Origin of the sequence: Tenacibaculum aquimarinum, assembly GCF_022478115.1 — a bacterium.
In the GTDB taxonomy this organism is placed as follows: Bacteria; Bacteroidota; Bacteroidia; order Flavobacteriales; family Flavobacteriaceae; genus Polaribacter; species Polaribacter aquimarinum_A.
Genome location: NZ_JAKGSC010000002.1, coordinates 115,343 through 346,028, shown reverse-complemented (window position 1 = coordinate 346,028; position 230,686 = coordinate 115,343). Strand labels below are relative to the sequence as shown.

Annotated in this window: 209 protein-coding genes and 2 tRNA genes (2 of these 211 cut by a window edge); 111 read left to right on the top strand and 100 right to left on the bottom strand. The window is 29.2% G+C overall.

Going from position 1 to position 230,686, the window contains the following annotated elements; translation table 11 throughout:
- From L1S33_RS07505 to L1S33_RS07485, 5 genes are all read left to right on the top strand, one after another.
- Positions 1-564: the 3' portion of a M14 family zinc carboxypeptidase gene (locus L1S33_RS07505; RefSeq protein ID WP_240561876.1), read on the top strand. The gene continues 480 nt to the left of window position 1, outside the view; the window shows 564 of its 1,044 coding nt (coding positions 481-1,044); its start codon lies off the left edge, out of view; the stop codon is at positions 562-564.
- Between the two features lie 85 nt (positions 565-649).
- A complete protein-coding gene (locus L1S33_RS07500) occupies positions 650-1,129 on the top strand; it encodes an Lrp/AsnC family transcriptional regulator (RefSeq protein ID WP_240552363.1) in 480 nt (159 codons plus the stop codon).
- A 107-nt stretch (positions 1,130-1,236) separates the two neighbouring features.
- A complete protein-coding gene (locus L1S33_RS07495; protein WP_240561875.1) occupies positions 1,237-3,225 on the top strand; it encodes an alpha-ketoacid dehydrogenase subunit alpha/beta in 1,989 nt (662 codons plus the stop codon).
- Positions 3,226-3,355: 130 nt separating this feature from the next.
- The gene (locus tag L1S33_RS07490; RefSeq protein ID WP_240561971.1) at positions 3,356-4,363 is read left to right on the top strand and encodes an NADP-dependent oxidoreductase; all 1,008 of its coding nucleotides are present in this window, start codon (positions 3,356-3,358) and stop codon (positions 4,361-4,363) included.
- Positions 4,363-4,542, top strand: a complete 180-nt coding sequence (locus tag L1S33_RS07485; protein WP_240561874.1) for a CPXCG motif-containing cysteine-rich protein — start codon at positions 4,363-4,365, stop codon at positions 4,540-4,542. The genes L1S33_RS07490 and L1S33_RS07485 overlap by 1 nt, the downstream gene beginning before the upstream one ends.
- A gap of 164 nt (positions 4,543-4,706) precedes the next feature.
- Here L1S33_RS07485 and L1S33_RS07480 read toward each other — a convergent pair whose 3' ends face one another.
- From L1S33_RS07480 to L1S33_RS07460, 5 genes are read right to left on the bottom strand one after another with little or no spacing between them, the layout of a single operon-like run.
- The gene (locus L1S33_RS07480) at positions 4,707-6,479 is read right to left on the bottom strand and encodes an ABC transporter ATP-binding protein (protein WP_240561873.1); all 1,773 of its coding nucleotides are present in this window, start codon (positions 6,477-6,479) and stop codon (positions 4,707-4,709) included.
- A gap of 26 nt (positions 6,480-6,505) precedes the next feature.
- Positions 6,506-7,210: a pseudouridine synthase gene (locus L1S33_RS07475; RefSeq protein WP_240552359.1), complete on the bottom strand. Its 705-nt coding sequence runs from the start codon at positions 7,208-7,210 to the stop codon at positions 6,506-6,508.
- Positions 7,211-8,257, bottom strand: coding sequence for a TlpA disulfide reductase family protein (locus L1S33_RS07470; RefSeq protein WP_240561872.1), 1,047 nt, complete (start codon positions 8,255-8,257; stop codon positions 7,211-7,213).
- The gene (locus L1S33_RS07465; protein ID WP_240561871.1) at positions 8,244-9,443 is read right to left on the bottom strand and encodes a multidrug effflux MFS transporter; all 1,200 of its coding nucleotides are present in this window, start codon (positions 9,441-9,443) and stop codon (positions 8,244-8,246) included. The genes L1S33_RS07470 and L1S33_RS07465 overlap by 14 nt, the downstream gene beginning before the upstream one ends.
- Positions 9,444-9,457: 14 nt before the next feature.
- Positions 9,458-10,417 carry a tRNA dihydrouridine synthase gene (locus L1S33_RS07460; RefSeq protein ID WP_240552355.1) on the bottom strand — a complete coding sequence of 320 codons (960 nt, stop codon included), beginning with the start codon at positions 10,415-10,417 and terminating at the stop codon, positions 9,458-9,460.
- A 184-nt stretch (positions 10,418-10,601) separates the two neighbouring features.
- Between L1S33_RS07460 and L1S33_RS07455 the strand changes: the two genes are divergently transcribed.
- The 9 genes from L1S33_RS07455 (at position 10,602) to L1S33_RS07415 (ending at position 19,100) form a co-directional block, all read left to right on the top strand.
- Complete coding sequence (locus L1S33_RS07455; protein ID WP_240561870.1) at positions 10,602-10,769, top strand: Lacal_2735 family protein; 168 nt, start codon at positions 10,602-10,604, stop codon at positions 10,767-10,769.
- Between the two features lie 227 nt (positions 10,770-10,996).
- A complete protein-coding gene (locus L1S33_RS07450) occupies positions 10,997-11,413 on the top strand; it encodes a response regulator (protein WP_394801764.1) in 417 nt (138 codons plus the stop codon).
- Positions 11,414-11,415: 2 nt separating this feature from the next.
- A complete protein-coding gene (locus L1S33_RS07445; RefSeq protein ID WP_240552352.1) occupies positions 11,416-11,955 on the top strand; it encodes a heme NO-binding domain-containing protein in 540 nt (179 codons plus the stop codon).
- The gene (locus L1S33_RS07440) at positions 11,955-13,172 is read left to right on the top strand and encodes a sensor histidine kinase (RefSeq protein WP_240561868.1); all 1,218 of its coding nucleotides are present in this window, start codon (positions 11,955-11,957) and stop codon (positions 13,170-13,172) included. The genes L1S33_RS07445 and L1S33_RS07440 overlap by 1 nt, the downstream gene beginning before the upstream one ends.
- A gap of 1 nt (position 13,173) precedes the next feature.
- Entirely contained in the window at positions 13,174-14,319 is a 1,146-nt protein-coding gene (locus L1S33_RS07435; protein WP_240561867.1) for an FIST signal transduction protein, read from the top strand.
- Entirely contained in the window at positions 14,319-15,362 is a 1,044-nt protein-coding gene (locus tag L1S33_RS07430; protein WP_240561866.1) for a sensor histidine kinase, read from the top strand. The genes L1S33_RS07435 and L1S33_RS07430 overlap by 1 nt, the downstream gene beginning before the upstream one ends.
- Before the next feature lies 1 nt (position 15,363).
- Positions 15,364-15,681 (top strand): Hpt domain-containing protein, encoded by a 318-nt coding sequence (locus L1S33_RS07425; protein ID WP_240561865.1) that lies wholly within the window; start codon positions 15,364-15,366, stop codon positions 15,679-15,681.
- 5 nt (positions 15,682-15,686) lie between these two features.
- On the top strand, positions 15,687-16,397 hold the full coding sequence (locus L1S33_RS07420) for a LytR/AlgR family response regulator transcription factor (protein ID WP_240561864.1): 711 nt from the start codon (positions 15,687-15,689) through the stop codon (positions 16,395-16,397).
- A 111-nt stretch (positions 16,398-16,508) separates the two neighbouring features.
- The gene (locus L1S33_RS07415) at positions 16,509-19,100 is read left to right on the top strand and encodes a DUF6923 family protein (RefSeq protein ID WP_240561863.1); all 2,592 of its coding nucleotides are present in this window, start codon (positions 16,509-16,511) and stop codon (positions 19,098-19,100) included.
- Positions 19,101-19,348: 248 nt separating this feature from the next.
- Here the strand turns inward: L1S33_RS07415 and L1S33_RS07410 are convergent, their stop codons facing one another.
- Positions 19,349-21,394, bottom strand: a complete 2,046-nt coding sequence (locus tag L1S33_RS07410) for a tetratricopeptide repeat protein (RefSeq protein WP_240561862.1) — start codon at positions 21,392-21,394, stop codon at positions 19,349-19,351.
- Positions 21,395-21,591: 197 nt separating this feature from the next.
- On the opposite strand from L1S33_RS07410, the gene L1S33_RS07405 reads away from it, so the two are divergent.
- The 3 genes from L1S33_RS07405 to L1S33_RS07395 all read left to right on the top strand — a co-directional run bounded on the left by L1S33_RS07405 (position 21,592) and on the right by L1S33_RS07395 (position 24,467).
- Positions 21,592-21,870: a hypothetical protein gene (locus L1S33_RS07405; protein ID WP_240561861.1), complete on the top strand. Its 279-nt coding sequence runs from the start codon at positions 21,592-21,594 to the stop codon at positions 21,868-21,870.
- A gap of 30 nt (positions 21,871-21,900) precedes the next feature.
- Positions 21,901-23,157 carry an oligosaccharide flippase family protein gene (locus L1S33_RS07400; protein ID WP_240561860.1) on the top strand — a complete coding sequence of 419 codons (1,257 nt, stop codon included), beginning with the start codon at positions 21,901-21,903 and terminating at the stop codon, positions 23,155-23,157.
- A gap of 104 nt (positions 23,158-23,261) precedes the next feature.
- Positions 23,262-24,467 (top strand): glycosyltransferase, encoded by a 1,206-nt coding sequence (locus L1S33_RS07395; RefSeq protein WP_240561859.1) that lies wholly within the window; start codon positions 23,262-23,264, stop codon positions 24,465-24,467.
- On the opposite strand, the gene L1S33_RS07390 is transcribed toward L1S33_RS07395, so the two are convergent.
- The 3 genes from L1S33_RS07390 to L1S33_RS07380 are packed head-to-tail and all read right to left on the bottom strand — an operon-like array spanning position 24,460 to position 30,274.
- A complete protein-coding gene (locus L1S33_RS07390) occupies positions 24,460-25,974 on the bottom strand; it encodes a glycoside hydrolase family 2 TIM barrel-domain containing protein (protein ID WP_240561858.1) in 1,515 nt (504 codons plus the stop codon). The genes L1S33_RS07395 and L1S33_RS07390 overlap by 8 nt on opposite strands.
- Positions 25,968-27,185 carry a hypothetical protein gene (locus L1S33_RS07385; RefSeq protein ID WP_240561857.1) on the bottom strand — a complete coding sequence of 406 codons (1,218 nt, stop codon included), beginning with the start codon at positions 27,183-27,185 and terminating at the stop codon, positions 25,968-25,970. The genes L1S33_RS07390 and L1S33_RS07385 overlap by 7 nt, the downstream gene beginning before the upstream one ends.
- On the bottom strand, positions 27,185-30,274 hold the full coding sequence (locus tag L1S33_RS07380) for a hypothetical protein (protein ID WP_240561970.1): 3,090 nt from the start codon (positions 30,272-30,274) through the stop codon (positions 27,185-27,187). Before L1S33_RS07380 ends, L1S33_RS07385 begins: the two co-directional genes overlap by 1 nt.
- A gap of 181 nt (positions 30,275-30,455) precedes the next feature.
- Here L1S33_RS07380 and L1S33_RS07375 point away from each other — a divergent pair, with 181 nt between their 5' ends.
- The 4 genes from L1S33_RS07375 (at position 30,456) to manA (ending at position 34,533) form a co-directional block, all read left to right on the top strand.
- Positions 30,456-31,106 (top strand): CAP domain-containing protein, encoded by a 651-nt coding sequence (locus L1S33_RS07375; protein ID WP_240561856.1) that lies wholly within the window; start codon positions 30,456-30,458, stop codon positions 31,104-31,106.
- A gap of 562 nt (positions 31,107-31,668) precedes the next feature.
- Positions 31,669-32,886, top strand: a complete 1,218-nt coding sequence (locus tag L1S33_RS07370) for a response regulator (RefSeq protein ID WP_240561855.1) — start codon at positions 31,669-31,671, stop codon at positions 32,884-32,886.
- Complete coding sequence (locus L1S33_RS07365) at positions 32,887-33,288, top strand: hypothetical protein (RefSeq protein ID WP_240561854.1); 402 nt, start codon at positions 32,887-32,889, stop codon at positions 33,286-33,288.
- Positions 33,289-33,300: 12 nt separating this feature from the next.
- On the top strand, positions 33,301-34,533 hold the full coding sequence (manA, locus tag L1S33_RS07360) for a mannose-6-phosphate isomerase, class I (RefSeq protein WP_240561853.1): 1,233 nt from the start codon (positions 33,301-33,303) through the stop codon (positions 34,531-34,533).
- Positions 34,534-34,880: 347 nt separating this feature from the next.
- Here the strand turns inward: manA and L1S33_RS07355 are convergent, their stop codons facing one another.
- The 8 genes from L1S33_RS07355 to L1S33_RS07320 form a co-directional block, all read right to left on the bottom strand.
- Positions 34,881-35,261, bottom strand: a complete 381-nt coding sequence (locus tag L1S33_RS07355; RefSeq protein ID WP_240561852.1) for a nuclear transport factor 2 family protein — start codon at positions 35,259-35,261, stop codon at positions 34,881-34,883.
- A complete protein-coding gene (locus tag L1S33_RS07350; RefSeq protein WP_240561851.1) occupies positions 35,227-35,622 on the bottom strand; it encodes a toxin-antitoxin system YwqK family antitoxin in 396 nt (131 codons plus the stop codon). The genes L1S33_RS07355 and L1S33_RS07350 overlap by 35 nt, the downstream gene beginning before the upstream one ends.
- Positions 35,623-35,738: 116 nt before the next feature.
- Positions 35,739-36,239, bottom strand: coding sequence for a GNAT family N-acetyltransferase (locus tag L1S33_RS07345; protein ID WP_240561850.1), 501 nt, complete (start codon positions 36,237-36,239; stop codon positions 35,739-35,741).
- Positions 36,239-36,628: a tautomerase family protein gene (locus L1S33_RS07340; RefSeq protein ID WP_240561849.1), complete on the bottom strand. Its 390-nt coding sequence runs from the start codon at positions 36,626-36,628 to the stop codon at positions 36,239-36,241. Before L1S33_RS07340 ends, L1S33_RS07345 begins: the two co-directional genes overlap by 1 nt.
- 11 nt (positions 36,629-36,639) lie before the next feature.
- Complete coding sequence (locus tag L1S33_RS07335) at positions 36,640-37,494, bottom strand: CPBP family intramembrane glutamic endopeptidase (RefSeq protein WP_240561848.1); 855 nt, start codon at positions 37,492-37,494, stop codon at positions 36,640-36,642.
- A gap of 218 nt (positions 37,495-37,712) precedes the next feature.
- Positions 37,713-38,315, bottom strand: coding sequence for a hypothetical protein (locus tag L1S33_RS07330; RefSeq protein WP_240561847.1), 603 nt, complete (start codon positions 38,313-38,315; stop codon positions 37,713-37,715).
- A 43-nt stretch (positions 38,316-38,358) separates the two neighbouring features.
- Positions 38,359-39,321: an NAD(P)-dependent alcohol dehydrogenase gene (locus L1S33_RS07325; protein ID WP_240561846.1), complete on the bottom strand. Its 963-nt coding sequence runs from the start codon at positions 39,319-39,321 to the stop codon at positions 38,359-38,361.
- Positions 39,322-39,893: 572 nt separating this feature from the next.
- A complete protein-coding gene (locus L1S33_RS07320; RefSeq protein WP_240561845.1) occupies positions 39,894-41,627 on the bottom strand; it encodes a helix-turn-helix domain-containing protein in 1,734 nt (577 codons plus the stop codon).
- Positions 41,628-42,189: 562 nt separating this feature from the next.
- Here L1S33_RS07320 and L1S33_RS07315 point away from each other — a divergent pair.
- The 8 genes from L1S33_RS07315 (at position 42,190) to L1S33_RS07280 (ending at position 48,149) form a co-directional block, all read left to right on the top strand.
- Positions 42,190-42,594 (top strand): DUF2452 domain-containing protein, encoded by a 405-nt coding sequence (locus L1S33_RS07315; RefSeq protein ID WP_240561844.1) that lies wholly within the window; start codon positions 42,190-42,192, stop codon positions 42,592-42,594.
- On the top strand, positions 42,576-42,884 hold the full coding sequence (locus L1S33_RS07310; RefSeq protein WP_240561843.1) for a TIGR03643 family protein: 309 nt from the start codon (positions 42,576-42,578) through the stop codon (positions 42,882-42,884). Before L1S33_RS07315 ends, L1S33_RS07310 begins: the two co-directional genes overlap by 19 nt.
- 51 nt (positions 42,885-42,935) lie before the next feature.
- Positions 42,936-44,396 carry a cryptochrome/deoxyribodipyrimidine photo-lyase family protein gene (locus L1S33_RS07305; protein WP_240561842.1) on the top strand — a complete coding sequence of 487 codons (1,461 nt, stop codon included), beginning with the start codon at positions 42,936-42,938 and terminating at the stop codon, positions 44,394-44,396.
- Positions 44,393-44,524, top strand: coding sequence for a DUF2256 domain-containing protein (locus L1S33_RS07300; RefSeq protein WP_240552328.1), 132 nt, complete (start codon positions 44,393-44,395; stop codon positions 44,522-44,524). The genes L1S33_RS07305 and L1S33_RS07300 overlap by 4 nt, the downstream gene beginning before the upstream one ends.
- Positions 44,525-46,003 carry a cryptochrome/photolyase family protein gene (locus L1S33_RS07295; RefSeq protein ID WP_240561841.1) on the top strand — a complete coding sequence of 493 codons (1,479 nt, stop codon included), beginning with the start codon at positions 44,525-44,527 and terminating at the stop codon, positions 46,001-46,003.
- Between the two features lie 219 nt (positions 46,004-46,222).
- The gene (locus tag L1S33_RS07290) at positions 46,223-46,801 is read left to right on the top strand and encodes a TetR/AcrR family transcriptional regulator (protein ID WP_240552327.1); all 579 of its coding nucleotides are present in this window, start codon (positions 46,223-46,225) and stop codon (positions 46,799-46,801) included.
- Between the two features lie 21 nt (positions 46,802-46,822).
- Positions 46,823-47,455 carry a nitroreductase family protein gene (locus L1S33_RS07285; protein ID WP_240552326.1) on the top strand — a complete coding sequence of 211 codons (633 nt, stop codon included), beginning with the start codon at positions 46,823-46,825 and terminating at the stop codon, positions 47,453-47,455.
- A 16-nt stretch (positions 47,456-47,471) separates the two neighbouring features.
- Entirely contained in the window at positions 47,472-48,149 is a 678-nt protein-coding gene (locus L1S33_RS07280) for a type 1 glutamine amidotransferase domain-containing protein (protein ID WP_240561840.1), read from the top strand.
- 70 nt (positions 48,150-48,219) lie between these two features.
- Here the strand turns inward: L1S33_RS07280 and L1S33_RS07275 are convergent, their stop codons facing one another.
- The 11 genes from L1S33_RS07275 to nfsB form a co-directional block, all read right to left on the bottom strand.
- Complete coding sequence (locus L1S33_RS07275; RefSeq protein ID WP_240561839.1) at positions 48,220-49,086, bottom strand: nuclear transport factor 2 family protein; 867 nt, start codon at positions 49,084-49,086, stop codon at positions 48,220-48,222.
- 95 nt (positions 49,087-49,181) lie between these two features.
- Positions 49,182-50,060, bottom strand: a complete 879-nt coding sequence (locus L1S33_RS07270; RefSeq protein ID WP_240561838.1) for a helix-turn-helix domain-containing protein — start codon at positions 50,058-50,060, stop codon at positions 49,182-49,184.
- Positions 50,060-51,952, bottom strand: a complete 1,893-nt coding sequence (locus L1S33_RS07265; RefSeq protein ID WP_240561837.1) for a monovalent cation:proton antiporter-2 (CPA2) family protein — start codon at positions 51,950-51,952, stop codon at positions 50,060-50,062. Before L1S33_RS07265 ends, L1S33_RS07270 begins: the two co-directional genes overlap by 1 nt.
- A 4-nt stretch (positions 51,953-51,956) precedes the next feature.
- Positions 51,957-52,553: a glutathione-regulated potassium-efflux system oxidoreductase KefF gene (gene kefF, locus L1S33_RS07260; protein WP_240552321.1), complete on the bottom strand. Its 597-nt coding sequence runs from the start codon at positions 52,551-52,553 to the stop codon at positions 51,957-51,959.
- 24 nt (positions 52,554-52,577) lie between these two features.
- On the bottom strand, positions 52,578-53,195 hold the full coding sequence (locus tag L1S33_RS07255; protein ID WP_240552320.1) for a MarC family protein: 618 nt from the start codon (positions 53,193-53,195) through the stop codon (positions 52,578-52,580).
- An 89-nt stretch (positions 53,196-53,284) separates the two neighbouring features.
- Positions 53,285-54,091 carry an SDR family NAD(P)-dependent oxidoreductase gene (locus tag L1S33_RS07250; protein WP_240561836.1) on the bottom strand — a complete coding sequence of 269 codons (807 nt, stop codon included), beginning with the start codon at positions 54,089-54,091 and terminating at the stop codon, positions 53,285-53,287.
- A 179-nt stretch (positions 54,092-54,270) separates the two neighbouring features.
- Complete coding sequence (locus L1S33_RS07245; protein ID WP_240561835.1) at positions 54,271-55,023, bottom strand: 2OG-Fe(II) oxygenase; 753 nt, start codon at positions 55,021-55,023, stop codon at positions 54,271-54,273.
- 222 nt (positions 55,024-55,245) lie between these two features.
- On the bottom strand, positions 55,246-56,091 hold the full coding sequence (locus L1S33_RS07240) for an enoyl-CoA hydratase/isomerase family protein (RefSeq protein ID WP_240561834.1): 846 nt from the start codon (positions 56,089-56,091) through the stop codon (positions 55,246-55,248).
- A 124-nt stretch (positions 56,092-56,215) separates the two neighbouring features.
- Positions 56,216-57,076, bottom strand: coding sequence for an AraC family transcriptional regulator (locus L1S33_RS13225; protein ID WP_240561833.1), 861 nt, complete (start codon positions 57,074-57,076; stop codon positions 56,216-56,218).
- A gap of 113 nt (positions 57,077-57,189) precedes the next feature.
- Positions 57,190-58,029, bottom strand: a complete 840-nt coding sequence (locus L1S33_RS07230) for a DUF4437 domain-containing protein (protein WP_240561832.1) — start codon at positions 58,027-58,029, stop codon at positions 57,190-57,192.
- A gap of 20 nt (positions 58,030-58,049) precedes the next feature.
- Positions 58,050-58,709 (bottom strand): oxygen-insensitive NAD(P)H nitroreductase, encoded by a 660-nt coding sequence (gene nfsB, locus L1S33_RS07225; RefSeq protein ID WP_240561831.1) that lies wholly within the window; start codon positions 58,707-58,709, stop codon positions 58,050-58,052.
- A 221-nt stretch (positions 58,710-58,930) separates the two neighbouring features.
- Between nfsB and L1S33_RS07220 the strand changes: the two genes are divergently transcribed.
- A complete protein-coding gene (locus L1S33_RS07220) occupies positions 58,931-59,275 on the top strand; it encodes a winged helix-turn-helix transcriptional regulator (protein ID WP_240553063.1) in 345 nt (114 codons plus the stop codon).
- 38 nt (positions 59,276-59,313) lie between these two features.
- On the opposite strand, the gene L1S33_RS07215 is transcribed toward L1S33_RS07220, so the two are convergent.
- On the bottom strand, positions 59,314-61,806 hold the full coding sequence (locus L1S33_RS07215; RefSeq protein WP_394801763.1) for an ABC transporter permease: 2,493 nt from the start codon (positions 61,804-61,806) through the stop codon (positions 59,314-59,316).
- Between the two features lie 44 nt (positions 61,807-61,850).
- Positions 61,851-62,540 carry an ABC transporter ATP-binding protein gene (locus L1S33_RS07210; protein WP_240561829.1) on the bottom strand — a complete coding sequence of 230 codons (690 nt, stop codon included), beginning with the start codon at positions 62,538-62,540 and terminating at the stop codon, positions 61,851-61,853.
- 101 nt (positions 62,541-62,641) lie between these two features.
- Here L1S33_RS07210 and L1S33_RS07205 point away from each other — a divergent pair, with 101 nt between their 5' ends.
- A complete protein-coding gene (locus L1S33_RS07205) occupies positions 62,642-63,379 on the top strand; it encodes an arylesterase (protein ID WP_240561828.1) in 738 nt (245 codons plus the stop codon).
- A 105-nt stretch (positions 63,380-63,484) separates the two neighbouring features.
- On the opposite strand, the gene L1S33_RS07200 is transcribed toward L1S33_RS07205, so the two are convergent.
- Positions 63,485-64,087 (bottom strand): DUF6515 family protein, encoded by a 603-nt coding sequence (locus L1S33_RS07200; RefSeq protein WP_240552310.1) that lies wholly within the window; start codon positions 64,085-64,087, stop codon positions 63,485-63,487.
- Between the two features lie 517 nt (positions 64,088-64,604).
- Here L1S33_RS07200 and L1S33_RS07195 point away from each other — a divergent pair.
- From L1S33_RS07195 to L1S33_RS07170, 6 genes are all read left to right on the top strand, one after another.
- Entirely contained in the window at positions 64,605-65,573 is a 969-nt protein-coding gene (locus L1S33_RS07195; RefSeq protein ID WP_240561827.1) for a sugar phosphate isomerase/epimerase family protein, read from the top strand.
- Between the two features lie 11 nt (positions 65,574-65,584).
- Positions 65,585-66,025 (top strand): TlpA family protein disulfide reductase, encoded by a 441-nt coding sequence (locus L1S33_RS07190; RefSeq protein ID WP_240552307.1) that lies wholly within the window; start codon positions 65,585-65,587, stop codon positions 66,023-66,025.
- Positions 66,026-66,140: 115 nt separating this feature from the next.
- Positions 66,141-66,752 carry a DEAD/DEAH box helicase gene (locus L1S33_RS07185; RefSeq protein WP_240561826.1) on the top strand — a complete coding sequence of 204 codons (612 nt, stop codon included), beginning with the start codon at positions 66,141-66,143 and terminating at the stop codon, positions 66,750-66,752.
- Positions 66,753-66,782: 30 nt separating this feature from the next.
- Entirely contained in the window at positions 66,783-67,424 is a 642-nt protein-coding gene (locus L1S33_RS07180; protein WP_240561825.1) for a thiamine phosphate synthase, read from the top strand.
- A 32-nt stretch (positions 67,425-67,456) separates the two neighbouring features.
- Positions 67,457-68,356 carry an EamA family transporter gene (locus L1S33_RS07175; RefSeq protein WP_240561824.1) on the top strand — a complete coding sequence of 300 codons (900 nt, stop codon included), beginning with the start codon at positions 67,457-67,459 and terminating at the stop codon, positions 68,354-68,356.
- Between the two features lie 73 nt (positions 68,357-68,429).
- The gene (locus tag L1S33_RS07170; RefSeq protein WP_240561823.1) at positions 68,430-69,347 is read left to right on the top strand and encodes a glutaminase; all 918 of its coding nucleotides are present in this window, start codon (positions 68,430-68,432) and stop codon (positions 69,345-69,347) included.
- Between the two features lie 23 nt (positions 69,348-69,370).
- On the opposite strand, the gene L1S33_RS07165 is transcribed toward L1S33_RS07170, so the two are convergent.
- From L1S33_RS07165 to L1S33_RS07140, 5 genes are all read right to left on the bottom strand, one after another.
- Positions 69,371-70,711 carry a DEAD/DEAH box helicase gene (locus L1S33_RS07165; protein WP_240561822.1) on the bottom strand — a complete coding sequence of 447 codons (1,341 nt, stop codon included), beginning with the start codon at positions 70,709-70,711 and terminating at the stop codon, positions 69,371-69,373.
- 115 nt (positions 70,712-70,826) lie between these two features.
- Positions 70,827-71,273 (bottom strand): cold-shock protein, encoded by a 447-nt coding sequence (locus L1S33_RS07160; RefSeq protein WP_240561821.1) that lies wholly within the window; start codon positions 71,271-71,273, stop codon positions 70,827-70,829.
- A 263-nt stretch (positions 71,274-71,536) separates the two neighbouring features.
- Complete coding sequence (locus L1S33_RS13220; protein ID WP_303435356.1) at positions 71,537-72,073, bottom strand: LysM peptidoglycan-binding domain-containing protein; 537 nt, start codon at positions 72,071-72,073, stop codon at positions 71,537-71,539.
- Between the two features lie 42 nt (positions 72,074-72,115).
- A complete protein-coding gene (locus L1S33_RS07145; protein ID WP_240561820.1) occupies positions 72,116-72,316 on the bottom strand; it encodes a helix-turn-helix transcriptional regulator in 201 nt (66 codons plus the stop codon).
- 1 nt (position 72,317) lies between these two features.
- Positions 72,318-72,761: a hypothetical protein gene (locus tag L1S33_RS07140; protein ID WP_240561819.1), complete on the bottom strand. Its 444-nt coding sequence runs from the start codon at positions 72,759-72,761 to the stop codon at positions 72,318-72,320.
- Positions 72,762-72,886: 125 nt separating this feature from the next.
- On the opposite strand from L1S33_RS07140, the gene L1S33_RS07135 reads away from it, so the two are divergent.
- A complete protein-coding gene (locus L1S33_RS07135; RefSeq protein ID WP_240561818.1) occupies positions 72,887-73,303 on the top strand; it encodes a hypothetical protein in 417 nt (138 codons plus the stop codon).
- Between the two features lie 44 nt (positions 73,304-73,347).
- Here the strand turns inward: L1S33_RS07135 and L1S33_RS07130 are convergent, their stop codons facing one another.
- The 5 genes from L1S33_RS07130 to L1S33_RS07110 all read right to left on the bottom strand — a co-directional run bounded on the left by L1S33_RS07130 (position 73,348) and on the right by L1S33_RS07110 (position 76,786).
- Positions 73,348-73,812, bottom strand: a complete 465-nt coding sequence (locus tag L1S33_RS07130) for a MaoC family dehydratase (RefSeq protein ID WP_240552297.1) — start codon at positions 73,810-73,812, stop codon at positions 73,348-73,350.
- An 8-nt stretch (positions 73,813-73,820) separates the two neighbouring features.
- The gene (locus L1S33_RS07125) at positions 73,821-74,441 is read right to left on the bottom strand and encodes a trimeric intracellular cation channel family protein (RefSeq protein ID WP_240561817.1); all 621 of its coding nucleotides are present in this window, start codon (positions 74,439-74,441) and stop codon (positions 73,821-73,823) included.
- Positions 74,441-75,559, bottom strand: a complete 1,119-nt coding sequence (locus L1S33_RS07120; RefSeq protein WP_240561816.1) for a DEAD/DEAH box helicase — start codon at positions 75,557-75,559, stop codon at positions 74,441-74,443. Before L1S33_RS07120 ends, L1S33_RS07125 begins: the two co-directional genes overlap by 1 nt.
- A gap of 32 nt (positions 75,560-75,591) precedes the next feature.
- Complete coding sequence (locus tag L1S33_RS07115; RefSeq protein ID WP_240561815.1) at positions 75,592-75,984, bottom strand: acyl-CoA thioesterase; 393 nt, start codon at positions 75,982-75,984, stop codon at positions 75,592-75,594.
- Positions 75,985-76,114: 130 nt separating this feature from the next.
- Entirely contained in the window at positions 76,115-76,786 is a 672-nt protein-coding gene (locus tag L1S33_RS07110) for a DUF2461 domain-containing protein (RefSeq protein WP_240561814.1), read from the bottom strand.
- Positions 76,787-76,932: 146 nt separating this feature from the next.
- Here L1S33_RS07110 and L1S33_RS07105 point away from each other — a divergent pair, with 146 nt between their 5' ends.
- On the top strand, positions 76,933-77,724 hold the full coding sequence (locus tag L1S33_RS07105; protein WP_240561813.1) for a hypothetical protein: 792 nt from the start codon (positions 76,933-76,935) through the stop codon (positions 77,722-77,724).
- Between the two features lie 84 nt (positions 77,725-77,808).
- Here the strand turns inward: L1S33_RS07105 and ychF are convergent, their stop codons facing one another.
- Positions 77,809-78,900 carry a redox-regulated ATPase YchF gene (gene ychF / locus L1S33_RS07100; protein WP_240561812.1) on the bottom strand — a complete coding sequence of 364 codons (1,092 nt, stop codon included), beginning with the start codon at positions 78,898-78,900 and terminating at the stop codon, positions 77,809-77,811.
- Between the two features lie 129 nt (positions 78,901-79,029).
- Between ychF and L1S33_RS07095 the strand changes: the two genes are divergently transcribed.
- The 4 genes from L1S33_RS07095 (at position 79,030) to L1S33_RS07080 (ending at position 86,525) form a co-directional block, all read left to right on the top strand.
- Complete coding sequence (locus L1S33_RS07095; RefSeq protein ID WP_240552291.1) at positions 79,030-79,593, top strand: RNA polymerase sigma factor; 564 nt, start codon at positions 79,030-79,032, stop codon at positions 79,591-79,593.
- Positions 79,594-79,666: 73 nt separating this feature from the next.
- Positions 79,667-80,656, top strand: coding sequence for a FecR family protein (locus L1S33_RS07090; protein ID WP_240552290.1), 990 nt, complete (start codon positions 79,667-79,669; stop codon positions 80,654-80,656).
- 20 nt (positions 80,657-80,676) lie between these two features.
- Positions 80,677-83,616 carry a TonB-dependent receptor gene (locus tag L1S33_RS07085; RefSeq protein ID WP_240552289.1) on the top strand — a complete coding sequence of 980 codons (2,940 nt, stop codon included), beginning with the start codon at positions 80,677-80,679 and terminating at the stop codon, positions 83,614-83,616.
- A 149-nt stretch (positions 83,617-83,765) separates the two neighbouring features.
- Entirely contained in the window at positions 83,766-86,525 is a 2,760-nt protein-coding gene (locus tag L1S33_RS07080) for a TonB-dependent receptor (RefSeq protein ID WP_240561811.1), read from the top strand.
- 167 nt (positions 86,526-86,692) lie between these two features.
- On the opposite strand, the gene L1S33_RS07075 is transcribed toward L1S33_RS07080, so the two are convergent.
- Positions 86,693-87,043 carry a 4Fe-4S binding protein gene (locus L1S33_RS07075; RefSeq protein ID WP_240552287.1) on the bottom strand — a complete coding sequence of 117 codons (351 nt, stop codon included), beginning with the start codon at positions 87,041-87,043 and terminating at the stop codon, positions 86,693-86,695.
- A 68-nt stretch (positions 87,044-87,111) separates the two neighbouring features.
- Between L1S33_RS07075 and L1S33_RS07070 the strand changes: the two genes are divergently transcribed.
- The 15 genes from L1S33_RS07070 (at position 87,112) to L1S33_RS07000 (ending at position 103,715) form a co-directional block, all read left to right on the top strand.
- The gene (locus L1S33_RS07070; protein WP_240561810.1) at positions 87,112-88,173 is read left to right on the top strand and encodes an acyl-CoA reductase; all 1,062 of its coding nucleotides are present in this window, start codon (positions 87,112-87,114) and stop codon (positions 88,171-88,173) included.
- A gap of 12 nt (positions 88,174-88,185) precedes the next feature.
- Positions 88,186-89,250 (top strand): 3-phosphoserine/phosphohydroxythreonine transaminase, encoded by a 1,065-nt coding sequence (gene serC, locus L1S33_RS07065; RefSeq protein WP_240561809.1) that lies wholly within the window; start codon positions 88,186-88,188, stop codon positions 89,248-89,250.
- Between the two features lie 70 nt (positions 89,251-89,320).
- Complete coding sequence (locus L1S33_RS07060; RefSeq protein ID WP_240561808.1) at positions 89,321-90,274, top strand: NAD(P)-dependent oxidoreductase; 954 nt, start codon at positions 89,321-89,323, stop codon at positions 90,272-90,274.
- Positions 90,275-90,308: 34 nt separating this feature from the next.
- Positions 90,309-91,547 carry a DUF1015 domain-containing protein gene (locus L1S33_RS07055; RefSeq protein ID WP_240552283.1) on the top strand — a complete coding sequence of 413 codons (1,239 nt, stop codon included), beginning with the start codon at positions 90,309-90,311 and terminating at the stop codon, positions 91,545-91,547.
- 1 nt (position 91,548) lies between these two features.
- Positions 91,549-92,217 (top strand): YggS family pyridoxal phosphate-dependent enzyme, encoded by a 669-nt coding sequence (locus L1S33_RS07050; RefSeq protein WP_240561807.1) that lies wholly within the window; start codon positions 91,549-91,551, stop codon positions 92,215-92,217.
- A gap of 24 nt (positions 92,218-92,241) precedes the next feature.
- On the top strand, positions 92,242-93,324 hold the full coding sequence (locus L1S33_RS07045) for an exonuclease domain-containing protein (protein WP_240561806.1): 1,083 nt from the start codon (positions 92,242-92,244) through the stop codon (positions 93,322-93,324).
- Positions 93,325-93,412: 88 nt separating this feature from the next.
- On the top strand, positions 93,413-94,858 hold the full coding sequence (locus tag L1S33_RS07040; protein WP_240561805.1) for a C1 family peptidase: 1,446 nt from the start codon (positions 93,413-93,415) through the stop codon (positions 94,856-94,858).
- A 10-nt stretch (positions 94,859-94,868) separates the two neighbouring features.
- Positions 94,869-97,682 (top strand): caspase family protein, encoded by a 2,814-nt coding sequence (locus L1S33_RS07035; protein WP_240561804.1) that lies wholly within the window; start codon positions 94,869-94,871, stop codon positions 97,680-97,682.
- A gap of 88 nt (positions 97,683-97,770) precedes the next feature.
- Positions 97,771-98,604, top strand: coding sequence for an ion transporter (locus tag L1S33_RS07030; RefSeq protein ID WP_240561803.1), 834 nt, complete (start codon positions 97,771-97,773; stop codon positions 98,602-98,604).
- A 2-nt stretch (positions 98,605-98,606) separates the two neighbouring features.
- Positions 98,607-99,524: a tRNA (adenosine(37)-N6)-dimethylallyltransferase MiaA gene (gene miaA, locus L1S33_RS07025; RefSeq protein WP_240552278.1), complete on the top strand. Its 918-nt coding sequence runs from the start codon at positions 98,607-98,609 to the stop codon at positions 99,522-99,524.
- Between the two features lie 57 nt (positions 99,525-99,581).
- On the top strand, positions 99,582-100,085 hold the full coding sequence (locus L1S33_RS07020; protein WP_240552277.1) for an OmpH family outer membrane protein: 504 nt from the start codon (positions 99,582-99,584) through the stop codon (positions 100,083-100,085).
- A gap of 9 nt (positions 100,086-100,094) precedes the next feature.
- On the top strand, positions 100,095-100,910 hold the full coding sequence (locus L1S33_RS07015; protein ID WP_240561802.1) for a DUF1853 family protein: 816 nt from the start codon (positions 100,095-100,097) through the stop codon (positions 100,908-100,910).
- A 45-nt stretch (positions 100,911-100,955) separates the two neighbouring features.
- On the top strand, positions 100,956-101,585 hold the full coding sequence (locus L1S33_RS07010; protein ID WP_240552276.1) for a TMEM175 family protein: 630 nt from the start codon (positions 100,956-100,958) through the stop codon (positions 101,583-101,585).
- Entirely contained in the window at positions 101,578-102,375 is a 798-nt protein-coding gene (locus L1S33_RS07005) for a LytTR family DNA-binding domain-containing protein (protein ID WP_240561801.1), read from the top strand. Before L1S33_RS07010 ends, L1S33_RS07005 begins: the two co-directional genes overlap by 8 nt.
- 95 nt (positions 102,376-102,470) lie before the next feature.
- On the top strand, positions 102,471-103,715 hold the full coding sequence (locus L1S33_RS07000) for a S41 family peptidase (RefSeq protein WP_240561800.1): 1,245 nt from the start codon (positions 102,471-102,473) through the stop codon (positions 103,713-103,715).
- 132 nt (positions 103,716-103,847) lie between these two features.
- Here the strand turns inward: L1S33_RS07000 and creD are convergent, their stop codons facing one another.
- The 16 genes from creD to L1S33_RS06920 all read right to left on the bottom strand — a co-directional run bounded on the left by creD (position 103,848) and on the right by L1S33_RS06920 (position 119,586).
- A complete protein-coding gene (creD, locus tag L1S33_RS06995; RefSeq protein WP_240561799.1) occupies positions 103,848-105,212 on the bottom strand; it encodes a cell envelope integrity protein CreD in 1,365 nt (454 codons plus the stop codon).
- 98 nt (positions 105,213-105,310) lie between these two features.
- The gene (hisIE, locus tag L1S33_RS06990) at positions 105,311-105,910 is read right to left on the bottom strand and encodes a bifunctional phosphoribosyl-AMP cyclohydrolase/phosphoribosyl-ATP diphosphatase HisIE (RefSeq protein ID WP_240561798.1); all 600 of its coding nucleotides are present in this window, start codon (positions 105,908-105,910) and stop codon (positions 105,311-105,313) included.
- A gap of 3 nt (positions 105,911-105,913) precedes the next feature.
- Positions 105,914-106,669: an imidazole glycerol phosphate synthase subunit HisF gene (hisF, locus tag L1S33_RS06985; protein ID WP_240552270.1), complete on the bottom strand. Its 756-nt coding sequence runs from the start codon at positions 106,667-106,669 to the stop codon at positions 105,914-105,916.
- Complete coding sequence (hisA, locus tag L1S33_RS06980; protein ID WP_240552269.1) at positions 106,670-107,407, bottom strand: 1-(5-phosphoribosyl)-5-[(5-phosphoribosylamino)methylideneamino]imidazole-4-carboxamide isomerase; 738 nt, start codon at positions 107,405-107,407, stop codon at positions 106,670-106,672.
- Between the two features lie 43 nt (positions 107,408-107,450).
- Positions 107,451-107,729, bottom strand: coding sequence for a GIY-YIG nuclease family protein (locus L1S33_RS06975; RefSeq protein WP_262914344.1), 279 nt, complete (start codon positions 107,727-107,729; stop codon positions 107,451-107,453).
- Between the two features lie 49 nt (positions 107,730-107,778).
- Entirely contained in the window at positions 107,779-108,360 is a 582-nt protein-coding gene (hisH, locus tag L1S33_RS06970; protein WP_240552268.1) for an imidazole glycerol phosphate synthase subunit HisH, read from the bottom strand.
- On the bottom strand, positions 108,360-109,496 hold the full coding sequence (hisB, locus tag L1S33_RS06965; RefSeq protein ID WP_240561797.1) for a bifunctional histidinol-phosphatase/imidazoleglycerol-phosphate dehydratase HisB: 1,137 nt from the start codon (positions 109,494-109,496) through the stop codon (positions 108,360-108,362). Before hisB ends, hisH begins: the two co-directional genes overlap by 1 nt.
- Position 109,497: 1 nt before the next feature.
- A complete protein-coding gene (hisC, locus tag L1S33_RS06960; protein ID WP_240561968.1) occupies positions 109,498-110,535 on the bottom strand; it encodes a histidinol-phosphate transaminase in 1,038 nt (345 codons plus the stop codon).
- Between the two features lie 2 nt (positions 110,536-110,537).
- Positions 110,538-111,818 (bottom strand): histidinol dehydrogenase, encoded by a 1,281-nt coding sequence (gene hisD, locus L1S33_RS06955; protein ID WP_240561796.1) that lies wholly within the window; start codon positions 111,816-111,818, stop codon positions 110,538-110,540.
- Position 111,819: 1 nt separating this feature from the next.
- Positions 111,820-112,677, bottom strand: a complete 858-nt coding sequence (hisG, locus tag L1S33_RS06950) for an ATP phosphoribosyltransferase (RefSeq protein WP_240552265.1) — start codon at positions 112,675-112,677, stop codon at positions 111,820-111,822.
- 267 nt (positions 112,678-112,944) lie between these two features.
- Entirely contained in the window at positions 112,945-113,856 is a 912-nt protein-coding gene (locus L1S33_RS06945; protein ID WP_240552264.1) for an EamA family transporter, read from the bottom strand.
- A gap of 9 nt (positions 113,857-113,865) precedes the next feature.
- A complete protein-coding gene (locus tag L1S33_RS06940) occupies positions 113,866-115,017 on the bottom strand; it encodes a class I SAM-dependent methyltransferase (RefSeq protein ID WP_240561795.1) in 1,152 nt (383 codons plus the stop codon).
- A gap of 196 nt (positions 115,018-115,213) precedes the next feature.
- A complete protein-coding gene (locus L1S33_RS06935; RefSeq protein WP_240552262.1) occupies positions 115,214-115,813 on the bottom strand; it encodes an MCP four helix bundle domain-containing protein in 600 nt (199 codons plus the stop codon).
- Between the two features lie 277 nt (positions 115,814-116,090).
- The gene (typA, locus tag L1S33_RS06930; RefSeq protein ID WP_240561794.1) at positions 116,091-117,863 is read right to left on the bottom strand and encodes a translational GTPase TypA; all 1,773 of its coding nucleotides are present in this window, start codon (positions 117,861-117,863) and stop codon (positions 116,091-116,093) included.
- Between the two features lie 275 nt (positions 117,864-118,138).
- A complete protein-coding gene (locus tag L1S33_RS06925; protein WP_240552261.1) occupies positions 118,139-118,423 on the bottom strand; it encodes an LETM1 domain-containing protein in 285 nt (94 codons plus the stop codon).
- Positions 118,423-119,586 carry a proline dehydrogenase family protein gene (locus tag L1S33_RS06920; protein WP_240552260.1) on the bottom strand — a complete coding sequence of 388 codons (1,164 nt, stop codon included), beginning with the start codon at positions 119,584-119,586 and terminating at the stop codon, positions 118,423-118,425. Before L1S33_RS06920 ends, L1S33_RS06925 begins: the two co-directional genes overlap by 1 nt.
- A 90-nt stretch (positions 119,587-119,676) precedes the next feature.
- On the opposite strand from L1S33_RS06920, the gene aroB reads away from it, so the two are divergent.
- From aroB to L1S33_RS06895, 5 genes are all read left to right on the top strand, one after another.
- Positions 119,677-120,735, top strand: a complete 1,059-nt coding sequence (gene aroB / locus L1S33_RS06915; RefSeq protein WP_240561793.1) for a 3-dehydroquinate synthase — start codon at positions 119,677-119,679, stop codon at positions 120,733-120,735.
- A gap of 176 nt (positions 120,736-120,911) precedes the next feature.
- A complete protein-coding gene (locus L1S33_RS06910; RefSeq protein ID WP_240561792.1) occupies positions 120,912-121,583 on the top strand; it encodes a TetR/AcrR family transcriptional regulator in 672 nt (223 codons plus the stop codon).
- A gap of 5 nt (positions 121,584-121,588) precedes the next feature.
- Positions 121,589-123,256: a peptidase domain-containing ABC transporter gene (locus tag L1S33_RS06905; RefSeq protein WP_240561791.1), complete on the top strand. Its 1,668-nt coding sequence runs from the start codon at positions 121,589-121,591 to the stop codon at positions 123,254-123,256.
- A 3-nt stretch (positions 123,257-123,259) separates the two neighbouring features.
- Positions 123,260-124,618, top strand: a complete 1,359-nt coding sequence (locus tag L1S33_RS06900; RefSeq protein WP_240561790.1) for an HlyD family secretion protein — start codon at positions 123,260-123,262, stop codon at positions 124,616-124,618.
- A 3-nt stretch (positions 124,619-124,621) separates the two neighbouring features.
- Positions 124,622-126,019 (top strand): TolC family protein, encoded by a 1,398-nt coding sequence (locus L1S33_RS06895; protein WP_240552256.1) that lies wholly within the window; start codon positions 124,622-124,624, stop codon positions 126,017-126,019.
- Positions 126,020-126,023: 4 nt separating this feature from the next.
- Here the strand turns inward: L1S33_RS06895 and bshA are convergent, their stop codons facing one another.
- The 4 genes from bshA to dnaB form a co-directional block, all read right to left on the bottom strand.
- Positions 126,024-127,157, bottom strand: coding sequence for an N-acetyl-alpha-D-glucosaminyl L-malate synthase BshA (bshA, locus tag L1S33_RS06890; RefSeq protein ID WP_240552255.1), 1,134 nt, complete (start codon positions 127,155-127,157; stop codon positions 126,024-126,026).
- Positions 127,158-127,321: 164 nt separating this feature from the next.
- On the bottom strand, positions 127,322-128,167 hold the full coding sequence (locus L1S33_RS06885; protein WP_240552254.1) for a transketolase: 846 nt from the start codon (positions 128,165-128,167) through the stop codon (positions 127,322-127,324).
- 106 nt (positions 128,168-128,273) lie between these two features.
- On the bottom strand, positions 128,274-129,533 hold the full coding sequence (locus tag L1S33_RS06880) for an asparagine synthetase B (RefSeq protein WP_240561789.1): 1,260 nt from the start codon (positions 129,531-129,533) through the stop codon (positions 128,274-128,276).
- A 41-nt stretch (positions 129,534-129,574) separates the two neighbouring features.
- Positions 129,575-131,083 carry a replicative DNA helicase gene (gene dnaB, locus L1S33_RS06875; RefSeq protein ID WP_240552253.1) on the bottom strand — a complete coding sequence of 503 codons (1,509 nt, stop codon included), beginning with the start codon at positions 131,081-131,083 and terminating at the stop codon, positions 129,575-129,577.
- Between the two features lie 214 nt (positions 131,084-131,297).
- On the opposite strand from dnaB, the gene L1S33_RS06870 reads away from it, so the two are divergent.
- The 4 genes from L1S33_RS06870 (at position 131,298) to lysA (ending at position 135,616) form a co-directional block, all read left to right on the top strand.
- The gene (locus L1S33_RS06870) at positions 131,298-132,302 is read left to right on the top strand and encodes a DUF3810 domain-containing protein (protein ID WP_240561788.1); all 1,005 of its coding nucleotides are present in this window, start codon (positions 131,298-131,300) and stop codon (positions 132,300-132,302) included.
- The gene (locus tag L1S33_RS06865; RefSeq protein WP_240561787.1) at positions 132,303-132,860 is read left to right on the top strand and encodes a hypothetical protein; all 558 of its coding nucleotides are present in this window, start codon (positions 132,303-132,305) and stop codon (positions 132,858-132,860) included.
- 28 nt (positions 132,861-132,888) lie between these two features.
- Positions 132,889-134,127 (top strand): peptidase T, encoded by a 1,239-nt coding sequence (gene pepT, locus L1S33_RS06860; RefSeq protein ID WP_240561786.1) that lies wholly within the window; start codon positions 132,889-132,891, stop codon positions 134,125-134,127.
- A gap of 286 nt (positions 134,128-134,413) precedes the next feature.
- Entirely contained in the window at positions 134,414-135,616 is a 1,203-nt protein-coding gene (gene lysA / locus L1S33_RS06855; RefSeq protein WP_240561785.1) for a diaminopimelate decarboxylase, read from the top strand.
- A gap of 360 nt (positions 135,617-135,976) precedes the next feature.
- Here lysA and rplI read toward each other — a convergent pair whose 3' ends face one another.
- Genes rplI through rpsF form a run of 3 tightly spaced genes read right to left on the bottom strand, consistent with a single transcriptional unit; the run spans position 135,977 to position 137,082 of the window.
- On the bottom strand, positions 135,977-136,423 hold the full coding sequence (rplI, locus tag L1S33_RS06850; protein ID WP_240552249.1) for a 50S ribosomal protein L9: 447 nt from the start codon (positions 136,421-136,423) through the stop codon (positions 135,977-135,979).
- Positions 136,424-136,437: 14 nt separating this feature from the next.
- Positions 136,438-136,737 (bottom strand): 30S ribosomal protein S18, encoded by a 300-nt coding sequence (rpsR, locus tag L1S33_RS06845; protein ID WP_173862380.1) that lies wholly within the window; start codon positions 136,735-136,737, stop codon positions 136,438-136,440.
- Positions 136,738-136,740: 3 nt separating this feature from the next.
- Complete coding sequence (gene rpsF, locus L1S33_RS06840; RefSeq protein ID WP_240561784.1) at positions 136,741-137,082, bottom strand: 30S ribosomal protein S6; 342 nt, start codon at positions 137,080-137,082, stop codon at positions 136,741-136,743.
- 118 nt (positions 137,083-137,200) lie between these two features.
- Here rpsF and L1S33_RS06835 point away from each other — a divergent pair, with 118 nt between their 5' ends.
- Positions 137,201-138,091, top strand: coding sequence for a sterol desaturase family protein (locus L1S33_RS06835; RefSeq protein ID WP_240561783.1), 891 nt, complete (start codon positions 137,201-137,203; stop codon positions 138,089-138,091).
- A 171-nt stretch (positions 138,092-138,262) separates the two neighbouring features.
- Here the strand turns inward: L1S33_RS06835 and mqo are convergent, their stop codons facing one another.
- From mqo to priA, 3 genes are read right to left on the bottom strand one after another with little or no spacing between them, the layout of a single operon-like run.
- Positions 138,263-139,735 (bottom strand): malate dehydrogenase (quinone), encoded by a 1,473-nt coding sequence (gene mqo, locus L1S33_RS06830; RefSeq protein ID WP_240561782.1) that lies wholly within the window; start codon positions 139,733-139,735, stop codon positions 138,263-138,265.
- Position 139,736: 1 nt separating this feature from the next.
- Positions 139,737-141,134, bottom strand: coding sequence for an ArnT family glycosyltransferase (locus L1S33_RS06825; protein WP_240561781.1), 1,398 nt, complete (start codon positions 141,132-141,134; stop codon positions 139,737-139,739).
- A 3-nt stretch (positions 141,135-141,137) separates the two neighbouring features.
- The gene (gene priA, locus L1S33_RS06820) at positions 141,138-143,579 is read right to left on the bottom strand and encodes a replication restart helicase PriA (protein ID WP_449649493.1); all 2,442 of its coding nucleotides are present in this window, start codon (positions 143,577-143,579) and stop codon (positions 141,138-141,140) included.
- Between the two features lie 72 nt (positions 143,580-143,651).
- Between priA and L1S33_RS06815 the strand changes: the two genes are divergently transcribed.
- The 3 genes from L1S33_RS06815 to L1S33_RS06805 all read left to right on the top strand — a co-directional run bounded on the left by L1S33_RS06815 (position 143,652) and on the right by L1S33_RS06805 (position 147,072).
- Complete coding sequence (locus L1S33_RS06815) at positions 143,652-144,503, top strand: alpha/beta fold hydrolase (protein ID WP_240561780.1); 852 nt, start codon at positions 143,652-143,654, stop codon at positions 144,501-144,503.
- 40 nt (positions 144,504-144,543) lie between these two features.
- A complete protein-coding gene (locus tag L1S33_RS06810; RefSeq protein WP_240561779.1) occupies positions 144,544-145,776 on the top strand; it encodes a paraquat-inducible protein A in 1,233 nt (410 codons plus the stop codon).
- 192 nt (positions 145,777-145,968) lie between these two features.
- On the top strand, positions 145,969-147,072 hold the full coding sequence (locus L1S33_RS06805; RefSeq protein ID WP_240561778.1) for a YaaC family protein: 1,104 nt from the start codon (positions 145,969-145,971) through the stop codon (positions 147,070-147,072).
- A gap of 123 nt (positions 147,073-147,195) precedes the next feature.
- Here the strand turns inward: L1S33_RS06805 and L1S33_RS06800 are convergent, their stop codons facing one another.
- Positions 147,196-147,417, bottom strand: coding sequence for a VF530 family protein (locus L1S33_RS06800; RefSeq protein WP_072554902.1), 222 nt, complete (start codon positions 147,415-147,417; stop codon positions 147,196-147,198).
- Positions 147,418-147,532: 115 nt separating this feature from the next.
- Between L1S33_RS06800 and L1S33_RS06795 the strand changes: the two genes are divergently transcribed.
- Positions 147,533-147,880 (top strand): hypothetical protein, encoded by a 348-nt coding sequence (locus tag L1S33_RS06795; protein ID WP_240561777.1) that lies wholly within the window; start codon positions 147,533-147,535, stop codon positions 147,878-147,880.
- Positions 147,881-148,051: 171 nt separating this feature from the next.
- Here L1S33_RS06795 and L1S33_RS06790 read toward each other — a convergent pair whose 3' ends face one another.
- Positions 148,052-149,683: an aminopeptidase P N-terminal domain-containing protein gene (locus L1S33_RS06790; RefSeq protein WP_240561776.1), complete on the bottom strand. Its 1,632-nt coding sequence runs from the start codon at positions 149,681-149,683 to the stop codon at positions 148,052-148,054.
- Positions 149,684-149,884: 201 nt separating this feature from the next.
- On the opposite strand from L1S33_RS06790, the gene gcvT reads away from it, so the two are divergent.
- Together gcvT and L1S33_RS06780 are read left to right on the top strand one after the other, a co-directional pair.
- Complete coding sequence (gene gcvT / locus L1S33_RS06785) at positions 149,885-150,970, top strand: glycine cleavage system aminomethyltransferase GcvT (protein ID WP_240561775.1); 1,086 nt, start codon at positions 149,885-149,887, stop codon at positions 150,968-150,970.
- Positions 150,971-151,055: 85 nt separating this feature from the next.
- Positions 151,056-152,054 (top strand): metal-dependent hydrolase, encoded by a 999-nt coding sequence (locus L1S33_RS06780; protein ID WP_240561774.1) that lies wholly within the window; start codon positions 151,056-151,058, stop codon positions 152,052-152,054.
- 3 nt (positions 152,055-152,057) lie between these two features.
- On the opposite strand, the gene L1S33_RS06775 is transcribed toward L1S33_RS06780, so the two are convergent.
- Positions 152,058-152,618, bottom strand: coding sequence for a 1-acyl-sn-glycerol-3-phosphate acyltransferase (locus L1S33_RS06775; RefSeq protein ID WP_240561773.1), 561 nt, complete (start codon positions 152,616-152,618; stop codon positions 152,058-152,060).
- A 44-nt stretch (positions 152,619-152,662) separates the two neighbouring features.
- Between L1S33_RS06775 and rmuC the strand changes: the two genes are divergently transcribed.
- Positions 152,663-153,982, top strand: a complete 1,320-nt coding sequence (gene rmuC, locus L1S33_RS06770) for a DNA recombination protein RmuC (RefSeq protein WP_240561772.1) — start codon at positions 152,663-152,665, stop codon at positions 153,980-153,982.
- A 47-nt stretch (positions 153,983-154,029) separates the two neighbouring features.
- On the opposite strand, the gene glyA is transcribed toward rmuC, so the two are convergent.
- A complete protein-coding gene (glyA, locus tag L1S33_RS06765; protein WP_072554908.1) occupies positions 154,030-155,304 on the bottom strand; it encodes a serine hydroxymethyltransferase in 1,275 nt (424 codons plus the stop codon).
- Between the two features lie 197 nt (positions 155,305-155,501).
- Here glyA and fahA point away from each other — a divergent pair, with 197 nt between their 5' ends.
- Positions 155,502-156,782 (top strand): fumarylacetoacetase, encoded by a 1,281-nt coding sequence (gene fahA, locus L1S33_RS06760; protein WP_240561771.1) that lies wholly within the window; start codon positions 155,502-155,504, stop codon positions 156,780-156,782.
- A gap of 160 nt (positions 156,783-156,942) precedes the next feature.
- Entirely contained in the window at positions 156,943-158,172 is a 1,230-nt protein-coding gene (locus L1S33_RS06755; RefSeq protein ID WP_240561770.1) for a hypothetical protein, read from the top strand.
- A 62-nt stretch (positions 158,173-158,234) separates the two neighbouring features.
- Here L1S33_RS06755 and L1S33_RS06750 read toward each other — a convergent pair whose 3' ends face one another.
- The 6 genes from L1S33_RS06750 to L1S33_RS06725 all read right to left on the bottom strand — a co-directional run bounded on the left by L1S33_RS06750 (position 158,235) and on the right by L1S33_RS06725 (position 164,350).
- The gene (locus L1S33_RS06750; RefSeq protein ID WP_240561769.1) at positions 158,235-158,507 is read right to left on the bottom strand and encodes a hypothetical protein; all 273 of its coding nucleotides are present in this window, start codon (positions 158,505-158,507) and stop codon (positions 158,235-158,237) included.
- A gap of 78 nt (positions 158,508-158,585) precedes the next feature.
- Entirely contained in the window at positions 158,586-159,554 is a 969-nt protein-coding gene (locus L1S33_RS06745) for a deoxyhypusine synthase family protein (RefSeq protein WP_240552233.1), read from the bottom strand.
- A gap of 12 nt (positions 159,555-159,566) precedes the next feature.
- Positions 159,567-161,096 (bottom strand): carbon-nitrogen hydrolase family protein, encoded by a 1,530-nt coding sequence (locus L1S33_RS06740; RefSeq protein WP_240561768.1) that lies wholly within the window; start codon positions 161,094-161,096, stop codon positions 159,567-159,569.
- 9 nt (positions 161,097-161,105) lie between these two features.
- The gene (gene speB / locus L1S33_RS06735; protein WP_240561767.1) at positions 161,106-162,044 is read right to left on the bottom strand and encodes an agmatinase; all 939 of its coding nucleotides are present in this window, start codon (positions 162,042-162,044) and stop codon (positions 161,106-161,108) included.
- A 17-nt stretch (positions 162,045-162,061) separates the two neighbouring features.
- Positions 162,062-163,510, bottom strand: a complete 1,449-nt coding sequence (locus tag L1S33_RS06730) for a type III PLP-dependent enzyme domain-containing protein (protein ID WP_240561766.1) — start codon at positions 163,508-163,510, stop codon at positions 162,062-162,064.
- 315 nt (positions 163,511-163,825) lie between these two features.
- Complete coding sequence (locus L1S33_RS06725) at positions 163,826-164,350, bottom strand: mechanosensitive ion channel domain-containing protein (RefSeq protein ID WP_240552230.1); 525 nt, start codon at positions 164,348-164,350, stop codon at positions 163,826-163,828.
- Positions 164,351-164,447: 97 nt separating this feature from the next.
- Between L1S33_RS06725 and L1S33_RS06720 the strand changes: the two genes are divergently transcribed.
- Together L1S33_RS06720 and corA are read left to right on the top strand one after the other, a co-directional pair.
- Positions 164,448-165,281, top strand: coding sequence for a universal stress protein (locus L1S33_RS06720; RefSeq protein ID WP_240561765.1), 834 nt, complete (start codon positions 164,448-164,450; stop codon positions 165,279-165,281).
- 20 nt (positions 165,282-165,301) lie between these two features.
- The gene (gene corA / locus L1S33_RS06715) at positions 165,302-166,366 is read left to right on the top strand and encodes a magnesium/cobalt transporter CorA (protein WP_240552228.1); all 1,065 of its coding nucleotides are present in this window, start codon (positions 165,302-165,304) and stop codon (positions 166,364-166,366) included.
- 68 nt (positions 166,367-166,434) lie between these two features.
- Here the strand turns inward: corA and L1S33_RS06710 are convergent, their stop codons facing one another.
- Together L1S33_RS06710 and ytxJ are read right to left on the bottom strand one after the other, a co-directional pair.
- Positions 166,435-167,985, bottom strand: a complete 1,551-nt coding sequence (locus L1S33_RS06710; protein ID WP_072554918.1) for a DEAD/DEAH box helicase — start codon at positions 167,983-167,985, stop codon at positions 166,435-166,437.
- A gap of 60 nt (positions 167,986-168,045) precedes the next feature.
- Positions 168,046-168,438: a bacillithiol system redox-active protein YtxJ gene (gene ytxJ, locus L1S33_RS06705; RefSeq protein WP_240552225.1), complete on the bottom strand. Its 393-nt coding sequence runs from the start codon at positions 168,436-168,438 to the stop codon at positions 168,046-168,048.
- Positions 168,439-168,604: 166 nt separating this feature from the next.
- Between ytxJ and clpB the strand changes: the two genes are divergently transcribed.
- Positions 168,605-171,205, top strand: a complete 2,601-nt coding sequence (clpB, locus tag L1S33_RS06700; RefSeq protein WP_240552224.1) for an ATP-dependent chaperone ClpB — start codon at positions 168,605-168,607, stop codon at positions 171,203-171,205.
- Between the two features lie 93 nt (positions 171,206-171,298).
- On the top strand, positions 171,299-171,796 hold the full coding sequence (locus tag L1S33_RS06695) for a phosphoglycerate mutase family protein (protein WP_240561764.1): 498 nt from the start codon (positions 171,299-171,301) through the stop codon (positions 171,794-171,796).
- Between the two features lie 3 nt (positions 171,797-171,799).
- On the opposite strand, the gene L1S33_RS06690 is transcribed toward L1S33_RS06695, so the two are convergent.
- Positions 171,800-173,434: an aryl-sulfate sulfotransferase gene (locus tag L1S33_RS06690; protein ID WP_240561763.1), complete on the bottom strand. Its 1,635-nt coding sequence runs from the start codon at positions 173,432-173,434 to the stop codon at positions 171,800-171,802.
- A 15-nt stretch (positions 173,435-173,449) separates the two neighbouring features.
- On the bottom strand, positions 173,450-174,199 hold the full coding sequence (locus L1S33_RS06685) for a DUF6503 family protein (protein ID WP_240561762.1): 750 nt from the start codon (positions 174,197-174,199) through the stop codon (positions 173,450-173,452).
- A gap of 90 nt (positions 174,200-174,289) precedes the next feature.
- Between L1S33_RS06685 and smpB the strand changes: the two genes are divergently transcribed.
- The 5 genes from smpB (at position 174,290) to L1S33_RS06660 (ending at position 177,928) form a co-directional block, all read left to right on the top strand.
- Positions 174,290-174,748, top strand: a complete 459-nt coding sequence (gene smpB, locus L1S33_RS06680) for an SsrA-binding protein SmpB (RefSeq protein ID WP_240561761.1) — start codon at positions 174,290-174,292, stop codon at positions 174,746-174,748.
- Positions 174,749-175,654 carry a geranylgeranylglycerol-phosphate geranylgeranyltransferase gene (locus L1S33_RS06675; protein ID WP_240561760.1) on the top strand — a complete coding sequence of 302 codons (906 nt, stop codon included), beginning with the start codon at positions 174,749-174,751 and terminating at the stop codon, positions 175,652-175,654.
- Complete coding sequence (locus tag L1S33_RS06670) at positions 175,654-176,238, top strand: Maf family nucleotide pyrophosphatase (protein WP_240561759.1); 585 nt, start codon at positions 175,654-175,656, stop codon at positions 176,236-176,238. The genes L1S33_RS06675 and L1S33_RS06670 overlap by 1 nt, the downstream gene beginning before the upstream one ends.
- Before the next feature lie 121 nt (positions 176,239-176,359).
- On the top strand, positions 176,360-177,310 hold the full coding sequence (locus L1S33_RS06665; protein WP_240561758.1) for a transketolase family protein: 951 nt from the start codon (positions 176,360-176,362) through the stop codon (positions 177,308-177,310).
- A gap of 9 nt (positions 177,311-177,319) precedes the next feature.
- Complete coding sequence (locus tag L1S33_RS06660; RefSeq protein WP_240561757.1) at positions 177,320-177,928, top strand: outer membrane beta-barrel protein; 609 nt, start codon at positions 177,320-177,322, stop codon at positions 177,926-177,928.
- A gap of 76 nt (positions 177,929-178,004) precedes the next feature.
- Here the strand turns inward: L1S33_RS06660 and L1S33_RS06655 are convergent, their stop codons facing one another.
- Positions 178,005-178,895: an FKBP-type peptidyl-prolyl cis-trans isomerase gene (locus L1S33_RS06655; protein WP_240561756.1), complete on the bottom strand. Its 891-nt coding sequence runs from the start codon at positions 178,893-178,895 to the stop codon at positions 178,005-178,007.
- A gap of 79 nt (positions 178,896-178,974) precedes the next feature.
- Here L1S33_RS06655 and L1S33_RS06650 point away from each other — a divergent pair, with 79 nt between their 5' ends.
- Positions 178,975-179,361: an RNA-binding S4 domain-containing protein gene (locus L1S33_RS06650; RefSeq protein ID WP_240561755.1), complete on the top strand. Its 387-nt coding sequence runs from the start codon at positions 178,975-178,977 to the stop codon at positions 179,359-179,361.
- Positions 179,361-179,864: a phosphoribosyltransferase family protein gene (locus L1S33_RS06645; protein ID WP_240561966.1), complete on the top strand. Its 504-nt coding sequence runs from the start codon at positions 179,361-179,363 to the stop codon at positions 179,862-179,864. Before L1S33_RS06650 ends, L1S33_RS06645 begins: the two co-directional genes overlap by 1 nt.
- Here the strand turns inward: L1S33_RS06645 and L1S33_RS06640 are convergent.
- Positions 179,856-180,371: a shikimate kinase gene (locus tag L1S33_RS06640; protein ID WP_240561754.1), complete on the bottom strand. Its 516-nt coding sequence runs from the start codon at positions 180,369-180,371 to the stop codon at positions 179,856-179,858. The genes L1S33_RS06645 and L1S33_RS06640 overlap by 9 nt on opposite strands.
- A gap of 93 nt (positions 180,372-180,464) precedes the next feature.
- Between L1S33_RS06640 and L1S33_RS06635 the strand changes: the two genes are divergently transcribed.
- The 15 genes from L1S33_RS06635 to L1S33_RS06565 all read left to right on the top strand — a co-directional run bounded on the left by L1S33_RS06635 (position 180,465) and on the right by L1S33_RS06565 (position 196,829).
- Positions 180,465-180,537: transfer RNA gene (locus tag L1S33_RS06635), tRNA-Lys, on the top strand.
- A gap of 44 nt (positions 180,538-180,581) precedes the next feature.
- Positions 180,582-180,665: transfer RNA gene (locus L1S33_RS06630), tRNA-Leu, on the top strand.
- A gap of 105 nt (positions 180,666-180,770) precedes the next feature.
- Positions 180,771-181,574: a carboxypeptidase-like regulatory domain-containing protein gene (locus tag L1S33_RS06625; RefSeq protein ID WP_240561753.1), complete on the top strand. Its 804-nt coding sequence runs from the start codon at positions 180,771-180,773 to the stop codon at positions 181,572-181,574.
- A gap of 266 nt (positions 181,575-181,840) precedes the next feature.
- On the top strand, positions 181,841-184,057 hold the full coding sequence (locus L1S33_RS06620) for a RelA/SpoT family protein (RefSeq protein WP_240561752.1): 2,217 nt from the start codon (positions 181,841-181,843) through the stop codon (positions 184,055-184,057).
- Positions 184,058-184,173: 116 nt separating this feature from the next.
- Positions 184,174-184,620 (top strand): Fur family transcriptional regulator, encoded by a 447-nt coding sequence (locus L1S33_RS06615; RefSeq protein ID WP_240552210.1) that lies wholly within the window; start codon positions 184,174-184,176, stop codon positions 184,618-184,620.
- Between the two features lie 80 nt (positions 184,621-184,700).
- On the top strand, positions 184,701-185,972 hold the full coding sequence (locus tag L1S33_RS06610; protein WP_240552209.1) for an adenylosuccinate synthase: 1,272 nt from the start codon (positions 184,701-184,703) through the stop codon (positions 185,970-185,972).
- Between the two features lie 68 nt (positions 185,973-186,040).
- Positions 186,041-187,681, top strand: a complete 1,641-nt coding sequence (locus L1S33_RS06605; RefSeq protein ID WP_240561751.1) for an OstA-like protein — start codon at positions 186,041-186,043, stop codon at positions 187,679-187,681.
- Positions 187,681-188,874, top strand: a complete 1,194-nt coding sequence (locus L1S33_RS06600; protein WP_240561750.1) for an aspartate aminotransferase family protein — start codon at positions 187,681-187,683, stop codon at positions 188,872-188,874. The genes L1S33_RS06605 and L1S33_RS06600 overlap by 1 nt, the downstream gene beginning before the upstream one ends.
- A gap of 240 nt (positions 188,875-189,114) precedes the next feature.
- Positions 189,115-190,878 (top strand): AMP-dependent synthetase/ligase, encoded by a 1,764-nt coding sequence (locus L1S33_RS06595; protein ID WP_240561749.1) that lies wholly within the window; start codon positions 189,115-189,117, stop codon positions 190,876-190,878.
- A gap of 75 nt (positions 190,879-190,953) precedes the next feature.
- Positions 190,954-192,735 carry an AMP-dependent synthetase/ligase gene (locus L1S33_RS06590; RefSeq protein ID WP_240552205.1) on the top strand — a complete coding sequence of 594 codons (1,782 nt, stop codon included), beginning with the start codon at positions 190,954-190,956 and terminating at the stop codon, positions 192,733-192,735.
- A 160-nt stretch (positions 192,736-192,895) separates the two neighbouring features.
- Entirely contained in the window at positions 192,896-193,144 is a 249-nt protein-coding gene (locus L1S33_RS06585; protein ID WP_240561748.1) for a hypothetical protein, read from the top strand.
- 9 nt (positions 193,145-193,153) lie between these two features.
- A complete protein-coding gene (locus L1S33_RS06580) occupies positions 193,154-193,675 on the top strand; it encodes a hypothetical protein (RefSeq protein ID WP_240561747.1) in 522 nt (173 codons plus the stop codon).
- A 222-nt stretch (positions 193,676-193,897) separates the two neighbouring features.
- On the top strand, positions 193,898-195,328 hold the full coding sequence (locus L1S33_RS06575) for an amidohydrolase family protein (RefSeq protein ID WP_240561746.1): 1,431 nt from the start codon (positions 193,898-193,900) through the stop codon (positions 195,326-195,328).
- 168 nt (positions 195,329-195,496) lie between these two features.
- Positions 195,497-195,928, top strand: a complete 432-nt coding sequence (locus L1S33_RS06570; protein WP_240561745.1) for a hypothetical protein — start codon at positions 195,497-195,499, stop codon at positions 195,926-195,928.
- Between the two features lie 277 nt (positions 195,929-196,205).
- Positions 196,206-196,829, top strand: coding sequence for an ankyrin repeat domain-containing protein (locus L1S33_RS06565; protein ID WP_240561744.1), 624 nt, complete (start codon positions 196,206-196,208; stop codon positions 196,827-196,829).
- Between the two features lie 81 nt (positions 196,830-196,910).
- Here the strand turns inward: L1S33_RS06565 and msrA are convergent, their stop codons facing one another.
- A complete protein-coding gene (gene msrA / locus L1S33_RS06560; protein WP_240561743.1) occupies positions 196,911-197,558 on the bottom strand; it encodes a peptide-methionine (S)-S-oxide reductase MsrA in 648 nt (215 codons plus the stop codon).
- A gap of 187 nt (positions 197,559-197,745) precedes the next feature.
- Here msrA and dnaX point away from each other — a divergent pair, with 187 nt between their 5' ends.
- Positions 197,746-199,446 carry a DNA polymerase III subunit gamma/tau gene (gene dnaX / locus L1S33_RS06555; protein ID WP_240561742.1) on the top strand — a complete coding sequence of 567 codons (1,701 nt, stop codon included), beginning with the start codon at positions 197,746-197,748 and terminating at the stop codon, positions 199,444-199,446.
- Here dnaX and L1S33_RS06550 read toward each other — a convergent pair.
- The 4 genes from L1S33_RS06550 to L1S33_RS06535 all read right to left on the bottom strand — a co-directional run bounded on the left by L1S33_RS06550 (position 199,435) and on the right by L1S33_RS06535 (position 210,792).
- The gene (locus L1S33_RS06550; RefSeq protein ID WP_240561741.1) at positions 199,435-201,273 is read right to left on the bottom strand and encodes a cation:proton antiporter; all 1,839 of its coding nucleotides are present in this window, start codon (positions 201,271-201,273) and stop codon (positions 199,435-199,437) included. The two genes, dnaX and L1S33_RS06550, sit on opposite strands and share 12 nt — an antisense overlap.
- Positions 201,274-201,452: 179 nt before the next feature.
- Complete coding sequence (pbpC, locus tag L1S33_RS06545; protein WP_240561740.1) at positions 201,453-203,801, bottom strand: penicillin-binding protein 1C; 2,349 nt, start codon at positions 203,799-203,801, stop codon at positions 201,453-201,455.
- A gap of 90 nt (positions 203,802-203,891) precedes the next feature.
- Positions 203,892-209,375, bottom strand: coding sequence for an Ig-like domain-containing alpha-2-macroglobulin family protein (locus L1S33_RS06540; protein WP_240561739.1), 5,484 nt, complete (start codon positions 209,373-209,375; stop codon positions 203,892-203,894).
- Between the two features lie 103 nt (positions 209,376-209,478).
- Positions 209,479-210,792: a DEAD/DEAH box helicase gene (locus tag L1S33_RS06535; protein WP_240561738.1), complete on the bottom strand. Its 1,314-nt coding sequence runs from the start codon at positions 210,790-210,792 to the stop codon at positions 209,479-209,481.
- A 222-nt stretch (positions 210,793-211,014) separates the two neighbouring features.
- On the opposite strand from L1S33_RS06535, the gene miaE reads away from it, so the two are divergent.
- The 3 genes from miaE to L1S33_RS06520 are packed head-to-tail and all read left to right on the top strand — an operon-like array spanning position 211,015 to position 212,601.
- Entirely contained in the window at positions 211,015-211,596 is a 582-nt protein-coding gene (gene miaE / locus L1S33_RS06530) for a tRNA-(ms[2]io[6]A)-hydroxylase (protein ID WP_240561737.1), read from the top strand.
- A gap of 54 nt (positions 211,597-211,650) precedes the next feature.
- Positions 211,651-212,157, top strand: a complete 507-nt coding sequence (locus L1S33_RS06525) for a hypothetical protein (protein WP_240561736.1) — start codon at positions 211,651-211,653, stop codon at positions 212,155-212,157.
- Between the two features lie 3 nt (positions 212,158-212,160).
- Positions 212,161-212,601 carry a DUF4268 domain-containing protein gene (locus tag L1S33_RS06520; RefSeq protein ID WP_240561735.1) on the top strand — a complete coding sequence of 147 codons (441 nt, stop codon included), beginning with the start codon at positions 212,161-212,163 and terminating at the stop codon, positions 212,599-212,601.
- Between the two features lie 191 nt (positions 212,602-212,792).
- Here L1S33_RS06520 and L1S33_RS06515 read toward each other — a convergent pair whose 3' ends face one another.
- Positions 212,793-213,299, bottom strand: coding sequence for a CAP domain-containing protein (locus L1S33_RS06515; RefSeq protein WP_240561734.1), 507 nt, complete (start codon positions 213,297-213,299; stop codon positions 212,793-212,795).
- A gap of 266 nt (positions 213,300-213,565) precedes the next feature.
- A complete protein-coding gene (locus tag L1S33_RS06510) occupies positions 213,566-213,904 on the bottom strand; it encodes a DUF4870 domain-containing protein (protein WP_240552193.1) in 339 nt (112 codons plus the stop codon).
- A 209-nt stretch (positions 213,905-214,113) separates the two neighbouring features.
- Between L1S33_RS06510 and mnmE the strand changes: the two genes are divergently transcribed.
- Positions 214,114-215,511, top strand: coding sequence for a tRNA uridine-5-carboxymethylaminomethyl(34) synthesis GTPase MnmE (gene mnmE, locus L1S33_RS06505; RefSeq protein ID WP_240561733.1), 1,398 nt, complete (start codon positions 214,114-214,116; stop codon positions 215,509-215,511).
- 50 nt (positions 215,512-215,561) lie between these two features.
- Here the strand turns inward: mnmE and L1S33_RS06500 are convergent, their stop codons facing one another.
- The 4 genes from L1S33_RS06500 to L1S33_RS06485 all read right to left on the bottom strand — a co-directional run bounded on the left by L1S33_RS06500 (position 215,562) and on the right by L1S33_RS06485 (position 222,339).
- Positions 215,562-217,301, bottom strand: coding sequence for an alpha-amylase family protein (locus L1S33_RS06500; protein WP_240561732.1), 1,740 nt, complete (start codon positions 217,299-217,301; stop codon positions 215,562-215,564).
- Positions 217,302-217,325: 24 nt separating this feature from the next.
- Entirely contained in the window at positions 217,326-218,258 is a 933-nt protein-coding gene (locus tag L1S33_RS06495; protein WP_240561731.1) for a carbohydrate kinase family protein, read from the bottom strand.
- A gap of 36 nt (positions 218,259-218,294) precedes the next feature.
- A complete protein-coding gene (locus L1S33_RS06490) occupies positions 218,295-219,599 on the bottom strand; it encodes an MFS transporter (RefSeq protein WP_240561730.1) in 1,305 nt (434 codons plus the stop codon).
- 106 nt (positions 219,600-219,705) lie between these two features.
- Positions 219,706-222,339, bottom strand: coding sequence for a TonB-dependent receptor (locus L1S33_RS06485; RefSeq protein ID WP_240561729.1), 2,634 nt, complete (start codon positions 222,337-222,339; stop codon positions 219,706-219,708).
- A 171-nt stretch (positions 222,340-222,510) separates the two neighbouring features.
- Between L1S33_RS06485 and L1S33_RS06480 the strand changes: the two genes are divergently transcribed.
- From L1S33_RS06480 to L1S33_RS06470, 3 genes are all read left to right on the top strand, one after another.
- A complete protein-coding gene (locus L1S33_RS06480; protein WP_240552187.1) occupies positions 222,511-223,524 on the top strand; it encodes a LacI family DNA-binding transcriptional regulator in 1,014 nt (337 codons plus the stop codon).
- A 171-nt stretch (positions 223,525-223,695) separates the two neighbouring features.
- A complete protein-coding gene (locus tag L1S33_RS06475) occupies positions 223,696-224,052 on the top strand; it encodes a hypothetical protein (protein WP_240561715.1) in 357 nt (118 codons plus the stop codon).
- Positions 224,053-224,054: 2 nt separating this feature from the next.
- Positions 224,055-224,420, top strand: a complete 366-nt coding sequence (locus L1S33_RS06470) for a YchJ family protein (RefSeq protein WP_240561728.1) — start codon at positions 224,055-224,057, stop codon at positions 224,418-224,420.
- 28 nt (positions 224,421-224,448) lie between these two features.
- Here L1S33_RS06470 and L1S33_RS06465 read toward each other — a convergent pair whose 3' ends face one another.
- The 4 genes in view from L1S33_RS06465 to L1S33_RS06450 are tightly spaced (at most 16 nt apart) and all read right to left on the bottom strand, a layout consistent with a single transcriptional unit that may run on beyond the window.
- Positions 224,449-225,876, bottom strand: a complete 1,428-nt coding sequence (locus L1S33_RS06465) for an MFS transporter (RefSeq protein ID WP_240561727.1) — start codon at positions 225,874-225,876, stop codon at positions 224,449-224,451.
- Between the two features lie 10 nt (positions 225,877-225,886).
- A complete protein-coding gene (locus L1S33_RS06460; protein ID WP_240561726.1) occupies positions 225,887-227,362 on the bottom strand; it encodes a glycoside hydrolase family 30 protein in 1,476 nt (491 codons plus the stop codon).
- Between the two features lie 16 nt (positions 227,363-227,378).
- The gene (locus L1S33_RS06455) at positions 227,379-228,662 is read right to left on the bottom strand and encodes a glycosyl hydrolase family 17 protein (protein ID WP_240561725.1); all 1,284 of its coding nucleotides are present in this window, start codon (positions 228,660-228,662) and stop codon (positions 227,379-227,381) included.
- A gap of 3 nt (positions 228,663-228,665) precedes the next feature.
- Positions 228,666-230,686: the 3' portion of a hypothetical protein gene (locus L1S33_RS06450; protein ID WP_240561724.1), read on the bottom strand. It continues 1,411 nt past the right edge of the window; the window shows 2,021 of its 3,432 coding nt (coding positions 1,412-3,432); the start codon falls outside the window, past its right edge; the stop codon is at positions 228,666-228,668.

Sequence of the window (230,686 nt, the reverse complement as noted above, 5' to 3'; positions counted from 1 at the left end):
AATCTACATGATCAGCGTACGATTTTTGGAGTAGAGGGAACAGAAAACCCTGCAACTATATCTTTTTTAGCACCTTCGGAAGAGGAAACAAGATCGCTAACTGATGGGAGAAAGCAAACAATGAATGTAATTGTTGCTATGAATTCACTTTTGCAACAAATTATACCAAACTTTATTGGGCGTTATACGGATGAGTTTTATCCAACTGCAACTGGAGATAATTTTCAGAAGTTAGGTTACAATACAATTTTAATTGAAGCTGGTCATTTTCCTGACGATTATAATAGGGAAGAAGCGCGTAAATTTAATTTCTTTGCGCTTTTACAAGGAGTTTGTCATGTAGCAATTGCTAAAAACTTTGATGAGTATAAGCTGTATTTTGACATTCCTAACAATCAAAAATCATTTTTCGATGTAATTCATAGATATGGTAATCAAGATGATAAAGCATTTCAGTATATAGATAAAATTATTGAAGGCAAATTTGTTTCTAAACTAGAAGAAATACAAAAAGAAGAGTTAAATAATCAGAAAGGACACAACGAAATCGTTTTCGAGAGTTAATTTTTTTGAATTTTTCTCGTTTTTTCTTTCATTTATTTGTAAAAAATATATATTTTTGCGGTATTATTTGAATAAAACACAAAAAATGAAGAAATTCGTATTAGATGAAATAGATCATCAAATTTTAGATATTTTAATTGAAAATGCTAGAACTCCGTTTACTGATATTGCAAAAAAATTATTAGTATCTGCAGGAACAATTCATGTTCGTGTTAAAAAGATGGAAGATGAAGGTATAATTCAAGGTTCTACGTTAACTTTGAATTACGAAAAAATGGGTTACTCTTTTATTGCGCATGTAGGTATTTTTCTAGAAAAAACATCTATGACACAAGATGTAATAGATAATTTACGTAAAATACCAAACGTTACTGTAGCTTATGTTGTAGCAGGTGTTTATAATATATTTTGTAAAGTAAGAGCAAAAGGAACTAATGATGCAAAAGACATTATTTATGCAATAGATGAAATTCCTGGAGTTAATAGAACAGAAACTACAATTGCTTTAGAAGAAAGTATCAATGATAAAAAACGTATGATGCATGCTATTTTTAAAGAATTATAATATATAAATGCATAAATATTATCAAATCCTCATTTTTAATGAGGATTTTTTTATGCATTGATATTTTTTCTGTATATGTTTGTAAGGAACAAACAACTATTTTATTAATGTCTAATCAAATTTCGTATTCAAAAAATACAATAGATAAAGCTACATTACTTCATTTATACAAATCGATGTTAAAGCCTCGGTTAATCGAAGAAAAAATGTTGATTTTATTGCGTCAAGGAAAAATTTCTAAATGGTTTTCTGGTATTGGTCAAGAAGCAATTTCTGTTGGAGTAACATCTGCATTAAATTCAGATGAATATATTTTACCAATGCATCGTAATTTAGGTGTTTTTACAACTCGTAAAATTCCATTACATAGACTTTTCTCGCAATGGCAAGGTAAATTAAATGGTTTTACAAAAGGAAGAGATAGAAGTTTCCATTTTGGAACACAAGACTATAATATTGTAGGAATGATTTCTCATTTAGGACCACAATTTGGAGTTGCAGACGGAATAGCGCTTGCCAATAAATTAAAAAACAATAAACAAGTTTGTGCTGTTTTTACTGGTGATGGAGGAACAAGTGAAGGAGATTTTCATGAAGCGCTAAATGTTGCTTCAGTTTGGTATTTACCTGTTTTGTTTTGTATTGAAAATAATGGTTACGGATTATCAACTCCTGTTTCTGAACAATTTAATTGTAGCGATTTAGCTGATAAAGGAATTGGCTACGGAATGGAAAGCCATGTAATTGATGGAAATAATATAATTGAAGTCTATACTAAAGTTACTGAGCTTGCAGAAAGTATAAGAAAAGAACCAAGACCCATTTTATTAGAGTTTAAAACCTTTAGAATGCGTGGTCATGAAGAGGCGAGTGGTACAAAATATGTTCCGCAAAACTTGATGGAAGAATGGGCAATGAAAGACCCGATTAAGAACTTTAAATCTTATTTATTGGCTGAAGGAATTCTTGCTGAAATAGAAAATGAAGCTTTTCATTCTGAAATAACAGCAGAGATCGATGAACATTTACAGTTAGCTTATAATGAAGAAAAAATAACTCCAAATTTAGAAACAGAACTTTCAGATGTTTATAAAGAATATGATTTTGAAGAAGTAATTCCGTCTGAAAAGAAGAATAATATTCGTCTTGTAGATGCAGTTTCAGAAGGTTTAAGACAATCAATGGAACGTTATGATAACTTAGTTATAATGGGACAAGATGTTGCAGAATACGGCGGTGTTTTTAAAATTACTGACGGATTTGTAGCACAATTTGGAAAAGAACGTGTTAGAAATACGCCAATTTGCGAATCGGCAATTGTTGCTGCTGCTTATGGTTTATCTGTAAACGGAATGAAGGCGGTGATGGAAATGCAATTTGCAGATTTTGTTTCCTCTGGCTTTAATCCCATTGTGAATTTGTTAGCAAAATCGCATTATAGATGGAATGAAAAAGCTGATGTAGTGGTAAGAATGCCTTGTGGCGCTGGTGTTGGAGCAGGACCGTTTCATAGTCAAACAAACGAAGCTTGGTTTACCAAAACACCTGGTTTAAAAGTGATTTATCCAGCGTTTCCAAAAGATGCAAAAGGTTTATTAGCGGCTTCAATTAATGATCCAAATCCGGTTTTGTTTTTTGAGCATAAAGCATTGTATAGATCTGTTTATCAAGAAGTATCAGAAGATTATTTTACGTTACCAATTGGCAAAGCTTCGCTTTTAAAAGAAGGGAATGACGTTACCATAATATCGTATGGTTTAGGAGTTCATTGGGCGTTAGAAGCCTTAGGAAAGAATACTGCAATAAGAGCAGATTTAATTGATTTGCGCTCATTGCAACCGTTAGATACAGCAACTATTTATGCTTCGGTAAAGAAAACTGGGCGCGCAATAATTTTGCAAGAAGATTCTATGTTTGGCGGTATTGCTAGTGATTTGTCGGCATTAATTACAGAAAATTGTTTCAACTATTTAGATTCGCCTGTAAAACGTGTTGCGAGTTTAGAAACTCCAATTCCGTTTGAGCCTAACTTAGAAAAGCAATATTTAGCAAACGCGCGTTTTGAAGAAAGTTTGTTAGAAGTCTTAAACTATTAAATTAAACTCTTATTTTAGCAAGTACACCCGCGCAAGGGATTGAGTGGCCTGTTTGAGCTCTTTTACTTTTTTGTAAAAAGCGAGTAACGAAAGCTCGACCTTTAGGTTGCGCCATAAAAACTAAATATATATAATGAATAAGCAAATTATCTTTAAAAAAAGACCAGTAGGAAATGTAGAATCGGATGTTTTTGAATTACAAAACAATCCTATTCCTGAATTAAAAGACGGAGAAGTCTTAATACAAAACCACTACATTTCTTTAGATCCTGCAATGCGTGGTTGGATGAATGATACAAAATCGTATATTCCGCCAGTTGCCATTAATGATGTTATGCGTTCTGGATCAATTGGTAAAGTAATTAAAGCCAATAATCATCCTACTTTTAAAGTTGGAGATTGTATTACAGGTTGGGGCGGCGTGCAACAATATATTGTTACAAACGGAGAAAATTACTATAAAGTTGATGATAAATTGGCGCCAATGCCAATGTATATAGGTACTTTAGGAATGCCAGGAATGACCGCTTATTTTGGAATTACCCAAGTTGGTAAAATAAAAGAAGGCGATATTGTTTTGGTTTCTGGAGCTGCAGGTGCTGTTGGAAGTGTGGTTGGACAAATTGCAAAAATTAAAGGTTGTACCGTTATTGGTATTGCTGGAGGTAAAGAAAAGTGCGATTATTTAGTAAATGAATTGGGTTTTGATGGAGCAATCGATTATAAATCAGACAATTTGTACGAGGCTTTAAAAGAAAAATGTCCAAAGGGAATTGACGTCTATTTTGATAATGTTGGTGGAGAAATTTTAGATGCGGCTTTAACAAAATTACGTATGCATGCTAGAGTTGTAATTTGTGGTGCAATTTCTCAATACAACAATAAAGCTAAAGTTAACGGGCCAAGTAATTACTTATCTTTATTGGTAACGCGTTCTACTATGCAAGGTATGGTTGTTATGGATTATGCTAAAGATTATGCAAAAGCTGCTCAAGAAATGGGTATGTGGATGGCGCAAGGAAAATTAAAATCTAAAGAGGATATTTACAACGGAATTGAGAATTTCTACGAAACGTATCAGCGTTTATTTACTGGTGATAAAAAAGGGAAATTAGTACTAAAAGTAATAGAGGAGTAGTGGAACACTTTTTTCAATGTCCACATTGTTGGGAATCCATTTCCATGGTTTTAGACCAAAGTGTAAGGCAACAAACCTATATTGAAGATTGCGAAGTTTGCTGTAATCCGATAGAAGTAAAGCCTACTTTTGAAACTAATGAGTTGATTTCTTTTAAAGCAAATTCTATTGAACAATAAATTAAAATGTCATTTCTGTAAAAAGGAGATGACATTTTTTTTGAAGCTATTTCCTGCTTTTCGCTATATCTTTTTGAGAAAAACAAAAAGGATGCCGCTGCAACCAGGGCTAAACTTGTTTGCTAACTTTCTGTACTTGCTGCAAATACAGGAATGATAAATGCTTAAATCTTAGATTGATATGTGTATAGCTCGTAATACCTACCTTCAAGAGTAATTAATTCGTCATGAGTTCCACGTTCTACAATATTACCGGCTTCTATAACCAAAATCTGATCTGCTTTTTTAATAGTGCTTAAACGGTGCGCAATAACAATGGTAGTTCTGTCTTTTATTAATTCGGCTAAACTTTTCTGAATCAATGCTTCGCTTTCTGTATCTAAGCTAGAGGTTGCTTCATCTAAAATTAGGACTCTTGGATTTGCTAAAATAGCACGTGCAATTGCCAAACGTTGTCTTTGACCTCCAGAAAGTTTTACGCCTCTTTCTCCAATTAATGTATCTAACCCTTTCTCAAAACGATCTGTAAATTCGTTTACATAAGCAGCGTTTACAGCATTTAATACTTCTGCTTCAGTTGCATTTGGTCTTGGAAATAGAATGTTTTCACGAATAGTGCCTTCAAATAAAAACTCATCTTGTAAAACAACTCCTAAATATTGTCGATAGCTACTTAATTTAACCTTTGCTAAATCTTGATTGTCAATAGTAACTGTACCGTCTTTTGGCGTTAAAAATGTTGCCGATAAACCTGCAATTGTAGATTTTCCAGAACCAGAACTTCCAACCAAAGCGGTTACAGAACCTGCTGGTGCTTTAAAGTTGATGTTATGCAATACTTCTTTTCCTTCTTCATAAGAAAACGAAACATCCTTAAATTCAATATCACCTTTAATAGTGTTTAATTGTGTTGTTCTGTCTTGGTTATCGTCTTCTGCAGTCATGTTCATTAACTCTTCAGTTCTATCCAAACCTGCTAATGCTTCTGTTAACTGACTTCCAATATTGCTCATTTGTACAATTGGAGCCACCATAAAAGCTAATAAAAAGGTAAATTGTATAAAATCACCAAAAGTCATGGTTTCTTGAATCATAAAATAACCGCCAATTCCCATAACGCCAGTTGTTGCTAAACCAATTAAAAAGGTTGAAGAACTTGTCATAATAGCAGTTGCAGTCATGCTTTTTTTAACATTCGTAAAAATATCTGCTACTCCTTTTTCAAAAATTTGACTTTCTTGTTCTTCTGCATTAAAAGCTTTAATAACTCTAATACCTGCTAAAGTTTCTGTTAGTCTTCCTTTAACTTCGGCGTTTATTTTTCCTCTGGCTCTAAAAACAGGTCTAATAAATTTGAAAGACTTTAAAGCTATAAATCCAAATATTGATAATGGCACAAAAGTGAAAAGTGTCATCCAAACATTCATTTTTAGTAAAATAACTAAGGTAAGAATTGCTGTAAACGTTCCGCCAACTAATTGTACTAATCCAGTACCAATAAGGTTTCTAACGCCTTCTACATCACTCATAATTCTAGAAACTAGCGCACCTGACTTTGTATTATCAAAAAAACTGATTGGCAACGATAACACCTTTTTTTGCACTTGTGCACGTAATTCGCTAATTAAATATTGCGCTTGTATGCTTAGTACTTTAGTTAATAAGAAAGAAGTGATTGCTTGTACAGAAATTGCAGCTATAACAATAAGAATTAAAGTGTATAACTGATTGTAATCTTTATTAGGAACAACTTCGTCTAACAAAACTTTACTTTGCATTGGTAGAACAAAACCAGATAAACTTCTAATAACTATTAATAACAAACCGATTAAAACTAATTTTCGCCTTGGCCAAATAATCGTTTTAAAAGCCTGTTTCATGGTAACTTTTGGCTTCGATTTATCTTTAATATCAACTGTGCTTTTTAGATGTTGCATGTTTTTTTAAATACTATAAATGAAAATTACTTTAATGGAGAAGTCCAATTAAAGACTTTAAATAATGTTATCCAATCTTTTGAAAATGTAGCTTTTAGAAATAATTTTTCTTCTAAAAACGGGTGTTTAAATTCTAAAGTTCCAGCATGCAAAAACATGTTTTTACAGCTAAAATTTTCTTCGAACATTACATTGTGATTTTTATCGCCATATTTAGGATCGCCTATTAATGGGTGCGATATTTTATTTGCATGTACACGTAATTGGTGCATTCTACCCGTTTTTGGTTTTAATTCAACTAAACTATAACGAGAAGAATCGTATGGTTTAACGGGAATGTCTAACACTATTTTTTCAATAGTTGTTAAATGTGTTTCTGCTTCTTTGTGTACTTTTCCGTCACGTCCTTTTACAGGAGAATCGATGATTTTAGTTTCAGGAGCATGTCCACGTACAATTCCGAAGTAGGTTTTATCAATCAGATTATCAGTAAACAACTCTTGAAACTTAGAAACATATTTAGTTTCTTTTGCTAAAAGAATAATTCCTGAAGTTTTTCTATCCAATCTGTGAATAGGGTAGAACTTACCGCCAACTTGTGCGTCTAACAATTGCAATAAAGATTCTTCATCTGCAACATTTCTAGAATGACGCGCATGATGTACTAAAACATTGTTAGGTTTGTTAACACAGATGATATATTCATCTTCAAAAATAATTTCTAAATCCAATTACTTAAATATTTTTTCTAATTCTGCTTCTAATTTTCCAATCGGAATTTTGTTTTGGATAATTCTTCCTTTATCATCTAACAAAACCATGTGTGGAATTCCACGCACTCCATACATTTTGGCAATATCATTATCATCATCATACACATGATTCCAATTTTCCATTCCGTCTTCATAAACACCATTTTCCCAGGCATTTATAGAACGATCTTGAGAAACGGTTACAATATCGAAACCTTGATTTTTATACGTGTCATATAATTTTTTAATTCTTGGTGAAAGTACTCGACATGGTCCACACCAACTTGCCCAAAAATCGATTAATACTGCTTTTTTACCACGTTTTACTTGTGCAAGTGTAGTAACTCTTCCAATTAAATTTGTGCCAGAAAAACCTTTTGCAATAGGTCTGTTTTCAATTTTTGCAGCAGCTTCAGCAATAACTGTCGTGTTTTTTAGCTCCGCTAAATAGGTTTTTAATTCAGTGTTTGTGGAGTTTTCTATTCTTTGTTGAATATCGCCAATGGTTTTTGATGATAATTTTTTCTGCTGAATAAGATGTAAACCTAATAGATTTGTACTGTTTTCTTGAATGAAGTTAAGGTAATTTTCGTTTATATAACTGTCATCAACATATTTAGATTTTGAAATTGCAGTTTGATGCATAGTATTCTGATAATCAGCATATTTTTGATGTAATTTTCCGCCTAAAACTGTAGCGTTATTTTTAGAGAAAAGCACGTTATATGATTCATTTTCAAGAATAATTTTATGTACATCTTCTTCTTTATTCAATTTTAAAAAAGCAACAGAAGGAGCATTAATTTTACCTTTTAATAAGATGTTTTTATTGCTGATTTTCGACTTAATAATTATGTCTAAATTACTGCCTAATAGATAAATACTGTCAGAATCTGTATAGTTTACACCAGAAATAGTGTATTCGTTAAAGGTCTTAGTAACCGGTACTTTTTTTTCTTTCTTTGGATTACACGCAAAGAAAAAAGATAAGCATCCGAAGAAAAAAAGATATTTAAGATTTTGCATATTGTTTTTTTACTAACTGCAGTAAAATTAAGGAAATAGTTCCACACACAAAAAATCCTACAAAAAGTGGGAGTGAAGTGGTAGTAACATATGCACCAATTAATGTTGCAATTGGAACCGCCATTATTGTTGAAACAAAACCGTTTATTGCAGATCCAACACCTGCAATATGCCCAATTGGTTGCATAGCCAATGATCTAATATTTCCGAATAAAAAACCAAGAGAGAAAAACTGTAACGCAAAGAATGTGAGTAGAATAGTGGCACTTGGATTTTCTTCTCCAAAAAATAATAGTACGTATGTTAATGATATAGCCACAAAGCAAACCATAAAAACAGAAACGAGTTTAAACATTCCGTATTTTACTACAAATGTTCCGTTAAAAAATGTTGCTAAACCTACACCAAAAGCTAGGCCTGCAAAAATAAATGGAAATTCTTCCTTTAACGAATATTGCTCTTCAAAAATCTTTTGAGAAGCTGATAAATACACCATAAAAGAACCTGTAATAAATCCTGAAATTATGGTAAAAATAATAGCCGATTTATGTTTTAGAAATTCTTTAGTTCCATCTACAAACAAGCTGACTTTAAAAGGCTTTTTGTGTGCTGGTTTTAAGGTTTCTGGCTGCCTTTTCCACAACCAAAACATTACTAAAACTCCAAATAATAATTGACTGTAAAAGATAGATTGCCAACCAAAATTGTCTAAAAATATTTTACCAATTGCTGGTGCAACTATGGGAACTAAAATGAAAATAACAACAACAAAAGACATTATACGTGCCATATAATCTCCAGAGAAACTATCGCGAACCATTGCAATACTTATAGTTCTTGGTGCAGAAAGTCCAATTCCTTGTAGTATTCTACCAAAAATCATCATTTCTAAACTATCTGCATAAACACAAATAATACTTGCAATTACAAATACTATAAATCCGAAATAAATTACGGGTTTTCTTCCCAAACTGTCTGAAATTGGTCCAGAAATTAACTGCCCAAAACCTAATCCCAAAAAAATCATGGTAATTAATAACTGATTATCATTAGATTGGGTAACGCCAACTGCTTTTCCTATTTCACTTAAAGCAGGTAATAAAGCGTCTATAGATAAGGCAACTAAAGACATTAATGAAGCCATTAATGCTATAAATTCTAATTGCTTTTTGTTTTGTTTTTGCATCCTGCAAAAGTAGGCTAATTATTCAGCTTTCTTTCGTCATTTAGTATATCTTTAACAGCATTTCTGTACTTAAACGGATTTGTTGCTTTTTTAATCTTTTTATAGGTTTTTTGCGGATTGTTAAAGGTTTTAGAAAAGTATTCCCAAAAGCCTAACATCTTCATTTTTATAGGTGTTGGACCTGATAAAGCTTCGTCATATTGTTGATAAATTTCATCATGAAAAGCTTCAAAAATATCCCAACGATCTGCAGGATATTCTGTTGTATTCGCTTTAATCATGCTTGGTAAAAATGGATCTGCAATTAAACCACGACCAATCATAAAATTATTGATAGAGGGGAAGCGTTCTTGCATCTTTTTAAAGCTTTTAACAGACGTAATATCGCCATTATAATAGAGTAGATGCTTTGTGTTTTCTATACATTTCTGAAAAGCATCTAAATCTACGCCACCTTTGTACAATTGTTTACCAATTCTTGCATGAATTGCAATGTTTTTAAGCGGATATTTGTCCAAAATAGGAAAAGAATGCAGAATTTCTTCGCTATTTTCATAACCCATTCGCATTTTCATGGAAACAATAACATCTGTTTCGTTGTGAACACGATGTAGAATTTCATCAATTTTAGTCGGATTACAAATTAATCCAGAACCCATACCAGATTTAGTAACCATTGGATATGGACAACCTAAATTCCAGTTTAATTCTTTATAACCTAATTCTTGAATGTATTTGGTTACAAACAGAAATTCTTCAGCATCATTACTAATTATCTGCGGAATAACTTCTAAAGTAGTATTATTTTCAAGTTCTAAATCTCGCTGATAACTAGATTTAATTTTTAATTTTCCGTTTAAGCGAATATACGGAGCATAAAAAGTATCAATTCCACCAAAGTATTTATTTTGTGCATTTCTAAAGCGAAAATCTGTGAAACCTTGTAAAGGTGAAGCTAATAATTTAAAACTCATATTTTATAATCAGCTGCAAATATAAATAGAAGTATAGTATTTTGTGTATGTTCCTTTTCATATTTTAAATTTACCTTTTCTTTATTTGTTTAAAAAAAGACGAGTAAAAACTAAACAATTATTTGTATTTTTAAAACGTTTTTAGAACTTTATTTCTAAAGTTAATAAATATAAATAAAAAACAATGTTCGGATTATTCAAAAAGAAATCAGAAAAAGAAAAACTGCAAGCACAGTATTCTAAATTATTAAAAGAAAGTCATAATTTATCTACTAAAAATAGAAAGTTAAGTGATCAAAAAGTTTTTGAGGCTGAGGAGGTTATGAAGAAACTTGAACAACTTGGTTCATAAGCTTTACTGAAAAAATAGAATTATTAAAAACTATAGAAAATTTTAAAACAGATCTTATTAATATAGCTTATTGAAGCTGTTGTTTTATGTTTTAGTGTATTTTATTAAATTCCATTCGTCTACACTTAATTGCATTTCATCTATAGAAAAGATGTAATTAAACTAGTGTAAATTATTATTATTTAAAAAATAAACTACTTTTATACCTAAGTATAATAATTATAGACATTTTGGAAAAAAAAATAAACATCTTATTAATTGAAGATAATTTAATTGAAATAATGAAAATGAAAAGAACAATTTCATTATTAAAATTAGATCATACAATACATGAGGCTAAAAACGGAGAAGAAGCTTTAAAAATTTTAGAAGATAAAAGTAAATTTCCTGATTTAATTTTATTAGATTTAAACATGCCAAAAATAAGTGGTATTGAATTTCTAACTATATTAAAAAAAGATGATGATTTAAAGCATATTCCAACAGTTATTTTAACAACTTCAGATAATCAGAAAGACTTAGAAAAATGCTTTGAAATAGGCGTTTCAGGTTATATTTTAAAACCTTTAAAGTATGATGATTATGTTAAAAAAATAGAAAATGTTTTATCTTATTGGAGTATTAATGAATTAAAAAAATATTAAATATGAAAGGTATTGTATTTACTGAGTTTTTAGACCTAGTAGAAGATAAATTTGGATTAGAAATGGTAGATAAGATCATTTTACAATCAGAATTAGAGTCAGAAGGTATTTACACAGCAATTGGTACATATAGTTTTTCTGAAATGCTACAATTAGTAACTAATTTAAGTACTAATACAGGTATTTCTACAGATAATTTACTTTTAGTTTACGCAGAGCATTTTTTCTCAGTAATTGAATCAAGTTATCCAGGTCTTTTAGCTACATATAAAGATCCAATAGAGATGTTAGCTTCGATAGAAAATCATATTCATGTAGAAGTACAAAAAATATATCCAGATGCTGAGTTACCTACTTTTGTAATAGAAGAAAAAACAGAAAACTCTATAATAATGGTTTATAAATCTAGTAGAGCGATGCATCATTTTGGTTTAGGTTTAATGAATAAAACTTTTGAGCATTTTAATTCAAAAGCATCTATTGTTTTAGAAAAAATAAAAGAAGACGGTACAGAAGTTAGGTTTATTGTTAATAAGAATTAATGAGCCAAGATCAAATAGCAATATTACAACGTGCTCTTAAACGTGAAAAAGCTGCAAGAAAATCTGCAGAGAAAATTCTTGAAGACAAGTCAAGAGAATTATATGCTATATCTCAAGAATTAAAAACTTCCAATTTAAAATTAAATGATCTTTTAGATGAGAAATCATCAACATTAAAAGGAATTTTCGAAAACATTAATGATGCTTATCTAGTAATGGATTTGTGGGGTAATGTATTAAGGATGAATGATGTTGCTATAGATTTTTTTGGCTATGATATCGAAAAAGAAAGGTTTAATGTTGCTGAGATAGTTTATAAAGATGATATAGAATATACTAGAGAAGCCTTTAAAAAACTTTATGAAGAGGGTGCTTTTAATAATTACACAGCAAGAATTTATACCAAAAAAGGAGATGTAAAATGGTTGCTAATAAATGCAACTATTGTTTATGATAAAGAAAACAAACCAATTGCAGCTCAAGGAATAATTAGAGATATAACTTTTATTAAGTCTTTAGAAGAACAAAAAGAAAAAATACTAAAAGAGTTAGAAAAAAGAAATGAAGAGTTGTATGAATATGCACATATTGTTTCTCACGATTTAAAATCTCCTTTAAGAAATATCGATGCCTTAATTTCATGGATAAAGTCTGATAATAAAGATAATTTTGATGAATTAACTATTCAGAATTTTGATCTTATAGAAACTACTATAGAAACCATGGAAACCCTAATCTCTAATGTATTAGAGTACTCTAGTGCCGGTGCAAATATTGGAAATGAAACTGAAGTAGATTTAAATAAAATAGTTGATGATTTAAAAGAGTTTTTATTCATTCCTAAACATATTTCTGTAAATAAATTAAATAAGTTACCTACTTTAAAAGGTGATTCAACAAAGTTTCAGCAAGTATTTCAAAATTTTTTAAGCAATGCTATTAAGTTTTGTGATAAAGAAATTGGTATTATAGAAATAGATTACAAAGAAAATCAAGAATATCACCAATTTTCTATTAAAGATAATGGTATTGGAATAGAGAAAAAATACCATGATAAAATTTTTAAAGTCTTTCACTCTTTAAATAAAAGAGAAGACTCTACAGGAATAGGTCTATCAATTGTTAAAAAAATAATTGAGTTATATGATGGTAATATTTGGTTAGAAAGTGAGCCTAATAAAGGGACAACATTTTTCTTTACAATAAAAATAAAATAAAATGAAAACTGTACAATTAAGAAAAAATATTAATACTGATTGGGAATATTTATCAGAAAAAATAGATTTAAAAGAACCTTTAGTTTTAGTTTTTGGAAATAGATATATGTTAGAAAGTGATACTATTTATAATGATATCAAAAATCTTTTTAAAGATGGTCATATTGTTTTTGGTTCTGCATCAGGAGATATTTCTACACAATCTGTCAATGATGATAGTATTACAATAACTGCAATAGAATTTGAAAAAAGTAAATTCATTATCAAAACAACAAATGTACTTGAGGGTAAATCTAGTATTGAAATTGATAGTTTTAAAGTGGGTGAAAATTTAATAAATGAATTACCTCAAGAGGGTTTAAAACACGTTTTTGTACTTTCTGAAGGAAGTTTTATAAATGGAAGTCAACTAACTAAAGGGATGAATGCAGCGACCCATGATAATCTTTTAATTACAGGAGCTTTATGTGGTGATGCTGCAAGATTTGAGAAAACTATTTCTTCTTATAATGAAAACCCAAAAGCAGGAGAGATTGTTGCAATTGGTTTATACGGAGATTCTTTAGAGATTTCATTTTCTATTAATGGAGGTTGGACTCCTTTTGGGCCAGAAAGAACAGTAACAAAATCTAAAGGAAATATTTTATATGAGTTAGACAATATACCTGCATTAGATTTATATAAAAAGTATTTAGGTGATAAAGCAAAAGAATTACCCGGAGCAGCACTTTTATACCCTTTAAATGTAAAGTCTGTAGAAGATAATAATTCTATTGTTAGAACTATTTTAAATATTGATGAAGAAGAAAATTCAATGATTTTAGCAGGTGATATTTTAGAAAATTCTAAAGTACAATTAATGATGACTAATGTAGATAATATTGTAAATGCTGCAGAAAAAGCAGCTATTAACGCATCTGAAACTAGAAAAAATAAAGCAGAATTGGCCATTTTGGTAAGCTGTATTGGTAGAAAATTAGTTTTAGATCAAAGAGTAGAAGAGGAGGTAGAAGAAGTTATGGAAGTAGTAGGGAGTTCAACTACAATTACTGGGCTATATTCTTATGGAGAAATAGCACCGTTTATAGGACAAAATAACTGCCAATTACATAATCAAACAATGACAGTTACATTAATAAGCGAATAATGAATTCTTTATTAAAAAGACAAATAAGAAAATTTCTGCCAAAAGAATTTCAATCTAATAGTAAATTGGATAATTTTTTAGATGCTATAAATAGATCTTATACTACTTCCGAAGAGCAATTTACAATGTTGCAAAGAGCAACAACCATTAGTTCTGAAGAACTTTTTACTGCCAATCAAAAATTAAAGGAAGAGTCCGATTCACAAAAAAAAATAATAGATAAACTTAAAAACCTAATAGACACTTTAAAATTTTATGACCTAGAAGAAGACCAATTATTAGAGAGTTCAGATTCATTAAAATTAGTTGATTTTATTGATAACCAAACCAAAGAAATCATAAAAATAAATAAACAGAAAGATAAATTAGTAGAAAGTTTAGAACGCCAAAATCAAGAATTAAATGATTATGCTCATATGGTTTCTCACGATTTAAAATCACCTCTCCAAAGCATAGATGCTTTAACAACATGGGTTATAGATGATTATTCTGAGGTTTTAGATGCTTCTGGAAAAGAAACTTTGGAGCTTATTAGAGATAATGTAGAAAAAATGGATACACTTGTAAAAGGGATTTTACAATATTCTACAATTGATAAAATTGAAAAAGAGTTATATGATGTAAGTTTAAACATCCTAGTAAATAATATTATAAATAACTTAGATCAAACAGAAAATGTTTCTTTTATAATTCCTAATAAACTACCAATAATTAAAGGAGATAACTATAGGTTAGAACAACTATTCTCTCATTTAATAAACAACGCTATTAAGTTTAATGATAAAAAACAGATTAGTATTGAAATAGGATTTACAGAAGAAAGTAACTATTGGAAGTTCTATATAAAGGATAATGGTAAAGGGATTGAGAAAAAATATTTCGATAAAATATTTGTAGCATTTCAAAAGTTAGAAGATAATTATCAATCTTCTGGAATTGGATTATCTATTGTAAAAAAAATAGTTGAATTATATAAAGGTGAAATTTATTTACAATCTACATTAAATGAAGGTTCAACTTTTTATTTTAGCATAAAAAAGTAAGATGGAAAAACCTAATTTAGAATATATAAATCAGTTAGCAAGAGGAGATCAATCTATTAAAAATGAATTAATAGATGTAATAAAAACTGAGTTTCCAGAAGAGAAAAAAGACTACTATAATAGGCTAGAAAATAAGGAGTACAAAAAAATTGAAGAAAATGTTCATAAAATTAAACATAAAATTAGTATTTTGGGACTTGAAAAAAGTTATGAAATAGCCAATAAGTTTGAGCATAATCTTAGAGAACTAAATTTAAAAGGGAAGGAAGATTTTGATAAAATTTTAAAAGCAATTTCAGACTATATAGACACTATATAAGTTTTATGAATTGTATTATTGTTGATGATGAAAAAATGGCAAGAGTTATTATTAAAACTCTATGCAACGAAATTAGTTCTTTAAGTATTGTTGATGAGTTTTCGAATGCAATACAAGCTATTAAGTTTTTGAATGAGAATGAGATAGATCTTATTTTTCTTGACATTCATATGCCTGATTTTAATGGTTTAGACTTTATTAGAAGTCTAAAAAATCCACCAAAGATTATATTAACAACTTCAGATCCAAAATTTGCTATTGAAGCTTTTGAATATGACTTTATAGTTGACTACTTATTAAAACCAATAGAATTACCTCGTTTTAAAAAAGCAATAGATAAAGCAGAAAAAAAAGAAGTTTCTAAGACCAATGCTTCTTCAAATACTTCCACTTCTAAAGAAATAGATAATGATTTTTATGTAAATATTGATAGACGCTTAATTAAAATTGATTTACCTAGCATCTATTTAATTGAAGCTAAAGGAGATTATATAAAAATAAAAACTGAAGATAAAGATTATACTGTACATTCTACTTTAAAAAAAATAGAAGAAAAATTACCAGATTCATTATTCCTTAAAGTACACCGTTCTTACATTATTAATGTAAAAAAAATTATTGATATTGAAGATAATAGTGTTTTAATAAAAAGAGATGTTATACCTGTAAGTAGATCAAAAAGGCCAGAATTAATGAAAAGATTAGATTTATTATAATTTTCATCGATACAAAATGTACATTTCGTCTATAGTTAATTTGAGGAGAACGAAAAAAAGTACATAAGCTTCATTTAGTGTATATTTTTGTGATATAAAAATTTAGATATCATGAAAAAAATTACTTTTAAATCTCTTATTTTAAGATTTACTTTATTAGTTATTACTTTTACAAATTACGCTCAGACAACACCTTTTAATTGTGATTATAGTGCATATTTATTTCAATATAATGATGTTTATGCAGTTGATTTAGCATCTGGTAATTCTTACCTAGCAGCTTCAGATATTACATCAGGAAATATAAATGCTACTGCTTATAATCCTACAGATGGTTATATTTGGGGTTATTTAAGTGCTCCATCTAAATCTATTGTAAGAATTGGTAAAAATTTTCAAACAACAACTTTTACACTTCCAGAATTAACTACTGGTAATAAATATGTCGGAGATATTAGCCCAGATGGTATTTATTATTTTAAAGCAGGAGGAACAGCTTATTACAAAGTAGACTTAAACCCTGACTCACCAACCTATTTACAATACTTATCTTCTGAAACACTATCTCAAAATATTAGTATTCACGATTGGGCTTTTAATGCAGTAGACGGAAATTTATATGCTGTAGCAAAAAATAGTAATATTTTGTATCGTATTAACCCAACAACAAGTGTTGTAGAAACTCTAGGGGAAGTACCTGTTTTATCTGGACTTAACTACACCTATGGTGCGGTTTATTTTGATGCAGATGGACGTTTTTATGTATCAGCAAATCAAACAGGAACTATTTATGTTATTCAAAGTGTACAAGATTTAAGTCCAACATCAACAATAGATTCTAATTTATTTGCTTTTGGTCCATCTAGTGCTAGTAACGATGGAGCACGTTGTCCAACAGCACCTGTTGCGCAAGAGATTTGTGATAACGGTATCGATGACGATGGAGATGGTTTAATAGATTGTGAAGACCCTTCATGCTCTGGTTTTGGAAATTGCGCAGTAGTTACAGCTCCTTCTACAGCTAAGGATGGTGGTTTAGAAAGTAATGGTAGATTATCTGAAGCAATTAATAAGCGTAATTTTAATCGTGCTAAAAAAAGTTATAAATTCAATCAGTTAACAGCAAAACGAGTAACAAAAGAAACACAACAGACCCAAAGAAATTCTACAACAGGCTTTCAATTACAAGACTTTGTGCCTTTAACAACAATTAATGAAGATTACGTAGTAGACTCTACACCTTCAGATTTAGTTAATATTACAAATGCTACAGAAGTGTACTCTGTAGATTACATGAGAAATGATGCTTCTATTGCTTCTGTTTTAGCAATAAAAACAGAAAACGGAGTATATGAACACACTAAATACATATGTGATAGATTATTAGGAGCAGAATTAATAACAGTATCTACAATAGAAATTAACGATCAACCTTTTATAAAAGCAATTATTAAAAATGCAGATGGTTCTTTTGAATATGTTTTAAGCCTATCGGCCAAAGCAGAAAATAACGACACTAATTTTGCAATAGAAAGTCACTGGAACTTAGATTTATACCAAGAGAATGAAACTTTTTACAATTTTCAAATCTGGTCAGATTCTATAGACGATTTATATAGTTTAGCACAGGAAGTATTATACTTATTAAACACTGAGAAAACAATATCTAGTTATCAATTATCTGCTCCTCCAACTGTTTTTGTTAGAAAAGGAAAATATATTAATGGAGCTTTAGATTTACAAATTATAAATACAAATGCTACTAATGATGTTACTTACGATTCTGGATATAGAGTAACCGAAACTAGCGATTTTAACTACTCTTCGTCTAATATTAGTTTAAACCAAAATTATATTACAGATATAACAGTACCAACAGGGCATTTGTTTGATGTTGGTTTTAGAATTGGTGATGGGGTAAACATACCAGACGATTTATTTATGTCTGATGGACCTTGGGGTGTTGATGATTCACAAACTAATACAACAGTTAACGAGTATATGGTTTCACAAAATGATTATACTTTTGATTATGGAGACTTTCCTATTGAAAGAAATGTGAAATTACAAGCAACAACAGACACCTATTTTGCTGCTTACAGAGCCCTTACACCAAGATTTAAACCAGTAAATTTAATAGACTATAATAACTTAAAATTACAAGCAAAAGGTACTGGAAAACTTGAAATTACTTTTGTTAAAAAAAGTATAAGTAATTGGGAAGAACAATTTAAAACTACAATTATATTAACAGATAATTTTCAAGATTTTTCAATTCCATTTTCAAGTTTTACCTCTACTATTGGAACAGATTTAATATTAGATGATATTGTAACAATTGTATTTACAATGGAAGCTGAAAATGGACAAATTGAAACAAAAGAAATGAATTTATATGACTTAAGATTTTCGAATAGTGAAGCTTTAAATGTAAATACTTTTGAAAAAGAGTTAAATAGTATTAAAGCAACACCAAACCCAATGTCAAGTTCTACAAATATAGAATTTACATCTAACACATCAGAAAAAATAAAATTTATAGTTTATGATCAGTTAGGTAGATTAATAGAAATAAATAATCATATGACAAAAATAGGTTTAAATAAAATAACTTTTATAAACAATAATTTGAATTCAGGGTTGTATTTTTTTAAAATAGTAGGAACTCAAAATTATAAAACAATTAAACTAATAATTAATTAAAACATCATAAAAGTTAAAAAACTATATTAGTCCCCGAAATCCCTTTTAGGGATTATAAGGCAAAAGTTAAATCTTTTGCCTTTGCTTTTTAAAATAGGTATAAATACAATGTTATTTTGGATAGATAAAATTTCTAAGATTGTCCGGTGTCAATTAAATTTATAAACTGTAACAAAATTTAAACTATCTAATCCTTATAAAATAATAAGTAATATGATGAATAAGTTAAAGGGTAAATTGAGCTAATATTACTTTCTAAAAATAGGCTTCTTAAACAAATCCCACTTTAATCTTAATCCAGCTTCAGTAAAAGTAAAACCAGCAGCAGTTGCAGAAGCAATATTACTATGTAATCCATATAAATTTACTGAAAATCTATTAGAGAAATTGTAACCTAGTTTACCTTGAAAACGATAAGTGCTTTGTTGTGGTTGATCTTCTATAAACTGTAAACCGGTAGCTACATTTAGATTGTAAAACCATTTACCTTTTTGGTTTTTTACCAGTTCTAAAAATACTTCATAAACATTAAATTTTTCTGGACTAAAGTATATGGTTGGTACTTGATCTTTAAACGTTATGTATTGGTAATTTAAACCAGCTTTAAGTACAGGTTTACTTAATAGGTTATAATATAAAGAGGTAAATAGTAAGTGGCTTTGGTTATTATCGTTTTGCCATGTGTAATTGTATTGAGTAAACCAACCTAATTTAAAATTAGTATTAACGTTGTAATTAGCATATAATGTGTTCTGTTCAATTGCTCTACTTACTAAATCGGCATTAAAGTCTTGCCATTGTTTTTTAAAACCAAGATCTAAAGTTTGTAGTTTAAATGGTTTTAAATTAAACACAAAATCTGTTAAAAACTGTGTGTAATTTGTAGTTTTTGCTTTAATATCTGTAATACCAACATGTGTTCTCATGTTTATTTTTGGGTGTAATAAATAAGAGATACCTATTAATACATTATTTGCTTTTGCTTCATTTAAAGTTAATGTGTTTTTAGAGTCTCGATAACTATATACTCCATTTACTTGTAATTTTGTAGAAAGTGGTATGGTTACATTTACTAAAGAAGTAATAGCTTCATTATTTCCGTTATCAAAACTATAAGCAGTTTTACTTTCAACAAAAGGTATAAACTGTTTGTCTAGGATGTTTATAAAATTAATGGCATCTTTTTGATTTTTAAAAATGGATAAGGTCTTTTGGGCGCTATCATAAGCATCAACATATAAACTAGAAGCTTTTTGTGCATTAGCTTTTCCTAGATTACCATCAAAAGATAAGCTGTCGTTTTCTAAAATATTGTTGTAATCTTTAAGGCTCTTTTTAAAATCGCCTTTATAAGTGTTTAAAGTTGCTCGTAAAGCTAAAATCCAGTTTTCATTTGGTTTTGTAGCAATTAAATCTTTAATTAATATTTGGGCAGCTTTGTATTTTTTATTCCAAATTAATGCTTGTATGTAACGTTCAGTTGTTTGTTGTATTAATGCTTTATTTGAATCTGATAGGCTATCAAAAGCTAGTTTGCTAATTTTTAAGGCATCTTTTTCTTTTCCATTTAAATGCGAAACTAATGCTAAGCCATTCAATGCTGATAATTTATTTTCAGGATTTTTTGCTAATATATTATACGTGTCTTTTGCTTTATTAAATTGATTTGAAATTAAATACAAGTTTGCTAGATTTAAAAGTGTCTCTTTATCATTATTAAAAAGCGTTAGGTTTTCTTTTAACAAAGCCTCTGCAGCTACATAGTCTTGTGCTTGCTGTTTTTGGTAAGCATACCCTAAATACATGTATTTTTTAGAAGTTAATGCATTTGGGTTTCCTGGTAAAACATCTAATGCTTTATTAACGTAAATTAAAGCATATTTATATTCTTTTAAATTAGATAAAGTATTAGCATAGCCTAATAAACCTGCAAAATTTTTATTATTTTCCTTTAGAAGTGTTTGATAATATACTTTTGCTTCTGGAAATTTTTTACTCCAAAGTAATGATTCTGCATAATTTAATTTTACTTCAAAATCTGAAGGAAAATCTTTTAAAAGGTCTGTAAAAAGAGTTACTGCTTTTGAAGCATTTCCATTTAAACCTACTGCTCTTCCATAACAAAGTCTAGCAGTTTTATTGCTAGGGTAATCTTTTAATATATTTCTAAAAAAAACTTCTGCTTTTTGATTTTTACCAGTTTCTAAATAACTAAATCCTTCTTTCATGTCTTGTGTAAAAGCATTAAAACTAAAAAAAAGAAAGGCTATAATTACTAAAAATTTAAATTTCATTTTATATTTTTTATTAAATGCAAGTTATGCAATAGGTTTTAATCATTCAACTAAATAAGATTGTTTTTCCTTAATTATAAGTTAGACAATAGTAATCATTCATTGACCTTAATGAAATTGCATTTCATCGACAATTGATCTTTTTTTAAGACATGTATCTGATATTTGCAGTAATAATAACAAATAAAAATATACTTATGTCATTAAAAATATCAGAACAAAACGGAACATTCTTCGTAAACGGAAAAATTAACACGTCAACTTTAAATTCTTTTAAATCATATTTTCATTATAATTTATCTCAAAATAATAAGGTGATAATGAATATTGACAATGTAATTGAAATTGATAAAAGTGGATTAGAAATTATGAGAAGTTTAAACAATAAAGCGCTTTTAGAAAATAAAATGTTTTCTATAGTTGGGTATGGATGTAAAGAAATTTATGATGATTTTAATCAATTTAATGTAGCTTAATTTAAACTTAGTAAATAAAAATAAATAATCATGGCAATTTCAATTCCTTTAAAAAATAAAATTACTCCAGAACAAATCTTTATGATTAGTGGCTTGTTAGTAAATGCAGGTAACTATTTATATAATTTAGTTTTAGGTAGGTTTTTAGGTCCAGAGAAGTTTGCTGATGCCGCTATTATGATTACTTTTTTATTGGTACTTTCTTTTGTAGCAATGACCTTTCAATTAGTTACAGCAAAATTTTCTGTAATTTTTGAAGACACTATTTTTAAAACCTTTATTTCTAATACGTACAAAAATGCTGCAATTGTTGGTGTTTTATTGGGGATAAGTGTTGTCTTGTTTTCATCTGAACTGCAAACCTTTTTTAAAACATCAACATCATCAATGTTTGTAATTTTTGGAATAGGAATTCCATTTTATTTTTTAATGAGTGTAAATAGGGGAGTTTTTCAAGGTAAAAAAGAACTCACCTCACTATCTGTGACATACCAATTAGAAATGGTAAGTAGATTAATCATCACATTTGGATTATTATATTTCCTACAAATAGAATCTTCATTATTAATTGCAGCTGGTATTTTATGTTCTTTTATGTTTGGTTTAATTCCGTTTAAAATTAAAAAAATATCATTTTCTAACAATATTAAATTAGAAAAGGCACAAACAAAAATGGTACGTAATTTTTTTATAATTACAGCATTTTATGAGCTAACACAAATCATAATTAATAATAGCGATATTTTATTAGTAAAGCACTATTTTGAATCTTATGAAGCTGGTTTATATGCATCTTTAGCATTAATTGGAAGAGTAGTTTACTTTGTTGCTTGGATGTTTGTAATGTTATTATTACCAGCTGTTGTTCAACTTAAAAAGGAAGGAAAGCCTACATTACCAATCTTATTAAAATATGTTGGTTATATTGGTGTAATAGCAATAACTATTGTTGTAGTCTGTTATCTTTTTCCAGATCAAATAATAAATATATTATTTGGAGAAGGTTATTTAGAAATTACACCATTATTATGGAAATACGCTTTAGCAACTGGTATTTTTGCCATCTCAAATATATTTGCATATTACTATTTATCTCTAGAAAAATATGTCCCAGTAATCTTGTCAGGTATTTTTGGAATGCTTCAAATACTTTTGGTTGTTTTTTTCCATTCATCTTTAGAACAAGTTGTAAACGTGCAAATTATAGCAATGATTATTTTACTATTAGTACAGTTAATATTTTTCATTTTATCTAATTTAAAAGAAAGAACTAAAAAGCATATCTAAACCTTTATACCATTAATCTACACTTAATTGTATTTCAACCTCAACTAGCAATTTAAATATTTATATAGTCCGAAATTTGTAGTGTAATTAAAAAACAAAACATCATGAAATTAGCAATTGTAACAGCATATCCACCAAGTAAAGTAACTTTAAATGAATATGCATATCATTTAGTAAAAAGCTTTAGACAAAGTGAAAAAGTAACTGAATTAGTTTTATTAACAGACCATACTCCAGAAGGAAAAGACATTAATTTTACAGAAAACGGATGTAAAATTACAGTTAAAGAATGTTGGAAGTTTAATAGTTATGCAAACATTATTAATGTTACAAGAGCAATCAATAAAACAAAACCGGATGCAGTTTTATTCAACTTACAATTCATGAAGTTTGGAGATAAGAAAGTTGCCGCAGCTTTAGGTTTAACTTTGCCTCTAATTTGTAAAATAAAACAAATTCCTACAATTGTGTTATTACATAATATTTTAGAACAAGTAGATTTAGAAAGTGCAGGATTTACGTCAAATAAAATTGCTCAAAAAGTATATAATTTTATAGGAACTAGTTTAACTAAATTGATTTTAAAGGCTGATTTAGTTGCGGTTACTATGGATAAATATGTGACTACTCTACAAGAAAAATATAAGGTAGATAATGTAAAAATGATTCCTCATGGAACGTTTGAAATACCTGAAAAACCATCACATCAATTACCAAAAGGCCCATTAAAAGTAATGACATTTGGAAAATTTGGAACTTATAAAAAAGTAGAATCGATGATAGAAGCTGTAGAGAAGGTAAGAAAATCTTCTGGTTTAGATTTAGAGATTGTAATTGCAGGAACTGATAACCCAAATGTACCTGGTTATTTAGAAAGTGTAAAAGAAAGATATAAATACGTATCTCAAATAACTTTTACAGGTTATGTAGAAGAAAATCAGGTAGAAACATTGTTTAATGAAAGTGCAGTAGTAGTATTTCCTTATACATCAACAACTGGTAGTTCTGGAGTTTTGCACCAAGCAGGAAGTTATGGAAAAGCAGTTGTAATGCCTAATTTAGGAGATTTAGCAACATTAATTGAGGATGAAGGATATAGAGGTGAATTTTTTGAGCCAGAAAGCACTTCAAGTTTAGCAGATGCAATTGAGGCAATAGTTACTAATAATACATATAGAGTTCAGCTTGGAGATGCAAATTATAAAGCAGCTACAGCATTTCCAATGGAAAGGATTACAAATATGTATTTAGAAGAATTTGAAATGATAAGTGCAAAACAAAATAATTTTTCAAAAGCTACAGTTATTTAGAAATATGTTTATATGAAGGTTTTTTAATTCCATCACTAGTAATAAATCCAAATTTTTTCTGAGGATTTGTTCGCCAAGGAAGTCTCCCTAAGACTTCTTTTGGTATTTTATCAAAATCATATAAAGTCCATGACATAAAAGGAATTGAATTCTTTGTCAGGACTTTTTGTATTTCTTTATAATAATTTGCTTGCTCTTCATTAGAACTCGCAAAAGGTCTCCACAAACCTCCATAAGAAGAAACTCCGAATTCTTGTAAAATGATTGGTTTGTCTTTTATAGTATCTTTTAAAGCTAAATATTCACTTTCAAAATTTTCTAAATCTTCGTAATAATGAAAAGAAACAACATCTACTTTATCTTTTAAAATAGTAGCACTTTTTGTGTTAGACCAACCAATGGTAACAGGATGTTTTGTATCAATTGATTTAATTAAATTAATCATAAAATCTAACCAAGCTGTTACGTTTTCTTTTCCTCTAGAATCAAAATCTAAATTCGGTTCGTTTTTAACATCCCAAGCTAAAATAGCTTCATGATCTTTAAACTTTTCTACAATTTTTTCTGCATGTCTATGGTTTAAAGTCCAATCTAAAATATCATAATTCCCATAAAAATCAAATAATGTAACTACTACTTTTAAATTTTCTTTTTCTGCAGTATCTAAAAGTTTTTTTAGTTTTTCTAATTTATCCAACTTTACATTAGCCTTACCAAAATCTTCATAAGGCACAAATATTCTTATAGAATTTAAGCCAGATTCTTTAATTATTTTAAAATCTTTATCAATAATATTAATATCAAATTCATCTCCATACATATTCCAAGGAGTTGCTTGTGGATAATAGTTTATACCTTTTATATCTAAATAAGCAATTGAGGTTTTTGTTAATTCATTTTTAAATTTTTCTGAAGACTCTTTTACAGCATGCCTTATGCGCCAAAAACCGTCTTCAAGTAATAAAACATATCTATAAGTTGAAACCTCTGTAGTTTGTAAAATTAATTTATCATCTTTAAATACTTTTTTAAATTCTAATGCATTTGTGTCTTTTAAGACAATTAACTGACCATCTTCACTAAAAAACTCAATATCTAAATTGTGCTGTAGGGTAGTGGATTCTATTGAAATTTTGTTAAGTTTATTAAAATCTAAAATATTATAAATATTTTCTCGAGCACTTTCTGTAAAATAATCTTCTATTCCAACTCGTGTATTGGTTTTGTAAGCAATTTGTTTTACATACCAAGCATCTAAATAGTCATTTTCTACTGCATTTATTTTTTGTAAACTTATTTTTCTTCCAGCATTACCATCATCTTTCCAAGTTACTTTAGGTAAATATTGTTGAACTTTTTTCACTTCTGTATGTAACATTTTACTTCTGTCTGCACCAGTATTTAAAAAGGTATAAACAGCACTAATTAAGAATAAAAGGATACTAATTATTACTACATAAGTGAGCATTAAAACACCTCTCAGAATTCGTTTATTAGTTTTTACCATAATTTAAAACTTTTAAATTCTTTTTTAATCTCTGCAGCTTCAATTATTATTTTATACAAATCATTTTCAAAAATATTTGGATCTAAATAAAAATTAGCAAAACCTTTATTGGATTCTTTAAAAAAATCTTTAATTAACTTATTATCTTTATAAATAGATAGTTTTACTGATAATCCATCAGGAATTATCTGATTCATAAAGCTTTTTAAAGGACCAACTTTTATATTTCTATTATTATCTTTAAAAAGAACTGTATAGTTTTCAATTACTTTTTTATAATTTATTTCTAAAATGTCACTTTCAGAAATACCTATAAAAAAAGCTTTTACTTTCCAATTATCTTCAAAGTCTGGATGTATAATTTTAGCATGAGCAACTCCATTAATAGTAGTCCCTACAGTTTTTAAAATATTCCCTTTTTTATTTGTGACATAAAACTCAATATAACTACCATCACTAATTATGTTTTTATTTTTATCTCTTATTACTGATGTAAAAAAAGTTGTTATTTGATTACCATCTGCGTATTCATGATTTCTTTTTACAAATAGTTTAAAGTTAGTTGCAATTGCTGGCATAACATTAATGTCGAATTCCTTTGAATTTAAGCCATATGATTCAGATGAAATAATCATCCTACCGCTTTTTAAAGGAGAATAAATGTTTTTAAAACCAATTAATTTATCAGTTAAAATAGGCTCTTTTTTTTCTGATTTTAAAAACTGGTGCTTTACATCAACTTTACTATTATCTAAAATTGGATTATCTAAACTGTCTGTTGGTATTACAACTAACATAGTATAATCAGATTCTCCCGCATCTATACTTGGTGGGCCTAAGTAGGTTTCTATAGTGGCGGGTTGTTGTTGAGGGAGAATTGTAATATTACCATAAATATTAGCTTCTGAATTAATTGTTTTCCAGGAAAACGCACCTCTTTTTTTAGTTAAAAACCTTGGTATTTTAAATTTGATATTTTGATTAGAAATTATAGGTTCAATAATCGTAGATCCATAGCTATTAGCACAATATAATTGAAAAGGAACATCTTTATCAGAGCTAAATTCAAGTGTAATTTCTTCATCAACAATATATTCTGCTTTTGTTGATAATAATACAATAGAAGATGACTTAGTAGCTGTTTCTTGACCAAAGAAAGAAACAATTACTAATTGAAAAAAGAGAAGAAAAAGGCCTTGTTTAAACTTCATTATTTAGGATTTCCGATATACATATTTAATTCAATTTTTATATAGCTAAAAAGAGAATGATCTACTTTTTGTAAATTATTTATAGTGTGCTTGTGTATTCTATTTGGTATTATTTTAGCAGCAATATCTTTATTTGGTAATCCATTTACAAAACAGTAATTCATATCATCACTTACAGTTTTTATTTTTGGATTTTCAGGAATTGAATAATTAAAACGTAGTTTTCTTTCTTGTCTTATACCTTCTTTTAAAAACAAATTATCTACCCAAATCATTTCCTTTTTCTCATTATAAAAAGTAATAATTATTTGTGGAACAGTAATTTCTTGAATTCCACTATTAAATAAAGTACCACTAATATTGTTTGGCCCAAAGTTAATTTCGCTTAAAACAATATCTTTATATAAATCAGAATTAGATACGTTTCCTGCTGCTTGTAAATTAAATTTTGTTGGTTGTTCATTTAGCTCTACTGGAGTAAATTCATCAGGATTAAACGTTTTTGGTATAGAATCTTTCGTTTTAGACCAGGCAATACCTTCAAAATTAATTCTAAAAGCACTTATTTCTTTAGGCATTAATTTATGCTTTAAAATATGCTTTGCATTATAAGTAGCCAGTTCTTTATTATCATCATTGTAAAGCGTTCCTTTTAAAACTACATCAGAAGGTACATTGTCTATATTTTGCACAATACCAATGATAGAGTAGCGTTTGTTGAATTTTATCAACTTAGCAGAAATAATTTCTAAAACCGGTTGTTTTAAAACATCTTCATGGTGTGTTTGCTCTGTTGTAATTCTTCTTCTCCCTTGATTAAAATAAGACGTGCTATTTCTAGAGTATAATTGATCTGGAGGTAAATCTATAGATTTTCTGGTTGGTTTTAAATACCATTTTCTACCTCTTTTAACAGTTGTTCGATATTCTACTTTAGATAGTTTTTCAAGAGGAGTAATCCACTTTGTTTCTACTTTTAATGTGGTTAAACTATCAGTTTGTTTTAAAACTTCTGCTGTTATTGCATCTAGTTTTGCGTAAGAGCTTAGTAATCCATCGGTTACGGATATTTCTAATAAATATTGATCCCGAGAAACATCACTTTTAGGGTCTATGTATGTAAAACTTTTATTAAGCTCTTTAAAATCTAAAGCATCATAATAAGCTTTAACAACATTTTCTGGAGATCTTTGAGTATCATTTTTAATGTAAAACATATAACAAGCATAACTTATTGTAATAATTAAGATTACTGCCCAAATATGAAGTGTTTTTAATACAATTCGAGGAAATTTATTATAGTTAACTTTAAATTTAAAGTAATCGGGTGCGGCTTTTACTTTTGTTTTTAGACTATGAATAAATAAAGATTGGATATTAAGTATAAATGCAATTAGCAGTGTTAAAAATGGAATGATTCCCCAGATTATTTTCACCCAAGTAGGAACGTCTTCTTTTGGGAGAATAGATGAAATAGGAGGGACGTTTAATTTTTCCCAAACCATAATTCCATTTTCTAATTGAGATAAACGTTGCCATCCGCAAAAAAATAATACAGGGTCATAAAATTTATCATTAGAAAAAATATACTTTAGATTATACTTTTCTGGAGTTGTTAGAAATTGTTGTAGAGAACCAATACCTGCAACTCCTTTAAATTTAGAGTTTTCTAAACGTTCTATAGGTCTTGTTGTTAATTCTGGTAAACGTCTTGCGGAGTGGTAGTTTCCATCTACACTTAATGCATTTGTTTGTGCTGCTAACCAAGCCATTTGATCTCCAAAACCTAATGTTAAATACCTCCATTGATCATGAGAATCTTGACTTAAAAAATTAACAATAGGTAACATTTTAATTTTTTGAGGTTGAGAAGGTCTAAAATACCCTAAACTCATAGTAAAAATAATCATTGCTACATATAAACCAGCTAACATTCCTCCTAATAACCTATGATAAATAGCACCAAATCTTTTTTGAATTAATACTTTTAAATCTCCTTCTACAAATCGATAAGCAAATTCTCCAAATATTGGAATAGACATTATAGTTGCCCATAATGTAAACCTATCTAATGTAAGAATATTGAATGCATTATCACCTAAAATCATTTTTGGTATTGGAGTTGTTCCTCCAGTTCCTAAAATGACTAGCATAGTAAATGATAAACCAAAAAACAGGTATCGTTTACTATAATATCTAAAAAAAATATATGGTAAAATAAATAATAAAATTCCCCAAGGAATTGTAAAAAAAACCAAGCCAGAAGAAGTTACTTCTATAAAACTATCTCTAGATCCATGTGGAATTGGTACTTGAGTTATTGGATTTTTTTTTGAGTTTAACCAATAAGGAAAAATACAAAATATAATTAATAATAAAGCAGAAAAACTAAAACCAGCATTTTTCTTTAATTGATTAAGAAAAGTTCTAAAGAATAAAGAAAATGTAACTTCTTTATAAGAGTTAACCTTTTCTCTTGAAATATCCATTATTACTGTTAATATTAATGGAAAGATAAAAAATACCATTCCAAAAATTGGTGTTACATGATGCGATGTAACTGTAACTGCTATTAATGAAAGAGAAGTAAAAAAGAACTTATACTTACCTGTTTTAAGCCATAAGTAGATTTCTGGCAATGCATGCATTAAAACGGAAACACCAATTATACTTGGTAATTGACCAAAAATGTGTAACGTTTCAACAAAAGAAGAAGAAAAAACAGCTAGTATAGCTGCATAACCAGCAACAGTTCTGTTAGATGTTATTAATAAAGAATATCTGTAAGCTCCTGTAACAAAGAGTATAATAGCAATTAAAGCAACAGTAAATAACCCAAATTTTAAACCTCCTATTAAAGATAATGCTGCTATTGATTGATGCACTAATGGAGGATAACTTTGAACTGTAAAGCCTGTATACCACTTGTAATTCCAAGGTTCAAACCAACTATTAGCATAATGATCAGCAAAAAATAAATGTATTAATGCATCATATGTAGTTTCTAACGTGTAGAAAATAGTAGACCCATGGAATATTACTGCTAGCAGTATTGCTGTAATTAAGTATTTATTAGATTTTTCTTTCATTAAGAATGTACTCACGTATAATAATGTAAATATAAATCTTTTAAACTATGAGCAAAATTTTATTTAACATCAGTAAACTTCCATTCGTCTATATAAAACTTCCAGAAGAGTGTTTTTTTCATTTTTTACTTCAAAACAAAATTAATTTTGACTTGAAATTAATCAATAAAAATCAACAATTATGAATGTACTAGCCATCAATGACCAAAAATTTGTCTCAATTCCTCAAGAAAACAAATTAAAAGAATTAGAGTATAGAGCTCTTAAAGAATTAAACTTAACAAAAGGACATGAATCAACAGTTCTTTTTGGATTGAAAAAAGTAAAACGAAGTTTCTTATCTATTATCCTATGTCTATTTTTTTTTATTACATCTTGCTCATCTAATGATGAAGTTATTGTTGAAGAAGAAGAAGAAATAACTATAGAGCAAATTATAAATACTACCTTTATTGAAGCTCGTCCAATAGAAATAGAAATTTTAGATCATATAAATGATTATAGAGTATCTAAAAATTTACCTTTAATAAAGGAATTAAACATTATAAAAGTTCCTGCACTTATCCATACTTTGTATATGATTGAGAAAGATGAAATCTCTCATGATGAATTTCAAAAACGCTCAGAATATCTAGTAGAACAAGCAAGTATTATTGGTGCTGCAGAAAATGTTGCCTCTGGTTTTATTACAGCAGAAAGTGTTGTTAATGCTTGGATAGCTAGTGATGGACATAGAAAAAACATAGAAGGAGATTACAATTACTTTGATGTTATAGCAAGACAAAACAGTAACGGTCGTTGGTATTACACAAATATTTTTGTAAAAATATAAATTAGTTTGATGTTGCCATTCAGGTAAGGTTTTTACGCTCGCTTTTTTTTAATTCGAATTAAAAAGAACAAAAAGTTCAAATAAAAAATTTGAATCATTTACTTTAAATATTTTAATAAGACATTAGAGTATGAGTATTCCTTAACTCTTACTTACCAGAACTACTAGAGTCCATTAACCGTAATTTATATAAAAGAACTTAAAAATAACTTCTATTTAAAATTAACCAAAAACATTTAGCGTTTCTAAAAAGAGGTTTAAAAACAGTAATTATACCTTAATAATCTTAAACTTTTTTATGAAAATGTTATTAAAGAAGCATAACTTAATTACAGTAATACTGAAAGCAGGATTACTGTAATTACGTATTTACTATATTTTTATTTCATTCTTATATGTACACTTATAATTAGATATATCGTATAAACTATATGTAAAATCTTATTTAACTTCAGTTAACTACCATTCGTCTATACAAAACTCCTTTTAAAGCTTTAAAGCCCTTTTTACCCTTAAAACAAAACTACTTTTGAAGTGTAATTAAGCAATAAAAATAAATATTATGAAAGTATTAGCAATAGACGACCAAAAATTAGTTTTAATTCCTTTAGAAAATAGATTAAAAGAATTAGGGTATGAAGTTCTTACTGAAACAAACGCAACAAAAGGAATTGAATCTTATGAGTCTTTTAAACCAGATTTGGTAATTGTAGATATTAATATGCCATTAGTTTCTGGAATGGAAGTAGTAAAGCATATTCGTAAAACTAAAAACTCATCAACACCAATTATGGTTTTATCTGGTAATACTGATGATAATATGATTACTGAAGGTTTCGATTTAGGAATTAATGATTACATGAAAAAACCTCTAAGTTTAGTAGAAGTTTGTGCAAGAGTAAAAAGATTAATTGGAGCACCTGTTATAGCAAATAATGTAATAACAAATAATGGTGTAATTATTCAACAAAGATGTGTTGGTGTTGTTATTCCTTGTTATAATGAGGAAGAAAGGCTATTAAGTAATGAGTTTACAGATTTTATTGTTAAAAATTCAGGATATCATTTATGTTTTGTTAATGATGGAAGTAAGGACAATACTTTAGAAGTTTTAAATAACCTTAGAAAAGGTAGAGAAGATTTTATAACAGTTTACGACTGTGAAAAAAATGGAGGTAAAGCAGAAGCTGTTAGGCAAGGAATGTTATTTATGGCTAAGAAAGAAGATCTAGATTATATAGGTTTTTTAGATGCAGATTTATCAACTGATTTAACAGATTTCGACGATTTAGTTTCTACCATAGAAAATTCTAATTATAAAATTGTTAGTGGTTCTAGAATTAGTAGAATGGGAGCAAATATTACAAAAGAATCTGCAAGAAAAATTATTAGTTTAACGATTAATTTTATTATCAGAAAAATTTTAAAGATGGATTTTAAAGACACACAATGTGGAGCTAAAATCTTTCATAAAGATGTAATTGAAATTTCGTTTGCTGATAAGTTTGTAACTCAATGGATTTTTGATGTTGAAATTTTTAGAAGAATAACATTGCATTTTGGATTAAAAAAAGCAAAAGAAATTCTTTGTGAGCAGCCTTTAAAAAGATGGATTCATGCAGATGGTTCTAAATTATCAATGAAGGATTCTGTTAAAATTGTGGGACAATTAGGACAAATTGCATGGTTTTATAGAGGAAACAAAAAAAATGTAAAAAAAGAAAGTTACTCATCAAATGAAGCAACTAGTTTTTCATTAAACAAACTTAAAAAAGCTTAAATGAAAAAAGGAATCATTATAATTTTCGGAAAAAAAGATTTTGATGAAACTAATAGACTGATTTTTAAATCCTTTTTTAATCAAAAAATTAAAATCTGTTTAGTCAATAATGGCAATAACAATAAGAATCTTCAATCACTTTATAAACTTAAAGATTCTTCAAAATGTGATATTTCAATATTAAGTTTAAAAAAAGAGAAAAAATTAATACTAGCTGTAAAAGCAGGTGTAAGGTTTTTATCACAAAGTGAAAACATAAAATTAATTATTCATACAAACCCTAAAAATATTTCAAACCCTAAATCAATAGAAAAATTACTTAAAGTTTTTGAACAAGAATGGTTAGCAAAAAAAGAGGAAAGAGTTTTGTTAAGAAGGGTTTATAGTATTAGTGAATTTTAAAAATAAAAGATTATGATAGCAATAGAAAATAGATTAGATAGCATTTTTCAAATAGTAGGAAAAATACAGAATTATGATTGGGGTGGGAAAAAGTTTATTCCATATTTAATATCTGAAGACAATACTACTAATTCTAATTATGCAGAATACTGGTTAGGAGCACATTTAAAAGCACCTTCATTAATAAAAACTAAAAAAGGTATTATATCTTTAAATCAATTTTTAAGTCAAAAACCAATTGAAAAATTAGGTTTAAATGTTGCTAATAGTTTTGGAAAGTTACCTTATTTATTTAAAGTTTTAGATGTAAATAAAATGCTTTCTATACAAGTACATCCTACAAAAGAAGCTGCAGAAATAGGGTATAATAACGAAAATAAAAAAGGAATTTTATTAACTGCAAAAAACAGAAATTATAAGGATAAGAACCATAAACCTGAAATTATGGTTGCTTTGAGCGATTTTTGGCTATTACACGGGTTTTTAGAAAGAAAAAAACTGATTAAGAATCTTAGTGAAACAAAAGAATTAAATTTCTTATTAAGTACTTTTATTAATGGTGGTTATTATGAGCTTTACCGAACAGTAATGGAATATACTCAAGAAGAAGTAAATAATATTTTAAAACCTTTAGTTGAAAGAATTCTTCCTAAGTTTTTAAATAATGAATTAGATAAATCTTCGCCAGAATATTGGTCTGCTAAATCACTTAAAAGTACAGGTTCAACAGATATTGATAGAGGCATTTTTTCAATTTATTTTTTTAATATTTTAAATGTGTCAAAAGGGGAGGCTGTATTTCAAGATGCTGGCGTACCACATGCATATTTAGAAGGTAAAAATATTGAGCTAATGGCAAATTCTGACAATGTTTTAAGAGGTGGTTTAACAACTAAACATATAGATGTTGTGGAACTTTTAAAGAATACTAAATTTGAAGAAACGATACCAGAAATTTTAAATGGTAATAAAAATGAATTGAATTCTGAAGTTGTTTACAATACTACAGCAAAAGATTTTGAATTAAGTAAAATTGAATTGGATAACTCTAAAACTCATAATTCAATTTCTAATTCTGTTGAGATATTAATTGCTTTAAATGGTTTTGCAACAATACATCAAAATGATAAAAAGTATAAACTTAAAAAAGGTCAGTCTATTTTAATAAAAGCAAATACTAGCTATACAATTACTTCTAACAAAACTGTAGAAATTTATAAAGCGAGTGTACCAACACAAAAATAATTTTACTATGAAATTAAATATGATCTTTAAATTAAAAGTATGTATGCTAAATACATATTATAAAACCTATTTAACATAATATTAATTATAGTGCATTTTATAGCAATTAGCGAAATAGTGCTTTTGGGCGATATTTGACATAATTGCAGATATAACGTCGCAGATTTATATCGATAGCAATTATGTCAAGCTAATTGTGGCTTCGTAGTTGTATTTATTATTGTGTAGCTATAATTTGTCATTATGTAAAATATCCAAGGAACATTCTACAAGCTATTTATTATACAGGACTTAAGTTTAATTTAGTAGTTTTTAAAGTATTTCTTTGTTGGAAAACGTTATTGTGATCATAAAAAATCTTGATGTGAAATTTTGCTGACAATTTTCCATCCATTTTTAGTTTTAAGAATATTCATGTAGTCAATATATTTATATGCCTCATATTTTGCAGTAAGTTTTACATTTGCTGTTGATCCTGAAATATCTATGTAGTATATTTTGTTTTCAAATAATCTACTTTTAGTATTTGTGAAATATGAGAAAAACTTTTTTATTGGTATCATTTTATATGAACCTTCTTTATCTATAAACTTCAAAGTTACATCTGGCTGAAATGCTTTTCTCATCAAATCTGGGTTGTCGCTTCGTGTCCCATCTAAATAGTAATTAATTATACGTGCTATTGCCTCTTTATCATTTTCTTTTTTTAAGCTTACCACTCTCATCATAGTATTTCCATTCACCTACATCTTCACCATTTTCTTTTTCTCCAATTTTATTTAGTTCCCCATTATTGTGATAGTATTTCCAAAGACCTGCCATTTTACCATTTTCATAATTCCCAATTGCTCTTAACGCACCATTTTGGTGATAATACTTCCATACACCTATATCTTTTCCATCCTTATATTTTCCAATAATTCTTAGAGTTCCATTATTGTAATAATATTTCCATTGTCCCGTCTTTTTATCATTTTTTTTCGTTCCGTATATTTTTAATTTTCCACTATCATAATACTCTTTGTGTTTTTGAGCATTGCTAGTTAAAACGAATAGTACTAAAGCTATAAATAAATATATTTTTTTCATATTTATGGTTATTATCAAATAGATGTGATTATTTTTTAATTGTTTGCTAACGATGTAGAGGATGACTTGTTTATGTAGATTAAACAATTAATTTTATATTGTTTTATAGGTAGTTTTTATTCAAAACTTTTCCAATCATTGCTTGCTAAAACTATAGAAGTTTCTATTTGTCGTTTAGGAATATCCCAATAAATTTTCAAAAGTTTATCTTTTTCGGCTATTGGCAATACTTTGAATCCGTTTTTTTTATAAAAACGAATAGCCCAAGAAGCATCAGCCCACGTGCCTATTAGAATTGGTGTCTCAGACAGATTAATTAGTTGATTTAATAATTTACTTCCTATTCCTTTTTGTCTTGCTAAGGTTCTAACATAAGCATGACGTATTAAAGTAACATCTTTTTTAAACTGAATTCCCATTACCCCTAACACACTATTTCTTTCTTCAAAATTCCAAAATTCTACACCTTCATTTATTTGTTTTTTTAATTCTTCTTTAGACATATACGGTTCTTGCCATCTATCAGAAGGAATAATACCTTTATAGGCTATTGAAGCATCATTTATGATTTCATAGATTGTTTCAAAATCTTTTTTTTGGTCACTTTTAATAATCATTAGATTTCAATTTTATAATTTAACGAAACCTCATCGCCTGTTTGCCCTCTAAATCCCCAATTAGTTGCAGGACTTTCAATTATTGATATTTCTATATCAGTTGTTGAAATATTTAAATCCTTATGGATTTCTTTAAATAACATTTTAATTAGATTCTTTTTGGTTGTAACCGTTCTTCCAGTAATCATCATTATCTCAATTATAATGTATGCATCAGTTCTACCTTCTGGATAGAAGAAATCTTCTTTTTCAAGGTTTATAAACCTGTGTGCACGTTTGTTTTTAGGAAAACTCAATGATTCAACTACGCACTTATGAATAATATCAGATAATTTAGATTTAATATCTTTTAAATTTGTTCTTAATCCGTAAATTTTTATTTGTGACATTCTATCTTTATTTATAATTTTTCTTTAATTGCTTTTCTCCAAAAGTAAATTCCGAAAATGCAAGTAACAATTGTAAACATAATTCCATTTTCTCCAAGCCAATGTTCTGTTCCTTCAATTTTTGTTGTTAAAGGAGGCATTATTTTTTGTATGTAAACATTACTTACTGCGTGAAAAATTACTGCTGGCCACAGACTTTTAGATTTAAAAGTACAGTATGTCATAGTAAACGACATAAAAATACAAGTAGTCAAAAAGGCTGAAAATTCTAATATGGCATTATTACTATAGTAAACGAACAACGGCCAATGCCAAATTGCCCAAATAATTCCACTAAAAACAGAAATCCCAGTAAAAGAAAGCACTTTTCTTAATTCATAAATAAAAAAACCTCTCCAACCAATTTCTTCTCCTAAAGTTGTTGCGGCTGACCTAATAACTTCAACAGTTCCTAACAAGAGTATGGCTATTACAACAATAGGTATGGTGTCTAAAGTACCTATTCCCATTAATTGCAATTCTTTAGCCCATTCAGTAATAACTTCTGCATTTGCTAAATTTCCAAATCCAAAAATCCAGATGAGTATATAAGTAATTATACCTGATAAAGCTGGAATAAAATAAGACAATCGAATGTATTTCCAATCTCCCCAATTCCAATTTAGAGATGAAATTTTACGCCCTTTTATTTTTAGAGTGATAAACGCAGCTATCGCAGGACACCACATTATTGCCCCAATATATATTCGTGAAGGATATAAATTTACTATTGCATAATGGAAAGGCGAAGTAAGAATAACAACTAATAAAAGAAACAAAAATATTGTTTTCCACGCTTCTTTTCGTTCCGATATATTTTCTAACATAATGGTTTATTGATTTGTTTGTTTAATGTCATCTTTCAATTTCAGTAGCGCCTGCTTTTGGGAAATCTAATATTCCTCCATAAACTATAAACGCTGCGATGTAGATTAATCCAAGTGAAATCGAGCAGAATCCTCCTAGCTTTTGTAATGTTTTTGTATTCATAAATGTAAAGAATTTTTAATAGTTTTGTGAATTCAGGAAAGTTTATTATTAAACCTTACAACCAACTAAACCCTAATCCTATATTAAAGATTATAGCATCTCTATGTGCATCTCCATCTAAAGACGCACGACCAAGAACTAACTTAGACTGAACATTAAGCGCGAAGTTTTTCTTTTTGTAAATTTCGTAACCTGTACTCGCCATAACAGCACAACCAAAGTTCCAATCGTCATTTACATTGTCTTTAATATCATAAAGTGCTGGCGAATCTATTCCTAAACCAATTCCTCCATGAATCCACCATCTATCTTTTACCCAATATTGTACAGAGGGAATGAACCCTCCAAAGTTCCTGTCATTATCCTGAAATTCATAAATGTTTCCTGGCATTGAAAGAGTAATAGCGAGTTTGTCGTTTAACATGTAGCCAAATTTTAAATCTGGAAAAACAAATGTTCCTTGAGATTTGTCAAATGTTTGAATACCTGCACTATCTTCTATACTGATAATGCCTCCACCTACTACAAATTCGAAGATGAAGCCATCTCTTTGTGTTGTAGTTTCTAGATTTGTGTTTTGTGCGTATGTTATACTAGATACTAATGCAAAGGCTACATAAGCCATTCTTAATACCATTTGTTTTTTTATTGTTTTCATTTTTATTGATTTCATAATTGTTCGTTTTTTGATTAATGAATTATTATTGATTGATGACGACGATGTTCCCTACTTTTCGGCCAGTTTCGAGATAATGATGAGCTTCTATAATTTCTGATAGGTTGTAGGTTTTATCAATAACCGTCTCAAGTCTTTTTTGCTCAAAAAAATCTACTAATTCTAAAAATAATTGTTTTAATTCCTCAGGTTGTTTTAGGCCTGTAGCCGCAAACTTTACTTTTTTTGGATGACTTATTGAATAGTACAAGACATTTAGACTTAAAACTGGTGTTATAAATAGACCATTAGATTTTAAAGCATTTTTGGACTTACTATAATTGGTTTTTCCTACCGAATCATAAATAAAATCATACATATTCTTGTTTTTTGTGAAGTCATCGTTTTTATGGTCGATTACAAAATCAACTCCTAAAGATTTAACCAACTCAATATTCTTAGTACTACAAACTCCTGTAACTGTAGCTCCCTTAATTTTTGCTATTTGAACTGCGGCAGTTCCCAAACTTCCTGAAGCACCATTTATTAAAATATGTTGTCCTTGTTGAATGTTTGCGATGTCTTTTAAAAAGTTATAAGAGGTTAGAAAACCATCACAAACAGGCGCAGCCCATTGATGTGATATGTTATTAGGTTTAAGCGCAATTATTGAATCCTCAGCAATACAAAGAAATTCTGTGTTAGTGCCATTACTAAATAGTTTTTCTCCAAAAATTTTATCTCCTATTTTAAATTGAGTGACTTCTGAACCAACTGATTCAATAATTCCTGAAAAACCGGTACCTAGTGAGGTATTCTTTGGTTTGAAAAAACCGAGAAACAATCTCCCGAATTTGGGTGTTCCTGCTCTCATCATTGTATCTGCACGAGTTACGGACGATGCTTTAATTTGCACTAGAACTTCATTCGATTTTGGCAATGGTTTTTCCGTTTCTAAAATTTGAATAACCTCAGGCGAACCATAAGATGTATAAATTGCTGTTTTCATAATTATTTATTCTATTAATTTCTCAATGTTATTGTCAGTTAAGTTCTGAATGCTCTTTGTGATTTTTTCGATGTCCCAATTCCACCATTACAGCTCTAAAATTTTTGCAATTACCTCTTCTGAAAATTGCTTTCTGATGGCTTTAGCAGGATTCCCACCAACAATTGTATAAGTCCTCAACATCTTTAATTACAGTTGAATTTGTAGCAATAATTGCTCCACCTCCTGATATACTAGATACTTATGCAAAAGCTATACAAACCGTCTTTACTAAAATATTTTTCATGATTTGCTTGTTTATTGATTGTTTTAAATGGTCATTTTTAATTAGAGTCATTGTTTTTTTTTAATTGATTACTATTCTTTTGAGTATGCAAATTTGAGACATAAAAAGACACTAATCGTCCAAAATTATAATTTCGAACGAAGTCATGAATTAAAAAAACAAGTTGGTTGAATTTTGAAAGTACTATGCTAACCCAAGTTGAGTATTAGGATATAATATTTTTCAAACCTAAAATTTAGGAAAGCGTAAATCTTCTAAAACTTAAATTTGAATGTTTTAATTATTGTTAAATAGTATTGGACTTTAACCATTTACTAGGTGTAATACCCTCTATTCTTTTGAAATAGACATTAAATACACTTTTAGAATTAAAACCACTATCATATGCTAAGCCAAGAATGGTTAAATGAGAATTTTTTAATTCTAGTGCTATGGATTTAAAATGACTTAAGCGATAAGAATTAACAAAGTCATTAAAATTAAGAAGAAATGCTTTATTAATTAAGTACGAAATTTTATTTGTATTTAATCCTAAAACATTTGCCACGGACTTTAAACTTAATTGCGGATTTAAAAAAGGTTTATCTTCCTTAAAATAACTAAGTAAATCCTCTTTTAAACTTTTTATTTGATGGGAATCTAAAATGATTGACGTTAATTTTTCTTCCTCTTTTTGATGGCTTTTAAGATCTTTAATAAACAAATTTGACTGATGCAACTCTGAAAAACCTTTGTTAGTATGTAACGTTTGTAAAAAAGGTTCTTGTCTGAAATTTAGAACTTGCCCACGTCTTTGATCTATCATTTCTTTTAAGTAGATAAATCCTTTTTCTTTATAATTTGAATTACTCAAAATAAATACATCATAAGGGACTTCCATTTGTTGTTCGTTACGAGATTGTATCCATTTTGTAGTCATTTCCTCAGGAACTTCAACATCATCTTTATTGATAAGTTTGAATAATAAATTTTTCTCCTCTTGTAAAGAAGTATCCAATATAAATTCTTCAAACTGTTCTCTTCTGTTAAGCCATATTAAACAGAAACATTTTAAATGATTGGCTAAGCCCAATTCAGAATTAAGTGTTAGCGCATAGTTTACATTTTCTAAAGCTTTATCAAATTGACCTTGGTAGTAATAAATGTGAGCTAATGTGTAATTATTATTGGCAGAGAGCGGATCTACTTCTAATAATTTGTTTGCATAAATCAAAGCCATATCAAAAAAGCCATGAGCTATACAAAGTTCTGCCATAGCTTCTAATCCATCAATATGATTTGGATTAATATCTAAAACTTTATTAATATGTATGTATGCATTTTTAAAATCCCATTCACCCCAAAAAAACTTCCCAACAAAAGAGAGCGGATATTCGGGCAATGTTTTGTCTATTTCTTTGGCAATTAACAAATTACTAATGGCTAACTCCATAGCTTCTTGGTACGGCATATAACCCCACATTGCCAATAAACCATAGCCTTGTAAATTGCCATAATAAGCTTTTGCATAATTTTTATCTAAGGCAATAGCTTTATTATAATAAGATATTGCTTTATTTATGCTTTCTGGCGTCCATTTTAATTGCAATGAACGACCTTTTAAAAACAATTGATAAGCATCAATGTTATTCGTTGGTTGCTTTATTAAATGATCCTGAACATCAAAGTGCCCAAATTGCTTTCGGATTTCATCCGCTATATCAAGACTAATCTCATCTTCCAAATCAAATATGTCTATTAATTCTCTATCAAATTTTTTAGACCAATAGCGTGTTCCATCTTTTGTGTCAATCAACTGTCCAGTTATACGAATTCTATTGCCTGATTTTCGTACGTTTCCTTCTAAAACAGTTGCCACACCTAATTGATTGCCAATATGCCGAACGTCAATGTTTTTATTTTTAAATGCAAAAGAAGACGTTCTTGCGATAACTTTTAAGCCTTTTATCTTTGTTAAGGCATTTATTATTTCTTCAGTTATACCATCACAAAAATATTCGTTATCAATATCATTACTCATATTAACAAAAGGGAGTACTGCTATGGATTTTTGGTTAATCAACAATTTTTTTTAACAAATATATAAAATATAAAAACCATTCCATGCACATTCCCACTTCACTCCTTTCGTCGTTTCGTAAAAAGCGTATTAAATTACATTTTTAAAGAAAGATTTTAGAAGAAAAAAATTAAGAAAATTTGAGGTAGTAATCTCGCTTTTTACCAAAGCAAAGTAACATAACGCAGAACATTATAGTACATTTTATGTCAATTAGTGAAATAGCGCTTTTGTGCGATTTGAAATACGTTATTCTAGAGAAACTTTCGTTTTTAAATTAAGTACTAGTTATATATGGATTTCTCCATGTTTTTTTAATTACAATTTACTAAAATCACCATTTGTTGTTATTTAAAATTATTATATATATTATATTTTGTTTAACGTTTTATTTAAAAACATAAACAATTTTGTATATTTACCATACAGTAAATAGAACAATCAAGTAAAAAAGTATAATCAATATTATGCTAAAGATATTAGATTTAAGAATTTATGAAACAATTAGAAATATTAAAAGAGTATGGCAGTAGAGAAAAAACCAGATAACGTTGTTTATAATTTAGAAACTAAAAAGTATGATGCACATTTAAAACCATACGGAACAAATGTTAGTGCTCCTGTAATTACAACAACAGATACTGTGGCTTGGAAAAAGAGAAGTATTAATAAACTAAATCATAAAGTTCAAACTAAGTTTCTAGAAATTAAGGAACAATACGCCCAATTAATGCAAGAGTTAGAATATAATAAATTAATATACGATTCTAAGTTTACTTTTGAACCTATTATTGGGCAACATTATCATTTATACAAACGAGATAATGGTGATTCTTTTTTATCAATTATAGCACCAACTGAATGGAAATTTAAATCATTAGGAAGCTTTTACTTAAATTCAGATCAGATATGGGAAAAAGTAGTTTAGATATTTTAAGAGAAAAGAATTTTACAGAAATGCAGCTAGACCGTATTTTAGAAATGGCGTGGGAAGATCGTACTCCTTTTGAAGCCATATTATTTCAATTTGGCATTCCTGAAAAGGATATTATAAAGTTAATGCGTGGAAACCTTAAAGAATCTAGTTTTAAACGTTGGCGAAAACGTGTTAATAGCGGTGTAAGTACAAAACATTTAAAAAAACGAAACGGCGATATTACTCGTTTTAAGTGTACTAGACAAAAAGCAATTTCTGGTAATAGAATTAGTAAACGTTAACTATAAATAATAAGGTGTTTAACCATTAAATATTTCTCATATAATCTTATTTTGAATAAAAAAGACATCAATATAGTTTGGTTAAAACGTGATTTAAGATTGCAAGATCACGAACCTTTATTTAAAGCAGAACAAACGGGTATACCTTATATAATTATATACCTTTTTGAGCCTGAAATAATTGAATATCCAGATACAAGTCCAAGACATTTAAAGTTTGTTTATCACTCTATAAAAGCACTTAATAAAACTTTAAAAAAATATAGTAGAAATGTTACTGTTTTTTATGGAGAAGCTGTTACTATTTTTAATTTTCTGAATAATAAATATAACATTAAACACATTTTTAGTTATCAAGAAAGTGGTACAAATATAACGTGGAAACGTGATAAGAAGATTAAACAGTTTTGTATCAATAATAAAATTATTTGGCAAGAAAGCCAGCGAGATGGTATTATAAGAGGGCTTAAAAATAGAGATACTTGGAATAAAAGGTGGCATGCTACAATGCACTCTCCTATTTTAAAAAATAATTATTCAATTTCTATATTAAAACCAATTCAGCACGAATTTATATTGCCAAAAGAATTAGTTAAAAATTTAGAAGAGTATCCTAAACACTATCAACCAGCTGGAGAAGAAAATGCTTGGAAATATCTTATCTCTTTTACTAAAAAAAGAGGTTTTAATTATCACAGACATATCTCTAAACCTAGCGAAAGTAGAATAGCTTGTAGTAGATTATCTCCCTATTTAGCTTGGGGAAATATTAGTATTAAGCAAGTTTTTCAATTTGTTGGTACGCACCCTAATGGAACTGCAAACGATAAGGCTTTTTCAGGAATGTTAACGCGTTTACATTGGCATTGCCATTTCATTCAAAAGTTTGAAGTAGCATGTAGTTACGAAACTCTTTGTATAAATAAGGGATATGAATTATTAGAGCATCAAAAGAATGAATCTTTTATTAAAGCCTGGAAAACAGGACAAACAGGCTTTCCTATTATAGATGCTTGTATGCGTGCAGTTGAACAAACAGGATGGATTAATTTTAGAATGCGAGCCATGCTTGTTTCTTTTTTCACATTAAATCTAGATCAAGATTGGAGAGATGGTGTGTACCATTTAGCTTGTCAATTTTTAGATTATGAACCAGGTATACATTATCCTCAATTTCAAATGCAAGCCGGTACAACCGGAATTAATACAGTACGACTTTACAACCCTGTTAAAAACTCTGAAGAGCACGATCCTGATGGAATATTTATAAAAAAATGGATTCCTGAATTAGAAAATGTTCCTAAAGCATACATACACGAGCCTTGGACTATGAGTGTTATGGAACAAACATTTAGTGGCGTAACTATTGGTGTAGATTATCCATTACCAATAGTAGATTTAAAAAGAAGTGCCAAGTTAGCTAGAGATAAAATTTGGGGCCATAAAAAACATCCTGCTGTAGTAGCTGAAAAAAGTAAAATATTAGCCGTACACGTTAATAAAAACCGATGAAAAAAGTAAACTTACCACAAAAAATATGTGTTGTATGTAATAAACCTTATGCATGGCGCAAAAAGTGGGAAAAAAACTGGAATGAAGTAAAATATTGTAGTGAACGTTGTAGAAGAAATAAAGTATAAATGAAAAAAATAAATTTAGTATTCCCTAATCAACTTTTTGAGTCCTCTCCCCTCTTAAAGAATAAGCTGCCAGTATATCTTATTGAAGAGTTTTTATTTTTTAAACAATTAAATTTTCATAAACAGAAAATAGCATATCATAGAGCAACTATGAAACATTACGAGGCTTTTTTAGCTTCTAAAAATATTGAAATAGTTTATATATCATCTACAGAAAACATTTCTGATATTCGAGAATTAATTCCGCATTTAAAATCAAAGGGAATCACGAATATAAATTATATAGACCCTGTTGATAATTGGCTAGAAAAAAGAATAAAAAAAGGTTGTAGTGCTAATAATATTGAAGTTACAATTTTTGATTCGCCTTTATTTCTTAATACCAAAGAAGATTTATTACCCTTTTTTAGAAGTGATAAAAAGAAATATCATCAAACAACATTTTATAAAGATCAAAGAAAAAAAAGAAACTTACTTATAGATTCAAATGGAAAACCAACTGGTGGAAAATGGACTTTTGATACTGAAAACAGAAAGAAATATCCTGCAAAAAAAACGCCTCCACCAATACAGTTTCCTGATGCTGATGCATTTTATAAAGAAGCATTAGCATATGTAAATAAGTACTATGCTAATAATATAGGTAAACTCGATGATAATTCTTTATATCCAACAAGCTTTAAAACTACGCAACAATGGTTTCTTCAATTTTTAGAGCAACGTTTTTTAGAATTTGGCACTTATGAAGACGCTATTGTTAGTGAGTATTCTATATTGAACCATAGTGTTTTAACTCCTATGTTAAATATCGGCTTAATTACTCCAGAAAATATTATTGAACAAAGTATTTCTTTTGCAAAAAATAATAACATCCCTATAAATTCATTAGAAGGATTTATTAGGCAAATTATAGGTTGGCGAGAATTTATCCGAGGTATTTACGAAAGCAGAGGAACTGATGAGCGCACCTGTAATTTTTGGGGCTTTACTAAAAAAATCCCTAAATCATTCTATACAGGTACTACGGGAATTTATCCATTAGATCAAACTATTAAAAAAACATTAAAAACAGGTTATTGTCATCATATAGAACGTTTAATGGTATTAGGTAATTTTATGATGCTTTGTGAATTTGATCCTGATGAAGTTTATCGTTGGTTCATGGAACTATTTATTGATAGTTATGATTGGGTTATGGTACCTAATGTATACGGAATGAGTCAATTTTCTGATGGTGGATTAATGGCTACAAAACCTTACATAAGTGGTAGTAATTACATTATAAAAATGAGTAATTATAAAAAAGGTGAATGGCAAACTATTTGGGATGGACTTTTTTGGCGTTTTATGGATACTCACCGTACTTTTTTTAAGACAAATCCTAGGTTAAATATGCTTGTTGTTATGTTTGATAAAATGCCACAAGAAAAAAGGCTAAAACATATTGAAAATGCAGAAAATTATTTAGCAGCACTTTAAGAACAATATACATTTATTAAGCTACTTTATATAATTGAACATCATTATATATTTACAATAACATCCCAGATTTATTATCAGTTTTAAAATACTCAATATTGGTTATTAATTTTTTGCTTTTCACTTCTCATCACCTCCTATCAATCTTATGCATAAAATTTTGTTAAAAAAGAATGAACATTCATTTTTTATTATATCTTTGCATAAGAATTTAAAACAATGGCAAAACTTCAAAAAAGTATAGACAAACGCAATGCTTTAATAAAAGCTACAATAGAATTGGTTAATAATAGTGGTTTCCATGCAACACCAATGAGTAAAATAGCAAAAATGGCAAACGTTTCTCCTGCTACTATTTATTTATATTTTGAAAACAAACAAGACCTTGTTAATAAAACTTATGTTGAAGTTAAAGCAAAATATACAAAATATGCTTTTGAAACCTATACTGAGGATATGCCAGTAGAAACTGGTTTTAAGTTAATTTGGAATCGTATAGCAGATTTTAAATTAAAAGAGTGTGAAAACGCCCTGTTTTTAGCGCAATGTGACAACACACCAATGATTGATGAAGAAAGTAGAAATGAAGGTATAAAACACTTGCAACCACTACTCGACCTTTGGGCACGTGGAAAAAAAGAAGGTATTATTAAACCAATTTCAGATTACCTTTTATATGCTTATGCAATTAATCCTTTATCGTTTTTAATGATAACTCAAAAACGAGGAGCTTTTACATTAAACAAACTTCATATAGAAGAAGCTTATCAATCTGCATGGAATAGTATTAAAAATTAAATTTAAGTAAGAATTAAGAATATGGAATTATTAGACAAATTAAACTGGAGATATGCTGCAAAAGCCATGAATGGCGAAAAAGTAGCAGAAGATAAAATAGAACGTATTTTAGAAGCGGCTAGACTTTCTCCTACATCAAGTGGTTTACAACCATTTGAAATCTTTGTAATTAAAAATCAGGAAATTAAAGAAAAAATTAAACCAATCGCTTGGAATCAATCCGTAATTACAGATTGTTCTCACCTGCTTGTATTTGCTGCTTGGGATACGTATACTGAAGATAGAATTAATTATATGTTTGACTTAACAAACGAAATTCGTGGATTTAAAAACGAAGGTTGGGAAAATTATCGTCAAATGTTATTGGGAATGTATCCTCAAAAAGATCCAGAAGAAAACTTTAATCACGCAGCTAAACAAGCTTATATAGCTTTTGCTAATGCTGTTACTGCTGCTGCATATGAAGGTGTAGACGCAACTCCTTTAGAAGGTTTTGACCCAACTGCTGTAGATGAAATCTTAGGATTACGTGAAAAAGGTTTACGAAGTACAGTTTTATTACCTCTAGGTTATAGAGAAGAAGATAAAGATTGGTTAGTAAACTTAGTAAAAGTTAGAAAGCCTATGGAAGAACTAGTAACAGTAATTGAATAATTAAATAAAAATTAAAATGAATATATTATTTGTATTAACATCTCACGATAAATTAGGAGATACAGGAAAAAAAACAGGATTTTGGGTTGAAGAATTCGCAAATCCATATTACACATTATTAGATAAAGGTGCTAAAATTACTATTGCAACTCCAAAAGGTGGAGCTGCACCAATAGATCCAAGTAGTGATTCACCAGATGCTGCAACGGCAGACACTGAGCGTTATAATAAAGATACAGCTACAAAAGCATTAATTGCTAATACACATAAATTATCTGATATGAATGCAGATGATTTTGATGCTGTATTTTATCCAGGTGGTCATGGACCATTATGGGATTTAGCAAACGATGCTACTTCTATAGCTTTAATTGAAAAATTTAATACACAAGAGAAGCCTGTTGCATTTGTATGCCACGCTCCTGCTGCATTAAAAGATGTAAAAAGTACAGATGGAGAACCATTAGTAAAAGGTAAAAAAGTAACAGGATTTACAAATTCTGAAGAAGATGCGGTAGGTTTAACTGATGTTGTACCGTTTTTAGTTGAAGATATGCTATCTGAAAATGGAGCAATTTACTCTAAAAAAGAAGATTGGGCAGCTTATGCTATAAAAGATGGAAATTTAATTACTGGTCAAAATCCAGCATCGTCAGAATTAGTAGCAGAAAAGTTATTGGAAAGTTTGAAATAAGCTTAACATTAAATATAAAAAAAAGGTTGTCCATTCGGGCAACCTTTTTTTTAAAACTTAATATAGTTTATTATTTAGGAAAGTTAAATTTCCCATTCGTATTTTTTCTATCTGATTCTGTTGCAATAGTCTCCATAACATCCCAATGTTCTGCAATTTTACCATTTTCAACTCTAAATAAGTCATAGTAAGAAGTTGGTTGTCCTGCAAAAGTTCCTTCACTAATAGCTAAAACAAAATTACCTTGTCCTAATATTTTGTGTGTTTTAGTAAAAACCATAGAAATACCTTGTTTTGCCATTCCTTCTAAAGCTTGACCTAATCCAGATAAACCATCTGCTATATTTGGATTGTGTTGTATGTAGTTATCACCATTAAAGTAGCCTTGTAATTTATCCATTTTTCCGTTTATTAAAACATCTGAAATAAAGTTTGAAACTAACGTTTTATTTTCTTCAGTTTTATCTAAATCTGTAATAGAAGTAGTTCCATCTGTTTGTGAATGTCCACTAGCATTAGCAGGCATAATAGCTAATAAATTATCCCAATGTTCTACTATTAATCCATTTTCGAACCTAAAAACATCAAAACCTACTTTAGGCCCAAAAAAATCATATTCGGTTTGTGTAAACACATAATCTCCGTCTTCAAAAGCTCTTACCGTATTTACTTTAAATCCACCTTCTGGTGCATGTTGTAATAAAGCTCCAAAACCTGCTAAACCATCTGCTACTGCAAGATTATGTTGTTTGTAATTTGTTGGGTTAATATAAGCTATTGCTTTTTGATCTCCTGTTTCAATACTTTTTAAAACTGCTAATGTTTTGTCTTTGTTTGATAGTTCCATTTTTGTTTCCTTTTTAGTGATTTGTCCTTTTTCTGATTTGCAAGCTGCAATTGTCATTATTAATACTATTGCTGTAATTGTTTGTTTCATAATTGTTCTTATTTATGAGGACAAAATTACAGTAGAAGTATTCTTTACTAAAGGTTAAAAAAGTTTTAAAAATGGTAAATATCGAACCTAAATAGTTATATGTAATCTTTTTTGAATTGATTAGGGGTAAATCTTGTATGTTTTTTAAAGTACTTTACAAAATTTGTTGGTTCTTCAAAACCTAGAGAGTAAGCGAGTTCTGTACTTTTAATTTCAGAATTTACAAGTAATCGTTTAGCTTCTAAAACAATAAACTCATCTATAAATTGCTTTGCTGTTAAAGAAATAATGTCTTTACAAATTGTATTAAGGTGTTTGTAAGTAATGTTAAGCTTTTCTGCATAAAAATCCGCATTTCTACTTTTACTAAAATGAGTTTCTAAAAGAGATTTAAAGTCAAGAAATTTATTCAATTTATCTGACCGTTTTAAATGAAAAGTTTGATATTGTTTTAAGCGTTCTAATTTTGAAAATATAATGGTATGTAACGAACTGTAGATGTTTTCTTGGTTATAATTTTCGCTTGAATTAAAATATTCTTTTGCAAATAAATGAATATACTCTTCTACATTAGAGTCTGATGGAACTTCTATTATTGGAGAAAATAATTGCGAATTGAAAAGTCTAATTATTTCATTTTTAGGAAGTGAATTAACCTGTTTTTTTAAATAGTCTTCTGTAAATAAAATGATGAATCCTTTCAAACTATTTGTAAACTGAAAAGCATTAACTTGACCTTTAGATAAATGTATAATTGTGTTTTTCTTTACAGTATGCCATACAAAATCTACCAACTGTTTACTCTCTCCTTCAGTATAAAAAACAATCATATTAAAAGCCACTTGATGTGCTTTTTGAGGATCATGATCAACTAAGTTTTTACGTTTTGCAAGGCTTTCAATTGTTATTACCTCTATACCTCTATTGTTAGGTTTTTGCGATTCAAAGATTATATTAGGTATTTTATTTAGCATTAAACCTTGTTTTTTGAGCTTTCTAAAATTTTTCTAATAAATTCACTATCCCAATGATGATCATAATCTACAACACCTCGCTTAAAATCTTCGTTTAAAAATTCTTCTTGTTGTTTTAATTCTTGTCTAGCTTTAAAAATATAATTATCATCTCTATTTGGTTCAGAAGCTAATCTTCTTAAGCTATCTTCATCATACTTTTTAAAATTTTGAATTTGTCTATTTAAAGTATACTTTCTAAATCCCATTTTACTTAATACATCCTTAGCCAAAACTAAAGAAGTATCTAAAGATTCTCTATAAATGTTTTGGTGACCAAGATTTAATAATTCGTAAGCATCATATCTGTTTTTGGTACGAATCATTAATTCTACATGCGGATATTTTTCTTTCACAATTTTACTAATTGCTTTCGAAACACCTATTTTATTGGTAGCACAAATAATAATTTTAGCTTCGGCTATTCCTGCGGATTCTAATAAATCTAATCGAGTTGCATCTCCATAATACACCTCAAAACCCATTTTTCTAAGAAAATCTACTCGATTAGAATCATGATCTAAAATAGTAGCTTCTACTCCATGAGATCGTAAAAAACGACCAATTGTACTTCCAAAATGACCAAATCCAACTAATATTATTTTTTGTGATTTAGCAATATGATCCATTGGTCTTTTTACAGATTCTTTTGTACCAATCTTTGGAAGAATAAAACGTTCATTTATAATACCAATAATTGGAGTTATAGACATAGATAAAGCTGTAATTACAAGTAGCATATCCATTTCTTCTTGAGACAAAATATTTAAACCAAAAGCAAAGGATAACAAAACAAAAGCAAACTCACCTACCTGTGCTAAATTAAAAGTTAATAGCAACTTTTGATCTAATTTTAATTTAAAAACAGCACCAGTAATAAATAAAATTAAAGCTTTTAATACAATAATTGCTATTAATAATCCACCTATTTTTAAAGGACTATTTGCTATAATAATAAAATTTATTGAAGCTCCAACTGCCATGAAAAACAACCCTAATAATAAGTTTTTAAAAGGTTCTAAGGTACTTTCTAATTCGTGTTTAAACTCACTATTAGATAATACAACTCCACCTAAAAACGCACCTAAAGCAGGACTAATACCTACATATTCCATTAAAAATGAAATTCCTAATACAATTAATAAAGCAGCTGCAATAAGTAATTCTCTTACACCAGTTTTAGCTACTTTTCTTAACATTGGAACAATTAAATAACGCCCTGCAACAATAATTAATGCAACAGATAATATAATAGCTAATGTTTGAAAACCCATTGGAAGACTTTCTAATATAGTAGTAGATGTATTTTGTTTTTCTATTGTTTCAGCTTCATTTGTGTTAGCAAGTAACGGAATAAAACCTAACATAAAAATTACAATAATATCCTGGAATAGTAGAATAGAAAATGAAGACGTACCAAAAGTAGTATCCATTAATCCTTTTTCTTTTATAGTTTGCATAGCAATTGCGGTTGAAGAAAGTGCTACTGCCATAGAAATTACCAATGCAACCTTCCAATCAAAACCTAAAGTAGTAAAGAGTATATAGGAAAGAAGTACGGTTCCTCCTACTTGTATTCCTCCCATACCAAGTATAGTTTTTCGCATGTTCCAAAAATTCTTTGGTTCAATCTCTAATCCTATCAAAAATAGCATTACAACAACTCCAAACTCTGCAAAATGTAAAATATCTTCACCTTCTTCTCCAATAAAACCTAAAACATAAGGACCAATTAAAACACCAGCTAATAAATAACCAATTACAGAACTTAACCCTAAACGTTTTGCTATAGAAACGCAAATAATAGCACCTGTTAAAAACACTATAGCTTCAAAAAGTATACTTCCAGTCATAATTTTAAATAGATTTTAATTTAGGAAAATCATTTAAAAAGGATAAATCGCCAAGGTCATTTATATTAAGACCATCTTGAAGTAAGTCTATTAATTTACCATAATTAATTTTATAATTATTTAGTGCTTCATCCGTAAGGTTATGTGTTCCCATAACTGCAAATGGAGGAAAATATTCCATACCACATAAAATAGCAGTTTGTTCAAAAGGTCTTAAAAATTGTTTAACTGTAAAACTGTTGTATCCTTCAGAACAATAAACATCTTTAGATCCACCAGTTGTAATTGCATTTAAACAAATTTTATTATGCAAGGCATTACCTTTTGGACCATAAGCCCAATTGAATTCTAAAACCATATCAATCCATTGTTTCATTAATGGAGGACAACTATACCAATAAAATGGATGGTGCCAAATGATAACATCATGTTTATTTAATAACTCCTTTTCCGCATTTACATCAATATGAAAATCTGGATATTGCTCATATAAATCATGAAAAGTTACGTTTTCCTTGTCTTTAATATGGTTAATTAATGATTGATTAACTCTAGATTTTTCAAATTTTGGATGTGAAAATAAAACCAGTACTTTTTTCATATAAATTATAAAATGATGGTTACATTATAGTAGATTAAAAGAAATTTTAATACCAGTGATAATCATACCAGTACCAATAATTGCAATAATTAATCCCATTATTTTCCCTATTACAGAAATAACATTATTACCTACAATTTTAACAATAAGATCACTTAATCTAAACGTAAAATAAGTTAGTAAACTCATAGATCCAAAAATAGCAATAACTAAAATTATATGAATTGTTTCTACATTAGCGACAAAATTCATAGCTGTAACAATAGTACCAGGTCCAGCTAAAATAGGAATAGCTAAAGGTGATACAGCAATGTTTTCATCAATATCTACATTATCAAGAGATTTTACATTTGATGTTTTTGATTGTAACATATCAAATCCAATAAAAAATATTAATATTCCACCTGTAATTTTAAATGCCGGAATACTAATATTGAATAACTCAAAAATGTACTTACCTAAAAGCACAAAAACAGCCACAATAATAAAGGCAATAAGATTAGATCGTTTATTAATATCATGTTTTGTTTTTTTATCTGCACCTTGTGTTAAAGATAAAAAAACTGTCATATTTGATATCGGATTAGTGATAGCAAAAAAGGCTGTAAAAACAGTAATCGAAAATGTAATTAAGTTATCCATTATATTATAAAAAAAATTAGCCCGCGAAAGAAAACAATTCCAAGAACATGACCAAAGTAATTCTTTTAATTTAATAAATAATTTAAAGTTTATACCAAATTAGTTGTTACACTTAGTAATTCCTCTATTTTAAATGTATCATAAGCATTTGGATGTGCAGGTGAAAAACGACCTTTAGGATCACCTTTATCATTATCAAAATACTTACCTGATTCATTTTTATAGGCTTCAGATGTTGCTAAATCATAAAGAATATTCACTCCTTTTTCTGCTGGAGACCAATGTTGTCCATAAGCTTCCTTAGCCATTTTGGTATTTAAGAGTGAACCCGGATTCACTGCAATTACTGTAATATTGGGTTCTTGTATTGCTAAACTGAAACTCCACATTGTTAATGCTAACTTACTTTGTGCATAGCTATTGTTTTCAGAAACTTGCTCTTTTCCTGTTAAAACAACTTCAGAAACAGGTGATTGTGCTGCAGAACTTAAATTGATAATTCTTGGTGCTTCTGAATTTTTAATATTTGAAAGAATAGCATTTGTCAAAATAAAAGGAGCCAAATAGTTTACGGCTATTCTAATATCTAATCCATCTTTGGTTTTATCTACAGAACTTTTTAATATGCCTGCATTATTGATTAATATATCAATTGTTGGAATATCATTTTTTACTTGTTCGGCTAGTTTTTTAACTGCTTTTAAATCTGAGAAATCTGCTACAAGACCTTTAATATTTTGGTTATTTGATGTTGTTTTAATTTCTGAAACAACTGTATTTACTTTAGTCTCATTTCTTCCGTGAACGTAAATTATATGTCCTTCCTTTGCTAATTTTAAAGCAGTTAATTTCCCTATTCCGTCAGTACTTCCTGTAATTATAATTGTTTTACTCATGATTTATTTATTTGTTTTGATTGTCACTTTTAGCACAGTAGAAAAGTTGTTTTGTTTCTCGACTGTGCTCTAAAGGACAACTGTATAATTGATAGATACTAATATTTTGTAATTTACCTAAATATTAAATCTAAACCGAACTGAATTGTTTAAGTTTTAACTAAAGAATTTCGAGTCTTTTAAAATGGTGCAAAGCTATCTTTTGGACTTTCTGGAATACTCCAACGCTCACGAGCGGTTGCATTTTCTGTTATAACCACATTAGATGATGAATTACTACCATAACTGTTGGCACCTCCTCTTGGAATCTGCATATGGTCTCCATATAACCATACTACCAAATTACTACGCTGTCCGCTTGTGATAGGGTGTGTTGCATGAGGTACGTTTCCGGTGTGAATAATTGCTTTACCTGGTTCAAAAATTGTTTGCACCACTTTTCTTGTGGATTTGTTATGAAAATCAACTTGTGAACCTGTAAACTCTTCATCAGGTAAGTTAATATTGATATTCAAGGTAGCAGCAGAAGCATCTGTGTGTGTGTGCAAATCCTTATCTTTATCAGGATTGTACTGAATAGAAAAACCAAATGTCTGATTATCATAACCATAAGTACCAAGTAACAAACGAGCAATCGGGCGCATGTAACGGTTCATGATATCATTATAAAATGCTTGAAAATTTGGAGCAGCAAGGTGTCCTTCTGAACGTGGATCAAGCATCATTCCATATCGATTTAGTTGAATGCCATAAGGTGCTCGTTTAGGAATTTGCGAATTAACTGTTGCTTCTAAATACTTACGAAAATCTGCTAAACGATCAATGTCAAAAAATTGAGCAGCATAAACACCTGGAATAATTTCTTCCCATAAATCTGCAACTGCATTTTCTTTTTCTGGGTTTTCCCAAGCATCGTTAATAGCTTTACGCAAACGTGGATCAAGTAAGGTTTCATCAGGAATTAATATGTTGTCTTTGTTTTCAATTTCCCATTCTGACCAAGCATCTTCAAGTAACTCTCGGTTACTATTCCAAAATTGTGAGACAGAGGCTTCACGTTTTAATGAAGCTTCGCGAGATGGTACGGTTAGTGCACGAGCATGTGCGAGTGCATTATTATTTGTTATTGTTTTCATGATTTTTGATGTTTTTTATTATTTGATTTCTTGCAAGTCCATCAACATAGATTCCCAATTCTTTTGATTATCATGGTCAAATTGTGCTCCGTTTTCATCCGCAATTGTAAAACGTTTAATTGCTGGCGTTTTACTTGTAGCTTGAAACAATTGGTAAGCTTCTTCTTTCAAAGCCTCTTTAATTGGTAAATCTATAGAAGCATAGACTGCACGCTTACTTGCTGCAATAGACTCTGCCGGGAATTTAGAAATACGTTGTGCTAAAGCATCTACGTAAGGTCCAATTTCATCTGCATCTAGAGCTTTATTGATTGTTCCGAACTTTTCTGCTTCGTCTGCATCCCAATCTCTTGCTCCTAAAATAATTTCTAATGCTTTACCAAGTCCTGCTTGTCTAGCCATACGCGAAGCTCCACCACCACATGGTAAAATTCCCATACCAACTTCCATTTGCATAAATTTTGCTTTCCCTCTAGCTGCAAAACGCATATCTAAAGCCAAAGCCATTTCGTGTCCTCCACCTCTGGCAAAACCTTCAATTTTTGCTATGGTTGCTTGTGGTACGTTGCTTAATCTTTCTAGTACTGATTGTAGATCTAATAATTGTACTTCGTTTCTTGGTACAGCTTCTTGAGACATATCTCTAAGTAAGTTAGTATCATAATGACAAACCCAATAACCAGGATTTGATGATTCAAATACTACAACTTTTACGCTTCTGTCTCGTTCTAATCGTAATGCTAAACTGCTTAAATCTGCTAGCATTTCTTGTCCTTGTATATTTACAGGCCCGAAATTGATATCTACTGTTAAAATTCCACCGTTTTGTTTTGCTGTAAATGTTTGAAAATTCTTGTAATCCATAATGTCTATTTTTAAATTATTAATTGTTGTGTTTTAATTACACTACAAATTTAGAGGAGACACCAAGGTTTAATTTGGTATAAAACAATGTGGTATTAGTAAAAAATAAGGTTTTAGTAAAAAATTAGGCTAATGCGGCTCTAAAAGCACTTAAACTTGTGCCTTTATAGGTTTGAAACGTCTTATTTAAATGGCTAGAATCTGTAAAACCTAGTTCGATTGCAATTTCAGAATATTGCAAATCTGTATATTTCAATCGGGTTTCAACTAGCTTCAATTTGTAATTAATGATGTACTTTTTTAAAGACACATCTGTATGCTTTTTAAAATACTCACTAATATAATTATCTGCCATATGAAACTCATCAGCCAAACTTTTAGCACTTAATAATTCAGCATTATAAATATTAGAATGAATATAATTTATGATTTGCTGAATTTTTGAAGATTTCACCTCTTTTATGTTTTCTACATTTATATACTGAATATTTCTAGCTATTAAATGAAGAATTACAGATAAAGAATTTTGAATGATAAAAATATCATTAGATTGTTTGTTAAGGTATTCTGTTGTTACCATATTAACCAAGGAAACCAAATGTGTTTTATCATTAGTATTTTCAAATTGCATTTCACGAAGCTCATGACTTTCACTATTTAAGATTCCTTCAATTTTACGAAACCAATCGTTTACGGGAAGCATTTCGTTTTGTGAAGATGTATTTCTAAAGAAACTCTTTAAAAACTTTATAGCTGTTACAGTTGTTCCTGCTTCAGCTTGTATTATATAAATGTCATCTGGAATAAATACGAAAATACTATTAGCTGAAAAAAGTACAGTTTTACCATTTATTTTTATGGTTCCGTTGCCTTTTTCGATATAAACAATTTCGAAAAATCGAATAGTAGTGTATTTACAAAATGTGAAAAACGTTTCGTCTTTATACTTTTGAATTACAATATTTTCGATAATAGTTCTTGGCACGACATGTTTTTTATAAAGTTACAAAATATTTAAAACAGAAAAAGCCACAAAATCTTGTGACTTCTTCTTTATATTAATTAATTCTTGGAGGAATTATTAATTAACTTATTTTTTTATTTAGAAACTACTTTAAAGTTACCATTACTTCTTATGTAGATTACAGTTTCTATATCTGTTGTAATTATTGATTTAGCATTTTCTTTAATCCCAAAATATGATGGAGTATTTAATTGGTTTACAGCTCCTTTTTTAGAAAACTGATGTGTTATTCCTCCTGAAATTACAACAGCTCTAAAATTAGGACTCAAATTTTTAATTTTGCCTTTAAAACCTGCTGGCAATTTTAATAGCGTTGCACGTAATTGATTTTCCTGGTGATTTCCCCATAAAAATGCGGTTTGTACGTTACTTTTTGAAGCAACCCATTCGATATCATTTGCATTTAACCAAACTAAGTTTGTTTTATCCACATTTACAGGTCTTTCACCATTATCAAAAGCTTCTGAAGTTGGCTTCACTAAATATGGACCTTCTTGAATATCTAAAAAAGCCATATTTTCTTGACCATCTGTAGCAGTTATATGTGCTTCGCCTGCTGGTTGCTGCCAATAAGAACCTGGTGGTAGCCATTGTTTTTCGGCTTGTTCATCATCGTTATGTAATAATCCTTTTATAACCACACCACGATATGTAATATTATGAATGTGTGGTGGCGAAGAAAACCCTTTATTAAATTTCACTAAAAAACCTGCTGGTTCGTTTTTGGTACGATCTCCCCAAAGTTTTCCTGCTGCTGGACTTTTATCGCCTCTCAACGGATTTAACCAACCCCATTCAACGTTGTCTGCGGTTACTACTTCATTTTTAGACTTTGTGTTGTCTATTGTAGGTGTTTGTGCGTTAGTGTAAATACCATATAATATTACTACTACAATGATTATATTTTTTTTCATGATTAAATGTTTACTACAAATTATATTTGAGTAATAATTTCACTTTCTGGCAATCTAGATTTTGGTGTTTTTTCAGTTGAATTAAAATCAGTTTCTGCTCTATAACCTAAAGAGACGGCCACTAAAGAAGTATATCCTTTTTCTCTTAAACCGAATTCTTCATCTAATGCTTTTACATCAATACCTTCCATTGGTGTAGCATCAATACCTAAACTAGCAACTCCTAATAAAAAACTTCCAATATTAAGATATACTTGCTTTTCCATCCAATGTTGCAAATCTTTTAAATCGTATTTATGAATACCAGCAAACGCTTTAACGGCACCAAGAAATCCGTTTTTAATGTCTTCGTTAGGAAATCTTCCGTTTTTGTCTTCTGTATCTGCAATATGATTAAAGTACTCATCATCTGCATCAACTTTTGAACAAAACAATACAACAGCTGAAGCGTTTGTTACTTTAGGTTCATTAAAACTAAAAAAACCTTGAGTTCCTTTTGCAATACGTGCTTTACCTTCTGTAGTTTCAGCAATTATAAAATGCCAAGGTTGTAAGTTTACACTTGAAGGGCTCATTCTTAATAAATTTTTGACTTCTACCATATTTACAGCAGATATTTTCTTGGTTGAGTCAAATTCTTTTGTTGTGTATCTCCAGTTTAATGTTTCTTTTAAATTCATTTTTTATATATTTTAATTATACTGTCATTTTTATAGTGACAAAAGTATGTATAGTATGATAATTACACAATAGCGGTCAAATATGATAGTACAAAAAAATTAATAAATTATCTATTAAATAACTAAAAATGAGTGTTTTGGTTAAATGTTAAATTAACTATAAAAAGTATAGTTATGTGTTTTGTGATATTATTATATCTTTGTAAAAAAATAACATAATGATGCATAAATATAACGGAAAAGAATACCCTTGTTGTGCAAGTTTAACAATGGGAATTATTGGCGGAAAATGGAAAACTGTAATTTTATTCCATTTAATTGGAAAAACGTTACGTTATAATGAATTAAGAAAGGAAATTCCAACTGTTACGGAACGTACCTTAAGCTTACAGCTAAAAACTTTAGAGCAAGATGGTATTGTAAAAAGAAAGGTTTACACATCTAAACCACCATTAAAAGTAGAATATTCTTTAACCGATTTAGGTAAAACTTTAATTCCAGTTGTACAATCTATAGCAGATTGGGGCGTTTTTGTAGTAGAAGAGCAAGATAAAGTTGTAGTCTAATTATCCTTCTCTCCTACTTTCATTTTCTTAACTACTCCCTAAACCTCTTTTCTTAATACTTCTAAAGGCGGACTATTTAACACAGATTTTAAATTACTTAGTCCAATTACAACTACTAAAATGGTAATTCCTGGTAGAAACACTAAAAATGGAATTAACGATGGTATAAATGGTTCTTTAAACAATAAAGTTGCCAATAATTGACTTCCAACTAAAGACAATAAAATTCCCGTTAAACTTCCTAATAAGCCTAAATACACATATTCTAACGCAGTAATTTGTAGAATTTGTTTGCTTTTTGCTCCTAAAGTTCTTAGCAACACACTTTCTTTTATACGTTGATATTTGCTGTTTCTAACTGAACCAATTAACACAATAAAACCTGTTAAAATGCTGAAAAATGCCATGAAATTAATAATCCACGAAATTTTATCTAAAATGTCTTCTACAATAGTAAATACTTGACGTAAATCTAAAATGGTAACATTTGGAAATTTCTTAACAACATCTCTTTGCAACTCTGCAGAACTTGCTTCATTAGGAGCATACGTTGTCATTACGTTAAATTTAGGTGCATTTTCTAAAACTCCTGTTGGAAATAAAATCATAAAGTTGACTTGCATACTGCTCCAATCTACTTTTCTAATACTTCCAATGGTGGTTTCCATTAATACTCCTTGAATATTAAAAACCACCTTATCACCTATTTCTAATTTTGCGTCTTTGGCAAGATTGTCTGCAATAGATACATTAACTGGTTTTCCTTGTTCAGATTTTCCCGTAAACTCACCTTCTATCAATTCTTCTGTTGAAGACAACGTATTTCTGTAAGAAACTCTAAACTCACGATTTAACATCCATTTTGGCATTTTTACAGTCGTATCATTTCTAATTTCATTGACCGATTTTCCACGAATTTTTTCCATTCGCATGGTAACAATTGGTATGTTATCAATCACTTCTAAACCTTTACTCTTAAAATTGTTTAAAAGTGCCGTTTCTTGATTGCTTTGTACATCCATTAAAATGATATTCGCGTCTGTTTTCTTATTTTCTATAGATGTTTTTGCTAGTAAAATGTCTTTGGTAAAATATAAAGTACTTATTAAAAAAGTACCCAAACCAATTGCTAAAACCAAGACCATTGTTTGGTTATTTGGTCTAAATAAATTCAATAAACTTTGTCGTTTTGTATATCCCCAAGAACTTGGAAAAAACTTTTTAATAAGTTTGATAAATAAACTAGCAACACCTGCCATTATTGCAAATGTGATAAAAATACCAATTGTAAAAAGAATTCCGTTGATAGCACTTTTTAACATCCAAAAAGAGAATAAAAAGATAAATAACAGAATAGCTATTAAAACAAGAATTCTTGCTTTTTTAGGTTTTTGTAAATTGTCTTCAGAACCTCTTAACACTTCTAATGGCGAAACATACCAAGTGCCTAAAAGTGGTAATAATGCAAATAAAACGGACATTATTACACCTAAAATAATTCCCATTAATATCGGTTGAAATGAGATAGAAATTGCTACATCAAAAGGCAAAAAGTCTTGTAAAATATACGGAAAAGCAAATTGTAAACTTGTACCAATAAGAGAACCAATAATACCTCCAATAAGTCCAACTCCTATAATCTGAATCAAATAAATTAAGAAAGATTGCTTTCTGGAAGCGCCTAAACACTTTAAAACTGCAACGTTTTTTAATTTTTCTTTAATGTAAATATGTACAGAACTTGCAATTCCAATACAACCTAATAATAAGGCAATAAAAGCTACTAAATTCAAGAATCTACTCACATTCTCGTACCTTTTTCCTAAACGTTGACTTGTACTTGTATGTGTATCTAAATCAGCTTCTTCATCATCTAAAATAGGATCTATTTTTTCTTCCAATAACTCCAAATCCATTTCTGGAGCTTTAAAGAAATATTGGTATTCACTTCTACTTCCTAATTGTAATAGTTCCGTTTGTGCTAAAAAGCGAAACGGAATTAAAACGCTTGGTGCAATTGATGATGAAATTGCTGTGCTTCCCGGAATCGATTTTAAAGCGCCAATAATAGGAAACGTAACTTTACCAAGTTTTATAGAATCTCCAGGATTTAAATTATATTGTAATAACAAGGTAGCATCTACCAAAGCACCGCCTAATTGTTGGTAGTTTTCTCCAGCATTTTCTGGAACTGTAGTTAAACTTCCATAAAAAGGAAAATTACCTTCTAAAGCTCTTACTTTTACTAGTTTTGTGGCTTCATTTTTAGGAAAAGCAGCCATAGAAACAAAGTTTACTTCCGATGCAGCTGCACCTAAAGAATCAATAATTTTTAATACTTTTTCTGAAGGAGCTTTTCTACTGTCGATAATAAAATCAGCGCCCATTAAAGATTTGGACTGTAATTTTATATTATCTGTTAAATTCTCGCTAAACAATTGAATAGAAACAACTGCTGCAATTCCTAGAATTATTGACGCCATAAAAAGCATCAATCTAGAAATGCTTGCTTTTCCATCTCTCCAAGCCATTTTTAAAAGCCAGGTAAAATTTGCTTTTGAATTAAATTTACTCATTAAATGTTAGCTGTTTTTTCGTTAGAAATGATCTTTCCTCCTTTTAACCTTAAAATTTGTTGAGTTCTGTTTGCCAAATCTAAATCGTGTGTAATAATTACTAAGGTTGTACCGGCTTCTTTATTTAATTCAAACAATAACTGAATTACCTTTTCGCCTGTTTCCTCGTCTAAATTCCCTGTAGGTTCGTCTGCAAATAAAATTGAGGGTTTGTTAGAAAACGCTCTCGCCAAAGCAACTCTTTGTTGCTCTCCTCCAGATAATTGCGACGGATAATGATGTAAACGATCTGCCAAACCTACTTTTGTAAGTAATTCAATTCCGAATTTAGCTGCATTTTTTTCACCTTGTAATTCTAATGGAACAATTACATTTTCTAACGCTGTTAAGGTTGGTAATAGTTGAAAATTCTGAAAAATAAAGCCAACCTCTTTGTTTCGTAAACCAGCAAGTTCATCTTCATTTAAATTTTGTAAAGATTCTCCACATAATTCTACGGTTCCAGAAGTAGGATAATCTAAACCTGCACATAAACCTAATAAGGTTGTTTTTCCGCTTCCAGAAGGCCCAACAATAGAGAAAATACTTCCTTTTTCTACTTCAAAAGAAATAGTACTAATTACTGTTAATTTTTTAGAACCGCTTGTGTAAGTTTTCTCTAAATCATTAATCTTTAATATCTTTGACATTAATTTTTATTTAATTAAAAAATAATTCCTCTAAGACAAATTCCTGGAGGTTTTTGTTGAAATTGTAATTCCCATTAAATAGGAACCTAAAAAATATACTAATGCTGAAAAATAATCATTTAACGAAGAATAATCACAATATAACAAGTACAATTTTCTTAAAGTTATGTTATATTTCAATCTTAATTGTATTGATGTCTTGTAAAACAGATGCTTCTAAAAAAGAAGTTATTTCTGGTGAAGTAAGCAATAAAACGGCAACAGAGACTACTGAAAAAAACGTTTCAAAAAAGATTGTTTTTTTTGGCGATAGTTTAACTGCAGGTTTAGGTTTGGATGATGTTGCTGATGCTTTTCCAGGAATTATACAACGAAATATAGATTCTTTGCAATTAAACTATATGGTTGTAAATTCTGGTATTAGTGGAGAAACAACTGCTGGAGGAAAAAACAGAATTGATTGGGTTTTAAACCAAGAACCTAACATTTTTATTTTAGAATTAGGTGCAAATGATGGTTTAAGAGGTGTTCCTTTAAAAGAAACTAAAACTAATTTACAAGCAATTATTACGGCTGTAAAAGAAAAATATCCTGCAGCAAAAATTGTGTTGGCTGGTATGCAAATACCACCAAATATGGGGCAAGAATATACTACTGAGTTTAAAAATATATTTCCTGCTTTGGCTAAAAAAAACGATTTATATTTAATTCCTTTTTTATTAGAAGATGTTGGTGGAATTACTTCTTTAAATCAAGCCGATGGAATTCATCCTACAAAAGAAGGTCATAAAATATTGGCTAAAAATGTTTGGGAGGTTTTGAAACCTATTCTTAAATAAATGTAACATAGAATAGATAAAGTTTTATTGTAATTAAAAAGGGAATAGCTATAACAACTATTCCCTTTTCTACTATCAACTACTAACTAAACTACTATTATTTACTTATTCAATATCTACTACTCCTACTACTTCGTATGCTCTTGTTCCATTTACTTGTACTTTTTCATATAAAATATTAGCATACTCATAATAGGTTTCTCCATTTAATTTTACTTTTTCATAATTGTCTGGTAATTCATAAACTACTGTTCCAATTTCTGGCTCTACAACTTCATATTCACTATTTATTTGGTTGTAAAAAATTCCGTTTATATTAAAATAGATGTGATTATTATAGCTAATACGCTTATAATTTGTTGGTAAATTTCTAACTCTAAATCCAATTTTTGGAGCTATTGCTATATATCTACCGCTAGAATATGTATAATATTTATTATTTGAGTAATAGTAATTTTGACCTTTGTGGTTTATTACTTTTTTGTTTGGTACATTTCTTACTGAAACCACTTTTTTTGTAGGTTTCTTGTACGTAACTTTTGTTCTAGAAATTTTATTATTTTGAGTTGTTTTCTTATTTATAGTCTTAACTGGAGCTTTAGTTACAGTTTTGGTTGTTGTGGTTCTACGTGATTGTCCAGAAACTTGTGCAGAAACTGCTACTATAAATAATGCTGGTAAAACGAATGTTTTTATAAATGTTTTCATAATTTTTATTTTTAATTAAACTTCTTTTCTATACTTCTAAGACTCTGAAATATCAGTTTGGTTTAAAGACTATTTTAATAAACATCTTAATTGTACCTACCAATTGGATGCCTTTCTTTTAAAAATAATTCCAAACATTTTACTTTAGCAAGCCTAATAAATCAGTTAACTCAGTAAGATTTAAACTAGAATTTTTATCTGAATCTAATACGTTGAAATTTTCAGCAATAGACCCAACAGTTTTCGTAGAGCTAATTCCAGAATCTTGATTTACATCTAGTAAAGTAAAAAGACTAGAAACCTATATAGAGTAGAATTATAGCTTAATAATGTTGCTGCTTGTGTTTTGCTTGATGAGTTTGCATTACTAAGACTACTACAACTAGAAATAGTGGCAATTAAAGCTAATGTTAATATGATTTTTTTTTGACTTTATGAAAATAAAACTTCAAAATTGGTTAACCAATTTATCGTATATTAGCTTCAATTCAAATTATCATTACTAATTTATATTACAATGAGTATTAAATCAGAGAATTTTTCTAGAAGAGAATTTGCTAAACTTACAGGATTGGCGTTAGCAACAATTCCATTTATGTCTTTCGTTAATAACCCTTTAGTCAAGACTGCTTTAGAACCAGATGGTGATTTAAAAGTATATTTGTTTTCCAAACACTTACAATTTCTTAATTATAATGACATGTCTGCGGCTGCTGCAAATATGGGATTTAACGGTTTAGATTTAACAGTAAGACGAAAAGGACATGTACTTCCAGAAAATGTACTTGAAGATTTACCAAAAGCTGTGGATGCAATGAAAAAGTACGGTCTTGCTCCAAAAATGATGTCTACCAATGTTTGGGACGTTAAAGATAAAGTTCAAAAAAAGGTTTTAGAAACTGCTAGTAAATTAGGTTTTTCACATTATCGAACAGATTGGTTAAAATATCCTGAAGATGTCTCTATTTCAGAAAGTCAGGCTTTATTTGGGAAACAAGCAAAAGAATTAGAAATACTTAATAAAAAATTAGGACTTATTGGTGGTTATCAAAATCATGCAGGAAAACACGTTGGCGCTCCTATTTGGGATTTGCTTCCAATTTTAGAAGCTACAGATGGAAAAAATATGGGAAGTCAATATGATATTAGACATGCTGTTATTGAAGGTGGCGAGAGTTGGGAATTGGGGTTAAGAAAGATAAAACCTTACATAAATTCTATAGTTTTAAAAGATGTTAAATGGGAAAAAAAAGATGGTAAATGGCAACCAATTAATGTTCCTATTGGTGAAGGTATGGTAGATTTTAATCGCTATTTTTCTTTACTTAAAAAATATAAAATAAATGTTCCTGTTTCTTTACATGTAGAACATAATTTAGGAGGTGCAGAAAAAGGACGAACTAAAATAACGATTCCAGAAAAGGAAGTTTATAGACGCATTAAAAAAGACTTATTATTTTTAAAAGAAGCATGGAAAAATGCATAATAAACCTAAAAATGAGTAACACAATACAAAGTATATCGGTTAAAGATTTTGATGGAAATATTATAAATTTAGTACAAAAATATAAGAATAAATTATTACTAATTATTATTTATAACAATGACTGTTTAGGATGCACTGGACGTGCAATTCCTTTAGCTTATGAGTTTCAACAACAATATCCTACTATCCAAGTTATAGGTATTCATGCAGATTTTTTTAATAAAGAAGGAACAAAAACAACTATTAAAAATATTTTTACAAGTGGTACAATTCCGTTTCCAATTTATATAGATGAGCATCATAAGGTTTATGATCAATTTAACTCTGAGGGAACACCACAATGGTTATTGATTTCAGAAAAAGGAGAATTGCTTCGTTCAATTTTTGGTTCACAAGATAATGCAAAAAACAGATTGTATTATGCCTTAGAAAGTTTTGTAGAAAAGCAATAGTATTTTGGTTGTTTAATAGTCTTTAATTTATAACGCTCAATAGAAAAAAAATGCATCAATTTAGTTGTATCTTTGTGGTCATTTATTACGTTAGATAATCAGTATTATTACCACTATGCCTTTTAAAAAACTACATCCTACTATTCAAGAAAAGCTTGAGAATTTAGAAATAACTTCACCTACAGCAATACAGAAAAAAGGAATTCCTGTAATAAAAAGTGGTGCAAATGTTTATTGTACAGCTCCTAAAGATGGAGGAAAAACAACAACGTTAATACTTACAACCTTACAGAAGTTAAAGTTTGAACCTGTTGGAACTGCACCAAGAACCATTGTTTTAGTAGAAAACAAAGAGAAAGCCTTGGAAATGTATGATGCTTTTGTAAAATACACTAGATATACAGATTTACGTGTGTATGTTGGTTATGAACAGTTGCATATAGATACACAACGTTCTGAAATTTTTGAAGGCGTAGATGTCCTAATTTCTACACCAATTACATTAAATAAACTGTTTTTGTTGAATGGTGTTAATACAAGTCAGTTAAAAATGTTAAGTATTGATGATGCTGCCTTTTTAAGTCAAAAGAAATCATACACAGCTTTAATGTCTATTTCTCAAAGTATTGAAAAATGTCAGTTTGTTTTGTATTCAGAAAAAATAGATTCAACGTTAAAAAAGTTTGAATCTTATTTTATGCAATACGCTAAAAAAGTTTCAATTTAGAAATTTAAATTTCTTTAACAAAACTACATCATGACAATACCTAAGCTACATTATATATCTCAAGGAAATTCACCTAAAGAACATTTAAAAAATATACAAACTGCTTGCTCTTCTGGAGCAGAGTTAGTGCAATTACAATTAGAAAATGTTTCAGAAAGTAAATATTTAAAAATTGCTGAAGGAGCTAGAGAAATTACTGCTCATTTTCAAACTAGATTATTAATTCATAATCATTTTAAAATAGCTAAAAAGATAAAAGCTGATGGTGTTCATTTAGATAAAACGGACTTCTGCCCTACTACAGCTATTGAAAACTTATATACTTGGCAAATTATTGGAGCAACAGCAAATACTTTGCAAGATTGTGAAACATTGCTTGCTAAAAAAGTAGATTATATTAGTTTATGTGCTTTTAGAAATACAAATACTGAAAATTCTAAAGTTCCTGTTTTAGGATTGAATGGTTATACAACTATTGTTGAAGCTCTAAATACTGAAACACCAATTATTGGTTTTGGAGGTATTACTACAAAAGATATTTCAGGCATTTTAGAGGCTGGTATTTCTGGTGTTGCAGTTTCTGATGCTATTTCAAGTGATTTTAATAGCATAAAAACATTCAATCAATTATTAAGCGCTTCTTCAACTGAAGAATTACGCCATACTTTTTAATTAAAACATCTAACAAATTTTTAAGGAACATTATGTGGATGTATTTAGGCTTATTAGCCGCACTATTTTTAGGTTTACATAGTTTATGTAAAAAACATGCAGTACAAGGTAATGAGGTGTTTCCTGTACTTTTAGGAACTGTTTCTAGTGGATTTTTGTTTGTAGCTGGTTTTTACATACTTTCTGTTTTTTATCCAGATTATGCACAAGAAAACGGTTATAATTTTCAACAAATTCCTTGGAAAACGCATGGGTTTATTTTTATAAAGTCTGCTATAATGGCGGCTTCATGGGTTTTCGCTTATCAAGCTTTAAAACATTTACCAATAACTATTGTAACCCCAATTAGAAGTGCTGGACCATTTTTTACATTTATTGGCGCTATTGTAATTTATAAAGAAAGTCCTAATTTGTATCAATGGATTGGTTTTTTCTTAATTATCTTTTCGGTGATTTTATATTCTAGAATTGGTAAAAAAGAAGGTATTAATTTTAAGAGAAATAAATGGATTTTCGCCATAATTGGAGCAACATTTTTAGGTGCTTCAAGTGGTTTGTATGATAAATTTTTAATTCAGAATTTAAGCTTAAATCCACAAACATTACAATTCTGGTTTTGTTTGTATACCATATTAATTTTACTGATTATTTTAAGTATTACTTGGTTTCCGTTTGCAGAAAAGAGAAAAGCATTTAAATTTAGATGGTCTATAATTGCTGTCGGTGTTTTATTACAAGCTGCAGATTATTTTTATTTTAAAGCTTTGCAAGATCCAGAAGCCTTAATTATGTTATTATCTGCTATAAAAAGAAGTCAATTAATAATAGCTGTGGTTATTGGTGGTTTGGTTTTTAAAGAGAAAAACAAACGTAAAAAACTAATACCTTTAGCTGGTATTTTAATTGGTGTTTTTTTGATTTTGTACTCGTAGTTTTTTAAAATTTTATATAAAAAACTTCATAAATAAAAAACTACCTTTCCTTTTTAAAATTAATAGTATCTAAATGGAATCTAATTATAAAAACATAATAAAAAACGCCTATAAATCTGCTTCTTTAATTAAAGATGAAGGAAAAATAGCTACCTACATACCAGAATTAGCAAATGTAAATCCAGAAATGTTCGGTGTTCATATCACTAAAACAGATGGTACTAATTATGGTGAAGGAAATAATTTAGAGAAATTTTCTATACAAAGTATAGTTAAAGTGCTGTCTTTATCTTTAGCATATAAAATCTTAGGAGAACAACTTTGGGAACGCGTAGATGTAGAACCTTCTGGAGCTAAATTCGATTCACTTTTATTATTAGAAACCAATAAAGGAATACCAAGAAATCCATTTGTAAATGCAGGAGCCATCGTTATTTGTGATGTTTTAATTTCTAATTTAGGTGATGCTAAAGTAGAGTTTTTAGAGTACGTTAGAGAATTAAGTGGCTTGTCAACACTAACGTATTCCGATAAAATTGCCGATTCAGAAAAAGCAACAGGATACAGAAATGTAGCGTTGTGTAATTTTATTAAATCTTTTGGAAACATTAAAAATGAACCTTCAGAAGTACTTGATTTTTATTTTGATATGTGCTCATTAGAAATGTCTTGTAAGGAATTATCTTATACTTTCACTTTTTTAGCCAATAAAGGAAAAACATTAGAAGGAAAAAAAATATTAAAGAAAAGTAAGTGTAAAAGAATTAACGCTTTAATGTTAACCTGTGGTTTTTATGATGAATCTGGGGAATTTGCCTTTAAAGTAGGTTTACCAGGAAAAAGTGGTGTTGGTGGTGGTATTGTAGCATTATACCCTAATAACTTTGCCATTGCAGTTTGGAGTCCAAAATTGAATCCGCATGGAAATTCTTATAAAGGAATGCATCTTTTAGAAGAAGTTACCACACATTCAGAATTGAGTATTTTTTAAAAAAATAATTTAATTTTCATAACTTATTTCTTTTTCTTCTTTTTGGAAACTTCAGAAGTTGTACTTATTGTTTTTGTACTTGCAATGTAGTTTGCCAATATTTTGTCTACTAATTCCTCTTTAGTTAAATGATGAAAAATGGTTTTTATTTGTGCTTTAAAATCCTCAGAAACAGTTCTATTTGGTTTGGTTTTAAATATTTTTTTTGCCCACAAAAGTCCGTTGTTTTCTTCTATACTTTGTGCGTCTGCTTTTTTATAATTCTTAAATGTAATACCTAAATCCTTTTCAAAATGAGCAATATTTTCTTCTTCCTCTTCTTGTATTATTGTTAAAGACAATCCTTTTGCTCCTGCTCTAGCTGTTCTTCCACTTCTATGGACATAAGCATCAAAAGTATCAGGTAAATGATAATTTACTACATAAGAAACTTCTTTTACATCAATACCACGAGCAGCTAAATCTGTTGCTACTAAAATATCTACATGACCTTCTCTAAATTGCCCCATTATTCTATCACGAATTCCCTGTGTTAAACTTCCGTGAATGGCTCCTGAAGAAAACTTATTAATCGCTAATTTTTTAGCCAATTTGTTTACAGCAGCTTTGGTTTTACAGAAAATGATTCCTCTTTCACCTTCTTTAGAGTTTAAAAAATGAAGTAAAACTTCTAATTTTTCTATAGGTTCTACAACTACATATTGATGCTCTATTCCTTGATGACCAACAGTTTCCATACTAGCTTCAATAGTAAGTACATCTTTTGCCATGTAATTATTTACCATTTGCCTAATTGCTCCTGGCATTGTTGCTGTAAATAGTAAGGTTCTTCTGTTTTTTGGAACTTCTTTAATAATACTATCTAAACCTTCTTTTAATGCACTAACCATTTCATCTGCTTCATCTAAAATAAAGTAAGAAATGTTTTTAATATTGATAGCTTTACGTTTAACTAAATCTGCCAAACGTCCTGGAGTAGCAACAATAATGTGAGTTGTTTTTTTTAGACTTTCTATTTGAGGTTTTATAGGAATACCGCCAAACAAACCTGTAATAACTACTTTGGAGTTTTCTGGATTGAAAGTTTCTAAATTATTTTGAATTTGTTGTGCTAACTCTCTTGTTGGTGCTAAAATTATAGCTTGTATATTGGTGTTTTCTATGTCTATTAATTGTAATAAAGGCAACCCAAAAGCAGCAGTTTTACCAGTTCCGGTTTTGGCTAATGCTACAATATCTTCTTTTTGATTTAGAACAATTGGAATTACTTTTTCTTGGATTTCTGTTGGAATTGAAATTTTTAAAGCGGCTAAACTTTCTTGTAATTGAGTATTAATTCCTAAATCTGAAAATTGTTTTGACATAAAATATTTTTATGCAAAGGTAACTACACTTTTTGAAGCGGTTGTTACTATTACACAATAAAAAACCCATCTAAAAAGATGGGTTTTATTATAATTTATAGAATGATAGTAACTGTTATATTTTTTGAACTTTAACAGCATTCATACCTTTTAATCCTTTTTCTAGTTCAAAAGATACTTTGTCATTTTCAGCTATTTCATCAATTAAGCCACTAACATGCGTAAAATATTTTTCTTGATTTTCAGAATCTATAATAAAACCAAATCCTTTTGATGTATCAAAAAACGATACTTTACCATTTCTAACAGGATCTTCAGGTTCCATATCCTCTTTTTTAGGAATACCAATAACAATACTTTCGGCATCTACCTGTACTTTCAAAGTAGGATCTGGTGGTGTATCTGTAAAGTTACCATTATGATCTACGTATACAAACTGTATTCCTTGTCCTGGAATTTTAGCTTCTTTTTTAGCTTCTTTTTTCTTCCTTTTATCTTCACGTTTTTTTAAACGTTTTTTTTCTTTTTCATTTTTATTAAAAGTCTGCTGTGATTTTGCCATTCGTTGGTTTTAAAATATAATTATTCTTATAAACTTGTTAAGAAAAATAAGAGAAATAAATTATTAATTACGATAAGATAAATGAAATTTATCCAATTTATTGTTTAAGTAATTAGAATTGTAAAGTCAATTCTTTTCTTTTTAAGTATTGCAAATATACTCCAATTTTCTTAATTTTAAAGAGAATTTACAGCGTACTTTGTAAAAACAATAAAACCTTTTTAATTATTAAAAAGGTTTTATTGTTTGTTTTAGTTTTTAAATTATTGAACTTTTAATTCTTGTCCAATTGTAATTGTATTACTAGTTAAGTTATTTAAAGATTTTAACTTACTAACACTTATATTATAGTTTTTTGCAATTCTATATAAAGTTTCTCCACTAACAACTGTATGGTAATTTGTTGTAGTTGTATCTGTGTACTTTTCATTAATTGGATCTATAGTTTTTTCGTTGTAACCAACAACAATGTCTTGTCCAATTTTAATTTTATCAAAATTTTCTACACTATTTAACCTGTATACTTCCGCTAAACTTAAATTGTATTTTCTAGCAATGACACTTAATGTTTCTCCTTTTTTTACAATATGGATTTGTGTTGGATCATATTCTGCAACTTCAACTTTCTTTAAAGCTGGTTTATTTGGTAATTTAGTTACAATATCTCCAGTAATTAAATTCATATAAGCTGGTTTTCCTTCTAAAATAACTTCATCCCAACCTTGAGGTAATTTTTTGTCTTGTGAAAAAGAATTACAAACCAATGCAAACAAACAAATAAATAATAATTTTAATTTCATAATATTTTTTTTCTATAAATATCTTCAAAAGTACTATTTTTATTAATCTTCTTCAGTCAATTCAAAAAAAACATTTACTGGTTGGTTAAACATTTTTGATAGTTTTAAAGCTAATACTGTAGAAGGAACATATCTATTTTTCTCAATAGAGTTAATAGTTTGTCTAGAAACTCCAATAGCTTTTGCTAATTCTTCTTGTGTAATATCTAAAATTGCGCGTTGTACTTTTATTGTGTTTTTCATACTATTTATTCATTCTTTTTAGTTGCCAAAAAAACAGCAGCTGTACAATTAACATAAAAAATAATACTTGAAAATAACTAAATCCTTTTAAATTATCATCTTGATTGAACAAAACAGCAACAGCATAATTAATTAAAGGTTGTACTAAAGAATACACAATTGCCATTATAAATGCTAACCTGTAAGATTGAGAACGCAAACTATCTACATATTCATCTTCAATTTTTTCTTTTGAAACAGATATTATCAATAAACCAATTAATAATAATCCATGTAATACTGGTCGTATCCATTCTGAATCTTCAAAATACTTTCTAGCAATCATTAGTATAAAACTACCAATTGCTATAATTACTCCTATTTTTTTAAATTGATTTCCAAGTTGAAATTTATTTAATTTCTCTAGATTTTTTCTTTCCTTTTCACAAAATGATTGTTGAGACATATTTTTATAATTTACAATTAGACAAATATATTTTATATAATGACAAGTATACTTTACATTTTTAATTATTACAACTTTTTTTTATACATTTAACTCCAAACTAACGAACCCTTATTATTATTATTATGACGTATTCAAGAAAACCAACAGCTCTTTTTTGGGTAATTGGTATTATTGCCCTTTTATGGAACGGATTAGGCGTTATTGCTTATCTAACCAAAGCTTTTATTACAGAAGAAATGATAGCTACGCTTCCAAAAGAACAACAGGCAGAATTTTTAGTAGAACAACCAGCTTGGGTAACTGCTGCATTTGCTATAGCTGTTTTTGGAGGTTTATTAGCTTCAATCTTGTTATTAATGAAAAAGAAATTGGCGTATACATTATTTTTAGTTTCTGCATTTGCAGCAATTGCACAACATGCTTATTTATTTACTAATGTAGAAATAACGAGTATTATAATGCCTGCTATGGTAATTGTAGTATGTGTATTTTTAGTTTGGTATTCAAAGAAATGTATTAGAGATAGAGTTATATCTTAAAAATAGAACAGTATAAAAAAACCACTCAATTTGAGTGGTTTTATTTATTCGAATAAAGCTGCTAAAAACTCTGCAACACATGCAGGTTTCTCTTGTCCTTTTATTTCAATAGTACAAGAAAAAGTAACTTTTACACCATTATTTGGTAATTCTTCAATTAATTTTACTGAACTCAACATCCTTAGTTCGCTATTTACAGGAACTGGATTGGGAAAACGAACTTTATTCAATCCGTAATTTAAGCCCATTTTTACACTTTTTACTGCAAATGCTTCTTCTAACATTCTAGAAATCATTGCTACAGACATAAAACCATGTGCAACAGTACTTTTAAATGGAGACTCCTTCTCTGCCCTTTTTTCATCTACATGAATCCATTGTTTATCTAAAGTAGCGTTGGCAAAATCGTTAATCATTTGTTGCGTAACGGTGTACCAACTTCCGTTTGGAAGTTCTTTTCCTTCAATCTGTTTAAATTCTTCTAACGTGTTAAAAATAAGTTTTTCCATAATGTATTTTATTTTCCGAAGATATCATTTTTAATTTTGGGCAATTCGAAATGATATTTAACCGATATAAATCTGACTAAAAATATAACAGTTGCAGATACTATAAATTGAAAGTTTTCTTGCAAGCCCAAATAACCAAGTAATAAATAAACAACACCTCCAGCTAAACAAGCAGATGCATAAATTTCTTTTTTAAAGATTAACGGAACTTCTCTTGTTAAAACATCTCTAAGAACACCACCAAAAACGGCAGAAACCATTCCCATTATTAATGCCACAAAAGGATGTAGATTAAAATTTAATCCTTTTTGTAAACCCAATAAAGTAAATACTGAAATACCAATAGTATCAAATAAAAACATCGTTTTACTTAGCGGAGCAACTTTACTTTTAAAGAAAAACATTACAAATACTGCCGCAAGAATAGTCCAAATGTAATTTAAATCGGCAATCCAATTAATTGGATGTGCATTAATAAGTACATCACGTAACATTCCGCCTCCAACTGCGGTAACAAAAGCAATAATTATAACACCAAAAACATCAAAATTCTCTTTTTTGGCAACCAAAGCACCACTTAAAGCAAAGGCAAAAGTCCCTGCAATATCTAGTGTGTAAATTATATTCATTACAATTTAACTTCTGTAAATTTTATATTTAATTCTTTCTGAATTTCATGAAGTCTTTCTAATTCATAAGGTAAAACAAAGGCTAAAGAAACTCCTGTTTTACCTGCTCTTGCGGTTCTACCACTTCTGTGTGTGTAGTATTCTAACTGTTCTGGTAATTGATGATGAATTACAAAATTTAAATCTTTAACATCAATACCACGAGCAGAAACATCTGTAGAAATTAAATATTGTAAGCTTTCGTTTTTAAAAGCACGCATAACTTTATCGCGTTCTTTTTGTTGCATATCTCCTTCTAAAGCACCAACAGAAAAACCTTCTTCTTGTAATTGGTGAGAAAGGTTTTGCGCTCCTGCTTTTGTTCTACAGAAAATAATACCACGCTCGTTAGTTCGGTTTTCTAAGAAACCAATAATTGCACCTGTTTTTTCTTTAATGGTAGTTTTAGCAAATTGATGACGAATATTAGCATTTACACGAGAGTTTTTATCAATTTCAACTCTTGGAGCATTAATATTCATGTAGGTTTTAATAATCTTCTTTATTTCATCTGGCATTGTAGCAGAAAACAACCATGTATTTTTTTCTGATGAAATATAACGTAAAATCCTATTGATATCTTGTTTAAAACCCATGTTAAGCATTTCATCTGCTTCATCTAACACAATAGTTTTAACGTTTTTAAGATTGATTTCTCCACGTTCAATTAAATCTATTAATCTACCAGGAGTTGCAACTACAATATGTGTGGTTCTTTTTAAATTACCAATCTGACGATCAATTTTTTCTCCACCATAAACAGCTTCTAAGAAAATTTTATCAGTATTGTATTTAGTAAACTTAAAAAGTTGCTTTTTTATTTGTTGAACTAACTCTCTTGTAGGCGATAAAATAAGTCCTTGTATAACATCTTTTTTAGGATCTACGTGGTGTAAAAGCGGTAAACCAAATGCAGCAGTTTTTCCTGTACCTGTTTGTGCTAAACCAATAAAATCAGTTTTTGCATTTAATAATACGGGAATTGTTTGCTCTTGAATTTCTGTAGGTTCTTTAATACCTATTTCTTGTAATGATTTTATATAGTTTTTACTTATTCCTAAAGTAGAAAATGATGCCATAATAGATTTCTTTTAAAAGCGCAAAGATACCTTTATTTAGTAGGTTTTAGAAGATTTAATATACTTTCTGTTATTCTTGCTGGCTTACCTGTTTTTAAATCTATAAGGCAAAAAGTAGTTTGAGACTTTACTAACAAAGTGTTTTCTCTTAAAATTTCGAAATGCCTAATAGATTTAACTCCTGAAACTTCTCCAATCCATGTTTTTACTGTAATTAAATCATCTAACACAGCTTGATTTTTATAATCTATTTCATGTCTAATAACTACCCACGCGTTATTGTTGTGTGGGGTGTATTTTGTTAATTTATTCCAGTGTAGATGAGCTATGTCTTGCATCCATTCTAAATAAACAACATTATTTACATGGTTTAATCCGTCTATTTCTGATTGCTGAACAACTCTTTGAATTATATGTTTTTCCATTAATCAAACTTACTAAAAATAAAAGTAGACCATTTTAAAATGGTCTACTTTTTTAGGGGGTTTATAAAAAAAAACTTTTATTATTATAAAACAATAGTCGAAGCATTTCTTAAATAATTACAAATTATTATTAAATAATACTTTCTCCGTTTAGATTTGTGGTTAAAATATCACTAAACAAGTCAAAAAATGGACGTAAAGCTTTATACGTTTTATCTAATTCATTTAAAAAATTAGTATCCAAAACTTCTTTATCAGTAAAGTTTCTAACAGCGATAAATCCTTTTTTTCGAAGTAAATCTACATCTGGATGCGTTTTATCAAAACCTCTTGGGGCTGTTTTTAATTCATCTCCCTCAAATTTACCTCCAAAATATTTTACATAATCTTTATCGTCTAATATTTCTCTAATTTCTGAAGCGTCTTGTTCTATTTCTTTCCTAATTCTTAGAATATCATCTTTTTCTGGTTGCCAAAATCCACCTGCTAAAAAAGATTCTCCTGGACGAATACGTAAATAATAACCACCTCGTAAATGTTTTCCTAATCTTGAGTATGAACCTGCAAAATGTGGCTGATAAGGTGTTTTATCTTTTGAAAAACGGACGTCTCTATAAATTCTAAACAGCTTAAACTTATCTATTTCATCATGTTTTTCGAGACTTTCTCTAATTGAAGCGTACAATTCTTTGGCATTGTCTTGTGCTATCTTAAAGGTAGGTTTTGTATCTGCAAACCAGTCGCGATTGTTATTTTTCTTTAAATCTTTTAAATATTGAAGGCTGCTTTTTTCGAATTGCATGTTATCTTTTTATTTTAAAATTGAAAGGTACAAAAAAGCAAAAAGAGACTTGTACTTTTTATGGTTTTATAAAATTATGATATAACTTTGTAAGGAATTATAGATTAATACGAATAACTAGATTAACTGATTTTTAAACAAATTTTATGAAGAAACTAATTATAACTTTAGTTGCTGGAACATTTTTACTTTTAAGCTGTAAGAAACAATCTCAAACAGATAATACAAATAACAAAATAGAAAAAAAAGCTACCACCTTTTCTGAAAAAGTTGAAGTAGCACATAATAAAGACGCATTTTTAGCCAATGAAGCTATAAAGTTTGACGTTTTAATTGAATTTGGAGGAAATGAAATTTTAGACGCTACTATTTCTGTGGCTACAACTTCTGAATATGCAATTATTGAGAAAAAAGATGGTAGTAAAATCTATATTAATAAGGATAAAGTTTTTGTTTCTCCTGAATTAAAAGATGATCCTTCAGTAAGATTTCATGCATATACTTGGAGTTATTTTTTCCTTTTTCCTTATAAATTAAACGATCAAGGTACTATTTGGAACGATACTTATAAAACTAATGAGACTGTTGCTAATTTTGATACCGCAAAGTTAACTTTTAAGGCTAATGTTGGGGATTCGTCTGATGATTGGTATATTGTTTACAAAAACAAAGAAACTAATGTGTTAGATAATGTGGCATATATTGTTACTGCAGGAAAAACAAATGAGGAAGCGGAAAAAGACCCACATGCAATTAAATATGAAGATTATAAACTGATTAATAATATTCCTATTTCTAATAATTGGTCTTTCTGGGGATGGAATTCTACAGATGGTTTAACAAATAAAATTGGTTCTGCTAAAATTACTAATATAGAGTTTATTGATGGTTTTAAAGAAACTGTAAATACTATTCCAGCAGATTTTATTTCTAAATAAGCTAACTTAAAACATACTAAAAAATCCCAATGAAAATATTTTCATTGGGATTTTTTTTATTCAATTTTATATAGAATTTAAAGTTTATACATTAAATCTAAAGTGCATTACATCACCATCTTTTACAATATAGTCCTTACCTTCTACTCTCATTTTCCCTGCTTCCTTTACTTTAGATTCGCTACCGTAAGTTTCATAATCTGAATAACTTATGGTTTCTGCTCTAATAAAACCTTTTTCGAAATCTGTGTGAATTACACCTGCTGCTTGTGGAGCTGTAGAACCAATTGGAATTGTCCAAGCTCTTACTTCTTTTACACCTGCAGTAAAATAGGTTTGTAGGTTTAATAATTTATATGCAGATTGAATTAAACGAGAAACACCTGGTTCTTCTAAACCAATATCAGCTAAAAACATTTGACGTTCTTCGTAATCATCTAATTCTGTAATATCTGCTTCTGTACCTACAGCTAAAACTATTACTTCTGCATTTTCATCTTTTACAGCTTCTCTTACTTTTTCTACATATTCATTTCCAGAAACAGCAGATCCTTCATCTACATTACAAACATATAATACTGGTTTTAAAGTAATAAATTGTAATGGCGAAACAAATTCCATTTCTTTTTCTGTGAAATCTAATGCTCTAACAGAAACTCCTTTTAATAAAGTTTCTTGAATTTTAAGTAAAACAACTAATTCAGCTTGCGCTTCTTTATTACCAGTTTTTGCAGTTCTTTTTACACGTTCTAAACGTTTTTCTACTGCTTCTAAATCTTTTAATTGTAATTCAATATCTATAGTTTCCTTGTCTCTCACAGGATCTATTGAACTGTCTACATGTATAATATTATCATTGTCAAAACAACGAACAACATGTAAAAGTGCATCTGTTTCTCTAATGTTAGCTAAGAACTGGTTCCCTAAACCTTCTCCTTTACTTGCTCCTTTTACAAGTCCGGCAATATCAACAATTTCTACTGTTGCAGGTAAAACACGTTCTGGATTTACTAATTCTTCTAACTTTTTTAAACGAGCATCAGGTACATTTACAACACCTAAATTAGGTTCTATTGTACAAAAAGGAAAGTTTGCACTTTGCGCTTTTGCATTAGATAAACAGTTAAATAAGGTTGATTTTCCTACGTTTGGTAATCCTACAATTCCAGCTTTCATTGATTGTTATTTTTGCGAGTGCAAATATAAAAGAAGTTTCATAGAAAGTGAATAAAATCAATAAAGAAAACCCTTAATCGACTTTTTTTTATGTTTTTTAAAAAATATTTTTAATCTTTACAATTAAATATGAACAAATTAACAGATAAATTTATTTGGAAGTCACTGAAAGATGGTGATTTAAAGGCTTTTTCTGTGCTTTTTGAAACATATTACCCATTATTACATAATTATGGTTTAAAAATATCTAAGAATATTGCAGTTACGGAAGATTCTTTACAAGATTTCTTTATTTATATTTATGAAAAGAGAGAGAATTTAAGTGATTTAGAAACTATTGCACCCTACCTTTTTACCTCATACAGGCGTTTTTTATTAAATATCATGAAAAAGAATGCTAAATTAAAATACGTTGATTTTTCAGAAGAAACTATTACAGATATTGAGTTTACTAAGGAAGAATTAATGACAAACCAAGAAGCAGAAAGCTTTAGAAATAAAAACCTATCAAAATTATTAAACAAGTTACCTGCAAGACAAAAAGAAGCTGTTTATTTAAAATATTATACTGGTCTAAAAGCTCGTGAAATTGCTGAAATAATGAATATTAATTACCAAAGTGTTGTAAATACACTGCATAAAGCTATAAAAAATTTAAAAGAAGAAGTTTCCATATTAAAACTATTTAAATAAGCTTTAACATATTATTAAGAGTATAAAAAAAAGAAATCTCCCTTATCTATATACAAGAACATTAAATTTAGGAATGATAAAGAAAGAATATAATAACATACTGGATTTCTTAGAAGATTCTTCTTTTAAAAACTGGGCAGAGCAAAATAATGCTACCGATATTAATTATTGGGAATATTGGATTGCTAATAATCCAGAAAAGCAAGAGCTGGTTACTAAGGCTAAAGACCTTGCACTAGGTCTTTCATTTAATAAAGATTTTGTTAGCTCTGATAAGGTTAATTTAGAATGGACAAAATTTGAAACTAAAATTAAGAATAAAAAAACTGTTTCTAAAAGAAAATTAAGATACTTAAAACCTTTAAGTATTGCTGCTTCTATAGCATTACTTATTACTTTTGGTTTTTATTTTTTCACCCAAAACACTAAGATTATACATAAAACAAGTTATGGAGAGATCTTAAATATAAAACTATTAGATGGTAGTAATGTTACCTTAAACTCTAACTCTAGCCTTTCTTATTATAAAAATGAAAGTAGAAAAGTTTGGTTAAAAGGAGAAGCATTTTTTCAGGTTGATAAGAAACTTGCTACAAACGCAAAATTTTGGGTTTTAACTAATGATTTATCTGTAGAAGTTTATGGAACTTCCTTTAATGTGAATTCTAATAAAGAAAAAACAGCTGTTTTTTTACAAGAAGGTAGTGTTTGGTTAGACTTTAAAAACGGAGGTGATAAAAAAATGGTTCCAGGTAATTACATTTCATATTCTTCTGTAAAAAGTGAAATTTTAGAAAGTAAAAATATTACCAACGCTATTTTACAAACTTCTTGGAAAGATGGTACATTGTTGTTCGAAAATCTATCATTAGAAAAAGCAATGAGTATTATTGAACAGACTTATGGTTATGCTATTGTTTTTAAAGACTTAGAAAGTAAAAACACCATAATTACAGGTGCTGTACCAAATACAAACTTAGATATTTGTATTAAAGCCATTGAAAAATCTGTTGATGTTAAAATTATTAAAAAAGAGAATAAACTTATAATTAGTAAAAAGTAAATATAATTTACGCTATAAAAATGGCTAAAAGATTAATTTTTTTAAGATCCTTATTATTTCTTTTTGTCGTTTTAACTTATCAAACAACAAAAGCCCAAGAAACACAAGATAATATTGTTGATCTTTCTCTTTTATTGGATAAAATTAGTAATAAGCATAAAGTATTTTTTACTTATGAAGCTAACCTAATTATTAATAAAAAAATTAAGGGTGAAGGATTTCTCAATTTAACTTTAAAAGAGTCCATTAATTTACTTGAAAAAATTACCTCACTTACATTTGATGATTTAGGAAATAATTACTTTGTAATTTATTCTAAAAAAGAGGCTATAACTAAGAGTGTAAAAACAAAAATAGTAGAAAACACATTACTAAAGAACAGCGTAAAAGACAGTACTATAATTAAAAAAGAACAGATACTTAGAGGTGTTGTTTTAAGCTCAGATAACACTCCGCTTCCAGGTGCTGCTATACAAAATACAAGTACTCTAAATGGTGTTGTTACAGATTCTGATGGTGTGTTTAGTATTAAAAGTGAAAAAGAAATTATTATTAAAGTTAGTTTTTTAGGACATGATTCTAAAACACTAAAACTTACTCCAAACAAGTTTCATACAATTATTTTATCTTCAGGTGAAGAGTTAGATGAGATAAAAATTGTAGGATCTAGAAATAAAAACAGAGTTGCTAATGATACTCCTGTAGCAATCGATTTTATTGATATTGAAAAAACAGCAACAAAAAGTAGTCAGGTAGAAGTAAATCAGTTTTTACAATATGTTATACCTTCTTTTAATGCAACAAAACAATCTGGTGCTGATGGTGCAGACCATATAGATCCTGCCACTATTAGAGGTTTGGGACCAGACCAAACACTTGTATTAATTAATGGCAAAAGAAGACACCAAGCATCATTAATTAATTTATATGGAACTAGAGGGAGAGGAAATTCTGGAACAGATTTAAACACCATTCCAATAGCTGCAATAAAAAGAATAGAATTATTAAGAGATGGAGCTTCTGCTCAATACGGTTCTGATGCTATTGCTGGTGTAATAAATATAGTTTTAAAGGATAACGATAATAGTTTAAATGTTACTTCAACTCTAGGTTTTTATAATGCAAACATAAATAGTATAATTCCGAATAAAACAGATGGCTTCACCTATAAATTGGGTTTAAATTATGGAGCAAAAGTTGCAAAAGAAGGGTTTATAAATATTTCTACTGAAGTATTATCTTCAAATAACACTTTAAGACCAGGTACTTTAAGTAGAGAAAAATATGGACAAGCTGGGGTAAGAAATGTAAGTGTATTCTTTAATTCAGAAATTCCTATTTATAAGAAAACTAAATTATATGCAAACGGTGGGTTTAGTTACAAAAACACAGAAGCTTTTGCTTTTACAAGGCCGCCAAATAGTGAAAGAAATGTGCTAGAAATTTATCCTAATGGATTCAATCCATTAATAACATCTAATATTACCGATAATTCTTTTTCATTTGGAATAATTACAGATTTTAGAAATTGGAATGTGGATATTAATAATACTTTTGGAAGAAATAATTTTCATTACTTCATAAAAAATACTTTAAATGCAACATTAGAAGAAAACTCCCCTACTGAATTTGATGCAGGCGGACATCAATTAATTCAAAACACAACAAGTATAGATTTTTCAAGATATTTTAAAACTAATTTATTAGGTTTTAATATAGCGCTAGGTATAGAACATAGACTAGATAAATACACAATTTTTTCTGGAGAAGAAAAATCATATGCATCTTATGATATAAATGGTAACTTAGTAAACTCACAAACAAACGCGAATAATTTTGTAACACATAATGGGGTTATTAGACCTGGTGGTTCACAAGGTTTTCCTGGTTACTCTACAGAAAATGAAATTGATAGAAATCGTTCGAATTTTAGTATTTATTCTGATGCTGAATTTGATTTTTCTAATAAATTTATGATTGGTACTGCTTTACGTTATGAATATTATAGTGACTTTGGAAGCACCCTGAATTTTAAATTAGCTTCAAGATATAAAATAACACCAAAATTTAATTTCAGGAGTTCTTTTAGCACAGGTTTTAGAGCACCTTCCTTGGCACAAGTTTATTATAATTTAACATTCACTAATTTTATAGGAGATACACCAACAGAATCTTTTTTAATAGCTAATAATAATCCCATAGCTAGGTTATTTAACATAGATGAATTAAAAGAAGAAAAAGCTAAAAATTTTAGTTTTGGATTTACAACTAAACTAAGTTCAAATTTTAATGCAACAATAGATGCCTACTTTGTATCTATTAAAGATAGAATAATTTTAAGCGGAAATTTTGATGCTTCTTCTCTTGGTTTTGGGGTAGAAAATGTACAATTTTTTGCTAACGGAGTAGATACTGAGACTAAAGGATTAGACGTTGTTTTAAATTGGAGAAAAATATTTGAAAATAGTCGTATTTCTTTTGATTTATCAGGAAATATAAATCACATGTCTATCAGTAACATAAAAAATAAGTTATTAGACAAAGAAACTTTTTTTGGAAAAAGAGAACAACAGTTTCTGTTAGCATCTGCCCCAGAAAGTAAGTTTAATTTTGCTGTAAATTATGAATATAAAAAATTAAAAACTTCATTAAATTTAACTAGATTCAGTGAAATAAAATTAATAGACTGGCAAATTCATAAAGATATTTCTAGTTATAATAATTCAGAAGCAGAAAGATTAAATGCAGCTACAGATATTTACAATCCAAAAATTACCACAGATTTACATTTTAGTTATCAATTAAACCCTTCAATAAACCTTCAATTTGGGGTTAATAATCTATTTAATGTATACCCAACAAAGCAAAATGAACACACTGATAGTGGTGGTTTATGGGACGCTACGCAAATGGGAACAAATGGCTCTTTTTATTACACAAAATTTAATTTAAATCTATAAATTTCAGTTTATTATAACTTAAATGTTATTTTTATTAAAAATAAGTTAATAATTAAGGGTATATAAAATTACAACTTCTCTTATATAAATAAGTCGGCTATTTCTTTTTAAATATAAAGTAGTAGCAAGTATTAATTAACAACTTATTTATGAAAAAATTTACAATTTTATTTTTTGCAATATTTATTACAGGTATTGCATGGTCTCAGACTAAAGTTTCTGGGATAGTTAAAGATTCTGCAAACGATCCTTTACCAGGAGCAAGTGTTGTAGAAAAAGGTACTAGTAATGGTACTGCTACCGATTTTAATGGTAATTTTACTTTAACAGTTAAAGAAGATGCTATTTTAGTATTTAGCTTTTCTGGTTATGACACAAAAGAGGTTAAAGTAAACGGACAATCTAAATTTGACATTGTTTTAAAAGACGGTTTAGAATTAGATGAAGTAGTAATTACAGGATCAAGAACACCTGCAAGATCAAACACTAAAAGTCCTTTACCTATTGATGTAGTTTCTTCTGCAGATTTAGTTTCTACAGGTCAAACAACATTTGACAAGGCACTACAATACAAGATACCATCTTTTAACACGGTTCAAACACCTGTAAACGATGCTACTTCTTTATTAGATCCCTATGAAATTAGAAATATGGGACCAAGTAGAACATTGGTATTAATTAATGGTAAGCGTAAAAACTTATCAGCTTTACTGTATACACAAACTTCACCAGGTCGTGGAGAAACTGGTGCAGATATTTCTGGTATACCAACAGATGCAATTAAATCTGTAGAAGTTTTAAGAGATGGAGCTTCTGCACAGTATGGTTCTGATGCAATTGCGGGTGTAATTAATATTATTTTAAAGGATAACCCAAATGATGGGTCTGTAACTTTAAGAACAGGTATTACTTCTGAAGGAGATGGTGAAATGTTTGGTATCTCTGTAAACAATGGTTCAACTATTGGAGACGATAAAGGTTTTATAAACTATACAGTAGATTTTTCTAAAACTAGTTTATCTAACAGACCAGGAACAGTAGATGCTGCAGGTGAAGCTGCAGATTTTGGCGCTAATATTGCAGATGTTCAAGAATTTTTATCTCGTCATCCAGATGCAGGTAATATCAATGGTTCACCAGAAACTGCTGCTTCTAAATTTTTAGTAAACAGTGAATATAAATTAAGTGATGAATCTACTTTATATATGAATGCTGCTTTTATTAATAAAAAAGTAAATTCTTATGCAAACTATAGAACTCCATATTGGAGAACTGTTGGAGATTTTCCTTATTTAGCTGATTTTTTCCCTGGAGATCACCCAACAAACGCAGGAGGTTATGACGGTTATGTACCAACTTTTGAAGGAGATTTAAATGATTATAACGCAACTATAGGTTTTAAAACTGTAAAAAATGATTGGAATATAGACGCTAGTTTTACTACTGGAGGAAATTCACAAACATATAAAGTAAGTGATTCTCATAACAGAAACTTTGTGTACTCTCCTTCTACTTGGGTAGATGCAAACAATAATGGAACTGTAGATGCAGGAGAACTTACTGAAGGAGCTCAATTATATAGAGAAAACTCTAAAAAATCATTTGATCCAGGAGGAACAGCATTTTCTCACAATGTTGGTAACTTAGATTTATCTAAGATTCTTTCTGATAACTTAAGTTTTGCTTTTGGTACAGAATTTAGATACGAAACATTTGAAGTTATTGAAGGAGAATTAGGTTCTTATGATGGTGGTGGTGCAGATTCATTTGCAGGTAATAGCCCAGAAAATTCAGGTAAATTTACTCGTTATAACTTTGGTGGATATGCTTCTTTAAACTGGAATCCAACAGAAAATTTAACTTTAGATGGTACAATTAGATCTGAAAACTATTCTGATTTTGGTAATGCATTTGTATGGAAATTAAGTGGTGCTTACACCATAAACGATAAGTATACATTAAGAGGTTCTGCTTCTACAGGATTTAGAGCTCCAACTTTACACCAAATTTACACTCAAAAAGCTCAATATAGCTTTGTACCAGGACAAGGTATACAAGTTGGTGGTTTAGTAAATAACGTATCTTCTCAAGCAGGTTTATTAGGTATTCCTAAATTAAAAGAAGAAACTTCTACAAACTATACAATTGGTTTTGGTGGTAAAGTAAATAGAAACTTAACTTTTACTTTTGATTATTATAGCATTAATGTTGAAGATAGAATAGTATTAAGTACAGAGATTACACCTCCTGCATTACCTGCATTTGATGGTTTATCTGACTTAAGTTTCTTTGTAAATGCATTAGATACTAAAACGTCTGGTTTAGATGTGGTTATTGGATATAAAGGTATAGAATTAGGAAATGGTAAATTAGGTTTTAACTTATCTGGAAACTATACAATTCAAAATGAAAGAGATGGAGAGGTTAAAAACCCAGCTTCAGTAGCAGCTACAGGACAATCTGTTGTTAATGCAACTCAAGAAGCATTATTCTTTACTTCTAGACCAAAAACAAAGTGGATTTTAGGAACTAATTTTGAAACTGGTAAATGGGATTTCTCTTTAAATAACACTTACTTTGGTAAAACTACATTTAAACAACAAGGAATGAGTTCTGACTTAAGAACAGAATTTACGCCAAAAGTTGTAACAGATTTAGGTCTTAACTTTAGTGCAACAGATAAATTAACAATTGCATTAAACGTAAACAACTTATTTAATGTATTACCAGAATGGAGCTTTAAAGCAGAAAATGCTGCCGGTTCAGCTTTATTAGCAGATCCTGCACAAGTTCAAAACCAATCTAACTTAATTACTTTTAACCAACGTTATTCTCAAATGACTTATGATGGTTATCACTTTAGTCAATTAGGTACAATGTTTAATTTATCATTAAACTATCAATTCTAAATTTTAAAAGAAATTTTTAAATTTAGTTTGTTTATTATTTGAAAACAAAAACACCGAAATCAATATGATTTCGGTGTTTTTAATTTTAGTCTTTATTGAAAACAAAAAAATCCCGAGTTAATTTAATTAACTCGGGATTTTTATACTTTATAAATTATTGTTTTTAATTAATCATTATGCATAAACGCTTGCTTAGCTAACAATTCTTCTTCAGTTTCTACATTATCATCATCTGGAACACAACAATCTACCGGGCAAACTGCCGCACATTGTGGTTCTTCATGAAAACCTTTACATTCTGTACATTTATCTGCTACAATAAAATATATTTCGTCAGAAACAGGTTCTTGATCTTCATCTGCATTTGCTTTGGTACCGTTTGGTAAAACAACATTCCCTTTTAAATCGGTTCCGTCTGCGTATTTCCAATCGTCTGCACCTTCATAAATTGCTGTATTTGGACATTCTGGTTCACATGCACCACAATTTATACATTCATCCGTTATTATAATTGCCATAATCTTTATCTAGTTTTGTACCTTTGCGGTTGCAAAAATAACGCCAAAATAATTCAGAAACAAAATAAATGGGTGGAATCCAAAATAGAATTGATGCATTTGTAAAATTAGGGCACTTTTTAAGTCAGTTTTCTAATAATTCAATTGAAAAAAAGAATAGTATTGAACATAATGAACTGTTTTTTGATGGTTTTAAGCATCAAATTAAAGTTGCACAAGAAAATAACTCTTGGTTTACCAAGGAAAACATATTATTTTCTTGTGAAAGTTGGGCGCAAGCTTTATCTGAAGAAAATATTAAAAAGTGGATTTCTGAAGAAAAAATAGGTAAAAATCAATCTAAATTAGTTGCTATTATAATGGCAGGTAACATTCCATTAGTTGGTTTTCATGATTTTTTATCGGTATTAATTTCTGGACATGCTGTTTTAGTAAAGCAATCTTCAAACGATAAACACTTATTACCTTTTTTAGCGAAGTATTTAGAATATGTAAATGAAGGTTTTAAAGGAAATATTACGTTTACTGAAGGAAAACTAGAAGGTTTTGATGCTGTTATTGCAACTGGAAGTAATAATACTGCGCGTTATTTTGAGTATTATTTTAAGGATAAACCGAGTATCATTAGAAAAAACAGAAATTCAGTAGCAGTTTTAACAGGAAATGAAACCGATGCCCAAATGCAAAAACTATCGAATGATGTTTTTTGTTATTTTGGATTAGGTTGTCGTTCTGTTTCTAAATTATATGTTCCTAAAGATTATAATTTTGATGCTTTTTTTAACGGAATGTATCAGCAAAAAGAAATTATTAATAACGCTAAATATGCCAATAATTACGATTATAACAAAGCGGTATATTTAATGAGCGAGTTTGATATTTTAGAAAATGGATTTTTAATGATTAAAGAAGATGCAAGCTACGCCTCTCCTATCGCATCTGTTTTTTATGAATATTATGACAATACAGATAATTTAAAAATAAAACTTTGGGAAGATAAAGAAAACGTACAATGTGTTGTTGCTGATGGTTTTATAGATAATGAAATTGAATTTGGGCAAACTCAAAATCCACAACTATGGGATTACGCAGATGGCGTAAACACTTTAACGTTTTTATCAACCTTATAAATTTCAAGTAAAATGAAAAAACATAATTTTAGTGCAGGACCTTGTATTTTACCACAAGAAGTATTGCAAAAAGCTTCTGAAGCCGTTCTAAATTTCAATAATGAAAACCTTTCTTTAATAGAAATGTCGCACAGAAGCGCTGCTTTTGTAGAAGTTATTGAAAAAGCAAGATCATTAGCTTTAGAACTTCTAGGATTAGAGAATAAAGGATACAAAGCCTTGTTTTTACAAGGTGGCGCAAGTATGCAGTTTTTAATGGTTACTTACAATTTATTAAACAAAAAAGCAGCATATTTAAATACAGGAACTTGGTCTGACAAAGCAATTAAAGAAGCAAAAATGTTTGGTGAAGTTGTAGAAGTTGCAACATCTAAAGACAAAAATTTCTCATACATTCCTAAAGGATTTACAGTTTCAGCGGATGTAGATTACTTTCACACAACTAGTAATAATACAATTTACGGAACACAAATAAAAGACTTTCCTGAATTTAAAGGAGTTAACGTTTGTGATATGAGTTCAGATATTTTTTCTCGTCAATTAGACTTTTCAAAATTCGATTTAATTTATGCCGGAGCTCAAAAAAATATGGGTCCAGCAGGAACAACATTGGTTATTATTAAAGAAGATATTTTAGGTAAAGTAGAAAGAGAAATTCCGTCTATGTTAAATTACCAAGTCCATTTAGATAAAGATAGTATGTTTAATACGCCTTCTGTTTTTGCTGTTTACACATCAATGTTAACATTAGAATGGTTAAAAGATTTAGGAGGAATTCCGTTTATTGAAAAAGTAAATAACAAAAAAGCAGCTTTATTATATTCAGAAATTGATAGAAACCCTTTATTTAAAGGATTTGCAGATAAAGAAGATAGAAGTAATATGAATGTTACTTTTAATTTAGTTGACAATACTTTGAAAGAAACTTTTGACTCTCTGTGGCAAGAAGCTGGTATAAACGGTTTAAACGGACATAGAAGTGTTGGCGGTTATAGAGCAAGTATGTACAATGCATTGCCTTTACATAGCGTACAAGTTTTGGTTGATGTAATGCAAGAATTAGAAAGAAAAAAATAATGTAATAATTTGAAAATTTAAAAATGTAATAATTTTTGAATATTTCAATTTTTGAATATTTTAATAAAAGATGAAAATATTAGCAAATGATGGAATTTCGCAAAGCGGAATAGACATTTTAGAAAAGAATGGTTTTGAAGTATTAAACACAAAAGTGGCTCAAAATCAATTAGAAAACTTTATAAACGAAGAAAATATTGACGCTATTTTAGTTGGCAACAATACACAAGTTCGTCAAGAATTAATGGAAGCTTGTCCAAGCATTAAACTGATTGGTATTTCAGGTGTTGAAATTGATAACGTTGATGTTGATTATGCCGAAGACAATGGTTTATTGGTAATAAATACGCCAGCAGCTCCTTCTAGTTCTGTTGCAGAATTAGTTTTTGCTCATTTATTTGGAATGGTTCGTTTTCTTCATTCTTCTAACAGAGAAATGCCTTTAGAAGGAGATTCACGTTTTAATGATTTGAAAAAAGCATACTCTTACGGAACAGAATTAAGAGGAAAAACAATTGGTATTATTGGTTTTGGAAAAATTGGACAAGAAGTTGCCAAAATTGCTATCGGATTAGGAATGAAAGTTTTAGCTACAGACAAGCAAGTATCTAGCGCAGCAATAACATTAGAGTTTTTTAACGGACAGAAAACTACTTTTACAATTGATACAGTTGATAAAGATGAATTATTAAAAGAAGCAGATTTTATTACACTTCACGTTTCTGCTCAAGAAGATTATATTATTGCCAAAGATGAGTTTGAAGAAATGAAAGATGGTGTTGGTATTGTAAATACTGCAAGAGGTGGTATTTTGCAAGAAGTAGATTTGGTAAACGCAATAGATAGCGGTAAAGTACAATTTGCAGGTTTAGATGTTTTTGAAACAGAACCAACACCTGCGGTACAATTATTAATGAATTCAGAAGTTTCATTAACTCCACATATTGGAGGAGCTACTGTTGAAGCACAAGATAGAGTTGGAACAGAATTGGCAAATCAAATTGTAACGTTATTAAAAGAATAATTTTCACTCATAACTGAAAACCGAGTACTGAATTATGGCAATTGTTAAACCTTTTAAAGCAGTTAGAGCTACAAGAGATAAAGTAGCAATGGTTTCGTCTAAATCATATGAAATTTATACACCAGAAATGTTAAACTCTAAGTTAGCATTTAATCCTTATACATTTTTACATGTTATAAACCCTGGTTATAAGTATCATAAACAAGATGTTAGCGGAGAATTGCGTTTTAAATTAGTACACAATCGTTATTTAGAATTTAAAGAAGATGAAATTTTTACGCAAGATAAAGTAGCCGGTTTTTATATTTATCAAAAAACGACAGCATTAAATTCTTTTTGCGGAATAATTTCTGCAACTTCTGTTGAAGATTATCATAATAATGTAATAAAAAAACATGAAGGAACGCTCAAAGAAAGAGAGTTACTTTTTGAAAACTATTTAAAAAACACTGGTTTTAATGCAGAACCTGTGCTCCTAACCTATCCAGATAATTCGGTAATAGAATCAATTATAAAAAAATATCAGCAAGAAAGAGCAGAATATGAGTTTTCTACAACTGATAAAGAATCCCATAAACTTTGGGTTGTAGATAATGAAGCTGATATACATGAAATTACAAGCGCCTTCAAAAAGGTAGACACCTTATATATTGCTGATGGACATCATAGATCTACGTCTTCTTGTTTGTTGGCTCAGAATTTAGCCAAGGAAAACCCTAATCATACAGGAAAAGAAGATTATAACTTTTTTATGAGCTACTTATTACCTGAAAGTCAATTGCAAATTTATGAATTCAATAGATTTATAAAAGACTTAAATGGTTTAACTCCTCAAGAATTTTTAATTGAGCTAGACACTTTCTTTAGAATAGAAAACAAAGGTCAAGAACTATATAAACCTAAAGAAAAACACCATTTTAGCATGTATTTAAATGGTGAATTTTATGCATTATATTTACGTAAATCGGCATATAAATTCACAGATTCTTTAAGTAAATTAGATGCTCAAATTCTTTTTACAACTGTTTTAAAACCAATTTTAGGGATTGATGATATTAGAAATGCTTCTAAAATTATCTATTCACAAGATAAATCTGACAGTTTAGAACTAAAAACTAAAGTTGATACAGGAGATTTTAAAGTTTCCTTCGGAATGTTACCAACAAATATTAATGAATTAAAAAATATTGTTGATGAAGACTTAATGATGCCTCCAAAAACAACCTATATAGAACCAAAATTAAGAAGTGCTTTAACTATTTATGAATTCTGATATGATAACAGGAATAAAAGAAAACCTACTTAAAATTAAGCAAGCACTTCCAGAAAGTGTAACATTAGTTGCTGTTTCTAAAACGAAGCCAATTGCTGATGTACAAGAAGCTTACAATGCTGGCCAACGTATTTTTGGAGAGAATAAAATTCAAGAAATGGTTACTAAATTCGATGCTTTACCAAAAGATATTGAATGGCATATGATTGGACATCTACAGCGAAATAAAGTGAAGTATATGGCACATTTTGTCGATTTAATTCATGGTGTCGATAGCTTTAAAACTTTAAAGGAAATTGATAAACAAGCTAAAAAACACAATCGTGTAATTAATTGTTTATTACAAGCCCGTATTGCAAAAGAAGACACTAAATTTGGATTATCGTTTTCTGAAATTGAACAAATTTTAACTTCGGAAGATTTTTCAGCTTTTAAAAATATAAATGTAGTTGGATTGATGGGAATGGCAACATTTACGGATAATCAACAACAACTTCAAGATGAATTTTTATCATTAAAAAACTTTTTTGAAGAACTTAACACTCAAAACCTAGAACTTAAAACTTTAAGCATGGGAATGAGTGGCGATTATAAATTAGCAATCGAAAACGGAAGTACAATGGTAAGAATTGGAAGTTCTATATTTGGTTCACGTAATTATATTACGTAATTTTAACTCATAAAAAGAAAAATATTGTACGCAATAGTAGACATTGAAACCACTGGAGGTAAATTTAACGAAGAAGGAATTACAGAAATCGCAATTCACAAATTTGATGGACATACTGTTGTAGATCAATTTATTACCTTAGTTAACCCTGAAAGAGAAATACAGGAATTTGTAGTCAAATTAACTGGTATTAATAGTAAAATGTTGGTTAATGCACCAAAGTTTCATGAAATTGCTAAACGTATTATAGAAATTACTAAAGATTGTTTTATTGTAGCTCATAATGCCAATTTTGATTATAGAATTTTAAAAACTGAATACAAAAGATTAGGTTATAATTACCTAAGAGATACTATTTGTACTGTTGCGTTAAGTAAAAAATTAATTCCAGAAGCACCTTCGCATAGTTTAGGTAAACTTTGTAAAACTTTAGGAATACCAATGACAGATAGACATAGAGCAAATGGAGATGCTTTAGCTACAGTTCAATTATTTAAATTATTACTTGAAAAAGATACTGATAAAAGAATTTTACAGCAAAATGTAACCTATTTTGATAGTAGAACAATTACCGAAAAACTAAATAGTCTTATTGATAAAGCACCAGAAGTTTCAGGTGTTTTTTACTTACATAATGGAGATGGTAAAATCTTATTTATGGGTAGAGGAAAGAATATTAAAAAAGAAATAAATAAAATTTTTATAAAAACTAGTAGTAGAGCACAGAAAATTCAAGAAAAAGTTACTAATTTTACATATGAAGCAACTGGAAACGAATTACTTACTAGATTAAAGTATTATACTGAATTAGATGTTTTAAACCCAAAGTACAACCTTAGAAAACCAAAAAAGAATATTCCTAATATTAATTTCCAGCATGGAAATATGGTTTTAATTGATCAAGGAAGAACTATTGAAGAAAACTCTGTAATACTAATAGAAAATGATCAAGTTACTGGTTATGGTTTTACAAATTTAGCTTTACAAGAGAATAAATTAGATATATTAAAAAATATAATTACCCCAATTGAAAATAAATTAATGGCTAAGAATATTATTAAAAATTATTTAAATAGAAACAAAGTTCATGAAATTATAAGGTTTTAAACTTAAAACCATAAAATACGTCAAATGACGTATTTTAATCCCTTTTATAATATTAGATTTTTGTTTTTTAACCAAAAACAACACTGCAATGTTAAAACGCAATCTATTATTAACGCTATTTATAGTAGTATTTTATTACGCTTCATTTTCTCAAGAAGGTAATTTAGGAACTGGCTTACAGTTTGATCAAGAAAGGTATGAATCTATTGAAATGTCTGCTCCATTAGTTTCTAGAAGTTTTGAGAAGCTTCCTTCCAAATTTAGTATAAAAGGCTACGCTCCTACTCCAGGAAACCAAGGAGCACAAGGTTCTTGTGTTGGTTGGTCTAGCGCTTATGGTGCAAGAACAATAGCTAATGCTGTAAAAAATGGATGGGAAAACAATCTTACAAAAATTAATCAAAATACCTTTTCTCCTTCTTTTGTATATAATCAAATAAGAGTAAATAATCTTTGTCAAGGTGCATTTATAGAAGATGCTATGAAAATTTTGAATGTAAAAGGAGCTTCTAAATTAACTGAATTTCCTTATGATTCAAGAAATTGTACAAAGCCACCAACAAATTCAACATTAACTTCTGCTCAGAATCATAAAATATTAACTTTTGAACGATTAGCACGTTGGAATAATCCATATAATCTTGTTAAAAAAGTAAAAAAAGCTATTGCAAATAAAAATCCAGTAGTAATAGGATTATTTAAGTTTAACAGTCTAAAAACCGATTTTAATAACGTTTGGGTTTCTAACTACGGAAAAAAAGGACACGCAATGGTTGTTGTTGGTTATGACGATAATAAAATGGGAGGCGCTTTTGAAATTATGAACTCTTGGGGAACTCGTTTTGGACAAAATGGTTTTTTCTGGATTAAGTATTCAGATTTCCAAAGACAAGTAAAAACGGCCTATGTATTAATAGATAAGAATAAAGACACAAATAATGATACTAACAATAACCCTATTGTTAGTAATACTTTAGGAGGTGAATTAAGATTAGAATTAAGTAATGGACAAAACATGCCAATAAGTTTATCTAAAGATGCAAATAGAGGTTTTAATATTGTAAAATCTAGCAAAACAACTTATAAGGTTAATAAATCGTATTCTTCAGGAACTCAATTTAGGATTTACCTAAAATCTAAACAAAGAGGTTATGTATATTTAATAGGTTATAGTGGCGCAGACAAAGCAGCTGAAAAATTATATCCATTTGATAAGTTTAGTCCATTTTTTAATTATTCAAATAGTGAAATTGCATTGCCTAACGAAGACTATTTTATAGAGTTTGACAATAAACCAGGTCAAGACATACTTTGTGTATTATTCAGTAAAGAAAAATTGAATATTACTAACTTACTTAGTAATGCAAAATATAACTCTGGAGATTTTGTAACTAAAATTAAAACAGCTTTACAAAAACACACTTATAATGGTACAAACGTTAATTTTAATAGTAATAAAATAGCTTTTAGCGCAAAATCTAATAAAAGTACCGATAAGATTGTACCTATATTTATTGCTATGAATCATAAATAATTAACCGAATATGAAAGATTTTAAAAAACACATACTAAAAGTACTTTTACTATTTACTACTTTTTGTTTTAGTCAAGATTATTTTTTTAATGACGATTTTAACGATAATTCTAAAAAATGGTATGTTGGTAATACTAATAATTTCGATTTAAAAGTATTTAATGGTAGATATTATTATGAATACAAAAACACCGAAAAGAACTTATTAATTTTTTCTCCAAAGTTTAAAATTAATACTTCTGATAATTTTGAAATGGAAAGCTCAATTCAAAAAATTTCTGGAGTACAAGATTATGGTTATGGAATGTTTATTCAAAAAGAAAATAAAGATCGTCTTGAGTTAACTATCACTAGCAATGGTTATTATCAAATAAATCAAAAGAAAAATGGCTCATTTACTACAATTCATAAATGGACAAAATCTGAAGATATAAAAAAAGGAAACTATGCTGTAAATACTTTAAAAATAAAAAAGAATGGAACTATTATTTCTTTTTATGTAAACAATAAACTTTTAATTTCTAAGTCTATATCTGAGGTTTATGGAAATTCTGCTGGATATATTATTAATAGAAATCAAAAAATTTCAATTGATTATTTAAGAATTAAAAAGGCAACTAAAAACTCTTACAATAACAATATTACCTCAGTTAATACTTCTTTAAATGAAACTTTTAGTAGTAATTCTAATAAATGGACTATTAGTAATAATGAGTTTGTAACCTATGATATTAATTCTGGAAAATATTATTTAGAACACAAAAAAGAAAAAGGCGGTTATTCTTCAACTATTAACAATGTTATTGATGAAACTAAAGATTTTGAGTTTGAAACTAAAATAGATAAAATAAGTGGTGTTACTAATTATTCTTACGGAATAATGTGGGGTAAAAAAAGTGATAGCAGTTTTCGATTTTATATTACTTCTAACGGATATTATAAATTTGTAAGAAATGTAAAAGGTAAAGAAGAGAAAATTATAAATTGGAAAACAACTTCTTTTATAAATAAGAAGAACGGAGCTTCTAATATTATAAAAATTAAAAAACAAAATAATAGATACCTATTTTATATAAATGGGAACTATATCAATGAATCTGATTTTGAACCTTTTTATGGAAATCATATAGGTTTTATTTTATTCAATAAGCAAAAAATAGCAATAGATTATTTAAAAGTAAAACAAAATAAAAACTCTAATAACAACAATAACTCAATAGTAGCCAAGCAAATGTCTGTACCAGTTTCAGACAATTTCACAAACAACAATAATGGTTGGATTTTAAATAGTACAGATAATTATTCTGCAGAAATAAATAATGGAAAATTTGTATTAGACAGAAAAATAAAAGGTGGTATTTTCTTTAAAAATGAAATAGATTTAAACACCCAAAAAGATTTTATTTTAGAGACATCATTTACAAAACAAACAGGCGCATCTAACTTAACTTATGGTTTAACATTTGGTAGAAAAAACTCTGCTAATGAGTATAGTTTCTTTTTATCAAATACTGGGCAATATCTTTATAGAAAATATGAAAACAACAAATATTCTGCCATAATTCCTTGGACTCAGGCAGATGTTATAAAAACAAATTTGTACCAAGAGAATGTTATAAAAATTGTAAAGAGTAATCAATTATTACGTTTTTATATAAACAATGTTTATGTAAATGAATTTCCTTTTGAAGGTTTTTTCGGAAACAAAATAGGTTTTACAGTTTATGATAAACAAAAAATAGCTGTAAATTATTTTAGAGTAAAATACCAAACAACAAATCATAATAACCCTCCAATTATTGTGATTTCTGAACCAAATGTTGAAGAAAAAAGAGGTTTTAAAATTGTTAAAGCTAAGAAAATAACAGTAAGAGGACATGCTTCTGACTCAGATGGAATTTATGAAATATTAATAAACGGTGTTGAAGCAAACGTTTCTGAAAACGGAAATTTTGTTGCAAATGTTCCATTAAAATATGGTAAAAATGAATTAATTGTTTCAGCAACAGATTTAAAACAAGCTACAGCTACCAAGAAATTTACCATTAAAAGAAAATCTAACACAAACTTTGACACTAATTCAGAGGTTATTACTAACAACGCTAATCAGAATATAGATTTAGGTTTTGGTAAATATTATGCCTTAATTATTGGTGTTAGTGATTATGAAGACGAATCTATTGATGATTTAGAAGGTAAACCATTAAGAGATGCAGAAAAATTGAGGCAAGTATTAACTCAGCAATATAATTTTAATTCACAAAATGTAATTGTTTTAAAAAACCCAAAGGACAACGAAATAAATAGAGAACTTTTTAAGCTTAGAAAAAAAATAACAACAAAAGATAACTTATTATTATTTTATGCTGGACATGGTGTTTTTCAAGATGAAATTGGTAGTTGGCTTCCTTCTAATGCAATAATGGAATATGAAGAAAATTTGTTTAGTAATTCTAGTTTAGTAGATCATTTTAAAGCCATAAAATCGAAACATACATTATTAATTTCTGACGCATGTTTTAGTGGAAGTATATTTAAAACTAGAGATGTAACTAAAACGCCAAAATCTATTCAAAGAAAATTTGAATTACCAAGTAAAAAGGCAATTACAAGCGGAACTTTAAAAACAGTACCAAATGAAAGTGTTTTCTTTAAATACTTAATTAAAAGACTAGAAAATAACCCAAATAAATATTTATCTGCAAGAAAATTATTTGACATGATAGAAGATCCAGTAATAAATAACAGTGAAAATAAACCACAATATGGAACTATACATGGAATTGGAGATGAAGGAGGAGATTTTATTTTCATTAAAAAATAACATTCTAACATTAAAAGTTACACTGTTATATCGTTTTATTTTATAAAATAATTTGTAGTATTGTATCAAAATCAACAATAATATTTTTTTGGATAACACTAAACCCACATCTTTAACTTGGAAAGAAAAACTTCATGAAATAATTTATGAAGCAGATACTCCTTCAGGTAAATTATTTGATGTTGTTTTATTAATAGCAATTGTTGCAAGTATTATATTAGTTATGCTTGAAAGTGTTGAGAGTTTTGATAATAAATATCATAATTTTTTAAATATTTCTGAATGGGTTATTACAATTCTTTTTTCAATAGAATACATTGCAAGAATTATAACTGTTAAAAAACCATGGAAGTATATCTTTAGTTTTTATGGTATTATTGATTTGTTATCAACTATTCCAAAATATTTATCGTTTATTTTTATAGGATCGCACCATTTAGCAGCTTTAAGAGCACTACGTTTATTAAGAATTTTTAGAATTTTAAAGTTAGCCCGTTATATTGGTGCTTCAAATAGATTATTAGTTGCACTAAAAGCAAGTAAAGCTAAAATTTCAGTATTTCTATTTTTTGTAGTTATTTTATGTGTTATTTTGGGTACAATAATGTACATGGTTGAAGGTGAAGAAAACGGTTTTACAAGTATACCAAGAAGTGTGTATTGGGCAATTGTAACACTAACAACTGTTGGTTATGGAGATATTGCGCCTAACACGCCATTTGGGCAATTTTTAGCAAGTATAATTATGATTTTAGGTTACGGAATTATAGCAATTCCTACAGGAATTGTTTCTTCTGAGATGACAAAAGCAACTACAAATGATATTGACATGAATACACAGTCTTGTCCAAATTGTACAAGTGAGAACCATAAAGATAATGCTGAGTTTTGTTATGAATGCGGACATAAATTAAATCCCTAAAATTGAATAATTCAGCAATTAAAAATACTTTAATTACTATTGTTGGACCTACAGCAATTGGTAAAACCGCATTGAGCATAAAATTAGCTAACACATTTTCTTCAGATATTATTTCTTGTGATTCTCGTCAGTTTTTTAAAGAGATGAACATTGGAACAGCTGTTCCTGATACTGAAGAATTAGAAGCTGCAAAACATCATTTCATTCAAAATATTAGCATTTTTGAAGAATATTCAGTTGGTCAATTTGAAAAAGATGCTTTAAAAAAATTAGATTCCTTATTTGAACAAAATCCAGTTCAAATTATGGTTGGCGGAAGTGGATTATATGTAGATGCTGTTTTAAAAGGATTAGATTATTTTCCTGAAATTTCTCCAGAAATAAGAACAAATTTGAATAATGAACTTATAGAAAAAGGATTAGAATATTTACAATTAAAACTAAAAGATTTAGATCCTGAAACCTATTCAACTATAACATTAGATAACCCAAAACGAGTTACTAGAGCTTTAGAAATTTGTATTGGAACTGGTAAAACGTATTCATCATTTATAAATAAACCAAAAGCACCACGTAATTTTAATTCTATAGTTATAGGTTTATCTGCAGATAGAGAAATATTATACAACAGAATTAACCAACGTGTAGATTTTATGATTGAAAACGGTTTAGTTGAAGAAGCTCAAAAACTACATCAGCATAAAGAATTAAATGCTTTAAAAACGGTAGGTTATAGAGAGCTTTTTAATTATTTTGAAGGAAATTTCACTAAAGAATTTGCAATTTCTGAAATTAAGAAAAACACCCGACGTTTTGCAAAAAGACAAGGAACTTGGTTTAGAAGAGACAAAAATATTTTGTGGTTTGATTATCAAACAGATGTTCAGAAAATTATATCAAACATTAAAGATAAAATTTAACGCTTTTTAAGACAAACACTTTTTAGGCTTTATTATATTTGCTAAAATTTAACAAAAATGAAATCAAAATTAATAGTAGTAATTGCATTAATAATATCATCAATTACAATAGCACAATCTAAAGTAGGTACCGTAAACAGTGAGTTTATTATAGGAAAAATGCCACAGATGAAATTAGCTTTAGAGCGCGTTAGTAATTATGGAAAACAATTAGACTCTACATTCCAAATTAAAGCAACAGATTATAAAATCAAAGTAGATGCTTATAATGCTGTAGAAAAAACGCTCTCTGATACCGATAAAAAAACTAAAATTAAAGAATTACAAGATTTAGAACAAGAACTTGGAAAGTTTCGACAAAACGGTACCACTATGATGAAACTAAGAAGAGAGGAATTTATGAGGCCTTTATATAAAAAAGTTAATGAATTAATTTCTGAGATTGCTAAAGCAGAAGGTTATACACAAGTTTTAACAACTTCAGGTAACGAATTTGCTTTTATTGATGATCGTTTTGATATAACTAAAAAGGTGTTAGATAAATTAGGGATTACAGAATAATTCCCATTGATGTATATAAATACAAAAGAATTACAATTACAATATCAAGGTTTTTTAGAAACACCTTTTCTATGGAATGGAAAAGGTGTTTTTGGTTTTAAACAATTTGAATATAAGCAACTAAAAACCAATTTCTTAAATGTTGAAATTCAACAAAAACTACGTTTGGGTAAATTAGTTGAACGATTTGTCTCGTTTGAATTTAAGCAAAATTCTGAAATTCAAATTTTAGCAGAGAATATTCAAATTCAGAAAGATAAAATTACGCTAGGAGAATTAGATTGCTTGTTATTGAGAAATGAAAAAACTATTCATTTAGAAATAATTTATAAGTTTTATTTATATGACGCTAAGTTAGGAACAACAGAAATTGAACATTTTATTGGGCCAAATAGAAAAGATTCTTTAACTCAAAAACTAACCAAACTAAAAGAAAAACAGCTACCACTTCTCTACTCTAACGAGTGCAAAACGTATTTAGAAAGTATCAACTTAGATGTTTTTAATATTGAGCAACAAGTTTATTTTAAAGCACAATTGTTTGTTCCTTATGCTAATTTTAAATTGAAATTAAATACATTAAATCAAAGTTGTGTTGTTGGCTTTTATATTAAAAGAACAGAATTATTAGATTTTTCAACTTGTAAGTTTCATATTCCTAAGAAGAATAACTGGTTGGTAGAACCTCATAAAAACATTAATTGGTTAAAGTTTGATGAATTTTCAGAGAAATTAGACACTTTTTTAATTGATGAAAAATCACCTTTATGTTGGCTTAAAAAAGCTAATGGAGTATTGTATAAAATATTTATAGTTTGGTGGTAAAATTAAAATTGATTTGTTAAATTTGGATTTAACAATATTTATAACATGGAAAAAGAAACGTATGATAAATCTAGGGTAATAAATTTCACGGATGCTGTTTTTTCAATAGCAGTCACACTACTAGTTTTAGAAATTGTTCTTCCAAGTTATAAAGAGTTTAGGACTTATGATACACTAGAAATTTTACAAAGAAGAATTCCTAGTTTTATTGGGCTAATTGTTAGTTTTTTAGTGATTACTTTGTACTGGATTAATCACATGAGAATTTTTAAACATGTAACTTCTATAGATACAAAATTACTTTGGTATACTATTTTCCTTCTTTTTTTTGTAGTGCTACTTCCCTTTTCTACTGGGTTTTATGTAAAGGGATTTAATTATATCGGTCCTTTTGTCTTTTATTGCTTTAACCTTTCTGCTATTGGTCTATTTAATCTTTTAATAAACGTTTACGTATCTAAAAAGGAAAAAGGATTAACGGGTATTACTCCTATTTTAGCAAAGTATTATAAATACAGAGCCTTAAATGCTTTATTAATTTGGGTTATTACTGGAGTTTTAGCTTTAGTTTGGCCCTATATAGCTCGTTTTCTATTTATTTTATTATTTGTTTTTGAGTTTTTAATTACACGTAATTACAAGAGAAAAATAAAAAGAGAAGCTGAATTTGAATAAAAAATATCCTTTTGATCCTTCTATCAAACATCATTTAATAATTGCCTTGGGGTTATTAATTTGGATTTTTATTTTCCTTTATTTTACTGAGCCTTTTGATGTTAATGAACTTGTAAATTCAGAAAAAATAATATATTTACCAGGTTATGGTATCGTTGGAGGACTTTTATACTTAATTTCACTTCCTTTTCAATATTGGTTATTTAATAGAAATAAAAAAACTTGGACATTAGCACTTGAAGGTTATTTTTTAATCTTTTTTATTTTGCTTTCAATACTTTTAATTCGATTGTTCTATCTTCAATTTGTAGTTAATTGGCATCCAAATGCACATGATTTATCTTATCATATCTTTGCTATTATTCTACCTGCTTTATTAACTATTTTACCAATCATTATTTTTGGTCGATTTGCATTTGGAAAATATAAAAATAAAAAAACTGAAGCGCAGAAAATAGAAATTAAAGGTGAAGGAAATTATGAAGGATTACGTTTATTTTTAAATGACATCATTTGTATACAATCATCAGATAATTATATCGAAGTTTTTTACTTGTCGGGAAACGATTTAAAGAAGAGTTTAATTAGAAATAAACTTTCTGTAATTGCTGATGAATTTCCTCAATTTTTAAGAACACATCGTTCTTATATTATCAACCCATTTCATTTTTTACAGTGGAAAACAGAAAATAGTAAACTATTTGTTGTTTTATTTCACCACATAGAAGTGCCAGTTTCAAGAACGTATCAAAATGATGTAAAAGCTGTTTTGAATTCTACCACAGAATAGCTGTATTTCGCCCCAAACACCTATTAATATAGCGTTTAATTTATTTTTCTAAAATACATTTGTATCAGAAAGTTTAATCAATTAAAACACTAATTATGAAAAATTTATGTACACTTAGTATTGTATTTCTAGTATCAATCTCTTCTATTTTTGCACAATCAGAAACTTGTGACTGTAAAACAGACTTAGATTTTATAGTTTCTAAAATGAAAAAAATGCCGTCTTATAAAGATCAAGTTAAAGGCGAAAAGGCTATTGAATTTAAAGATACTTATAAGACGCTTTCAGAAAAAATGAAGCAACCTATCTTAATTGAAGATTGTTATAAATTATTATTACAGCAAATGTTATTGGTAAATGACGTGCATGCTTCCTTGACTTTTAAAAAAGAATACCTTTCAAAAGAAGACGTTAAAGACTCAATTAAAATAGCAGCATTTAAAACTTTAGATATTTTTAAAAATCATCCAAAAACAAACAAAAATATTTCAGTCCTAAAAGACGAGTTATCTAAAAAATCTATAGAAGATTTAGAAGGGATTTACAATTATGGCGAACTTCAAAAAATAGGTATTTATTATTCAGATAATAAAAAAGATTTAATTGGTGTTGTTTTAGAAAGTAAATTAAATCAATGGGAAGCAGGTGAAATTATATTTTATGCAACACAAACAAGCAGTATTAAATACAACTTGTACTATTACAATCCAACAACAAGAAAACCAGGTTTAGTTAAAAGTATTTCTTTTGAAAATGGAAGAATTTGGGGTTATAAAAAAGAAGGTAATTCTTATAATGCAGAATTACCAATAAAAGATCAAAGCAATTTGGTGTTTAAGCAGATAAATGAAAATACTCAATATATGTATTTTAGGGATTTCAATTCTTTTTCTAAAAAAAATAGAAATGCTTTTAAGAGTTTTTACAATAAAATGAAAAAAGAATTAAATGCTGAAAATATTATTGTAGATTTAAGAAGTAATGGTGGTGGAAATAAAAAATTATCTGATCCTTTTTTAAAACTATTAAAAAAGAAAAATGTTTATATTTTAACAAATTGTTTCGCAGGTAGTAACGGAGAACAATTTACTTTAAAATTAAGAAACCTTAAAAACGCAAAACACTTAGGACAAACTACACGTGGAATTATTTCTTACGGAATGAATTATGGTTATAACTACAACACACCTTCTGGAAACTTTAATATAAAGCCTACAGATATGGACTTCAGCAAGTATTTAAGATATGAAGGAAAAGGTGTTGTCCCACAAATTAAATTAGAATTTAATAGAGATTGGATTGAACAAACTTTAGAAATTATTGCTAAAGACAATCAATAATATAATAAGTTATGTGTTTCTAATGCGCGATTAAACTTTCTATATTTTATGCATTAGATTATTAATAAAACGCTCGCAATTTAATTGCGAGCGTTTTTGGATAATTCTACCACTTCTCTACTTCATTTAAAATTAACTGTTAGACCAATCAATTTTTCTAGAAACAAACATTACAGTCGCTAGAATTAAAAACAAACCAACACTTCCCACCAATAATGCATAACTTTCTAACTGAATAATTATAAAAATAAATGCATATAAAACAGTTAATGAAACTCCAATTAGTAACATGAATTTTATACTCTTTAATATATTTTTTGCGTAAAATGTAATCAGACTTACTACTGAAACACTTGCTATTATGTAAGCTTTAAAGAAATTACTGTGTTCAGAAATTGAAACTAATAAGGTGTAAAACATTAACAATGCTAAACCAATCATTAAATACTGAAAAGGATGCATGTTTATTTTACTAATTGTTTGTATTAAAAAGAAAACTAGAAAAGTTAAAATAATTACTAAGAAACCATATTTAGCCGAACGTTCACTTTTTTGGTATTCATCTACAGGTATTTTAAAATTTACCCCAAAATCAAATTCATTTAAATGTGGTAAACCATTAAAGTGTTGTTGAGAAAAAGGGCGATTAACATCTAGTATTTTCCATTTTGCATCAAAACCATTGTCATTAATTTTATCGGGATTAAAAGGTAAAAACTCTCCCATAAATTTTGCGGTTTTCCAACTAGAAGTTATTTGAGCAGTTGTTTCTTTTCCTATTGGAATAAAACGAACTTCTTTACTTCCTCTAACATTAAAATCTAAAGTGAATTTTAAAGATTTTGTGTTTTTTTGAAGTTCACTTAATGAGAATTTATCTGTCTCTAAAGTATAATAACCACCATCTTGATGCCTATTTGAATTAGCAGATGATAAACCTAGGTTTTTACCATTAATATTTATTGACAATACACTACTAACGCCTTTTACATTAGTGGTTTTTAGTAGAATTTTACTTTTATTCCAAAGTATATGTTCTTTTTTGATTTCTAACTTACTAAAATCAATGGAATCAAAACCTCCGTTAATCTGAATTTTACTATTAAAAACTGCTGTTGTATAAATTCCTCGTTTCTTTTCTTCAGGATTTATGACAGAATTAATGTCTAATTTATTAGGAAAAAAGTAACCGTATTTAATTCTTTCAATAGTTTCGGTTGTTACTTTTTTAGTCTTTTTATCAGTAATTATTGTTTCAGTAAAAACTTTATAAGGAACTTTTAAAATTGGTCCATAAACAACAACTTCATTTCCCCATTGTTTCCCTATTTCATTAACAACACTTTTTTGCCGATTGGATCTTTCGTAAATTAAACTTTCAATAAAGATTAAAGGAATCATTAAAATTAGGCTTAAAAACCCAATTATAAACATTCTTGCTACTGAAGAATTCTTATTCCATTTTACTTTTCTTTTTGGTTGTTGATGTTGTTCCATAATACTAATTTTAAAGTTTTTAATACTTCAAAATTAGTCTAGAATGGATTTTATTAATGTGGTAAATTAGAATTCGTAGTTAGTGATTTAGAATTCGTTTATTTCTGTCTTTTCTTTAGTTCTGCTTCAATATCTTTTAAAGTAAAACCTTTTGCTTGTAACAACATTAAGTAATGAAAAAGTAAATCTGCAGATTCATATAAAAACAGCTCATCGTTATTATCCATTGCTTCAATAACCGTTTCTACTGCTTCCTCTCCTACTTTTTGTGCTACTTTATTAATTCCTTTTGCAAATAAACTTGCTACGTAAGATTTTTGCGTGTCTTTATTAGCAACTCTTTCTGTAATTACATTTTCTAACGTAGAAAAGAAACCAAAATTAGAATTGTTTGCTTCTTGCCAACAAGTATCTGTTCCTTTATGGCAAGTTGGTCCGTTTGGATTTACTTGAATTAGTAAACTATCATTATCGCAATCTAATTTAATATCTACTAAATTCAACGTATTTCCGCTCTCTTCCCCTTTTGTCCAAAGTCTATTTTTAGTTCTGCTGAAAAAAGTCACCAACTTTGTTTCTTTTGTTTTAGCAAAAGCTTCTTCATTCATATAACCCAACATCAAAACATTTTTTGTTGTTGCATCTTGAATGATTGCCGGCACCAATCCGTCGTTATTTTTATTGAAATCTATGTTCATAATCTATATTCTTACTGGTATATTTTGTTCTTTTAATGCTTCTTTTAATGTTGAAATAGGAATTTCGCCAAAATGAAAAACACTTGCTGCTAAAGCTGCATCTGCTTTACCTAATGTAAAAGTATCTGTAAAATGTTGAATACTTCCTGCGCCACCAGAAGCAATAATTGGTATATTTAATTCTGTTGATAATTTTGCTAAAGCTTCATTTGCAAAACCTGCTTTTGTTCCATCATTATTCATTGAAGTAAATAAAATTTCTCCAGCGCCACGTTTTTCAACTTCACTTGCCCAATCAAATAGATTTAATTCTGTGGCAATTGTTCCACCAGCTAAATGCACAATCCATTCGCCATTAATTTGTTTTGCATCAATTGCGACTACAACACATTGACTTCCGAATTTATTAGATAATTCATTTACTAAATCTGGTCTTTTTACTGCTGAAGAATTAATAGAAATTTTATCAGCACCACATTTTAAAAGAGCATCTACATCTTCAACTGAAGAAATTCCGCCACCAACTGTAAACGGAATGTTTACTTGCTCTGCAACCTTTAAAACCATTTCTAACATGGTTTTTCTTCCTTCTAAAGTGGCTGAAATATCTAAAAAAACCAATTCATCTGCACCTAATTCTGCATATTGTTTTGCTAAAACTACAGGATCTCCAGCATCAATTAAATTTACGAAATTGACACCTTTTACAGTTCTTCCATTTTTAATATCTAAACAAGGTATTATTCTTTTTGTTAGCATTTATTTGTTGATTATAAAATTTTCTAATTGTTTTAAACTAATCTTATTCTCATAAATAGCCTTTCCAATAATAACTCCTTCGCATCCATTTTCTGCCAACTTTGGCAATTCAGAAAATGTAGAAATTCCTCCTGAAGCAATTAATTTTAATGGTTTTACTTCGGATAAAATAGTATTATAAGTATTAAAACTGGGGCCTTGTAACATACCGTCTTTAGAAATATCTGTACAAATTACATATTGAATTCCTTTTTGCTGATAACCAGAAATAAAAGGAATTAATTCTAAAGTACTTTCTTCTTGCCAACCATTTGTAGCAATTTTTCCACCAGAATTATCCGGATAAAAATCAGCTCCTAAAATAATTTTTTCTGAACCATATATTGAAATCCAACTTTCAAAAATTTCTTGATTTTTTACAGCAATACTTCCTCCTGTAATTTGATTAGCACCAGAGTTAAAAGCAATTTCTAAATCTTTATCAGATTTTAAACCACCACCAAAATCAATTTTTAAATTGGTTTTAGAAGCAATTTGTTCTAATACTTTATAGTTGATAATTTCGCTTGCTTTTGCGCCATCTAAATCTACAACGTGTAAATACTCAATTCCTGCAGCTTCAAATTCTTTGGCTACTTCTAACGGGTTTTCGTTATAAATTTTCTTTGTGTTATAATCTCCTTTTGTTAAACGAACACATTTTCCGTCTATAATATCTATTGCTGGTATTATTCTCATTGATTAACTTGTTAATCAACCCTGAACTTGTTTCAGGGTCTTTTTATTCTACTTCTAATGTTATCAAACTGGGATTAGATTCTTTAATTAAATTCCATTTCCAATCTTTATGCCAATTTTTAAGTTGCTTCTCCCTTTTTCTTGCTGAATTACTATCAATAAACTCTTCAAAATAAATTAATTCACAAACACTGTATTTCTTTGTAAATAAAGCCCCATCCCCTTTTTTATGTTGTTCTACTCTTCTTTTTAAATTATCTGTATAACCAATATATAAAACTGTTCTATTTTTATTTGTTAATATGTAACAGTAATATTTCAATTGTATAGTTATTTAAATTTACAGATTCTGAAACAAGTTCAGAATGGAATTAAAGGTTTAAAAAATTCTCAAGAATTTTTTGACCTTCAATTCCACTCTTTTCTGGATGAAATTGAACACCATAAAAATTATCTTTTTGTAATGCAGATGCATATTCAATTTCATAATCTGTTGTAGCAATAGTTTCATCACATTTTTCAGCATAAAAACTATGTACTAAATACATAAATTCTTTATCCTTAATTCCTGAAAATAAATCTGATTTTAAATCAGAAATTACATTCCAACCCATTTGAGGAACTTTTACTGAATTAGAAAACTTTTTTATAGCTACATCAAAAATTCCTAGACCTTTTGTATTTCCTTCTTCCGAAGAATTACACATTAATTGCATTCCTAAACAAATACCTAAAACGGGTTGCTTCAAAGTTGGAATTACTTTATCTAATCCGCTTTCTTGCAACATTTTCATTGCAGAACTTGCTTCTCCAACTCCAGGAAAAATCACTTTATCTGCTGCTTTTATTTCATCAACTTTATTTGATAAAACAGCATCAATTCCTAATCTTTTAAAAGCAAACTGAATGCTTTTAATATTTCCGGCTCCGTAATCTATAATTACTAATTTCATTATAACATTCCTTTTGTTGATGGCAAAAACATCTTATTAGCATCTCTTTTTACAGCCATTTTCATTGCTTTTGCAAATGCCTTAAAGATTCCTTCAATTTTGTGATGTTCGTTAACTCCTTCAGCTTTAATGTTTAAGTTACATTTTGCACCGTCTGTAAACGATTTAAATAAATGTAAAAACATTTCTGTTGGCATATCACCAATCATTTCTCGTTTAAAATCTGCATCCCAAACCAACCAAGGTCTTCCGCCAAAATCTACTGCAGCTTGTGCTAAACAATCGTCCATAGGTAAACAAAAACCGTAACGTTCTATGCCTAATTTATTTCCTAATGCCTTGTTGAATAATTCTCCCAAAGCAATCATAGTATCTTCTATTGTGTGATGCTCATCGACCTCTAAATCTCCATCAACTTTTACAGTTAAATCCATTGCACCATGACGCCCAATTTGATCTAACATGTGATCAAAAAATTTAACACCAGTAGAAATATCATTTTTACCAGAACCATCTAAATTTAATTTGATGTAAATTTTGGTTTCGTTTGTATTTCTGGTAATTTCTGAAACTCTGTCTTCTAATTTTAAAAACTCATAAATAGTTTTCCAATCTGTAGAAGTTAAGGCAATACTGTTTAAAATTTCTTGTTTAGAAGTTTCAATTTCATCTGCACCTAATTCTGGGTCTTCCGATAAGAAAATTCCTTTTGCTCCCAAGTTTTTAGCCAATTCCATGTCTGTAATTCTATCTCCTAAAACAAAAGAGTTTTCTAAATCATATTCCTCAGAAAAATACTTGGTTAACAAACCTGTTCTTGGTTTACGAGTTTCTGCATTTTCATGCGGAAATGTTTTATCTATATGAACTTCTGTAAAAACAACACCTTCTTTTTCGAAAGCAGACATTACTTTATTTTGCGCAGGCCAAAAAGTATCTTCTGGAAAGGAATCTGTACCTAAACCATCTTGATTTGTAACCATAACCAATTCGTAATCTAATTCAGTAGCAATTTTTGCCATGTATTGAAATACTTTTGGATAAAATTCTAACTTTTCTAAACTATCTAATTGATAATCAACTGGCGGCTCTAAAACTAAAGTTCCGTCTCTGTCTATAAATAATACTTTTTTCATCTTAAATTTCTTTTAAAGCGTTGATTAATTTAGCATTTTCAGATTTTGTTCCAACTGTAAAACGCAAACAATTTTCGCACAAAGGTTGCGTTGTTCTATTTCGAATAACAATTCCTTTTTCTATTAACTGCTTATATCGTTTTGTGGCATCATCAACTTTAACTAACACAAAATTACAATCTGTTGGAAAGATATTCTGAATAAAATTAATGTCTTTTAATTTAGATATTAGTAGGCTTCTTTCAATTTTAATTTTAGCAACTTCTTCTTCAACTTCTTCAACTTTTTGTAAACGTTCTATTGCTTTTTGTTGCGTTAATTCGTTTACGTTATAAGGTGGCTTTATTCGGTTTAAAACTGAAATTATTTCTTTAGATGCATAACATACACCTAAACGTATTCCTGCTAAACCATAAGCTTTAGAAAGGGTTTGTGTTATTATTAAATTCGGAAAATCTGCTAACTTATCTAACCAGCTTTTTTGTTCGGAAAAATCGATATAAGCTTCATCTATAACTACTAAACCATTAAATTTATTCAATAATTCTTCTACTATTTCAGTTGAAAAACTATTTCCTGAAGGGTTATTTGGAGAACATAAAAACAAAATTTTACTATTCTCATTTATAGCTTCTAAAATCTGATTTACTTTTGGTTGAAAATCTTCCGTAAGTAAAACTCTTTTATTTTCTATTGAATTAATATTCGCCAACACATCATACATTCCATATGTTGGTGGTAATGTGATAATATTATCTTTATTTGGTTCGCAAAAAGCTCTAAAAATTAAATCTAGAACTTCATCACTTCCATTTCCTAATAAAATGTTTTCTTTTGAAATTCCTTTTATATTAGACAACAAATCTTTAACTGAATTCTGTTGCGGATCTGGATAACGATTTACACCATTTTCAAACGGATTTTCATTCGCGTCTAAAAAAACCATTGTATCTGTAGTTGCGTCTTTGTATTCATCTCTTGCTGATGAATATGGCTTTAAAGACTTGATGTTTTCTCTTACTAAATCTAGAATATTCATCATTATAAATCTTTTAAACGAATTGAAACTGCATTTTTATGTGCATCTAAACCTTCTGCTGCAGCCATTAATTCAATAGATTTTCCTATTGATTTAATTCCTTCTTTAGAGATTTTCTGAAACGTAATACTTTTTGTAAAACTATCTAAATTAACTCCAGAATACGATTTTGAAAATCCGTTTGTTGGTAATGTATGATTGGTTCCAGAAGCGTAATCACCTGCACTTTCTGGTGTGTAATTACCTATAAAAACAGAACCAGCATTTTCTATATTATTAACATAAAAATCATTATTATTTGTACAAACAATAAAGTGTTCTGGGCCGTATTCGTTTATCAATTCTAAAGCAATTTCATCTGTTTCTACAAAAATAGATTTTGAATTATCGATTGCTTTTTGAGCGATTTCTGCTCTACTTAATTGAGCTAATTGTGTTTTTATTTCTTTTTCTACTTCAGCAATTAAATCTTTAGAAGTAGAAACCAAAATTACTTGGCTATCTGCACCATGTTCTGCCTGACTTAATAAGTCTGAAGCTACATAACTTGCATTTGCAGAATTGTCTGCAACTACTAATAATTCACTTGGACCAGCTGGCATATCTATGGCAACTCCATGTTTTGTTGCAATTTGTTTTGCAACGGTAACAAACTGATTTCCTGGTCCGAATATTTTATATACTTGTGGTATTGTTTCTGTTCCAAACGTTAAACCTGCAATAGCTTGAATTCCTCCTACTTTTATAATTTTTGTAACACCACATAAATTTGCAGCATATAAAATAGCCGGATTTATTTTTCCTTCTTTATTTGGTGGAGAGCATAAAATTATTTCTTTACAACCAGCAATATTTGCAGGAATTGCTAACATTAAAACTGTTGAAAATAAAGGTGCTGTTCCTCCAGGAATGTATAAACCAACTTTAGTAATTGGTCTTTTTTCTTGCCAACATTCAACTCCATTTATAGTTTCTACAAATACTTTTGCTGTTTTTTGTGCTGCATGAAATTTTGTGATATTTTCTTTTGCAAGTTGAATTGCTTCTTTTAAATCATTAGAAACTAAATTAATGGCTTCTTCTATTTCTTTTTCTGAAACAATTGTGTTTTCTAAAGAAACACCATCAAACTTTGTTGTGTATTTATTAATTGCAGCGTCTCCATTTTGCTGAACATCTGCAAAAATCTCATTTACAACACCTTCAATATCATCAACAGTTTTTGTTGGTCTTTCTAAAATTTTAGTCCAGTCTTTTTTTGATGGATTTATAATTGTATTCATTTTAAAGCACCATTTTTTCAATTGGACATACTAAAATACCTTCAGCTCCATTTGCTTTTAATTCATCAATAATTTCCCAAAAATCGTTTTTGTTAATTACAGTGTGAACAGAACTCCAACCTTTTTCAGCCAAAGGTAAAACCGTTGGACTTCTCATTCCTGGTAATAGATTTAAAATAGCATCTAATTTATCGTTTGGAGCATTTAACAATACATATTTAGAATTTCTTCCTTTTAAAACAGATTGAATTCTAAACTGAATCTTATTTAAAATTGCTTTTCTTTCATTAGAAATTTGAGGCGAAACCGCTAAAACTGCTTCCGACTTTAATAATACTTCTATCTCTTTTAAACCGTTTTTAAATAATGTTGAACCACTAGAAACTATATCGCAAATTCCGTCTGCCAAACCAATATTTGGTGCAATTTCTACAGAACCATTAATTTGGTGTAATTGTGCTTCAATATTTTGTTCGTTTAAAAATTTCTGAACCGTTTTCGGGTACGAAGTTGCAATTCTCTTACCGCTTAAGTCCTTTAAAGAATTAGCTTCTGAATCTTTAGGAACAGCTATAGAAACTTTACATTTAGAAAAGCCTAAACGTTCTATAAACTCAATATCGCTTCCTTTTTCAATTAAAACATTTTCTCCAATAATGGCTGCATCAACTACTCCATCTTTTAAATACTGAGGAATGTCTCCATTTCTTAAATAGAAAACTTCTACAGGAAAGTCTCTTGCTGCGGCTTTTAATTGATCTTTTCCATTGTCTATAGAAATACCAATGTCTTTTAAGATTCTCATTGAATCTTCATTTAATCTTCCTGATTTTTGTACTGCAATTCTTAATTTACTCATTTTGTTTTGTTTGATGTCTGAACAAATACCGGTTTTAAAAAATAAAAAACCCGTTTGATTTGCTCAAACGGGTTTTAAATATCTTGATTTTATTCAATACATTTTTAAATCGCTCGAGTGCAATTGTAAAAATGATGATGATGTGCTTGAATAAATGTCATGTCTTATTTTCTTACTGCAAATATTCTAATTTTATTTTGATAAATCAAAATGATTCCGATAAATTTTTCTTTAAATATCAAAATTTATCATTTTTTAAATATTTGTTTAATTTTTCCTTGCAACTGTATTGTTTACCCTTTTTCTTGAAGTAATAAAATAAACACCAGTTAGTAAGATTCCTGAAGCTATTATTGATTGTATTGTTAGATTTTCATCTAAAACATACCAACCTAAAAGTAATGCTACAACTGGATTTACATATGCAGATGTTGCTACTTTTTCTGGTGAAACTACTTTTAATAAATAATTAAATGCTGTAAAAGCTACGATTCCTCCAAAGAAAACTAACAGAATCATTGATAATTGAACTTTAAAACTTAAATCTAAAGGAGAAATCCAAGATTCCTTAAAAAGTAAACTAGATGCTGCTAAAATACCGCCAGCAATAAGCATTTGATAACCAGTTGTAACAAAAAAGTTTTTAGGCAAATCTGCTTTTGAAACAAATACGCTTCCATAACTCCAACTTAACACACAGGTTAAAATCATAAAAATACCTAAAACACTACCTTCTGAAGTTGTAATTCCTTTTTGACTTACTAATAAATACATTCCAAAAAGACCTAAACAAACACCAATAATAGATTTGCGTTGCATTTTTTTTCCATCTATTAAACGCAATAAAAACAATACAAATAACGGTTGCGTTGATGCTAATAATGCAGCAAAACCACTATCTACATACTTTAAAGCCCATACAAAAACGCCATTTCCATAGACTAAAAACAAGAATCCAGCAATTGCTGAATTTAGTAATTGTCTTTTAGTTATTTTTAATGAAAACCCCATAACTTTAGCTATTAACATTATTAAAAGTCCAGCTACAATAAAACGTTGTGATGCTAAGAATAAAGGTGCAATTTCTGCTACTGCAATTTTATTCCATAAATAAGTAGATCCCCAAATTACATAAATGGAAAAAAATGCCAAGACAACTAATATTTTAGAGTTTTTCATTAAAGTATATTATAAAAGTGTTTCTAAATAATGATTTTCAATAGCATACGCATCTTTTAAACTCGCTATTTTGGTGTCAATTTTTGCTGAATCTATCTTTTTTGAAGACTTACTTCCTACTAACATTACGTTTTTACGTGTATGTTCGTTACTTATAAACTCAAATACTTTGGTGTTATAATTGTTTTTTTCAAGAATTAAAGCTCTTATAGTATCAGTTACCATTTCAAACTGACGTTCTTTAAAAATTCCATATTTTAATAACGGACTCTCCTGCTCTTTTCCTTTTACTTGTTGGCGAATTTGTTTATGACAACAAGGCGCGCAAATAATAAGTTCAGAATTTGCTGATAATCCTTTAAAAATAGCATCGTCAGTTGCAGTATCACAAGCATGTAATGCAATTAAAATATCTATTTTATTAGTATCGTATTCTTGAATTGGTTGTGCAACAAAGTTTAATCTTTTGAAATCAGATTTTTTAGCAACATCGTTACAGTAATTTACCAACTCTTTACGTAATTCTATTCCAGTTACGGTTGCATTGTATTTCTTTTGATTTACTAAATAGTCATACAGAGCAAAGGTTAAATAGCCTTTTCCAGAACCCATATCAACAATATTAATATGTTTTGGCAATTTTGTAGATTTTAATAAACCTTCAATAATTTCTAAGTATTTATTAATCTGACGATATTTATCTGCCATTTTATGAATTACTTTACCTTCTTTATCGGTAATTCCTAAATGATGTAGATAGCTTCCTGCCTCTGCTAAACGCTCTTTGGGTTTATCGTGTGTTTCTGGTAATTTATTTTTAAAACTAGGCGCATTTACTCTGTAAGAAACTTTTTTCTTTTTAGAAATGAATACTAATAAATCATTTGCTAATGTAAATAACGTAGCAGCTCTAAAATTATCCATCAATAAGATTTCTAATTCAGATAATGCTTCTGTAATAGTATAGTTTTTTACTTTATCGTTTGTTGTATAATGATAGGTAAATTGAAACTTTTCTGCTCCTTTTATTTTCACCAATCTAACATAAACGTTAGGTAAACCATCCCCTTTTCTAGTTGGCTTACTTAAAGTTAATTTTACAAAATTATTATCTAAAACACTTTGATTAAGTGTATCTCTAAATTGTTGAAATTCGTTCATAATGCAAAAATACTATAAATCGTTTAGCTTTTATTTTTAATTGTTAAAAAACAAATATTTTATTTGAAGTTATTTCCCTCTTGATTTTTTGGTAAAAAAACGCTAACTTATCTAACGACTGATATAATTAATTAAAACGACGCATATCAGCGTTAAAGTTGTGCAACATTTCCCAAAACCGTTACGAGTAATTCTATTAGGACTTTTCTTTTGGCTTATACATTACTATAATCTGAATTAAAACAGCCGAAAACACCAAAAAATAAATTTCTATTTGAGTAAACAATTCAACATTATCAAGAGCTCGTTTACTAATTGACATCTGTCGACTTCCTTCATTTAGCTGTATTTTGGACAAATCATTAAGGTTAGTTTTTAAACTTTCGATGTGATTAACAATTTGGAAATTATTACTGTAATCAGAATTCAAAAATTGACGTTCAGAATCTATAAGCGACTGAACATTCCCTTTTAAATCTTTAAAAACTTTCGCTTCCTCTGATGTCAACTTTGTTTGCTCAAACCTAGAAACTAAAGATTGTAAATTATCGTTGACTTTGGAGTTTTGATTTTGGAAAAAAGTGGAATCTGACAATGATACTGCTAATTCCTTCTGCTGAACCGACTTTAGCATTTCGAAAATTAAATCATTTGCTATTAATCTATCCTCGTAAATCGTAACGACTGAATCACGAACTCGAACAAAATTGTTTTTATCGATTAAATTTGTTGCAATGATTAAAACAAAAATCATTAGAATTCCAAGTATCCATTTTAACTTATTGTAGAGTGTCATATAAACCTAATTTTAGAGGAATAAATCTAATTGCAAAGATACAAAAAACGTTGCACAACAATGTGTATAATTCATTGCTAGTAAAGGCTTACTTACGAAAATTCCGCTGAAATTTTCTATCTGTGATTTGTTTGCTAACTTTAGTGCTTAAACACGTAACGAAACCATACACAAAACCGTTAGCGAAACCTCAAAAAAATCCATGAAAAAAGCTCAAGTTAAAACTTGAGCTTTTTTATTTTATATAGATTCCTATCTTCACAGGAATGACAAAATGTTACGCTTTAAATTTAATTTTACGCATTCTTAAGCTTTCTGGTGTAACTTCTAAATACTCATCTCCTTTAATGTATTCCATACATTCTTCTAAAGAAAAGTCGATTTTTGGAGCAATTTTCATTGCATCATCTGTACCAGACTTACGCATGTTTGTTAATTGCTTACCTTTTACAAGGTTTACAGCCATATCGTCTGATTTAGAGTTTTCTCCAATTACTTGACCAATATAAATTTCTTGGTTAATATCAATAAAGAATTTACCTCTATCTTGTAAACGGTCTAATGCATAAGCAGTTGCTTTTCCAGCAGCAGCAGATACAATAGCTCCTTTAATTTCTTCAGTAAAATCTCCTTTATAAGGTCCGTATTCAGAAAAACGGTGGTTAATAATTGCTTGACCAGATGTTGCTGTTAAAATTTTATTTCTTAAACCTATTAAACCTCTTGAAGGAATTGTAAACTCTAAGTGTTGTAAATCTCCTTTTGGTTCCATAATCATTAAGTCTCCTTTACGTAAAGAAACTAAGTTTACAGCTTTAGAAGCTACATCTTCTGGTACATCAATAGATAATGTTTCGTATGGTTCAGATTTTACTCCGTCAATTTCTTTAATAATTACCTGAGGACGACCTACTTGTAACTCATAACCTTCACGACGCATTGTTTCAATTAATACAGATAAGTGTAATACTCCACGTCCGTAAACGTTAAATTTATCTTCAGAATCTGTAGTTTCTACTTTTAATGCTAAGTTTTTCTCTAATTCTTTAAATAAACGATCACGTAAGTGACGAGAAGTTACATATTTACCTTCTTTACCAAAAAATGGAGAGTTGTTAATTGTAAACAACATACTCATTGTTGGCTTGTCAATTTCTGTTCTTGGTAATGCTTCTGGGTTTTCTAAATCTGCAATTGTATCACCAATTTCAAATCCTTCAATACCTGTAATAGCACAAATATCTCCACAAGGTACTTTATCTACTTGAACTTTACCCATTCCTTCGAATACGTGTAGTTCTTTAATTCTTACTTTTTTATTGGTACCATCTGCTTTACATAACATGTAATCTTTACCAGCTTCTAAGTCTCCTCTAAATACACGTCCAATAGCAATTCTTCCTGTAAATGAAGAAAAGTCTAAAGAAGTAATTTGCATTTGTGGAGTTCCTTCGTTGTATTTAGTTTCTGGAATAGATTCTAATACTGCATCTAATAATGGTACAATATTGTCAGTTTCGTTTTGCCAGTCTGTAGACATCCAGTTGTTCTTTGCAGAACCATAGATTGTTGTAAAGTCTAATTGTTCTTCAGTTGCTTCTAATGCAAACATTAAATCGAACACTTTCTCATGAACTAAGTCTGGAGTACAGTTTTCTTTGTCTACTTTATTTACAACAACAATTGGTGTTAATCCTAATTCTAAGGCTTTACCTAATACAAAACGAGTTTGTGGCATTGGTCCTTCAAAAGCATCCACTAATAATAAAACACCATCAGCCATTTTTAATACACGTTCTACTTCTCCTCCGAAATCGGCGTGACCAGGTGTATCAATTACGTTAATTTTTGTGTTCTTATAGTTTACAGATACGTTTTTAGAAAGAATTGTAATTCCTCTTTCACGTTCTAAATCGTTATTATCTAACAATAAATCTGTACGTTCTTTACGATCGTCTAAAACTTTTGCTTGGTCAATAATTTTATCAACTAAGGTTGTTTTACCGTGATCTACGTGGGCTATAATAGCGATATTTCTAATTGGTTGCATTTGTGTATTCTTAAATTTCGTGCAAAAATAGTTGTTTACAAGCGAATTACACCTAATATCTCTAATTATTTTAGATTTGAATTGTTTTTACGTTGAAGTGATGGTGAAAATATGAGGTTTTTACCACGGTTTTCTGCAACTGAATACTGCCTATTTTTTACTAAAGACTCCCGCGTTAGCGATTGCAGCGGCATCCTTTTTTGTTTTTCTCAAAAAAGATATAGCGGAAAGCGCGACTAGGTCCTGAATGCCTTCAGGATAAAGTAACGCCCAAATTATTCTGGATCTTCTCTAAATGAGCTTGGTAAAATATCGGGTATTAACTTAATTAAGAGTGGTAATAAAAGTGCGCCGCCTGGTAACATAAATACTGTAAATGCTGGAATTGCCTTACAAATATCTAATAATTGAACTTTAATTTTCTCCTTTTCTTCTTCGGTAAGTGATGAGTGTGTTGCTTTTTGAATTAAATAAACGGCTTCTTTACTTTGCTTTAATTCTTTTGCAAGGCGTTTTTTGTTTTTTGAAAGTAGTTCCTTTATTTCTTGAACTGTTGTCATTACAATTTTCTGCGTTTACGCTCAGTTTTTAGTAAATTTAACTCTCTACTTGTTTGTCCAGAAACAGATGTATTTTCTTCTGCTCTTCTTATTAAGTAAGGCATAACGTCTCTAACAGGCCCAAATGGTAAGTATTTTGCAACATTGTAACCTTCGTTTGCTAGATTATAACTGATATGATCACTCATACCAAATAATTGCCCAAACCAAAGGCGCATATCGTTGTTTTTTATGTTGTGTTTTTTTGCTAATTCCATTAACATATAAGAACTTTCTTCGTTATGAGTTCCTGCAAACAAAGCCATTTTAGAATGTTCCATCATGTATTTTATAGCTTCATTATAGTTGTCATCTGTTGCTTGTTTGTCTTTACAAATTGGAGATGGATATCCTTTTTCCTCAGCTCTATCGCGTTCTTTTTCCATATATGCACCACGAACAACTTTCATTCCTATATAAAAACCTTTTTTCTGTGCTTTTTGATGTAATTCTTTTAGATAATCCATTCTATCATGACGGTACATTTGTAGCGTATTAAAAACAATGGCTTTGTCTTTATTATAGGTTTCCATTAACTCTTCAATTAACTCATCTGCTGACTTTTGCATCCAACTTTCTTCTGCATCAATTAACAAAGGAACATCTTTTTTTAAGGCAACTTCACACACTTTATGAAAACGTGCTACTACTCTATTCCATTCTTCTTTTTCTTCTGAAGTTAATGTTTTTCCTTCTGAAATTTTAACATATAAACCGAATCTTCCAAAACCAGATGGTTTGAAAACGGCATACGGAATTGATTGTTTTTCTTCACAAAAATTAATAATTCTTAGAATTTTCTCTAAAGCGCCATCAAAACTTATTTCTTCATCTTTACCTTCTACGGAATAATCTAAAACACTATGAACATTACCATTCTTATGCATATTATCGATAATAGGCAAACAATCGTCTTCTGTTACTCCTCCACAAAAATGATCGAAAACAGTAGATCTTATTAAACCTTCTACTGGTAAATGTACTTTTAATGCAAAATTGGTAACTGCAGAACCTATACGAACCATTGGTTCATTTTGTATCATTTTAAACAAAAAATAAGCGCGTTCTAACTGAGAATCTGTTTTTAAAGAAAAAGCAACTTCTGTATTATCAAAAAGTTTCATACTATATCGTTTTAGTAGAAACAAATATAGTATTTGAATGGTAATATTTGAATATTTTCTGTTTAAATTGCACGCTTAATAATTTTACTAATGAAAACCATCCAAGCAGTTACATATCCTGTTCATTTTCAAGATGAAAGCTACAAAGAACTCTCTAAATTAATTGAAGAAAAAAACTATTCTACTATCTTTATTTTAGTAGATGAAAACACTTTAGAGCATTGTTACCCTAAATTTATTCCAAATTTAGCAACAGAAAAGCGAATTGAAGTCATAGAAATTGAATCTGGAGAGATTAATAAAAACTTAGAAACTTGTGCTGGTGTTTGGAATGTTTTAACGGAATTAGAAGCCGATAGAAAAAGTTTGTTGATTACACTTGGTGGTGGCGTTATTACAGATTTAGGTGGTTTTGTTGCTTCTTGTTTTAAACGTGGAATTGATTTTGTTAATATACCTACTACTCTACTTTCTATGGTTGATGCTTCTGTTGGCGGAAAAACTGGTGTAGATTTAGGTGTATTGAAAAATCAGATTGGGTTATTTTCTAATCCAGAAATGGTATTGGTAGATGACGCATATTTACAAACTGTTACGCCAAGAGAAATACGTTCTGGAACTGCAGAAATTATTAAATACGGTCTAACTTATGATGTTAAATTATTTGATGAAATAAAAGGTAATAAAAATCTAGAAATAAGCGATTTAATATTTACTTCTATCAATATTAAAAATGAAGTTGTTTTACAAGATCCTAAAGAAAATGGTTTGCGTAAAATATTAAATTTTGGGCATACAATTGGTCATGCAATCGAGTCTTATTTTCTTGAATCTGAACATAAAAATAACTTAACTCATGGTGAAGCTATTGCAATTGGAATGATCTGTGAGTGTTTTGTTTCTGCTGAATTATTAAATTTTCCGAAGGAAAAATTAAAAGATGTAAAACAAACTATTGTTTCAATTTATGGAAAAACGGCTATTTTAAAAGAAGACTTCCCTTCTATCATTGACTTATTAAAACATGATAAAAAGAATGTAAACGGACAGGTAAACTTTGTTTTGCTGAACGATTATGAAGATTATAAATTAGATTGTAAAGTATCAGAAGATTTAGTTATTAAGAGTATTGAGTATTATTTATCTTAATTTCTAATTGCACATATAAAATACAACCACCTTACTACATTTTTCATAAAAAACTTATTATAAATAACTTATAGAGCGAGCTGCTTGTGTCTCTATGTTAATTTTTCATTAATTAATAGTAAAGTATTTTTATTTAATAGTATTACTATTATATTTGCAATCAAAATATAATATGTATGAAAGATCTATTGTCTACAATAAAAATTTCTGTACCAGAAAAAATTTTTATTAAAAATCCTGAAACTTCCGATTTAGGAAAGAGAATTATTGAAAACAGTATCTTATTAATAAATGAAATAGGATTCGAAAATTTTACTTTTAAAAAGTTGGGTGTAAAAATAGGTTCTAATGAAAGTTCTATATATAGATATTTTGAAAGTAAGCATAAACTTTTACTTTACTTATCTTCTTGGTATTGGGCTTGGTTAGAATATCAATTAGTAATGGAAACATTTAGTATTTCTAATAATGAAGAAAAATTAGAAAAAGCAATAATTGTCATTACAAGAACTGTTAAAGAAGACAGTAAATTTTCTCATATAAACGAAACAGTTTTATATAAGATTATGGTAAGTGAAAGCTCAAAATCTTTTTTAACAAAAGAGGTCGACAATGAGAATAGAGATGGATATTTTGAAGTTTACAAACGGCTAATTACAAGGTTAAAAGAAATAATTTTAGCTGTTAAACCAAACTATACGTTTGCGCTAAGTCTTGCAAGCACTATTTTAGAAGGAGCTCTACATCAACATTATTTAAAGGATCATTTTCCTTCAATAACAAATTGTACAGTAGATAAAACACCTACAAAATTTTTTATTCAACTGGCAAAAAACACATTATTATAAATTCTATGGAAAAAAAACAATTAACTCCTTGGCAACGCTTTATTGGGTTGTTAAAGCTAGAAAGAAAAGATATATTACATTTACTATATTATGCAGTTTTTGGCGGAATAGTAGCATTATCACTTCCTCTTGGAATCCAGGCAATTATTAATTTAATACAAGGTGCACAAATGTCTACTTCTTGGGTAGTTTTGGTTGTTTTAGTTACAATTGGTATTATTTTTTCTGGTTCTTTACAAATAATGCAATTGGTAATTATAGAAACTATTCAACAAAGAATTTTTACAAGAGCGTCTTTTGAATTGAGTTATCGATTTCCAAAGATTAAAATGAATGAATTACGCAATTATTATCCACCAGAATTGGCAAATCGTTTTTTTGATACATTAACAATTCAAAAAGGCTTATCAAAGATATTAATTGATGTGCCTACAGCACTTTTACAGATATTATTTGCTTTGATTTTATTGTCTTTTTACCATCCATTTTTCATCATTTTTGGATTTCTTTTATTGTTACTAATTTTTATCGTTTTTAAATTCACTGCTCAAAAAGGGTTAGAAACAAGTTTATTAGAATCTAAAAACAAATATAAAGTTGCACATTGGATTCAAGAAATAGCAAGAACCGTTGTAAGTTTTAAGCTTTCTGGAAATACAAATTTAGCTATGCAAAAAAATGATGCATTGGTTCATGAGTATTTAAAATCTAGAAAAAACCACTTTAAAATTCTAAAAATTCAATTTATACAAATGATCAGTTTTAAAGTAATTGTAACTGCTAGTTTGCTTTTAATTGGTGGTGCATTGGTTTTAAATCAAGAAATGAATATTGGTCAATTTGTTGCAGCAGAAATTATAATTCTTCTAGTAATTGCATCTGTAGAAAAATTAATTGTTGGTTTAGAATCTTTTTATGATGTTTTAACTTCTATAGAAAAGATAGGGCAAGTTGTAGACAAAGAATTAGAGACACAAGAAGGAGCAAAACCTTTGTTTAAAGAAGGTTTAATAGTTGAATTAGATTCAGTTTCTTACAATGTAGACGATAGAGAAAAGCATATTATCAAAAATATTTCTTTAATAATAAAACCCTCAAGTAGGATACTTGTTATGGGAGAAAGTGGAGCAGGAAAATCTAGTTTGTTACGTTTAATCGCGGGTGTAATTCAACCAACCGCTGGTAACATTTACATTAACAACCTATCATTAAGCAGCTTGCATTTAAATCATTATCGTTCTCAATTAGGTTTATCTCTTTCAGAAGAAACACCTTTTGAAGGAACTATTAGAGAAAATTTAATTTTTGGTAATAAAACAATTCAAGATGATACAATTTTTAATGCTATGAATGTTGTTGGATTACACCAATTTTTAAAAGAGCAACCAAATGGTTTAGATACTATAATTTATCCTGAAGGAAAACAAATGTCTTACACCATTGCTAAAAAAATAATCTTAGCAAGAGCAATTATTAAACAACCAAAAGTAATGATTTTAGAAGATCCTTTAGATCAATTTAACTATGAGGAGACAGTTAAAATTATAGAGTTTTTAACAAATCCTAAGCAACCTTGGGCGCTAATTGTTGTGAGTAGTAAGAAAAGTTGGAAAATGCAATGTAATCAGAAAATAACATTAAAAAAAGGAAGTATTAAATCTATAAAAAATTAAACGATGTTAAATATATCTAACAATCAATTACATACAAAAGTAGATTTAAAAGATTATAAATCTGGCAAAGAAATATTCAATAAAGAATACTATAAAGCATTTAATAAATTTCTATTAGCTGCAGCAATTATAGTTTTTATTGTACTTTTTTTACCTTGGACACAGAATATTACAAGCCAAGGTCAAGTAACTACTTTAACTCCAAGCCAAAGACCACAAACAATTCAATCTCAAATTCCTGGTAGAATTGAAGAATGGTTAGTAAATGAAGGAGATTTCATAAAAAAAGGAGATACTATTTTAAGAATTTCAGAAATTAAAAGTGAGTATTTCGATACTCGTTTAATTGAAAGAACAAATGATCAAATTAGTGCAAAAAACTCTTCTGTTAATGCTTATCAAGGGAAAGTTACAGCTCTAGAAAGACAAATTTCCGCTTTAAAAAATGAACGTCTACTAAAGCTTCAACAAACAAGAAATAAATTATTACAATCTAAATTAAAGGTAAAAAGCGACAGTATTGATTATGAAGCTGCTAAAACAAATACAAATATTGCAGAAAAACAATTTAAAAGAATCGAAACTCTACAAGCCGAAGGTTTAAAGGCTGTTAAAGATGTTGAAGAAAAACGATTAAAACTACAAGAAACAAAAGCTAAATTAATCTCTCAAGAAAATAAACTATTAGTAAGTAAAAATAATATTATTAATGCTAAACTAGAATTATCTAGAATTAATGCAACTTATACCGATAAAATATCAAAAGCACAAAGTGATATGTTCACTGCAAAATCTAGCGGTTTTGACGCAAAAGCACAAGTGTCTAAATTAGAAAACAGCAATAGTAATTATAAAGTTAGAAATAGCTTATTATTTATAACTGCTCCACAAAATGGCTATATTAATAAAGTTGTTAAAGGAGGAATTGGTGTTACCTTTAAACAAGGTGAAGATATAGTGGGCATAATGCCTTCTAAATACGATTTAGCTGTTGAAACCTATGTTAAACCAATAAATTTACCACTTTTACACATTAACGAAAAAGTAAGAGTACAATTTGATGGTTGGCCAGCAATTGTATTTAGTGGTTGGCCAAATGTATCATATGGTACTTATGGAGCAAAGATAGTAGCTATTGAAAATTACATAAGTGATAACGGAAAATATCGTGTTTTATTAGCACCAGATACAGCAGATCATTCATGGCCAGAAGCTATAAGAGTTGGTTCTGGAGCAAAAACAATAGCCCTTTTAGAGGATGTGCCAATTTGGTTTGAACTTTGGAGGCAATTAAACAGTTTTCCCCCTAATTATTATCAGCCAAAAGGAACTAAAAAAAGTAAAACAACCGATAAGAAATAATAAATGAAAAAGTACTTTTTAACATTATTTTTATTAATACACTCTATAAATTTCGCACAAAATAAAGCTGAATCTGTGATGTCCTTATCTGAATATTTAGGATATATAAAAACCTATCATCCAATAGTAAAACAAGCAAATCTTATAATTAATACAAGTGAAGCAAAATTATTAAAAGCTAGAGGTGCTTTTGACCCAAAAATTGAAGTAGATTTTGATAAAAAGAAATTTAAAAGTAAAGAATATTACAATAAACTCAATGCTACTTTTAAAATCCCTACCTATTATGGACTTGAATTTAAAGCTAATTTCGAAAATAATGAAGGGCTTTTTTTAAACCCTGAAGGAAATGTCCCAACTAAAGGCTTATATTCTGCAGGTGTTTCTGCATCATTATTAAAAGGATTTTTAATTAATAAAAGAATGGCTGCTTTAAAACAAGCAAAAATTTTTGTTAACCAAGCCAAAGAAGAACAACAAATATTAGTAAATACAATTTTATACAATGCTTCTTTAGCCTATTTTAATTGGTTAAAAACGTATAATGAACAAAACGTATATAGAGCATTTTTAAAAAATGCAGAAACTCGTTTTAAAGGAACAAAACAAGCATTTTTAAGTGGAGAAAAACCTGCAATAGATACTCTTGAAGCAAGAATCACATTAAATAACAGAAAATTAAATTTAGAAAAAGCACGTATTAAATTAGTAAAATCATCCTTGGATTTATCAAATTTTCTATGGCTAAATAATAATACACCTATTGAATTACAAGAGAATATAATTCCAAATATAGAAACATTAAACACTGTTGATGATACTTTTAACATCTCTTTATTTAATTCTGAAGATTTTGATATTAATGAACATCCAAAAATAAAATCTTTGGATTATAAAATACAAAGTTTAAATATTGACAAAAAGTTAAAATTAAACAATTTACTTCCAGAACTCAATGTGCAATATAATTTTTTAACAGCAACACCAAGACTTGCTAATTCTTTAAATACAAATAACTACAAAACCGGATTAAATTTTAAATTACCACTATTCTTAAGAAAAGAAAGAGGAGATTTTAAATTAGCAGATGTTAAACTTAAAGAGTTTATGTTAGAAAATGAAGCAACAAAAATTACTATTAAGAATAAAGTAAGTGCTTTACAACAAGAATTAATTTCTTATGAACTACAGAATAATTATTTAACTAGTATTGTTAAAGATTATAATACTTTGGTAAAAGCTGAAGAACGTAAATTTTTCTTAGGAGAAAGTTCTTTATTCCTAGTAAACTACCGTGAATCTAAATTAATAGAAGTAAAATTAAAAGCTATAGATTTAGAGAATTTATTCTTTAAATCTAAAGCTAATTTATTTAAAGCAGCAGTAATAACTATAAATTAAAATACTATTTAGTTACAAACGAACAACTCTTATACAAATCTTCGTAAACCGGTAAAATATTATCTAAAGAGAACAATTTAGTATGCGCTTTAGCATTTATTTTAAATTGCGCTAAAGTATCTTCATTTTGAAGGATTGTTAGTGTGTTTTTCGCCATATCTTCAACATCACCAACAGCACTTAAAAAACCTGTTTCTCCGTGAATATTTACTTCCGGCAATCCACCAGCATCTGTAGAAATAACAGCTGTTCCTGCTGCCATTGCCTCTAAAGCTGCTAAACCAAAACTCTCTGTTTCTGAAGGTAATAAAAACACATCAGAATAACATAAAATCTTAGCAACCTCATTACTACTTCCTAAGAAAATAACATCTTTTGCAACGCCTAATTTTTTAGCTAATTTTTCTGCTTTAAAACGTTCAGGACCATCACCAACCATAAGAAGTTTAGATGATACTTCCTTATTTACTTTTGCAAAAATCTTTACAACTTCATGTGTACGCTTTACAGGCCTAAAATTACTAACATGCGTAAGTATTTTCTCTTCTGGTTTTGCTATTGCAATTCTATTGCATTCAGTATCATGGGCTTTATCATACTTTTCAGTATCAATAAAATTATAGACAACTTTTATATCTTTTTTTATGTTGAATAGACGTAAAGTATCCTCTTTTAAGCTTTTAGAAACCGTTGTTACCACGTCTGAATTATTTATACTAAATTCTACGGCAGTTTTATAGGTTGGATGACTTCCTACAAGCGTAATATCTGTTCCGTGAAGTGTTGTTACAACTTTAATATTTATATCTTTTTCTTGTAACATTTTCTTAGCCATATAAGCTGCATATGCATGTGGAATTGCATAATGTACATGTAAAACTTCTAGTTGATGTTTTTCTACAACTTCAACCATTTTACTAGACAAAGCTAACTCGTAAGGTTGGTATTGAAATAATGGATATTCTTCTAATATTACTTCATGAAAATGTAAGTTGTGGGTAAAAAAATCTAACCTAACTGGTTGATTATAGGTAATAAAATGAACTTCGTGACCTTTATCTGCCAACGCCATTCCTAATTCCGTTGCAACTACTCCACTACCTCCAAAAGTTGGATAACAAACAATTCCTATTTTCATGTAATTATTGAATAATTAAATTATTAAAAGATTGAAAACCTTTAATTCCTTAGTTGTAAAGATAAAGGTATTCTTACAGTTAAAATCTAAATAAAAGTATAAAAAAAACCTACAATAAAATATTGTAGGTTTAAAAATATAAAGATACTGAAACAAGTTCAGTATTAATAATCTCCTAAAGTTGCAGGATTCTGTGCTAATGCATTTTCTAACTGCTCATCACTTGGTGCTTTACCATGCCAAGCGTGCGTATGCATCATAAAATCTACGCCATTACCCATTTCTGTATGTAATAAAATACAAACTGGTTTTCCGTTTCCAGATTTTGATTTTGCAGTTGCTAATCCTTTTTGAATTGCTTCAATATCATTTCCTTCTTTTACTTCTAAAACATCCCAACCAAAAGCTTCAAATTTTGCTTTAATACTTCCCATTGGTAAAACTTCATCCGTAGAACCGTCAATTTGTTTTCCGTTTAAATCTACAGTAGCAATTAAAGTATCAATTTTTTTTGCTGATGCGTACATAATTGCTTCCCAGTTTTGACCTTCTTGCAATTCTCCATCACCCAATAATAAATATACTAATTTATCATCTCCATTTAGTTTTTTTGCTTCCGCTGCTCCAATAGCAACGCTCATTCCTTGTCCTAAAGAACCAGAAGCAACTCTAACACCAGGCAAACCCTCATGTGTAGTTGGATGTCCTTGTAAACGAGTATTCATTTTTCTAAAAGTAGCTAATTCACTAACAGAAAAATAACCACTACGTGCTAAAACACTATAAAATACTGGAGAAATATGTCCGTTTGATAAGAAAAATAAGTCTTCATCATTTCCATCCATTTTAAAATCTGATGAATTTGTCATTACATCTTGATATAAAACGGTTAAAAATTCAGCACATCCTAAAGATCCTCCTGGATGACCAGAATTTACTGCATGTACCATGCGTAAAATATCTCTACGTACTTGTTGTGTAAAATCTTGTAATTGTTGTGTTGTTGGCATTGTATGTTGGTGTTGTGTTGTTATTTTATAATTAAAAAACAAAAATATAAAAGTGGATTGGTTTTTCGTACTTTTATTTTAATAGTTATTTATTGATTATTAACAGTTAAGTTTTCTGTTTCTTCTTTTTAGCAGCAGGAAACAAAACATTGTTTAAAATTAAACGATATCCTGGTGAAGTTGGATGTAAATCTAACTCTGTTTTAGGATCTCCTACTCTATGTGTATAATCTTCAGGATCATGACCTCCGTAAAAGGTAAACATTCCTTTTCCTTTTGTTCCGTGTATGTAACGCGCTTCTCCATTGGTTTTATTTTCACCCATTACCAAAACAGTAGATTTTACTGTATTGCTATCAAAAGAAGTTGTTTGCCCCATAAAACCTTTAACTAATTGGGTGTGATTTTGTGTTAACATCGTTGGAACTTGATCCCACTTAGCTGAATATTCTTTTAACGAAAAATAATCTGAAGTTTTTGAAATTTTTCTTTTACGAGTCATGTCTATTGATGAAAACTCGTAGGTAGTTGGATTTTTAATTAATTCAAAATCTTTAAAAGCGAAAGTTTTATTGAAATCAATTTTAGATTGATAATTTGGTTCAGATGCATCTCCATCAAACATTGCTTCTGCAATATCTACACCATCTGCTGCCAATGCAATATCAAAACTATCGGTTGCAGAACACATGGCAAACATAAATCCGCCTCCAACTACAAAATCTCTAATTTTTTTTGAAACTGCAGCTTTTGATTCAGAAACCTTGTTAAAACCTAATTTTGTAGCTAAAGCTTCTGCATCTTTTTTCTGTTGAATGTACCAAGGCGCAGCTCTAAAAGCTCCATAAAAACGACCATATTGACCTGTAAAATCCTCATGATGTAGGTGCAACCATTCATATAAAAGTAATTTATCATCTAAAACATCTTCGTCATAAATAACATCAAACGGAATTTCTGCAAAAGTTAATACCATTGTTACCGCATCGTCCCAAGGTGCTTTATTCTTAGGTGAATACACAGCAATTTTTGGCGCTTTCTCCAAAGTTACTGCTTCCATATTTTGAGATGGAGAAGAAATTTCTTCTAAAATAAGCGCAGCTTTAGAATCTGAAATAACTTGATAAGAAACACCACGAATTTTACATTCTTTTTCTACTGCATCATTGTTTTCAATTAAAAAAGCACCGCCATCATAATTTAATAACCATTTAGCTTTTAAGCCATTTTCTAATGAATAATAGACAATTCCGTAGGCTTTTAAATGATTTTTTTGATTATCATAACTCATAGGAACGTAAATAAATGACGCCCAAATAGAATTTGAAATCAATAAAAAAGTAATTATAAAGAGTAGTTTTTTCATTTAGAAACCTTTACTTCAATAGCATTTATATTATTATTGCTCTAAAACGGCACTTCATCATCAATACCATCATCTGTTCCAAAAGCATCTTTTGGCTCAATACGAGTATTTATGTCTGTATTCATAGATGACTGAAATTCACTACTAAAACTTTCTTCTAAATCTGAGAATTTTGCTAAATGCCCCGTAAATTTCAAACGAATATTATCCAAACCACCATTTCTATGTTTTGCTACAATAAATTCACCTTGTCCTTCACATGGAGAATGATCATCATCATCCCATTCTGTCATTCCGTAATATTCTGGTCTAAAAATAAAAGATACAATATCCGCATCTTGCTCAATGGCTCCAGATTCACGTAAATCTGATAATAAAGGTCTTTTAGATCCCCCACGCGTTTCAACCGCACGTGATAACTGAGAAAGTGCAATTACCGGAACTTCTAGTTCTTTTGCTAATGCTTTTAAATTTCGAGAAATCATAGAGATTTCTTGTTCACGGTTTCCTCCTGCTTTTCCTCCTGCTGTCATTAATTGTAAATAATCAATTACAATAATTCTAACACCATGTTGCGATACTAATCTTCGTGCTTTGGCACGTAAATCGAAAATAGATAAAGATGGTGTATCATCAATAAATATAGGAGCGTCAGAAAGTTTTTTAACTTTTACGTTTAGTTGTTCCCATTCATGTGGTTCTAAATTTCCTTTTCTTAGTTTTTCTGAAGTTAAGCCTGTTTCCGAAGAAATCATACGCGTAATAAGCTGTACAGAAGACATCTCTAAAGAAAATACCGCAACTCCATGACCAAAATCGATTGCCATATTTTTTGCCATCGAAATTACAAAGGCTGTTTTTCCCATACCAGGACGCGCAGCAATAATAACTAAATCGGACGGTTGCCAACCAGAAGTTAATGCATCTAATTTGGTAAAACCTGTTGCCAAACCAGACATTCCGTCTTGATTTGATATTTCTTGAATCTTATTAAGTGCTTGTTTTACAAGACTTCCAGCGTCTTCTGACCCTTTCTTTAAATTACCTTGTGTAACCTCAAATAATTTTGCCTCTGCATCGTCTAATAAATCAAAAACATCGGTTGTTTCATCATAGGCATTTTCTATAATTTCACTAGAAATTGATATTAATTTACGCTGAATAAATTTCTGTAAAATAATACGTGAGTGAAACTCAATATGTGCAGATGATGCTACTTTTTGTGTTAAACGAATTAAATAAAAATCGCCACCAGCTTGATCTAATTTGGCATTCTTTTTTAATTGGCTAGAAACTGATAATAAGTCAATTGGTTCTGAATTTTGAAACAATGCATAGATTGCTTCGTAAATTAAATTATGTTTAGTATCATAAAAAGCGTCTGGATGCAAAATATCGATTACATCATCAATTCCTTTTTTATCAATCATCATTGCACCTAAAACAGCTTCTTCTAAATCTACTGCTTGTGGTGGTATTTTTCCTTTTTCAAGTGAAATAATACGCGACTTATCTATTTTATGACCAGTAACTGGGTTGGTTTTTTCCATGACTACAAATGTAATTTTTTACATCGAATTCCTTTTCTAAATTACAACTTTTATTTGTACACATATATTGTAAACAAGATTGTTTTTTTACTGTTATTAACATGTTAATAAGTAGCCAACTTCTAAAAAAGTTTACTATTTTCACGCTGTGAAGTGGAATAAAAAAAATTTTATACTAACTCTTTTATTGCCTCTGCAAATAGGCTTAGTCCAAGTGTTTAGTCAATATCCAGCATTTATTGAACGCTACTATTCTAACGGATTGTATCCTTATATTTCTAAATTTCTAAGAATTCTATTGGGTTGGATTCCTTTTTCTGTGGGAGACGTAATTGGATTGATTTTAATTTTTTGTTTGCTTCGCGGAATCTATAAACTTATTAAAAATAGATTTAAACACTTATTAACAAGCGTTTTACAATTTACGACTTTTTTATCAATTTTATATTGTTGTTTTTATCTCTTTTGGGGTCTTAATTATTTCAGAATTCCATTAGCCAAAAACCTTGGTTTTAAGCAATCTAAATACACAACCGAACAACTTAATGAAGTTACAAAACATATTATTTTTAAATTAAATGAAGCGCATTTAAACATTACAAATAACGATACCTTAAAAGTTGACAATCCATACCAACAAAAAGAAATATATACTTTAGCTAGAAATGGATATACAAATTTAGAAAGCGATTTTCCACAGTTAAAATATCAATATTCTTCTGTAAAAAACTCTTTAGTTAGTGTATTTCAATCTTATAATGGAACTGCAGGATACTTAAATCCAATAACGGGTGAAGCGCAAGTAAATAGATTTTTACCAAAAACGAGTTATCCAACAACCACTTGCCACGAAATGGCACATCAAATAGGCTTTTCAGCAGAAAACGAAGCCAATTTTATAGGTTTTTTAGCAAGTATATATAATAAGGACAAATACTTTAAATATTCAGGTTATAGAATGGCGTTTGGATATTGTATTTCAGAAGTCAGAAAACGAGATAAAGAATTAGCAATAGAACTTTGGAAAACTGTAAATAAAGGAATTGGAAAAGATTTTAATGCAAGTTATCAGTTTTGGCAGCAATACAAAAATCCTATTGAGCCTTTAATGAAGAAAGGCTATAACTCCTATTTAAAAGCAAATAATCAAGCAAACGGAATTTCATCTTACAGTTATGTGGTAGATTTATTAATTTCGTATTTTGAAAAAAACATCTAAATGAAATATTTAACATCATTATTCTTACTCTTTTTATTGATTTCTTGTTCGGATAAAAATTCAGAATTAAGCAATCATTTTTCTTGCGAGAATACAACTATAGAAACAGAATTTAAAAAGGTTAAGGACATTAGAAACTTGTTTTCAGTTGCATTACCTAAACATTGGAAAACTAATTTATATTATGATAATGCTCAAACATCAATTTTTGCAGCAGATACAACTAAGTCATTAACCAAAAGCGTTTTACTTGATGTTACATTAGTCCATAATCCTGTTACTTTTGATGAGATTTTTATCAATAAAGCTATTGCTTCTTCAAATGAAATAGGCTTAAAAGATGAAGTTTTAAAAGAAATCCATTTTTTAGATAAACCTTCTTTTTTGCAACATTCAAAAGGAAAGAAAAACAACTATTCTTATGAAGTTGTAAACGTTTTTTCTAAAGTAAATTCAGATAATTTTTTATTGACAAAAATTGAAGTTTATGGAGATTCTGCAGTTTCAAAAAGACTTTGTAATGCCATCAGTTTAGTAAACAACATTCAGTTAAAATAGCTACTTTTACCTTTTAAAATAACACAAAATGAACAAAGAACATATATTAAATAGATTTATAAGTTACGTTACTGTAGATACTGAATCTGACCCAAATAATCCGGCATTTCCAAGTACAGAAAAGCAATGGAATTTAGCAAAGCAATTAGAAAAAGAGCTAAATGAAATTGGTCTTAGCGATGTTGAATTAGATGAAAACTGTTATATAATGGCAACTTTGCCAAGTAATATTGATTATGAAGTACCAACTATTGGTTTTGTTGCGCATATAGATACTAGTCCAGATTTTACTGGAAAAGATGTAAAACCACAAATTCATGAGAATTATGATGGAAAAGATATTCTTTTAAATAAAGAGCAAAATATTGTTTTATCTCCAGATTATTTTGATGATTTATTACAATACAAAGGGCAAACTATTATAACTACAGACGGAACTACCCTACTTGGTGCAGATGATAAAGCTGGTGTTACAGAAATAGTTTCTGCTATGGAATATTTAATTCAGCATCCAGAAATTAAACACGGAAAAATAAGAATTTGTTTTACGCCAGATGAAGAAGTTGGTAAAGGAGCGCATTTATTTGATGTAGAAAAGTTTGGTGCAGAATGGGCGTACACAATGGACGGAAGCCAAATTGGTGAGTTAGAATACGAAAACTTTAATGCAGCTGGAGCTGTTGTTACCATAAACGGTAAAATTGTGCATCCAGGTTACGCAAAAGGAAAAATGATAAATTCTATGTTAATTGCAAATGAGTTTATTGCCATGTTGCCTGAGAATGAAGTGCCAGAAAAAACGTCAGGATACGAAGGCTTCTTCCACTTACATGATATGGAAGGAAAAGTAGAACAAACTACTTTACAATACATTATTAGAGATCATGATTTAAATTTGTTTGAAAAACGCAAAGAGTTAATGCAAACAATTGCAAGTCAATTAAATAATAAATTAGGAAACGATTTAATTGAAGTCTCAATTAAAGATCAATATTATAATATGAAGGAAAAAGTAGTTCCTGTAATGCATATTGTAGACATTGTTGAAGATGTTATGAAAGAAATGAATATTACACCTTTAATTAAACCAATTCGAGGTGGTACAGATGGTTCTCAACTTTCTTACAAAGGTTTACCTTGTCCTAATATATTTGCTGGTGGCCATAACTTTCATGGACGTTATGAGTATGTTCCTTTAGAATCTATTATTAAAGCTACTGAAGTTATTGTAGGAATTGCTCAAAAAGTAACTGTAAACTTCTCTTAAACAAAAAGTATTAAATATAAATAAAAACACCAGCTACATGTTATAGCTGGTGTTTTTTATGATATTATTACCCCCTTAAAATAACAATATCAATTTTTTAAATAAAGCCCCTTATCTTTATTCACTTCAAAGTAACAACTTTATTAACAGTTTTCTATAGGGAAAAAACCCCTTTTTTAACAGTTAAATGTATAATTTTCTACAAATTGATTAGATGTGTATTATTTTATTAAATACACATATCAAAGTATTACTATTCTTTACATTTGACTCAAATATTTAAAAAATGAATAGAAATACATTATTAAACTTAACAAAAAAATACGATAGTCCTCTATATGTATATGACGCAGGAAAAATAATTTCTCAATACAAAACCATTACTGGTGCTTTTTCTAAAGTGAAAAATGTAAAGATAAATTATGCTGCAAAGTCTTTATCTAACATAAATATTTTAAAATTACTAAATCAGCAAAAGTCTGGTTTAGATACAGTTTCTATACAAGAAGTTAAACTTGGGTTATTAGCAGGTTTTACTCCTAAAGATATAATTTACACACCAAACGGAGTTTCATTAAAAGAAATTGAAGATGTAGCAAAACTAGGTGTTCAGATTAATATTGATAACCTATCAATATTAGAACAATTTGGGCAAAAACACCCAACTATTCCGGTTTGTATTCGTATAAACCCACATATTATGGCTGGTGGAAATTCTAATATCTCAGTTGGCCATATAGATTCTAAATTCGGAATTTCAATTCACCAAGTTCCACATATAAAAAGAGTTGTTGAAAATACCAATATGAATATTAATGGTATTCATATGCACACAGGTTCAGATATATTAGATATTGATACATTTATTAGAGCTTCTGATATTCTTTTTGATGTTGCAAAACAATTTGATGATATCGATTTTATTGATTTTGGAAGCGGATTTAAAGTTCCATATAAAGAAGGAGACATTTCTACAGATATAGATGAATTAGGAAAACAACTTTCTAAACGATTTAATGAGTTTTGTAAAGAATATGGTAAAGAGTTAACCTTAATGTTTGAGCCAGGAAAGTTTTTAGTTTCTGAAGCTGGTTATTTCTTAGCTAAAGTAAATGTTGTAAAACAAACAACTTCTACTGTTTTTGCAGGAATTGATAGTGGTTTTAATCATTTAATAAGACCAATGATGTACAATTCTTACCACCAAATAGAAAACATTTCTAATCCTAAAGGAAGACCTCGTTATTATTCTATTGTAGGATATATTTGTGAAACAGATACTTTTGGTTCTAACAGAAGAATTTCTGAAATTTCTGAAGGAGATATTTTATGTTTTAAAAATGCTGGAGCCTATTGTTTTTCTATGGCATCTAATTATAATTCTAGATTTAGACCTGCTGAAGTTTTAATGTTAGACAATAAAGATTATTTGATTAGAAAAAGGGAAACTTTTGAAGACATTCTAAAAAATCAAGAAATTTGTATATAAAAAAAAGCTCTGGCATTTTACCAGAGCTTTTTGAACTTTAAAATATTGCTACCCCTTAAAAAGCAATATTTATAATTTTGTAATAAATCCCCTTAAAATTTAATTACACTTCAAAGATAGTTAAGAAGTTTAGTTTTTTTTACAGGAAAAAACCTATTTTTTTAAGGGAAAAGTATTGTTTTAACAAAAAAGGCTCATTATTAATAATGAGCCTTTTATTATATAACACTAAAATACAGGTATTTAGAGTGCATGTATTATTATTAAGTATATTTTTTCATAAATTATTTTAAATACAAAAAAAAAGTCTACTCATAATGAGTAGACTTTTCTATTAAAATGTATTTAACATTTTGCTAATTACTCAGCAACAACTTCAAATACTATTTCTGCAACTACAGCTCTGTGTAAACGAACAGCTGCGTTGTATTTTCCTAATCTTTTAACATTACCTCCAGTAACTTTAATAAACTTTTTGTCTATTTCTGTACCAGCTTTAGTTAAAGCTTCAGCAACATTAATGTTGTTTACAGATCCAAATAATTTATCTCCACTACCTACTTTAGAAGTAATTTTTAATTCATATCCTTTAATTGTTTCAGCTATTTTATTAGCTTCTTCAATTAATTTAGCTTCTTTAAAAGCACGTTGCTTTATAGTTTCTGCTAATACTTTTTTTGCTGAAGAAGTAGCTAAAACTGCTTGTCCTTGAGGTATTAAAAAGTTTCTACCGTATCCGTTTTTAACAGTTACAACATCATCTTTAAAACCTAAGTTTTCTACGTCTTGTCTTAATATTAATTCCATTGTCTTCTTCTTTATTATTTTAACATATCTCCTACATAAGGCATTAACGCTAAATGACGCGCTCTTTTAATTGCTTGCGCAACCTTACGTTGATATTTTAATGATGTTCCTGTTAAACGTCTTGGTAAAATTTTACCTTGTTCATTTACTAAATACATTAAGAAGTCTGCATCTTTATAATCGATGTATTTAATACCATTCTTTTTAAAACGACAGTATTTTGCTTCTTTCTTAGTTTCAATATCTAACGGTGTTAAATATCTAACTTCTCCTTGTTTGTTTCCTTTTGCTTGTTGTTCTATAGACGACATAATCTCTTATTTTTTAGCAGATTTAACACGTGCGCTTCTCTTTTCAGCCCAAGCTGCAGCATGTTTATCTAATTTAACAGTTAAATAACGCATAACGCTATCATCTCTTCTAAATTCTAACTCAAATGCAGATATAGCTTCTCCAGCTACTTTGTATTCAAGTAAGTGATAAAATCCACTTTTTTTCTTTTCAATTGGATACGCTAATTTCTTTAAGCCCCAATCTTCTTTTGAGATCATGCTAGCTCCTTTAGATGCTAAATAATCTTCGAACTTTTGTACTGTCTCCTTTATCTGAGTGTCAGATAAAACGGGATTCAATATGAAAACAGTTTCGTAATGATTCATAATTAATTGTTTAAATTTATTTTTAAGGCTGCAAATATAGTGAGTTTTAAATCAACTACATACTTTTATAATGTATAATTTTAGCTATTTTTACAAACCTATTTTCAATTAACTATCTATGAATATTCCTGAATTGCCAAATTTAATACATTATGCTATACCTATTTTTGTTTTAACAGTTATTATTGAAGTCATTTTAACTGTAAAAGTAAAGATGGAAGAGTATCAATATAAAGACGCAATAACCTCAATTACAATGGGTTTAGGAAATGTTTTTATTGGATTGTTTACCAAAGGATTAATCTTAGCAGTATTCTTGTTTTTATATGAATATCGTTTTTTTACCATTCCATTTACTTGGTGGGCTTGGTTATTATTGTTGTTTGCTGAAGATTTAGCTTATTATTGGAATCATAGAATTGCACATGAAAGCAGGTTGTTTTGGGCAAGCCATGTTGTACACCATTCTTCAAAAGAATATAATTTAAGCACAGCATTACGCCAAACTTGGACAGGTAGTTTTTATACTTTTATCTTTTGGTTACCACTTATTTTAATTGGTTTTCATCCAATAATGGTATTAATGCAAATGAGTATTTCTTTATTATATCAATATTGGATTCATACAGAAATGATTGATAAATTACCAAAATGGTTCGAAGCTATTTTTAACACACCAAGTCATCATAGAGTTCATCATGCAACAAATCCGCAGTATTTAGACAGAAATCATGCAGGGATTTTTATAATTTGGGATAAACTTTTTGGAACCTTTGAACCAGAAGTTGAAAAACCTACTTACGGATTGGTTTCAAACATAAACACCTACAATCCTATTAAAATTGCTTTTATTGAATGGTTTAATATGATTAAAGATGTTTTTAATAGTAAAACTTCAATACGTAAACGTCTGGGCTATTTTATAAAACCTCCAGGTTGGAAACACGATGGAACTGGAAAATTATCTTCAGACTTAAGAAAAGAATGGGAAGACAATAAAATGGAGTAAAGTACGAACCTCGAGCTAAGTGTTAGCTCGAGGTTCAAAATATCATAGTTAAACATGATATTCAGGGGATTAATATAACTTTTCTGTTATTCTTATTCCTGAATTACACCTCTAAACTACAAAGTTTATCCCAATCTTTTATAAGGAAAAAACCTGTATTTATAAATTAGCTTAAAGCTTTAACGTTTTTTTAGACTTTTCTAACTGAACTTTAAACAGCTCTTTTGTTACTTCAGCTTTATAAAATGGGATAATCTGTTTCATCTTTTCTTTTCCTTCATTTGTATTTAACAACTCCGGAAATGCTTTTTCAATAACGTTTAACATAATTGAAGTTGCTGTTGATGCTCCAGGAGAAGCTCCTAACAAACAGGTTATACTTCCGTCTTTAGATGAAATTACTTCTGTACCAAACTGAAGTTTACCGCCTTCAAATTCGTCTTTTTTAATAATTTGAACGCGTTGACCAGCTTTTACTACTTCCCAATCTTCATCTTTTGCGTCTTTCATAAACTTACGTAACGCCTCCATTCTATCTTCTTTACTCATTAAAACTTGCTCTACCAAGTACTTGGTTAATGGCAAATTGTGCCAAAAAGCACCAAACATAGACGGAATATTATCAAACTGAATCGATTTAAACAAATCTAAATTTGAACCTTCTTTTAAAAACTTCGGGCTAAAACCTGCAAACGGGCCAAACATTAATTGTCGTTTTCCATCAATATAACGTGTATCTAAATGTGGTGTAGACATTGGTGGATCTCCAAGACCTGCTTTACTATATACTTTTGCGTTGTGTTGTTTTATAATTTCTTCATTTTTACAAACCAACCATTCTCCGCTAACAGGAAAACCTCCGTAACCTTCTTTTTCTTCAATTTCTACTTTTTGAAGCAACAATAAACTTCCTCCTCCAGCTCCAATAAAAACATGCTCTGCATCTACATTAAAAGTTTCATCAGTTTTATTGTTCTTAACTTCAACTGTCCAATCTTCTGCTTCTGGATCAATATCTAACACATCCATATTACAATGAACAGTCGTGTCAAACTTTGTTTCTAAAATATGAAATAATTTTTCTGTTAAAGCGCCAAAATTCATTTCTGCTCCACGATCTATTCTTGAAGCGGCCATAATTTCATCTTCACTCCTATTATTCATTATAAGAGGAAACCATTCTCGCATTTTATCTATTTCTCTTGTAAACTCAATAGAATTGAACATAAAGTGTTCTTTAAATTCTTTGAATCTCCTTTCTAAATAATCCGCGTTTTCTTCGCCTAAAACCCAACTATGGTGTTTTACTGCGTTAATAAAATCTGATGGAGTATCTAATAAATCTTCTTCAATTAAATACGCCCAAAATTGTTTAGACATTTCAAACTGAGTACAAATATCAATGGCTTTTTTTATAGAAACCTTGCCATTTTCATCTGGACAATAATTCAATTCACACAAAGCGGAATGTCCTGTTCCTGCATTGTTCCAGGCAGCAGAACTTTCTTGTGCAACTTTATCTAAACGTTCTAAAATTAAGATATCCATCTTAGGGTTTAACAATTTGCAAATCAAAGCTAAATTGGCGCTCATTATTCCGCCACCAACACAGATTAGATCGTATTCTTTTTTGAATTGATTCATATTATTTTTTTATATATAAGTTAAACTGTTTAGTATGGATATCAACTTTTATAAATTCCTTTTTATCAAGATTAACATCACTAATAATTGTTTTATAGTTGTATGGATTTAAAGTATCTAAACTTATTTCATAGTTCCGCATCATAAATCCATATAAAGCATCATATCTTTTTTCAGTTTTGCAACCTAAAATTACACCTTTTTGTAATTTTACTTCTAATTTTGTAAGATCTTCAAGTAAAATTTTATCTCTATTATTTATTTTTCCAATGTTATTAAAAGACACAAAAATTGACGTTACTAACAAACCAATTGAAATAAAAGTAAATATTTTAGAAGTACTTAATCGCTGGATTACTTCTTTGTTTTGAACACAAATTAAACTTAATGCTACAGCAAAAAATGGCGCAGTTGTAATTAAATAATAACTTGCTTGTTTCTCTGATATCATTATTGGCAAAACACCTGATAGACCTAATAATAAAAAGAAAAATATTTGTTTTTTATGTTGAAAAAAAGTTGATGTTTTTAATTTAAAATAAGAAATTAACGATATTATAAGTACCAAAATAATTGGCAACAAGTGTACTTGAAACAACTTTTTAATAATATAAAATCTACTAGATTGCATATTACTTATACTATTTCCTTCTAAAGAATTTAAGACTTGATTGTTAAAATAGCTACTAATGTTTGTATAGGATTCTGGTTGAATAATAAAGAGTACTAATATTGTGGCAAAACCCAACAACATTAATAAACTGTATGTAATAGTTTGTTTAATTGTAATCTTTTTAACTGAAAAATAATACAAAACAACTGCTATTAAGGGAAAAATTCCTGTAATTCCTTTTGATAAAAAAGATAGTAAAACACAAATTCCTGCTAAAAAAAAGAACGAATACTTCTCTTTTCTAATTCCTTTTAAAATTAAAATTATACTGAGTAAAATAAAGATTTCTTGTGTACATTCTAGTACATTGTTCGTGTACATTAAATAAACAACTTCGCATAAAAACCACAATAAAACTGGTATAAACCATAGCTTTTGGCTTTCTTTATTTGCGTAAAAAATTGCTGACCAAAGTAGCTTAATTAGATAAATGTTTGCTAAGAAAATAAAAATTGAATATAACTTCTCTACCCATAAACTATCATTAAAAACAGTAAAAAATATAGACTGAATTCCAAAAACCAATGGTGGATGTTCATAAAACTGCGCAAACATAGTTTCTGTAAACATTGGTTGCCAAAATGAACCTAAACCATTTGCTAAATTTTTAGAGATTGCTGCATACCACAAACCATCTACAAACATCCCTTTTTGTAATAAATTAGGAACGAGCAATAAGATTATTATTGCAATTATAAATATGAAGAAGTTTTTGTATTCTTTCATAATCTAATAAGCATCCACATCTAAAATAAAACGAATTGGTCTAAAATCTTTTACCGCTTCAAAGGTGTTTTTAATTTTAGCAATTTGTTCTTTGGTTTTTGCTAACGATTGTTTTGGCGGAATTTTAATAACCAAATTCTTAATATATTGATTTCGAACTCTTGCTACAGCTGGTGCAGTTGGTCCTAAAACATGTTCTCCAAAAACGTTTTGTAAAGATTTAAAAAGCCAATTAATTCCGTTATCAACTCGTATAAAATCCTTGTGTTTTAAGGTGATTTTAATCAACCTGTAATAAGGCGGATAATGATATTGCCATCTGTCATTTAACTGCTCTTTATACATTTCTGCATAATTTGTGGTAGAAACTTGTTGTAATATTTGATGATGCGGATTAAAAGTCTGAATTGCCACATTACCTTGTTTTTTACTTCGTCCTGCTCTACCCGAAACTTGTACCATTAATTGATAGGCACGTTCATGCGCCCTAAAATCTGGAAAATTTAGCATAGAATCTGCATTTAAAATTCCTACAAGCGACACATTTTCAAAATCCAATCCTTTAGAAAGCATTTGCGTTCCTACTAAAACATCAATTTCATGCGCTTCAAAAGCACCAATTATTTTCTGATACCCAAATTTTCCTCTAGTTGTATCTAAATCCATTCTTCCGATGGAATTATCCGGAAATAATTCCTTCAATTCCAACTCAATTTGTTCTGTTCCAAAACCTTTAGTATCCAATGTATTGCTTCCACAAGCACCACAACTGTTTGGCATTGCGCGTTGGTAATGGCAATAATGGCAACGCAATTCGTTTCTGTATTTATGATACGTTAAACTAACATCGCAATTTGGACATTGAGGCGAATTCCCACAAGTATTACACTCTACAACTGGCGAAAACCCTCTTCTATTCTGAAACAAAATAACTTGCTCTTTTTGTTCTAAAGCTTCCGTTATTAATTGCAGCATTCTATCAGAAAAATGCCCTTTCATCAATTTCTTTTTGTGCTTATCTTTAATGTCAATCAACTCAATTTTGGGTAATTGTACATTTCCAAAACGCCTATTTAATTCAACCAAACCATATTTGTTTTGTGTTGCATTAAAGTAGCTTTCTAGAGCTGGAGTTGCAGAACCCAATAAGATTTTTCCTTTATGAATATTTGCCAAAACAATGGCAGAATCTCGTGCGTTGTATCTTGGCGAAGGCTCAAATTGTTTGTAAGAAGTTTCGTGTTCTTCATCCACCACAATTAAACCTAAATTGTTAAACGGTAAGAAAACTGAAGAACGCGCGCCTAAAATTATTTGCGCTTTCGGTTTGTTTTCCAAAACATTATTCCACACTTCTACCCTTTCATTCATTGAATATTTTGAATGAAAAACAGAAATCTGATTTCCGAAATAATGTTGTAATCTGGTAATAATTTGCGTTGTTAAAGCTATTTCTGGCAATAAAAACAATACTTGTTTTCCGCTATCTAAAACATTCTGAATTAGCTTTGTGTAGACTTCTGTTTTACCAGAAGACGTAATTCCATGCAATAAAACAACATCTTTTTCTTGAAAAGAAGTTTCAATTTCATCTAATGCTTTTTGCTGAAATTCATTCAGTTTTTTTAAGGAGTTGGTGTCTCCTTTGTAATTTATTCTATCGGTTTTTAAATGATAAAATTCAAAGATGTTTTTATCAACTAAAGCTTTTAAAATGGACGCAGAAACATTGGCATTTGTTTCTAAATCTTTCGCTTTTATTGGTTTTTTTGAAGAAGAAAGTTGAAAAAAGCTCAATACAGCATCTCGCTGTTTTTTAGCTCTGGAAAGTTCGTTTAGTAAGTTTTCCAAATCTGCATCATTGCTATAATTTGGATGCATGCGAACATACTTAATCAACTTTGGTTTGTAAACCTCGTAAATTTCTTCTTTAATATAAATTGCCGATTTCTTAATGAGTTCATTAATAATTGGCATTACTTTTTTCTTATCTAAAATATCTACAACTTGATGAATTGTAAGCTGAGATTGATGTTGTAAGGCTTCAAAAATTAAAAACTCTGTATCTGTTAAAATACTTTCATCTGTAAACGCTTCATTTTTATAAATGATAGTTTCGCTTTCTAACAAAAATGCAGATGGCAAAGCAGCACGAAAAACATCGCCTAACGGACACATATAATAGTTAGAAATCCATTGCCAATGTTTTAATTGTTGCTCATTTACAATAGGTTTTTCATCTAAAATTTGATGAATATCTTTTGCTTCATATAACGTTGGCGCTGTTGTATGAATTTCTACAACCAACGCAGTGTACATTTTTGTTTTACCAAAAGAAACCGCAACACGCATTCCTTTTTCTAAGAAATTAGCTTCTGCTTCGGTTACGGAATACGTAAACGTTTTGTGTAACGGAATTGGTAATATGACGTTGATGAAATGGATAGATTCTTATTTTTTGAATAACCCAAAACTACGCAAAAATCACTACATTGTAAACATAAATTTATAAAGAATATGACTGCGGAAGATTGGAAACAAAAAGGAAAATTTATCAACGTTTTTGGTAATACTGTTTTTGTTATTGATGAAGGAAATACTGAAGAAACCTTAGTAATTCTCCACGGTTATCCAACTTCTTCCTACGATTATTACAAGGTTTTACCAGCTTTGGCTAAAAAATATCGCGTAATAATTCACGATCATTTGGGTTTTGGTTTTTCTGATAAGCCACGCTCCTATTCGTATTCTTTAATTGAACAAGCCGATGTTGCACTACAACTTTGGAAACAATTGGGTTTAACAAAAGTTACACTCTTAGCGCACGATTACGGAACAAGCGTTTGTACAGAAATTTTAGCAAGACACAACAGAAAACAAATTGATTTACAAATAGATAACCTAATTCTCTGTAACGGTTCTATGCATATTGAATTGTCTCAATTACGCACCATACAGAAATTATTAAAAAGTAAACTGACCGGAAAATGGGTTGCAAAATTGACAAACTACAGCATTTTTAAAAAGAATTTAAGAAACGTATATTTTGATAAAACCCAAGCTACAGAAAGCGAATTAAAAGAAATTTGGTTGCAGTTAGAATACAATAACGGCCGAAAAGTAATACACTTATTGTCTAATTATATAAATGAACGATACTTTTTCTGGAACCGGTGGATTGGCGCTTTAAAGGAAACACAAATACCTACTAAAATTGTTTGGGCAAAAAACGATCCTGTGGCGGTTTTTGCAATTGCAGAATTATTAGCCACAGAAATACCAAACAACCAATTATTACCGCTACAAAATACTGGGCATTTTCCAATGTTAGAAAACCCTGAAAAATGGTTGGAGTTGGTTTTGGGGTAGTATATATTTTATAAGTATTTTAGCAAAAAAAAGCTGAATTTTGAAACACTTAAAAACCCCTCTATTATTTATTCTACTTCTCTCTTCTATCTATTTTTCTATCAATATTTATAAAAATGAAAGAATAAACCAATCTGTAAAAAATGATTTAATTGAGTTATCAAAAATTAAATATGGATTATTTAATGTTGATGAATGGAAAACTATTTTAACTGACATAATATCTGATAAAGTTGAAAGCTTTAACTTAAAAGATTATGATAGAGCAAAGATGAAGGTTAAAATTTCATCTTTACTTCATAGTGCAATTAGTGAATATCAAAAAGTTTTCAAGAAAAAGCACCCTATAAAAAACATATTTTACAGAGGTTTTACCGCCTTTAAAGACTTAAGAGAAGAAGTCCCAATGTTTACTGAACAAATACTAGATTTTCTTGATGAGAAGCAAAATCGTGAAAATTTAAAAAAATATATAAATAACCTTATTGATGATTACGCCGATGAAACTTTCTCAAAAACAGACTATTCGATTGTTAATTCAATTAATAAAAAATATAATTATTCAAATAAGGCTATTGCAATTAAAGAGTTAAAGCATAAATTATATAATCAAAATGAAAGGTTATTAATTGATAAATTAGTGTTATTAATAAGCTTCATTTTAATTATTTTACTTTTACAGTTTTCAAACAAACTCACTAAAATTGATATTTCTTTATCACTTTTTATCTGTTTAATTTTACTCTTTTTAGGAGTTACATTACCAATGATAGAAATAGATGCAAGAATTTCTAAAATGGATTTCACTTTATTAGGAAATAATATAAGTTTCAAAAATCAAGTTTTATTTTATAAAAGTAAAAGTATTATTGAAGTAGTATATTTAATGATTTCTCAAAGTAAAATAGGAATTATTTCTGTTGGATTATTAGTATTAATATTTAGTGTAGTTTTTCCTATAATCAAAATACTATCATCATTTATTTGGACATTTAATATTGCTTTAAGAAATAATAAAATAATTAACTTTTTTGTACACAAATCAGGAAAATGGTCAATGGCTGATGTTTTTGTGATAGCAATTCTAATGTCTTATATAGGGTTTGATGGTATTATTAATGACCAATTAAGTCAATTAGAAAGAATCTCTACAAGTTTTAATATACTTACTACAAATCAATCTAATTTAATGTTTGGGTTCTTTGCATTCACAGGGTTTGTAATTTTAGGAATATTTATTTCTCAAAAATTAAAAAGTATAATTGAAAAATAGATAAGACAATAAAAATTGGTTGGAGTTGGTTTTGGGGTAAAATAACTGCTAAATTATTACCTTAATCTGTGAATAACTTATTATTTATAAAACGCTCTTTTGTTGTATTTTAGCAATGAAAAGAAAGACAATAATTGCTAAAAAATTTAAACGGCATTTAATTACCTAATGTTGTTTGTAATTAGAAAAAACATGAAATTAGAAGATATTGGAGAAATAGCATTAAGAGAATACAAATCTGTAAAATATTTTCCATTCAAAAATCAAGCTGGTGCACCTTTTAGTTTAACATCTGACCCTTTAGGTTATTTAGAAGCATTTATTGACAGTTGGCACAATTCAATAAAAAGAGATAAATATAAAGTAAAAAATAAATTAGTAAAAGCAAGATACTTTACTCAACTATCACGAGATTTTTACAATTCTTCTTTACAGGCAAAAATGCCTTCAAAAGGTACTTTATTATATTATTCATTTATTAATTTAGTAAAAGTTTATCTTCTTATTGAGGGATATGATTTAGAAACCAAAATTGAACATCATGGATTATCTTTACCAGCAACTTCTACCAATAAATTAAAGCTCGCAAATCCAAATGGAGGTGGAATTTCAATCTTTCATGAATTTGCTAAAGTTTTAGGAAAAGAAATAAAAAATGGAGATGGTCTAGATTTAAACTTTATTGATTTAGTTTGGGAGCTACCTGAAGTACACGAAATTGGATACGCGTTAGATTTATTTACTAAAAAAAGAAAGTTTTTACCCGTTGAAATAAAAATAAGAACAAACAAAAAAAGAAATAGACTGTTTTATACAGTATCTTATGAGAAAAAGTTTGATAAACAAATGAAAGTTGATAAATTGACTAAAGGAATTTGTAAACAAAAACTTATCGAATTAGATATTGAGAATGACCCCAAAAGAAAACATTTTAGGTCAAAATATTCAACTGCTTATACCAAAGGTTCAAACAGAAGTTGGGTTATGTGTTATAAAAAAATAATTCAAGATATAAATACATTAAATATCACACCAATGTTGACAAGACAAGGCTATAGATATTATTTAGACCTTGAACCATATAGATTACATAGATTGAGTTCTTTTTTAGGTTTTGCATATTATATTGGAACAATTGCAAGATATAGACCAACATTAAATGAAAAAATTTTAAAAGGAAAATTTCAACCTTTAATTAACGAAGCAATAATTTCTTGTCCAAATCAATTTTTCTATTTGATGACAAGTCACATAACAAAACAAATCTGTGCAATTCCAATGGCGAAAATTGAATAAATATGAAAATAATAGTATAAGCTAACAAACAAGTTTAGCCCTGATTGCAGCATTTGTTTGAGCTCTTTTTGAAGTATGAAAAAAAGCGAGTGCGGAAAGCAGGAAATAGCTTCAAAAAAAAGTTTAATCAATCATAGTTTGTAGATACAGTTTCTCTACTTTTTCTCTTGCCCAAGGTGTTTTTCTTAAAAACTTTAAACTAGATTTATACGTTGGGTTGTTTTTAAAGGCGTTTATATTTAAGATATCGCCTAATTCTTCCCAACCATATTCGAGAAATAGTTGTTCTAAAATAGTGGCTAATTTTATTCCGTGTAATGGGTTGTTGGGTTGTTCTTGGCTCATAATTTCACAAAAATAGTTAAACTCTCTTAAATTTTTATTAAAGCGTACTTTTTTCTGAAACAAATATATTCTTAGATAGTCTTCTTAATAATTACTTTAACCTAAAACACTTATTATGAAAACTTTAAAATCTTTTACACTAGTAGCTTTATTTTTATTTGCTTCAACATTTTCTGGATTTGCAAACAACACAGAGCCAAACAACACAAACAATGCGCTTAGAGCAAAAATTGTAACTTTAATTGGAGATAAAATTCCGGTAGAATTTAAAACAAAAACTATAAAAGCAGAATTGTCTTTTATAATTAACAACAACAATGAAGTGGTAGTTATTGCTGTAGATTCTTCTAACAAAAACTTAGATAGTTACATTAAAACCAAGCTTAACTATAAGAAAATTGCAGTTTCTGGCGCTAAAAAAGGCGAAGTGTACACGTTACCTTTAAGAGTTAACAAGTCTTAAAAAGATAGAACTACTACAAAAGAAAAATCCGAAGAATTAAATTTCTTCGGATTTTTTTATGTTCTTATTTTACTACCTAAACAGGAATCCACTGAGAGTTACTTATGGATTCCCGATTTCTCGGGAATGACAAATCCGTGAAATCTGTGAAATTCGTGTCTTATTTAAATTCTAATCTAAACTTGGTAAAATAAAATCGTCTAAGACAGATTTTTTAGCCATCATTTTTTCGATAGCTTCTACGGTTCTTGGTGCTTCTTCAGATAAGTTTTTTGGTCCGTTTTTGGTAATTAAAATATCGTCTTCAATTCTAACGGCAATTCCCCACCATTTTTTATCGCAATTACTTCCGTCTGGAATATAAATACCTGGTTCTACAGTTATTACCATATTTTCTTTAAAAGCTCCATACGTTCCTGGATCGTGCACATCTAAACCAATATGGTGCGATGTTCCGTGTGGAAAATAGTTGTGCTTTTCATCAATAGATTTTATAATTCCAAGATCAAATAAACCTTTATTAATTACTTTTTTAGCATCTTCTCCTGGTTGCCAAAACTGTCCGCCAACTGTACTTGCAGCTATTCCTTTGTCTTGCGCTTCTAAAACAATATTGTAAATGGCTTTTTGTTCTGCTGAGAATTTTCCGTTTGCAGGAATTGTTCTGGTAACATCTGCTGTGTAACCTCTGTATTCTGCTCCTAAATCCATTAAAACCAAATCGTTATCTACATGCGTTCTGTTGTTTTCTATATAATGTAAAATACAACCGTTGTTTCCTGCACCAACAATAGACGGATAACCTTCGTATTCTGCGCCGTATTTTTTGTACACAAATTCGTGTATTCCTTGAATTTCTGTTTCAGACATATGCGGTTTCATGGCTTTCATCATTTCTATTTGACCAACCGCAGAAATTCTGATTGCTTTGGTTAATAATTTTAATTCTGCTTCTGATTTAATTTCGCGCATTTCAGCCATTTTAGTCGATAAAAACTTGGTATCAATATTTGTATCTGGCTTTTTAGCTGCTGCGATAATCATTTTTTGCTTTAACTCTTTACGCAATTCATTGTTAGTTGCTGTTGCGTATTTATTGATTAATTCGTCGTTTTTAAAGGCAGGATATTTCTCAAAATTGTTATAGATACTTTTTGCAACTTCTTCTAATTTTGGATCTGGAACATTGGCAATCATATTATAAACATATGCAACATTTGGATCCGTTTCCTTAATATCTCCATAACCAGATTGATTTTTAAATCCGTTTACCAAATCATATACTTCTGCATTATTTCTGCTAGAGTTTCTATAATCGTCTTTAAATTTTTCAGCAAAAACCTTGGTAAAATTCTTAAAATTGATGTTGTCTTTTGCAAACTCCTCTCCGTTTTTAGCAACTGCAAAACCTAATTCGGTCTTTGCTCCTTCTACACCTAAACGCTTTCCGTCCCATTGTTCTCTAACTTTATCTTTCTTTTGAACGTATAAAACCTCGTTAAATGTGTTTCCGTTGGCATCTGTTTGATTGTCTGAATAGATTACCAACACTGCATTTGGCTCGCGATAACCTGTTAAATAATAGAAGTTTGGGTCTTGATGAAATACATAATCTACATCGTTTGCTCGGTTTCTAATTGGATTTGCAAATACAACAGCTACTGAATTTGCTGGCATTTTAGCGCGTAAAGTTGCTCTTCTTTCTTTATGAAATTCTGCTGATAAAAAATCGGTTGGTGCTTGCGCAAAAATTTCCGAAGCAAAAATTAATGCTAAGATTATTAAGTAGTTATAAAGTCTCATAGTTTATAAATTGTTTGTTAGGTATTCAAAAGTAACTCTTTTAAAATTCGATTAAAAATAATTAACAAAAGATTAGTGAGTTTTTTTCTTTCGCAGGAATATCAATTTTATGGTATATCGATGTAAAAACATCGCTAAAAAGGTATTGAAAATTACATTTTTTTCAATAATTTAGCCATTAAATTTAGAATACAACAAACAATGAAAGATACAGCATTATCAAAAATACATGAAAGTTTAGGTGCAAAAATGGTTCCTTTTGCCGGTTTTAACATGCCAGTTCAGTACGAAGGTGTTACTGCAGAACATTTAACAGTAAGAGAATCTGTGGGTGTTTTTGACGTAAGTCATATGGGAGAATTTTTGGTTGAAGGAGAAAATGCGTTGGCATTAATCCAAAAAGTTACTTCTAACGATGCTTCTAAATTAGCAATTGGAGCTGCGCAATACAGCTGTTTTCCTAATGAAGATAATGGAATTGTAGATGATTTAATTTGCTACCGTTTAAAAGAAGAAACATATTTATTGGTTGTAAATGCTTCTAATATTGAAAAAGATTGGAACTGGATTTCTAAGTATAATGAAACAATAGATGCAAATATTAGAGATGTATCTGAAGGGTATTCTTTATTGGCAATTCAAGGTCCAAAGGCTATTGAGGCAATGCAAAGTTTAACTTCGGAAGATTTAGCTGCTATTGATTTTTATACATTTAAGATTACTGATTTTGCTGGTTACGACGGAATTATAGTTTCGGCAACTGGTTATACAGGTTCTGGTGGATTTGAAATTTACTGTAATAATGATGTTGTTGCAGATATTTGGAAAAAAGTTTTTGAAGCTGGAGCAGACTTCGGAATTAAGCCAATTGGTTTAGCTGCGCGTGATACATTGCGTTTAGAAATGGGATATTGCTTGTACGGAAATGATATTGACGATACAACGTCGCCAATTGAAGCCGGTTTAAGTTGGATTACAAAATTCTCTAAAGACTTTGTAAATGCTGAAGCTTTAGCGAAAGAAAAAGAACACAAACCAGAAAGACGTTTGGTTGCTTTTGAATTAGACGAACGCGGAATTCCAAGACAAGGTTACGATATTGTTGATGGAAACGGAAAAGTAATTGGAAATGTAACTTCTGGTACTATGAGTCCTTGTTTACAAAAAGGAATTGGAATGGGTTATGTACCAAGAATATTCTCTAAATCTGGAACACAAATACATATTCAGGTTCGTAAAAAAGCGATTCCTGCAACAATAGTAAAGTTGCCTTTTTACAAAGGATAAAATAGTATATAAGGTAATTAAAAACAGATTATATATATTTTATGTAATCTGTTTTTTTATGATTGAAATATAAATTTAGCACTCATTGGATTCATTAACTCAAATAGTTTTAGGAGCTGCAGTTGGAGAAGCTGTTTTAGGAAGAAAAATTGGCAACAAAGCAATGTTATATGGCGCTATTGCTGGTACAATTCCAGATTTTGATATTTTCTCTTCTTACTTTACAGATACAGTTTCTGCTTTAGAAATCCATAGAGGTTTTACACATTCCATCTTATTTTCTGTATTATTTGCGCCACTATTTGCCTTTATAGTTTGTAAATACGAGCGTTATAAAAACTTCAAAAACTGGACGCTATTATTTTTCTTAGCGTTTGTTACACATCCTATTTTAGATGCACAAACAACTTGGGGAACACAGCTTTTTTGGCCACTTGATATTAGACTCGCCTTTAAAAATGTTTTTGTTATTGATCCGTTATATACGGTTCCTTTTTTAGTTTTTTTAATCTTGGCTATGCGCCAAAAAAAGCAAGCTAAAAAAAGACGTTTTTACAATAATTTGGGCTTAATAGTTAGCAGTTCTTACTTAGTGTTAACGCTTATTTTAAAAATGATTTCTTTTCAAACATTCAAAAAGGAATTAGCAAATCAACAGATAACTTATAAAAGTTTAAAGACAAAACCAACGCCTTTAAACACTATTTTATGGAGCGCAAATGTAGAAACGGAAAATGCTTATTTAATTGGACATTCTTCTTTTTTTGATAGCAGACCAATACAGTTTTCTGAATACACAAAGAATCATCATTTATTAGGAGAATTGGCAAAGCACCCAAAAACAAAACGAATAATGGCAATTTCTAAAGGTTGGTTTACCATTAATAAAGAAAACAACAACCTGTATTTTAACGATTTACGTTTCGGAACATTAAGCATGCAACCAAATGCTCAAAACTTTGTTTTCAAATATAAAATTGATGTTGATACAAACGGAAATCCAACTTTTACAGAAGAACCGAAACAAAAAAGAGACGGAAAAAAGTTACTATCAGAATTATGGCAACGAATTAAAGGAAACTAAAAGTTATAAAATACGCTTGTTATTAAACAATTCTGGCTTAGCTCCTACTATGTCTTTATAAAAATCTTGAAAAACATTAAAATCGTTTTCCATATTGTCTGTTGTATAAAAAGGTTCAGAAATAATAAACTTTTTATTTCCAAAATCAAATGCCATCATAATAATGGGCACATTTGCTCCTTTAGCAATAAAATAAAAACCTGTTTTCCATTTCTCAACTCTTTGGCGTGTTCCTTCAGGAGATAATGCTAATCTAAATTCCTCTTTAGAATCGAATAATTGTACAATTGCATCTACTAAGTTGGTGCTTTTTGTTCTATCAACAGGAGAACCACCAAAAGCTCTAACAAAAAATCCCCAAGGCCATTTAAAAATAGATTTTTTTCCAATAAAGTTAATTTTTGTTCCCCAAGAATTACGTGCTAACAAAGCCATGTGAAAATCTTTCCAGCTGGTGTGAGGTGCACCAATAACTACATATTTTTTTAATTCCTTCGGAAAATCACCGCTCAATTTCCAACCTAGGATTTTAGTATAAATAAATTTTGAAATAGCTTGTACCATTAATTGATTTTAAAGTGATAAATTTAGACACTTAATTTGATATAATGAACGATTTAATAATATACTTAGTATTTGCTATTGTAGGAATCTTAATAGGATTATTATCAGGCAGATACTTTTCTAAACTAAAGTTTGAACAAGAGAAAGCAGGTTTACAAGAACGTAATTCCATGCTAACAGAAACTCAGAAAAACGCAGAAAAGACCATTGAAGAGCTAAAACATGAAGTAAAAAACATTCAATTTCAGAAAGAAGACTTGATAAAAGTTAATACGCGCCAAGATGCAGATTTAAATAATCTACAATTAAAACTTACTGAAAACAAAGACGAAGTTGAAAAACTACAAGAAAAATTTACCAAAGAATTTGAAAACTTAGCGAATAAAATTTTAGACGAAAAATCGAATAAATTTACGGAACAGAATAAAGAAAATATCAAGAATATATTAAGTCCGTTGCAAGAAAAAATTAAAGGATTTGAAGATAAAGTAGACAAAACTCACAAAGAAAGTATTGATTATCATGCTGCTTTACGTCAACAAATAATAGGTTTAAAAGAGCTGAATACACAAATGAGTAAAGAAGCTATCAACTTAACAAAAGCGTTAAAAGGAGATAGTAAAACCCAAGGAAATTGGGGCGAATTAGTTTTAGAACGTGTTTTAGAAAAATCTGGATTAGAAAAAGATAGAGAATATTTTGTACAACAATCTTTCACAAATGACGAAGGAAAAAGAGTATTACCAGATGTTGTAATTCATTTACCAGACAACAAAAAAATGGTAGTCGATTCTAAAGTTTCTTTAACTGCGTATGAACAATATGTAAATGGCGAAGAAGAGCAAAGAGAACAGTTTTTAAAAGAGCATGTTAATTCTTTAAAACGACATGTAGATCAATTATCAGAAAAGAAATACGAAGATATTTATAAAATAGAATCGCCAGATTTTGTACTTCTTTTTGTACCGATTGAACCTGCTTTTGCAGTTGCGTTAAATACAGATAATACATTGTACAACAAAGCATTTGAGAAAAATATTGTAATTGTTACTCCAACAACTTTATTGGCAACATTACGTACTATTGATACGATGTGGAATAACGAAAAACAACAACGAAATGCTATTGAAATATCAAGACAAGCTGGTGCTTTATATGATAAATTTGATGGTTTACTAAAAGATTTAATTGGTGTTGGTAAAAAGATAGACGCTTCTAAAACAGATTATAATTCTGCTATGAACAAACTTTTTGAAGGTAAAGGAAACTTAATTACCAGTGTAGAAAAACTAAAGAAAATGGGTGCAAAAGCTAAAAAAGCACTACCAGAAAATATTATTGCAAGAGCAAATGATGATGATTAAAAAAAGCGACCAAATTGGTCGCTTTTTTAATTTTGTAAAAAACTTTTTTACATTATAAATAATCTTCTTTGGTGCATTAATTCATGTACCTTCTCTCCTACTTGTTTCAGTTTTTCTTCATCTGTAGCATTCATTAATGCTTCATCAATTAAAGAAACTACAGTTTCCATATCTGTTTCTTTTAATCCACGTGTTGTTACTGCAGCTGTTCCAACTCTAATTCCTGAAGTTACAAATGGACTTTCAGTATCAAAAGGAACCATGTTTTTGTTTACAGTAATATCTGCTTTTACAAGTGCATTTTCAGCATCTTTACCTGTTAGACTTTTATTACGTAAATCAATTAACATACAGTGATTGTCTGTTCCTCCAGAAATAATATCATATCCTTTTGCAACAAATGCTTTTGCCATTGCAGCAGCATTTTCTTTAACTTGTAATTGGTATTCTAAAAACTCATCCGTTAACGCTTCACCAAAAGCAATTGCTTTTGCAGCAATAACGTGTTCTAATGGTCCTCCTTGATTTCCAGGGAAAACTGCCGAGTTAATTAACGTAGACATTTTCTTTAATTTTCCTGATTTCAATTTTAATCCAAACGGATTTTCGAAATCTTTACCAATCATAATCATTCCACCACGTGGTCCACGTAATGTTTTATGAGTTGTAGTTGTAACAATATGACAATGTGGTAATGGATCCGATAAAATTCCTTTAGCAATTAAACCTGCTGGATGCGAAATATCTGCCATTAAAATTGCACCTACACTATCTGCAATTTCTCTAAATTTTTCAAAATCCATATCACGAGAATATGCAGAAGCACCCGCAATAATTAATTTTGGCTTGTGTTCTTTAGCTTGTTCAGCTATATGATTATAATCAATTCTTCCAGTTTCTTTATCAACTCCATAAAAAACAGGATTATATAATTTACCAGAAAAGTTAACTGGAGATCCGTGTGTTAAATGCCCTCCATGCGATAAATCGAAACCTAAAATAGTGTCTCCAGGTTTTAAACACGCTGCAAAAACAGCTGTATTTGCCTGAGAACCAGAGTGAGGTTGTACATTTACGTATTCCGCTCCAAATAATTCCTTAGCTCTATCAATAGCAATCTGCTCTACAACATCTACTACTTCACAACCTCCATAATATCTTTTTCCAGGATATCCTTCAGCATATTTATTAGTTAAAACAGAGCCTTGTGCTTGCATAACTTGTTCGCTTACAAAATTTTCTGAAGCTATTAATTCTAAACCATTAAGTTGGCGTTCTTTTTCCTCTTGAATTAAATCAAAAATTAAGTGATCTTGTTGCATTGTTGTTTAATTTATATAAGTTTCAAAAATAGTTAAAATCAATTTCGAATAAAACAACTTTTAGCAATATTTTATAAATACTTATTATAATTACGCTTTTCAAAATAAAGTACTGTTAAAAATGTATTTTTCATTGTTTTTTTATTTTAAAATGAGAAAAAATTATGTAGGTTTGATAAAAAATAAATTACAACACAATGGTTATAACAGCAAACAATACGAATAGGAAATCTTGGTTAAAAGTTGAGGATAATTCTGACTTCCCAATTCAGAATATTCCTTTCGGAGTTTTTTTAACAAGAGATGATATAATTACTATTGGAACAAGAATTGGAGATTTTGCAATCGACTTAGGTGCTTTTCATCAATTAGGATATTTTGAAGGAATTCCACTTACGGATGATATGTTTTTACAAGATACTTTAAATGATTTTATTGCAGACGGTCGTAAAACATGGCGTTTAGTTCGTAATAGAATTGCTGAAGTTTTTGATGTTGTAAACGGAAAACTACGTGATAACGCAGAACATAAAGATAAAATTATCTTTAGAATGGATGAAGTTGAAATGCTTTTACCTGTTTCTGTTGGAGATTATACAGATTTTTATGCAAGTAAAGAACACGCAACTAATGTTGGTTCTTTATTTAGAGATCCAGAAAATGCATTATTACCAAACTGGTTACACATACCAATTGGTTATCATGGAAGAAGTTCTTCTATCATTCCTTCGGGAACACCGATTCGTCGTCCAGTTGGACAACAAAGACCTAGCGAAGGTGAAAAAACACCAAACTTTGGTCCAACAAAATTATTAGATTTCGAATTAGAAATGGCATTTATTACTACAGATGCAAATGATTTAGGAGATAGAATTCCTATTGAAGAAACTGAAGAACACATTTTTGGATTGGTCTTATTTAATGACTGGTCTGCAAGAGACATACAAGCTTGGGAATATGTTCCATTAGGACCGTTTTTAGGAAAAAACTTTGCTTCAACAATTTCTCCTTGGATTGTTACTTTAGATGCTTTAGAGCCATTTAGAACTGAAAATCCTAAACAAGTTCATGAACCTTTACCATATTTAAAACAAGAAGGAAAAGGAAGTTATGATATAAACTTACAAATGGCAATTCAACCAGAAGACAAAGAAGAAACGGTTGTTTGTAATTCTAATTTTAAATACATGTATTGGACAATGGCGCAACAATTAGCGCACCATACTGTAAATGGGTGTCCTGTTGAAGCTGGAGATATGATGGGTTCTGGAACAATTTCTGGACCAACAAAAGATAGCTTTGGCTCTATGTTAGAATTAACTTGGCGTGGACAAAACCCTATTAAATTAAAAGACGGTTCTGAACGTAAATTTATTAATGATAATGACACTGTAATTATGCGTGGTTATTCTCAAAATGATGAAGTACGTATTGGATTTGGAGAATGTACTGGTAAGGTTTTACCTGCTAAATTATAAACTAATTCTCTATCAATTAAATAAAAATCCGTTTCTATTTTGAAACGGGTTTTTTATGTTTTAAATACAGAAGTGTTTCCTTAAGGTTATTTAAATAAAAAAATATAACTTGGCATTAAAATTGAATTATAACAAAGAGTAATTGAAAAACAAAGCAACAATGAAAAAAATTAAACTATTAGTATTTGCAATTGGACTTTTTACAACTTTGGGATTTGCACTATTTCAAGGCGGAGATGACCCAGTTGAAGGAATTGATATTATTATAAAAAATGCCAATAACAATGTTAACTTATCTACAATTAAAATGGATAAGCAATCCTTAAAAGAGTTAAGTGCTTTGGCAGATAAAGACCGTTCTGTTTATCTTTCTAAATATATAACACCAATAGTTGAAAGAGCAACTACAGAAAAAGGGCTCGAAAGTGCAATACTTAAAGGGCTTTTAGAAAACAGATGTGTAGAGTGTAAAAGTTTTGAAACATTTACATTTAAAGTGCTTTCTAACACTAAAAAAGAGAATTATACTATTACCTTCAACATTAAATTTGACACAAAATGGATAACAGTAATTACTGATAGAGAGCGTTTTGATAAACCAATTCCAAATCCTCATAATTTTGAGTTGATAGACATCGTTAATCAATCAGAAAAGAAATTAAATACTGCTGATTTAAAAAAGTTCGTTAAACAATTTGAATATGATTTTTATAGAATTGAAGGTCATGTTGGTAAAGAATACAAAACAAAAGAAGATGTTTTTAAAGGGTATATAAAACACTTAAAAACATATAAATCACCAGGAGTCTATGTTGAAGAAATAACTAAATTTCCTCCAGTAAAAAAGAAGGTTTCTAACCCAAAAGCTAAAATAAATAAAGTAAAAAATGTGCCTATTCCACCACCTGCTGTTTTAGAAGAAAGAATTAAAAAACCTAAATCTCCTAAAAAAGCAAAACAAGTTAATGGGTCTTCACTTCTTGATTTTGATGCAGAGATTGATGCACGTTCACAAACCAAACAAAAAAAACAACCAGGATTAGAACATAAAGCAGGAGTTACTAAAGGAGGTGATTTAAAATTAAATACTTCTAAAGTTGAAAATAGAAGAATCAGCGAAAGACTTAGACATAAAAATAGAGCAATATCTATTTGGGATTATAAAAATGGTAGAAATGGAAAACCATTGGCAAACCCAAATAAGAATCCTTTAATTGATCAAATTAATGAAATGGAGTCAACATATTCAAAACTGAAAGTCAAAGAAGTTCAAAATAGTTTTGCAAAACAAAACTTATCTAATTTAGAGACTAAAGATGATGTTTTAAAGGCATATATACAACACATGAAAGTTTTACGTTACAGAAGCAGAGGACAAGAAGTAAATTAATAAGTGGTTATTTATAATAAAAAATCCGTTTCAAAATTGAAACGGATTTTTTTGTTATTTAATTAATCTTCTAAATCATTTATATCAAAATCATCATTATCATCAAAAAACTCTTCATCTTCTGCATATTCTTCCATTGCATTTTCTAAACGATCACTTATTTTGACTAAATAATGTGTGTCTTCAGTTTTTACTTCTACTGCTTTTACAGTTTCCCCTTTTGCATTTTTAAAGGAAATTACATCACTATAATCATAACCATCAGGATATTTATCAATTAACATATCTAATATGTCTTTTGTTAATTTTGCGTATTCTACGATTACTCTTTTCATTTTTTAATACTTTTATTTTGTTGTTTTTTAGATTCCTCAATCGTTTAAAAAAAACTCATTTCAGAATGACAATTATAATTACATTTCTAATAAATAAGCAAAGATTAATGGAGCAACAATAGTCGCATCACTTTCTATAATAAATTTAGGTGTATCAATATCTAATTTACCCCAAGTAATTTTCTCATTTGGAACTGCGCCTGAATACGAACCATAACTTGTAGTAGAATCTGAAATCTGACAAAAATAACTCCAAAATGGTGTTTCTGGTTTTTCCATATCTTGGTATAACATTGGCACTACACAAATCGGGAAATCTCCAGCAATTCCTCCTCCTATTTGGAAAAATCCAATTCCGTTTTCAGAATTAGCTGTGTACCAATCAGCTAAAAAAGTCATGTATTCTATTCCAGACTTTACAGTACTTGCTTTTAATTCGCCTTTTAACACATACGATGCAAAAATATTTCCCATAGTAGAGTCTTCCCAACCTGGACAAATAATTGGTAGATTTTTTTCTGCAGCAGCGTACATCCAAGAATCTTTAATGTCTATTTCATAATATTGTTCTAAAACACCAGACAACAATAATTTATACATGTATTCATGTGGTAAATAACGTTCACCTTTTGCTTCAGCATCTTTCCATATTTTTACAATATGTTCTTGAATTCTTCTAAAAGCTTCTTCTTCTGGAATACATGTATCTGTAACTCGGTTTAAACCTTTTTCTAATAAATCCCACTCATCTTGTGGCGTTAAATCTCTGTAATTTGGCACACGTTTGTAGTGAGAATGTGCTACTAAATTCATAACATCTTCTTCTAAGTTTGCACCTGTACAAGAAACTATTTGCACTTTATCTTGTCGAATCATTTCTGCAAAAATCTTTCCTAACTCTGCAGTGCTCATTGCTCCTGCTAAAGAAACTAACATTTTAGACCCTTTGTTTAATTGTGCTTCATATCCTTTAGCTGCATCAACTAAAGCAGCTGCGTTAAAGTGTAAAAAGTATTTTTCTATAAAATTTGTAATTGGTTTTTTCATTTTTAAATATTGTTATTTTTGAAGTTTTTTAACCTCGAATATATCTGTTCTTCTATCTTTTAAATTACGTACACTACCAAATTGATTTAGGTCTTTTAACAAGTCTAAATCTACATCAGCAATTAAAATCATTTCTGTATTTGTGGTTGCTTCTGCTTTTATTCCGTTTGCAGGAAACGAAAAATCGCAAGGTGTAAATACCATAGATTGCGCATACTGAATATCCATATTATTTACTTTCGGTAAATTACCAACACTACCAGCAATGGCTACATAACATTCGTTTTCTATAGCTCTTGCTTGTGCGCAATGTCTAACTCGCGAATATCCATTTTGAGTATCTGTTAAAAACGGAATAAATAGAATATCCATTCCTTCTTCTGCTAAAATTCTACTTAGTTCTGGGAACTCAGAATCATAACAAATTAACACACCTATTTTTCCGCAATCTGTATCAAAAGTTTTTATCTCATTACCGCCTTGCATTCCCCAAACTTTTGCTTCGTCTGGCGTAACATGTAATTTTTCATAACGTTCTGTAGAACCATCTCTTTTACAGATATAACCTACATTATATAACAAACTATCTCTCATTTCTGGCATACTACCAGTTATAATATTGATATTATAAGTAATAGCCAATTCAGAAAATTTCTGAACAATTACAGGCGTGTATTTAGCTAACTCTCTAATTGCTTCCGATTCTGGCAAATGATTATTATCAGCCATTAATGGTGCATTAAAAAACTCTGGAAATAATGCAAAATCTGATCTGTAAGCAGCAACTGCATCCACAAAGTATTCTGCTTGTTGCATTAATTCTTCTAAATCTTTATACAAACGCATTTGCCATTGAATTAATCCTAAACGCACTACTTTTTTCTTTGTAGCTGCTTTTTTAGACTTTTTCTCGTAATAAATGTTATCCCATTCTAATAAAACAGCAAACTCACCAGAATTCTTATCTCCTTCTAAATATCCTTTTAAAATTTTTGAAGGATGAAAATCATTCGAAATTTGAAAGTTTAAAACTGGATCATGAATTTCTTTACGTTTTACTTTAGCGATATACTCTTTTGGGGATAAAGTAGCTGCATATTTATGATAATTAGGAATTCTTCCGCCAAAGGCAATTCCTCTTAAATTCAGTTTTTCTGCAAGCTCTTTTCTGTAATCATACAATCTTCTACCCAAACGTAAACCTCTAAACTCTTTTTTTATAAAAACATCAATTCCGTATAAAACATCACCTTCTTCATCGTGCGTATCAAACGTGTAATTTCCCGTTATGTCTTCATAGGTATGCTGGTCATCAAAACTGTCATAATCTAATTTAATAGCAAGTGCACAACCTGCCAACTCTCCGTTTATCTTTATAACAACCTGTCCTTCAGGAAATTTATCAATTAAGGATTTAATCTGATTTTCTTTCCAATAAGATTCAGGCATGCTTGAATATGCCTGAATCATTGCTGCTTTTAACTCTTGATAATCTTTAAGAGTTAAATATTTCAGCTCTATATTTTCTATGTTTTGTATCATTATAGAAGACTAATAATCGTCATAATTATCTTTAAACTTCGGTAATTTATTAACAGAAATAACATCATCTTCATCTGTGTCATAAGCATCAACATCAGAAGAAAATTTATAGCTTAACATTTTATAGAATAGTTTTGCTGCTAAAAAGTCAGATGATTTCTCATTTTTATTAGGGCATAATTCTACCATATCAAAACCAACCACATTCTTTTGTTCAAAAACTTGTTTTAAGAATTCTAACGTTTCATAATAAAATAAACCTCCAGGTTCTGGAGTTCCTGTAGAAGGCATAATTGAAGGATCTAACGCATCTAAATCGAACGTAATAAAAACGTTTTCAGTTAATTGGTCGATAACATCTTCCATCCAATCTTCATTTACAGCCATATCATGTGCAAAGAAAACTTTGTCTAAATTCATTTCTCTTTTTTCGGAAATATCCATACTTCTAATACCAACTTGCACCAAATTTGTATTTTGATTTGCCTCATAAACAGCACAAGCGTGATTGCATTTAGAACCTTCGTATTCTTTTCTTAAATCTGCATGTGCATCAATATGCAACACTGTTAGGTTATTAAAACATTCGTTAAAAGCTCTAATTGTTCCTATTGAAACTGAATGTTCGCCTCCAAAAACAGTAACAAATTTATTTCTATTAATGTACTTTTTAGTTTCTTGATGTACAGCTTCTACCATAGCTTCTGGCGATGAATTTTCTGTAATTTCATCTGCTAAATAAACACCCTCTTTGTATACTTCAGAATCTGTTTCAATATCATACAACTCCATGTTTTCTGACGCTTCTAAAAAAGCCTGTGGGCCTTTATCTGCACCTTTTTGCCAAGTACTTGTTCCATCATAAGGAACTGGAATTATCACTATTTTAGATGTTGACAGGTTTCCAAATTCTTCTGAAATTCCTGCATATGTTTTATTTGTATTCATTTTATATTTTTTGAAGCTTAAATAACTTCTTCTTTTATTAATTTTTGTAACTCATTTTTGCTTTCTGCTACTTCTCCGTATCCTAAAATAGAAAGTAACTCGCTACTTTTTTGTTGCTCTTTAAATATTTTAGTGACTAAATTTCCATCTTCATCTCTATCTATAATTAAATGCTTTGGGTGCGGAATTAAACAGTGTTGTAATCCACCAAAACCACCAATAGATTCTTGATAAGCACCAGTGTTGAAAAACCCTATAAAAAGCGGATTATCTTTTTCATAAACGGGTAAATATATTCCGTTAATGTGTTGTTCTGAGTTGTAATAATCATCACTATCACAAGTTAAGCCACCTAATAAAACGCGTTCATATTGTCTGTTCCATTTGTTAATTGGCAACATAATAAAACGCTTATTAATTGCCCAAGCATCGGGTAAAGTTGTTATAAATGAAGAGTTTATCATGTTCCAACGTTCTCTATCATTTTGTTTTTTCTGATATAAAATTTCATAAATAGCTGCTCCAGATTCTCCAACAGTAAAACTTCCAAATTCAGTAAAAATATGTGGAACATCTACTCCTGCTTCTTCACATACTTGTTGTATTTGATTGATAATTTCATCAATCATATACGCGTAATCATAATCAAAAGCTAAAGAGTTTTTTATAGGAAAACCACCTCCAATATTTAAACTATCTAACGTTGGGCATACTTTTTTAAGGTTAATGTAAACGTTTAAACATTTCATTAATTCGTTCCAATAATATGCATTGTCTTTTATACCTGTATTGATGAAAAAATGTAACATTTTTAAATCAACTTGCTTATTCGTTGCTATTTCTCTTTCGTAAAAAGACACAATGTTTTTGTAACCAATTCCTAAACGAGATGTATAAAACTCAAACTTTGGTTCTTCTTCAGAAGCTATTCTAATACCAACATTTAGTTTTTTATCTGTTTCATCTAATAATAAATTAATCTCTTCATAATTATCGATAATCGGAATTACATTTTTATGACCAGAATTAATTAGACCTCCAATATTTTTAATGTATTGATCACGTTTAAATCCGTTGCAGATTACAAACGTATTGTCTTTTATTTTACCTTCTTTTTTTAAATTATTGACAATATCAATATCAAAAGCAGATGAAGTTTCTATATGAATATCGTTTTTTAAAGCTTCATTTAAAATGTGTTTAAAGTGAGAACTTTTTGTACAATAACTATAAAAGTATTTCCCTTTATAATTGTGTTTTTCTATACTATCTTGAAACCATCCTTTTGCTTTATTGATGTTCTCTGATATTTTTGGCAAGTAGGTAAACTTTAATGGAGCTCCATATTTTGCAGTTAATTCCATTAAATTAATTCCGTGCCAAAACAATTTATTATTTTCTGTTTTGAATTCTTCCTGTGGAAAATCGAACGTTTGTTCAATTAAATCGATGTATTTTGTATTCACTTGTATTTTTAAATTAATTGTATGATAAACCTGTCCAGACTAAAACAATTAAAAGTTTTAGAATAGAAATTATAACCCTATAAAAAGGTTGTTATCACTGTAATATTTGCAAGTAAACTACATGCAGCTTTGAGAAAAGCTGCAGTTCTTTAAGAAAAGTAAGTGGAGATACCTTAATTTTTTCGTTGCATTTCCAAAATGCTATATAACTATCATTCTCCGATTGAAAGTTATTTCCGAAATAAGAAAAACTAAACATTTTACTTAAATAAGTGAAGCAAATGTAATCTTTTTTTTAAAACAAAAAATATTTTGTTATTTTTTTTCGTCTTTTAATAATTCTATACTTTTATACAAGATTATTGTATTAGGAATCGTAATTTCTCTATTGCCTTCATGTATATGTAACACTACATAAAAGCTAGTAATATTCTTTATTTCTCCTGTAAAATCGTAATCTTTATCTAAAATTTTAATGGTATTTCCTATTCTCATCGGGTGATAAAAAAACAGCAAAACGCCAGCTGTAATATTTGATAAAATTGACCATTGTGCAAAAAAACCAACTCCTAAGACGGCTAAAATAGACGATGCAAAGACAATAACTTCTTTAAAATTAATCCCAAAAATTATTAAAGCTATAAATAAAGTTAATGTGTAATAAATAAAATAACTAAACTTTAAAATTAATAACCTTCTATGCGGTTCTATAGCATTTCTAATAACATAAGACTTAGTTAATTTCTTAGTAATTACAATTAAAAAAAATAATACAACTATTAAAATTATAAATTGAAAAAAAGGACTATAAACACTTAACTCTAAAAAACGATTATTCATTTCTTTTAAATTTTAATACAAATATACTTATGGTTTTCTAAATATTTTATCAGAATAAAAAATTATATTTGGTAGAGAATACTAAATTTTAATTATCATGAAAAATATTTTAATTCCTTATGATTTTTCTAATACAGCTATAAATGCACTAAATTATACCAAAAAAATGTTTGATGGTTTGGAGGTAAACATTTTTTTGTTAGATGTATATATTAGTAACCCGTCAGAAATGATGAGTGACGAAAAAAATGACACTTATTTTAATGAAATTGATAACGAAATTGAAGATGAATTAAAATATTTAGTAAACGTATTACAGAAAGAAAAGAGCAACTTTAATTATAAATCTGTTGTAAAATCTAACACTTTAACCAAAGCCATTATAAGCACTATTAAAGAAAAAAATATAGATCTTGTAATAACTGGAACAAAAGGAACTAAAAGTTTGGCTGAAACATTTATTGGTACAAATACTATGAAAATTATTAATGCCAATAACCGTTGCCCTATTTTAGTTGTACCTACAGATTATAAGTTCTTAAATTTTAATCAAATTGTGTTCTCTACAAATTATAAAAGAGCTTTTAATACAAATGAATTAGGATATTTAAACTGGTTAACAACATTTAAAAAATCTAAATTAGAAGTTGTAAATCTGGCCGAGGAATCATTTTTATCAACCAAACAACAAACAAATAAATCAAGTTTAAAAGAAATTTTAAGCGGTTTAAATGTTGAATATAAAAAATTAGATTGGGCAGAATCTGAAACCAATACTATAGAAAAACATATAGAAACAACAAAGAGCCAATTGCTGGTGTTAATAAACCACAAATACACGTTCTTTAATCAGTTTTTAGAGGAAAACGTAGTTAAAAAAGCTGCTTTTCACAGTAAAATTCCTTTATTAATTTTACCTGAAATTTCTTAAATTAATAATTTTATACACTAATGACTAGATTTATAATAAATCAAAAAATAAAAAAAGGCGCAATTCCTGGTAAACCTGTATTTATAGGTAAACAAAAAGAAGAAAACGTAAGAATCCGATTAATTGGTTTTGACGCCACAAACTTTGTTGAAATTGAGTTAGAAAACTTAAATGAAATAGCTAGTTATAAGGAAAAGTACGCTAATATTTGGATAAACATTGATGGTTTACATGATGTTGCTATTCTTAAAGAAGTGGGCTTGTTATTTAATATGCATCCAATAGTTACAGAAAGCATTGCTCATACAGGTTCTAGAGCTAAAGTAGATATAGAGGAAAATTATATTTTCACTATTATTAAAATGATGCTTTTAAATCCACAGAAAAAAGAATTAGAAGCAGAACAGGTTTCTATGTATTTAACTAAGAACATATTATTAACTTTTCAAGAAAAACAAGGTGATATTTTTGAGCCAATTAGAGAACGCCTAAGAACTAGTAAAGGACGTGTTAGAACACATAATACAACTTACTTAAAATACTGCTTATTAGATACTATTGTAGAAAATTACAACTTTTTATTGGAGGTTTTTGGTTTAAGAGTTGAGGAATTAGAAGACAAAATTTTACTTCAACCAAGTAAAAACACATTAAAAGAGATTAATGCTACTAAAATTGAACTTAACTATTTTAGAAAAACAATTAGGCCTACTAAAGAAGCAATTAGTAATTTTAAATCTTTTAAAACCGATTTAATAACCAAGAAAGAACAACCATTTTTTAATGATCTAAATGAATTAATTCATAGAGCTCATGAAAATTTAGAGAATTATAAAAGTATGTTGAGCGAACAATTAACAGTTTATTCTACAAACTTAAATAATCGTTTAAACGACATCATGAAAGTCTTAACTATGTTTTCTGTAATTTTCATTCCAATTACCTTTATTGCTGGTATTTACGGAACTAACTTTGACTATATTCCTGAGTTGAAATACAAGAATTCTTACTTTATAATGTTAGGCTCAATGCTTTTTATTATAATTTCTATGGTTAGTTATTTCAAATATAAAAAGTGGTTTTAATCTATTACTTTAGACACAAAAAAAACCACTTAATTGAAGTGGTTTTTTATTATATAGAATTTAATATTTTACTCTTCTGGTGGAGGAAATCCATGAATTTCTTCATACACTTCGTCAAAGTTTGTTCTAATATTAGAGTTTAATTTTTTACGATAATCATCTCGTAACCAAGTTAAAAAGTTGTGTGTACTTTTAGAAATACATTTAGAGTATTTATGAATTCTATCATCAATATCTCCTCCTAATAATTTTGCTAAAATTAAAGCATCAAACATATCTTCGCTATTCTCTACACACATTTTTGTATGATGTGCAATAGATTTTTCTAGCACTCTTTTAGAACTTTCTCCTGCTCTAATAGTATCTATATAAGTTGCCTTCATATCAAACGAAATGTCTTCACTTTTGGCAAATTCAGCTTTAACTGCTGCAGGTAACTCATAACTAAAAGTACGTTCAATTTCTTCATCAGACAGTAACGCATCCATGTAAAAATCAGGATTCTTAAACATACGTTGCCAATCTAAATCTGCTCCCCAAGCACCAAAACGATAAAAATTATTACCTAAATCTATTACGTTAAAAGTTGGTTTGTTTTTTAAGATTCTTGAACCACGACCAATCATTTGGTAGTATAAAGTTAAAGATTTTGTTGCTCTGTTTAAAATAATAGCACCAATTGTAGGCTCATCAAAACCAGTAGTTAAAATACTTACAGAAGTAAGAATTGCATTTGGTGTCTTTTTAAACCATTTTAAGATAAAATCTCTTTCTTTTCTAGAGTTTGTATTGTCTAAATGTGCAATTGGATAACCTGCTTTTTTAAAGGCATGAAAAACTTCAATAGAAGTGTTTATACCATTATTAAAAATTAATGTTTTTTGTCCTTTTGCTCTTTCTTCATAAGCTGTAATTAGCTTAGAAATCATGTCGGAATTTGTATATAAATCTTCCGAAGATTTAACAGTATAATCTCCATTTGCTCCTACTTCTAAAGAAGTTAAACCAACATTATAAGAATATACATTTGCTTGTGCTAAGTATTCGTTTTCTATTAAGTTTTCAATAGTTTCACCAACAATTAACTCTTTATAGTTTTCATGCATTGGTAATTTATTATTAGAACTTAACGGTGTTGCCGTTACTCCAAGAATAAAAGACTTATCAAAAAACTTAAATATTTTAGTAAATGAATTGTAGTGTGCCTCATCAACAATAACTAAACCGATATCAGAGATATCTACCTTATTATCATTTAACCTATTTTTAAGCGTTTCTACCATTGCCACAAAACAGTTGTATTTGTGTTGGTCGTCTAACTTAGCAGTACTATTAATAATTTTATTTTCAACTTTAAACTCATCTAGCATTTTAGATGTTTGCTTAGAAAGTTCAATTCTATGCGTTAATACAAGAACTTTCTTTTTATAAGTCTTTATGTATTGACGAACTATTTCTGAAAAAATTACCGTTTTACCACCACCTGTTGGTAATTGATATAACAAATGATAATCTTCCGGAGCTTTTTCAAATGCCTTAAAAATTTTATCTAAAGCTTCTTGTTGATATCCGTAAAGTTGTTTTTCTTCCGTAAGAATTGTAGTGTTTTCTGTAGCCAAATGTAAAAAATTGAGCAACAAAAATACAACTAATTATAGGTATTATCTATAGAATTATCGTTAAAATTTGGTAAGGTCTATTTGTGTAATATCATAATGAGATGCATGTGCAACTGCAACTGCCTCTTTTACAACCAATAATTGTGGAGATTGGTGCATAACTTGAAATTGGTAACCAACTTCATCAGAAATGGACCTATAATTTAATAAATCTAAATAATAAACCTTCAAATTCTTTAAATCTTCGTCAAACATTTTCTCGAATTGTTTAATAACCATTCTACTAATTCCACATCGTGTAGAATGTTTAAAAATTAAGATCGATTCGGTTTTAGATTGTTCTTTAATTATTTCTAACTGCTCTAGATTTGTAAGCGGAATCCAATTAATATTTGAAGCCTTTTCTTGCTTTGCTTCTCCTCTATTTCCAAAAATGTTATTCAATATTCCCATAGTATAATTTTAATCTCTGTCGTTACTGCAGATAAAATCTTTCAAAAAAGACAAATAGTCAGTAAAATCAAGGCGTTTACAGACAAAATGACTGTAAATAAAGCTCTTTTTTTATTGGTATTACTTTTGCTTTTCTGTTGATAGAAAAAGTTAAAACACAACAATTATGAACTTTAACAATTATACAATAAAATCTCAAGAAACCATACAACAAGCGCAACAAATAGCGCAAAGTTTTGGCCATAATCAAATAGAAAATGAGCATATTTTTAAAGCTATATTTTCTGTTGATGAAAACATATTACCATTCATTTTAAAGAAGTTGAATATAAATATTGATATTATTCAGCAAATATTAGACAAACAGTTAGAAAGTTTACCAAAAGTTTCTGGAGCAGAATTAATGCTATCAAGAGAAGCTAATAAGACCTTAACTGAAGCATCTATTATTGCTAAAAAAATGAATGACGAATATGTTTCTATAGAACATTTAATCTTAGCAATTTTTAAATCAAAAAGTAAAATATCTCAAGTTTTAAAAGACCAAGGAGCCACTGAAAAGGATATAAATACGGCAATTTCAGAAATTAGAAAAGGAGAACGTGTTACTTCACAAAGTGCAGAAGAAACGTATAATTCTTTAAATAAATTTGCTAAAAACCTTAATAAATTAGCGCAAGACGGTAAGCTAGATCCTGTAATTGGTAGAGATGAAGAAATCCGTAGATTACTTCAAATTTTATCAAGAAGAACAAAAAATAATCCAATTTTGGTTGGAGAACCAGGAACTGGTAAAACGGCTATTGCAGAAGGTTTAGCACACAGAATTGTAGATGGAGATGTACCTGAAAACCTAAAAGACAAACTCATTTTTTCTTTAGACATGGGAGCTCTAATTGCCGGCGCAAAATTTAAAGGCGAATTTGAAGAACGCTTAAAAGCCGTAATTAAAGAGGTAACAACTTCTGAAGGTGATATTGTTTTATTTATTGATGAAATCCACACACTTGTTGGCGCTGGTGGCGGACAAGGTGCAATGGATGCTGCAAATATTTTAAAACCCGCCTTGGCTCGTGGAGAATTAAGAGCTATTGGTGCAACTACTTTAGATGAATATCAAAAATATTTTGAAAAAGACAAAGCATTAGAACGTCGTTTTCAAAAAGTTATGGTTGATGAACCCGATACAGAAAGTGCAATTTCAATTTTACGTGGAATTAAAGATAAATATGAAACACACCACAAGGTTCGTATAAAAGATGAAGCAATTATTGGTGCTGTAGAATTGTCTCAACGTTATATTACCAATCGATTTTTACCCGATAAAGCTATTGATTTAATGGATGAAGCGGCTTCTAAATTGCGAATGGAAATAAACTCTAAACCAGAAACTTTAGATGTTTTGGATAGAAAAATAATGCAGTTAGAAATTGAAATTGAAGCCATTAAAAGAGAAAAAGATGAAACCAAATTAAAATCTTTACATGCAGATTTAGCTAATTTAAAGGAAGAACGCAACGAGATTAATGCCAAATGGCAGTCTGAAAAAAATGTTGTAGATGCTATTCAGAATTTAAAAACAGATATTGAAAACTATAAAATTGAAGCTGATAAAGCAGAAAGAAATGGAGATTATGGTAAAGTTGCAGAACTGCGTTATGGTAAAATTAAGGATGCTCAAAACGAACTAGAAAATCAACAAAAACTAGTTAGTAAAAGCGAAAACTCTTTAATTAAAGAAGAAGTTACTTATGATGATATTGCTGAAGTTGTAGCAAAATGGACTGGAATTCCGGTTACAAAAATGTTACAATCGGATCGTGATAAACTTTTAAGATTAGAAGATGAATTGCATAAACGAGTTGTTGGTCAAGAAGAAGCTATTGAAGCAGTTTCAGATGCCGTTCGTCGTTCCCGATCAGGATTACAAAATCCAAATAAACCAATTGGTAGTTTCTTGTTTTTAGGAACAACTGGTGTTGGTAAAACAGAACTTGCAAAAGCATTAGCAGAATATCTTTTTGATGATGAAAATGCACTTACAAGGATTGATATGAGTGAATATCAAGAACGTCATTCTGTGAGTAGATTAATTGGTGCTCCTCCTGGTTATGTTGGTTATGATGAAGGCGGACAATTAACAGAAGCTGTTCGTAGAAAACCTTATTCTGTAGTACTTTTAGACGAAATTGAAAAAGCGCATCCAGATACTTTTAATATTTTATTACAAGTTTTAGATGAAGGAAGATTAACAGATAATAAAGGTAGAATTGCCGATTTTAAGAACACCATAATTATTATGACTTCTAATATGGGAAGCCATATTATTCAAGAGAAATTCGACAATTTTAAAGGTGATATTTATACAACAATGGAAACAGCAAAAACAGAAGTTTTAGGATTACTAAAACAAACTGTAAGACCAGAGTTTTTAAATAGAATTGATGATATTATTATGTTTACGCCTCTAACGGAAGAGAATATAAATAAGATTGTAAAAATACAATTAGACAGTCTGAAAAAAATGATTGCTGAGCAAAACATAACTTTTGATGCAACAGACGAAGCAATTTCGTACCTAGCTAAAAAAGGATATCAGCCAGAGTTTGGCGCAAGACCTGTAAAAAGAGTAATTCAGAAAGAAGTATTAAATCAGCTTTCTAAAGAAATTTTAGCAGGAAAAATAACAACAGACAGCATTATTTTATTAGATGCTTTTGATAATGAGTTAGTTTTTAGAAATCAATCTGAATTGATTGGTGGTTAATAGTTAGTTTTTTAATAGTTGATTAAGGCGGTGTTTGAAAAAAACATCGCTCTTTTCTTTTTTTAAGTATATTCGCTTTATAAATTTAATATTATGAAAAAAATTATTTTAATTATTGCAGTACTATTTAGTTCTTTTACAGTTTTTTCTCAAGATGAAACTACAACTTACTATTTAATTAGACATGCAGAAAAAGTAAAAACAGACACAACTGATAAAGACCCAACATTAAATAATGAAGGTATTAAACGTTCTGAAAATTGGGTAAAAATCTTAAGTGATGTATCTTTTGACGCAGTATATTCTACTGATTATAAAAGAACAAAACAAACAGCTAAATTTATTGCAGACAGTAAAGAACTACCTATTCTTGGTTACAATCCTAGAAATATGTTTGATGACGCTTTTCAATACAATACAAAAGGTAAAACAATATTAATTGTTGGTCATAGCAATACTACGCCTTCATTTGCTAATAAGATTTTAGGAATAGAAAAGTACCCGCAAATAGATGAAACTAATAACGGAAACCTATATATTATTACAGTTATTGGAGATAAAAAAACAAGTACTTTATTAAAAATTAATTAAGAATTAGTTTTTAATAAATTTGGAAGTAAAAACTGTATCATCTTTATAAGTTTTAACTAAATAAACACCTGTTTTAAAGCCAAATACATCAATTTGTTTAGTGTTTTTAAATTCAGCTAATTGAGTTCCTAAAACTGAAAATATTTCAATTTTATCTACTTCTTTAGCTAAGTTTAAAATCCCTTTAGTAGGATTAGGATAAAGAGTAAATTCATTAAAACTAAATTGATCTACACTTAACTTATTACAAGGATTTAAATTGAAATCATTTTCAATTGGATCTCCAACAGTTAAATTTCGCCCTATAAAAGCCTCATAATCTACTCCATATTTTGTTGCTCTAAATATTGTATTATTAACTGCAAGATCTCCTTGATTATAAATCTGTCCATCATTATTTCTTATAGGAGCTATATATTCCCAAACAATATTATCATTAGTGTCAATTTCAAAAAACCTACCTTTAGTTCCTTCACATATAAGGGTATTACCATTTTTTAACCTTTGAGCACCACTTAGTATTGCTGAATAAAATTCAGATTCATTATCAGCTACAAATTTTGAATAAACATAATCTGGATTTGAAGGAGAATACGCATTATTTGATGGTAATTGATAAAGATTATTTATTAACGGAGGATTAATTACCATTACTTCAGAGAAACCTGGAGTTCGCCCATTTCCATTATTAAATAATAATATCTTTCCTGCATCTTGAAAACCTTCTTCAATAAAGTGAGGAAAATGTTGTCCATATAATTTTCTATCATTTTCTGTTCCACGTTGATATGATTGAGGGTTTCCCCATCGATATAAAAAATCTCCTCCTAAATTAGAATTACCGCCAGAACTAGTTTTAGCTTCCTCAGTTGTTGTTGAGTGATCTATAACCCATATTTCACTTAAGTTTCTTGAGCTCAATACAATCTGATCTAACTTTTCATTATACTGAATTGAATTTACATGTAGCCAATTAGAGTTAACCCCATTTCCATTTATAAAATTCACATCCAGTCTTCCTGGAAATTCAGAAACTGTTCCAAAATTGTCTTTTGTAGCATCGAAATCTTGTACAAGATGGTCTTTAATATTCCATTCCCATATCTCTTCTACTTGGTTATTACCAATAGGTTTAACTTCTAGTATTTTTTCGTTATACAATAATTCGTTATCACTAATTTTCAAAGGATCTCTACCTGCTTTTATAGCATCTTCACCAGACCAATCTTCTGCAATTAAAATCAATATATTTCCATTAGGCATTGGAAAAACATCGTGATGCTGTCTTTGTTCATTATTATTAACACTATAAGACCAAATTTTTTCGCCTTCCCAATTAAACAGTTCTATATTACCACCAGTTCCTCCAAAAACAATATCACTTTGTCCATTACTTCTACCAGCTCTTAATAAATTACCATTAGGTAATAGATACACGGAATTACCTGGCAAAAAATCACTTTCCCATTTATTAATTACTTGTCCGCAATTATTAATTAAGTAGGTGTTTTTATGTGTAGTAAAAAGCGTATAACCTTCATAAGCATCATTTGTAACATCAACGGTACCTATTGTATTTTGCGCATTAATTATTAATGTTGTAAAAATTATTGAAAGAAAAAGTAGTTGTTTTTTCATTTTTGTTAGTTTTTTTTAATTTAAAGTAACTTCAATATTCCTTAATATAATTTCTGAAACTTTTTTAAGTTTATTTTCCTCAAAAGCTTTGTCTAAATTTTCTAATTGAATGTCATTTTTTAGAGGTTTGTAATTTGCATAATCAACAAATCTAATTCCGTTTTTAACACATTGTTCTGTTAATTCTCTAAAACGCATTCCACCTCCATTAGTGTGATAAGAGTACGCTAAATAATCAACTAAAAAATCTTCTTTACCGATCCAATATACAAAAACATCGTCAAAATCTTCTCCTCCACCTTCTTCATTAAAAGTAACTTGGATTTTATAATATTCCTTATTATTAACTGTAGCAGAAGTTAATAATTTCTTATTTACAGCTTTATCATTTAATCCATAAGGTAAAACTGAAAAATAATGAACAGAATTTACTGCATTAGCTCTATTTAAATCTAATAAAGAATCTAAAGCAGCTGGTAATTTATGACCATTTAAATACCTTCTATAACCATAATTAGTAACTTGGTCTTCTTCATGATCAGACATTTTATTTGTAAAATACCTAGATAATCTATACAAACCATTTTCTCTTTCCGCAACATACTTTTTGTCTCTAAATTGAAAGCTAATAATAGAGTTTGAAACTTTATCTGATCCTGAAGCTACAATTGCTTTATCTACAATTTCTTGAGCATTTAAATCTTTTATTTTATTTGGTTTACAAGCAACAAGTATAAAAAGTGCAAATAGTATAATATTTCTCATAAAATATAGGTCGATTTTCTAGATTCAAAATTACACTTCTTTATGTAAATCAATAATGTATATTTGTTAATCTTTTATAAAAGATGCTATATGCAGAAGAATATTAACATTAAGAACAAAAAAGCCCGTTTCGAATTCGAGATAATCGATAAGTATACGGCTGGAATTCAGTTAACTGGAACAGAAATAAAGTCGATTAGATTAAGCAAAGCTCGTATTACCGAAAGCTTTTGTGAATTTAACGAAAGAGGAGAATTGTTTGTAATAAACATGTATATTGAAGAATATATCTACGGACATCAGTTTAATCACAAGCCAAAAAGTGAACGAAGGTTACTTTTAAATAAGCGCGAATTAAAAACTCTAAAGAAAGAAGTTGAAGCAAAAGGAAACGCAATTGTTCCGTTACGTTTGTTTATAAACGAACGTGGATTTGCAAAACTAGAAATTGCATTAGCTAAAGGAAAAAAACTACACGACAAGCGAGAAACCATGAAAGATCGCGACAATAAAAAAGACTTAGCTCGTATTAAAAAGAATTTTAATTAAATGATTTCTTTCTTAAAACTAATACGTTACAAAAACCTATTAATGGTTTTATTAACGATGGTTTTAACTAAATATGCGTTGATTGAATCTTTTGTTTCCCCTAGTTATTTATCTAATTTTAAGTTTGTCCTTTTAACTATTAGTGTTCTGTGTATAACTGCAGGAGGTTATATTATAAATGATATTTTTGATATTGAAACTGATAAAATAAACAAACCAAATAAAGTTTTTATTGATGTAACAATTTCTAAAAGTAATGCTTGGAGATTTTATCTTGTATTTACTTTTTGGGGAATAATTATTGGTAAATATTTATCTGTAACTTTATTAGATATTAAATATTCATTAATATTTGTTATTTGTTCTATTTTACTTTTTATTTATTCTTATTTTTTCAAAAGAGTTTCATTAATTGGAAATTTAATAATTTCATTTTTGATTTCTTTATCAATACTTCTTGTTTATGAATTTCATTATAAATTAGCTCTAATTAATGAAAACTTTACAAGTCTTTTATTACAAAATATAATTTTTAGTTATATTATTTTTTCCTTTTTTACAACACTTGTAAGAGAAATCATAAAAGACATAGAAGACATAAACGGAGATTTAAAAATTAACGCAAAAACGCTCCCAATAGTAATTGGTAGAAAACGAGCCAACAGAGTTGCATTAGGATTTTCTGTATTATTATTGCTTTTTTTAATTGTTCTAATTAGAGAGTTTATAATTGAAGAGCCAGTATTTTTAGCATATTCAATTGTGTTTTTATTGATTCCAATTGGAAACTTTATCTATAAATTATACGATGCAAAAACTAAAAAAGACTACTCCTATTTAAGCAAATTAATGAAACTGATTATGTTCTTCGGAATTTTATCAATGCTACTATTCAAACTAATATAATGTTACGAGAAAAACTATCAAAATACAACATCATTTTAGCTTCTGGTTCTCCAAGAAGACAAGCTTTTTTTAAAGATTTAGATATCGATTATGAAATTCGCATAAAAGAGGTCGAAGAAGTGTATCCGAAGGAATTAAAAGGAGCAGAAATAACCGATTTCTTAGCGGACTTAAAATCGCAACCTTTTAACAATGAACTTACTAAAAAAGACATCTTAATAACATCAGATACTATTGTTTGGTTTAAAAATGAAGCTCTTGGAAAACCAAAAAACTACGAAGATGCTTTTAATATGATTAAAAAAATGTCTGGTAAAAAACATGACGTTATTACTTCAGTAAGTATAAAAGGCATTAATTGTCAAACAATTATTAATGACGTTACAATAGTCTATTTTAAAGATTTATCTGATGAAGAAATCAGTTATTACATCAACAAATACAAGCCTTACGACAAAGCTGGCGCATACGGAATTCAAGAATGGATTGGTAGAATTGGAATTACTAAAATAGAAGGAAGCTACTTTAATGTAATGGGCTTACCAGTACATAAATTATATGATGAATTACTAAAATTAGATTAATTATAAACATTACACACTAACTGTTAAAAAGTCTTTATTTTATTGCCTTTTTCTTTACCTCAAAAAGGAATAAAAAGATTATTTTTGATGACTAAAATAACAACACACAAATAATAAAAAAATGAAAAAATACACCTATACAGAAAAAAAAGATACTAGATCTGGTTTTGGAGATGGTTTAACTGAATTAGGAAAAACAAATCCAAATGTTGTTGCACTTTGTGCCGACTTAACAGGTTCTTTAAAAATGAATGAATTTGAAAAGAATCATCCAGAACGCTTTTTTCAAATAGGAATTGCTGAAGCAAACATGATTGGTATTGCTGCAGGAATGACAATTGGAGGTAAAATTCCTTTTACAGGAACATTTGCTAACTTTTCTACAGGAAGAGTTTATGATCAAATTCGTCAATCAATTGCATATTCAGACAAAAATGTAAAAATTTGTGCTTCACATGCTGGTTTAACTTTAGGAGAAGACGGAGCAACGCATCAAATTTTAGAAGATATAGGCTTAATGAAAATGTTACCAGGAATGACGGTAATTAATACTTGCGACTATAATCAAACAAAAGAAGCTACAATTGCTATTGCAGAACATGAAGGCCCAGTTTATTTACGTTTTGGTCGTCCAAAAGTACCTGTTTATATGCCAACTGGCGAGTTTAAAATTGGTAAAGCTGTTCAATTAACAGAAGGTACAGATGTAACAATTATTGCAACAGGTCATTTAGTTTGGGAAGCATTACAAGCATCAGAAGCATTAGAAGCAAAAGGAATTTCTGCTGAAGTAATAAATATCCACACAATAAAACCTTTAGACGAAGAAGCTATTTTAAAATCTGTTGCTAAAACAGGTTGTGTAGTAACTGCAGAAGAACATAATAAATTTGGTGGTTTAGGAGAAAGTGTAGCACGTTGTTTAGCTATAAACAACCCAACACCACAAGAGTTTGTTGCAGTAAACGATAGTTTTGGAGAATCTGCAACTCCAGAAGAATTAATGGCTAAATACAACATTAACGATGCTGCAATCGTTAAAGCAGTAGAAAAAGTATTAACTCGTAAATAATAATTAATTATGAAAAGAATAATTTTAGTAGCTATTTTTACTTTAGGATTCAATCAATTTGTAAATTCACAAATTGATTTTGGTATTAAAGGAGGTGTAAATTACAATTCAGAGTCAATTGAAGAAGTACAAACAGATATCTTTGATGGTGCAAAAAGTAAAACTGGTTTTCATGCAGGTATTTGGACTCGTATTAAATTACCAGTTTTAGGTTTATATATAAGGCCAGAATTGGTCTATACGCAATTAAGTAATGAAGTTACTTATTTAAATAAAGGGATTAAAACCACATATGATTTTCAAAAAATAGATATTCCAGTATTATTAGGAACAAAAGTTTTTGGAGTAGCACATATTTTTGGAGGTCCTTCTTTTCAATATATACTTGATTCTGACTTTGACATTGAAGATCTAAAAGATGTTAATTCTGATGGATTTTCACTTGGTTTACAATTTGGAGCTGGATTAGAGTTAGGTAAATTAGGTTTAGATGTTCGTTGGGAAAGAGCTTTATCTGATACAGAATCTTCTTTTGTAGATAGTAATGTTGGAGGAAATGAAGTTAATTTTGATACAAGAGTTAACCAAATTATTGTAGGTTTATCTTATAGATTTTAAGAAATATTATTAACTATAAAAAAAGCTCGCTTACAAAATGTAAGCGAGCTTTTTTTATTTCTATCTTTTAAATCTATTAACCAAAAATATTTGGATTTAAATAATCAGGTATAGTTGGGTTCTCTGGGTCATTAAAATCATTTCTTGGATCTCCATCACCATTTCTATCTTCTTCTTTAGTTAATTTACCGTCTCCATCATCATCTGCATCTCCATAATTAGCTATAAAGTTTTCATCAGTATCATCATTTCTTGGATCTCCATCTCCGTCTAAATCTTCTTCGATTGAAGGTATCCCATCTTGATCATGATCAGTATTTACTACAATATCCCATAATTCAATATAAAAAATAAGGTTAGAATTTCCAGGTATAGATCCTGTAGTTGTACCAATTTCCCTATATCCTAATCCAGAAGGAATAAACAAAATACCTTTACCACCATTAATAAAGTTAATTGGCTCACCAGGGCTACTAGAAGATACGTTTTCTCCTCCTTTAAAATTAGGGAAACTATAAGACCACCCACGTATAACTCCGTCAAGTGTAAACCAAGAAGTATTGGTGTCAAAAGAACTACTAATACTATCTGTATTAACTATTCTTAAACCATTATACTTAGCATACACAGAATCTACAACTGAAGGATTTCCTTTAGCATCTGGATCAGAACCTTCATCTCCTATTTTGTAATAATATAAAGTATAGTCTACTTCCTGCTCAGTAACTTCTTGAGATTTTAAATTAGAATCGTCAGATAATGCTGTTTCACCAGATATTAATGGCTTTACTAAACCAGAAGTTGTATCATAATAATGTTTCTTAAAAAAACTAGTTAAAGAATCCTTATCAATTAAGGCTTGAGCTTCATGGTCAAAGACTTCAGTAGAACTATCATTATCATCTCCACAAGCATAAAATGCAATTGAAAATAATACTACAATAAAAACGTGTTTAATTTTAATCATTTATTCTAAAAATTTTAAGGCGCAAGTTAGCATTTTTATACCTTTGTAAAAAACCTAACGTAAAAATTTAACTTTTTGTATGAGAATAGATAAATACTTATGGTGTATTCGGCTTTTTAAAACAAGAAGTTTAGCAACAGAAGCCTGTAAAAAAGGGCATATAAAGACTGAAGGAAACAATTTAAAACCTTCAAAAGAAATTTTTGGTAACGAAGAACTTACGATTAGAAAAAATCAAATTAATTATAAAATAAAAGTATTAGATATTCCTTCAAGTAGAGTTGGCGCAAAATTGGTAGATTTATATCGAAAAGATATTACACCAAAAGAAGAGTTTGAAAAAACTGAACTTTTAAAATATTCTAAGGATTATTACAGAAAAAAAGGTGCTGGAAGACCAACCAAAAAAGATAGAAGAGATATTGATGATTATTACGAATCACCCGAAGAAGAACAAATAACATGATGACAACAACCAATAATATAATTTTAAATTCTACAGAAGTAGCACATAAAACTCGAAGAATTGCTTATCAGATTTTTGAAAGCAATAGTAAGGAAGACGAAATTATTATAGCCGGAATTGCGGATAATGGTTTTTTATTTGCAACAAAAATCGCTGCTATTCTTTCAGAAATTTCTGACTTAAAAGTACAACTTTGTGAAGTTAAAATTAATAAGAAAAAACCGTTGAGCCCAATAACCACTTCTATTAAACCTGAAGAGTACAAAAACAAATCTTTAGTTTTGGTAGATGATGTTTTAAACTCTGGTACAACCTTAATTTATGGTATAAAACATTTTTTAGATGTGCCTTTAAAAAGATTTAAGACTGCTGTATTAGTAAATAGAAATCATAAAAAGTACCCTGTTAAAGCCGATTTTAAAGGTATTTCTTTATCAACATCTCTAAAAGAACATATTGTTGTAGAATTTAAAGGAAAAGAAGCTGTAGCTTACTTAATGTAATAAAATCCTTAATTCCGCTATTATTTCCGACACTTTTTTATCATCAATTGTAAGATTGAAATTTGCTTTTTCATAGTAAAATCTTCTTTCAAATAAATGTTTTGCAATAAACTCTGATAATTTTTCATCAGAAATTGAAGCTACTAAAGGTCTAGTTTCTTTTTGCTTTTGAAGTCTATTATATAATGTTTTTAAACTTGCTTTTAAATAGATTGAAATAGCTGTAGAATTTAAAACTAAATCCATATTACCTGCATAACATGGTGTTCCTCCTCCTAAAGATAAAACAAAATCAGCTTCAGAATTTAATAACTGTTTTAAATATTCATGCTCTTTTCGTCTAAAATAGATTTCTCCATCTTCTTCAAATATTTTAGAAACTGATTTCCCCTCACCTTCTTCAATATAATCATCTAAATCTATAAAAGGAATGTATAATTTACTACTCAATTCCTTTCCAACGGTACTTTTACCGCTTGCCATATAACCAATTAAAACTATCTTCATAATATTTTACAAATATCGATAAAATATCTCAAAAAAAATTGTGTAAATAAAACTTACCATTGTATATTTGCACTCGCTTTTACAAAAAGCAATGACCTGGTAGCTCAGTTGGTAGAGCATCTCCCTTTTAAGGAGAGGGTCCTGGGTTCGAGCCCCAGCCCGGTCACAAAAAAAAAGTTAAGTGTAAGCTTAACTTTTTTTTGTTTAAAAGCGCACGTGGCGGAATTGGTAGACGCGTCAGCTTGAGGGGTTGGTGGACATTAGTCCGTGGAAGTTCGAGTCTTCTCGTGCGCACAATAAATCGAAGTTTTACTTCGATTTTTTTTATGGTATATTTTTTGTTACTACTTTTCACAGATTATTAACGTCATTACACACTATTATTATTATTATTGCAACATGCAAAAACATCTATTCTTACTATCTTTTTTGTTAATTTCTATTGTTGGATTTTCACAAAACAATAAGTTAAAAGGTCAAATTATTCATTCAGAAAATAAAAAAGGCTTAAGCGCAGCTCATATTTTAAACCTAAATTCAGTTGTTGGAACAATTACAAACGACAAAGGTTTTTTTGAATTAGTTGCAAAAGCTAATGATACTGTATTGGTTTCTTATTTAGGTTTTGAATCAATAAAACTGAAAGTAACAAACGATTTATTAAAAGGTAATGAACTAGAAATTGCCTTAATTGAAAAACCAGAAGAAGTTAAAGAAGTTATCATAAAATCTACCAAATTGATTGGTGTTTTGGAAGTAGATGTAAAACAAGTTCCTACAGATAAGTTTACTAGAATTCATATAAATGGATTACCACAAACGTATGAAGTTGGTCGTCCTCAAAAAATTTCTTCTCCAATTGCCAAACTTTTTAATCCGGTAGATTTAGTGTATAATCTCTTCGGAAAAAAGCCAAAACAACTTAAAAAACTTCAAAAATTAAAGAAAGAAGACGATTTACGTAAAATGTTACAAGGTAAATTTGACCGTGAAGTAATGATGGAATACCTAGAAATGGACCGTCAAGAACTAACTAAGTTACTTACCGATTGTAATTATTCAGAATATTTTATCAAAAAAGCAAGTGATTTACAACTTATTGAGGCGGTTTTAGACTGTTATGAAAATTATAAAGCTGTTAAAAAAGGTAAAATTGAACGTAACCGTGTTCCTGATAAAAAGCTAAATAGCAACGGTAATTAAACAAAAAACTTATATAATTCAAAAGGGTTGAAATTGTGAAATTTCAACCCTTTTTATCAACTATTAAAAACTAACTAATCACTAACCTGTAGTAAGTAATCATTTATAAGACGACACTTTATGAAATTAGTTACAGTTTAATTTTTAGTTTAACAGTTTTTTAAGAATATCTACATTCTTTCGTTTTCTGTAATTCTAAAAATAGTAATTTTAAACAATACGGATTAAAACTTGCTTAATAAAATTCTTTGCGTTACTTTTAATCTATGGCATACACAGCAACTATAGAGGAGGAAAATAAGGAGATAGCAAATAGATATAAAGATTTGCTAAAAGGAACGTATGAAGTTTTATCAAAAGAAGATAAAATACTAATCCGTAAAGCTTTTGATATTGCTGTAGAAGCCCATTCTGAACAAAGAAGAAAAACTGGCGAACCTTATATATATCATCCAATTGCTGTTGCAAAAATTGTTGCCAACGAAATTGGCTTAGGAGCAACCTCTATTGCCGCTGCCCTATTACACGATGTTGTAGAAGACACACATTACACAATTGAAGATATGGAACAGTTGTTTGGAGAAACAATTGCTCGTATTGTAAGCGGATTAACAAAAATTTCTCGTTTAAAGAAAGATCAAGATTACTCTATACAAGCAGAGAATTTTCGAAAAATGCTCTTAACTTTAAATGATGATGTTCGTGTAATTTTAATAAAAATTGCAGATAGATTGCATAATATGCAAACAATGGATGCAATGCCAGCGTACAAACAACTTAAAATTGCATCAGAAACATTATATATTTACGCTCCACTAGCCCATCGTTTAGGTTTATATAATATAAAAACAGAGTTAGAAGATCTTGGATTAAAATATACTGAACCAGAAGTTTACAACGATATTTTAAGTAAAATTAAAGAAAGTAAAGAAGAGCAAGATTTATACATAAAATCTTTTTCAGACAAACTAAAATCTGGTTTAGATAAAGAAAACTTCACCTATGAAATAAAAGGTAGGTTTAAATCTATTTTTTCAATTAGAAGAAAAATGCGAAAGCAAAATGTTTCTTTTGATGAAGTCTATGATAAGTTTGCTATTAGAATAATTTTTGAACCAACCTCTAAAGATGAAAAATTTGATGCTTGGAAAATATATTCAATTGTTACAGATTATTTTAAACCCAACCCTACTCGATTAAGAGATTGGATTTCTCAACCCAAATCTACAGGTTACGAAGCATTACATATTACTGTAGTTGGACCAAATGCACAATGGGTAGAAGTTCAAATTCGTTCTAATAGAATGAATGAAATTGCTGAAAAAGGATATGCAGCACATTTTAAATACAAACAAGGTAATGAAAACGAAAGCGGTTTAGAATCTTGGTTAAATAAACTAAAAGAAACTTTAGAAAACCAAAGCTTAGATGCGGTAGATTTTGTTGAAGATTTTAAATTGAATTTATATTCAAAAGAAATATATGTATTTACTCCAAATGGAGATTTAAAATCGCTACCAAAAGGAGCTTCAGCGTTAGATTTTGCTTTTTCAGTGCATACAGACGTTGGTTTAAAAACAAGAGGTGTTAAAGTTAACGGAAAATTAGTTCCACTAAGTCATACACTTACAAGTGGAGATCAAATAGAAGTACTAACCACATCTACAAATAAACCAAAAGCAAGATGGTTAGATTTTGTTATTACGGCTCGTGCTAGAACAAAAATAAAAACAGCACTTAAAGAAGAAGAAAAAATTATTGCAGAAGAAGGAAAAGCTGTTCTTTCAAGAAAACTACGTCATTTAAAAATTAACTTTGACGACAAAGCTGTAAATGAAATGGTTAATTATTTTAACCTTAAAACTAGTTTCGATTTATTTTACAGAATAGGAAATGGCGCTATTGACAATAAACAATTAAAAGCATATGCCAACCAGCGTAGCGGCGCAATAATGAGCTTTATAAAAAATAGCTTTAAAAGACCACAGCCCAAAGAAATAACTGACAAAGAAGAAGTTACAAGTAAGTATGATGCATTGGTTTTTGGTAAAGATGAAGAAAAACTAGACTTTAAACTATCTAAATGCTGCAACCCAATTCCAGGAGATAAAGTTTTTGGTTTTGTAACTATTAATGAAGGTATTAAAGTACATAAGAACAATTGCCCAAACGCCATTTCTTTACAATCTAATTATGCGTATAGAATTATGCCTGCAAAATGGATTGATTCTACAAAACAAGAATTTAAAGCAGTTTTAAATTTATCTGGTGTAGACAACAAAGGTATAGTTAACAATCTTACCAAAGTAATCTCTAATAACATGAGTGTTTTTATACACAGTATAAATATCTCTGGAGATGATGGTGTTTTTGATGGAAAATTATCTCTAAGCGTAAAAAACAAAAATCAATTAACAAAATTAATTGAAAGTATCAAAAAAATAGAAGGAGTTCAAAAAGTCGAAAGAATTAACTCGCTATAATACAGTTTATTACAAAACAAATTAACAACTGTTTAAAACTTATTTATTACTTTTTAATTAGGTATCAAAATATTGCAAAATATGTGTAAATTTGTTACTTAATAACTAAAGTATTTATGAGCAATTCTGCCGAAAATCAAGATGTTGTAAAAAAAGTTTTTACTGCTTATTTAGAAGAAAATAAGCATAGAAAAACTCCTGAACGCTACGCAATTCTACAAGAAATATACGATGTTGAAGAACATTTTGATATAGAATCTCTGTACATTAACATGAAAAACAAAAACTATCGTGTTAGCCGTGCTACTTTATACAATACCATAGACTTATTACTCGATTGCGGCTTAGTTCGTAAACATCAATTTGACGGGCAATCTATGGCGCGTTACGAAAAAAGTTATTTCGATAAAAATCACGATCACGTAATTTTCACAGATTCTGGAGAAGTAAAAGAATTTTGTGATCCTAGAATACAGATTATCAAAAAAACTATTGAAGATATTTTTGATATTGACATTCATAATCATTCACTTTATTTTTACGGAACAAAAAAGAAAGAATAACAGTATTCAATTAACCGTTTACTGTAAATAACAATAAAACAATTTAACAACACAACACACAACAACAAATTAAACAACTAATGGCTGTAGATTTATTACTTGGATTACAATGGGGAGATGAAGGAAAAGGTAAAATTGTAGACGTACTTACATCAAATTACGATATTATTGCGCGTTTTCAAGGAGGTCCAAATGCTGGGCATACTTTAATCTTTGACGGATTTAAACATGTTTTACACACAATTCCTTCAGGAATTTTTCATAAAACAGCATTAAATGTTGTTGGTAATGGTGTTGTAATTGATCCTGTTATTTTTCAAAAAGAATTAGAAAATTTAGACAAACACAATATAGATTACACATCTAAATTATTAATTTCAAGAAAAGCACATTTAATTTTACCAACACACAGATTACTTGATGCAGCTTCAGAAACTTCTAAAGGAAAAGCAAAAATTGGTTCTACTTTAAAAGGAATTGGCCCAACATATATGGACAAAACTGGTAGAAACGGTATGCGTGTTGGAGATTTAGAATTAGAAAACTGGAAAGAAAAATACGATGCTTTAACTGCAAAGCATATTAAAATGTTAGAATTCTTTGATGTTCAAATTGAATATGACTTAAAAGAATTAGAAACAGAGTTTTGCAAAGGAATCGATAAATTAAAAACATTACAATTTATTGATAGCGAAGAGTTTTTAAATCAAGCTATAAAAGATAAAAAAACAATTTTGGCAGAAGGAGCTCAAGGTTCTTTATTAGATATTGACTTTGGTACATATCCTTTTGTAACTTCATCTAACACAACAGCAGCAGGTGCTTGTACAGGTTTAGGAGTTGCTCCAAACAGAATTGGAGATGTATTCGGAATTTTTAAAGCTTACACAACTAGAGTTGGTTCTGGACCTTTTCCTACTGAATTATTTGATAAAGATGGAGAAGATATGGCTAGAATTGGTCATGAATTTGGAGCTACAACTGGTAGACCAAGAAGATGTGGTTGGTTAGATTTAGTTGCGTTAAAATACGCTGTAGATGTAAACGGAGTTACACAATTAATGATGATGAAAGGTGATGTTTTATCTGGATTTGATACATTAAAAGTTTGTACATCTTATAACTATAAAGGAAAAGAAATTTCTCACTTACCTTATAATATTGAACCAGAAAATGTTTCTGTAAATTATTCTGAATTTAAAGGTTGGGAAGAAGATTTAACAAAAATGACTTCTGCTGAGCAATTACCACAGAATTTATTGGACTATGTTGCTTTTATTGAAAAGGAAACTGGAGTTCCAGTATCAATCGTTTCGGTTGGTCCAGACAGAAAACAAACTATCAATAGATAGATTTATATAAAGTTTAAGACTTTGGCATATTCTTTTCATTATTTTTGTTCCACTTTAAAACAAAACTTTTGAAAAGAATATTTCTTTTTTTAGCACTATTTATTACTGCTTACACTTTTTCTCAGCAAAAGAGAATAAATTACACTGCAAAAATTCAATCTGCAGATGAAGACAAGTATCCTGGAGCAATTATATTAATAGGTAATGTACACATGATACACGAAGGTGTAACATTAGATTCTCAAAAAGCACTTTACTACAGAGATAAAAACCTTTTTAAAGCTTTAGGTGAAGTTATAATAGAACAAGGAGATTCTATTATTCAATATAGCGACTACGCAGATTATAACGGTAATACAAAACAAGCTGTTTCTTGGGGAAATGTAGAAATGAATGACCCAACAATGAAACTAAAAACTGATACGCTTCATTTTGATAGAATAAATCAGAAACTTTTTTACAAAACTGGTGGAACTATCCAGGACAAAACAAATACCTTAAAAAGTATTGGAGGAACCTATTTACTTAGAAATAAAAAGTTTATTGCTAAATCTAACGTAACAGTTACAAATCCGGAAAACAATCTAGAATCAAATCATTTAGAGTATTATACAAACACAGGAATTGCATATTTATACGGACCTTCAACAGTAACAAATAACAAAAACAAGAATAAATTATACAGCGAAAGAGGTTTTTACAACACAAAAACAGATGTTTCTTATTTTGTAAAAAACGCAAAATTGTTTTTAAAAGAAAGAACCATAGAAGGAGATAGTTTGTATTATGACAAACGTAAAGGGTTTGCCTCAGCTACAAATAACATTATAGTTATAGACACCGTAAAAAACTTTGTTATTAAAGGAAACTATGCCGAAATATTTGAAGAAAAAGACTCGCTTTTTATTATAGACAAAGCAGTAGCAATCTCTGTTTTAGAAAAAGATTCTTTGTACATGCACGGAGATAAAATTTTAGTAACAGGTAAACCAGAAAACAGAATTGTAAGAACATTTAATAATGTAAAAATTTTTAAATCTGATTTACAAGGTAAGTGCGATTCTATACACACAAATCAAACAACAGGTTTAACAAGAATGTTTAGAGAACCTGTACTTTGGTCTGGGAAACAACAAATTACAGGAGACACTATTCATTTAGTTTCTAATTTAGAAACCAATAAACTAGACTCTTTAAAGGTGTTAAATAATGCATTAATAATTCAGAAAGATTCCTTAGCTGAAGATGATTTCAACCAAATAAAAGGTAGAAATATTTATGGTAAATTTATTGAAAACGAAATAAGAACTTTATGGGTAAAAGGAAATGCTGAAGTAATTAACTTTAATAGAAACGAGAAAACGCTAAAGTTAGAAACTATAACTAAACAAATTTGTAGCGATATTGAATTCGATCTGCTAAACAATGAAATACAAAGTATTAAATGCTTTAAAGAAACGGAAGGAAAAACCTACCCTCCGCTAGATTATCCAAAAGAAGAGAGAAAACTCAAAGGCTTTATCTGGAGAGAAAAAGAGCAACCAAAGGTTATGCAAGATATTTTTACCAAAGATGAAAAAACTGAGGTAAAAGAAAATATTGATGTACAAAATGCAAAATTAAATTTTGCAAGAGAAAACGCAACTAAGAAAAAAAAGAGAGCTTCCGATAGAAAGAGTACTCCTAAAGTTTTAAAGAAAGGTTTATAATGAAATCAGACTTTTACAAATATCAAGCACAAACTACTCCTCACCCACTTGCTTTAGAAATTTCAAAGGCAAAAGGAAGTTATATTTATGACTCGAAAGGTAAAAAGTATTTAGATTTTGTTGCTGGAGTTTCCGCAAACAGTTTAGGGCACAGTCATCCTAAAGTTGTTAATGCTGTAAAAGAGCAATTAGAAACTTACGATCATGTAATGGTTTATGGAGAATTTATTCAGCAACCACAATTACAACTTTGTAAAGCCCTAGCAAAAACATTACCTAAAAACCTACAATCTATATATTTAACAAATTCAGGTACAGAAGCTACAGAAGGCGCTTTAAAATTAGCTAAAAGATTTACGGAACGTAGCGAAATAATCTCTGCAAAGAACGCATATCACGGTAATACACAAGGTGCAATGAGTGTTTGTGGTGCTGAGGAACAAAACAGTGCTTTTAGGCCATTAATTCCAGGTGTTAAGTTTATTGAATTTAACAATGTTCTTGATATTAAAAAAATAACAACCAAAACTGCAGCAGTAATATTAGAAACAATTCAAGGTGGCGCAGGTTTTATTGAACCCAAAGATAATTATTTACAGAAAATAAAACAACGCTGCACAGAAGTGGGTGCTTTATTAATTTTAGATGAAATACAAACTGGAATTGGACGTACAGGTAAATTTTGGGGATTTGAAAATTACAATGTAATACCAGATATTATTATTGCTGGTAAAGGTTTAGGTGGCGGAATGCCAATTGGCGCTTTTATTTCATCAATAGAAATAATGGATATTCTAAAAGATAATCCCAAACTAGGTCATATAACAACCTTTGGTGGTCATCCTGTAATTGCTGCCGCAGGTTTAGCTACAGTAAATGAAATAGTTACTTCTTCATTAATAAATGAAACTATAAGGAAAGAAGAATTAATTAGAAAACATTTAAAGCATCCTTCAATAAAAGAAATAAGAGGAAAAGGTTTAATGTTAGCTTTAATTTTAGAAACTCCAGAAATTACATCTGAAGTAATTCTAGATTGTTTAGATAAAGGATTGATATTATTTTGGCTCCTTTTTGAGAAAAATGCAATTAGAATCACACCTCCTTTAAATGTTTCTGATAAAGAATTAATAGAAGGATGTACGATATTAATTAATATCATTAATCAAAAAAACTTGACTAACAAGTTATAGCGGATTGAATATTAAAACCTGTAAATCAACTGTTTAAAAATGGTTATATAAACTAAAAATTTAACATAACACTAAAGTAATTCTTTAAATATTATTAAAACACACCACAAAATAAGAAAAATATAATTATATTTGTTTCATAAATTAGAGTTAGGGGGCTAATTTATGAATTCTTAAATCGGTTACTGTTTTTACAGAAACCGATTTTTTTTATTAGCTTTAGCATCATAAACTCCTTTTATGTCTAAAACTATAACACGTATTTTCGATTTTGCTTATAATCAACTAAGAAATTGCCCTCAAGAAAAATGCTACAACTACAAAGTTAATAACGAATGGAAATCTATTTCTACTGAAGAATTAATTCACTCTGCAAATAAAGTAAGTAGTTCTTTATTAAAATTAGGAGTAAAACCAAACGATAAAATAGCTGTAATTACAGAACATAATAATCCTAATTGGCATATTTTAGATGTTGGTATCTTACAAATCGGAGCGCAAAATGTTCCTTTATATGCAACACTTTCCGAAAAGGATTACGAATACATCTTAAATCATTCTGACGCACAATATTGTTTTGTTTCCAACAACGATTTATATAACAAAGTAAAATCCATAGAAAGCAAAACACAACTTAAAGGTATTTTCTCTTTAGAAGAATTAGAAATGGACCACAGTTTTACTAACTTCTTAGAAATTGGAACCACTAAAGATTATACATCTGAAATAGAAATATTAAAAGACAATGTAAAACCAAACGATTTAGCTACAATTATTTACACTTCTGGAACAACAGGAACTCCTAAAGGCGTAATGCTTAGTCATAATAATATTGTTTTTACTGTTTTTAAAACTGCAAAAGCATTTAACTTAAATTCTTCTAAAAAACGTGTTTTAAGCTACTTACCTATTTGTCATATTTATGAACGTACCGCTTCATATTATAATTTATACAAAGGGTTTGAAGTTTATTTTGCAGAAAGTTTAGAAAAAATTGGAGACAATATCAGAGAAATAAAACCTCATTTTTTAGCAGTTGTTCCAAGATTATTAGAAAAAATATTTGATAAAATTGTAGATAAAGGAAGTAATTTAAAAGGCTTAAAAAAGCAATTATTCTTTTGGGCTTTAGCACTTGCTGAAAAATATGAACCCTATTACAAAAACGGAAATTGGTATCATTTTAAACTTAAAATAGCTAATAAAATTATTTTTTCTAAATGGAGAGAAGCTTTAGGAAACAACTTAGAGTTCATGGTATCTGGAAGTGCTCCTTTACAACAAAGATTAATTAGAGTATTTACAGCTGCAGGAATTCCTGTTTTTGAAGGTTACGGAATGACAGAGTCTTCACCAGGAGGAACAGTAAATGACCTAAGAAACAATAATCTAAAAATTGGATCTGTAGGTAAACCATTAGAAGGTGTAGAAATTAAAATTGCTGAAGACGGTGAAATTTTAATGAAAGGAGAAAACGTAATGTTAGGCTACTATAAAAATGAAGCGTTAACAAATAGAACAATAATTAACGGTTATTTACACACTGGAGATATTGGCGTATTAGACAACGAAGGTTTTTTAACAATAACAGACCGTAAAAAAGAAATATTTAAAACCTCTGGAGGAAAATATATTGCTCCTGCAGCATTAGAAAGCGAGTTTAAACAATCTCGATTTATAGAACAAATTATGGTTATTGGTGAAGGAGAAAAAATGCCAGCAGCATTAATACAAGTTCAGTTTGAATTTATTGCAGATTGGGCTAAAAGACACAATCATAAAATTATAGACATTACTTCTGATAAAAAAATAATAGAAAGAATACAAGAAGAAGTAGATTTTTACAATAAAAAGTTTGGAAAATGGGAACAAATAAAACGTTTCGAAATTACTCCAGAACAATGGACTATAGAAAATGAATGCCTCACTCCTACTATGAAAATGAAAAGAAAGGTAATTAAAGAAAAATACAAAAAACTATATCAAAAAATATATAATTCTTAATTTTAAACCTATAAATTTTCTATTTGTTAAATCAATGTAATTTTACTACTTTGCAGTTCTTCAAAACAGAAATTTATGGCAATAGAAATTACACGCATTTTTGATTTTCCTTATTATCAACTAGAAAAATACAATCTAGATAAAGCATTAACAACAAAATACAATGGTAAATGGATTTCTACTTCATCACAGGAATATGTAGACCAAGCTAATGCAATTAGTAGAGGATTATTAAAATTAGGAATAAAACCTAACGATAAAATTGCTGTAATTTCTTCTACTAACAGAACTGAGTGGAACATTTGCGATATAGGTATATTACAAGTTGGAGCGCAAAATGTACCAATTTACCCTACAATTTCTAAAGAAGATTACGAGTATGTTTTAAATCATTCTGAAGCAACTTATTGCTTTGTTTCTGATTCAACAATACTTGAAAAACTGAATCAAATTAAAGGAAATACAAGCTTAAAAGAAATTTTTACTTTTGATGACATTGCTGGAGAAAAAAACTGGAATGAAGTTTTAGAACTTGGTAAAGACACTAGTAATCAAGAAGAAGTTGAAGCTAGAAAAAATGAAGTAACACCAAACGATTTAGCTACTTTAATTTATACCTCTGGTACAACAGGAAGACCAAAAGGAGTTATGTTATCTCACGGAAATATTGTTTCCAACGTGTTAGCCAGTGACGATCCAGTTCCATTAGAATACGGTAAAGACAAAGCTTTAAGCTTTTTACCAGTTTGTCATGTATTTGAAAGAATGATTCTGTATTTATATCAATTTTGTGGAGCAGAAATTTATTTTGCTGAAGGAATTGATAAATTAACCGAAAATGCACAAGAAATTAAGCCCGATGTTATGACGGCTGTACCGCGTTTATATGAAAAGATATACGACAAAATAATCTTAAAAGGTGAAGACTTAACAGGAATAAAAAAGAAATTATTTTTCTGGGCAGTAAACTTAGGATTACGTTATGAGCCATACGGACAAAACGGTTGGTGGTATGAAAAACAATTAGGTTTAGCACGCAAACTTATATTTTCTAAATGGCAAGACGCTTTGGGCGGAAAATTAAAATTAATGGTTTCTGGTAGCGCTGCATTACAACCTCGTTTAACACGTATTTTTGCAGCCGCAGGAATGCCTATAATGGAAGGTTATGGATTAACCGAAACCTCTCCTGTAACGTCTGTAAATTTTATTGAATATGGAGGCAAAAAAGGCTTTAGAGTTGGAACCGTAGGTAAAGTTATTGAAGGTGTTGAAGTTAAAATTGCAGAGAATGGAGAGATTTTAATAAAAGGACCAAATGTAATGCAAGGCTATTACAAAGATCCAGAAAAAACTGCTGAAGTTATTAAAGACGGCTACTTTCACTCAGGAGATAAAGGAGAAATTGATGCAGATGGCTTTTTAAAGATTACCGGAAGAACTAAAGAAATGTTTAAAACTTCTGGAGGAAAATATGTTGTACCACCTTTATTAGAAGGAGAATTAAAACAATCTATGTTTGTTGAACAAGTTATGGTTGTTGGAGAAGGAGAAAAAATGCCAGCAGCATTAATTCAACCAAATTTTGAGTATTTAAAAGAATGGGCTAAAGAAAATAATATTAGCTACACTTCTAATAAAGACTTAATTGCAAACGAAAAAGTAGTAGAAGAGTTTACTAAAGCTGTTAAATTATGTAATAGCTGTTTTGGTAAATGGGAACAGATTAAAGTTTTTAAATTAACACCAGACGAGTGGACATTAGAAGCTGGACATCTTACACCAACAATGAAAATGAAACGTACAGTTATTAAAAAGATTTATAACGATTTGTACGAAGAAATTTATAGAGGATAAAATACAGACTCGTAACGAAAGTTACGAGTTTTCTATTCCAATATTTTAGCCTATTTCTAAATTTGTAATTAAACAAAACACATTCTTTAAAAGTTATCATTATGGGATAACGACTATAAAACTTACTATATAATACGTTGGCATTAATTAAAAACTAACATTGGAAAAAGACGAAAAAGAAATAATATTTGAATACTTGTGGAAAACTATCAACTTCTTTTATGGTGTTTTGATTATAGCGTCAATATTTGTTGGAATAAGAACTTTACTTTATTTTTTAGGCAGAATACCCGAAGAAAAAACGAGTTTAAGTGGAACTTTAATTGTGGTCGCTTTTATCATAATTTATATAATACTTCGAAATTTGGCAAAACCATATTTTGAAAAAAAAATTAATGAAAGAAAGTAAAAATTTAAAATGGAAAAATTACAAGTTGAACAAACTGGAGAATTAATAAGCGAGAAATGTTGGAAATTAAGCGCATTTTTATTAGCTGAATATGACTTCCAAAAAATGGTTCATCCATACAATGAATATTGGTGTAAGTTTGGAACTGACTTTAAAGACTCTTTTCAAAAAACTTTCTTCAAAGAATTAATAGAATTAGCTGGACTAATTAGAGCTATTTTAGATATGCATAGTTTAAATGCAGAAAATTATGGTTTAGTTGGAAAAATAAAATATGAAAATAAGGAAATTAAAAACCTTAACTATAGAGAATCTTGTAACAAAATTATTCACGCCGAATATTATTCAATTGATTTTGAAGAAACAGATACTCATCCATTGGAAAATGGGAAAAATAAATATAATGATTCTGAATTTTCTAATTATAAAAATCCGAAAATAATTACTGAAGGAATTTACCATAACAAAAAATGGAAAGTTGAATTCGAATTTATCAAATTTATAAATGAAACATTAAACATTCTGAATTAAAACTAATGCCAACACCTTGTATAAAAAATTGCTAAATTAGTACTTAATTAAAGGTTGTTGCATTTCTGTCAACTCCTATTTTCCTGCGGAAAATAGCCGTCAACTTAAAACGCAACTTTCCATACAAAAACACGTTAGGCACAATTTAAAAAAACGGTGTAACTACTAAAGAAAACTGTAACAATTAGCATATTGATTAGTCTTTTAAATAAAAAACACTTAATGAACTATTTTAAACATTTGAACTTTGTCATTTTATTATTTGCCTTTACTTTTTACGGATGTTCAAATTCAACTGAAAACAAACCAAAAGAACAATCTCTTTTTGTAATCAAGAATGTGAATATAATTCCAATGACAATTGAAAATAATCTCATTGAAAATGCAACAGTAGTAATAAAAAATAAAAAAATCCTGTCTATCAATGAAACTATTCCTAATAATGCAAAAATTATAGACGGAACTGGAAAATGGTTAATTCCTGGTCTCGTTGATATGCACGTTCACACAAATGCAGATTTAAATTTCAGAGAAAACGCACCAACTCAAGGAGCTACATTTTTTATGGACACACAAGATGTTATGACAACATATATAGCTAATGGTGTCACTACTATATTTGAACTTGAAGGTAGAGTTGAACACTTTGGGCAAAGGAATGAGATTGCAAAAGGAAAAGTTATTGGTCCAAGAATGGCAATAGCAGCATTGATAAATGGTGGAAACCCAAATAATAGTGGAAGAATTGTAAATACAGCTTCAGATGCAAGACAGGTAGTCCGAAGTATAAAAGCTGAAGGTTACAACTTTGTCAAAGTCTACTCTAAGTTGAATATTGAATCTTTCGAAACCATTATCGACGAATCAAAAAAACAAGGGCTCAAGGTTGTTGGACATATTCCAGATGCGTTTAAAGGTCAAACAGAAAAAGCTTTTGTACCAAATTTTGGTTTAGTTGCTCACGCAGAGGAATTTTCTAAACAAATAAGAAATCAGACCAAGACAAAAAAAGATGCTCAATATTTCGCTCAATTATCAAAAGAAAATGATACGTGGCTAATCCCTAATTTAATAGCTATCGTCAAGATAAGAGACCAAGTTCAATCGCTCGATTCAATTCGACTAATGGAGACATTAAAGTATGTACATCCACTTTTACAAGATAAATGGTTAACATCGAACAATTACAATAAACATTCAAGTTCAGAATTTATTGATTATTTAGATAGCTTAATTACATTTCATAAAGGAATGGTTGTAGCATTTAAAGAAGCAGGAGTACCAATGGTAGCAGGAACCGATGCAGGAGTTTCTGGCATAGTAACAGGTTTCTCACTTCACGACGAACTAGAATTATTAGTCGATGCAGGTCTAACAAATGAAGAAGCTTTATTTTCAGCAACACGATTACCTGCTGAATGGTTAGAAATCGAAAACAATATCGGAACTATAGAAATAAACAAATATGCAGACCTAATTTTGTTAGATGCAAATCCACTTGAAGACATTAAAAACACAAGAACTATTAATGGAGTTTTTGTTAACGGAACTTGGCTCGATAAAGAACAAATTGAGAAAATGCTTTCAAATTTGGAAAAATGGAATTTGTCAAATAAGGAAAAGTATAAATGGAAAGATAGAAGAAAATATTGACATAAAAACTGTGCCTAACACCGTATAAAATTAATTGCTAGTTTTTGCCTATTTACGAAAGTCCTCGCGGACTTTCTATCTGTGATTTATTTGCTAACTTTAGTGCATAAACACGAAACAAACACACTCAAGAAGGATTGCAAATATTTGATAAAACTCGATAATAAAATGAAATTAAGAGATGAATTACTTCCAAATGCTTCTGAAGAAAGAATTAGTAAAGTTCTCTCTAAAATTAAAGAGATTGAAACTCATTTAAACAATACCAATAAAGTAAGTAAATTAATTGATAAACTAAATGAATTTAGTTACAGAGACTATAACAAAGAGTATTTTCAAAACTTTAGAAAATATGAAAAAATAGAAGATTTAGCTAGAGATATTGCTCAAATACCACCTAAAAAGACAAATATTACAGATGATGAACTAACTGAGGTTATCAATCGAATTAGAAATAATGATATAAACTCTCATTTTTACTATCAAATAATTGATGTAAATATTAATTATGGTGCTGCTAGTGAAATTATTGATTTTCCTGAAAATCAAGGTTTAAAAAACTCTGAAGATATTGCTCATTTTATTAAGTACTTTAGATAATAATAAATGTATACTTAATAAAATACCAAATCTAAAAAGATTTTAAAAATTGATTCATTTTAAAATTCAAACAGAAAAACTTTAGCCAACAACGTATAAAAATAATACTTAATTTAGTGCTTAATTAAAAGTCCGTGCGTTTTTGTAACTCTGATTTTTCTTCGTAAAATCCTCACATACAAAAACGCAACTTTTCATAAACAAACATGTTGTATTTAATAGTACTCAAATGAAAAATAACTATCTAATTTTAATATTTATTATAATCTCCTTAAAAATGTTTTCTCAAAAAAAATGTAGTGAAGAAGTTCAATTAGCTATTGAGAATGATAATCTGGAATTGGTTCAAAAATTGATTGAAAAAGGAGAGGATATTAATTGTATTGTAGAAAGAGAACAAACCCTATTAATGAAAGCTATTCAAAGTGGAAAAGAAAAAATTTCACTTTACTTAATTGAACAAAATGCAGACATTAACAAAGTTGATGACGATAATATTAATGCTTTTTTTAAAACTAGTTATTTTGGACTTACAAGTGTAGCAAAAGCCCTGATTAACAAAGGAATGGGTATTAATCAAAGAGGTTATAAAGAAATGACAATATTGATGATGGCAGCAAATAGAAATCAATTTGACTTGGTAAAGTTTCTTGTTGAGAGTAAAGCAAATATAAATTTACAATGTGACAATGGATATAGTGCTTTAACATATACGAGTAGCCCAAAGATTTTGTCATATTTACTATCTAAAAAAGCCAATGTTAATCTAAAAAATTTTGAAGGTTTAAATGCTCTTGAGCAATACAAATCAACCCTTAAAGATCTTAAAAGTTATGGAACTGAAGATGAAATAAAAAATATCAGAGAGATTATTAAAATACTGAAGAACAAAAAACAATAAATGCAAAATTATCGTTTATTTCAGTACTATTTTTCATATACAAACATCTAGAAAATAAAAGTATTTCTTTTTCTAAAAAACTTAATGTATTTCTTTTTTCAATAAATGAGGAAACTTACTTTTAAAAGCATTTAATCTTGGTATAGATATCTTTTGGATGTAAGGATTCTCTGGATGTAATTTCTCGTAATTTTGGTGATATTCTTCAGCCTCATAAAACTTAGTAAACTTTGTAACTTCTGTAACAATTTTACCGTTATATTTTTCTCTATTTAATTTTGAAATAGCAGCGTTTATAATTTGTTTTTCTACTTCCGTTTTATAAAATGCAATAGAACGATATTGAGTTCCAAAATCTGGATATTGACCATTTACAGTAGTTGGATTGTGAGAACCGTAAAACACATCTACAAGTGTTTTAAAAGATACTTTTTTAGGATTATAATACACAGCAACTGTTTCTGAATGTCCTGTTCTACCAGTTCCTATAGATTTATAAGTTGGATTTTTAGTGTGTCCGCCTGCGTAACCAGAAACGGCTTCTTCTACCCCACTTACGCTTTCAAAAATTGCTTCTACACACCAAAAACATCCACTTGCAAAATACGCAACTTCAGTACCTTTTTCAGATTGAAAAACAAAGGTTTCTGCCTTCTTTTCTTCCGAAGAAAAAATAAATAGTGTAAATGTTAATGCGGTTAAAAAAAGTAAAGTTTTTAAAAGTTTCATGTTAAATATATTTTTTGTTTTAAAGATTCAAAATTATTAATTTATTAAAATTAACTAGAATCTATTATTTGGTCGTATCAAAACAAGACTTCGTACAATTGTTTACAACTTTAGCATTTTGTTAAGAATGATAGTTGTAAAATGCTAGATAGATACTTACTTTTGTTATTCAAATTTATAATAATTAATGGAACATTTTATAGTATCTGCACGTAAATATCGCCCTCAAAATTTTGAGGATGTAGTTGGGCAACAAGCCATAACAAATACGTTAGAAAACGCTATAAAAAACAACCATTTAGCGCAAGCTTTATTATTTACAGGGCCACGTGGTGTTGGTAAAACTTCTTGTGCACGTATTTTGGCCAAGAAAATAAATCAACAAGATGCAGCACTTTCTTCTGAAGATGAAGATTTTGCTTTCAATATTTTTGAATTGGATGCAGCGTCTAACAACTCTGTTGATGATATTAGAAATCTTACTGAACAAGTTCGTATTCCACCACAAATAGGTAAATATAAAATCTATATTATTGATGAGGTGCACATGCTTTCTGCTTCTGCATTTAACGCATTTTTAAAAACGTTAGAAGAACCACCAGCACATGCCATTTTCATTTTAGCAACTACGGAAAAGCATAAAATAATTCCTACCATATTATCTCGTTGTCAAATATTCGATTTTAAACGAATTGGTGTTTTAGATGCCAAAAATTATCTAAAAACAATTTGTGAGAAAGAGAACATAACTGCAGATGATGATGCGTTACACATAATAGCTCAAAAGGCAGATGGCGCAATGCGAGATGCTTTATCAATTTTTGATAGAGTTGTTAGTTTTTCAGGAAATAATTTAACGCGTGAAGCTGTAACTGAAAACTTAAATGTTTTAGATTATGATGCTTATTTTTCTATAACAGATTTGTTGTTGGAAAACAAAATTCCTGAAGTGTTAGTTAACTTCAATACTATTTTATCTAAAGGTTTTGATGGACAGCATTTTATTAACGGTTTAGCAAGTCATTTTAGAGATTTATTAGTAGCTAAAGATAAAGCTACTGTTTCTTTGTTAGAAGTTGGAGACAATACTAAAAAGAAGTACTTAGAACAAGCTACAAAAGCAACTCTACCGTTTTTATTAACCTCTATTGATAAAGCAAATGATTGCGATCTAAAATATAGAGCTAGTAAAAATCAACGTTTGTTGGTCGAGTTAACACTTATGCAAATTGCCTCTATCACTTTTGATGGAGAAAAAAAAAAGTCAGCTAACTACATAATTCCTGCTACTTTTTTTACTGCATTATCTCCTGCTGTTAAAGAAATTGCAAAACCAAAATCTTTAGAGAAGAAACCTGTATCAGTTCAAAAAACTGTTATTGAAAAACCTAAAACAACATTAAAAACTCCGGTTCTTAAATCTACCAAGAGGCGTTCTTCTGCATTTTCATTAAAATCGGTTTTAGAGAAAAAAGTAGACAATACTAAAAGTGTTGTTGAAGAGAATTACGATAATCATCCAAGAACTCCTTTTACTGAAAAAGAACTTATTAAGAGTTGGAATTTATATCAACAAAAGCTAATTAAGCAAGGTGAAAAGAACATGGCTTATGGTATGAGTTCTAGTGAACCTAAATTATTAGAGGAGTTTAAAATTAGTTTTTTATTGCCAAATGATTTAATGAAGAATCAATTAAAATCTGGTAGTACAAAACTAGTTTCATTTTTACGAGAGTCTCTTAATAACTACGGAATTAACTTGGAACTCAATGTTAGTGAAACTGTTGAAAAAAAGTTTGCTTACACTCCTCAAGAAAAGTTTGATAAATTAAAGGAGAAAAATCCATTACTAGAAGAACTTCGTATAAAGTTTCAACTAGACATGTAATTCTTCTTTAGAATTTACATTTTTACCTAAATACACCAAAGAAATATTTTCCTTCTTTTCATTTTTATTCTCAAATTCAGGAATTAAATATAAGTTCTTTCCATTTTTTACAAATAATGGAACAGATTTTACCTCATTATAAAGTTTAGAGAATGTTGTGATATATTCTTCTTCACTATTAATTTTAACTTCAAAAATTTCGGGATTACCTCTAAATGCTTCGCTCAAATTAATATAATCGTCTTTTGGAGTAAGAAAATTAAATTTATTTTTTTCTGAATTACTACGAATTTCATCTGAAGTTGCTAATCTATAAGCACCGTGCTCTCCAAAATCTTTAGAAAAATTATTAATTGCATATTCATTTACGGCTTCACTCCCAGTCATAGAAAGTAAATACCCAACATCATTTAACTCTATATTATCTGCCAAATTATCTCCATATATATCTACAGAAAAAGCTTCTAAATTAGATTTAATAGCTTTATCAATATAGTTTTTATTAGAATCTATTAATACAACTCTTTTTCCATAATCTTTTAAGTAACTAGCAATTAACCTTGCTGGTCCAGAAGCCCCTACAATTAAAATTGCATTAGAACTTTTTAAGAATACACCAACCATTTTAGCAAATAATCTTGCTGTAGTAGCGTTTAAAAGTACAGTTCCTAATACTATCATAAATACTAAAGGTGTTATGTACTCTGCTCCTTCAACACCCTGCTTTATTAGTTTACTTCCAAATAGAGAAGCAATTCCGGCAGCCACAATACCTCTTGGACCAACCCAACTTATAAATAATTTTTCGTTAAACTTTAAATTTGAATTATGTGTACTTAAAAAAACTGCAACTGGCCTTATTACAAATACTACTATAGCAAATAATATTAAAGTATTCCAAGAATATAACAGCATTAAATCTTGAATATCAATATTAGCAGAAAGTAAAATAAATAGCATTGAAATTAACAATACACTTAAAGATTCTTTAAAATAAAGTAATTCTTTTAAGCTTTTTAAATTACTATTTCCTAAAACCATTCCCATTACTACAACAGCTAATAAACCAGATTCATGGGCAAAAGCTTCAGATAAAACAAAAACGGATAAAACTGCCGATAATGAAACAACATTCATTAAATAATGAGGTACCAATTTTTTATTAATTGCAAAAGCCAATGCATGTGCAAAGGTAAATCCGAAAGTTGTTCCAAATAAAACAATTTTTCCGAATTCTAATAAGGCTGTTTTGGTAAAGCCTCCGCCTCCGCCAACTGAAATAAATTCAAAAACTAAAACGGCAACTAATGCTCCAATTGGGTCAATTAAAATTCCTTCCCATTTTAAAACTGTAGAAACATCTCTTTTTAAAGGTATATTTCTTAAAATTGGTGTAATTACTGTTGGACCTGTAACAATTATTAGTCCAGAGAAAAGATAAGAAATCTCCCAACTTAAACCAAAAATATAATGAGCAACAATACCTGCTCCAAAAAAGGTTACAGCAGATCCTAAAGTAATTAATTTAGTAATTACTGGTCCTACATTTTTAATTTCTTCTCTTTTAAGCGTTAAACCTCCTTCAAAAAGAATAATACTTATTGCTAATGAAACAAAATAGTACAAACTTTCTCCAGGAAACAACCCTTTTTTACCATTCCAAATTGGTTCTATCCATTTAGATCCATCTTCACTAAGAAACTCTGCAGCTATTGGTCCAACCAAAAGACCTATTAAAATTAAGGGCAAAATTGCTGGAATTTTAAATTTCCAAGCAAACCATTGTGCAATTATTCCTAATATTACTATTCCAGCTAATTCTAACATTCGTATATTTTGTAAATGATAAATATAATAGTTTTTTTATATGTTATAAGCTTTTTTTAGCTTCGAACACGTAAAATAAAACTTTTGATAATAAAAATAATTAATTGGCTCTTAATTTTTACCCCTACACAAAAGATAAACGACTGAAAATCAAACTACATTTTACGTTAAAAAGGTAATTAGTTAATTTCTAAACTTTTTTTCACTTCATTTCCAAGGTCATCAATTACAGTTAATATGTATTTACCTTTTTTAGGGCTTACAGCAATTTCATGGTAATTTTCGGTCATTTTTAAAAACTCATCATTCAAATACCAGTATACTTTTGCTTCAGTATTAGTATGTACTAATTTAAATACTACTGAATTTACTTTCTCATCAAACCCTTTTGTTAAACTAATTTTGGTATTTCTTTCCTTCGGAAAAACAAAAGAAATACTATTCTTTTCTAACGGATTACAACCTGTTTTAAATCTTGGTAATTGCTTATAATCTGCATTGTTTTGTTTATAATAATAAGCCATTAAAGGCGGCAAACTAAACCAAGTTTTTTTAGAAATTGAAGCTATATCTTCACAATTTGCAGTTACACGATACAAATTGTCTTTACTCAACAAAATCTCTTTATGAAAAGGACATGACTTGGATTTAAATCCATTTTGAGGGATTCTTTTTATGACTGAAGGACAAATTGGCAACGCTAAATAACCACTTTTTGTACAAATATTTTCTTCAATCAATGCTTCAAAAGGTTCTAAAAACCAATCTGATTTTGGCATTAAATTAAACACATCAAACAATAAAGGAGAAGCACTTCCAACACCTGTTAAATCTGCTCTACCTTCTCCGTCTGAGTTTCCTACCCAAACACCAACAACATAATTTGAGTTAGCTCCAATTGCCCAAGCATCTCTATTTCCAAAACTTGTTCCTGTTTTCCAGGCTATTTTTTTAGCAGAATCGTAATATTTCCAAGCTTGATCTGTTGCTACACGATTAACATTAGTCAAGGTTTCTAAGGTTAAAAACCAAGAACCTGCATCTACATTTTTAGGCTGATTAACAACTTTACCAAACTTTACTTTTTCATTTTTAAAATAAGTAGGCTCAACAAATTCATTTGAATAATATTGATGTTTTAATTCTTCAAAATGATTTACGGTTGAAGACATTCCTGCAAATGTTTTACATAAATCCCACAAACTTGCCTCTGCTCCGCCTAAAATCAATGATAATCCATAATGATTTGCAGATCTATCAATGTGTTTAATATTGTATTCTTTTAAATCTTCTCTAAATTTTTCTAGCCCATAACGCTGTAACATTCGTACTGCAGGTATATTCAAAGAACGTGTTAAAGCTTCATCAGCAGGAACTGCGCCATCATATTTCTCATTAAAATTTTTAGGCGTATAACCAGCAATTTCTGTGGGAATATCTGAAACTAATTGTTGTGGTAACAAATCTCCTGATTGTAACATATTTGCATATAAAAAAGGCTTTAAAACACTTCCTGTACTTCTTCTCGATAGAATATTATTTACATTTTTTTGATGTTTTTTATCCGTTGGAGCATTACCAACATAGGCTAAAACTTTTCTAGTTTTTACATCCAAAACCAAAACTGATATGTTATAAACTTCGTTTTGTTTTAAACGATTATAATGTCTTTTAACTAATTGATTTACTTGTTTTTGCAAATGAATATCTAAAGAAGTTTCAATACGATTTCCTTTGTCTTTTTTTGAAATTTCTTGCGTTAAATGTGTTGCCGTTGTTGGCAACTTATAGGGTTTTTGAGGTAATTCTTCCGCAAGTGCTAATTCTAAAGTTATGCTATCAATTATAGATTCTTTGAATAATTTATGAAGTAATTTGTTACGTTTTACTTTTAATCTCTCTTGATTTTTTCCTGGATAAATTAACGCTGGTGCATTTGGCAACACGGCCAAAGTTGCACTTTCTGCCCAAGAAAGTTGTGATGGTTTTAAACCAAAATAACGCCAAGAAGCCATTTCTAAACCAACCACATTTCCTCCAAAAGGTGCATTAGAAGCGTATAAATTCAGAATTTCTTTTTTTGAATGTCTAAATTCTAATCGCGTTGCAAGAATTACTTCTTTTAACTTTTCTGTATAGCTTCGTTTCTTATTTTTTCTGGATAAACGAATTACTTGTTGGGTTAACGTACTTCCTCCTCGAACCACTTTTCCTGCTTTTCTGTTTTGCTGAAATGCTTTGTAAATTGAAATCGGATTAAAACCAATATGCTTATAAAAATGAGCATCTTCAAACTGTACAATAGCTTGTTGAAATTTTACAGGAATACTATCTGATTTTGGAAAACGCCATTGTCCATCATCTGCTATTACGGCTCCTAACAATTCATTATTATTTGCTAAAACAACAGTGGAAGTTGGTTCATTAAAAAGAGTTTTAGGTAAACAAAAATAATACGCAACCAATAAAACCAAAAGAACAATTAGTTTCTTTGGATGCGTTTTTATGATGTTTTTTAGCTTTTTCATTTTCTTTTTTCTGTCATTCCTGCGTAGGCAGGAATCTATTCTGACTCTTTATGGATTCCTGCCTTCGCGGGAATGACAAATTTATATCATCTACTTAACAACTTTAATCCACTGCCCTTTTGTACGTGCAACATAATCATTGTCATACATTGCTTCTACTTGTGTTCCTGGTAGATAATAATCTCCTAAATAAGAAGCATTTAATAAAATTTTAAATGTTTTTTGCTCATTTCTTCCTAATGAAAAGTAATAATTTACACGATCATCTCTAATATCAGTATAATCAACTTTAGTATTTTGTTGTCCTCCAAAATCAGTAAAACGAGTATTCACAATTTCCCAACCTGAAGGTAATATTTGAGTTAAAGCAACATTTTTAACAGTATTTGTTGATGTATTTTTCACAAATACTTCAGCAACAATATTAGTTCCTTGTTGTAATTCTTTTGGAGAAATTAACTTTCCATCTTTGGTTTTATAATGTACATATACTTCTAAGTTTTTATGAAAAACGTCTTCACTTCCAACTGGTAAAATTCCTTCTGAAGTAATAGTAGCATATAAAATTCCATTTGAATTATTCTTAACTTCTAAAGAGTTCTCTTTTTTAATAGCAGTCAATTTTGTGTCAAAAAGAGATTTATTTGTTGTTGCATTTACATTTTTTCCATTGAAAGAATACGTTGCATTTACATTTTCAGCTTGTTCATTTTGCATTACAAATTTTGCAATTGCTAATAAACTATAAGAAGTTGTTTGTGTGCTCATCCATTTTTCACTTGATAATTTATCGGCTATTTTCTTTGCCAATTTTATCGATTTAACTTCATCTTTTAATAAAGAATAGGTTTCTAAAGCCATTGCATCATCTCTGGTTTCAGAACCATAGTAATAGTAATTTCGTCTCTTATTTTCTGTAGTTAAGGTATTTAAAACACTGTTAGCAATAGATTTTTTTCCAATTAAAGCATACGCCATTGCTAGTCTCATTTTAGCTTCATTAGAAATATTTTTGGTTTCACGTAAACGATTCATCGATGCTAAATCTGGCGTAGTTGCTAACGCTAACGTGTATAATCTATAAGCTTGTGCCAGTTCATTTCCATAACGATTGTCTTTTCTCCAATTACGAGCTTGTTGTTTTTGATACGAAACCCAACTATTTTTAAATCCGATTGGTAACACATAACCTTGCTTTTCTGCTTCTAATAAGAAATGACCTGCGTAGGTTGTTCCCCAATCGTTTGCATTGCTATTTCCACTCCAATAAGACAATCCGCCATTTGCTAATTGAAATCCAGATAATCTATTAATTGCATGTTTTACATTTCTTTCTACCGAAGCTTTTTTCTCATTTGACAAATCAAATAATTTTGTTAAATATAACTGCGGAAATGCGCCAGACGTAGTTTGTTCTACACAACCATGTGGATAACGAACCAGGTAATTCAAGCGTTTCGTAAAATTCATTGGTGGCAACGTAGAAAATTCTACACTTGCGTTGTTAGTTCCAACGGTTCCAAAAGAACTAAAATTAAAGGTCTTAGTTTCATTTCCTTTTAAGATAATATCATAAGTTTTTGTTGTAACTGGATTTGGATTTACAACATCTATTTCTACTGAATAATTTGCTTTTTCTTTTCCAGAACTTGCTATAACATCTACGTTACAAATGCCTTTAAAATCATTTACTTTTACTTTAAAATAAACCATTTTTTCATCTGGTTGCTTAAAATTAATTGTTTGCGTTTTATTTCCAACAACAGTAAAAGAGGAATTCGGTTTTAAACTGACAGACACATTTTTTACATGATCTTTCATGGCAAAAACGGTAACTGGCAAAGTAACAGTTTCAGAAGGTGTAATTTTTCTTGGTAGAGAAGCCAATATCATTAAAGGTTTACGCACAAAAACAGTTTTTTCGGCACTTCCGTAAGCATCTTTTTTTGTATCACTTGCAACAACCATTGCTCTAACAGAACCAATATATTTTGGAATGTTAACCACATGAGATTGCGTTTTACCAGCATTTAAAGTAAACGGACCTAAATACGTTACCATTGGCTTAAATCTGTTGGCTTTTTTGTTCTTGCTTCCTGCTTCTGTCTCGTCTCCTCCAATACTTAAAATCTGATTTATTTTTCCACCATAAGCGCCAATTACATCATCAAAAATATCCCATGTTTTTACACCTAAAGATTGTTTTGCAAAGAAAATATTCCACGCATTTGGTGTTTTAAATCGTGTTAAATCTAACAAACCATCATCAACTAAAGCCAACGTATATGTCATTGGTTTTCCGTTTGTTTCTGCTACTTTTATTGTTGTACTTTCTTCTGGCCTAATTTCATCTGGCATAGAAATTACAGGTTGTAATTTTGTTGCCGGATTTTCTACCAACATTGGCATAGAACCGTACATTCTAATTGGTAAATCGTTTTTGGTTTCGTTATGTTTTTGCAATAATGAAATGTTTACAAATACATTTGGTGTGTATGTTTTTAGAACAGGAAATGTAAATTCAGTTTGATTTTTAGCAGTTTCTACCCAAAAATTTTCTAACACTTCTACGCCATTTTCAATAGTAACTAATGCTCTTTGACCTACTGAAGAAGGAAACTTCACAGTTGCTTTTTCATCAACTTTATAGCTTTCTTTATCTGTTGTAAATTGTAATAAAGTTGCATTATTCTGGTTCGATTTCTTTTTATTGTACCAAGAAGGCCAGTCGAAATAAACAATTTCAGAAGTACTATGTTTACCTGTTTTATCGGTTACTTTTATTAAATATCTTCCCCAATCATTTTCATCAACTTTAAATTTAAACTGTCCTTTTCCGTTAGATGAAGTACTGGTTATTAATTGCTTGTATGGTTTATGAAATTGAGAACCATCATAACGAGATAAATTATCATCTCCTGTACTCCACCACCATCTCCAAGTAAGTGAATAAATTTTTACTTCAACATTTTTTAATGAAATTGGTTTTCCTTTTTCAGTAATTGAAGCAACATTAAAAGTATATTCTTTATCTGTATATAAATAGTTTCTAGAACCTTTTTCAACTGGAGATTCTACACCAACATAACGGGCAAAAGGAGAAAGTTTTTTACTAAAAACATCGGTGCTAAAATCACCTCCATTTTCATAAGCTTTTGTTATAAACGATGCTTTTAGCATTCCAGGAGCTTTGCTTTTAAGCGTTGGTTTTACAGAAAATTTTGCAGTTCCTGCTTCTGATAATTTTCCATCATATATTGAAAACTCTTCTGTTTTAAAACGCTTAGTTACATCATCAAAATTATAATTTTTGAAATTTTTAAATTCAGTTTTTGTTGGGCTGAATTTCCCATTAATATCTAATTTTAAACTTTTTGCAATAGCTCCATGCAACCATTTTACTTCTACATCACCAGAAATTGAAGCATTTGAAGTAAAAATTTCTTCATCTGTTTTCAACTTAATTTTTAATCGATTTGGTTTAATAGTTTCAACTTTTATTGTTTTATTAAAAATAGCGCCTCCAACGATTGTTTTTACTTTCCAATTTCCTGTTGGCGCATCTTGGTCTGTCTTTGTAGTGTACGCATATACGTTATCAGGATTTTTATGTAAAATTTTACGGTCAATAATTTTTCCATGAGGATTTGTTAATTCGAATTTTATTGGATGTCCGTCTGGAATTGGGTTTGCATTGTCATTTAAAACAAATGTTAGAAAAATATTGTCTCCAGGACGCCAAACACCACGTTCTCCATATATATACCCTTTTATTCCTTTTTGAAGCTTTATTCCAGAAACATCAAACTTACTCATAGAAAGTGCTTCACCATCATTTAGCTTTATATACGTTGTATTATTTCCTTTAGAAATAACAGCAAAATACGCTTGTGGTACATTTTCAAAACGAGCAATTCCATCGGAACTTGTTTTGGAAGTTTTAACTTCTTGCTGCTGTAAATTAACCAACTTTACACTAGCCGCTTTTACAGGTTTTGTAGTTAATAAATCTGTAACTGCTATAAAAATCGAATTGTTAGTTCCTTTTTTTACCGTTACTCCTAAATTGGAAGCAACAATATTTTTACTAATATTTTTATTGTAATAATAAGATGAAGTACATGGATTTTCTCTATCGTTCCAATTGTAGTTTCTATAATTATAGTTGTTATAGTAGTTTGTAGAATTATAAAACGCTTCGTTTAATTCTTTTTTTCCATAGACAATGTTGATGTTATTCTCTTTTCCATCACATTGATACGTAGCATATTCTTGATTATAATTTAATTCCAAACGATACATTGCACCTGCTTCTGGTGTAATAATATCTGCTAAATCTATAGCAAAAGCATTGTTTTTATCGAGTTGTAAACCACCACTTGCTAAGTTTATTGTATGAGCTGCAACTGGTCGACCAACTGTACGAATATAACCAGCGTTACTTATTTTATTACTCTGTAAAAATTGCAGCATATTATCTTTATACACCTTATAAATGGTTGCATCTACTGCTTTTAAATTTACTGCCTGAAAATTTACTTTTAAATTTTCTGAACTTGGTAAAATGGTTCCGCTTTGTAAAAAACTGATTGAAGGTTTTGGTTGTTCAAAAAACAATTTTCTAATGGTATTTTCTTTTAATGAATATCCATCTGTGTTTTTAATTCCGCTAAAAACCTCGATTTCAACTGCTTCTTTATGTGCTATTTTAGGAAAAACAGTTACCTTATTTTTATCAATCTTATAAGTAAACTTGGTGTTTTTTGTGTTGTTGAAAGCAATTAGTCCGTTTAAATTCTGCGTTGTTTTTATAGGATCAGAAAAACTGATTGCTATTTCTTGATTTCCATCTTTAGAAACATCAATTGCTGTAATTTTAAAATTGTTTTTTCCAATTATAAAAACGTCTCTTTCTCCTTTGGAAGAAGAATTAATTGACTTTCCGTTCCAAGATAATTCCAATTTTTCATCATTTTCAAAACGCTGAATACTATCAATAGTAAAACTGATTTTTGAAGCATATTTTTCAGTTGCATCAAACTGAATAGGAATGTTTTTGTTTTTATACGTTGCCGTTACTATGTTTTCTAATTTAGAAGTTTCTATAACATCGCTTGCGCTTATAACTCCGTCTATATAGTTCCAATTTTTATCATAACTCTGCGGAGAAAAATTATTAACAACAAAAACTTGTTCTTTGGTTTTTACCTTAAAAACAAAATCTTTTTTATCCGTAGAAACGCCAGTGTAAATAACTGATAAATTAGTAGTTACAATATATTCTTGATTCCCTTTTAGTTTTTCAGTTGGTGTAAAAACCAACGTATTTCCTTCAACAGAAACGGTTCCTTTTACATTTGGAGAAAGTGTAATTATATTTTCTGGAATTGTAGAAGAAGCTATCGGTTTTACCAATTGCACCTTTATTTTGTCAGTTGTAGAAATAATCTCTTTTGGAAAATGACTAACAAACTCAACAAAATCGTTGGTTTTAGAAACTTCTTTTGTAGTCTTTTTACAAGCAACAATACTTAATAATAAAACCGTAGTAAACAGATAAACATACTTTTTCATAATGCAGAATTTTAAATGCAATCAAATTTAATTAATTTAAAGCATACAAAACTGTACAAATTAGAAAGTGTGCTGTTTTATTGAGAATTCGTGAATTCTATTTTTAAATAGTATGAATCCTAACTTTTTTACTTTTTAAACGTGTATTGTTTAGTTTTTCAACCAAATTATCAGCTTCAGAAACTGGTACAGCAATAAAAGCACAATCTTGCTTTAATTCTATAACACCTAATTGATCTTTAGTTAAATCGCCTTTTTTAAAGAATAAACCAGCAATATCTCCTTTAGAAATCTTGTCTTTTCTTCCGCCCGAAATAAATAACGTTTCCCAATATTGCGCTTTTACTTTTTCTTTAGAAGTAATATTTGCATTGGTTGCACCTTTAATAAAATCTGGCAAATGCTCTTTTTCCCATTTTATAACATATGCAGTTCCTTTGGCATCAACTCTTGCGGTTCTACCATTTCTGTGCGTAAATTCTTCTAAACGTTCTGGAAGTTCGTAATGTGTAATAAATTTAAGTTCTGGAATGTCAATTCCTCTTGCAGCTAAATCTGTAGCAATTAAAACGCGACTGGTTCCATTTCTAAATTTTATTAAAGAGCGTTCTCTATCTTTTTGCTCCATTCCGCCAGAAAAACAACTATGACTGATTTTATTTTTCTCTAAAAAAGCACTTACATGCTGAATGCTATCTTTTAAGTTACAAAAAATAATTCCAGGTTCGCTACCAACATGTCTTAACAAGTCTAACAACGTCTGATTCTTATTTTTAGCAGGAGAACTCACAATTTTAATATCTAATTTCTTAGATTTTTTTCCTGTTAAGTAATTTAAAGTCTTTGCATTATTTAAACCCACAAAACCTGGTATTTCTGCTTCTTGCGTTGCCGAAGTTAAAATACGTTTGGTAAGATTTGGTAATTGATTAATAATTCCGCGCATTTCATATTCAAAACCAACCTCTAAAGACTTATCAAACTCATCTAAAATTAAGGTTTTTATGCTTTCTTTAGAAAAACGATCGTTTGCAAAATGGTCCGAAATTCTTCCCGGCGTTCCAATTAAAATACTTGGTGTGTGCTTAATTTCAATTTTATCCTTCGCCATAGAACGTCCGCCGTAAACCGCATTTACCTTAAAACCAGTTCCCATTTCGCGGATAACTTGCTCAATTTGAATTGCCAATTCTCTAGACGGAACCAAAATTAAAACCTGAATATCTTTATTCTCAGGATCAATTAATTTAAGCGTTGGCAACAAAAAAGCCAATGTTTTACCCGTTCCAGTAGGCGATAAAATCACTGTATTTGCAGTTTCCTCTACAACAGCAATAGCTTCATTTTGCATTTCATTTAGTTCGTAGATATTTAGTTTTGCTAAAATCTCTTCCTGTCCTTTTATATTATTTGCCATACCGTTGTAAAACTTAAATTTTGGCAAAGATAGTTAGTCTTTTACCAGAAACTCCGTTCAACTGTTTTTTTATTTTTTAGAAGCTATTTCCTGCTTTCACTACTCGCTGTTTCGTTCCTCAACGAGCTCAAACAAACCGTTCAATCAGGGCTAAACTTGTTTGCTAACTAATTAACTTTTTATGAACAATATTTTTTACTTTTGCCACAAGAAACCACAACAATGTTAGGATTACAATTCGAAACCGAAACTTCTTGGGCAGACATTGCCAAAGACAACTTACAGCAAATATTAACAGATCATGCCTTTTTAGAGCAAAAAGCTGCTTCAAATGCTGTTTCTATCATTATAAATTATTCCGAAGAAACGGAACTTGTAAAAGAAATGAGCAATATTGCTATTGAAGAAATGGAACATTTTAGAATGGTACATTTATTAATGGTAAAACGCGGAATGGTTTTAGGTAGAGAACAAAGAAACGATTATGCAATTCGTTTGCAAAAGTTTTTTAAGAAAACAGGCGACAGAACGGATGCTTTAGTGCAACGTTTATTAATTGCAGCATTAATTGAAGCCAGAAGTTGCGAGCGTTTTAAGGTGTTTTCAGAAAATATGGAAGACGAAGAATTATCTAAATTCTATAAAGATTTAATGATTTCTGAAGCCAACCATTACACAACTTTTTTAGCATTTGCACGTCAATACCAAGACCGAGCAATTGTAGATAAAAAATGGAATGCTTTAGTTGCCTTTGAAGCTGAAATGATGAAAAATCGTGGATCGGAAGCTAAAATTCATGGGTAAAATCCAATCTTAATCCATACTAAAGGAAGAAAAAAATTAGAATAAAGTATGAGAATGATTTTAACGATTAAACCATGGGTAATATTTTTAGCAATAATTATAGTTTCTACATTTTCAGAAACTATAATCGGAGATTTACTATTTGGTATTTTATTTCTATTAGTTACTTATTGGACCCTTTCTACAGGTGAAATTTTATATAATAAATTAAAAGATAAATCGATTTTAAACTTAAAGCAGTTTAAACTTCAAATTTATTTTGTTGTAACTTATCTTTTCATTGTTTTTATATTTTTAGGAGGATATGAGATTAATAACGAGAATATTTCAGAATATGGTTGGAAAGCTTGGTTAATCATTCCATTACACTTTCTTATGTTTTTCTGTATGATACACACAATTTATTTTCTATCAAAATGTATAACAACATTAAGAAATAAAAAAGAAGGTTATGGTTGGTATATGTTAGGTTTTTGGATGTTTCCAATTGGTATTTGGATTATTCAACCAAGAATAATTAAATTATTAAATAATGATTCTCCTAAACAAAATACTCTCTAAAATATGTTTTCAAAAGAAGAATCAGCACAATTACGTAAAGAGTTTTGGACAAGTTTTGGAAAATCGTTTCCAAGAAAATGGTTGTTGTACAATACCAAAATAAAAGGTTTTGCTTTTAAATTTCAGGCAGATAGAAAAAAAGCATCTGTTTGTTTGGATATTGAGCATCCAGAAGAAATACACAACGAACTTTTATACGACCAAATGTTGTCTTTAAAAGTGTTGTTAGAAACTGAAATACCAGAAGTAATTTTTGATGCAACTTTTGAATTGGAAGAAAGCAAAAAGATAATTCACCGAATTTACGTTCCGTTTGAAGGTAAGTTTAGTGTGCATAATAAAAATACTTGGAGAGATTGTTTTGAATTTTATGTAGAAACTATGCCAAAGTTTGAGCTTTTCTTTTACGAATACAAAGACTTTATTAGACAATCAGTTTCTTAAATAGTTATACTTTTATTTCATAAATACGCCCGCGTTAGCGATTGAAGTGGCATCCTTTTATGAGTTTATAAATAAAAGATATAACGGAAAGCGCGACCTGAAAGGTAACGTCCAAAATAAAAAAAGCCTGACTTTATGTTGAAAAAAATCAACTTTAAAGTCAGGCTTTAAATAGTAAAATTAAACCTTTATTAAGGTTTTTTCACAAAGATGTTTGTGTAATACCAACGTCCATCGCTGTCTTTTCTAGCAATAACATCGAAATAGTTATAATCACCTTCAATGTTTGCTCTGTGTCCATCACTAGCAATCCAAGCGTCTACAACGCCTTCTGCAGTGGTATATCCAGAAGCAACATTTTCTGCCGCACTAATAACATCTGCATTTTCTACTAAATAATTTGCACGAGTGAGAAACCCGTCGTGAGAAACTTCTTGCTCACCAATCATATAATGTGTGTGAGTAAGTGCAGGAACTTTTACAATGTTAAAGTTATTAAGTACTGGTAAGTTAATTGAAACTCTATAATCGTTAATTCGATTTAAAATTTCATTTTCTAATGAACTAGGCGCAATATATTCTACTACAGGCTCTTCAGCAGCAACAACTACTGATTCTTCACTAGAAGAACAAGATGTAATAAAAAAAATTAGGCATAGGGCAATTGGTAAGAACTTTTGTTTAGGGGAAGTAAACATAATTAATAATATTTAGGGGTTAATATTGATGCTAATTTAGTATTTCTTTTTTATTAAAAACAAATTTTATTTGAAATTTTTATAAATATTCAACAACAAAACACATAATATACTGAATATAAACCACCAATTCAACTTAATGAAAGAGAATACACTATTCTTTAAAAAAGACTTTACTTTTAATATATTTCATTAAATGTAAAACAGAAAAAAACCTCTAAGTATAAAATAAACTTAGAGGTTTTAATTCAAATAATATATAGATTTTAGCTTATAAATTGTATGCTAAAAGGATAGTTTGGTTCTTCATTATTACTTACTTTGATGGCGTTTATAATGGGGAAGATTAAATAGAAAATTCCGATTACAAAAAAGCCTATTAATCCTAATCCGAATAAAATTACTAACGGAATACAGATTAAAGCATAAATAAACATTGATATTCTAAAGTTAAGTATTTCTTTACCTTGTTTGTCCATTCCTAAAACTTCATCCTTTTTTACAAGCCAAAGTATTAATGGAACTATAAAGCCACCAATTCCTGAAACGAAATCTAATAATTGACTTAAATGGGTTAAAACGAGTAATTGTTTGTTCTTTTTCATTTTTATTGTTTTTGTAGTTGTTTGTATATATACGACGCATAATTTGCTGTTTTGTTACAGTTTTTAAAGAAATTAACGCTACTTACTCGATAATTGAGATTTAAATGTGACAAGCCTGTGTCAAAATTTTAAGGTTATTTTCAATTTAATGTCTCTTAGATTTGCCTCAAAGTAGTTTACAACTATCTTTGCACAAAAAACCATCAATTTTGAATTCTAACTTCGACGATACAATTATAGCTTTGGCAACTCCTGCAGGTGTTGGCGCAATTTCTGTTATACGCCTTTCTGGAAAAGAAGCAATTAATATTGTAGCTCCTTTTTTTAAATCGATTAGAAACAAGGATTTAACCAAACAAAAAACGCACACATTACATTTAGGTAATATTATTGATAATGAACGTATTGTAGATGAAGTTTTGGTTTCAATTTTTAAAAACCCTCACTCCTACACTGGCGAAAATGTTATTGAAATTTCTTGTCATGGTTCTAGTTTTATTCAGCAAGAAATTATTCAACTATTCTTAAAGAATGGTTGTAGAATGGCAGATAATGGAGAATTTACCATGCGTGCTTTTTTAAATGGTAAGATGGATTTAAGTCAAGCTGAAGCTGTGGCTGATGTTATTGCTTCTAATTCTGAAGCAAGTCATAAAATGGCAATTCAGCAAATGCGTGGTGGAATTACAAATGAACTAAAAGAATTGCGTGTTAAATTACTAGATTTTGCAGCTTTGATTGAATTGGAGCTCGATTTTTCTGGTGAAGATGTTGAGTTTGCAGACAGAACTAAATTTAAAGAATTGGTGACAAAAATCACCTTTGTTCTAAAACGTTTAATAGATTCTTTTGCCTTTGGAAATGCCATGAAAAACGGAATTCCTGTTGCAATAATTGGTGAGCCAAATGTTGGGAAATCCACTTTATTAAATACACTTTTAAACGAAGAAAAAGCCATAGTTTCAGACATTGCTGGTACCACCAGAGATGCTATTGAAGATGAAATGATTATTGATGGTGTTGCTTTTAGATTTATTGATACTGCCGGAATTAGAGAAACGGAAGATGTTGTAGAAAGTATCGGAATTAAAAAAGCATACGAAAAAGCAGAAAATGCACAACTAATTATTTTCTTAATTGATTCTAATAAATTCTCTCATTCTAGTGAAGAATTTTTACAAGAAATTGAAACAATTAAAGAACGTTTTCCCTATAAACGTTTGTTAGTTATTGCTAATAAAATTGATACATTATCTTGTCACGATTCTTCAATTTTACAATCTGAAATTGAAAACTTAATTTTACTTTCAGCAAAACAAAAAACAGGAATAGACGAGCTTAAAACTGAACTAACTTCTCTTGTAAATACAGGCGCTTTAAGTAATAATGAAACTATTGTTACCAATTCTCGCCATTTTGAAGCTTTAAACAATGCTTTAATTGCTATTACTTCTGTACAAGAAGGAATTGACCTAGAAATTGGAACGGATTTGTTTTCAATCGATATTAGAGAATGTTTACGCCATCTGGGCAACATTACCGGAGAATATGATGTTGATAAAGATATTCTGGGGCATATTTTTGGGAATTTTTGTATCGGGAAGTAGAATAACTTTCTTTTAGTTGATAAAAAAGGTATATGGGTTTGAAATTAAAATTAAAATTTTAAAGTTTTGACATCACCGTCTTCACTGTAAGATATTGTAAATGAAAATGTTTTTAAGTTTGCATTTAACGCTGCTGTAGCATTTTTATAAACCCATAAAATACTTAGCGTTTCTTCTGAGGTGTTTTTTATTTTAATCTCTCCAGAAAATGCTGACAAAGTGTTCCTTAAACGAATTATTTTAAGTTGATTTTTAACAATATCTTTTTTAATACCTTCTTCAATATCTTTATCTGTAAGGGTTGTTCTATTAATTTCTTTATGACCTCCACTACCGCCTTTATCAGCTGCTATATAATTATTTTTTCCAGCAAAAAGGTCTAAATACCAAATTTGAGGAATACCAGGCATAAAAAGTTGAATTGCTCTTGCAAGCAATAATTTATTTTCATTTTCTCCTAATGCACTAAAGAAAGTAGCGTTAACTTGATAATAAGATATTTTCTTTCCTGATGGATCATATAAGTTTTTAACACGTCCTCCTCGCTCAATAATTGTATTCATTACAGTATCTAGCTCAGAATCCTCTAACAAACCTTTATTAAAAGTTCCATTTACTTCTTTTCCTTTTAAATCTAAAACCGGAATACCATCATGGCATCCTAACATATTAACGGTTTTATATCCTTTTTCTACAATTTCATTTATCCAATTTAAAAGAGCTTTGTTTGTTGCACTTTCTATAGTGTGAATCATTAATCCTGGTAAGAAAAAATCGTAGATTTGATACCCTTCTTTTGCAACTTCATCATGTAAATCTAAACCATATTCTGCATGAATTTCTGGTAATAGTATTAAATCATTTTTCTTTGCTATCTCATTAATCCTATCTAAATAATTCCAAGTACCTGGTTTGTTAAAAAAATTAGTTTGCCCAATTTCTTTGTGTAAATAAGAAAAAGCATCTAATCGTAAAATTTTACAACCAAAACTTTTTACTTTTTTTAAGGTTTCTTCATAAAAATCCCAAACTAACTCTGACTTGGCATTTACATCCATTTGACCTAAAAAGGATTTATTTTTTTTAACTATTTTTAAAATATCTGTCTTTAAAATATTTTTTTCTTCAAAATCTAGAATAGTAATATCTTCTTTATTTTGAATTGCAATATTTATTTTTTGACATATATCTTTTTTATCTTCAAGGGTTATACTTGAAAATAAATCTAAATCACTTATTTGAATCCTTTGATAATTTACTTCCTGATAAAAAGTATTCCAATATGGTTTTTCTTCACCATTTGGAAAAGGTACTTTTAAAATTGGAAGTCCAGATTTTCTCATAAATAACTTATTAAGAAATTCTTCTTTTGGTATTATAATTCCATCGTTATTTAAGGTTCCATTATCTTTCCAAAAAGTATTCCAATTAATAAAAAAATCTTTATATTTTGATTTCTCACCATTAGCCAATAAATCTATAAATTGCGGAGAATTAACCGATAAATGGTTTAAAACAATATCAAATTTTAGTTCAATATTTAAATCTTCTAGCGCTTTTAAATCTTGTGTTGCAACTAGTTCTTCATTTAAGTTATAATCTATTATAGAAAAACCTCTATCTAAATCACTATTAAAAAAGGTTGGCAATATGTAAAATAAAGAAAAGACATCTTTAAACTCTCTTCTTTGGAGCATCTTAACGGTGTCACTTAATTTATGACCTATACTATCTGGGTATGCGTTTAGCATTACTCCGTTAGAAATAGTGTTTTTATTTTCTAGTTTCATAAAATGATATTATTTGGAAGAGACTTATAAAAGCTTTGATAAAATATTAATATTATCCGGTAACCTACCTACATTTTGAAGCTTTAAAGCTGCTAACTTTAATGCCACATGCAAACATTCTAGCATTGGTTTTTCTTTAATATAAGCAAATAAAAAGCCTGACCAGAATGCATCTCCTGCTCCAGTAGTGTCCATTATTGTTTCTACTTTTATAGCTGGTAATTGAATTATTTCATGTCCTTTTTGAGATAATTTAACACCTTTACTTCCTAATGTTAAACAAATCGTTTCTACGCCTTCATTATGAAAGAAGTCAAAAATTTCTTGATGTGGTAATTCTTTACCAAATAATCGTAACATATCATCTTCACTAATTTTAATTAATGGATTATATTTACAATATGCTTTAATTACTTTTACGGCCTGTTCTTTACTTTCCCATAATTTGTCTGAATAGTTAAGATCTACACTTAATTTACATCCTAATTTAAAAGCTTCTTTAGCTTTTTGTAGTATTGTAGATTGCGCAGGTTCTTTACTCAAAGCAAAACATGTTGTATGAAATATCTTTGTTCTAAGAAGTGTTTCTTTAGATATCTGATCTTCTGTAATATAAGAATCTGATTCCCGAAAAGGGATAAAATCTGGAGTTCCTTGAGATTTAGAAACAAAAATTACACTAGTAGGTTTTTTATCATGTTTTTTAATATTAGTGGTATCTACACCAACTTCATTTAATCGCATAAAAATATATTGCCCAAATCCATCATTTCCTACTGTAGAAATCATTGTGGATTTTAAACCTAATCTTGCAGAATTCATTGCTACGTTGGTTGGAGAACCTCCTAAATACCTATGATAGTCTCTGGTATTACTTATAAGTGCATCTTTTTGATGGCCAATGAAATCTACTAAGACTTCTCCAACACATAAAATGTCGATATTATTATTTTCCAATTGTATGTTATTTTATGTAAAAAAGTTAATCTACTACTACTTTTTACTTTTAATAAAAAGAGTAAGAATTGCACTTATTACTAGTAAAACACCAGCAAAAGTAATTGCATTTCTTGGATCGTTATTTAAAAAATTCTTTAAGATAAATCCAAAAGATAATGTTTGTATAATCATTGGGATTACAATCATCATATTAATAATTCCCATGTAAACACCATAACGTTCTTTAGGTATTTCTGAAACTATCATTAAATAGGGTATTCCCATTATACTTGCCCAACCAATACCAAAACCGGTGATAGCAAAAAGTAGCATGTTTTTTTCTTCTATATGTGGAAATGCTAAAAAACCTACTGCAGCTATTATTAAACAAAAAGCGTGAACTTTTTTAGGGCTTATTTTTTTTGCAAAACCAACTAAAGCAAATGCTACTAAAAAAGTGACAACATTATACCAACCATTTACTAAAGCTCCCCAACCTACAGCTTCGCTATAAAGCTCTGTATCATCTGGAGTGGCATTCCAAACAGAAAGCGCTATACTTTTAGATGAATTTTGCCAATAACAAAATAAAGCATACCATTGAAACAAATAAACTAATGCTAATTGCCACATAACTTTTGGCATATCTTTAATAGCAGAAAATATTTCTACTATTGAGCCATATGCACTTACTTTTTCTGTCTTAAGTTTTTCTAATTCTTCTGGCGATGGTGGAATTTCATCAGTTTTACTTATACTCCACAATACAGAAGCAATAGAACAAAAGGCGCCAAGGAAAAAAGAATAATAAACCCATGTAGGTAATTCGCCTGTGCCAAATAAACCTATTTGTCCCATAAAAAAGAAAGTGAAAGCAAATATGGATAGATTTACCAATACTTGTCCTAAGCCTGTAAAAAAGCTTTGCATCTGAAAACCTAAAGGTTGCTGATCATCATTTAATTTATCTGCAATAAGAGCACGATAAGGCTCCATTGCTGTATTATTACCAACATCTAAAATCCATAACAAACCTGCTGCCATCCATAAAGCACTACTGTATGGAAATATAAGTAAGGTTAAACTACATATAATAGCTCCAATTAAGAAGTAAGGTTTACGTCTTCCAAATCTTGGACTCCATGTTTTATCACTTAATGCTCCAATAATTGGCTGAACTAACAAACCTGTTACTGGGCCAGCAAGGTGTAAAATTGGAATTTGATCTGGACTAGCTCCTAAAAAATCGTAAATTGGTGTTATTGCACTTTGTTGTAAACCAAAACTATACTGAATTCCAAAGAACCCAACATTCATGTTTAGTATCTGCCAGAAAGTTAAACTTGGTTTTTTTAACATCTTTTTTATTTTAGTCTTTGTTGTTTAATAAAAAAGAGTCAATGAAGAATTACACTGACCCTTTTTCTCTTAATTCAAACTTAATTTAATAATTACAAACTAATACTTAAAATGTGTATTGTAATGTTAAAGCTGATGAACGACCTGTAATAGATCTTGCTCTAACATAACGATCTGTTCCGTTAATTGCTATACCATCTTGACCTTCTACTTCTGTAATACCTACAGTGTCAAAAAGGTTGTTAATATTTAAAGATAAAGATAAACCTTTGGTAAGACCAACTCTTCCTAAAAGATTAATATAAGCATAACCTGGTTGTACTAAATCATTTGCATCTGTTGCATAAGATTCAGTTGTACCTAATACTGTAAGCGCTAGTAAATGTTGTTTTTCTACTCCAAAAGAATATGTAGGCGCCAAATTATAAACTAAATCTGCCTGTCTTCTTGGTTTGTTACCATCATTTGCTCCATTACCTCCTCTATCTTCTTTAATTTTAGCATTGGTATAGGTTGCAGAACCATTTATTGAAAAATCTCCAAACCTAAAGGCACTTTCTACCTCTAAACCTGTAGCTGTGTATTTACTACCTACAGTATTTTGTAATTCAAAACCAGCAGCTTCATCTGTTACCGATGAAAAACCTGTTACGTTAAGTGTTCCTTTTTCAAAACGTTTTTTATATCCAACTTCAAACTGAGATACTTCATCATATTGTACATCTGCTGTACCGTCTGTATTATATCCGTTTCTATCTGCTGCTCTACCTGAAGCTCCTTTACTATATCTACCAAATACTGCTGAACCTTCATCAATTTTATAATTTAAACCTGCTGAATATGAAGTAAAACTATATTCATCTGAAACAATTTGATTTTGATTTGGTTGTACAATTGGCACTGCCATTTCTATGGCTTCAATTGTATTGTTGTTATTTACATCAAATTCTCCTACTTGATTTGTTGTAGCGATTGTACCATCTACTTTTACATTTTCAAAACGAATACTTCCATCAAAATTTAATTTTGGAGTTAAATCTGCATCTAAACCTACATATGGAGCGTTTACTGAATGTTGAGTGTTGTATTTACGTTGACAACAATTTCCCCAAACCGGAGTACCATAAGCATATTGACCTCCTCTAGATAAACCCTCTACATTTACTAACCTTGCGTCTCCACCACCTTTTACTTCTTGTAAAAAAGAGTTCCATTGCCAAGATATTTTTGTGTTTTGAGTAGCCGTAAAATATCCAGCAGTAACTGCAACTTTATCGCCTAATTTTTTACTTACCTTTATATCATTCATTACATTACTTAAATCGTCTATCGTAGTGTCAAAAACATGGATATTTTGAATTAAACCGTTTGCAGGAGCATATGCGTCTCCATTATCTGCATAAGTTAATGTTGCTGGTTGTGGTATTGGTAATCCTGCTACAAAAGCATTTGTTTCACCAAATCCTGCTGAAAAAGGAGCTATAAAGGCACCATTGTTTATTGCAATTCTACCATTATTTCTTACTTTCCATCCTTCACCAAGATCAAAAGAAAACTCTACACCTATAGATTTAGATATAACATTATTACCATCTCTTACATCTCTAGATTGTCTGTTTCTATCACTACTTGTTGGACCAGAACTTTCTTGTAAATATTTAGATTGTAAAGCATCTGTAGTAATATCAAAACCAGGCAAGTTAGCGTATGTTGGATTATCATCTGTACCTTGTAATAACATTGGCATTGGCATATACATTGCTGTTTTATCATTTAAAAACTTAACATATGTTCTTATAAAACCAGACTTAAACCTCTTTGTAAGATTGGCTTTAATTTGCCCACCCTTATTGGCATTAAAGCCTGTTGCTCTTGGCCCTTCGCCAGTTCTTAAAAACCCACCTACATGGTAAGACAAACCGTTTTCTAACGGTGTACCATATTCAAAATCTACTCTATTTGTATTAAAATCTAAACCTACTGTTGTACTTACAGAACCACCTTCTGTTTTTCCTGTCTTACTAATCAAGTTAATAATTCCTGCAGGTCCATTTGAAGTTTGTGTTGAGGCAGAACCTCCTCTAATTGCCTCTACTCTAGCAACATTACGATCTGCTCTTAACCAGTTATCTGAATTTCCAAAAGAAGTATCTCCAAATAAATTTAAAGGTAATCCGTCTTCTTGTAATTGTAAATATCTTGATCCACCAGAAGAAACAGGTACACCACGTACATTAAAATTAGAATTTCCTTCTCCTGCTGAAGATTCTGCACGAACTCCAGGTATATTTCTAAAAATTTCACTAGTGGTTCTTGGAGAAGACTGTGCTATTACTTTTGCATTAATTGTAGAAATAGAAACACTAGACTCTAATTTAGATTTAGGATTTACAACTCCTGTAACTATTACTTCATCTAATGATTGAGCGTTTTCCTTAATAACAACATCTATATTTAAATTTGAAGAATTTACTGTAATCTCTTTTGTAAAATTATCAAAACCTACAAATGAAGCTACCAATGTATAAGTTCCGTTTGCTACATTTCTAATTTCAAAATTTCCATCAAAATCTGAGTCTGCTCCAAGGGAAACTCCTTTTAAAAGAACGTTTGCTCCAGGTATTGGGTCTCCATTTTGATCTTTTACAGACCCAGAAACTGTAGACTGTGCAATAATTGCTGTTGTTGACAGTAAAAATACCATCAAAACAAGAAGTTTAAAGTGTATTTGATTTTTCATATTAGTGTGAATTTAATAAAAATTAGGTTATTTTTTTGATAAATCTACATTAACAGCTCAATAAAATATCAAAAAACAAATCGAAAACGTTTTCGATTTACCGAAAACGTTTTCGATTTAATTATTTTCATTATATTTATAGGAGAAAAATTCACTTTAAAAAAACACCCTTTGGTTACACTTAAACAAATTGCAGAAGAATTAGGAATTTCTGTGACAACAGTATCAAAAGCCTTAAAAGGATACAAAGACGTTAGTAAAAAAACAAAGAAATTAGTAAAAGAAACTGCTTCTATGTTAAATTACAAACCAAACTCTTTTGCTGTAAATTTAAGAACAAAAGAATCTAAAACCATTGGTTTGATAATTCCTGAAATTGTGCATCATTTTTTTTCAAGTGTTATAAAAGGCATTATTGAACAAGCAGAAAAAAAAGGATATTTAGTAATTATTCTTCAATCAAATGAATCTTATGAATTAGAAAAAAAACAAATAGATTTATTACTTAGCAAAAGAGTTGATGGTATTTTAATTTCATTAGCAAACGGAACCGGAGACTATAAGCATTTAACAGAAATTATTGAACAAGAAACACCAATTGTAATGTTTGATAAAATTGCTAAAGTTGTACAATGCTCTAAAGTAATTATAGACGACAGAAAAGCTGCATACCAAGCCACCAAACATCTTATTGATGTTGGTTGTAAAAGAATTGCACACTTTAGAGGTCCTTTATTACCGCAAAATTCTATAGATCGTTTTTTAGGTTATAAACAAGCATTAACAGACCATAATTTACCATATGATTCTTCTTTGGTGTATTTACTAGATGATATGAGTTTTGAAGAAGGCGCTTTTTTTGCAAATCAACTTTTAATAGACCATAAAGACGTAGATGGAATATTTATAAATACAGATTTAGTTGCCATTGGTGCTATCTCAGAATTTAACAAGAAAGGCATAAAAATTCCAGAAGAAATTAATATTATAGGTTTTAGCAATTGGTTTATGGCATCAGTAATTTCACCTTCTTTAACTACTGTTAATCAGCCTGGTTTTGAAATGGGAAAAAAAGCCTTTAAAATATTATATAAAGAAATAAAAGATAAAAAGAAGAATAAAACAATTAGCCATAAAGAAATAGTATTAGACACCGAATTAGTAATAAGAGAATCTACAAATTAAAATCTATTAGATTTCTCTATTTAAAAGCTCTGAGAATTTATTATATAATTCTAACTAAATCTTATACCTATACTCTACCCTAACTTACTAGAAACTTTATTTAAAAAGCAAATTACATTTTGTATTAGAAAATAGATTTGTTTTCTTTAGAATTCTTTAATAATCAAAAAAATGACAGTTCAAGATTTAATAGGTGAATTTCAAATAATCGGAAGTAACCAAAATGAAGATGAGAAAACCTACAAAGGAACTTTGTCTTTAACTTTGGATGAAAATAACAGAATTATTGCAAAATGGCTGATAAACAAAAGTCAACAACAATTTGGAACAGGTTTTTTTAAAGATAATATTTTAGTCATTAACTTTAATTATCAAGGCGATGAAAACAGCATTTATAAAGGCGTGGTTGTTTATAGATGTATTTCTAAAGATATCTTAGACGGTTTTTGGTCTGAGGAATTTGGAAATCCTTTATTTCTTGGTGAAGAACGATGTTTTAGAATCAAAAAGAATGAACTAATTAATTAACTATGAAATGCCCTTGTAATCCTTCAAAATTATATGAATCTTGTTGTAAAAAAGCACACTTACAAATTAAAAGTGTAACAACACCAGAAGCTTTAATGCGCTCTAGATATAGCGCGTTTGTATTGGCTAATATTGACTATTTACAAAAAAGTCATCATAGCTCAACCAGACCTTCTAAACTTGAAAAAAAGGAAATATTAGATTGGACAAAATCTGTAGAATGGATAAAATTAGATGTTTTACAAACTACAGAAAACAACGTTGAGTTTAAAGCTTATTTTTATGAAAACGGATCTTTAAATGTTATCCATGAAAATTCCCATTTTGTGAAAGAAAATAATTATTGGGTGTATAAAAGTGCATTATAAAAAGTAATTTCTTAAAGAATATAATATCTTAATTTTTCTTAGTTGAATTATTTAATTTAGCACGAATTTCAATTGCCTTTTCTTCAGTAATATCATAACTACGCATTACAAACATAGCTGCTAATGTACCTATAATTGGAAAAAATGTATAAAACAACCTCATACCTGTTATGGCACCTTCAGGTTGTGTAGAAGCGTCAGGTGTATATCCAACCCAAGCCATAAAAACTCCACTTAAAAGCCCAGCAATTGCAAATCCGAATTTTACCATCCACCAATAAATAGCCCCAAAAGCTCCTTCTCTTCTCAAACCTGTATTTAATTCATCTAAATCAATAACATCAGCAGTCATAGACATCATTAAAGTGAACAAACCACCAATACCAAAAGAAAAGAAAGGTAAGGCAAATAAAAACATATAAGGTTTACCTGGTATAAACAGAAACCAAAATAAAATGTAACCGATTATTGAAATACCTTGTGATAGCATAAATGTTTTCTTTTTTCCTAATTTTATCGCAATTCTATCAATAATAGGAATAACTATAAATGTGGTAACCAAAGCTCCAACACTACCATGCAGCGTTGGCCAAATACCTGCAGCAGCTGCATCTCCATTAAATAAATATGATACAATTATAAAAAATGAAAAAGCAGCAATAGTCATAAATGAATTGTAAATCAAAAAAGTAGCAATACATAATTTTCTAAATTGTTTAATACGAAAAGCTTCTTTAAAGCTTCCAATAATTTTACCAAAACTTTTAGAAATATTAGTTCTGTTGATAGGTGTAAAATCAGTATTGTTTACGGTAGATTCACTTTTTATAAAAATTGCAGGAATAATTGCCAATAATGTACAAAATGCTGCAACATAATACGATAGTTCTCTTGTAGCCGCTGGCGCACTTTCAAATAAATCGGGATCATAAATAATAATCCAGAACCAAGGAACAATTACCCATGCCCATTGACCAATCATTTGTGCAATGGCCATAATACGAGTTCTTTCATGAAAATCATCACTCATTTCATAGCCCATAGCTACGTAAGGTACACTAAAAATGGTAAGTCCTAAATAGAAAATAAATGACCAAACCATGAAATATGTGAAATTATACATTAATCCGTTTTCCGGGTACAACTGCCACATTGCTATAAATGAAATACCCATAAGTATACCACCAATAAATACAAAGTGCCTACGTCTACCCCATTTAGATTTTGTATTATCTGAAATAAAACCCATAATAGGATCGGTAAAAGCATCGAAAATACGAGGAGCAAAAAATATTATTCCCCACATTAACGGAGAAAAACCTAACCCTTTTACCAAAACCATCATAAAGATTTGCAAGGCAGCAGGAAACATTTGATTAGCAAGCATACCAAACCCAAAAGCAAGTTTTTGCTCCATAGGTACTTTATTTTTAACTCCTTTTTTATTTTTAGCCATTTGTGTTAATTTAGTTAGTTAAAATTATGGTTTGTATTGCTTGTGGATTAATAGACATTTGTTTGTTTTTATCACCTAAGTATAATGAAAAATGTTTTTCATTTAAACCTTCATTAAATACTACAACTGCAATAGAGTTATCTGGGTTTTTAACGGCAGTTACCATTAGTTCTTTGTGTGAAATAGATACATCAATAACGTTAGCATTTGGTCTAATATATTTACTAAAATGTGCCATTGTATAGTAGATTGGTGTTAAGTACACCTGATCATTTTCCGGATCTACAATAATTGGAGCTGCACACCAGTTTTCAAACCAATTTGGCCCACCTTTTCTATCTAGCACCATATTCCAGTCTATCCAACCATCTACCCAATTATTTAAACAACCAATAATATCTCTTGCATAACGATTTACTGGAGCGTATTTTGGATGTAAATATTTTTTCTCTGGTTCTCTCCAATCAAACCCCCAATCTGTAGCTTCTTTAGACCAATACCAGGCATCATCTTTCCATTTTGGCACTTCAGAATCTATACAACCCTCGGTTTCAATTAAATATTTATTAGGTGCTTTTTTATGCGCATATTGTAATGCTTTTGGATAATAATTATAAGTACTTTCGTACCAATGTATTGCGGTTCCAGCAAAGTATTTAGAGGATGCTTCGTCTTTAAACATAACATCTACCCATTCATTTAATCCAGCTCTATTTTGGTCGTACCCTAAAATTTTTATGTTTCCTTTTCCTTCTGCTTCTAATTTTGGCCCTAAATGGTTTTGAACAAAATCTGTCTCCTCTTCTGGAGTAAAATGCATGCTTTCCCAATTATTACCATTACCATGAGGCTCATTAACAGGTGTTAATCCCCAAATATCAATACCTTCTGCTTTATAAGCATCTAAATATTTATCAAAATAAGTTGCAAAAATGTCGTAGTATTTTGGCAATAATTTTCCACCAACATATTTTTTATTATCTTTCATCCAAGGTGGTGAAGTCCAAGGAGATGCTACTATTTTAAATCCGTCTTTAGAAATAGCCATTGCATCTTTTATCATCGGAATTAAATCGTCTCGGTCTTCTTCAATAGTAAAATCTTTTAATTCAATATCACCTTCAGTTGGTGCATACGTGTAATTATTCAAAGAAAAATCGCAAGATGCTATATGTGTTCTTGTTAAAGAATATTTTGCACCAGATTCTCCAAAATATGCTTCAAGAACTTTTGCTCTATTTTCTTTACCTAAACGATTAAGTAAATAGGCTGAAGATTCTGTAAAAGAGCCACCAATACCTGTAATTTTTTGGTACGTTTTGTCAGGATTAAGAGTTATTTTTATAGGTTTTTCTACTGAAGTAAATTCAGTTATAACATCCATTTTATTTCCAGATGCAGAAGTTTCTATAACCTTAACTTCTAATTCCTTATTAGAACATGAAGCATTTAATACAACTAATAATATTAAAACTATATTTTTCATAAGTGTTTATTATTTTTTAATTCGCATTAACTATTATTTTATTTACTGATGGTATTAAAACATCTTTTAGTAACATTCTCTTATCTCCATTATATGTTTTAGTAATTAGTTTACCGCTTCTTGTTAATCCTTTAAAAACTTCTTTATCAACTAAATTCCAAAGCACGTATTTTGCTTTACCCTCAATAGTAAATAACCCAAAATGATTTTCTGATCCGTTAGGATTTTGAGCATCTTTCCAGTTTTCATCAAAAGCTTCAAAATAAAAACAAGATATTCCTTCTTCTTTTGTCCATTCTCTCATATGTTTATAAAATAGTGCTTCTTTATATTCATCTGTTGCTTTAGAACCAGTAATACCATAATGTCCGCCTGAAAAACTTGCCCAACCTGTCTCGCCAATATGTATTGGTTTATTAACTCTTAAACTTTTTATGTAATCTTTTACACTTTTATATTGAGAAATTGCATATTCTTTAGAACGTAACATAGCTGCGTCTATCTGTTCAATTTTAGATAATTCTTGTTCATTTTCTATAGTTCCCCAAAAAACAGGATTGTAGTGTGTATCATGCATTGGATATGTATGCATTGAAATATAATCTACAGCATTAATTAATTTATCTAAATCTTCGGTATGATAACTATCATCTCCGCCGCCCCAAGAAGCAAAATTATCTGAACTTGTAATCCATAAATCTTTTGATAATTCTCCAGACTTTTTTAATTCTTGTAAATGATTAACCCATTTTAAAATTACATTTGGCTGCACATAATATGATGTAGCCCATTTTACCATAGCTTCATTACCAACAGCTATAATTTTAACTATATCTGGATATTGTTTTGCCAAAGAAATAGTTGTAGCAATTTCAATTGAGTTTCTGTCGCTTTCTTCATTATGATTTGGTTCTCCTTGAGACCAATTAAAAGCATTTTTACAATCTATCCAAGCACCTAACATTACATACATTTCAAAACTAGCATCTTCTTTTTTAAGTTGATGAATTGCTTCTAATAAATTAGCCGCTTGTGAAAAATGAACATTGTATGTTCTTACAATTCTGATTCCCATTGCATGAAGAATTTTCATATCTTCTTGCAACTCTGCTATTGTTGGTTGAACATCTCTAGAATTAGTTCTATAACCACCATAAGAAATTGCTAAATAATCTGGATTTCCTAAAATTTCTTTAGCAGATAAATTCTTTTGTGTTTCTTTTTCATCTTTCTTTTCTTGAGAAATACAAGAAAACAAAAACAAAGCAACTATTAATAATATGTTATTTATGGTTTTCAATTTCTATTTTAAAACATCTTTTTTAATGAATACATTAATTTGGACTATTTCTCCAGTTCTATTAAATATTTTTTTACTAATATTCTCATTTAGTGTTAAACTTTCAATTCCCACTATTTGACCCTTATTATCTATTACTTCTACTCTATTGTCACTTGCTATTTCATATACAATTGGAACTTGACAATATGTTAATGCTAACATCTGAGGTTGTAACTGAAGTTCTTTTTCATTTTTGAAAATATCTATGTAATTAAAAGTTTTGTTTTCAGATAAGAATTCGTCTTTTTTTAATAAACACGGATTAAAATTTAACTTTCCTTCTGAAACAAACACACCTAATTCACCAAAACGACATAAAACATCTTCTTTTACTTGACCAGTCATTCCTGGTTGCTGGGCTCCTTTACCTGCTGGCGTATGAGAATATGGATCCGTTGGAAAAGCACCATATAAAGTGGGCGATTTATGAACTCCAATACCAGCATTAATTTCGTAATAATGTTCTAATAATTTACCTACAAGCTCATCACTTTCACCTTCATTTATAGCTATTAAACAACTTTCCTGAACAGCTAACAATAACTTAGAAACCATGTGCCAATAAATAGAACCCAAACCTTCATAACCATAAAAAGTTCCGGATCTACCTGTAAATGCTTTGTGATTAAATACTTCTTCAAAAATTTGAAGTATAATTTCTTTTTCAGATAAAAAAACTTGAATTTTAATAGTATTTAATGCTTCAATTACATCATTTTTATTTTTAAAATTACCATTAAAATGATACTCGTTATTTATATCTTTTTCTATAATTTGAGTATTTCCTTGTTTTATTAATTGTTGAAGAAAGACTGATTTTTCTATCAATTGTTTTGGCACATTATTACGCGCAATAAATCCTTTTAACTCTTTATTTGGATACAATATATAACTGTATTGATCTTCTCTAAACAACTTACTTTGTTTCATTGCATCTAATACCTCTAAAGATTCTTTAGGAGATAAAAAACCTGAACTTAAAACAGAAACCTGGCCTTCTAACATTTCATCTAAATAGGAAATAGATACGTTCTTATTATCCTCAATAGTCATTAAGTTATATGCATGATATAAATTATCACTACGTTTATTAGCTTTTATTGAATGCTCTAAATATGCTAAACTTATTGTTACAAAGTGCTGTAATTCTTCTTTTGTAATGGTTTCTTTTCTTCCAGAAAAAGAAGTTTTATATACATTGTTTCTAAAATTACTTCCTGCTTTACCTAAACCATCTAAAACCTCTTTACGTTGTGTATTATTAACACTTCCAGAGAGTATGTTTTTGTGCTCATCAAAAGTATTTACAATATCATGGAAAAAATCTACCAACTCTTTTGAAACTTCAAAACTATTTTCTTCAGAATTATTAAATGCTTCTTTAAAAAATTGTAAAAAACGACGTAAATAATACAACGTTACCATTGATACTCCATTACCAACCAAGGCATTGTTAGCATCGTTCCATTCCGGACGTTGCGTGTTCATCCAAATACCACCTTCAGGTATAAAATTTGATAATTTAGCTAAGGTTGTTGCTAATATCTTTTCAATAAAATTAACTTTAACAATAAACCTATTTTCATCTCTTAATAAAGCTCCGTCTGCACCTAATTCTTCTCGTTCTTGACGAATTTTATGGTCTAATTCTTTATCAAACTCAATTGTATCTTTAGGATTCTTTAATAAATCTTGATACTGTTTGATTTTATAAGGAACATTTGCATACACAAACAAATCCTTAGTAAAAAAGCTTTCTAATTTTTTAGGTTGATGTTTTTCTATAAACTCTAAAAACTTTAGTAAATAAATTATTTGATGATCTCCCCAATAACCAATATAACTCCAAGGATCTTCTGGTTCTACTGTTTCCCAATCAAAACCACCTTTGGTAACTCTGTATGGATTATAACCATCAAAAGTTGTGGCGTTTAGAAACTTATGAATCATACTTTCAATAAAATCTGGATAAGAATGCGCTA

Bases quoted from the DNA above. Each gene is read 5' to 3' on its own strand.
- L1S33_RS07500 (WP_240552363.1), top strand. From the start codon at position 650: ATGAAGAAATTCGTATTAGATGAAATAGATCATCAAATTTTAGATATT.
- L1S33_RS07495 (WP_240561875.1), top strand. From the start codon at position 1,237: ATGTCTAATCAAATTTCGTATTCAAAAAATACAATAGATAAAGCTACA.
- L1S33_RS07480 (WP_240561873.1), bottom strand. From the start codon at position 6,479: ATGCAACATCTAAAAAGCACAGTTGATATTAAAGATAAATCGAAGCCA.
- L1S33_RS07470 (WP_240561872.1), bottom strand. From the start codon at position 8,257: ATGCAAAATCTTAAATATCTTTTTTTCTTCGGATGCTTATCTTTTTTC.
- L1S33_RS07465 (WP_240561871.1), bottom strand. From the start codon at position 9,443: ATGCAAAAACAAAACAAAAAGCAATTAGAATTTATAGCATTAATGGCT.
- L1S33_RS07460 (WP_240552355.1), bottom strand. From the start codon at position 10,417: ATGAGTTTTAAATTATTAGCTTCACCTTTACAAGGTTTCACAGATTTT.
- L1S33_RS07455 (WP_240561870.1), top strand. From the start codon at position 10,602: ATGTTCGGATTATTCAAAAAGAAATCAGAAAAAGAAAAACTGCAAGCA.
- L1S33_RS07445 (WP_240552352.1), top strand. From the start codon at position 11,416: ATGAAAGGTATTGTATTTACTGAGTTTTTAGACCTAGTAGAAGATAAA.
- L1S33_RS07440 (WP_240561868.1), top strand. From the start codon at position 11,955: ATGAGCCAAGATCAAATAGCAATATTACAACGTGCTCTTAAACGTGAA.
- L1S33_RS07435 (WP_240561867.1), top strand. From the start codon at position 13,174: ATGAAAACTGTACAATTAAGAAAAAATATTAATACTGATTGGGAATAT.
- L1S33_RS07430 (WP_240561866.1), top strand. From the start codon at position 14,319: ATGAATTCTTTATTAAAAAGACAAATAAGAAAATTTCTGCCAAAAGAA.
- L1S33_RS07425 (WP_240561865.1), top strand. From the start codon at position 15,364: ATGGAAAAACCTAATTTAGAATATATAAATCAGTTAGCAAGAGGAGAT.
- L1S33_RS07420 (WP_240561864.1), top strand. From the start codon at position 15,687: ATGAATTGTATTATTGTTGATGATGAAAAAATGGCAAGAGTTATTATT.
- L1S33_RS07415 (WP_240561863.1), top strand. From the start codon at position 16,509: ATGAAAAAAATTACTTTTAAATCTCTTATTTTAAGATTTACTTTATTA.
- L1S33_RS07410 (WP_240561862.1), bottom strand. From the start codon at position 21,394: ATGAAATTTAAATTTTTAGTAATTATAGCCTTTCTTTTTTTTAGTTTT.
- L1S33_RS07405 (WP_240561861.1), top strand. From the start codon at position 21,592: ATGTCATTAAAAATATCAGAACAAAACGGAACATTCTTCGTAAACGGA.
- L1S33_RS07400 (WP_240561860.1), top strand. From the start codon at position 21,901: ATGGCAATTTCAATTCCTTTAAAAAATAAAATTACTCCAGAACAAATC.
- L1S33_RS07395 (WP_240561859.1), top strand. From the start codon at position 23,262: ATGAAATTAGCAATTGTAACAGCATATCCACCAAGTAAAGTAACTTTA.
- L1S33_RS07390 (WP_240561858.1), bottom strand. From the start codon at position 25,974: ATGGTAAAAACTAATAAACGAATTCTGAGAGGTGTTTTAATGCTCACT.
- L1S33_RS07385 (WP_240561857.1), bottom strand. From the start codon at position 27,185: ATGAAGTTTAAACAAGGCCTTTTTCTTCTCTTTTTTCAATTAGTAATT.
- L1S33_RS07380 (WP_240561970.1), bottom strand. From the start codon at position 30,274: ATGAAAGAAAAATCTAATAAATACTTAATTACAGCAATACTGCTAGCA.
- L1S33_RS07375 (WP_240561856.1), top strand. From the start codon at position 30,456: ATGAATGTACTAGCCATCAATGACCAAAAATTTGTCTCAATTCCTCAA.
- L1S33_RS07370 (WP_240561855.1), top strand. From the start codon at position 31,669: ATGAAAGTATTAGCAATAGACGACCAAAAATTAGTTTTAATTCCTTTA.
- L1S33_RS07365 (WP_240561854.1), top strand. From the start codon at position 32,887: ATGAAAAAAGGAATCATTATAATTTTCGGAAAAAAAGATTTTGATGAA.
- manA (WP_240561853.1), top strand. From the start codon at position 33,301: ATGATAGCAATAGAAAATAGATTAGATAGCATTTTTCAAATAGTAGGA.
- L1S33_RS07355 (WP_240561852.1), bottom strand. From the start codon at position 35,261: ATGATGAGAGTGGTAAGCTTAAAAAAAGAAAATGATAAAGAGGCAATA.
- L1S33_RS07350 (WP_240561851.1), bottom strand. From the start codon at position 35,622: ATGAAAAAAATATATTTATTTATAGCTTTAGTACTATTCGTTTTAACT.
- L1S33_RS07345 (WP_240561850.1), bottom strand. From the start codon at position 36,239: ATGATTATTAAAAGTGACCAAAAAAAAGATTTTGAAACAATCTATGAA.
- L1S33_RS07340 (WP_240561849.1), bottom strand. From the start codon at position 36,628: ATGTCACAAATAAAAATTTACGGATTAAGAACAAATTTAAAAGATATT.
- L1S33_RS07335 (WP_240561848.1), bottom strand. From the start codon at position 37,494: ATGTTAGAAAATATATCGGAACGAAAAGAAGCGTGGAAAACAATATTT.
- L1S33_RS07330 (WP_240561847.1), bottom strand. From the start codon at position 38,315: ATGAAAACAATAAAAAAACAAATGGTATTAAGAATGGCTTATGTAGCC.
- L1S33_RS07325 (WP_240561846.1), bottom strand. From the start codon at position 39,321: ATGAAAACAGCAATTTATACATCTTATGGTTCGCCTGAGGTTATTCAA.
- L1S33_RS07320 (WP_240561845.1), bottom strand. From the start codon at position 41,627: ATGAGTAATGATATTGATAACGAATATTTTTGTGATGGTATAACTGAA.
- L1S33_RS07315 (WP_240561844.1), top strand. From the start codon at position 42,190: ATGGCAGTAGAGAAAAAACCAGATAACGTTGTTTATAATTTAGAAACT.
- L1S33_RS07310 (WP_240561843.1), top strand. From the start codon at position 42,576: ATGGGAAAAAGTAGTTTAGATATTTTAAGAGAAAAGAATTTTACAGAA.
- L1S33_RS07300 (WP_240552328.1), top strand. From the start codon at position 44,393: ATGAAAAAAGTAAACTTACCACAAAAAATATGTGTTGTATGTAATAAA.
- L1S33_RS07295 (WP_240561841.1), top strand. From the start codon at position 44,525: ATGAAAAAAATAAATTTAGTATTCCCTAATCAACTTTTTGAGTCCTCT.
- L1S33_RS07290 (WP_240552327.1), top strand. From the start codon at position 46,223: ATGGCAAAACTTCAAAAAAGTATAGACAAACGCAATGCTTTAATAAAA.
- L1S33_RS07285 (WP_240552326.1), top strand. From the start codon at position 46,823: ATGGAATTATTAGACAAATTAAACTGGAGATATGCTGCAAAAGCCATG.
- L1S33_RS07280 (WP_240561840.1), top strand. From the start codon at position 47,472: ATGAATATATTATTTGTATTAACATCTCACGATAAATTAGGAGATACA.
- L1S33_RS07275 (WP_240561839.1), bottom strand. From the start codon at position 49,086: ATGAAACAAACAATTACAGCAATAGTATTAATAATGACAATTGCAGCT.
- L1S33_RS07270 (WP_240561838.1), bottom strand. From the start codon at position 50,060: ATGCTAAATAAAATACCTAATATAATCTTTGAATCGCAAAAACCTAAC.
- L1S33_RS07265 (WP_240561837.1), bottom strand. From the start codon at position 51,952: ATGACTGGAAGTATACTTTTTGAAGCTATAGTGTTTTTAACAGGTGCT.
- kefF (WP_240552321.1), bottom strand. From the start codon at position 52,553: ATGAAAAAAGTACTGGTTTTATTTTCACATCCAAAATTTGAAAAATCT.
- L1S33_RS07255 (WP_240552320.1), bottom strand. From the start codon at position 53,195: ATGGATAACTTAATTACATTTTCGATTACTGTTTTTACAGCCTTTTTT.
- L1S33_RS07250 (WP_240561836.1), bottom strand. From the start codon at position 54,091: ATGAGTAAAACAATTATAATTACAGGAAGTACTGACGGAATAGGGAAA.
- L1S33_RS07240 (WP_240561834.1), bottom strand. From the start codon at position 56,091: ATGGATTACAAGAATTTTCAAACATTTACAGCAAAACAAAACGGTGGA.
- L1S33_RS07230 (WP_240561832.1), bottom strand. From the start codon at position 58,029: ATGAAAAAAAATATAATCATTGTAGTAGTAATATTATATGGTATTTAC.
- nfsB (WP_240561831.1), bottom strand. From the start codon at position 58,709: ATGAATTTAAAAGAAACATTAAACTGGAGATACACAACAAAAGAATTT.
- L1S33_RS07220 (WP_240553063.1), top strand. From the start codon at position 58,931: ATGCATAAATATAACGGAAAAGAATACCCTTGTTGTGCAAGTTTAACA.
- L1S33_RS07215 (WP_394801763.1), bottom strand. From the start codon at position 61,806: ATGGCTTGGAGAGATGGAAAAGCAAGCATTTCTAGATTGATGCTTTTT.
- L1S33_RS07210 (WP_240561829.1), bottom strand. From the start codon at position 62,540: ATGTCAAAGATATTAAAGATTAATGATTTAGAGAAAACTTACACAAGC.
- L1S33_RS07205 (WP_240561828.1), top strand. From the start codon at position 62,642: ATGCTGAAAAATAATCATTTAACGAAGAATAATCACAATATAACAAGT.
- L1S33_RS07200 (WP_240552310.1), bottom strand. From the start codon at position 64,087: ATGAAAACATTTATAAAAACATTCGTTTTACCAGCATTATTTATAGTA.
- L1S33_RS07195 (WP_240561827.1), top strand. From the start codon at position 64,605: ATGAGTATTAAATCAGAGAATTTTTCTAGAAGAGAATTTGCTAAACTT.
- L1S33_RS07190 (WP_240552307.1), top strand. From the start codon at position 65,585: ATGAGTAACACAATACAAAGTATATCGGTTAAAGATTTTGATGGAAAT.
- L1S33_RS07185 (WP_240561826.1), top strand. From the start codon at position 66,141: ATGCCTTTTAAAAAACTACATCCTACTATTCAAGAAAAGCTTGAGAAT.
- L1S33_RS07180 (WP_240561825.1), top strand. From the start codon at position 66,783: ATGACAATACCTAAGCTACATTATATATCTCAAGGAAATTCACCTAAA.
- L1S33_RS07175 (WP_240561824.1), top strand. From the start codon at position 67,457: ATGTGGATGTATTTAGGCTTATTAGCCGCACTATTTTTAGGTTTACAT.
- L1S33_RS07170 (WP_240561823.1), top strand. From the start codon at position 68,430: ATGGAATCTAATTATAAAAACATAATAAAAAACGCCTATAAATCTGCT.
- L1S33_RS07165 (WP_240561822.1), bottom strand. From the start codon at position 70,711: ATGTCAAAACAATTTTCAGATTTAGGAATTAATACTCAATTACAAGAA.
- L1S33_RS07160 (WP_240561821.1), bottom strand. From the start codon at position 71,273: ATGGCAAAATCACAGCAGACTTTTAATAAAAATGAAAAAGAAAAAAAA.
- L1S33_RS13220 (WP_303435356.1), bottom strand. From the start codon at position 72,073: ATGAAATTAAAATTATTATTTATTTGTTTGTTTGCATTGGTTTGTAAT.
- L1S33_RS07145 (WP_240561820.1), bottom strand. From the start codon at position 72,316: ATGAAAAACACAATAAAAGTACAACGCGCAATTTTAGATATTACACAA.
- L1S33_RS07140 (WP_240561819.1), bottom strand. From the start codon at position 72,761: ATGTCTCAACAATCATTTTGTGAAAAGGAAAGAAAAAATCTAGAGAAA.
- L1S33_RS07135 (WP_240561818.1), top strand. From the start codon at position 72,887: ATGACGTATTCAAGAAAACCAACAGCTCTTTTTTGGGTAATTGGTATT.
- L1S33_RS07130 (WP_240552297.1), bottom strand. From the start codon at position 73,812: ATGGAAAAACTTATTTTTAACACGTTAGAAGAATTTAAACAGATTGAA.
- L1S33_RS07125 (WP_240561817.1), bottom strand. From the start codon at position 74,441: ATGAATATAATTTACACACTAGATATTGCAGGGACTTTTGCCTTTGCT.
- L1S33_RS07120 (WP_240561816.1), bottom strand. From the start codon at position 75,559: ATGGCATCATTTTCTACTTTAGGAATAAGTAAAAACTATATAAAATCA.
- L1S33_RS07115 (WP_240561815.1), bottom strand. From the start codon at position 75,984: ATGGAAAAACATATAATTCAAAGAGTTGTTCAGCAATCAGAAATAGAC.
- L1S33_RS07110 (WP_240561814.1), bottom strand. From the start codon at position 76,786: ATGCAATTCGAAAAAAGCAGCCTTCAATATTTAAAAGATTTAAAGAAA.
- L1S33_RS07105 (WP_240561813.1), top strand. From the start codon at position 76,933: ATGAAGAAACTAATTATAACTTTAGTTGCTGGAACATTTTTACTTTTA.
- ychF (WP_240561812.1), bottom strand. From the start codon at position 78,900: ATGAAAGCTGGAATTGTAGGATTACCAAACGTAGGAAAATCAACCTTA.
- L1S33_RS07095 (WP_240552291.1), top strand. From the start codon at position 79,030: ATGAACAAATTAACAGATAAATTTATTTGGAAGTCACTGAAAGATGGT.
- L1S33_RS07090 (WP_240552290.1), top strand. From the start codon at position 79,667: ATGATAAAGAAAGAATATAATAACATACTGGATTTCTTAGAAGATTCT.
- L1S33_RS07085 (WP_240552289.1), top strand. From the start codon at position 80,677: ATGGCTAAAAGATTAATTTTTTTAAGATCCTTATTATTTCTTTTTGTC.
- L1S33_RS07080 (WP_240561811.1), top strand. From the start codon at position 83,766: ATGAAAAAATTTACAATTTTATTTTTTGCAATATTTATTACAGGTATT.
- L1S33_RS07075 (WP_240552287.1), bottom strand. From the start codon at position 87,043: ATGGCAATTATAATAACGGATGAATGTATAAATTGTGGTGCATGTGAA.
- L1S33_RS07070 (WP_240561810.1), top strand. From the start codon at position 87,112: ATGGGTGGAATCCAAAATAGAATTGATGCATTTGTAAAATTAGGGCAC.
- serC (WP_240561809.1), top strand. From the start codon at position 88,186: ATGAAAAAACATAATTTTAGTGCAGGACCTTGTATTTTACCACAAGAA.
- L1S33_RS07060 (WP_240561808.1), top strand. From the start codon at position 89,321: ATGAAAATATTAGCAAATGATGGAATTTCGCAAAGCGGAATAGACATT.
- L1S33_RS07055 (WP_240552283.1), top strand. From the start codon at position 90,309: ATGGCAATTGTTAAACCTTTTAAAGCAGTTAGAGCTACAAGAGATAAA.
- L1S33_RS07050 (WP_240561807.1), top strand. From the start codon at position 91,549: ATGATAACAGGAATAAAAGAAAACCTACTTAAAATTAAGCAAGCACTT.
- L1S33_RS07040 (WP_240561805.1), top strand. From the start codon at position 93,413: ATGTTAAAACGCAATCTATTATTAACGCTATTTATAGTAGTATTTTAT.
- L1S33_RS07035 (WP_240561804.1), top strand. From the start codon at position 94,869: ATGAAAGATTTTAAAAAACACATACTAAAAGTACTTTTACTATTTACT.
- L1S33_RS07020 (WP_240552277.1), top strand. From the start codon at position 99,582: ATGAAATCAAAATTAATAGTAGTAATTGCATTAATAATATCATCAATT.
- L1S33_RS07015 (WP_240561802.1), top strand. From the start codon at position 100,095: ATGTATATAAATACAAAAGAATTACAATTACAATATCAAGGTTTTTTA.
- L1S33_RS07010 (WP_240552276.1), top strand. From the start codon at position 100,956: ATGGAAAAAGAAACGTATGATAAATCTAGGGTAATAAATTTCACGGAT.
- L1S33_RS07000 (WP_240561800.1), top strand. From the start codon at position 102,471: ATGAAAAATTTATGTACACTTAGTATTGTATTTCTAGTATCAATCTCT.
- creD (WP_240561799.1), bottom strand. From the start codon at position 105,212: ATGGAACAACATCAACAACCAAAAAGAAAAGTAAAATGGAATAAGAAT.
- hisIE (WP_240561798.1), bottom strand. From the start codon at position 105,910: ATGAACATAGATTTCAATAAAAATAACGACGGATTGGTGCCGGCAATC.
- hisF (WP_240552270.1), bottom strand. From the start codon at position 106,669: ATGCTAACAAAAAGAATAATACCTTGTTTAGATATTAAAAATGGAAGA.
- hisA (WP_240552269.1), bottom strand. From the start codon at position 107,407: ATGAGAATAATACCAGCAATAGATATTATAGACGGAAAATGTGTTCGT.
- hisH (WP_240552268.1), bottom strand. From the start codon at position 108,360: ATGAAATTAGTAATTATAGATTACGGAGCCGGAAATATTAAAAGCATT.
- hisB (WP_240561797.1), bottom strand. From the start codon at position 109,496: ATGAAAAAAGTATTATTTATAGACAGAGACGGAACTTTAGTTTTAGAG.
- hisC (WP_240561968.1), bottom strand. From the start codon at position 110,535: ATGAATATTCTAGATTTAGTAAGAGAAAACATCAAGTCTTTAAAGCCA.
- hisD (WP_240561796.1), bottom strand. From the start codon at position 111,818: ATGAATACAATTATAAATCCATCAAAAAAAGACTGGACTAAAATTTTA.
- hisG (WP_240552265.1), bottom strand. From the start codon at position 112,677: ATGAGTAAATTAAGAATTGCAGTACAAAAATCAGGAAGATTAAATGAA.
- L1S33_RS06945 (WP_240552264.1), bottom strand. From the start codon at position 113,856: ATGAAAAACTCTAAAATATTAGTTGTCTTGGCATTTTTTTCCATTTAT.
- L1S33_RS06940 (WP_240561795.1), bottom strand. From the start codon at position 115,017: ATGAACGAATTTCAACAATTTAGAGATACACTTAATCAAAGTGTTTTA.
- L1S33_RS06935 (WP_240552262.1), bottom strand. From the start codon at position 115,813: ATGACACTCTACAATAAGTTAAAATGGATACTTGGAATTCTAATGATT.
- typA (WP_240561794.1), bottom strand. From the start codon at position 117,863: ATGCAACCAATTAGAAATATCGCTATTATAGCCCACGTAGATCACGGT.
- L1S33_RS06925 (WP_240552261.1), bottom strand. From the start codon at position 118,423: ATGACAACAGTTCAAGAAATAAAGGAACTACTTTCAAAAAACAAAAAA.
- L1S33_RS06920 (WP_240552260.1), bottom strand. From the start codon at position 119,586: ATGAAACTTTTTGATAATACAGAAGTTGCTTTTTCTTTAAAAACAGAT.
- aroB (WP_240561793.1), top strand. From the start codon at position 119,677: ATGAAAACCATCCAAGCAGTTACATATCCTGTTCATTTTCAAGATGAA.
- L1S33_RS06910 (WP_240561792.1), top strand. From the start codon at position 120,912: ATGAAAGATCTATTGTCTACAATAAAAATTTCTGTACCAGAAAAAATT.
- L1S33_RS06905 (WP_240561791.1), top strand. From the start codon at position 121,589: ATGGAAAAAAAACAATTAACTCCTTGGCAACGCTTTATTGGGTTGTTA.
- L1S33_RS06900 (WP_240561790.1), top strand. From the start codon at position 123,260: ATGTTAAATATATCTAACAATCAATTACATACAAAAGTAGATTTAAAA.
- L1S33_RS06895 (WP_240552256.1), top strand. From the start codon at position 124,622: ATGAAAAAGTACTTTTTAACATTATTTTTATTAATACACTCTATAAAT.
- bshA (WP_240552255.1), bottom strand. From the start codon at position 127,157: ATGAAAATAGGAATTGTTTGTTATCCAACTTTTGGAGGTAGTGGAGTA.
- L1S33_RS06885 (WP_240552254.1), bottom strand. From the start codon at position 128,167: ATGCCAACAACACAACAATTACAAGATTTTACACAACAAGTACGTAGA.
- L1S33_RS06880 (WP_240561789.1), bottom strand. From the start codon at position 129,533: ATGAAAAAACTACTCTTTATAATTACTTTTTTATTGATTTCAAATTCT.
- dnaB (WP_240552253.1), bottom strand. From the start codon at position 131,083: ATGGAAAAAACCAACCCAGTTACTGGTCATAAAATAGATAAGTCGCGT.
- L1S33_RS06865 (WP_240561787.1), top strand. From the start codon at position 132,303: ATGAAATATTTAACATCATTATTCTTACTCTTTTTATTGATTTCTTGT.
- pepT (WP_240561786.1), top strand. From the start codon at position 132,889: ATGAACAAAGAACATATATTAAATAGATTTATAAGTTACGTTACTGTA.
- lysA (WP_240561785.1), top strand. From the start codon at position 134,414: ATGAATAGAAATACATTATTAAACTTAACAAAAAAATACGATAGTCCT.
- rplI (WP_240552249.1), bottom strand. From the start codon at position 136,423: ATGGAATTAATATTAAGACAAGACGTAGAAAACTTAGGTTTTAAAGAT.
- rpsF (WP_240561784.1), bottom strand. From the start codon at position 137,082: ATGAATCATTACGAAACTGTTTTCATATTGAATCCCGTTTTATCTGAC.
- L1S33_RS06835 (WP_240561783.1), top strand. From the start codon at position 137,201: ATGAATATTCCTGAATTGCCAAATTTAATACATTATGCTATACCTATT.
- mqo (WP_240561782.1), bottom strand. From the start codon at position 139,735: ATGAATCAATTCAAAAAAGAATACGATCTAATCTGTGTTGGTGGCGGA.
- L1S33_RS06825 (WP_240561781.1), bottom strand. From the start codon at position 141,134: ATGAAAGAATACAAAAACTTCTTCATATTTATAATTGCAATAATAATC.
- L1S33_RS06815 (WP_240561780.1), top strand. From the start codon at position 143,652: ATGACTGCGGAAGATTGGAAACAAAAAGGAAAATTTATCAACGTTTTT.
- L1S33_RS06805 (WP_240561778.1), top strand. From the start codon at position 145,969: ATGAAATTAGAAGATATTGGAGAAATAGCATTAAGAGAATACAAATCT.
- L1S33_RS06800 (WP_072554902.1), bottom strand. From the start codon at position 147,417: ATGAGCCAAGAACAACCCAACAACCCATTACACGGAATAAAATTAGCC.
- L1S33_RS06795 (WP_240561777.1), top strand. From the start codon at position 147,533: ATGAAAACTTTAAAATCTTTTACACTAGTAGCTTTATTTTTATTTGCT.
- L1S33_RS06790 (WP_240561776.1), bottom strand. From the start codon at position 149,683: ATGAGACTTTATAACTACTTAATAATCTTAGCATTAATTTTTGCTTCG.
- gcvT (WP_240561775.1), top strand. From the start codon at position 149,885: ATGAAAGATACAGCATTATCAAAAATACATGAAAGTTTAGGTGCAAAA.
- L1S33_RS06775 (WP_240561773.1), bottom strand. From the start codon at position 152,618: ATGGTACAAGCTATTTCAAAATTTATTTATACTAAAATCCTAGGTTGG.
- rmuC (WP_240561772.1), top strand. From the start codon at position 152,663: ATGAACGATTTAATAATATACTTAGTATTTGCTATTGTAGGAATCTTA.
- glyA (WP_072554908.1), bottom strand. From the start codon at position 155,304: ATGCAACAAGATCACTTAATTTTTGATTTAATTCAAGAGGAAAAAGAA.
- fahA (WP_240561771.1), top strand. From the start codon at position 155,502: ATGGTTATAACAGCAAACAATACGAATAGGAAATCTTGGTTAAAAGTT.
- L1S33_RS06755 (WP_240561770.1), top strand. From the start codon at position 156,943: ATGAAAAAAATTAAACTATTAGTATTTGCAATTGGACTTTTTACAACT.
- L1S33_RS06750 (WP_240561769.1), bottom strand. From the start codon at position 158,507: ATGAAAAGAGTAATCGTAGAATACGCAAAATTAACAAAAGACATATTA.
- L1S33_RS06745 (WP_240552233.1), bottom strand. From the start codon at position 159,554: ATGAAAAAACCAATTACAAATTTTATAGAAAAATACTTTTTACACTTT.
- L1S33_RS06740 (WP_240561768.1), bottom strand. From the start codon at position 161,096: ATGATACAAAACATAGAAAATATAGAGCTGAAATATTTAACTCTTAAA.
- speB (WP_240561767.1), bottom strand. From the start codon at position 162,044: ATGAATACAAATAAAACATATGCAGGAATTTCAGAAGAATTTGGAAAC.
- L1S33_RS06725 (WP_240552230.1), bottom strand. From the start codon at position 164,350: ATGAATAATCGTTTTTTAGAGTTAAGTGTTTATAGTCCTTTTTTTCAA.
- L1S33_RS06720 (WP_240561765.1), top strand. From the start codon at position 164,448: ATGAAAAATATTTTAATTCCTTATGATTTTTCTAATACAGCTATAAAT.
- corA (WP_240552228.1), top strand. From the start codon at position 165,302: ATGACTAGATTTATAATAAATCAAAAAATAAAAAAAGGCGCAATTCCT.
- ytxJ (WP_240552225.1), bottom strand. From the start codon at position 168,438: ATGGGAATATTGAATAACATTTTTGGAAATAGAGGAGAAGCAAAGCAA.
- clpB (WP_240552224.1), top strand. From the start codon at position 168,605: ATGAACTTTAACAATTATACAATAAAATCTCAAGAAACCATACAACAA.
- L1S33_RS06695 (WP_240561764.1), top strand. From the start codon at position 171,299: ATGAAAAAAATTATTTTAATTATTGCAGTACTATTTAGTTCTTTTACA.
- L1S33_RS06690 (WP_240561763.1), bottom strand. From the start codon at position 173,434: ATGAAAAAACAACTACTTTTTCTTTCAATAATTTTTACAACATTAATA.
- L1S33_RS06685 (WP_240561762.1), bottom strand. From the start codon at position 174,199: ATGAGAAATATTATACTATTTGCACTTTTTATACTTGTTGCTTGTAAA.
- smpB (WP_240561761.1), top strand. From the start codon at position 174,290: ATGCAGAAGAATATTAACATTAAGAACAAAAAAGCCCGTTTCGAATTC.
- L1S33_RS06675 (WP_240561760.1), top strand. From the start codon at position 174,749: ATGATTTCTTTCTTAAAACTAATACGTTACAAAAACCTATTAATGGTT.
- L1S33_RS06670 (WP_240561759.1), top strand. From the start codon at position 175,654: ATGTTACGAGAAAAACTATCAAAATACAACATCATTTTAGCTTCTGGT.
- L1S33_RS06665 (WP_240561758.1), top strand. From the start codon at position 176,360: ATGAAAAAATACACCTATACAGAAAAAAAAGATACTAGATCTGGTTTT.
- L1S33_RS06660 (WP_240561757.1), top strand. From the start codon at position 177,320: ATGAAAAGAATAATTTTAGTAGCTATTTTTACTTTAGGATTCAATCAA.
- L1S33_RS06655 (WP_240561756.1), bottom strand. From the start codon at position 178,895: ATGATTAAAATTAAACACGTTTTTATTGTAGTATTATTTTCAATTGCA.
- L1S33_RS06650 (WP_240561755.1), top strand. From the start codon at position 178,975: ATGAGAATAGATAAATACTTATGGTGTATTCGGCTTTTTAAAACAAGA.
- L1S33_RS06645 (WP_240561966.1), top strand. From the start codon at position 179,361: ATGACAACAACCAATAATATAATTTTAAATTCTACAGAAGTAGCACAT.
- L1S33_RS06640 (WP_240561754.1), bottom strand. From the start codon at position 180,371: ATGAAGATAGTTTTAATTGGTTATATGGCAAGCGGTAAAAGTACCGTT.
- L1S33_RS06625 (WP_240561753.1), top strand. From the start codon at position 180,771: ATGCAAAAACATCTATTCTTACTATCTTTTTTGTTAATTTCTATTGTT.
- L1S33_RS06620 (WP_240561752.1), top strand. From the start codon at position 181,841: ATGGCATACACAGCAACTATAGAGGAGGAAAATAAGGAGATAGCAAAT.
- L1S33_RS06615 (WP_240552210.1), top strand. From the start codon at position 184,174: ATGAGCAATTCTGCCGAAAATCAAGATGTTGTAAAAAAAGTTTTTACT.
- L1S33_RS06610 (WP_240552209.1), top strand. From the start codon at position 184,701: ATGGCTGTAGATTTATTACTTGGATTACAATGGGGAGATGAAGGAAAA.
- L1S33_RS06600 (WP_240561750.1), top strand. From the start codon at position 187,681: ATGAAATCAGACTTTTACAAATATCAAGCACAAACTACTCCTCACCCA.
- L1S33_RS06595 (WP_240561749.1), top strand. From the start codon at position 189,115: ATGTCTAAAACTATAACACGTATTTTCGATTTTGCTTATAATCAACTA.
- L1S33_RS06590 (WP_240552205.1), top strand. From the start codon at position 190,954: ATGGCAATAGAAATTACACGCATTTTTGATTTTCCTTATTATCAACTA.
- L1S33_RS06580 (WP_240561747.1), top strand. From the start codon at position 193,154: ATGGAAAAATTACAAGTTGAACAAACTGGAGAATTAATAAGCGAGAAA.
- L1S33_RS06575 (WP_240561746.1), top strand. From the start codon at position 193,898: ATGAACTATTTTAAACATTTGAACTTTGTCATTTTATTATTTGCCTTT.
- L1S33_RS06570 (WP_240561745.1), top strand. From the start codon at position 195,497: ATGAAATTAAGAGATGAATTACTTCCAAATGCTTCTGAAGAAAGAATT.
- L1S33_RS06565 (WP_240561744.1), top strand. From the start codon at position 196,206: ATGTTTTCTCAAAAAAAATGTAGTGAAGAAGTTCAATTAGCTATTGAG.
- msrA (WP_240561743.1), bottom strand. From the start codon at position 197,558: ATGAAACTTTTAAAAACTTTACTTTTTTTAACCGCATTAACATTTACA.
- dnaX (WP_240561742.1), top strand. From the start codon at position 197,746: ATGGAACATTTTATAGTATCTGCACGTAAATATCGCCCTCAAAATTTT.
- L1S33_RS06550 (WP_240561741.1), bottom strand. From the start codon at position 201,273: ATGTTAGAATTAGCTGGAATAGTAATATTAGGAATAATTGCACAATGG.
- pbpC (WP_240561740.1), bottom strand. From the start codon at position 203,801: ATGAAAAAGCTAAAAAACATCATAAAAACGCATCCAAAGAAACTAATT.
- L1S33_RS06540 (WP_240561739.1), bottom strand. From the start codon at position 209,375: ATGAAAAAGTATGTTTATCTGTTTACTACGGTTTTATTATTAAGTATT.
- L1S33_RS06535 (WP_240561738.1), bottom strand. From the start codon at position 210,792: ATGGCAAATAATATAAAAGGACAGGAAGAGATTTTAGCAAAACTAAAT.
- miaE (WP_240561737.1), top strand. From the start codon at position 211,015: ATGTTAGGATTACAATTCGAAACCGAAACTTCTTGGGCAGACATTGCC.
- L1S33_RS06525 (WP_240561736.1), top strand. From the start codon at position 211,651: ATGATTTTAACGATTAAACCATGGGTAATATTTTTAGCAATAATTATA.
- L1S33_RS06520 (WP_240561735.1), top strand. From the start codon at position 212,161: ATGTTTTCAAAAGAAGAATCAGCACAATTACGTAAAGAGTTTTGGACA.
- L1S33_RS06515 (WP_240561734.1), bottom strand. From the start codon at position 213,299: ATGTTTACTTCCCCTAAACAAAAGTTCTTACCAATTGCCCTATGCCTA.
- L1S33_RS06510 (WP_240552193.1), bottom strand. From the start codon at position 213,904: ATGAAAAAGAACAAACAATTACTCGTTTTAACCCATTTAAGTCAATTA.
- L1S33_RS06500 (WP_240561732.1), bottom strand. From the start codon at position 217,301: ATGAAACTAGAAAATAAAAACACTATTTCTAACGGAGTAATGCTAAAC.
- L1S33_RS06490 (WP_240561730.1), bottom strand. From the start codon at position 219,599: ATGTTAAAAAAACCAAGTTTAACTTTCTGGCAGATACTAAACATGAAT.
- L1S33_RS06485 (WP_240561729.1), bottom strand. From the start codon at position 222,339: ATGAAAAATCAAATACACTTTAAACTTCTTGTTTTGATGGTATTTTTA.
- L1S33_RS06475 (WP_240561715.1), top strand. From the start codon at position 223,696: ATGACAGTTCAAGATTTAATAGGTGAATTTCAAATAATCGGAAGTAAC.
- L1S33_RS06470 (WP_240561728.1), top strand. From the start codon at position 224,055: ATGAAATGCCCTTGTAATCCTTCAAAATTATATGAATCTTGTTGTAAA.
- L1S33_RS06465 (WP_240561727.1), bottom strand. From the start codon at position 225,876: ATGGCTAAAAATAAAAAAGGAGTTAAAAATAAAGTACCTATGGAGCAA.
- L1S33_RS06460 (WP_240561726.1), bottom strand. From the start codon at position 227,362: ATGAAAAATATAGTTTTAATATTATTAGTTGTATTAAATGCTTCATGT.